At 46.6% G+C, this 230,686-nt stretch carries 208 protein-coding genes, 6 pseudogenes and 3 riboswitches (2 of these 217 cut by a window edge); of the genes and pseudogenes, 146 read left to right on the top strand and 68 right to left on the bottom strand.

The window, feature by feature from the left end; genetic code table 11:
* Positions 1-1,904 carry the 3' portion of an acyltransferase family protein gene (locus C1T21_RS03320; RefSeq protein ID WP_103047200.1) on the top strand. Its footprint begins 55 nt before the window's first position, so 1,904 of the gene's 1,959 nt are visible here — the last part of the coding sequence; its start codon lies beyond the left edge, outside the window; the stop codon is at positions 1,902-1,904.
* 196 nt (positions 1,905-2,100) lie between these two features.
* The gene (locus tag C1T21_RS03325) at positions 2,101-3,033 is read left to right on the top strand and encodes a polysaccharide deacetylase family protein (RefSeq protein ID WP_103047201.1); all 933 of its coding nucleotides are present in this window, start codon (positions 2,101-2,103) and stop codon (positions 3,031-3,033) included.
* Between the two features lie 78 nt (positions 3,034-3,111).
* Here C1T21_RS03325 and C1T21_RS03330 read toward each other — a convergent pair whose 3' ends face one another.
* The 3 genes from C1T21_RS03330 to C1T21_RS03340 form a co-directional block, all read right to left on the bottom strand.
* Entirely contained in the window at positions 3,112-4,239 is a 1,128-nt protein-coding gene (locus C1T21_RS03330; protein WP_103047202.1) for a glycoside hydrolase family 88/105 protein, read from the bottom strand.
* 49 nt (positions 4,240-4,288) lie between these two features.
* Positions 4,289-5,821 (bottom strand): MFS transporter, encoded by a 1,533-nt coding sequence (locus C1T21_RS03335; RefSeq protein WP_025719365.1) that lies wholly within the window; start codon positions 5,819-5,821, stop codon positions 4,289-4,291.
* Between the two features lie 112 nt (positions 5,822-5,933).
* Positions 5,934-7,286: a right-handed parallel beta-helix repeat-containing protein gene (locus tag C1T21_RS03340; protein WP_103047203.1), complete on the bottom strand. Its 1,353-nt coding sequence runs from the start codon at positions 7,284-7,286 to the stop codon at positions 5,934-5,936.
* 331 nt (positions 7,287-7,617) lie between these two features.
* On the opposite strand from C1T21_RS03340, the gene lepB reads away from it, so the two are divergent.
* Positions 7,618-8,238: a signal peptidase I gene (gene lepB, locus C1T21_RS03345; protein ID WP_103047204.1), complete on the top strand. Its 621-nt coding sequence runs from the start codon at positions 7,618-7,620 to the stop codon at positions 8,236-8,238.
* A gap of 73 nt (positions 8,239-8,311) precedes the next feature.
* Here the strand turns inward: lepB and C1T21_RS03350 are convergent, their stop codons facing one another.
* Entirely contained in the window at positions 8,312-9,142 is an 831-nt protein-coding gene (locus tag C1T21_RS03350) for a carbohydrate ABC transporter permease (RefSeq protein ID WP_013312583.1), read from the bottom strand.
* Positions 9,142-10,038, bottom strand: coding sequence for a carbohydrate ABC transporter permease (locus tag C1T21_RS03355; protein ID WP_103047205.1), 897 nt, complete (start codon positions 10,036-10,038; stop codon positions 9,142-9,144). The genes C1T21_RS03350 and C1T21_RS03355 overlap by 1 nt, the downstream gene beginning before the upstream one ends.
* Positions 10,039-10,160: 122 nt before the next feature.
* On the opposite strand from C1T21_RS03355, the gene C1T21_RS03360 reads away from it, so the two are divergent.
* From C1T21_RS03360 to C1T21_RS03390, 7 genes are all read left to right on the top strand, one after another.
* Entirely contained in the window at positions 10,161-12,020 is a 1,860-nt protein-coding gene (locus C1T21_RS03360; protein ID WP_103047206.1) for a cache domain-containing sensor histidine kinase, read from the top strand.
* Positions 12,013-13,659: a response regulator gene (locus C1T21_RS03365; protein WP_103047207.1), complete on the top strand. Its 1,647-nt coding sequence runs from the start codon at positions 12,013-12,015 to the stop codon at positions 13,657-13,659. The genes C1T21_RS03360 and C1T21_RS03365 overlap by 8 nt, the downstream gene beginning before the upstream one ends.
* Positions 13,660-13,765: 106 nt before the next feature.
* Positions 13,766-15,070, top strand: a complete 1,305-nt coding sequence (locus C1T21_RS03370; protein ID WP_103047208.1) for an ABC transporter substrate-binding protein — start codon at positions 13,766-13,768, stop codon at positions 15,068-15,070.
* A 319-nt stretch (positions 15,071-15,389) separates the two neighbouring features.
* Positions 15,390-16,418, top strand: a complete 1,029-nt coding sequence (locus C1T21_RS03375) for an NADH:flavin oxidoreductase/NADH oxidase (RefSeq protein ID WP_180984541.1) — start codon at positions 15,390-15,392, stop codon at positions 16,416-16,418.
* Positions 16,419-16,591: 173 nt separating this feature from the next.
* Positions 16,592-17,521, top strand: coding sequence for an ABC transporter ATP-binding protein (locus tag C1T21_RS03380; protein ID WP_103047210.1), 930 nt, complete (start codon positions 16,592-16,594; stop codon positions 17,519-17,521).
* Positions 17,505-18,224, top strand: coding sequence for an ABC transporter permease (locus C1T21_RS03385; protein ID WP_258012352.1), 720 nt, complete (start codon positions 17,505-17,507; stop codon positions 18,222-18,224). The genes C1T21_RS03380 and C1T21_RS03385 overlap by 17 nt, the downstream gene beginning before the upstream one ends.
* A gap of 28 nt (positions 18,225-18,252) precedes the next feature.
* The gene (locus C1T21_RS03390; protein WP_103047212.1) at positions 18,253-18,987 is read left to right on the top strand and encodes an ABC transporter permease; all 735 of its coding nucleotides are present in this window, start codon (positions 18,253-18,255) and stop codon (positions 18,985-18,987) included.
* A 224-nt stretch (positions 18,988-19,211) separates the two neighbouring features.
* Here C1T21_RS03390 and C1T21_RS03395 read toward each other — a convergent pair whose 3' ends face one another.
* The 3 genes from C1T21_RS03395 to C1T21_RS03405 all read right to left on the bottom strand — a co-directional run bounded on the left by C1T21_RS03395 (position 19,212) and on the right by C1T21_RS03405 (position 27,512).
* Positions 19,212-22,805: a family 14 glycosylhydrolase gene (locus C1T21_RS03395; RefSeq protein ID WP_103047213.1), complete on the bottom strand. Its 3,594-nt coding sequence runs from the start codon at positions 22,803-22,805 to the stop codon at positions 19,212-19,214.
* Positions 22,806-23,112: 307 nt separating this feature from the next.
* Positions 23,113-25,278, bottom strand: a complete 2,166-nt coding sequence (locus C1T21_RS03400; RefSeq protein ID WP_103047214.1) for an alpha-glucuronidase family glycosyl hydrolase — start codon at positions 25,276-25,278, stop codon at positions 23,113-23,115.
* A gap of 35 nt (positions 25,279-25,313) precedes the next feature.
* On the bottom strand, positions 25,314-27,512 hold the full coding sequence (locus C1T21_RS03405; RefSeq protein ID WP_103047215.1) for a glycoside hydrolase family 52 protein: 2,199 nt from the start codon (positions 27,510-27,512) through the stop codon (positions 25,314-25,316).
* Positions 27,513-27,678: 166 nt separating this feature from the next.
* On the opposite strand from C1T21_RS03405, the gene C1T21_RS03410 reads away from it, so the two are divergent.
* The 3 genes and pseudogenes from C1T21_RS03410 to C1T21_RS28545 form a co-directional block, all read left to right on the top strand.
* A complete protein-coding gene (locus C1T21_RS03410) occupies positions 27,679-28,623 on the top strand; it encodes a helix-turn-helix domain-containing protein (protein WP_103047216.1) in 945 nt (314 codons plus the stop codon).
* A gap of 21 nt (positions 28,624-28,644) precedes the next feature.
* Positions 28,645-28,767 (top strand): annotated as a pseudogene (locus tag C1T21_RS28540) (SDR family NAD(P)-dependent oxidoreductase); the annotation flags it as partial.
* Positions 28,766-28,907, top strand: a pseudogene (locus C1T21_RS28545) (SDR family oxidoreductase); the annotation flags it as partial. The pseudogenes C1T21_RS28540 and C1T21_RS28545, both read left to right, overlap by 2 nt.
* Before the next feature lie 147 nt (positions 28,908-29,054).
* On the opposite strand, the gene C1T21_RS03420 reads toward C1T21_RS28545, so the two are convergent.
* Complete coding sequence (locus C1T21_RS03420) at positions 29,055-30,233, bottom strand: MFS transporter (protein ID WP_103047492.1); 1,179 nt, start codon at positions 30,231-30,233, stop codon at positions 29,055-29,057.
* Positions 30,234-30,389: 156 nt separating this feature from the next.
* Here C1T21_RS03420 and C1T21_RS03425 point away from each other — a divergent pair, with 156 nt between their 5' ends.
* The gene (locus C1T21_RS03425) at positions 30,390-30,833 is read left to right on the top strand and encodes an Lrp/AsnC family transcriptional regulator (RefSeq protein ID WP_023990936.1); all 444 of its coding nucleotides are present in this window, start codon (positions 30,390-30,392) and stop codon (positions 30,831-30,833) included.
* On the opposite strand, the gene C1T21_RS03430 is transcribed toward C1T21_RS03425, so the two are convergent.
* Positions 30,819-32,000, bottom strand: coding sequence for a serine hydrolase domain-containing protein (locus C1T21_RS03430; RefSeq protein WP_103047217.1), 1,182 nt, complete (start codon positions 31,998-32,000; stop codon positions 30,819-30,821). The two genes, C1T21_RS03425 and C1T21_RS03430, sit on opposite strands and share 15 nt — an antisense overlap.
* A gap of 257 nt (positions 32,001-32,257) precedes the next feature.
* Here C1T21_RS03430 and C1T21_RS03435 point away from each other — a divergent pair, with 257 nt between their 5' ends.
* From C1T21_RS03435 to C1T21_RS03445, 3 genes are all read left to right on the top strand, one after another.
* Entirely contained in the window at positions 32,258-32,761 is a 504-nt protein-coding gene (locus C1T21_RS03435; protein WP_103047218.1) for a hypothetical protein, read from the top strand.
* A 485-nt stretch (positions 32,762-33,246) separates the two neighbouring features.
* A complete protein-coding gene (locus C1T21_RS27205; RefSeq protein ID WP_023990932.1) occupies positions 33,247-33,420 on the top strand; it encodes a hypothetical protein in 174 nt (57 codons plus the stop codon).
* Positions 33,417-34,022 (top strand): ATPase, encoded by a 606-nt coding sequence (locus C1T21_RS03445; protein ID WP_103047220.1) that lies wholly within the window; start codon positions 33,417-33,419, stop codon positions 34,020-34,022. Before C1T21_RS27205 ends, C1T21_RS03445 begins: the two co-directional genes overlap by 4 nt.
* Before the next feature lie 190 nt (positions 34,023-34,212).
* On the opposite strand, the pseudogene C1T21_RS03450 reads toward C1T21_RS03445, so the two are convergent.
* The 5 genes and pseudogenes from C1T21_RS03450 to C1T21_RS03470 form a co-directional block, all read right to left on the bottom strand.
* Positions 34,213-35,098 (bottom strand): annotated as a pseudogene (locus C1T21_RS03450) (helix-turn-helix transcriptional regulator).
* A gap of 90 nt (positions 35,099-35,188) precedes the next feature.
* Positions 35,189-35,485 (bottom strand): hypothetical protein, encoded by a 297-nt coding sequence (locus C1T21_RS03455; protein ID WP_103047221.1) that lies wholly within the window; start codon positions 35,483-35,485, stop codon positions 35,189-35,191.
* A 247-nt stretch (positions 35,486-35,732) separates the two neighbouring features.
* Positions 35,733-36,080: a KGG domain-containing protein gene (locus C1T21_RS03460; RefSeq protein WP_103047222.1), complete on the bottom strand. Its 348-nt coding sequence runs from the start codon at positions 36,078-36,080 to the stop codon at positions 35,733-35,735.
* Positions 36,081-36,204: 124 nt separating this feature from the next.
* The gene (locus C1T21_RS03465) at positions 36,205-36,966 is read right to left on the bottom strand and encodes an ABC transporter permease (RefSeq protein ID WP_103047223.1); all 762 of its coding nucleotides are present in this window, start codon (positions 36,964-36,966) and stop codon (positions 36,205-36,207) included.
* Positions 36,963-37,703 (bottom strand): ABC transporter ATP-binding protein, encoded by a 741-nt coding sequence (locus C1T21_RS03470; protein WP_103047224.1) that lies wholly within the window; start codon positions 37,701-37,703, stop codon positions 36,963-36,965. Before C1T21_RS03470 ends, C1T21_RS03465 begins: the two co-directional genes overlap by 4 nt.
* Before the next feature lie 242 nt (positions 37,704-37,945).
* On the opposite strand from C1T21_RS03470, the gene C1T21_RS03475 reads away from it, so the two are divergent.
* The 5 genes from C1T21_RS03475 to C1T21_RS03490 all read left to right on the top strand — a co-directional run bounded on the left by C1T21_RS03475 (position 37,946) and on the right by C1T21_RS03490 (position 42,236).
* Positions 37,946-38,545 carry a TetR/AcrR family transcriptional regulator gene (locus C1T21_RS03475; protein WP_103047225.1) on the top strand — a complete coding sequence of 200 codons (600 nt, stop codon included), beginning with the start codon at positions 37,946-37,948 and terminating at the stop codon, positions 38,543-38,545.
* A 100-nt stretch (positions 38,546-38,645) separates the two neighbouring features.
* The gene (locus C1T21_RS03480) at positions 38,646-39,287 is read left to right on the top strand and encodes an SDR family oxidoreductase (RefSeq protein ID WP_103047226.1); all 642 of its coding nucleotides are present in this window, start codon (positions 38,646-38,648) and stop codon (positions 39,285-39,287) included.
* A gap of 36 nt (positions 39,288-39,323) precedes the next feature.
* Positions 39,324-39,485 carry a hypothetical protein gene (locus tag C1T21_RS27210; RefSeq protein WP_180984542.1) on the top strand — a complete coding sequence of 54 codons (162 nt, stop codon included), beginning with the start codon at positions 39,324-39,326 and terminating at the stop codon, positions 39,483-39,485.
* 201 nt (positions 39,486-39,686) lie between these two features.
* Entirely contained in the window at positions 39,687-40,397 is a 711-nt protein-coding gene (locus C1T21_RS03485; RefSeq protein ID WP_103047227.1) for an MBL fold metallo-hydrolase, read from the top strand.
* A 99-nt stretch (positions 40,398-40,496) separates the two neighbouring features.
* Positions 40,497-42,236 (top strand): glycosyltransferase 87 family protein, encoded by a 1,740-nt coding sequence (locus C1T21_RS03490; protein WP_103047228.1) that lies wholly within the window; start codon positions 40,497-40,499, stop codon positions 42,234-42,236.
* Positions 42,237-42,367: 131 nt separating this feature from the next.
* Here C1T21_RS03490 and C1T21_RS03495 read toward each other — a convergent pair whose 3' ends face one another.
* The 4 genes from C1T21_RS03495 to C1T21_RS03510 form a co-directional block, all read right to left on the bottom strand.
* Complete coding sequence (locus C1T21_RS03495; RefSeq protein WP_103047493.1) at positions 42,368-43,072, bottom strand: Crp/Fnr family transcriptional regulator; 705 nt, start codon at positions 43,070-43,072, stop codon at positions 42,368-42,370.
* Between the two features lie 61 nt (positions 43,073-43,133).
* Entirely contained in the window at positions 43,134-43,304 is a 171-nt protein-coding gene (gene rd, locus C1T21_RS03500; RefSeq protein WP_007432984.1) for a rubredoxin, read from the bottom strand.
* Positions 43,305-43,306: 2 nt separating this feature from the next.
* A complete protein-coding gene (locus tag C1T21_RS03505; RefSeq protein WP_103047229.1) occupies positions 43,307-44,500 on the bottom strand; it encodes an NAD(P)/FAD-dependent oxidoreductase in 1,194 nt (397 codons plus the stop codon).
* A gap of 36 nt (positions 44,501-44,536) precedes the next feature.
* A complete protein-coding gene (locus tag C1T21_RS03510; RefSeq protein WP_103047230.1) occupies positions 44,537-45,772 on the bottom strand; it encodes an FprA family A-type flavoprotein in 1,236 nt (411 codons plus the stop codon).
* Between the two features lie 228 nt (positions 45,773-46,000).
* Between C1T21_RS03510 and C1T21_RS03515 the strand changes: the two genes are divergently transcribed.
* The 8 genes from C1T21_RS03515 to C1T21_RS03550 all read left to right on the top strand — a co-directional run bounded on the left by C1T21_RS03515 (position 46,001) and on the right by C1T21_RS03550 (position 57,557).
* A complete protein-coding gene (locus C1T21_RS03515; RefSeq protein ID WP_103047231.1) occupies positions 46,001-46,342 on the top strand; it encodes a cupin domain-containing protein in 342 nt (113 codons plus the stop codon).
* A gap of 194 nt (positions 46,343-46,536) precedes the next feature.
* Positions 46,537-47,310 (top strand): class I SAM-dependent methyltransferase, encoded by a 774-nt coding sequence (locus C1T21_RS03520; protein ID WP_103047232.1) that lies wholly within the window; start codon positions 46,537-46,539, stop codon positions 47,308-47,310.
* 269 nt (positions 47,311-47,579) lie between these two features.
* A complete protein-coding gene (locus tag C1T21_RS03525; RefSeq protein ID WP_103047233.1) occupies positions 47,580-49,211 on the top strand; it encodes a response regulator in 1,632 nt (543 codons plus the stop codon).
* The gene (locus C1T21_RS03530) at positions 49,208-50,971 is read left to right on the top strand and encodes a cache domain-containing sensor histidine kinase (RefSeq protein WP_103047234.1); all 1,764 of its coding nucleotides are present in this window, start codon (positions 49,208-49,210) and stop codon (positions 50,969-50,971) included. Before C1T21_RS03525 ends, C1T21_RS03530 begins: the two co-directional genes overlap by 4 nt.
* Before the next feature lie 210 nt (positions 50,972-51,181).
* On the top strand, positions 51,182-52,849 hold the full coding sequence (locus C1T21_RS03535; protein ID WP_103047235.1) for an ABC transporter substrate-binding protein: 1,668 nt from the start codon (positions 51,182-51,184) through the stop codon (positions 52,847-52,849).
* Between the two features lie 14 nt (positions 52,850-52,863).
* Entirely contained in the window at positions 52,864-53,844 is a 981-nt protein-coding gene (locus tag C1T21_RS03540) for an ABC transporter permease (RefSeq protein WP_103047236.1), read from the top strand.
* 595 nt (positions 53,845-54,439) lie between these two features.
* On the top strand, positions 54,440-55,363 hold the full coding sequence (locus tag C1T21_RS03545) for a carbohydrate ABC transporter permease (RefSeq protein WP_103047237.1): 924 nt from the start codon (positions 54,440-54,442) through the stop codon (positions 55,361-55,363).
* A gap of 61 nt (positions 55,364-55,424) precedes the next feature.
* A complete protein-coding gene (locus C1T21_RS03550) occupies positions 55,425-57,557 on the top strand; it encodes an endo-1,4-beta-xylanase (protein WP_103047238.1) in 2,133 nt (710 codons plus the stop codon).
* Between the two features lie 141 nt (positions 57,558-57,698).
* Here C1T21_RS03550 and hxlB read toward each other — a convergent pair whose 3' ends face one another.
* Positions 57,699-58,256, bottom strand: a complete 558-nt coding sequence (hxlB, locus tag C1T21_RS03555) for a 6-phospho-3-hexuloisomerase (protein WP_103047239.1) — start codon at positions 58,254-58,256, stop codon at positions 57,699-57,701.
* Positions 58,257-58,261: 5 nt separating this feature from the next.
* Positions 58,262-58,897 (bottom strand): 3-hexulose-6-phosphate synthase, encoded by a 636-nt coding sequence (gene hxlA, locus C1T21_RS03560; protein ID WP_103047240.1) that lies wholly within the window; start codon positions 58,895-58,897, stop codon positions 58,262-58,264.
* Between the two features lie 446 nt (positions 58,898-59,343).
* Here hxlA and C1T21_RS03565 point away from each other — a divergent pair, with 446 nt between their 5' ends.
* Positions 59,344-60,219, top strand: coding sequence for a DNA-binding protein (locus C1T21_RS03565; protein WP_103047241.1), 876 nt, complete (start codon positions 59,344-59,346; stop codon positions 60,217-60,219).
* A 189-nt stretch (positions 60,220-60,408) separates the two neighbouring features.
* Here C1T21_RS03565 and C1T21_RS03570 read toward each other — a convergent pair whose 3' ends face one another.
* Together C1T21_RS03570 and pepT are read right to left on the bottom strand one after the other, a co-directional pair.
* The gene (locus C1T21_RS03570) at positions 60,409-61,245 is read right to left on the bottom strand and encodes a methyl-accepting chemotaxis protein (RefSeq protein ID WP_103047242.1); all 837 of its coding nucleotides are present in this window, start codon (positions 61,243-61,245) and stop codon (positions 60,409-60,411) included.
* Between the two features lie 200 nt (positions 61,246-61,445).
* Positions 61,446-62,681, bottom strand: a complete 1,236-nt coding sequence (pepT, locus tag C1T21_RS03575) for a peptidase T (protein ID WP_103047243.1) — start codon at positions 62,679-62,681, stop codon at positions 61,446-61,448.
* Between the two features lie 179 nt (positions 62,682-62,860).
* Here pepT and C1T21_RS03580 point away from each other — a divergent pair, with 179 nt between their 5' ends.
* The 5 genes from C1T21_RS03580 to gpmA all read left to right on the top strand — a co-directional run bounded on the left by C1T21_RS03580 (position 62,861) and on the right by gpmA (position 68,719).
* Complete coding sequence (locus C1T21_RS03580) at positions 62,861-63,925, top strand: LacI family DNA-binding transcriptional regulator (protein WP_103047244.1); 1,065 nt, start codon at positions 62,861-62,863, stop codon at positions 63,923-63,925.
* Positions 63,926-64,124: 199 nt separating this feature from the next.
* Positions 64,125-66,419: a glycoside hydrolase family 2 protein gene (locus C1T21_RS03585; protein WP_103047245.1), complete on the top strand. Its 2,295-nt coding sequence runs from the start codon at positions 64,125-64,127 to the stop codon at positions 66,417-66,419.
* Between the two features lie 241 nt (positions 66,420-66,660).
* A complete protein-coding gene (locus C1T21_RS03590) occupies positions 66,661-66,948 on the top strand; it encodes a hypothetical protein (RefSeq protein WP_069290641.1) in 288 nt (95 codons plus the stop codon).
* A gap of 146 nt (positions 66,949-67,094) precedes the next feature.
* On the top strand, positions 67,095-67,835 hold the full coding sequence (locus C1T21_RS03595) for a Bax inhibitor-1/YccA family protein (protein WP_103047246.1): 741 nt from the start codon (positions 67,095-67,097) through the stop codon (positions 67,833-67,835).
* Positions 67,836-67,969: 134 nt separating this feature from the next.
* Positions 67,970-68,719, top strand: a complete 750-nt coding sequence (gene gpmA / locus C1T21_RS03600) for a 2,3-diphosphoglycerate-dependent phosphoglycerate mutase (RefSeq protein ID WP_013312531.1) — start codon at positions 67,970-67,972, stop codon at positions 68,717-68,719.
* A gap of 63 nt (positions 68,720-68,782) precedes the next feature.
* Here gpmA and C1T21_RS03605 read toward each other — a convergent pair whose 3' ends face one another.
* Positions 68,783-70,276, bottom strand: coding sequence for an alpha-amylase (locus C1T21_RS03605; protein ID WP_103047247.1), 1,494 nt, complete (start codon positions 70,274-70,276; stop codon positions 68,783-68,785).
* A gap of 263 nt (positions 70,277-70,539) precedes the next feature.
* On the opposite strand from C1T21_RS03605, the gene C1T21_RS03610 reads away from it, so the two are divergent.
* Positions 70,540-71,367: an HNH endonuclease gene (locus C1T21_RS03610; protein ID WP_103047248.1), complete on the top strand. Its 828-nt coding sequence runs from the start codon at positions 70,540-70,542 to the stop codon at positions 71,365-71,367.
* 24 nt (positions 71,368-71,391) lie between these two features.
* Here C1T21_RS03610 and C1T21_RS03615 read toward each other — a convergent pair.
* Positions 71,392-71,535 (bottom strand): annotated as a pseudogene (locus C1T21_RS03615) (rhodanese-like domain-containing protein); the annotation flags it as partial.
* Positions 71,536-72,028: 493 nt separating this feature from the next.
* On the opposite strand from C1T21_RS03615, the gene C1T21_RS03620 reads away from it, so the two are divergent.
* Both C1T21_RS03620 and C1T21_RS03625 read left to right on the top strand, forming a co-directional pair.
* Complete coding sequence (locus C1T21_RS03620; RefSeq protein WP_013312528.1) at positions 72,029-72,460, top strand: DUF1641 domain-containing protein; 432 nt, start codon at positions 72,029-72,031, stop codon at positions 72,458-72,460.
* A 27-nt stretch (positions 72,461-72,487) separates the two neighbouring features.
* Positions 72,488-73,669, top strand: a complete 1,182-nt coding sequence (locus tag C1T21_RS03625) for an NAD(P)/FAD-dependent oxidoreductase (RefSeq protein WP_103047249.1) — start codon at positions 72,488-72,490, stop codon at positions 73,667-73,669.
* Between the two features lie 110 nt (positions 73,670-73,779).
* Here C1T21_RS03625 and C1T21_RS03630 read toward each other — a convergent pair whose 3' ends face one another.
* The gene (locus C1T21_RS03630; RefSeq protein WP_103047250.1) at positions 73,780-76,335 is read right to left on the bottom strand and encodes a LamG-like jellyroll fold domain-containing protein; all 2,556 of its coding nucleotides are present in this window, start codon (positions 76,333-76,335) and stop codon (positions 73,780-73,782) included.
* A 329-nt stretch (positions 76,336-76,664) separates the two neighbouring features.
* Between C1T21_RS03630 and C1T21_RS03635 the strand changes: the two genes are divergently transcribed.
* On the top strand, positions 76,665-77,462 hold the full coding sequence (locus C1T21_RS03635; protein ID WP_103047251.1) for a copper amine oxidase N-terminal domain-containing protein: 798 nt from the start codon (positions 76,665-76,667) through the stop codon (positions 77,460-77,462).
* 78 nt (positions 77,463-77,540) lie between these two features.
* Here the strand turns inward: C1T21_RS03635 and C1T21_RS03640 are convergent, their stop codons facing one another.
* Positions 77,541-78,584, bottom strand: coding sequence for a stalk domain-containing protein (locus C1T21_RS03640; RefSeq protein ID WP_103047252.1), 1,044 nt, complete (start codon positions 78,582-78,584; stop codon positions 77,541-77,543).
* 255 nt (positions 78,585-78,839) lie between these two features.
* A complete protein-coding gene (locus C1T21_RS03645; protein WP_068939077.1) occupies positions 78,840-79,016 on the bottom strand; it encodes a CsbD family protein in 177 nt (58 codons plus the stop codon).
* A gap of 156 nt (positions 79,017-79,172) precedes the next feature.
* Here C1T21_RS03645 and C1T21_RS03650 point away from each other — a divergent pair, with 156 nt between their 5' ends.
* Both C1T21_RS03650 and C1T21_RS03655 read left to right on the top strand, forming a co-directional pair.
* Complete coding sequence (locus C1T21_RS03650) at positions 79,173-79,688, top strand: DUF2179 domain-containing protein (protein ID WP_023990890.1); 516 nt, start codon at positions 79,173-79,175, stop codon at positions 79,686-79,688.
* Between the two features lie 119 nt (positions 79,689-79,807).
* Complete coding sequence (locus C1T21_RS03655; RefSeq protein ID WP_025721956.1) at positions 79,808-80,020, top strand: cold-shock protein; 213 nt, start codon at positions 79,808-79,810, stop codon at positions 80,018-80,020.
* A gap of 158 nt (positions 80,021-80,178) precedes the next feature.
* On the opposite strand, the gene C1T21_RS03660 is transcribed toward C1T21_RS03655, so the two are convergent.
* The 3 genes from C1T21_RS03660 to C1T21_RS03670 form a co-directional block, all read right to left on the bottom strand.
* A complete protein-coding gene (locus C1T21_RS03660; protein WP_180984543.1) occupies positions 80,179-81,192 on the bottom strand; it encodes a substrate-binding domain-containing protein in 1,014 nt (337 codons plus the stop codon).
* A 246-nt stretch (positions 81,193-81,438) separates the two neighbouring features.
* The gene (locus C1T21_RS03665) at positions 81,439-82,638 is read right to left on the bottom strand and encodes a glycoside hydrolase family 130 protein (RefSeq protein ID WP_103047254.1); all 1,200 of its coding nucleotides are present in this window, start codon (positions 82,636-82,638) and stop codon (positions 81,439-81,441) included.
* On the bottom strand, positions 82,635-83,810 hold the full coding sequence (locus C1T21_RS03670) for an AGE family epimerase/isomerase (RefSeq protein WP_103047255.1): 1,176 nt from the start codon (positions 83,808-83,810) through the stop codon (positions 82,635-82,637). Before C1T21_RS03670 ends, C1T21_RS03665 begins: the two co-directional genes overlap by 4 nt.
* Before the next feature lie 235 nt (positions 83,811-84,045).
* On the opposite strand from C1T21_RS03670, the gene C1T21_RS03675 reads away from it, so the two are divergent.
* The 6 genes from C1T21_RS03675 (at position 84,046) to C1T21_RS03700 (ending at position 90,651) form a co-directional block, all read left to right on the top strand.
* On the top strand, positions 84,046-85,368 hold the full coding sequence (locus C1T21_RS03675; RefSeq protein ID WP_103047256.1) for an ABC transporter substrate-binding protein: 1,323 nt from the start codon (positions 84,046-84,048) through the stop codon (positions 85,366-85,368).
* 67 nt (positions 85,369-85,435) lie between these two features.
* Positions 85,436-86,320 carry a carbohydrate ABC transporter permease gene (locus tag C1T21_RS03680; RefSeq protein WP_103047257.1) on the top strand — a complete coding sequence of 295 codons (885 nt, stop codon included), beginning with the start codon at positions 85,436-85,438 and terminating at the stop codon, positions 86,318-86,320.
* A gap of 2 nt (positions 86,321-86,322) precedes the next feature.
* Complete coding sequence (locus tag C1T21_RS03685) at positions 86,323-87,156, top strand: carbohydrate ABC transporter permease (protein WP_025721962.1); 834 nt, start codon at positions 86,323-86,325, stop codon at positions 87,154-87,156.
* Positions 87,157-87,217: 61 nt separating this feature from the next.
* Positions 87,218-88,267, top strand: coding sequence for a glycoside hydrolase family 130 protein (locus tag C1T21_RS03690; RefSeq protein ID WP_103047258.1), 1,050 nt, complete (start codon positions 87,218-87,220; stop codon positions 88,265-88,267).
* A 19-nt stretch (positions 88,268-88,286) separates the two neighbouring features.
* The gene (locus C1T21_RS03695; protein ID WP_103047259.1) at positions 88,287-89,246 is read left to right on the top strand and encodes an acetylxylan esterase; all 960 of its coding nucleotides are present in this window, start codon (positions 88,287-88,289) and stop codon (positions 89,244-89,246) included.
* Between the two features lie 57 nt (positions 89,247-89,303).
* A riboswitch (purine riboswitch) is annotated at positions 89,304-89,403 on the top strand.
* 69 nt (positions 89,404-89,472) lie between these two features.
* Entirely contained in the window at positions 89,473-90,651 is a 1,179-nt protein-coding gene (locus C1T21_RS03700) for an MFS transporter (RefSeq protein WP_103047260.1), read from the top strand.
* A 140-nt stretch (positions 90,652-90,791) separates the two neighbouring features.
* Here C1T21_RS03700 and C1T21_RS03705 read toward each other — a convergent pair whose 3' ends face one another.
* The 7 genes from C1T21_RS03705 to C1T21_RS03735 form a co-directional block, all read right to left on the bottom strand.
* The gene (locus C1T21_RS03705) at positions 90,792-91,574 is read right to left on the bottom strand and encodes a Cof-type HAD-IIB family hydrolase (RefSeq protein WP_180984544.1); all 783 of its coding nucleotides are present in this window, start codon (positions 91,572-91,574) and stop codon (positions 90,792-90,794) included.
* 25 nt (positions 91,575-91,599) lie between these two features.
* A complete protein-coding gene (locus C1T21_RS03710; RefSeq protein WP_103047262.1) occupies positions 91,600-92,064 on the bottom strand; it encodes a nucleoside-diphosphate kinase in 465 nt (154 codons plus the stop codon).
* 47 nt (positions 92,065-92,111) lie between these two features.
* Entirely contained in the window at positions 92,112-93,005 is an 894-nt protein-coding gene (locus tag C1T21_RS03715) for a radical SAM protein (RefSeq protein WP_103047263.1), read from the bottom strand.
* Between the two features lie 12 nt (positions 93,006-93,017).
* Positions 93,018-93,992, bottom strand: coding sequence for an ABC transporter ATP-binding protein (locus C1T21_RS03720; protein ID WP_103047264.1), 975 nt, complete (start codon positions 93,990-93,992; stop codon positions 93,018-93,020).
* Between the two features lie 15 nt (positions 93,993-94,007).
* Positions 94,008-94,796 (bottom strand): ABC transporter permease, encoded by a 789-nt coding sequence (locus C1T21_RS03725; protein WP_180984545.1) that lies wholly within the window; start codon positions 94,794-94,796, stop codon positions 94,008-94,010.
* An 18-nt stretch (positions 94,797-94,814) separates the two neighbouring features.
* Entirely contained in the window at positions 94,815-95,513 is a 699-nt protein-coding gene (locus C1T21_RS03730) for an ABC transporter permease (protein ID WP_180984546.1), read from the bottom strand.
* 89 nt (positions 95,514-95,602) lie between these two features.
* The gene (locus tag C1T21_RS03735; RefSeq protein ID WP_103047267.1) at positions 95,603-97,036 is read right to left on the bottom strand and encodes a hypothetical protein; all 1,434 of its coding nucleotides are present in this window, start codon (positions 97,034-97,036) and stop codon (positions 95,603-95,605) included.
* A 269-nt stretch (positions 97,037-97,305) separates the two neighbouring features.
* On the opposite strand from C1T21_RS03735, the gene C1T21_RS27215 reads away from it, so the two are divergent.
* The 7 genes from C1T21_RS27215 to C1T21_RS03765 all read left to right on the top strand — a co-directional run bounded on the left by C1T21_RS27215 (position 97,306) and on the right by C1T21_RS03765 (position 104,697).
* Entirely contained in the window at positions 97,306-97,449 is a 144-nt protein-coding gene (locus tag C1T21_RS27215; protein WP_016822706.1) for an RAxF-45 family protein, read from the top strand.
* A gap of 103 nt (positions 97,450-97,552) precedes the next feature.
* Positions 97,553-99,628, top strand: a complete 2,076-nt coding sequence (gene abc-f, locus C1T21_RS03740; protein WP_103047268.1) for a ribosomal protection-like ABC-F family protein — start codon at positions 97,553-97,555, stop codon at positions 99,626-99,628.
* A gap of 343 nt (positions 99,629-99,971) precedes the next feature.
* Entirely contained in the window at positions 99,972-100,700 is a 729-nt protein-coding gene (locus C1T21_RS03745; protein WP_103047269.1) for an ABC transporter ATP-binding protein, read from the top strand.
* Complete coding sequence (locus tag C1T21_RS03750) at positions 100,697-101,497, top strand: ABC transporter permease (protein WP_103047270.1); 801 nt, start codon at positions 100,697-100,699, stop codon at positions 101,495-101,497. Before C1T21_RS03745 ends, C1T21_RS03750 begins: the two co-directional genes overlap by 4 nt.
* 260 nt (positions 101,498-101,757) lie before the next feature.
* Positions 101,758-102,990: an ABC transporter substrate-binding protein gene (locus C1T21_RS03755; RefSeq protein WP_103047271.1), complete on the top strand. Its 1,233-nt coding sequence runs from the start codon at positions 101,758-101,760 to the stop codon at positions 102,988-102,990.
* 16 nt (positions 102,991-103,006) lie between these two features.
* Complete coding sequence (locus C1T21_RS03760) at positions 103,007-103,873, top strand: carbohydrate ABC transporter permease (protein ID WP_103047272.1); 867 nt, start codon at positions 103,007-103,009, stop codon at positions 103,871-103,873.
* Positions 103,873-104,697, top strand: a complete 825-nt coding sequence (locus C1T21_RS03765; RefSeq protein WP_023990874.1) for a carbohydrate ABC transporter permease — start codon at positions 103,873-103,875, stop codon at positions 104,695-104,697. Before C1T21_RS03760 ends, C1T21_RS03765 begins: the two co-directional genes overlap by 1 nt.
* Before the next feature lie 108 nt (positions 104,698-104,805).
* Here the strand turns inward: C1T21_RS03765 and C1T21_RS03770 are convergent, their stop codons facing one another.
* The 3 genes from C1T21_RS03770 to C1T21_RS03780 form a co-directional block, all read right to left on the bottom strand.
* Positions 104,806-106,491 carry a DUF4179 domain-containing protein gene (locus C1T21_RS03770; protein WP_103047273.1) on the bottom strand — a complete coding sequence of 562 codons (1,686 nt, stop codon included), beginning with the start codon at positions 106,489-106,491 and terminating at the stop codon, positions 104,806-104,808.
* Complete coding sequence (locus C1T21_RS03775) at positions 106,451-107,011, bottom strand: RNA polymerase sigma factor (RefSeq protein ID WP_103047274.1); 561 nt, start codon at positions 107,009-107,011, stop codon at positions 106,451-106,453. The genes C1T21_RS03770 and C1T21_RS03775 overlap by 41 nt, the downstream gene beginning before the upstream one ends.
* A 237-nt stretch (positions 107,012-107,248) precedes the next feature.
* Positions 107,249-108,256: an acrylyl-CoA reductase family protein gene (locus C1T21_RS03780; RefSeq protein WP_103047275.1), complete on the bottom strand. Its 1,008-nt coding sequence runs from the start codon at positions 108,254-108,256 to the stop codon at positions 107,249-107,251.
* Positions 108,257-108,612: 356 nt separating this feature from the next.
* On the opposite strand from C1T21_RS03780, the gene C1T21_RS03785 reads away from it, so the two are divergent.
* Positions 108,613-110,022: an MATE family efflux transporter gene (locus tag C1T21_RS03785; protein ID WP_023990870.1), complete on the top strand. Its 1,410-nt coding sequence runs from the start codon at positions 108,613-108,615 to the stop codon at positions 110,020-110,022.
* A 257-nt stretch (positions 110,023-110,279) separates the two neighbouring features.
* Positions 110,280-111,293 (top strand): LacI family DNA-binding transcriptional regulator, encoded by a 1,014-nt coding sequence (locus C1T21_RS03790; protein ID WP_103047276.1) that lies wholly within the window; start codon positions 110,280-110,282, stop codon positions 111,291-111,293.
* Positions 111,294-111,472: 179 nt separating this feature from the next.
* Here C1T21_RS03790 and C1T21_RS03795 read toward each other — a convergent pair whose 3' ends face one another.
* Positions 111,473-112,429 (bottom strand): sugar kinase, encoded by a 957-nt coding sequence (locus tag C1T21_RS03795; protein WP_103047277.1) that lies wholly within the window; start codon positions 112,427-112,429, stop codon positions 111,473-111,475.
* Positions 112,430-112,769: 340 nt separating this feature from the next.
* On the opposite strand from C1T21_RS03795, the gene kduI reads away from it, so the two are divergent.
* From kduI to C1T21_RS03835, 8 genes are all read left to right on the top strand, one after another.
* Positions 112,770-113,600: a 5-dehydro-4-deoxy-D-glucuronate isomerase gene (gene kduI / locus C1T21_RS03800; protein ID WP_103047278.1), complete on the top strand. Its 831-nt coding sequence runs from the start codon at positions 112,770-112,772 to the stop codon at positions 113,598-113,600.
* A 79-nt stretch (positions 113,601-113,679) separates the two neighbouring features.
* Complete coding sequence (locus C1T21_RS03805) at positions 113,680-114,324, top strand: bifunctional 2-keto-4-hydroxyglutarate aldolase/2-keto-3-deoxy-6-phosphogluconate aldolase (RefSeq protein ID WP_025683172.1); 645 nt, start codon at positions 113,680-113,682, stop codon at positions 114,322-114,324.
* A gap of 49 nt (positions 114,325-114,373) precedes the next feature.
* A complete protein-coding gene (gene kduD, locus C1T21_RS03810; protein WP_103047279.1) occupies positions 114,374-115,150 on the top strand; it encodes a 2-dehydro-3-deoxy-D-gluconate 5-dehydrogenase KduD in 777 nt (258 codons plus the stop codon).
* A gap of 247 nt (positions 115,151-115,397) precedes the next feature.
* Positions 115,398-116,636, top strand: a complete 1,239-nt coding sequence (locus C1T21_RS03815; protein ID WP_103047280.1) for a CynX/NimT family MFS transporter — start codon at positions 115,398-115,400, stop codon at positions 116,634-116,636.
* On the top strand, positions 116,617-117,768 hold the full coding sequence (locus C1T21_RS03820) for a winged helix-turn-helix domain-containing protein (RefSeq protein WP_103047281.1): 1,152 nt from the start codon (positions 116,617-116,619) through the stop codon (positions 117,766-117,768). The genes C1T21_RS03815 and C1T21_RS03820 overlap by 20 nt, the downstream gene beginning before the upstream one ends.
* Before the next feature lie 93 nt (positions 117,769-117,861).
* Entirely contained in the window at positions 117,862-119,223 is a 1,362-nt protein-coding gene (locus tag C1T21_RS03825) for an MFS transporter (RefSeq protein ID WP_103047282.1), read from the top strand.
* A 62-nt stretch (positions 119,224-119,285) separates the two neighbouring features.
* Positions 119,286-119,876 carry a GNAT family N-acetyltransferase gene (locus C1T21_RS03830; RefSeq protein WP_103047283.1) on the top strand — a complete coding sequence of 197 codons (591 nt, stop codon included), beginning with the start codon at positions 119,286-119,288 and terminating at the stop codon, positions 119,874-119,876.
* Between the two features lie 315 nt (positions 119,877-120,191).
* Positions 120,192-121,379 (top strand): cation:proton antiporter, encoded by a 1,188-nt coding sequence (locus tag C1T21_RS03835; RefSeq protein WP_103047284.1) that lies wholly within the window; start codon positions 120,192-120,194, stop codon positions 121,377-121,379.
* A gap of 156 nt (positions 121,380-121,535) precedes the next feature.
* On the opposite strand, the gene C1T21_RS03840 is transcribed toward C1T21_RS03835, so the two are convergent.
* Positions 121,536-122,171 carry an NAD(P)-dependent oxidoreductase gene (locus C1T21_RS03840; RefSeq protein WP_103047285.1) on the bottom strand — a complete coding sequence of 212 codons (636 nt, stop codon included), beginning with the start codon at positions 122,169-122,171 and terminating at the stop codon, positions 121,536-121,538.
* Between the two features lie 260 nt (positions 122,172-122,431).
* On the opposite strand from C1T21_RS03840, the gene C1T21_RS03845 reads away from it, so the two are divergent.
* The 4 genes from C1T21_RS03845 to C1T21_RS03860 all read left to right on the top strand — a co-directional run bounded on the left by C1T21_RS03845 (position 122,432) and on the right by C1T21_RS03860 (position 127,623).
* A complete protein-coding gene (locus C1T21_RS03845; protein WP_103047286.1) occupies positions 122,432-123,385 on the top strand; it encodes an alpha/beta hydrolase in 954 nt (317 codons plus the stop codon).
* 201 nt (positions 123,386-123,586) lie between these two features.
* On the top strand, positions 123,587-124,144 hold the full coding sequence (locus tag C1T21_RS03850) for a glycerol-3-phosphate responsive antiterminator (RefSeq protein WP_103047287.1): 558 nt from the start codon (positions 123,587-123,589) through the stop codon (positions 124,142-124,144).
* 57 nt (positions 124,145-124,201) lie between these two features.
* Complete coding sequence (gene glpK / locus C1T21_RS03855; RefSeq protein ID WP_103047288.1) at positions 124,202-125,692, top strand: glycerol kinase GlpK; 1,491 nt, start codon at positions 124,202-124,204, stop codon at positions 125,690-125,692.
* A 227-nt stretch (positions 125,693-125,919) separates the two neighbouring features.
* Positions 125,920-127,623 (top strand): glycerol-3-phosphate dehydrogenase/oxidase, encoded by a 1,704-nt coding sequence (locus C1T21_RS03860; RefSeq protein WP_103047289.1) that lies wholly within the window; start codon positions 125,920-125,922, stop codon positions 127,621-127,623.
* Between the two features lie 116 nt (positions 127,624-127,739).
* Here the strand turns inward: C1T21_RS03860 and C1T21_RS03865 are convergent, their stop codons facing one another.
* Positions 127,740-128,417, bottom strand: coding sequence for a CidB/LrgB family autolysis modulator (locus tag C1T21_RS03865; protein WP_103047290.1), 678 nt, complete (start codon positions 128,415-128,417; stop codon positions 127,740-127,742).
* Complete coding sequence (locus tag C1T21_RS03870) at positions 128,414-128,785, bottom strand: CidA/LrgA family protein (protein ID WP_103047291.1); 372 nt, start codon at positions 128,783-128,785, stop codon at positions 128,414-128,416. The genes C1T21_RS03865 and C1T21_RS03870 overlap by 4 nt, the downstream gene beginning before the upstream one ends.
* Positions 128,786-128,916: 131 nt before the next feature.
* Here C1T21_RS03870 and cidR point away from each other — a divergent pair, with 131 nt between their 5' ends.
* Complete coding sequence (cidR, locus tag C1T21_RS03875; protein ID WP_258012355.1) at positions 128,917-129,816, top strand: cidABC operon transcriptional activator CidR; 900 nt, start codon at positions 128,917-128,919, stop codon at positions 129,814-129,816.
* Positions 129,817-129,921: 105 nt separating this feature from the next.
* Here cidR and C1T21_RS03880 read toward each other — a convergent pair whose 3' ends face one another.
* Together C1T21_RS03880 and C1T21_RS03885 are read right to left on the bottom strand one after the other, a co-directional pair.
* Complete coding sequence (locus C1T21_RS03880; RefSeq protein WP_013312483.1) at positions 129,922-130,095, bottom strand: aspartyl-phosphate phosphatase Spo0E family protein; 174 nt, start codon at positions 130,093-130,095, stop codon at positions 129,922-129,924.
* Between the two features lie 134 nt (positions 130,096-130,229).
* Positions 130,230-131,306 (bottom strand): diguanylate cyclase, encoded by a 1,077-nt coding sequence (locus C1T21_RS03885; protein ID WP_103047293.1) that lies wholly within the window; start codon positions 131,304-131,306, stop codon positions 130,230-130,232.
* A 168-nt stretch (positions 131,307-131,474) separates the two neighbouring features.
* Here C1T21_RS03885 and C1T21_RS03890 point away from each other — a divergent pair, with 168 nt between their 5' ends.
* Genes C1T21_RS03890 through C1T21_RS03900 form a run of 3 tightly spaced genes read left to right on the top strand, consistent with a single transcriptional unit; the run spans position 131,475 to position 134,992 of the window.
* Positions 131,475-133,847 (top strand): helicase C-terminal domain-containing protein, encoded by a 2,373-nt coding sequence (locus C1T21_RS03890; RefSeq protein ID WP_103047294.1) that lies wholly within the window; start codon positions 131,475-131,477, stop codon positions 133,845-133,847.
* Positions 133,837-134,346 (top strand): MarR family winged helix-turn-helix transcriptional regulator, encoded by a 510-nt coding sequence (locus C1T21_RS03895; protein ID WP_013312480.1) that lies wholly within the window; start codon positions 133,837-133,839, stop codon positions 134,344-134,346. Before C1T21_RS03890 ends, C1T21_RS03895 begins: the two co-directional genes overlap by 11 nt.
* Before the next feature lie 37 nt (positions 134,347-134,383).
* Positions 134,384-134,992: a pentapeptide repeat-containing protein gene (locus tag C1T21_RS03900; RefSeq protein WP_103047295.1), complete on the top strand. Its 609-nt coding sequence runs from the start codon at positions 134,384-134,386 to the stop codon at positions 134,990-134,992.
* A gap of 80 nt (positions 134,993-135,072) precedes the next feature.
* Here C1T21_RS03900 and C1T21_RS03905 read toward each other — a convergent pair whose 3' ends face one another.
* Positions 135,073-135,666, bottom strand: coding sequence for a hypothetical protein (locus C1T21_RS03905; protein WP_103047296.1), 594 nt, complete (start codon positions 135,664-135,666; stop codon positions 135,073-135,075).
* A 211-nt stretch (positions 135,667-135,877) separates the two neighbouring features.
* Between C1T21_RS03905 and C1T21_RS03910 the strand changes: the two genes are divergently transcribed.
* Positions 135,878-136,834 carry a nucleoside hydrolase gene (locus C1T21_RS03910; protein WP_061830535.1) on the top strand — a complete coding sequence of 319 codons (957 nt, stop codon included), beginning with the start codon at positions 135,878-135,880 and terminating at the stop codon, positions 136,832-136,834.
* A 141-nt stretch (positions 136,835-136,975) separates the two neighbouring features.
* Here C1T21_RS03910 and C1T21_RS03915 read toward each other — a convergent pair whose 3' ends face one another.
* A complete protein-coding gene (locus C1T21_RS03915) occupies positions 136,976-138,160 on the bottom strand; it encodes a GAF domain-containing sensor histidine kinase (RefSeq protein WP_103047297.1) in 1,185 nt (394 codons plus the stop codon).
* A 371-nt stretch (positions 138,161-138,531) separates the two neighbouring features.
* Here C1T21_RS03915 and C1T21_RS03920 point away from each other — a divergent pair, with 371 nt between their 5' ends.
* From C1T21_RS03920 to C1T21_RS27220, 12 genes and pseudogenes are all read left to right on the top strand, one after another.
* Positions 138,532-139,137 (top strand): hypothetical protein, encoded by a 606-nt coding sequence (locus tag C1T21_RS03920; protein WP_103047298.1) that lies wholly within the window; start codon positions 138,532-138,534, stop codon positions 139,135-139,137.
* Positions 139,121-139,633, top strand: a complete 513-nt coding sequence (locus tag C1T21_RS03925) for a hypothetical protein (RefSeq protein ID WP_103047299.1) — start codon at positions 139,121-139,123, stop codon at positions 139,631-139,633. Before C1T21_RS03920 ends, C1T21_RS03925 begins: the two co-directional genes overlap by 17 nt.
* 14 nt (positions 139,634-139,647) lie before the next feature.
* Positions 139,648-140,025 (top strand): DUF4280 domain-containing protein, encoded by a 378-nt coding sequence (locus C1T21_RS03930; protein WP_071643719.1) that lies wholly within the window; start codon positions 139,648-139,650, stop codon positions 140,023-140,025.
* Between the two features lie 50 nt (positions 140,026-140,075).
* Positions 140,076-142,936 (top strand): annotated as a pseudogene (locus C1T21_RS03935) (phage baseplate assembly protein V).
* Positions 142,933-144,372 (top strand): discoidin domain-containing protein, encoded by a 1,440-nt coding sequence (locus C1T21_RS03940; protein ID WP_103047300.1) that lies wholly within the window; start codon positions 142,933-142,935, stop codon positions 144,370-144,372. The pseudogene C1T21_RS03935 and the gene C1T21_RS03940 overlap by 4 nt, the downstream one beginning before the upstream one ends.
* Positions 144,373-144,397: 25 nt before the next feature.
* Positions 144,398-144,849 (top strand): annotated as a pseudogene (locus C1T21_RS27725) (hypothetical protein); the annotation flags it as partial.
* A 150-nt stretch (positions 144,850-144,999) separates the two neighbouring features.
* On the top strand, positions 145,000-145,446 hold the full coding sequence (locus C1T21_RS27730; protein ID WP_258012367.1) for a hypothetical protein: 447 nt from the start codon (positions 145,000-145,002) through the stop codon (positions 145,444-145,446).
* A gap of 166 nt (positions 145,447-145,612) precedes the next feature.
* Entirely contained in the window at positions 145,613-146,800 is a 1,188-nt protein-coding gene (locus C1T21_RS03950; RefSeq protein ID WP_103047301.1) for a hypothetical protein, read from the top strand.
* 59 nt (positions 146,801-146,859) lie between these two features.
* Positions 146,860-147,948 (top strand): hypothetical protein, encoded by a 1,089-nt coding sequence (locus C1T21_RS03955; protein WP_103047302.1) that lies wholly within the window; start codon positions 146,860-146,862, stop codon positions 147,946-147,948.
* Between the two features lie 8 nt (positions 147,949-147,956).
* Positions 147,957-149,981 carry a polysaccharide deacetylase family protein gene (locus tag C1T21_RS03960; RefSeq protein WP_103047303.1) on the top strand — a complete coding sequence of 675 codons (2,025 nt, stop codon included), beginning with the start codon at positions 147,957-147,959 and terminating at the stop codon, positions 149,979-149,981.
* A gap of 21 nt (positions 149,982-150,002) precedes the next feature.
* Entirely contained in the window at positions 150,003-151,397 is a 1,395-nt protein-coding gene (locus C1T21_RS03965) for a hypothetical protein (RefSeq protein WP_103047304.1), read from the top strand.
* A 26-nt stretch (positions 151,398-151,423) separates the two neighbouring features.
* A complete protein-coding gene (locus tag C1T21_RS27220; RefSeq protein ID WP_180984547.1) occupies positions 151,424-151,570 on the top strand; it encodes a hypothetical protein in 147 nt (48 codons plus the stop codon).
* A gap of 56 nt (positions 151,571-151,626) precedes the next feature.
* On the opposite strand, the gene C1T21_RS03970 is transcribed toward C1T21_RS27220, so the two are convergent.
* Both C1T21_RS03970 and C1T21_RS03975 read right to left on the bottom strand, forming a co-directional pair.
* Positions 151,627-151,980 (bottom strand): hypothetical protein, encoded by a 354-nt coding sequence (locus C1T21_RS03970; protein WP_103047305.1) that lies wholly within the window; start codon positions 151,978-151,980, stop codon positions 151,627-151,629.
* A gap of 359 nt (positions 151,981-152,339) precedes the next feature.
* Complete coding sequence (locus C1T21_RS03975) at positions 152,340-152,618, bottom strand: hypothetical protein (RefSeq protein ID WP_258012358.1); 279 nt, start codon at positions 152,616-152,618, stop codon at positions 152,340-152,342.
* Between the two features lie 153 nt (positions 152,619-152,771).
* On the opposite strand from C1T21_RS03975, the gene C1T21_RS03980 reads away from it, so the two are divergent.
* From C1T21_RS03980 to C1T21_RS04035, 12 genes are all read left to right on the top strand, one after another.
* Entirely contained in the window at positions 152,772-154,238 is a 1,467-nt protein-coding gene (locus C1T21_RS03980; protein WP_103047307.1) for a Tle-like phospholipase domain-containing protein, read from the top strand.
* Between the two features lie 38 nt (positions 154,239-154,276).
* Positions 154,277-154,573, top strand: coding sequence for a WXG100 family type VII secretion target (locus C1T21_RS03985; RefSeq protein WP_013312462.1), 297 nt, complete (start codon positions 154,277-154,279; stop codon positions 154,571-154,573).
* Between the two features lie 32 nt (positions 154,574-154,605).
* The gene (locus tag C1T21_RS03990; protein WP_103047308.1) at positions 154,606-154,917 is read left to right on the top strand and encodes a hypothetical protein; all 312 of its coding nucleotides are present in this window, start codon (positions 154,606-154,608) and stop codon (positions 154,915-154,917) included.
* Positions 154,918-155,300: 383 nt separating this feature from the next.
* A complete protein-coding gene (locus tag C1T21_RS03995; protein ID WP_029518631.1) occupies positions 155,301-155,645 on the top strand; it encodes a hypothetical protein in 345 nt (114 codons plus the stop codon).
* A gap of 175 nt (positions 155,646-155,820) precedes the next feature.
* The gene (locus C1T21_RS04000; protein ID WP_061830502.1) at positions 155,821-156,894 is read left to right on the top strand and encodes an ABC transporter substrate-binding protein; all 1,074 of its coding nucleotides are present in this window, start codon (positions 155,821-155,823) and stop codon (positions 156,892-156,894) included.
* Positions 156,894-157,823 carry a nucleoside hydrolase gene (locus tag C1T21_RS04005; protein WP_103047309.1) on the top strand — a complete coding sequence of 310 codons (930 nt, stop codon included), beginning with the start codon at positions 156,894-156,896 and terminating at the stop codon, positions 157,821-157,823. Before C1T21_RS04000 ends, C1T21_RS04005 begins: the two co-directional genes overlap by 1 nt.
* Before the next feature lie 27 nt (positions 157,824-157,850).
* Complete coding sequence (locus C1T21_RS04010) at positions 157,851-158,669, top strand: ABC transporter permease (protein WP_103047310.1); 819 nt, start codon at positions 157,851-157,853, stop codon at positions 158,667-158,669.
* Between the two features lie 6 nt (positions 158,670-158,675).
* Entirely contained in the window at positions 158,676-159,464 is a 789-nt protein-coding gene (locus tag C1T21_RS04015) for an ABC transporter permease (RefSeq protein WP_013312456.1), read from the top strand.
* Positions 159,465-159,480: 16 nt separating this feature from the next.
* Positions 159,481-160,539, top strand: coding sequence for an ABC transporter ATP-binding protein (locus C1T21_RS04020; RefSeq protein WP_103047311.1), 1,059 nt, complete (start codon positions 159,481-159,483; stop codon positions 160,537-160,539).
* Between the two features lie 28 nt (positions 160,540-160,567).
* Complete coding sequence (locus tag C1T21_RS04025) at positions 160,568-162,295, top strand: adenine deaminase C-terminal domain-containing protein (RefSeq protein WP_103047312.1); 1,728 nt, start codon at positions 160,568-160,570, stop codon at positions 162,293-162,295.
* 421 nt (positions 162,296-162,716) lie between these two features.
* Positions 162,717-163,193, top strand: coding sequence for a Dps family protein (locus tag C1T21_RS04030; RefSeq protein WP_103047313.1), 477 nt, complete (start codon positions 162,717-162,719; stop codon positions 163,191-163,193).
* 150 nt (positions 163,194-163,343) lie between these two features.
* A complete protein-coding gene (locus tag C1T21_RS04035) occupies positions 163,344-164,507 on the top strand; it encodes a nitric oxide synthase oxygenase (protein WP_103047314.1) in 1,164 nt (387 codons plus the stop codon).
* A gap of 25 nt (positions 164,508-164,532) precedes the next feature.
* Here C1T21_RS04035 and C1T21_RS27225 read toward each other — a convergent pair whose 3' ends face one another.
* A complete protein-coding gene (locus tag C1T21_RS27225; RefSeq protein ID WP_013312451.1) occupies positions 164,533-164,694 on the bottom strand; it encodes a hypothetical protein in 162 nt (53 codons plus the stop codon).
* Between the two features lie 120 nt (positions 164,695-164,814).
* Between C1T21_RS27225 and C1T21_RS04040 the strand changes: the two genes are divergently transcribed.
* Entirely contained in the window at positions 164,815-165,273 is a 459-nt protein-coding gene (locus C1T21_RS04040; protein ID WP_103047315.1) for a hypothetical protein, read from the top strand.
* A gap of 69 nt (positions 165,274-165,342) precedes the next feature.
* On the opposite strand, the gene C1T21_RS04045 is transcribed toward C1T21_RS04040, so the two are convergent.
* From C1T21_RS04045 to C1T21_RS04065, 5 genes are all read right to left on the bottom strand, one after another.
* Positions 165,343-165,780 carry an AbrB/MazE/SpoVT family DNA-binding domain-containing protein gene (locus C1T21_RS04045; RefSeq protein WP_013312449.1) on the bottom strand — a complete coding sequence of 146 codons (438 nt, stop codon included), beginning with the start codon at positions 165,778-165,780 and terminating at the stop codon, positions 165,343-165,345.
* A 186-nt stretch (positions 165,781-165,966) separates the two neighbouring features.
* Positions 165,967-166,686, bottom strand: a complete 720-nt coding sequence (locus C1T21_RS04050) for a 3-ketoacyl-ACP reductase (RefSeq protein ID WP_103047316.1) — start codon at positions 166,684-166,686, stop codon at positions 165,967-165,969.
* A 120-nt stretch (positions 166,687-166,806) separates the two neighbouring features.
* On the bottom strand, positions 166,807-167,658 hold the full coding sequence (locus tag C1T21_RS04055) for a DUF4097 family beta strand repeat-containing protein (RefSeq protein ID WP_103047317.1): 852 nt from the start codon (positions 167,656-167,658) through the stop codon (positions 166,807-166,809).
* Positions 167,659-167,662: 4 nt separating this feature from the next.
* Positions 167,663-168,208 carry a DUF1700 domain-containing protein gene (locus tag C1T21_RS04060; RefSeq protein ID WP_103047318.1) on the bottom strand — a complete coding sequence of 182 codons (546 nt, stop codon included), beginning with the start codon at positions 168,206-168,208 and terminating at the stop codon, positions 167,663-167,665.
* On the bottom strand, positions 168,201-168,530 hold the full coding sequence (locus C1T21_RS04065) for a PadR family transcriptional regulator (RefSeq protein ID WP_061830478.1): 330 nt from the start codon (positions 168,528-168,530) through the stop codon (positions 168,201-168,203). The genes C1T21_RS04060 and C1T21_RS04065 overlap by 8 nt, the downstream gene beginning before the upstream one ends.
* A gap of 381 nt (positions 168,531-168,911) precedes the next feature.
* On the opposite strand from C1T21_RS04065, the gene C1T21_RS04070 reads away from it, so the two are divergent.
* Positions 168,912-169,445 (top strand): DUF6985 domain-containing protein, encoded by a 534-nt coding sequence (locus C1T21_RS04070; RefSeq protein WP_103047319.1) that lies wholly within the window; start codon positions 168,912-168,914, stop codon positions 169,443-169,445.
* Positions 169,446-169,533: 88 nt separating this feature from the next.
* Here the strand turns inward: C1T21_RS04070 and metE are convergent, their stop codons facing one another.
* From metE to C1T21_RS04090, 4 genes are all read right to left on the bottom strand, one after another.
* Positions 169,534-171,852: a 5-methyltetrahydropteroyltriglutamate--homocysteine S-methyltransferase gene (gene metE / locus C1T21_RS04075; RefSeq protein WP_103047320.1), complete on the bottom strand. Its 2,319-nt coding sequence runs from the start codon at positions 171,850-171,852 to the stop codon at positions 169,534-169,536.
* Between the two features lie 160 nt (positions 171,853-172,012).
* Positions 172,013-172,208: riboswitch (cobalamin riboswitch) on the bottom strand.
* 183 nt (positions 172,209-172,391) lie between these two features.
* Entirely contained in the window at positions 172,392-172,889 is a 498-nt protein-coding gene (gene nrdG / locus C1T21_RS04080; RefSeq protein ID WP_103047321.1) for an anaerobic ribonucleoside-triphosphate reductase activating protein, read from the bottom strand.
* Positions 172,886-174,835 carry an anaerobic ribonucleoside triphosphate reductase gene (locus C1T21_RS04085; protein WP_103047322.1) on the bottom strand — a complete coding sequence of 650 codons (1,950 nt, stop codon included), beginning with the start codon at positions 174,833-174,835 and terminating at the stop codon, positions 172,886-172,888. Before C1T21_RS04085 ends, nrdG begins: the two co-directional genes overlap by 4 nt.
* Positions 174,836-175,126: 291 nt before the next feature.
* Positions 175,127-175,597 (bottom strand): AbrB/MazE/SpoVT family DNA-binding domain-containing protein, encoded by a 471-nt coding sequence (locus tag C1T21_RS04090; RefSeq protein ID WP_103047323.1) that lies wholly within the window; start codon positions 175,595-175,597, stop codon positions 175,127-175,129.
* 234 nt (positions 175,598-175,831) lie between these two features.
* On the opposite strand from C1T21_RS04090, the gene C1T21_RS04095 reads away from it, so the two are divergent.
* Both C1T21_RS04095 and C1T21_RS04100 read left to right on the top strand, forming a co-directional pair.
* Positions 175,832-178,786: a glycoside hydrolase family 3 protein gene (locus C1T21_RS04095; protein WP_103047324.1), complete on the top strand. Its 2,955-nt coding sequence runs from the start codon at positions 175,832-175,834 to the stop codon at positions 178,784-178,786.
* 66 nt (positions 178,787-178,852) lie between these two features.
* Positions 178,853-179,326, top strand: coding sequence for an Rrf2 family transcriptional regulator (locus tag C1T21_RS04100; RefSeq protein WP_069290611.1), 474 nt, complete (start codon positions 178,853-178,855; stop codon positions 179,324-179,326).
* 67 nt (positions 179,327-179,393) lie between these two features.
* On the opposite strand, the gene C1T21_RS04105 is transcribed toward C1T21_RS04100, so the two are convergent.
* The gene (locus C1T21_RS04105; RefSeq protein WP_103047325.1) at positions 179,394-180,485 is read right to left on the bottom strand and encodes a diguanylate cyclase; all 1,092 of its coding nucleotides are present in this window, start codon (positions 180,483-180,485) and stop codon (positions 179,394-179,396) included.
* A gap of 224 nt (positions 180,486-180,709) precedes the next feature.
* On the opposite strand from C1T21_RS04105, the gene C1T21_RS04115 reads away from it, so the two are divergent.
* From C1T21_RS04115 to C1T21_RS27735, 4 genes are read left to right on the top strand one after another with little or no spacing between them, the layout of a single operon-like run.
* The gene (locus tag C1T21_RS04115; RefSeq protein WP_103047327.1) at positions 180,710-182,344 is read left to right on the top strand and encodes a spore germination protein; all 1,635 of its coding nucleotides are present in this window, start codon (positions 180,710-180,712) and stop codon (positions 182,342-182,344) included.
* Positions 182,322-183,563: a Ger(x)C family spore germination protein gene (locus C1T21_RS04120; protein ID WP_103047328.1), complete on the top strand. Its 1,242-nt coding sequence runs from the start codon at positions 182,322-182,324 to the stop codon at positions 183,561-183,563. Before C1T21_RS04115 ends, C1T21_RS04120 begins: the two co-directional genes overlap by 23 nt.
* A gap of 26 nt (positions 183,564-183,589) precedes the next feature.
* Positions 183,590-184,699, top strand: a complete 1,110-nt coding sequence (locus C1T21_RS04125; RefSeq protein WP_103047494.1) for a GerAB/ArcD/ProY family transporter — start codon at positions 183,590-183,592, stop codon at positions 184,697-184,699.
* Complete coding sequence (locus C1T21_RS27735; protein WP_223821969.1) at positions 184,696-185,295, top strand: GerAB/ArcD/ProY family transporter; 600 nt, start codon at positions 184,696-184,698, stop codon at positions 185,293-185,295. Before C1T21_RS04125 ends, C1T21_RS27735 begins: the two co-directional genes overlap by 4 nt.
* A 332-nt stretch (positions 185,296-185,627) precedes the next feature.
* Here the strand turns inward: C1T21_RS27735 and C1T21_RS04135 are convergent, their stop codons facing one another.
* Positions 185,628-185,945: a YczF family membrane protein gene (locus C1T21_RS04135; protein ID WP_103047329.1), complete on the bottom strand. Its 318-nt coding sequence runs from the start codon at positions 185,943-185,945 to the stop codon at positions 185,628-185,630.
* A 197-nt stretch (positions 185,946-186,142) separates the two neighbouring features.
* Between C1T21_RS04135 and C1T21_RS04140 the strand changes: the two genes are divergently transcribed.
* The 6 genes from C1T21_RS04140 (at position 186,143) to C1T21_RS04165 (ending at position 191,446) form a co-directional block, all read left to right on the top strand.
* On the top strand, positions 186,143-186,538 hold the full coding sequence (locus tag C1T21_RS04140; protein WP_023990809.1) for a Fur family transcriptional regulator: 396 nt from the start codon (positions 186,143-186,145) through the stop codon (positions 186,536-186,538).
* Positions 186,514-187,353, top strand: a complete 840-nt coding sequence (locus C1T21_RS04145) for a winged helix-turn-helix domain-containing protein (protein WP_103047330.1) — start codon at positions 186,514-186,516, stop codon at positions 187,351-187,353. The genes C1T21_RS04140 and C1T21_RS04145 overlap by 25 nt, the downstream gene beginning before the upstream one ends.
* A gap of 146 nt (positions 187,354-187,499) precedes the next feature.
* Positions 187,500-187,913 (top strand): BlaI/MecI/CopY family transcriptional regulator, encoded by a 414-nt coding sequence (locus C1T21_RS04150; RefSeq protein WP_039271686.1) that lies wholly within the window; start codon positions 187,500-187,502, stop codon positions 187,911-187,913.
* A 2-nt stretch (positions 187,914-187,915) separates the two neighbouring features.
* Complete coding sequence (locus C1T21_RS04155; RefSeq protein WP_103047331.1) at positions 187,916-188,776, top strand: M56 family metallopeptidase; 861 nt, start codon at positions 187,916-187,918, stop codon at positions 188,774-188,776.
* A 119-nt stretch (positions 188,777-188,895) separates the two neighbouring features.
* Entirely contained in the window at positions 188,896-189,303 is a 408-nt protein-coding gene (locus tag C1T21_RS04160; RefSeq protein ID WP_028540751.1) for a DoxX family protein, read from the top strand.
* Positions 189,304-189,457: 154 nt separating this feature from the next.
* Positions 189,458-191,446, top strand: a complete 1,989-nt coding sequence (locus C1T21_RS04165) for a methyl-accepting chemotaxis protein (RefSeq protein WP_103047332.1) — start codon at positions 189,458-189,460, stop codon at positions 191,444-191,446.
* A gap of 94 nt (positions 191,447-191,540) precedes the next feature.
* Here the strand turns inward: C1T21_RS04165 and C1T21_RS04170 are convergent, their stop codons facing one another.
* Entirely contained in the window at positions 191,541-192,521 is a 981-nt protein-coding gene (locus C1T21_RS04170; protein WP_258012359.1) for a DMT family transporter, read from the bottom strand.
* A gap of 181 nt (positions 192,522-192,702) precedes the next feature.
* Between C1T21_RS04170 and C1T21_RS04175 the strand changes: the two genes are divergently transcribed.
* The 19 genes from C1T21_RS04175 to C1T21_RS04265 all read left to right on the top strand — a co-directional run bounded on the left by C1T21_RS04175 (position 192,703) and on the right by C1T21_RS04265 (position 212,696).
* Complete coding sequence (locus C1T21_RS04175; RefSeq protein ID WP_023990802.1) at positions 192,703-193,560, top strand: LysR family transcriptional regulator; 858 nt, start codon at positions 192,703-192,705, stop codon at positions 193,558-193,560.
* Positions 193,561-193,629: 69 nt separating this feature from the next.
* A complete protein-coding gene (locus C1T21_RS04180; RefSeq protein WP_103047334.1) occupies positions 193,630-194,343 on the top strand; it encodes a pirin family protein in 714 nt (237 codons plus the stop codon).
* Positions 194,344-194,358: 15 nt separating this feature from the next.
* Positions 194,359-194,697: a hypothetical protein gene (locus tag C1T21_RS04185; protein WP_103047335.1), complete on the top strand. Its 339-nt coding sequence runs from the start codon at positions 194,359-194,361 to the stop codon at positions 194,695-194,697.
* A gap of 179 nt (positions 194,698-194,876) precedes the next feature.
* On the top strand, positions 194,877-196,502 hold the full coding sequence (locus C1T21_RS04190) for a spore germination protein (protein WP_103047336.1): 1,626 nt from the start codon (positions 194,877-194,879) through the stop codon (positions 196,500-196,502).
* Positions 196,502-197,719 carry a Ger(x)C family spore germination protein gene (locus tag C1T21_RS04195; protein ID WP_103047337.1) on the top strand — a complete coding sequence of 406 codons (1,218 nt, stop codon included), beginning with the start codon at positions 196,502-196,504 and terminating at the stop codon, positions 197,717-197,719. Before C1T21_RS04190 ends, C1T21_RS04195 begins: the two co-directional genes overlap by 1 nt.
* A complete protein-coding gene (locus C1T21_RS04200; protein WP_103047338.1) occupies positions 197,712-197,936 on the top strand; it encodes a hypothetical protein in 225 nt (74 codons plus the stop codon). The genes C1T21_RS04195 and C1T21_RS04200 overlap by 8 nt, the downstream gene beginning before the upstream one ends.
* A 43-nt stretch (positions 197,937-197,979) precedes the next feature.
* A complete protein-coding gene (locus C1T21_RS04205; RefSeq protein WP_103047339.1) occupies positions 197,980-199,134 on the top strand; it encodes a GerAB/ArcD/ProY family transporter in 1,155 nt (384 codons plus the stop codon).
* Positions 199,135-199,235: 101 nt separating this feature from the next.
* Positions 199,236-200,087, top strand: a complete 852-nt coding sequence (locus C1T21_RS04210; protein WP_069080101.1) for a uroporphyrinogen-III synthase — start codon at positions 199,236-199,238, stop codon at positions 200,085-200,087.
* 205 nt (positions 200,088-200,292) lie between these two features.
* Positions 200,293-200,847, top strand: a complete 555-nt coding sequence (locus C1T21_RS04215; RefSeq protein ID WP_103047340.1) for an LOG family protein — start codon at positions 200,293-200,295, stop codon at positions 200,845-200,847.
* Positions 200,848-200,904: 57 nt separating this feature from the next.
* Positions 200,905-201,090, top strand: a riboswitch (cobalamin riboswitch).
* 314 nt (positions 201,091-201,404) lie between these two features.
* Positions 201,405-203,201, top strand: coding sequence for a precorrin-3B C(17)-methyltransferase (cobJ, locus tag C1T21_RS04220; protein ID WP_103047341.1), 1,797 nt, complete (start codon positions 201,405-201,407; stop codon positions 203,199-203,201).
* Positions 203,202-203,293: 92 nt separating this feature from the next.
* On the top strand, positions 203,294-204,355 hold the full coding sequence (locus C1T21_RS04225; protein ID WP_103047342.1) for a sirohydrochlorin chelatase: 1,062 nt from the start codon (positions 203,294-203,296) through the stop codon (positions 204,353-204,355).
* Positions 204,352-205,116, top strand: coding sequence for a precorrin-6A reductase (gene cobK / locus C1T21_RS04230; RefSeq protein WP_103047343.1), 765 nt, complete (start codon positions 204,352-204,354; stop codon positions 205,114-205,116). The genes C1T21_RS04225 and cobK overlap by 4 nt, the downstream gene beginning before the upstream one ends.
* 396 nt (positions 205,117-205,512) lie before the next feature.
* Positions 205,513-206,157, top strand: a complete 645-nt coding sequence (locus tag C1T21_RS04235; RefSeq protein WP_103047344.1) for a precorrin-8X methylmutase — start codon at positions 205,513-205,515, stop codon at positions 206,155-206,157.
* 74 nt (positions 206,158-206,231) lie between these two features.
* Positions 206,232-207,377 carry a cobalt-precorrin-5B (C(1))-methyltransferase gene (locus tag C1T21_RS04240; RefSeq protein ID WP_103047345.1) on the top strand — a complete coding sequence of 382 codons (1,146 nt, stop codon included), beginning with the start codon at positions 206,232-206,234 and terminating at the stop codon, positions 207,375-207,377.
* Positions 207,370-208,626 carry a precorrin-6y C5,15-methyltransferase (decarboxylating) subunit CbiE gene (gene cbiE / locus C1T21_RS04245; RefSeq protein ID WP_103047346.1) on the top strand — a complete coding sequence of 419 codons (1,257 nt, stop codon included), beginning with the start codon at positions 207,370-207,372 and terminating at the stop codon, positions 208,624-208,626. Before C1T21_RS04240 ends, cbiE begins: the two co-directional genes overlap by 8 nt.
* Before the next feature lie 31 nt (positions 208,627-208,657).
* The gene (gene cobI, locus C1T21_RS04250; protein WP_023990787.1) at positions 208,658-209,374 is read left to right on the top strand and encodes a precorrin-2 C(20)-methyltransferase; all 717 of its coding nucleotides are present in this window, start codon (positions 208,658-208,660) and stop codon (positions 209,372-209,374) included.
* Entirely contained in the window at positions 209,371-210,165 is a 795-nt protein-coding gene (gene cobM, locus C1T21_RS04255) for a precorrin-4 C(11)-methyltransferase (protein ID WP_103047347.1), read from the top strand. The genes cobI and cobM overlap by 4 nt, the downstream gene beginning before the upstream one ends.
* Positions 210,158-211,246 carry a cobalt-precorrin 5A hydrolase gene (locus C1T21_RS04260; RefSeq protein WP_103047348.1) on the top strand — a complete coding sequence of 363 codons (1,089 nt, stop codon included), beginning with the start codon at positions 210,158-210,160 and terminating at the stop codon, positions 211,244-211,246. The genes cobM and C1T21_RS04260 overlap by 8 nt, the downstream gene beginning before the upstream one ends.
* Positions 211,239-212,696, top strand: coding sequence for a cobyrinic acid a,c-diamide synthase CobB (locus C1T21_RS04265; protein WP_103047349.1), 1,458 nt, complete (start codon positions 211,239-211,241; stop codon positions 212,694-212,696). Before C1T21_RS04260 ends, C1T21_RS04265 begins: the two co-directional genes overlap by 8 nt.
* Positions 212,697-212,830: 134 nt before the next feature.
* Here C1T21_RS04265 and C1T21_RS04270 read toward each other — a convergent pair whose 3' ends face one another.
* Positions 212,831-213,280 (bottom strand): AbrB/MazE/SpoVT family DNA-binding domain-containing protein, encoded by a 450-nt coding sequence (locus C1T21_RS04270; RefSeq protein WP_025721620.1) that lies wholly within the window; start codon positions 213,278-213,280, stop codon positions 212,831-212,833.
* A gap of 438 nt (positions 213,281-213,718) precedes the next feature.
* Here C1T21_RS04270 and C1T21_RS04275 point away from each other — a divergent pair, with 438 nt between their 5' ends.
* From C1T21_RS04275 to C1T21_RS27230, 12 genes are all read left to right on the top strand, one after another.
* Positions 213,719-214,357, top strand: coding sequence for a ThuA domain-containing protein (locus tag C1T21_RS04275; RefSeq protein WP_103047350.1), 639 nt, complete (start codon positions 213,719-213,721; stop codon positions 214,355-214,357).
* A 102-nt stretch (positions 214,358-214,459) separates the two neighbouring features.
* Positions 214,460-214,819 carry a phasin family protein gene (locus C1T21_RS04280; RefSeq protein ID WP_013312404.1) on the top strand — a complete coding sequence of 120 codons (360 nt, stop codon included), beginning with the start codon at positions 214,460-214,462 and terminating at the stop codon, positions 214,817-214,819.
* Between the two features lies 1 nt (position 214,820).
* A complete protein-coding gene (locus C1T21_RS04285; protein WP_103047351.1) occupies positions 214,821-216,491 on the top strand; it encodes an ABC1 kinase family protein in 1,671 nt (556 codons plus the stop codon).
* 23 nt (positions 216,492-216,514) lie between these two features.
* A complete protein-coding gene (locus C1T21_RS04290; protein ID WP_103047352.1) occupies positions 216,515-217,087 on the top strand; it encodes a hypothetical protein in 573 nt (190 codons plus the stop codon).
* A 64-nt stretch (positions 217,088-217,151) separates the two neighbouring features.
* Positions 217,152-217,391, top strand: a complete 240-nt coding sequence (locus C1T21_RS04295) for a hypothetical protein (RefSeq protein ID WP_016822811.1) — start codon at positions 217,152-217,154, stop codon at positions 217,389-217,391.
* Complete coding sequence (locus C1T21_RS04300; RefSeq protein WP_053326302.1) at positions 217,392-217,796, top strand: PIN domain-containing protein; 405 nt, start codon at positions 217,392-217,394, stop codon at positions 217,794-217,796.
* A 288-nt stretch (positions 217,797-218,084) separates the two neighbouring features.
* A complete protein-coding gene (locus C1T21_RS04305) occupies positions 218,085-219,533 on the top strand; it encodes a SulP family inorganic anion transporter (RefSeq protein ID WP_103047353.1) in 1,449 nt (482 codons plus the stop codon).
* Positions 219,534-219,752: 219 nt separating this feature from the next.
* Positions 219,753-220,418 (top strand): amino acid ABC transporter permease, encoded by a 666-nt coding sequence (locus C1T21_RS04310; RefSeq protein ID WP_039271644.1) that lies wholly within the window; start codon positions 219,753-219,755, stop codon positions 220,416-220,418.
* Positions 220,399-221,076 (top strand): amino acid ABC transporter permease, encoded by a 678-nt coding sequence (locus C1T21_RS04315; protein WP_103047354.1) that lies wholly within the window; start codon positions 220,399-220,401, stop codon positions 221,074-221,076. The genes C1T21_RS04310 and C1T21_RS04315 overlap by 20 nt, the downstream gene beginning before the upstream one ends.
* A gap of 18 nt (positions 221,077-221,094) precedes the next feature.
* Positions 221,095-221,850 (top strand): amino acid ABC transporter ATP-binding protein, encoded by a 756-nt coding sequence (locus C1T21_RS04320; RefSeq protein ID WP_029518574.1) that lies wholly within the window; start codon positions 221,095-221,097, stop codon positions 221,848-221,850.
* Between the two features lie 18 nt (positions 221,851-221,868).
* Positions 221,869-222,744, top strand: a complete 876-nt coding sequence (locus C1T21_RS04325; protein WP_103047355.1) for a cysteine ABC transporter substrate-binding protein — start codon at positions 221,869-221,871, stop codon at positions 222,742-222,744.
* A 244-nt stretch (positions 222,745-222,988) separates the two neighbouring features.
* A complete protein-coding gene (locus tag C1T21_RS27230) occupies positions 222,989-223,096 on the top strand; it encodes a putative metal homeostasis protein (RefSeq protein ID WP_167686459.1) in 108 nt (35 codons plus the stop codon).
* Positions 223,097-223,479: 383 nt separating this feature from the next.
* On the opposite strand, the gene C1T21_RS04330 is transcribed toward C1T21_RS27230, so the two are convergent.
* On the bottom strand, positions 223,480-224,712 hold the full coding sequence (locus C1T21_RS04330) for a PHB depolymerase family esterase (protein ID WP_103047356.1): 1,233 nt from the start codon (positions 224,710-224,712) through the stop codon (positions 223,480-223,482).
* Positions 224,713-225,135: 423 nt separating this feature from the next.
* Between C1T21_RS04330 and C1T21_RS04335 the strand changes: the two genes are divergently transcribed.
* Both C1T21_RS04335 and C1T21_RS04340 read left to right on the top strand, forming a co-directional pair.
* Complete coding sequence (locus C1T21_RS04335; RefSeq protein WP_103047357.1) at positions 225,136-226,620, top strand: phytoene desaturase family protein; 1,485 nt, start codon at positions 225,136-225,138, stop codon at positions 226,618-226,620.
* A gap of 25 nt (positions 226,621-226,645) precedes the next feature.
* Complete coding sequence (locus C1T21_RS04340; RefSeq protein ID WP_103047358.1) at positions 226,646-227,260, top strand: TetR/AcrR family transcriptional regulator; 615 nt, start codon at positions 226,646-226,648, stop codon at positions 227,258-227,260.
* 68 nt (positions 227,261-227,328) lie between these two features.
* Here C1T21_RS04340 and C1T21_RS04345 read toward each other — a convergent pair whose 3' ends face one another.
* Both C1T21_RS04345 and C1T21_RS04350 read right to left on the bottom strand, forming a co-directional pair.
* Positions 227,329-228,750: an SMI1/KNR4 family protein gene (locus C1T21_RS04345; protein WP_103047359.1), complete on the bottom strand. Its 1,422-nt coding sequence runs from the start codon at positions 228,748-228,750 to the stop codon at positions 227,329-227,331.
* 17 nt (positions 228,751-228,767) lie between these two features.
* Entirely contained in the window at positions 228,768-229,544 is a 777-nt protein-coding gene (locus C1T21_RS04350; RefSeq protein WP_103047360.1) for an SMI1/KNR4 family protein, read from the bottom strand.
* A 158-nt stretch (positions 229,545-229,702) separates the two neighbouring features.
* Here C1T21_RS04350 and C1T21_RS04355 point away from each other — a divergent pair, with 158 nt between their 5' ends.
* Positions 229,703-230,686: the 5' portion of a DUF6138 family protein gene (locus C1T21_RS04355; RefSeq protein WP_103047361.1), read on the top strand. The gene runs 654 nt beyond the window's last position; 984 of the gene's 1,638 nt are visible here — the first part of the coding sequence; it begins with the start codon at positions 229,703-229,705; its stop codon lies off the right edge, out of view.

A 230,686-nucleotide genomic window follows, 5' to 3' on the forward strand; every position in this document is an offset into this window, starting at 1 on the left:
TAAGAGCGCTGGCGGTCATCGCAGTCATTGTGTATCATCTGAATCCAGATTGGTTGCCGGGTGGTTTGTTGGGTGTAGGTGTGTTTTTTACTTTGTCGGGGTATCTGATTACAGATATTTTGGTTAGTCAGTGGGATACATATCATAGTTTTAAAATGAAAGATTTCTGGTTGCGTCGTGCCAGAAGGTTGCTGCCTGCCATGTTGACGGTTGTGGCTGTCATTGTCCTGTGCTCGTTGCTTTTCGATCCGTCACGGCTAACGGCCTTGCGCGGAGATGTACCTGCTGCATTAGTGTATATGAGCAATTGGTGGTTTATTTTCCATCAGGTTTCGTATTTTGAAAGTTTCGGCCCACCTTCTCCGCTTGGGCATCTGTGGTCGCTGGCGGTGGAGGAGCAGTTTTATATCCTGTGGCCCTTACTGCTGGCGCTCGGGCTAAAATTCATGCCCAAGCGTATTGTGCTCGCAGGCTGGGTAACTTGTCTGGCGTTAATATCTGCGCTCCTGATGGCCGTGATTTACGTACCGGGAAGCGACCCGAGCCGGGTGTATTATGGCACGGATACGCGTGGATTTGCTTTACTGATTGGTGCAGCGCTGGCCTTGGTGTGGCCAAGCGGCAAGCTGAAAGAGCAAGCTTCTGCTAAGGCGCGTATGCTTCTGGACAGCATCGGTGCAATAAGCTTGCTGTTGCTTTGTCACTGGGCGTGGGCCTCGAATGAATATGACCCATCTCTGTACCGGGGCGGCCTGCTGGGCATAGCTTTAGTCACTGCTATTGTGGTCGCAGCGTTGGCACATCCGGTAAGCCACCTTGGCCGTCTGCTTGGAATCAAGCCGCTACGTTGGATTGGAGCCCGTTCCTACGGACTGTATCTGTGGCATGTTCCGGTTATCACGCTAACGACGCCTCAGGTAGATACCGATGGCGTGCATGTGCTGCGTATCATTTTACAATTGGTAGCTACCGTATTGCTGGCGTCTCTCTCGTTTAAATATATTGAGGAGCCGATCCGCCATGGAGGATTCCGCCACTGGATCACAGGAATCCGTTCTGCGGTTCGTAGACAGGCGCGGTGGAGATGGATGCCTACAACTACAGCGGCTGTGCTGTCTGTAGGTATTCTCGTGGGTACCGTCCACCTGTACGTGGCTTCTCCTGATGCAACTATTCAGGCGGCATCAAGTGATGAGAAGCCAGTCGCAAAGGCAAAGGCGATGCCGCCGCTTCACGGAACGGTATCCGTGGCTTCCAAGGAGCCCCAAGCCACCAAGCTCCAAGGGTCCGAGGGCAGCAAGGCGCAGACCCCAGTCCCGTCTCAAACCCAGACGCCTAAGAATACGGCGGTCCAGGCTGGTACTACGGACGATGTTACGAAACCGTCGGAACCTTCAGACAAACCCAAAGAAGCTACGCCTAAGACAGGTGATGGCTCGAGTGTTACCGCCATTGGAGACTCTGTCATGTTGGATGTACAGTCGTACATTCAGGAATCCTTCCCGGGAGCTGTTGTAGATGGGCGAATCGGCCGTCAGATGGCGGAGGCGCCTGCCGTACTGGAGCAGCTAAGACAGAACGGACAGTTGGGTAAGACGGTTATTATTGAGCTGGGTACGAACGGCGCTTTCACCAAGGATCAGTTAGCAAATTTGCTCGCCAGTCTGAAGGATACGAAGCGTATTATACTCGTGAATACCCGTGTGCCTCGGCCGTGGGAGAGTATTGTGAACAAGCATCTTGCCGAAGCAGCGTCCCAGGACCCGCGAATTACAATGATTGACTGGTATGCAGCCAGCTCTGGTAAAAATTCATATTTCGAGCATGACGGAGTACATTTAAAACCTAGTGGTGCTAAAGCTTATGCGTCCTTGTTGGCTCAGGCCCTAACGAAGCAAACGTAATAAACTGCAATGATACTCATAAATTATGCAAATGCAAGACAAGAAAGCCACCGGGAGTAGGTTGTCCTCTGGTTGAAGTGCATCCCTAAATTTTCATCGGCTAAACCTAAGGGTTTTTCCAATGTCTATTCTAAGGTGTGTACCTCAACCCTGATCCGGTGGTTTTTCTTATTTTAGTATGGAGGTACATAAGCTAATGGAAAAGGGCTATTCACATAGTAGGACAATGGAGCACCGCTTGAAGAGGAACAGAAAAAGACTCATTTGGATTGCTATTATATTATTTGTGGCAGGTTGTATTACTTTCATTGCAATGAAGGTCTCAGATAACAAAACACATGCGCCAACACAGGAGCTTGCTAAAAAAACAGATTCCGTATCCAAGGACTCATCAAAAGGTAAAGCGGTCTCTCCAAAAAGCGACCCCGAAGTAGAAGATGGTGCCTTTGTCGAAAAATATTTAAAGCAGCAAATGCTAGGGCAGATGCCCGATGGAGCCGATGGTAAAAAAGTGGCCTACTTATCCTTTGATGATGGTCCATCCGTGACGGTAACACCTAAAATATTAGACATTCTGAAAAAACAGAAGGTCAAGGCAACCTTTTTTATCGTAGGAAAAGAAGCCGATGAAAATGAACATACCAGAAACATTATCAAAAGAATTGTTAAAGAAGGTCATGCGATAGGAAACCACACGTACTCTCATAATTATAAGTATTTATATCCTAACAGGCGGGTAAGCACGGACCATGTTATGCAGGATATTGAGAGGAACAATAAGGTGTTAAAAAGTATTCTGGGGCCAGAATTCACCACAAGAATGATCCGGTTTCCGGGGGGCCACATGACATGGAATAGAAGAGATCCACAGGGGATGGCTGCTTTGGATAAAGTTTTACTTCAAAAGGATTACCATCAGGTAGATTGGAATGTATTAACGAAGGATGCAGAGGGAAAATCCAAGAAAGCACCCGCACTAATCAACCAATTTATGAGATCAGTGAAAGGTCGAGAAAAAGCCATCATACTCATGCATGACACCTATGGTAAAGAAGAAACTGCAAAAGCCTTGCCGCAAATCATAGAGTATTTAAAGAAGCAGGGATATGAGTTTAAGGTTATGAAGTAAGATATGTTTATATGTAAGAAAAGGACGGGGCTGATGGCCACCGTCCTTTTTGCTATTAAGGTATATCGTTCGCGTGTTTTAGATGCGTTCTGCTTCACCCATCGCCTGAATGAAAGCTCCGATACCTTTGGGATCGTTGGTTATAATCGGCTCGCTGATATAGTAAGCGAAGGTACCATCCCGACGATCTTTACCACCCAAACCGCTTACTTGCACCGTTTTGTTCAGATTCACGAGTCCTTCTTCAGTAATCGTGATAAATTCATCGATAATTCCCTTACGGATGATTTCTGCCTCTTGACGATATTGCTCCGGCAGATAGCCTTTACGAACGCCCTTGGCAATAGCATAAAGAATCATGCAGGAAGCAGAGGCCTCCAGATAGTTGCCTTTCACATGGCCCAGGTTGAGCACTTGATAAAAGACTCCACTTTCTTTATCACGCACTTTCAGCAGGGCTTCCAGTGTTTCCGTCAGCATATCGATCAGGACGGGACGGTCTGCATGATCCTCTGGAATATAGTCCAGCACGTCAACGAGTGCCATAACGAACCAACCCATCGAGCGTCCCCAAAAGTTCTTAGAGCAGCCTGTTTCCGGGTTGCACCAATGCTGCTCACCCTTCTCATCCCAAGCATGGTAGAGCAGGCCTGTTTCAGGATCACGTGTATGTTCGTAGCAGAGCTTGAATTGCAGGGTCACATCGTCAAACTCTGACGGATCTCCGAATTCACGGATAAATTCAGCGTAGAACGGGGCACCCATGTATAAGCCGTCGAGCCAAATTTGATACGGATAAATTTGCTTATGCCAGAATGCGCCCTCGCTTGTGCGCGGGTGTTTTTCCAGCTGACTGCGTAATTGGTAGGCTGCCTTTTTATATCGTTCATCTCCTGTGGCACGATACAGAGAGAAGAGTAGCTTGCCGTTATTCACGTGGTCAATATTGTACTCATCTACTTTATAGCGCTGAATTACGCCATTTTCGTCAACAAAATGATCCATATGTTTTTTTATAAATTCCATATACTTGGGGTCGCCTGTCAGTTCGCCAACCCATTCCAGACCTCTGTAAATGACGCCGTGGTCATATTCCCATTTTTCATAAAATTCCGGACTCCGTTGTAGAACGGAATCGCTCATACGTACAGCCCAAGAATCTGTTTTTGTAGGACTGGTGGTTGGTTGTGATGTTGGATTTGCCATGATACAGTCACCTCTTTAGTAAATGTTTAATCTGTAATTGTTATTGTTGTTACATAGACGGAGTGTGTGTCTTAGGGTCAACGGGTTTGTTCTTGAAGCCCACATTATTGTTGCCCCAGCACCGATCGTAATGGAAACCTGTCAGTTCCTCGAATACCTTTCGTGCTTCCGGTTTGGCTGATTTCATGGAGCCACCGTTTTTGAGGCGGTCAATTTCGGCGATTAGCTTCTTGTGGCTGTCAATATCCAGCTTCATCACGACAGAAGCAATCATACCGATGATCGCGAGAACGATGGTACCGACCACGAGCACATAAAAGATGGCGTGCTGAGCAGCGACTGGCTGACTATCAGCCCCGGATACAAAGCCAAAATGCTGTAACACCCAGCCGAGAATGAAGACGACAACGGCCCGCACCATTTTCCCGGCAAAAGTCATCATACCTGCATAAATACCTTCCCGGCGACGGCCGGTCAACGCTTCATCCACATCGGCAAGGAACGTGTATTGATTCCAAGGGATGTAGTAGACGCCCCCAGTACCAAGCCCCATGAACAGGGTGATGACATATAGCCATACCATCGTATTAGAGGCTCCCGTTATATAGAGCAGGCCATAACCTGCTACGCTAAAGCAAACGACAACGAGTGCGGCGATGAAAGGCATACGGAACCCTTTACGCACACAGAATTGGATGAAGAAATAGGTGGAAATCAATTGAATGACAGAGTTAAAGCTATTCAAATTGGATACCATCTCCGAGCTTTGGAACAAGGAGAAGACAATAAAGTACGTAAAAGCAGAAGTAAATAGCCACTCAGCTGAAAAGCCGCCCAGGTACATCCCGAGATGATGACGGAACGTCTTGACCCGGAAGGTAGAGGAAATGTCGACAAACAACTTTTTCATCGAATCTATAAAGGAAAGCGGAGCTTCACCTTCCAGTTCCTTTTGCAGTTCCTCACTTGGACGTTCCCAGGAGTTTTTGTACAAGAATGCCATCGCAATCAGCAGAATAGCTGCAAAAACGAGACCGGTATAAAAGAAAGGCAATGGAGAGTCTTTGCCATACTCGGCAATAAAGCGACCAGGGATAAAAGCAGCGGCAAAATTGGCAATTTTGCCAAACATGGCCTTCCATCCGGTTAATCTGGAGCGTGCGCCGAAGTCGCGGGTCATCTCTGACGCTAGTGCTTCATACGGCACCATGACAGAGGTATATACCAGTTCAAACAGCACGTACGTACTCAGGTAATACCAGAAGCCCAACCCATCTACCCAAAGCATCGGATACACGAGCATCAGCGGGATACCCATCATGATGAAAAAGCGTCGTCTGCCGAATTTACGGCCCAAGCGGGTCCGGTGAAAGTTATCGCTGATAAAGCCCATGACCGGATTGCTGACTGCATCTATGATGCTAGCAACAGAGAAAATGGCCGCGGCCTGAACGGGAGACAGTCCGCAAAAGGTTGTATAAAAGTACATTAACCATGCACCGCTAATCGCAAGTGCGCCACTTCCCAGCATGTTGCCGCTTCCATAGGCGAGTGTATGTTTCAGTGTGATTCTTCGTTCCATGATCTGTTCACCTCATATTTTGTCTGGTTATGAGGACAATCACCGGTCGCTATATTATGCAGAATTGTCTAAGTTGGTAGATGGGCCAGGGCGTCCTGATTAGGCGGGGCTTTTAACGTGCCCCTATATTTTTTCCGCTCGGAGTACCCGAGCCGATCAGATCGCTTCCTTTGGCCAGCTTAAGGAAATCACCGAGCTGGATGGAACCGTCTGCACTTCGAGTGATAGAAGGCGTGAGGCTAACAAAGTCGTCTGCACTGACTACCAGACCTTTGGCATTCGTCGATTTCTTGTTTTTCCACCAAACGCTAGAGTCGTCCTGATCTGTACCGCTTGTTTTATCACTTGCTGTTCCTTCAAAAGAAAGATTGTTAATGAACACGTGATCACCCTTGTCAAAAGCAAAATTACTTTGTCCATTGTCCCACGAGGTATTATTGGTCAACGTAATGCTGCCGGGGTTGCTATTGTAGGTGAAGCCGTGTTTTTTGTTCTGGAAAGCAATACTGTTTTTCACAATATGGTTGACTTTGATTTTGTCTCCACCCAGCTTAAATCCGTTGCCGTCGCTGTTCGCGGTAGACGTTCCATCTGCGGTCTGCCCGTTGTGGTGGGCCACACTGTTCAAAATGGTTACTTCGCCGATGGGACCCGTTTCGGTTTTGCTATACAAATCCCAGCCATCGTCTACGTTGTACGCAGCCAAGCAGTTATCAAACACATTGCCTGATCCCACAGTCAATTTGGCAGCGAAGCCATCGGCATCTTCACCATTATCGGGATCAGCGTTATCGTGAGAGTAAGAATTCAAAATCAAATTGTTCGAAGGCCACTCACTAGTGGAAGCGTTAGGGGAGTAACGTCCAAGCTGAAGTCCAGTATCCCGGTTGTGGTGGGTTTCCACGTTTTCGATTCGGTTATTGCTGCCGCCGATATAGATACCATTATCTCCGGCACCCTTTACTTCAAGGCCCTTTACCAGCCAAAAGTCTCCGTTAAGCTGAAGTCCACGATTGGCTGAACCAAAGGCTTGAGCAGAGAAATCAAGTACCGGCTTTTCACTACCGTAAGCGACCAACCCTTTGAGTGAGCCGTTATTGCCGCTATTTTCACGCTGAATTGTAATCGTTGAGGAGTAAGTGTAGTTACCACCGCGCAGGTAAATGGTTTTACCAGGAGCAATTTGTGTAAGTGCTGCTTCGAGCGTGGTAGGACTGGATATTGTACCCGGATTGGACACGTTACCATTTGGCGCCACATACAAGTCTCCTGCTGCTAACGTTGTGGAGACAGTGGTTGAGTCGGTTGTACTGACTGCCTCTTCTGTGAGTGCGGAAGAAGGGATGTCGTTGGATAGCGTATCTGCGTAAGCGGTTCCAATAAGGCAAGAAGAAGCAAAAACAAAAGAGACACCGAGTCTTAGAGCGTTAAAGCCGGTTTTTGGACGATCATTTCGTTTAAACATGTAATTTCCTCCTTATTTGAGCTCATATTTTAAAAGAAGATAGCATCTATAAAAGTGACTCATGCTGTCTTTCCACTAAAAACAGGACACCTCCTGGGGGGACAGATTGATCTACCATTAGTCCAAAACGCTCTAAGAAGTATATGCACAGTGTAATATATGTTAACGTTTGCATCAACAGTTTTTTACTGTTTTTTTGATATTGTGAAAAAAAGTTCACACTTTTGTTTCAACTAAAAATGCAATTTTGCCAGACTGGGAAAATTTGATTATACTTAAACATTATACATATAATAGGAATGAAAACTGTGAGAAAGGGTGGGTTTAGTGCATGGAGAGTGGAAATCATTTGACGGATTCAACTGTCGAACAATTGCAGGAAAAGCAGCCACGAGTGAAAAATGAGATGATCGATTGGCTTAAGGCCATTATTGTAGCCATTGTGCTCGTGTTCATTATACGTTGGCTATTATTTGCGCCATTTATTGTTGAGGGAGCGTCCATGGAACCGAATTTCAAGACAGATGAACGAGTAGTCGTGAACAAGGTGATTTACGATTTTCGTGATCCCAAGCCGAGTGAGGTTGTTGTATTCCATGTGAGAAAGGAACAAAGAGACTTTATAAAGCGTGTTATTGGGGTGGCTGGCGATACGATTCGGTATCAAGGCGACAATCTTTATGTGAACGGTAAGAAAGTAGAGGAGTCATACATTCAGGGAGCTATTCAGGATGCGCACGCCAAGGGAGAACTATATAACAATGTTGATTTTCCAAATAGAACCATAACCGATTCCAAGGTACCTGAGGGTTATATTTTTGTGATGGGTGACCACCGCAATAATAGTAGGGATAGTCGTGCTATTGGCTTTGTCTCTATTAAAGATATTGTTGGCCGTGCGGATGTGATTTTTTGGCCGGTGGATAGCGCACAATGGGTTAAGCATAAATAATATAAGAGCGCCTAAGAGAGGAGGGATTCCTCACTTAAGGCGCTTTTTAGTTTATAAACTTCGAATATTTGACTCAGCCTTTGACGGCTCCAGCGACGACGCCTTTGACAATGTATTTTTGCAGAAAAATAAATACGATGATCGAAGGCAGAACAGCCATTACCATCGCTGTCATGGCGTATTGCCAGTCTGACGTATACTGTCCGACAAAGGTATAGGCGGCCAGCGTCAGCGTTTTGGTGCTGGGTGAGCCGTTGACCATGAGTAACGGAAGCAGAAAATCGTTCCAAATCCACATCACATCGATAATAACAATGGTGGCGGTGACTGATTTCAGCAAGGGAAAAATCACGGAAAAGAAAAGCCGGAAGCCTGAGGCCCCATCGATTTTGGCGCTTTCGTCAATCTCAGCCGGAATACCTTTCACGAAGCCGTGATAGATAAACACGGCCAGCGGTGCACCGAAGCCCCAATACAGCAAGCCAAGTCCCCAAGTGCTGTCTGCCAGATTTAAGTCTTTTGCCAGTCGCAAGACAGTGAGCATGATGGACTGAAATGGGATCAGCATCGGCATAATGCACAGCATGTAAATCACGGAGCTCCATTTGCTTTTGGTTCTTGCCAGCTTGTAGGCCGCGATGGAAGATATCAGTACGATACCTGCCAGTCCGACGACGGTGATAATGGTGTTATTCAGAAATAGGCGCGGATAGTCAATGAATTTCCATACATATACGTAGTTATCCAGCGAAAGCTGCTTGGGCAGCGCAATAACGTCGGTCATGACCTCAGCGAAACTTTTGAACGAATTGTTAATGGCGAGAAACAGCGGGTACAAAAATAACAATGATAATACAATCATGCCCGCTTCTAGCAAAATACGTCCCGTACGGCTGCGTTGCATCAGGCTTCAACCTCCCTGCGTTTGAAAATAGACAATTGAATAATCGTAATGATCAGGACTGCAACGAATAAAATCAATGCTTTGGCTGTTCCGTAGCCATACAGATTGTTCTGGAACGTATCCCGGTAAATATCATACGCAATGCTGTATGTCGTACCTCCCGGCCCACCGCCGGTCAGAGATAAAATGACGTCAAACACTTTGATCGAGTTGGTCAGTGCCATGAAGACCGAGATCGTAATGGAAGGTGCGAGCATCGGTAGAATAATACTGAAAAATCTCCGAATTGGCCCCGCGCCATCAACAATGGCAGCTTCTTTTAGATCCTCTGGCACAGATTGCAAACCTGCAATATAAATGACCATGTAAAAGCCAATGGATTGCCAGATCGATACCGCCAAAATGGAAATAAACGCGAGCCCTTCCTCACCCAGCCAGCTTAGCTGGAAGATGCCCCAGCCTGTACTCTGTCCCAGTGACTCAAAGCCTTGCATGAAGATGAATTTCCATATAAAGCCGACAATCACGAGACTGAGGATATAAGGGATAAAGAAAGCCGCTCGCAGCCAAGCCGAGCTTTTCAGCTTCATGTCGAGAACGAGTGCCAGCAAAATGGCCAGCACATTCACCAATACAATGTACAGAATGGCATACTTGACGGTAAACCAGGCTGCATGTGCAAAATTGGCGTCCCCAAGCAGGATTTGCTTGAAGTTATCCAGACCTACAAATTTCGGATGTTTGGATATGCCGTTCCACTTGGTCAGGGAATAGCGTATCGTCATCAAAAACGGAATATAAAATGCAATCGTAATGCACAGGATTACGGGCAGTGTGAATAAACCGAATTCCAGTTTACTGCCCTTGTCGCCCCGAGTTCCCCTTTTTTTCAGCATAACGCACCTCTTTTTCTCAACATTTTCCGATCTTTCGCTCCAAGCTGTTTAAGATATAATGAAAGTATAGGATAGCCCCTAGGGCCGGACCAATGGATTTAAGAAAACAGTTGAGGGTAAAAATGTGTACGCTTTCAAAAGGGGCGGTTATCATGATGTCAGAGCGTGTAGGAACGATTCTTCGCTCCATGTGGAGGAGGATCACGCAAAAATTAGTGAACAAGCTCATTCTTCTTTTTACCTCGGTGATTATTCTGGTGGTGGGCTCACTCACGATTATTTCCTATCAGATGATTGAAAAGGAGTCGGTTAACCATAGCATCGCCAGCACGACGAATAATCTGCTGCTGGTCAATCAGAATTTAGAGGATTATTTGGAGGGAATGCAGCAGTTGGCCCTTCCGCAGCTTCGTTATAACGATATCATGAACGCCATTGCCAATGAGAACCGGGACTATGCTTCGAGAATGGTCATTGAAAATTACTTGCGCAGTATGTTTTATTCACGTAATGATCTGGAAGCGATCTATCTGTACGTGGCGGACCGACATCAATACTATGTGGTTACCAGGGAGACGTACAACATTACGGTGCGCAAAGGAATAAACACGGATATTCCCAAGCTCCCTTGGTATAAAGAGGCGATGGCTAGTACCACGAACGAATCATTTCAATCCTTTGTAGGGTCCCGCTCTGATATGGGTTATGTGGCGCCTCAAGCAAGCTTTATGGCATACCATCGAGTGCTGAGGTCGATTGCATCCCGCCATCCGCAGGCGGTGCTGTCCTTTTATTACAATACGAGCGCCGTGGACGAAATCATGCAGAACATTCCACTGGGCAAAGGGGACCAATTGATGCTCATGAGCCCTAAAGGGGTTCCCTTTTATGTGAACAGCTTTCCGCTATATGAGCGGATGCGTGATTCTGGAGTGTTGACACAGATCGGCAAGGGAGGAAGCGGGCGAGTAACGTGGTCAGATAGCAGTGGCAACCAGGAGTATTTGGTCGTGTATGATGCTGGCGAAAAGGACGGGTGGCAGCTCATCAAGCCCATCCCATACCGTCAAATTTATGAAGCAGCTACGACAACACGGAATTGGAGCTATGCCATCGGGGCTTTATTTTTAGGTGTGTCTATTATATTAGTGACACTGACCTCGAACGCCATTACCCGACCTTTACATAAGCTGTCCACCCAGATGAAGCGGTTTAGCACCGGGGATTTTGGTGCAACAGCTCCTGTGAAGGGTCATGACGAGATTGCATATTTGTCGCTGCATTTTAACGAAATGGTCCAAAGAACCGAAGAACTTATTAATGAGCGCTATCGCATGAAGCTGGTCGAAAAGAACGCCATACTCAAGGCGTTGGAGGCTGAAATTAATCCTCATTTTCTGTACAATGCCCTGCAAGCCATATCCACACAAGCATTAAAGCGGGAGATGTTCGACATGGCAGATATGGTGGATGCATTGGCCCAAACGTTGCGGTATTCCATCAACGGCAAGGATATCGTAGTTGCCCGCGAAGAGCTCAAGCACATTGAACGGTATATAGGTCTGCAAAAGGCAAGGTTCGGAGCGAGACTGCGGGTCGAAGTGGTATGGGAAGAAACGCTGATGGAGCTGCCGATTCCGAGATTATCTGTGCAGACGTTGGTGGAAAACGCTATTAAGCATGCGTTGGAAAAAGTATCAAGCGATATTCTGATCGTCATTTCAGCCGAATCGAGTTCTACAAATGCCACAATTACAGTCAGGGACAACGGACCTGGAATTTCAGAGGACAAGCTGAAAATGGTGCTGGATTCGTTTCATGAAAAATGGGAAGACCGGGAGAGCGAGCATATCGGCTTGAAGAATCTGAACACACGCTTGAAGCTTTTGTATGGAGAACAGGCAGGATTATTCATACTTACGGATGAAACAGGAACGGAAATGAGAATGCAAATTCCCCGGGGAGGAGTCAGCCATGTATAACGTATTGATTATTGACGATGAAGAACCGTTACGCGAAGCCATTCGTATTGTTGGAGACTGGGGTAATCTGGGCATCGAGCATATTTATGAGGCAACGAATGGAAGGCTGGGAATGGAACTGTTAGGTCAACATCACATCGATGTGGTGATGGTAGATATGAAGATGCCGGAAATGAACGGTATCGAATTTCTACGTGCTATCGAAAAGGCATATCCCCATATGCTGACGATTGTCATTAGCGGCTACAATGACTTTGAATTTACACGGCAGGCGATTCAATCCCGGGTGGTGGATTATCTGCTCAAACCTATCAATCGTCAGGATCTGAATCAGGCACTGCGCAAAGCAGTGGACATTCTGGAAAGCCGAGAGCAAAGCAAAAACAAGTTCATTAGCCAGAACATTACGCTGAATATGTCACTGCCGAAGCTGAAAGAGAAGCTATATTTGTCCATTTTGGACGGTAGCTTTAAAAGGCAGGCCAATACGGCGTTGCTCCCATTGATCGGAGCGGATCAGCCGTGCAATCGCTTTGGGGTAATCGTGCTGCGTCTGCTGAACAGGGATGAGATTCGCAGGACGCGTTTTCATGGCGATGCCGACCTGATGGATTTTGCCGTGACCAATGTGTTAGCTCAGACGTCAGATGAACGGTTGAGTTGTTTTAGCTTCTCCCATCCGCGACGGGAGCGTGAGGTCGTTTCGATCTTTACCCTGGCCTCAGGACAAGAAGAACATATGGCCTTACTATTGGCACAAGTGACACAGAAGGCGGTGGCGAACCTGCATGGGCTGTTCAGCATGGTGGTAGTTGCCGGATTGGGTAAGCTTTGCTCAGATGTATTGGAGCTAGCGTCTGCTTATATGGATGCCAAGACGCTCATCCAAAGCACGGATGTGTTGAAGCTGGAAGGGGAATCTATTCTTCATACAGTGTCACGGCAAATGGGTACGTTAGAGGAAATGTCATGGACGGAGCGACTGTTGTCGATCCAAAAGGATGCTCAGACAGGTCAGGCGAACCGGGCAAAGGTACTGCTGGGCGATCTGCTGAAACAATTGGCATCAGGCCCTATTTTCCGTTTACAGGATGCGGATCGAATGATGAAGGAGTTCCATTTTTTACTGAGAGAAGCTGCGGTTGAGTTAGGTGCGTCTACGTTAATGTTGAATCAAGATAGAGCTTTGGAAGAACCAGAGCACGTGGGTGAAGAGGATTTGTCTGCTGATTTTACGAGCTTTGTCCACTACGGTCAGAGATTGAATCGGATGCTGGAGCTTTACATTGCTGGGGTCCAACATACTCAAGCGGGGAACCAGCCCTTTGACATAACGGACATCAAAAGACACATCGACCGTTATTATTTTGAGGATATCAAAATTTCGTTTTTTGCCGAAACCTATTTTTTGAGTCGGGAATACCTGATGAAGCTGTTCAAACAGCAGTTTGGTTACGGTATTCACGAATATGTACAGAAGGTTAGAATGGACAAGGCGAAGGAGCTGCTGGGCGATTCTAGCCTGAAAATACAGGAAATCTCGGATATGCTCGGCTACAAAGATAAAAATTATTTCAGTAAGGCTTTTCGTAATTATTATCAGGTGTCACCGTCTGAGTATCGCGTGAGCCTGCAATAAACCACTTTTTTACCCTTAACGCTTCACTAATCTGCCTTTTTAAATTGGAGTATATTTTTTAGAATGAGCGCATGGACGTTGATCACAAACAAATGGGGGAGTATCCATGTTAAAGAAGATGATGGCGTTATCCGGCAGTTTGCTTTTGACGGTCGGTTTGTTGAGCGGATGTGGAAGCAGCGGCGGCACGGATGCGTCAAAAGAAAGTGCTGGCGGCAAAGAAGATTTGAAAACGGTTACAATAAATATGTTCACAGCCTCACCGGAGTATACCGATGCTTTTAACGCGTATATCGAGGAGTATAAGAAGGTCAAACCTAACGTGAAGATCAATCTGGAGATCATGCAGGCAGACTACAACACGATTCTGAAGTCGAAAATAGCCTCAGGTAGTACACCGGATGTATTCCAAACGACGGCAGGAGGCGACATCGACACGTATGCGGATTATAGCGCCGATCTGACCAATGAGCCGCTGGCAGCAGCCATGACGGATGCTGTTCGAGCGAATATGAGCTCCAGTGACGGCAAAGTGCTGGGACTCCCGGTAAAGGGGAACCTGTTTACGCTGATTTACAATAAGGATTTGCTTACCAAGGCTGGGGTAACCTCCCCACCGAAGACGATTGCAGAAATGCAGGATGCGGTTACCAAGCTAGAGGCAAAGGGCATTACTCCATTTGCCAACGCATATAAAGAGTGGTGGGTATGGAAGCATATCTTCCAACACTATGTAGATGCTGCCGCACAGGATGCAGGCGTGGAACCGAAGCAGCTCGTTAGTGATTTTATCGCAGGCAAAGCAAAAATCAAGGACTACCCAGTGCTGTACAACAACTTCTTTAGCTTCATTGATTTGACGGTGAAACATGGCACAGATAAGCCACTGGAACGGGACAGCAATGCGGAAGTAAGTGATTTTGCATCCGGAAAAGCTGCGTTTATGACGGGTAAAGGTGCATGGGATGAGGAAGCAATCAAGAAAATTAATCCTGATCTCAAGATTGGCATCATGGGATATCCGGTGAGTGACAAAGCGGATCAATCGGTCATCATTACCGGTGCGGATCAGGCGCTGCGTATCAACAAGGATTCTGAAGTATCGAAGGAAACGATTGAATTTTTCAACTGGCTGTACACTTCGGAATACGGTAAGAACTGGTTCTCCCAGGTAGCGAAGGTGATTCCTCCAATTAAGGATGCACCGCTTCCTGATCTGGAAATGCCTAAGGAAATGGAAAGTATTTTGAAAACGTCGAAGTCCGGTGATCTGTCTGTGAACTACTCGCTGGATACATTCCACCAAAAATTTGGCGAGCTGATGCAGGCATATATCAGCGGTAACATGAATAAGGATCAGGCGGTTGCAGAGATTGAGAAGGCATGGGTGCAATTAGGCTCAGCACAATAAGATTAGTTCCGCAGAGGCGTCCGTAAGGACGTCTTTTTGTGTTATAGCCAGGAGGTGGGGAGGGGATGGATAAAAAAATATTTAATAATAATTAAATATTTACTTGCAAAAAGTTATTGAGTTATGGATAATAGATTGTGTGCAATATATCTACAACATACGACATACATAATGACTGCAAGTTGCAAATGTGAGAGATCCCCCGTTGGAGGGAATCTCTTTATTCCGTTTGGACTATGCCGATTATGTCTATAATAGACCGTGTTAACTTGGAGCGTATTTTCGTTTATGTGACGAAGATAAAAAGGAGATGAACGTTTTGACGAACTCGTTGTTTACACCGTATACACTGAAAGATTTGGAATTAAAGAATCGTGTGGTGATGCCGCCGATGTGCCAATACTCGGTGACAGCCAAGGATGGGATTCCGAATGATTGGCATCATGTTCATTACCTGAGTCGGGCTATTGGAGGTACGGGCCTGATTATTATAGAAATGACGGACGTGGAACCGGATGGACGGATTACAGATTATGATCTGGGTCTTTGGTCAGACGAGCATGTCCCAGCTTATAAGAAACTGGTTGACGGCATTCATGCGCACGGGTCCAAGGTAGGCATCCAGATTGCTCACGCGGGCCGTAAAGCTGAGGATGCAGCTGAGCCAGTGGCTCCTTCGGCCATTGCATACCCGGATGCGAATTATAAACAGCCACGCGCGCTTACGACGGAGGAAGTCCGTAGCATGGTGCAAAAATTCGCAGACGCTACCCGGCGTGCAGTTCAAGCAGGCGTGGATACGATTGAACTGCACGGGGCACATGGTTACTTGATTCACCAATTCCATTCGCCAGTTACGAACAAGCGGGACGACGAGTACGGTAAGGATTTATCCCGTTTCGGTGTTGAAGTTATTCAGGCTGTACGCAAGCAAATGCCTGCGGGTATGCCGTTAATCTTACGCATCAGCGCGGTGGAATACGTAGATGGTGGGTACGATGTGGATCATGCCATTGAGCTGAGCCGTGCATATCAGGCTGCAGGCGTAGATGTGATCCATGTTAGCTCGGGCGGGGAAGGCCCTGCTGGCGCCAGAAAGCCGGGCAACTATCCGGGCTATCAAGTGCCGTTCGCACGCCAAATTCGCGAGGCACTGAACATCCCGGTGATTGCTGTCGGTTCGTTGGATGACGCAGCCTTAGCGCAGTCCGTTATCGGCAACGAGGATGCCGATCTGGTCGCTGTGGGACGCGGATTGCTGCGCGATCCATATTGGGCGATTCATGCAGCAGTGACGCTGCGCGGCGAGAAGCCTTCCATACCTGAACAATATCAACGTGGCTACTGAGGCCTAAGTAATCCCACGTTGTTTATATATAAACAAGGCACCTGCAACGAAGTGTACGCTTCGTCAGGTGCCTGTTTTGTTTTATGGACAGATGGTACAGTGTAAGCAATCTTACACGTAGTAGTGGTTATATTTTGTATACTTGTATTATTTAGTGATTAGGAGGTTTGAAAGTGGAATATATTATTGAAACGAAAAAGCTCCGTAAACAGTTTGGGATGTCAAAAGCCGTAGACGACATATCCTTACACGTGGAGTGTGGCAGTATCTATGGTTTCCTCGGTGAAAATGGAGCTGGCAAGACTACTACCATCCGCATGCTGATGAGGCTGATTGAGCCTACAAGTGGGGAGGTTTTTTTATTTGGCGAGCGGCTGGAGAAAAACTATCCTTCTATTTTCTCGAAAATAGGTACAATTATCGAAACGCCTGGTTTATACGAAAATTTGAGTGCACGCGATAATTTAAGGATTTGCTGTATGTACATGGGGGTGCAGGATGATGGGAGAATTGAAAGAACATTAACTACTGTGGGATTAGAGCATACCGGCAAGAAGAAGTTTAAGGATTTTTCCCTAGGAATGAAGCAAAGATTAGGGATTGCGAGGGCGCTTGTTCATGACCCTGAGTTGCTCATATTGGATGAGCCGACGAACGGACTGGACCCATCTGGAATTAAGGAAATTCGTCAGCTATTGAAGCGGTTGTGTGAGGAGAATGGGAAAACCATTCTTATTTCCAGCCACATCTTGAGTGAAATTCAGCAGTTAGCTACACACATCGGGATTATACATAATGGAACGCTGTTAACAGAAGATCGTTTGAGTCAGTTGGAGGAAGAATTTGAACAATACACAGACATAAAAGTAAACGATGCAAAAGCAGTACAAACGTTTCTGCAAGAGCAAATGGGACAGCAGCTTCAATCTAATGTGATATCCCCACAACAACTAAGAATTCATAGTCCGATTGAGAATACAGCCACGTTAAATAGACAGTTAATAGATCATCAGTTTTCAGTCTATGAGATACACACCTCAAAACAGACGCTAGAGGAGTACTTTCTGACTCTCATTTCGGGAGAGGATGTGCGACGTGATTAGAGCAGAACTCATTAAACTTAAAAGTTCTAAAGCCTTCTTGTTGAGCTATATTATATTGCTGGCTGTTGTGCTGTTGGAATTTGCGACGAGCGCTATTTTTTACAGATATTCAATTGATAAACGGGGTTGGACTTACTATTTCGAGGGCATAGTTCTCTTCGTCAATGTTGCAGCTGGATTTATCAGTTACTACATATTAACCGGTCATATTTTTGCAAGAGAGTATCAGGAAAACACGCATCTATTTATGTTTACCACGCCTGTCACCAGGGTTAAATTTTATTTTAGTAAATTGATCATTATTTATGGATTTATTATTGTATCCTTATTTCTCGTTCTGTTTTTGTCTGCCTTATTAGGCATGTCCATTACAGATCGACCTTTAACGATGGCTATCTGGGTATACCAAATCCAAGTGTTTGCTAAAATGTGTGTGATGCATGCGATGTTAATCCCAATCGCCTCTTTTTTTGCTATACGCTGGAAGAGCATTATGGTGGTTGTACTCGTAGTTTGTACTGCAATATTTTTGAATTTTATATACAAAAGTGAATGGTACCCTTGGATTGTGCCCTATCTCTTATCTCCTAATGAAAGAAATGCGACTATACCTACCAATGTTTCAATAGCATGGTTCAGCTTATCCGTGACCTTTCTTCTTGGATTGTTTTTATCCATATGGACATATCAAAGAAAAGACTAAATGGAGAGTTTTTGAGAGGAGGGCTACTATGTTTGACCTGTTTAGAGCAGAGTGCTTGAAGCTGAAAGGAACTAAAATTCTTTTTCTAAGTGTGTTTATTTTAATAGCAACCGTATTTTTGACTTTTAGTACTTACGCCATAAATCCTAAACTTTCCTTGGATCGTGATGGATGGAATGAATACTTTATGGATTTGGTATCCTCCATTAATTTAATAACTGGATATATGAGCTATTACATTTTGACCTGCTATATATATGCGAGAGAATACCAGGAGAACACTCATATTGCACTGTTTACAAACCCGGTTCGCCGAACTCGGATTTACTTCAGCAAGCTACTCGTTATTTATATGTACATCGCTGTTAGCCTACTGATGGCATTTGTGCTATCTACAGTATTGGGTACGTTTATTACAATCAGACCGCTAACCTTTGAAATCGTTATGTATCAGCTTGGGGTATTTGCTAAAATGATTGTCATGCACGCTATGCTCATCCCGATCATCACGTTCTTCGCCATTCGTTGGAAAAAATTTGTACCCGCCATTATTGGGATGTGTACGGTTATGTGCTTAAATTTTGTTTTGGTTAATACACCGGGGAATACCTTTTATCCATGGACAGTGCCGTTATTGTTTTCTCCCCATGGACAAATGGGCAGAACATTCACGTATGTTCCTGGAGGGGTCATCAGTATTTTCTTTATTTTTGTGCTGGGACTTTTTTTAGCGTTGCGAAGTTATGTTCGTATAGAAAAATAAGTAGAGTATAACAAAAAGAAATAGACCGCCCTGCTCAAGGGGAAAACGGTCTATCTCTTTAGATCGCCTTTGAACAGCCGACCGCTCTTCAAAGCGGCTGTTGCCAAGAGTAGGGATGTTACCAGCATCCTTGCTCTTTTTTAGCATATCCTTCTATAACTTATTTTAGCGCATCTGAATAATCAATGTAACTGAATATGACTGAATGTGACTGAATGTGACTGTTACTTAGTGAAAATTTTAACTTCCTTTGGAGCAAGAGTCACGGTGATCGAACCGTTGTTGATCTGAATGGAGTCGTTGCTCAGTTGGTTGGTCAGACGGGTACCGTTGGACAGATTGTCGAAGTTGCCAATCGTGCGAGTTTGACTGCTCCATGAGTTGTTGATAAGTACGATGGCCTCGTCGCCGTTTTTAGAGCGCTGGAAGCTGTAAAAGGAGTCGTCTACCCATTTTTCCTTTTGGCTCCCGTTTTGCAGGGCAGGGTGGCTGTTGCGCACACGGTTCAGCTTAGCGATGTACTGATACAGATCATGATTGGCGTTAAACACAACGTTTTCCCGGTTAGCAGGATCATCTCCGCCACTAAAGCCTTGCTCGGTGCCTTGATAGATGATAGGAATCCCGCGTGAGGTCAAAGTAAAGCCTAAGGCAGCTTTGAGCTGAGGCCATTTGTCATAGTTAGCACCCGGCTTGCCAGAGGCGTCATTCAGGAAACGTTTTACATCATGATTGTCGATAAATACCCCGTTGGTCTGGGCATCGCGATAGTGACGATCATCTGAGTAGCGCTCCTTGATTTTCTTCATAGATTGATCGTGTCCGAACACATCCTTGATTGTATAATACATCGGAAAATCCAGCGCGGCATCGAGATATCGGGTATAATCGCCCACATAAGCGGGGTCGCCACTAAAAATCTCACCGATGGTAAAGGTATTGGCCGCTTGGTCAAAATCCTTCAGGAACCCTTTGGGTACATGCTTCACAGTGTCCACCCGCAGTCCGTCGACCCCCGACTCGTTCAACAGCCATTTGATCCAGTTTTTGAGCTCATTTGCTGTTGCAGGGTTGTCCTGATTCAGGTCGTCTAATCCAGCCACGTCACCGTTTTCGATTTTCGATTGGTTGTTGGAGCTGTAGTCTGCTCCTGTGATGTCGCCATTGTGATGATACCAGTCCGCTTTGTCAAAAGGAGCCTTGGCGATGCCGTTCCCAGGTTGAAAATCGCCAGTGTGATTGGGAACTACGTCCAGCATAACAGCGATATTTTTGTCGTGTGCTTTACCAACCAGCTCTTTGAACTTGTCCATGGTACCAAGATGTCCGTCTACCGCATAAAAATCATACGTATGATAGCCGTGGTAAGCGTATTCGCTCTTTTGCATCGTTACCGGAGTAATCCAGATGGCGGTAAACCCCATATTTTTAATGTAGTCGAGTTGGTTAATAATACCTTGAAAATCGCCACCATGCCACTTGCGCTGATCGCTGTTGTTGGAATTGAAACCACCGTAATTATCGTTGGATGGATCTCCGTTGCTAAATCGGTCTGTCATGATAAAATAAATGCTCTGTTTGCTCCAGTCTGTGTTGAGGGGAGTGGGCTTGGAGAGGGTATTCAGATCTATAGGAGTGAAGGCGCCCGAAGGCGCCTCCGTTTGAATAGTTACTTCAACCCCGTTAGAGTTGGGTACGTACGTAGAAGTGCCTACATTTAAGGATGCACCCGAAAGTTCCACTGTTTGGATAGGTCCTGCAACTTCGTTGAGGTTGGTTGTGTAGGTGGAAGTCCCTACGCTGAGGATGCTCCCCGAAGGTGCCCCCGTTCGAATAGTTCCTGCGGCTCCGTTAGAGCCGGGTGTGTAGGTAGAAATTCCCGTGCTGAAAAGGTAGTTTTTTGTGTTGTTGCTGTCCCAGCTGTTATTGCCGTCGTTAAAAGCGGCTTCCAATTGGGAGGCAGAAGCGATATCGACGGTAATTTTAGCATAGCCGCTAATCTCGGCATCCTGCATTTTCACACCGGGTACGGCAGTCCAGTTTCCACCAGCCGGGCGGTAGTGAATGTAAGGCGAGTTAAAGCCTTTTTTGTAGTATACCGTTACCTTGTTAGTTGTACCGCCGCCATCCCCGGGAATCGTGCCCGCTGGAGCGCCTGATGTGATCGTTCCCGCATTGCCGCTGTTACCGGGCGTGTAAGTAGAAGTGCCCGTGCTGAAGGAGTAGTTTTTGGTGTTGTTGCTGTCCCAGCTGTTATTACCGTCGTTAAAAGCGGCTTCCAATTGGGAGGCAGACCCGATATCGACGGTAATTTTGGCATAGCCGCTAATTTCGGCATCCTGCATTTTCACACCAGGCGCAGCAGTCCAGCTTCCGCCAGCCGGACGGTAGTGAATGTAAGGTGAGTTGAAGCCTTTTTTGTAGTATATCGTTACTTTGTTGCCTGTACCGCCACCGTTATCGCCGGGCTTGGCCTTGTTTACGATATACTGTTTGAATCCACTCAACTCACCGGTTGGTGAGCCATCATTGTTGACGAGATTGTTGATGCGCAATAACGTAAACCCGTGATAACCGAACTTCGTGATTTTCTCCTCGATTTTTTGGAAGCCGCTGCCGCCTGTCGGGAGTGCATTTTCACCATTCAGGCGAACACCCTTGGCATTCGCGATCGAGGAGACGGTATCAACCAGGGTGGACGGCAACGAATAATTCGGTGCTGTGCCACTGTCACTCATCTCCAGGCAAGTAAATGTCAAGTCTAGATCGGCATCCTTGAATTTCTGAATGAGACGGTTGTAATCATAATATCCACCTGCTTGCTCTGTGCTGTGAGGCATGGCAGGATTGTTCATCTGCCAGTGCAGACCGGAAATCTTGGCTCCGATACGGACACCGAACACAGAATCGAAGTTTTTGTGTGCAGCAGCTCCGATGACGCCCAGATGCTTCTCAAGCACGCTTTGGTACCACGACAAAAAATCCTTCCCATACGTGGAATTATACCCGCCATTCGTGTAAAATCCGTCCCCATCGGTCGGCGGATTGATTTGGCTAAGGCTGCTCAGCTTGGTGCCCCATGCTGCATTAATCTTGTCCATTGATCCATACTTTTCATTCATGGCCGTGCGGAACGCACTTTTAGCTGTTTCAGTGTAGGCTTGGAATTTGCCCCGTGCAGGATAACTCCATCCCGCTGACGGATAGTATGAAGGATATCGCAATTCTCCAGAGGGCCCACCGCTTAAATAAATTTTGGGAATGATGCTTTTGTAGCTAGCAAAGGTTTGAGCAAATGAGGCATACAGCTCGTCATATTGTTTACCAGTCCCGCTCCATAATGGAGAGAGGGCTTCGTTATTGGCAAAACCGCTTTCGTCCTTGAACTGCATTTCATCTGCACTGCCCTTGCTCGACAGCCAGCTTGGCAGCGGGATGTTGCAATCATCCCCCACATTTCCCCCACACTTATGCGTAGAGATAATAGGAACCCACTTCAATCCCACTTCTTTCACGGCATCTGCATAGGTCTTGTAGTAGCTCCAATCGAACTGGTTATCTCCTGCGCTCTCCACATGGCCCCACCAGACGTCGGTGGTAATAGCATAAACACCGTTACTTTTCAGTGTTTGCAGTTGCTTTTTGAAGGCACCCCAGTCATTAATTTTCGCCAACGGTCCCATGACAGAAGCTTGAAAATCATCAGCAACCGCGGCGCTCGCCGTATTGGAGGGTGAGCCAATGAAGGCGGTCAGAGATAGTACAAGGCTTAGCAGAATCAGGCACCCTTTGTTCCATAGACTTCGATACAAGGTCAAACCGATCATCCTCCCCAAAGCATAGTCTAATTCGACAAACTTTTGTAAACGTCTACAAAAACAGTATAAAGCAAGCGGTTGCATAAAAAGAAGAATTTATTGCACACTCAGAGTGGACAAATATGACATTTTACGTAAGCAACCGTGTGCTTAAAAGTTTTCAGGCAAAAAAATAAGGCATAGGTCTGAGTAAGACGCATGCCTTTTAGTGATGTACCGATAGCCAATGCCAGTATAGGAAAAAGCGAACCTAGGCGTTGAGAAGCTTTGTTCCAGTCTGTATGAAAGTATTGCCGAGACAGCTTACTTAATAAATAGGGCGATTCCTTTCGTCGGGAATACCACTTTTGCGATAAAAATACGTATTGATCCGATCCCGCCATTCTTTGGCGTGCTCAGCCTGATGCTCCAGCCGCTCCAGCACCTGTTCATACATGGCATCATTCAGTTGCCCTTGTAGACTAACCCATGTATCTCGGAGATGGGCCGCACGTTCTGCACCTTCAAAATGGGTATCATAAATGTGCTGTATGACGGTTTGGCCAGAGTGGAGCAAATGTGTATAAGGAACATGGTGAAAGAATAAGAGCAGCTCATCCGGGCAGGTGTCCGTAGATTCGTAGATATCAGTATTGGGAGAAAAATATTGTCCTGCATAGCCCGTTCCGGTTGCAGTCGTGCGATCTACCCCGATCCCCCAGCAATCAGCAAAATGGTAGGTGCCCCACATGGAATATTCGTACCCGTCTACATCCGGCCCATAGTGGTGATCGGGACTGACCATCCAGCCGACTCCGAGAGGGGCGGTGTAGGATTCGTAGATATTCCATGAATCGAGCAGCATCTGTTTAATGGTAGAAATTAAATCTGTGCCGCCGTCGGTATTCCCTTGTCTGCCAAACGTCAGCCGAACCCACTCATCAGCGATTTTGTCTGCGGACAGCTCCGGGTCCCAAGCCAACCGACCATAGCCATAAAGATTGGACTGGGCGAGCAAATGTCCGGTCCAATTGGTGTCTGCGCCAATATTGGATACAGCGGCTATTCCATAGTTGGTATGCTTTGGAGAATGCAGAGCGCCACTCACGATACGCTTGATGGTGGAGCCTTTTCCTTGGGCGTAGGTGTCAAAATCCAATACTTCCTTCCATTGGGGAACAAGGTAACATAGATGCTTCTGTTGGCCGGTGTACTCTTGCGCAATTTGAAATTCCAGCAGTACCTGAGTGGATTCCAGCGCACCGAATAGGGGGGAGACAGGCTCCCGCACCTGAAAATCCATGGGACCATTTTTGATCTGTAAAATGACATTTTCTCGAAACAGTCCATCCAGCGGTTTAAAATGGTCAAAGGCTGCGCAGGCCCGATCTGTCTTGCGATCGCGCCAGTCCTGCTTGCAGTTGTAGACAAAGCAGCGCCAAATCACACGTCCGCCAAAGGGCTGCAACGCATCTGCCAGCATATTGGCTCCATCGGCGTGATGGCGCCCGTAGCTGAACGGTCCAGGTCGATTTTCGGAATCGGCTTTGACCACAAAACCACCCAGATCAGGAACGGCGGCGTAAACTTCCTGGGCTTTGGTCTGCCACCATTCAGCTACAGCAGGTTCCAGGGGATCGGCTGTGGTTAACCCGCCGAGCTGAATAGGACTGGCATAGTTAATGCTCAAGTAGATCTGTATGCCATAGGCGCGAAATACCGCAGCTACTTTAGCCACATCCGGTAGGAATTTATCTGTAATCAGCTCGGTTTCTACCTGATGGACATTCACATTGTTAATGGATAGCGCTTGAATGCCTACAGAAGCGAGTAGACGGGCATAGTCTCGCAGGCGCTCCCTATTTGTAGCAAAGGCATTATTGTCGTAGAAAATGGACCCACCCGCATATCCACGTTCAACACTACCATCCATGTTATCCCAGTGGTTGATCATGCGGATGGGATTAGCAGGGTTGGATAATTGGTCTAGAATGGGGGCGTGCAATGATTCGGTGGTGGGCTTCAACTTCCCATCTAGTCCTCCCTGCAGGTAGCGCAGCAGATGAAAGACTCCGTACAATACGCCTTTGGAGGTCTGCCCTGCGACTGTAACGTATTGTCCTTTGAACTCATCGTTACCATGCGAAGCTGAAGCCGGATCTGGCATCTCTATCCCGCGAATTCGGTAGCCTTCTGCGCCCACTTCTGCCTGTTCCTCTGCGCTGAATCGTTCTGCGACCAAAGGATGCGCTGGGAACGTACCCAGTGCAATGAATGGCGCATTCACAGGAACGGCGCTGATCTTCGGCTGCTGTCCAAACATGGAGGTCAATCCGTGCTGAAGCTCACTCGCAGCCGATTCAAGTACTTCATCTGTCTCATGGACCACGATGACCCTGCACCAAGCGGGCAGCTTTTCTACCTTACTATTGCGGCGGTAATGCAGCCAAGCCGCATAGCCGCTCTCTTTTGGGATATCCATAAGCTTGCTCATATTGGAGCCTCCTTTTGGGCAGGTGAAGATGATCCTCAGACATGCTGTTCCTGATCCTGACTCATATGCTCAGGGAGAGTCAGGCGATTGCCGTTGCCTTCATACAGCCACAAAATAGCGGTAACTCCGCGCGGATAATATTTGCTGCCGTGAGCAATGCCGGAGAGTATCTGATCGCTCCAGCACCAATAGGATTCTTCAGGGTGAAGGAGCCATGAGACGTGGGCAGCGTCTGCGGCCTGCCCAGCTTCTTCCCAAGGCAGTTCCAGCAGCTCGCGGGCAATAAACTGTGACAGATAGATTTTGCTCAGCCAGGAGTTGTTACTGGTCGAGGACAGCTTCCAGCCTCCGTCTTCAAACAGACAAACTCCCGGTACCAGTACAGTTTCCAAATGACGCCGCAGTGCTTGGATATATCCACCGAACCGTCCATCAGACTTAAGCGCAGCCTCACATCCTGTAAAGTAAGGGAAGATCAGTCCCTCAATGGCAGGAATAATCTGCGAGTCATTGCCTTCCTTAATAACTGCAGGAATATAGCCCTTGTCTGTCATGTGTGCTGTGATGGCTGCTGCGCATTTGTCCGCCTGTAAGCCAGCCTCCTGTGAGAGGGAGTTAAGCCCTTTTGAGGCAAATATCTTTTCCAGTGCAACATATACCGCCCAGCATTTGCTGCCTAGATAAATGTTGTTGCGGGACTGACCCAGAGATACGTCCAGACTGTCGTAGGTCGTAATTTCCGCGCCGCCCCGGGTTCTAGAGCTGTCCAAGCCCATCAAGCCGTTTCGTTGTGCCGGGTCGGGGTGATCCCGCCGTAGCATGCTTTCAAAGCAGTCACACAAGACAGGCAGCATACGTGTTGTAAATGACTGGTCCTGTGTCTGCTCGATATATACTGTGGCGCAGCAAAGCCAGTTCACCAGTTCCTCGTGGCTCATGTAAGAGAAGCAGTCGTCAATCCCAGCCAGCTCATAACAGGAGTACCCCTGCCGGGAGAACACGTTGGCCACCCCCATATCATGCGTAAACGTGATACCACCCGGATAGGTCTGTTCCTCTCCTGGAAAGCGTACCTCATCCCGATAGCTGTACCTTTGGACAAACCACTCCAGCTCGTTGCGTACCGTCCATGGATTTAAAATCAATTCATAGTAGAGCTGATCAGCCGTCAAATCGAGTGTATTCATCATCCGATACTCGCCTTCGTTCACAACCCAGATCGGTTCTCCATCCGCTTGGTGACTAAGCAGTTGGGTGCTGCCGTAGTAGCTGTGGATCGCCTGAGCGAGCATGAATTCCTGATCGGGGCTCAGGTTGGCCGACTCTATCCAGCGATTAGCCTGAACACAGGCTGCGGTGAGGTCTGTAAAATGCTTCAATGCATAGCTCCCCGCGTCTTCAATATCCTTGAACAGCCGGGTATAGTAATACGATGCTTCGATGCCTGTCGTTACGATGCCGCCGCGATAGAAGCATATGGCGAAGGTATATGTGCGCTTCTCACCTGCGGGAACGTCCATCAGGAGCGCACCCGTCGTGCCCAGGCCAAAGGATAAATTCTCGGCCATGGTCTCCCCAAGCAGCTTCTCTATTGCAAATCCGCTGGCAGGTACCGCTTCACTGCTGTTGGTCACAATGGCTGTGCTGCGCCCTTGGCCGATGCCTGTGAGTCTTCCCTCCAATGGGGTAGAATCCGTAGCGTCCCTGCGCGGATCTTCTCCTATAATGCGTATGCCGCTATACGGATCACTGCCCTGATAGCCGAAAAAAGCCTTTCGTGCTGCAGTCCCCTGCGTGTTATCGACTGTTAGCTCGGCGAATACCGCCGGGACCAACGCTGCCCGCAACTCATCCATACCCGCATTTCCCGGCTCGGGCACCGGGCGAACAGGAGAGTACAGCCGGAACGTCAAATCTCCAGCCTGCCATGTATCCGTTCCTGCTTTTAGTTCACGAGTAATGTCGGAATCGGCAAAGGCCATAAGCTGCGGTTCCGTTCGTTTACCCTTTTTCTCCACATCATAGCGGGCACTTTCATCCTGTGTGGATGCAAAAAAGGGAAGCGCCTCGTATGCTCCGCCATCTCTGGATTGCAGCCCGATATATACATTTTCATCGGCAGGCTTGCCCAGCTCCAAACCAAGTCCGCCGCGATTGCCCTTAAACCCAAGCGTAAAGCTGGAAAAGGAACCGATAGGTGCGTGCTGCGTGTTATAAAATATATTTTTCGACATATAATGAAACCCCTTTCAGAATAAAGTTTAACTTTGACTAACTTCACTTAGAGCCTAGCATGTCATGTGGCGGGGAACCATTGTCAAATCGCGCAACTATTTATCCAAATCGCGCTGAAAGCGATATACTGGAGTATATCCATGTAAGTAAGCCAGGAGGGAAAACATGTCGTCATCACGGTTACCGAATCGTCCCCATCATCCAGACCTTACAGCTGCCAGAGAGGAATTCTTTTTTCCCGATGTACGGACCACGGTCAATTTGTTTGCCATTCATACACGAAGTGTCGGAAGAGAGTGGAGCTATCCGCCACACGAGCATCCTCAATATGAAATTAACATCGTGCTTGTGGGAGAACAGATCATGGTTGTGGATGGTCGCAGCTATACCCAGCGACAGGGTGATCTGGTGCTGCTGCGCCCGGGTATTGTCCATTCGAGCCATAGTAACGGAGAAGGATTTACGTATTTTTGTATGCATTTCGACATTGATGATAAGCTGTTTCTCTCGCTCCTGAGTCGTCTGGAGCAGGTTATGTTTCCAGCTGAAGGCACCGTGGCAGGTCAAATGGGACCAGCGTTGAGCAAGCTGCTCGATCTTTCAACGCCAGAAGACATAGGAGTAGGTAGTGATTCGGTGGCAAAGCGTATGCGGATTCAATCTGCTGTGTTTGAACTGTTCGCAACGTTGTGGGAGGCTGTATCCAGTGAAGCGGCCCATCTGCCGGGGCGTGGATATGTGCAGGCAGAGCTTGCCCATCAGATTGCCAGTCGTCTTCAGGGCAGAGTGAATCAGCCCTATGGGCAGGCCGGATCGGTGGAAAAACAGGATGGGATCGAGGGGATTTCATCCGAGCTAGGTATTAGCGTGTCCCATTGTAATCGTGTATTCCGTAGCGTTTTCGGCGTATCTCCTCGTGTGTATCTATCCGGGCTTGTGCTGCATGAGGCCAAGTTGCTGTTGGCTGATCCGCAATGGTCGGTACAACAAATTGCCGATATGCTCGGCTATGGGGATATTGCGCATTTTAGCAGACAGTTCAAGCGCTGGTCGGGCCAGTCGCCGACATCCTATCGCAAAAGCACGGTGCAGGACAACCCGTCTGAATAAAAAAGTAAGTATGACTTAAAAATAGTGATTGGCGGCAGTGCAGGTATAGGGCTGACAACAGCCATAGAAGCAGCAAAGCAAGGGGCAAGCATCGTGATCGCTGGGCGTTCCGTAGAAAAACTGGAGCAGGCGAAGAAGGTCATCCTATGGAGCGGCTAACGGCGCGATTGAAAGTTTGGGCAAGGCGTTGGCAGTAGAATTGGCCCCAGTACGGGTTAATGTTGTATCTGATGACGAACAAGTTTACCACCGGAAGCGTGCTGTTCCCGGATGGTGGTTATACGTTGATCCAATTCGCAACGAAGTGTGCATGTTTCATTCTGATCCAATCCGACAGGCAGGAATCAATCTTTAAACAAAAATCGGTTCAACACCATACAAAGTGTTGAACCGGTTTTTTATGATAACAGGCTTGGCCCTCTTGCAACTCTTTAGCTTTGCATATCTAATCCTTTATATTTTCGAAGAATACGCGGATAAATCACTTTAGACCCGATGCATACCATCGCCAGCATAGCGAACAGCAAACCGCTCCACAACGTCCCATGGATCCCCGCTCTGGCAATAAACCATCCCCCTGCCAGCGAGCCCAGTGAGACCCCAAGGTTAATAAACGAGATATAAAGACTGTTGGCAAACGCAGGAGCTTCTTTGGCCTCATCAATCACCCAAATCTGGGCGACAATCAGCCCGCTCGTATGAACGGCCCCCCACACGATAATGATGAAGAGCGTAGGGATAAATGAAGAACTGATCCCGTACAACAGCAAATAGGTGCCCCCCAAGACTACTGGATGAAAAAGAGCGGTCCGTACCTTATGCAAGCCCATGAGCTTGCCAGCCAACAGATTGCCGAGCATTCCGCCGATGCCGAAAATAATAAGCAGAAAACTGATAATATTGCTGCTCATCCCTGTATTTTGCCCCAAATATTCGGCAGAATAGCTATACACCGAGAACATGGCTGCAAAAATAAAAGTAGCCGCCCCGATATTGAGCCACAGCGATACTTTACGCAAAATGCCAAGCTGCTTCCGATAGGAGAACATTTCGGCTTGCGGTGTATCCGGCAGCATAAATAAAATACCGATCCCTGCAATCCCATTCGCTACCGCAGTAAACCAGAAGGAGGCCTCGTATGAAAATTGATTGGCGATATAGGCCGTAATTGGAATACCGAGTACCATTCCCATGCTCGTGCCGAGAAAGGCCTTGGCGGAAGCTTGCGTTGCTTTTTCCGGGGGATACAACGCAGTGGCGGCGACAAAGGCAAGCGAGAAATACACCGGGTGAAACAGGGCCGGAATGATACGTAAAATCACTAGTAGATAAAAGTTGGATGTATAGGCTGACAGCAAGCTTGTTACGGCAAAAACAAACAACGACATTGTCATGATTCGCTTGCGGTTAAACCTGGACATCAATAGCACCATGAAGGGACCGAACAGCGCGATGATCAATGCAAATGAACTGACAAGAAACCCGGCCTGAGCTGCCGTAATATGAAAACGTTCAATGATGACCGGCAAAATGCCAACCACACCGAACTCAATCGTGTATACACCGAATAGGCCAAGCGCAATGAAAAGCAGGGGCTTACTATATTTCATTAGTTTCATTCCCTCTCCATGTCTTCCTGCTTTACGTCCTTGATTTTGCATGCTAATATTTCATTAAATCATAAAATAATAAGGCGATATTCGAAATAATACATAATAATAATTGTGTTTTTGCAATATTACCTTGGACTTAAGGAGGTGGATTTGATGGATCAAGTAGATCATAAAATTTTGTTGTGTCTACAAAACCAGGCGCGTATCTCCATGACCGAGCTGGGTAAGGAGGTTGGACTTTCCCAGCCTGCCGTAACGGAAAGAGTGCGGCGCATGGAGGATAAAGGTATTATCACCGGGTATCGTGCCATAGTTTCACATGAGAAAGTTGGAAAGCCGATCATGGCTCACGTGCTCGTGCACACGAATCAATGCAATTCATTTGTTGAGTTTTGCCAATCTGCACCTGAAGTCATTGAGTGCCATAGAATCAGCGGCGAGCAAAATTACTTACTGAAAGTCATGGTTGAGTCTATGCTCAAGCTGGAGCAGTTCGGGGATGAGTGTGGAAAGCACGGGCACTCTACCACGTTAATTGTCCTGTCCTCGCCTGTAGACCATAAACATGTAACCCCCACTTTATTAGACCCTATTTGAGCTACCGTAAATGGCTTGGCAAAGCTCGGTTGTAAACGGACCTGACATCCCTTCAAATGCTGTATTGGTAAAGGCGACCACACTGAGTCTTAGTGCGGGATCAACGAACCACGAATGACCGTAAGCTCCTCCGAGACGCCACGTTCCGGGTGATTCTGCTGTTCCACTTTCGTCGGAATTTTGGAGTACGGTGAATCCCAGTCCAAAGCCCCGCCCCGGCCAGCCTGCCAAGGGAAGGTTCCCGGTCTGGATGGTGCCCATTTCACGGACCCATTCCTCTGAAAGTAACGGATTGCCGCCGTTTCGCAGTGTTTCCAGCAGGCGCATGAAATCTTTTGCGCTGCCAATCATACCCGAGCCACCAGAGTGGAAAGCCGTGGGATCAAAGGCTCGTGCAGGCTGAAAACGAAGTCCTGCGGTGCCTTCAAAAACCTGCGCAACCTCAAGCTCACGCATCCGCCGGGGTTCTGATATATCGTTGACATAAGGAGCCGCAAGCCGTCCGGCATCCGCGACCGCGAAACTGGTGTCGTGCATACCGAGAGGTTCTGTAACGAGCTTTTTAACAGCTGCATCAAGGGTTGTGCCACATACACGGCTAATGATAGCGCCGAGCACATCAGTAGCAATCGAATATCCCCACGCTTTACCCGGTGTATATAACAGAGGCACAGAAGCCAAACGTTGCAAGTTCTCTTCCAGCGTAAGATTTGAAAAATCCATGCCATCTGATACGCCTGCACGATGATAGGGGCCGCCGCCTTCTTCCTCTAAAAAGCCATAGGTCAACCCGGCTGTATGTGTCAACAATTGGCGTACTGTAATGGAGGGCTGCTCACCACTGATTAATCTGGGGCGAAAATCGGGCAACCAGCGTTCAATAGATTCATCGAGCTTAATCAATCCTTGGGCTGCCAAAACCAAAGCCGCAGTAGATACAATCGGTTTGGATACAGAAGAAAGCCGAAATAAAGCATCCTCATGCATAGGACGTTGTTCTTCTCGATCAGCCAGCCCCGCCGCTCGGACATACACGGGTGAACCGTCCATATATATCATGACGACTGCGCCAACCAGGCGCTTCTCGGCAAGGGTTTGATCTATAACTGCATTTACACGTCCGTCCAGACCAGCTTGTATCGCAAAAACTCTATTATCCAAACCCATAAATATCTCATCCTCTCTATGATCCAGCGGTTACCGCTTGATGGAACTTAGTTTACAGGATGGGAAGACGACATTACATAAGGTAACAAAGGTATTCAGTGAGTATTTACGTTAAAATAAAATTATATTAAAAGAATGGCCTTGGATTTAAATGAATGGGATTTTACAAGAAGTTATGCTGCGTTTTACAGTGCCTTTTTAAGTTGAGATACGTTGAAAATAGGTGGTAAAATTTACAACAAAGGGGGTTTTATTTATTGAGGATTGTATCGCGTAATAAGTTGGCTTGCTTGGTTGTCTTAGGAGGGATTTTGACCGTAATTGCTACAGGTTTTGGAGGAGGTAAGGAATCTTATAAACTTCCCGATAAGCCCAAAGAGGCTGCTGTCTCGACATTTTCAGAATATATGAACGCTTCTATGAGTCGCGATTACGATAAGATGCTTTCACTGTCTGATGATTATCGCTTTAAAACAGAACAGGCACGGCTTAACTTTCTAAAAGCTCAGGGAACACCGATTGATTATCGTATCGTGTCTGTGGATGATTCTAACCCTTCCAAGATTGTTGTTTCGTCGATAACGAAATATGAGGATATGGAGTTACCTTCCATTAATCATATTCTTGCTTTTGAGGAAGGAAAGTACAAGCTACAAATGAGAAATGTTGTGATCAATATGATTCCTTCATCACCTGACTATAGAACGGTCGAGTACGAGCCTGACAAAGTAGACGACAATTTAGAAGGTAATTTCAAGTGATTTTAATTTTTCAATTTTCTAATCAAACGGTCCAAAGCGTATCCAATGAGATACCAGAAAATTAGTGTAGTGAAGTAAACAATGGTTATGGGGATGTTTGCCTCTCGCACAAATCGAAATGATTCATACATCCAAACTAGCGGGCTAATGATAGCCAATAGTATATTATAGTCGTCGTACCCCGTAATATTAACAGTAATAACTAGACATGAGATTAGGACTAGCCAAAAACGAAAAGATTTCATTGCCTATACCTCCGCAATTGTATTTGTTGTTATAGACGAATAAAAAAAGCTGAAGGTAGCATTTATTCCAAATTTATTTATTAAAATGTATTAAAAAGAACGATATTTCGATCCTATTTACTTGTCACGATTTTTAGCCGTGCGGTATTCGTATGGATTTGAGTGACGCTGGATTCTTTCAGACTTTTCGATTTATGATATACTCTCGATATATGATTTGGATGGGATGGTGATGGCTGAATGAATCGTACACACGACCTAGGCAAGTTAATCAAACTAACTGGAGATAGAGCAAAACTGGACGCTAAAGCAAATGGCACATATATCGTCTACAAAACACCGGATGGTCAATTTGTTAAAGAGTACAGTAATGGTCAAGTCGAACGAATTAAAGAACAGGATATTTTATCATGAATGAGCCGTTTGCTACTATGTTTGTATTCGCAGGAAACAACGGAAGTGGTAAGAGTACAATTCGCAATCTAATCGTTGATAGACTGGGTGTAAGTGTTAATATCGATCCAGATGCGTTAGCGCGAGGGATTGATCGTGAAAACCCTGATCGACACAAAGTATCGGCAGGAAAGGAAGCGATTAAGCTAGCGCGGGATTGTATAAGAAATAAACGAGATTTTACCGTAGAGACGACACTTGCTGGTGGCAATGTGATTCGACAAATGCGAGTGGCAAAAGAAAATGGCTTTGAAGTTATCATGTTTTATGTGGGCCTTGGTGATTATCGTCTTAATATCGAGCGAGTTGCTGCACGAGTTCGAAATGGGGGTCATCATATTGATACCGCAGATATTATAAGACGGCATCAGACCTCACTGGACAATCTGCTCTTACATCTTAAACTTATCGATCATTTAATTGTCATTGACAACAGCAGCTCAGATGGCGTGATTGTATTGGAATCAGATAGTGAAACGATAAAACATCATGTGGCGTTGTTACCGGATTGGGTTAAAATCATTGATAGTTACTTGCAAAATAAAAATGCTGATCAAGAATAAACCGATCACTGTATGATTCAGTGATCGGTTTATTCTATATTTACATCGTATTGTGTCCACAATGTCAATTCGATGTGTATTGCCCTCAAAATGGAACCCGTTAGTAATAAACTGTTATTATTTTTCAACAGACTTTAGCAAGAGGATGAACAGCATCCTGATCGTAGCGGCTTCTTGGGATTCTTTTTCTCTACACTTTTTTCACTGGACGTAACACTGCGTAGCCGTATCCTTCTGGGAAATGTCGCTGATAATCCTGCTTTGTTTCCTCATCCCATTCATATCCCAGGCTGCTAGGGTCAAAGTTCCAAGCCTTCTCCTCCACCATTCTCATAACGTCTCCGTTGTTTTTTAAATAATTGAAGGGTGGAATCTGATTCGGGGATGTCCCGGCACTTCATTCCTGCGGGAATCTCTCCGGCGTAGTCAGCGGCGACCGATATTCCATAGAGATAGCCCTTCTGACCATCTTGATAGAACCAGCCCGCAGTTTGACCCAACTGTTTGGGAAGCTTGAGATGAGACATGCTTTCCAATGTCCCGCAAATTTCATCACAATTGTGACCGTTTCTCCAGAAATCGCCGTAGTTCCGAGAAGAAGTATCCCAGATTCCAATAAATTTGTGTGCTGGTATATGCTCGATCTTGACTTCAGCTTCTTGCAAATGCTCCTTAACCATCTTATCCCGCTCCTTCAAATGGTAATGATAAGGAGAGAACACCTCAACGCGAATGGCTAACGGAATAGGTCGGGGCTCTTTCTGGTATACAGCCGGGGTTACCTCGAACGCTTTTACAAATGCCCGTGTAAAAGCCTCCTGTGAAGAAAACCCATACTTTATTGCAACATCGAGGATGCGGACATGGCTATCCCGGAGTTCCAGTGCGGCACGACTAATCCGACGCATCCATACATAGTCCCTTAACGTCATTCCTGTAAGAGAATGAAACTGTTTTGTACAGTAGTAAGGGGAGTAGCCTAACTGATTGGACATTCTCAACAACGAAGGTGCTGAAGTAAGATTATTATCAATCCAATCGATCATGAGCTGGACCATTTCGTTCCATTCGTACACGAGGGTTCCCCTCCTTTCGACTCCATCTTAACAGCCGGAATGCAGGAATATTTGACTTGAGTTGCATGTATTCTTTTCTCTTATTCTAATTTACTCCACTACATAACGGATATATGGGTGTTGAAAGTACCTTTGATCAGACACGAAATAATATTGTTTGCCTATAACCAGAGGAGGGATCACAGACTTTGAGGAAAAATATAATTCTTTATATTCACCTCCACTAGAAGCACCTCTCTGTATGACCAAGTAATCATCTGTAGTTTTAACTAGCTTAGCGGTTTCTGCCGAGTGATGACCTGAATAATAATTAATCCAGCTAAAAACTAGTGAAAAAAATATAATTCTTAAGATAGTTGCAGACGTTTTATTCTTTGTAATCAACATTCGTGCAAACCTCCCATAATCAATTCGTTCATTTGTAATAAAATATGTATGATTGGTTAATTACCCTGTTTATGTATATTGTAAGGCGTATGATCGGTTGACGAAAGTAACTTTCACACAAAAAGCCTATCTGCCGTTGTTCCGGCAGATAGGCTTTTATAACATAAACAATTCACTATACTTCGTAACCATATACAGTCTGTGTCTTTACATTGCAACTGCACCGACAACGTATCCTGATCTATCGTTAGTTATTTTTACGTTGACGGGCGCGGGCCTCGCCGCCTTTGCGGCCTGCTTCTTCCCTGCTCATTTTCCCGTCGCTATCACTTTGGTCTGAGTTGCCACGGGCTTCGCCGCCCTTGCGTCCGATTTCTTGATAGAATTCCTTGTCATGGTTTTTGGCAGTAGCTTCTCCACCTTTTTCACCAATTTCTTGGTAGAAGTCCTTGCCATGACTTTTGGAAGTGGCTTCGCCACCTTTTTCGCCAATCTCCTGATAAAATTCTTTGTCGTGATTTTTAGCAGTAGCTTCTCCACCTAAACGTCCTGCCTCTTCGCGACTCAGTTTGCCATTTTGGTTGTTGTTAGCCATGTTCAATCACTCCTCATCGAATTTTAGTAAAGCGGGTACGTGTATCTATTAACCTTTGTGTCAGGAATTAAACATGTCTCTTTTATTTTGCGAAATCACAGATAACTGGATATATCTGCCTCGGTCAGCGTTCCCATGCTTCTGTGTGCAGTTGTTGCTGGCGGTTAAATAATGTCGGATAAATGAACAGGCTGAGCAGCACGCTGGTCAAAATAGCAGAGGTCATGGTAGTGAATACAATTAGCAATTGCAAACGCACGGCGGCAATCGGATTGGCACCTGCGATGATTTGTCCGGTCATCATGCCGGGAAGCTGGACAAGCCCCAGCGTTTTCTGCCCCTCAATGGTTGGAATCATACTGGAACGTATGCAATCCTTGAGTATAGGGAAGATGGCTTGTCTAGGCGTGCCGCCTAGCGCCAGAATGAGCATGATTTCAGGCTTGCGCAGCAGGACCTCCGACTTGAGCCGGGACACCAGCAGGCTGGATAAAATCATGGAGCTGCCAATGATCATGCCGCTAATCGGAATCATATACCGTGCTGTCGCCGGAATAATATGCAAGCCAATCAGGAACGCCTGCGTAACGATTTCCACACACAGCAGCGTCAGGAACGATTTCCACATGAGACCGGGGATAAATCGCCCTTTGCGCGCAACATTTTGTGAGGCTACGGTAATCATGAGCAGAATGAATAATACGATAAATCCGTAGCTTTGCATCCCAAAAATCAAATGCAATACATATCCAATTGCCAGCAGTTGAACCGACGCTCTGATCGTGGCGATGATCATGTCTCGGTCCAGACCGAGTTTGAAGGATTTGGACATGACGATAGCGATAAATACAAAACCGAGAGAGAGAATCAAGGCAACAATCGTCATACCGATTCTCCTGCTACAAACCTGCGGGTCTCACTATGCTGCGGGGCATTAAAAAACGTCTCCGTATCCGCTTGTTCTACCAGTCTTCCGTCGATCATCAGCCATGTTTCGTGGCCCACCCTGCGGGCTTGTTCCATATGATGCGTAATCCAGATCATCGTTGTTCCCTCTTTTTTGTTCATTTGCAGCAGCAGTTCCTCAACCTCTTTGACCGAGGCAGGGTCCAGTGCAGAAGTAATCTCATCCAGCAGTAAAATATCCGGGCGGTTCGCAAGCGTTCGCGCCAAGGCCAATCGCTGTCTTTGTCCGCCGGACAGTTCCTGCGCCTTCTGTTCCAACAGGTCGCGAGTGAGTCCTACGCGTTCCAACAGGCCAGCCGGATCATACAGCACCGTACCGTGCAGCCGTTCTACGGTTTGGAGATTGTACAGGACAGTTCCTTGAAGCATGGGGGCATCCTGAAAAACCAATGCTACTTTCCGTCTCAGTTCAGGGATCTCCCACTCCGATATAGGTTTGCCGAGGACACGGATGTCCCCTTCATCCGGTGTCATTAGGAGGTTGCACAGTGAAAGCAACGTGCTTTTACCAGACCCCGATGGACCGACCAACGTGGTGATTTTGCCGGGGGAGACTTTTGCTGTAATCCCGTTCAGAACAGCACGTTGCTGTCTAGACCCGGTGAAATATTTGATAATGTGATTGAATTCAATAGCTGGAAATGGCTTGGGTTCCATAAATATAGCTAGCTCCTTTGTAGGGGATCGGGAAAGGGATTAGATCCGTTCTATGATCTTATTTTTTATTATATCAGTAATGACTGCTATGCTCTTCTATAAAGGTTCGATGCAGGTTGGCTGTTGTAAACGGCATCTTCTTTGTATAAACTAACAGGATTAGTTAAAATAGAATCTGGATCGACTCTGTATATGTATAAGGAACCGGATTACATAGAAATTCGATGGAAGGAGACAGGATGATGTCGCCTAGAAACGGAGTAAAACTGCAAGATATCCTGCGGGCTGCCGAGGACATTGCCAATGAACAAGGGATGGGGGATGTCACGCTCACCACGCTGGCGCAAAAGCTGCACATTCGTCCTCCGTCCTTGTATAACCACGTGGACGGATTGAACGGACTGCGCCAAGTACTGGCATTGCACAGTCTCGAACAGTTGGAGGAAACTTTGATGAGCGCAGCGGTTGGTAGAGCGGGCGAAGATGCACTGACCGCTATGGGGAAAGCGTATATGCAGTATGCTCGCGAGCGACCCGGTTTGTATGAAGCGATGCTGTATGCAACTGATCGAAATAATACCGAAATGAGGCAGGCTGCGGATCGCGTGGCCAAGCTGGTCATTACCGTCCTGTCCAGTGGTTATGGCTTTAAGGAAGAAGATTGCATTCATGCAGCGAGGGGATTCCGTAGTCTGCTTCATGGATTTGCCTCGCTTGAACAAAAGGGCGGCTTTGGTTTACCTGTGGAAGTAGACCGGAGCATTGAGGTGATGATGGCTACCTTTTTGGCAGGTCTGCGTGTGCGGCAAAAGCGAGATGCCGAGCTTACCAAAGAAGTCTGATTTCAACCTGATGCAGCTAACATGATTGCGTCGCAGACCCGAAGGGTAAAATACATCTGTATAATGTAGATGAGAGACTGCGAATACAGGAGGGGTATGAGTGAACGTACTGGTGATTGGTGCAAATGGAAAAGTAGGCAGACATCTTGTCCGTCTACTGGGGCAAAATAAATCGCATCGCGTAAAGGCGTTGATCCGCAATTCGGATCAGGCCGAAGCGCTTGAACGTTTGGGAGCAGAAACGGTGGTAGCTGACCTCGAAGGGACGGTTGGTGAAATTGCCGCAGCTATAAAAGGCAGCGATGCTGTCGTATTCACAGCAGGCTCCGGTGGAAAAACAGGAGCGGATAAAACGTTGCTTATCGACCTGGATGGAGCGGTCAAGGCAATGGAAGCTGCCGAACAAGCGGGTATCCAGCGCTTCGTTATGGTCAGCGCCCTTCATGCGGAGAATCGGGAGCAGTGGCCTGAATCCATTAAACCGTATTATGTGGCGAAGCATTACGCTGACCGCCTGTTGGAAGCGAGCAACCTGGACTACACGATTCTTCGTCCGGGTGGCCTGACGGATGATGTGGGCACCGGAAAAGTTGCTACCGGTGAGGAGCTCACCAGCCACACCATTTCTCGTGAAGATGTGGCGGCAGCGGTGGTAGCAGTGCTGGAGGAACAGCAGACGTATCATCGTGCAATTAATCTGGTGTCTGGCAGTACGCCTATTGCTGAGGCAATCCGGCTGTAATTACGGATGAAGTTGTTGCCCAAGGGACGCTTATAAATGACAAAAAAGCGAGAAGACGGCCACAATGGTCATCTTCTCGCTTTATGGGCATCTGGAATTACTCCGTTTGATAAAGAGGAAATAGCCAAGAAGGCTTCGTTATTAATAACAGGAGGAAATGCTCCTTCTAAGATATCTTTAACCGATATGCGTATCTAAGATTAATTCTTGTTTTGAGAGGCATCCCCGGGGGCAGAGTCCCGGGGATGCTTTTTGCTATTTTCTCAGTATGATCGTCTCCGTAGCAGTTCCAAGCTCCAACTCCAGCTGAATAGCAGCAAAAATATTTGCTTAAAACTAATTATGTTATTTATAATACTAATATAATTAGTTTATAATTAAGACAAGGAGATGAGATAAATGCGTATTGTTCAGGTGCAGCATGTGTATCAATTGACGTTTATGCCCCGGCTGTTCCCGGTGAACTGTTATTTGGTGGAGGAGAAAGAGGGGCTCACCTTAGTAGATGCCGGATTGCCATACAGTACCCGTGGTATAGCGCAGGCTGCGGCGCGGATCGGGCAGCCGATTATTCGAATTGTACTTACCCATGCCCATGGGGATCATGTGGGGGCGTTGGATAAGCTCAAGGCAAGGTATCCTGACGCGCAAGTATTCATTTCAAGGCGGGACGCACCGCTGCTACAGGGCGATGTATCGTTGGAGGCAGGAGAACCGGATACTCCTATTCGAGGCGATGTACCGAAGCATATCCTTACCCAGCCTGACGTTTTACTGGAGGACGGGGATCATGTAGGTTCGCTGTTGGCGATCAGCGCACCGGGACATACGCCGGGCTCGATGGCATTTTTGGATACTCGTACCCGAGCGCTAATTGCAGGCGACGCCTTTCAGACCCGAGGCGGTGTAGCGGTATCGGGAAGGCTTAAGCCGCGGTTTCCTTTTCCGGCACTGGCTACCTGGAACAAGGAAATTTCGCTGAAAAGCGCCAAAAAGCTGGCGAGTTTCAATCCATCTTTATTAGCTGTCGGTCACGGTAACATGCTGAAGCATCCACAATCTCAGCTGGAAAGGGCGATTATGGAGCTGGAACGACAAACTTCAGTGTGATGATTCGGTATTCAGCCAACATTCAGCCAGAACTCACAAAGTCCTAAGCTAAGGCAGATACAATATGGGAAAATAGAAACAGAGAGAGGTGCATCGGATTTGAACGTTTGGAAAGCGAACGGTCTGAAATATATACTTCTATTTAGTCTCATATTGTGTGCTGTCGCTAGTGTCGTTTCGTTATGGAGTTATTCAGGTAGTTCTGCGTCCCAGTCTGCGGCTGTTAGGCAGGGCCCATCCGGTGGGTTCGGAGGAGGAAGCGGACCTGGTGGAGGTATGAGGGGACCGGGGCAACCTACCAACTCCTCCACTGAGGGGACATCGACATCGGGTGACAAAGGTACAACGGCCGGGAATGATACTTCTTCGGGCAGCAGTGGTGTTGCCGGAGACGGACAGCACAGAGGCCCCGGTGGCATGTCTGGTAACGGATCTGGCATGGGCGGTGGAAGAAGTGGCAACTCCTCATCTGCTTATGCTACTCCGCTGGCGATTTTCGCCGCTTTGTTCTTCGGTGCGTTCGTGTTTATTGCGTGCCGGTTTCGGGCTCGTGAATGGAAGCTCGGGGAACGTAATCGGGGACTGATGCTGTGGACTGTGCTGGGTGTGGGGTTCTTTTTAAGAATGGCGATCGCCCCGTGGATCTCGGGTCACATGGATTTAATGCTATTCCGGAACTGGGCTACGACAGCAGCGGATAGCTTATCGGGCTTTTACACGAACGGATCAAGTGATTATCCGCCGTTCTATATTTATATTTTATATGTGATCGGTCAAATCGGCTCTACGGATGCTTTCAGTCCCTATATGTCCGTGCTGTTGCGGCTTCCCAATATATTAGCCGATATCGTGACAGCGTACATGCTGTACCGGTTGGCGAGCAAACGGGTCGGCTTTGGAATAAGCCTTGGATTGGCTATATTCTACGTGTTTAACCCAGCTGTATTTATCAATTCGACCTTCTGGGGGCAGGTGGATTCTTTCTTTACTATGCTGATTGTGGGCATGATTGTGCTGCTTGTGGAAAACCGGGTCGGCTGGTCAGCCGTATTGTTTACGGTAGCCGTATTGATGAAGCCGCAGGGGATTATTTATGGGCCTGTTTTGTTCTTTGAGCTGCTGAGACAACGTAAAATACAGCCTTGGCTGTTGTCCATTGGCGGTGCCGTTGTGACGACCATTCTGGTCATATTACCATTTTCGTGGGGGCAGGAGCCGTTATGGCTGCTAGATCTATACAAGGGAACGGTTGGCGAATATCCGTATGCTTCGGTGAACGCGTATAACTTTTTTGCACTGATTGGTGGCAATTATACGCAGGACACTACAACGCTGTTCCTGTTCAGTTACCATACGTGGGGTATGATCTGCATTGTGTTGGTGACTCTATTTACATGGTGGATGTATATCCGCAGTCGCAAACCACAATTTGCAGCAGCAGCTGCGCTGGTGCTCATTGCAGGTGTATTTACCTTCGCTTCCAGCATGCATGAACGGTACTTGTTCCCTGCGGCCGCGTTAGCTGTACTGGCGTATCTGTATTTACGAAACCGCAGATTTTTGTGGCTTGCGGGTGGATTCAGTCTTACCATTTTTCTGAACACCTTTGATATCTTCTATAGCTCCAACTCTCGGGATCAATACGGTATTATTTTGTGTGTGACATCATTGTTGAATGTGTTGTTGTTTGGGTATTTGGTCAAAGTAGTGTGGGATTGCTCCAAATCGACCACGATTGAGACTGCTCCTTCTACAGACAGAGTTTCGCCAGAACTTCCTTCAGCGCAGCCTGCATGGGGAGCGTCTTCCCAAGGTGTAAACACGACAATTGATAGTTAGTGGAGTATAAAATATGCTAAAAAACCGCCTTTTAACGAAATGGAAGTGGTTGATAGATCAACTGCAATCCATAAGTTAAAGAAGCGGTTTTTTGTTGTCCTCATGTTAGAGTAACATTGTATCTATGTGTCTCAATCCATATATTCGTTCAGTTTCTGTACATCGCAGATGGTAATCTCTCTTGTACCCTTGCTATGAATAATCCCCAGCTGTTCAAATTTTCCGAATTTGCGACTGATGGTTTCGCGGGTGACACCCACATAATTAGCCAGTTCCTCACGTGAAAGGGGGAGATTTATTTTAATGTAGGAGCCGTCCGGCTTGCCATATTTATGTCCAAGCTCAAGAATCATATAGGCGATGCGGATTTCCGGGTCTTTGGTAGCTAGGCTTTGAGCCAGGTTTTCGGTATGTGCCAAGCGTTTAGTAATGGTTTTGAGCAGCTTCAAAGAGATATCGGGATTGTTGCGGATCAACTGCTCCATATCATCCTTGGTGAGTATACAAATATCAGTATCTTTTAAGGCATACGCACTAAAGTTACTCAGCTCATCGCTGTTAAATATGTTCAACTCGCCAAAAAAATCGCCAGTTGTCAGAATGTGCAGAATTTGCTCCTTGCCCTGAGGCGTCATCTTCAGCAGCTTGACATGCCCGCTTTTAATAATGTACAGCGTATCGGATGCTTGTTCCTCGATAATCAGGGCTTCACCCTTCTGATATTTTCGGTGTCGGATCATAGAGCTGACCTTACACAAATCTTCGCAGGACAAAGAGGAAAAGATAGGCACTTTGCGGGCACAGGGCTCCTTTTCGCACTGGCAGGGACAGGACATCTCATTCACATTCATTCACTCCATTCATAAACCGGAAACTACAGGTTATAGCGCATGGTTGTTATTCTGTATCATCTATTGGGGCAAAATGACTTTGATCCTCACCGCAGACTGGACAAACCCAGTCTTCTGGAAGATCCTCAAACGCTGTACCAGGCATAACGTCTTCATCGGGGTCACCGATAGCAGGATCATAAATGTATCCACAGGGCTGACATACATATTTTTTCATCTCTAATTCTCCTTGTCATTCAAAATTTTTGTAAGCTCTGGTGCGTCCGGTTTGAGTCCCTGCATGATGGCTGTTTTGTATGGTAGTGAAGCAAGGGCATCCCCAAAGCCAATCACGCCGCAGATAGAGCCGTTTTGTATGAACATACGTGTATAAGAAGCTCGATTTTTAATAATCAGGCTGGTGTCGCAGACTTGTTCATCTACCAGACCGATGGAAAAGAGAGGAGATTCATAGCAGTTCGAAAGGGTTACAGGGAGGGGACGCTGATAGCTGACGGATGCGCCCGCCATATTAGCGCCTGCTATTTTTCCCTGCTCCATTGCGCTTTCCCATAACCCATCTACTCTACTCTGAAATTCGGCTGCATCACCTGCTGCATAGATATTGGCGGAGCTGGTCTCCATCTGCGCATTCACCAGAATGCCTTGTCCAATATCAAGGCCGATTTGGCGAGCAAGCTCCGTATTCGGTACAATTCCGATAGAGTACACGACATGCTCGCAAGGGATAACAGAGCCGTCCTGTAGTTCCACACCTTCTACGTGATCTGTGCCTGTAATACGTTTTACGCCTTGCCCAAGGCGGACCTGAGTACCCCGTTCGGTCATTTGATCGGTCAAAATAGCGGAGGCCTTTTCATCTAGCTGGCGGGGCATAAGCCGCTGCGAAGCTTCCAGTATGGTTACAGCATACCCTGCTTGCTGGAAGGACCAGGCGGTTTCCACGCCTTGAATACCGCCGCCGATGATACATATCCGGTCTCCCTGTCGCAATTCCGCTTTAAGGCTATCTGCATCTTGTCGAAAACGGATATTGTGAACGTTCCTTAGAGAAGCCCCATCCAGCACAAGCTTACGGTTGTGAGCTCCTGTACACAGCAACAGCTTGTCATAAGCAACGGTTTGTCCATCTATTGTTTTGATAGTACAGTCCTCAGGATGTATCTCGGTTATCTTGATGCCGGAATACACATGAATTCGTTGATTGGCAAACCATTTTTCCTTTTTGATCAGGATTTTGTCACTGTGCAAATCAGTGAATAGTCCCTTGGAAAGTTTGACTCTGTTATACGGAAAGGATGCTTCCTCCCCGTAAATAGAAATTTCGGCCAGCTCATCATGATCTCTAATCGCTTTTGCCGCGTTGACGGCGGCGACACTGCCTCCGATAATAACGTAATGTTGGTTACCCATTCAGTATCTCTCCTATTCGCTATACGCTACTGTGTTTTAAATAACACTAAGCAGTAGATCTGAGACAAATTCAGCGGCATTTTTAATTTTTTTCACTTTTTCAACTTCTGTAGGAGAGAAACGAATACGTACCGGGAATTCTACATGGGTCATACCCGTTGATTTGATTACATCTGAAGTGCTTTGGACCTTCATATTAGTACCGTTCAAGTAATCCTGTACAACTTCAATGGCTTCCCCGCTCCAGCCGTAGGAACCAAAGGCAGCAGCCAGCTTGCCTTCCAGATTCATCTTTTGCATTTGTTGCAATAGGTCTTCCAATTTGCCCGTCATGTCGGCATATTTGGTAGAGCTACCGACGAAAACAGCATCTGCTGAGGCAATACTATTCAATATTTCCGTTTCATCGGCTTTATCCACGTCCCATAGCTCCACCTTGATTTGGTTCTCCAAAAAGCAGTCCTTCAGGATGTTTGCCATTTTTTTAGTATTATTTTTCAGGGTGGCATAGACAATCGCGACTTTTTTATCCTCCTTGGTTTCGGTACTCATAGAGGCGTACAAATCAATAAACTTGGCAATATCATGTCGGATCGCGAAGCCGTGGGAAGGTGCAATCATCTCAATATCCAGATCGGCAACAGCTTCGATTAATGTGCGCACATATCTGCGATGTGGATGAATAATAGCCTGGTAGTATCCGATAAAGTCCTCGGTGATATCAAAACCAGCCTCATCGGCAAATAGATGTTCTACAGCCACGTGTGTACTGAAAATATCGCAAGGGAACAAGATTTTATCTTCTATACAATACGTAATCATGGTTTCTTCCGTATGCAGATAAGGAGTTTCTTTGAACAGCAGCGTTTTGCCTCCAATGTCCAGTTGATCCCCATCCTTGATTACGAGGAAGTTGCGATGCTGAAGCTTGTACATTTGTTGAATTTCCGGAACGGCAATCTCAGTGCAGACAATCGTAGCGTTCGTTGCCTTGGAAGCAAGTGCCGCCAATCCGCCCGAGTGATCTGGTTCCGTGTGATTGACGATGATATATTGAATATCCAATGGATCGATCAATTCGGCTACAGCTTCGGCAAATTCTCTACCGAACGCCATATCCACGGTATCTACAATGGTCGGTTTTCCGGTTTTCAATAGATATGCATTATAGGTTGTACCCTTTGATAGTAGAAGACGATGAAAGGGAACCTCACGATTATCAATTTTTCCTACCCAATAAATATCCTTTGCCAGCTTGAATCCGGGCTTCATAGGAATAACCTCCTGCTTGTTATTGTTTTAGCATCTTGCATAATCCGATTCTAGTTGGATGTGTCGATGAAAAAGATGATTGAAATCAAATTTTTAAATAATTAAAAGTATTTTTTACTTAAATTTAGTTTTGTGATTGCAATCACAAGGCGAACGAAATAATCCAATACAATAAAGGTATTAATCCATCTTAAGCAAATTTAATTTCAAACAGGAGCGTGAACCAATATGAAAAAATCAAATCTCATTCAATTTCAGGAATATAAGGAAGCTGCGTTTACAAAACGAATTGTGCATAAGGAAGCCGACAATGTAATTTTTATTCTCAACTTTACTCCTAATGCTGAGTTGCCAACACATAATCACCCAGGAGCGAATGTATATTTGCTTGTTCTTGAAGGCAGCGGTATTGTAACTGTGAACGGCGAAGCAACGGAAGTTGTCCAAGGGGATATCATTCATGTTACGGGAGATGAGCACTTTTCCTATCGTGGCGGTGCAGAGGCAAATTCCAGTCTGCATGTAGTGTTGACCCAAACGCCAAGTGAAAGCTATGCGCAGAACATATAAAAGAGGGCACAGCACCATCATTGTATAAATGGAGCATTGGCATAAATCGTAAGAGTGGATCTCTAATTGGCAATATATAGATATTTCATAATGCAACATGCTCATATCAAAAAAAAGAAAAAGGTTATTTTTTTTTACACTTATATTGATAATGAATATCATTATCAAATTTTAAGAAGAGGTGTTAATAGCCAATGCAGACAGTAGATTACAAGCAGGTGCCAGGGCACTGGATATTAGCAAGTCTCGGTAAGCGCGTGCTTAGGCCCGGAGGGTTAAAAACGACACGTTGGATGATAGAGGGACTTGACGTAACCGGACAGGATGAGGTTATTGAGTTTGCCCCCGGATTGGGTATAACTGCCCAAATCACACTGCGGCTTAATCCCCGTCGTTATATTGCAATTGAACAGAATGAGAAGGCGGCTTCTATCGTAAAAACGTATGCAAGCGGAGCAAATCGGGAAGTCATTATTGCCGATGCTGAACAGGTTCCGTTGCCGGATGCCTCTGCGACGGTGGTATATGGGGAAGCCATGCTGACGATGCATACAAGGGCCAAGAAAGCGCAGATTATTTCGGAAGCCAGGCGGCTTTTGAAAGTAGGCGGGAAGTATGCAATTCATGAGATGTGCCTTGCTTCTAACCATATTGAGCCTACGCTCAGAAAACAAATTTACAAGGATTTGGCTGTAGCCATGAGAGTTAATGCGACACCGCTGACGGTGTCAGAGTGGGAACAGCTGCTGAAAGAGGAAGGCTTTAAGGTCGTTAAAATCTATACGGTTCCCATGCACTTATTGCATCTGCCACGTATCATTCAGGACGAGGGCTGGTTGAGATTGGGAAAAATTGCCTTTAACCTTATGCGTAACCATGCTGCCCGGACAAGGGTTATGGGTATGCGCAAGCAGTTTGTAAAGTACGCCGACCATCTGCAAGCGGTCAGTATCATCGCTGAGCGATAGCCTGAATTCACGAATAAGAGAATAAAGCTTTTTACGCAATAGCAAAAAAGGAGACGAACCCCTATTCAGGGATTCGTCTCCTTTTTGTATATTTGCTGCTTTGGCTTGGCCGCTGGCGTGCGCATGCTTTGCACCCCTCTGTTCGTCATATAATAGGCGTAATGAAAATTTCCAATTCCTGATGTTTTACATTACCATAGTGACTGAGATCATTGGAATAGTTAACCAAAATAATAAAATAGGCATACTTCAAAAGGAGGAAGCGTGTTATGAAGCTGCATCGAGCCATTGTGGTGGATGATGAAACCTTTACTCGTAAAGGGCTGCTTCAACTCATGGATTGGCAAGCCTGTGGTTTTGAAATCGTAGGAGAAGCTGATAACGGTGAGGATGCGCTGGAGCTAATCAGCCGTATTCACCCGGACCTGGTCATTACCGATATTCGTATGCCTGTGCTGGACGGATTAGAGCTGATTCGGTCTGTGCTCGAACAGAGTACAGAACATCCCGCGTTTATTATCTTAAGCGGCTATAGTGATTTTGCTTATGCGCAGCAGGCAATCCGCTATGGGGTTCATGATTTTATGCTTAAGCCGATTGATGAGGGTGACTTTTCGGCTACATTGCGCAAGCTGAGTGAAAGACTGCATCGTGAACAACAGAATGCACAACGATATCAGAATCACCATGCAGGTGGGCTGTTAGAGACTGTGATGATGAACCCAGTGGATGATGTAGTGGTGACACAGTGGGAGCAGCAGCTACGGCTTGGGGAAGCCACTTATATGTACTATGTACTCGTCGAGCTGAATGACCAACATCCCTGGCGCTCCGGTGACAATAATATCATGCTATCGCTTTTCCAATTCAGGGAGCTTATAGAGCAAGCGCTTCATCGTTTAATGAATGGCAAGTACCCTCTCTATGTTCATGAGCATCGTAACCGGATTGGTCTTATCGTACCGGACTTCTTTTTGGAGTGTTTTGAAGGCAAGGTTGAGGTTTTTATGAAAGCGCTACAACGAGAGATAGAGGGGATGAAGACACTAAAAGATCAGCTGGGAAGTCGAGTTTTCGTTTATGCAGGAAAGCCTGTGAATCGGTTGCAGGATATCCAGCAGTCCTATGCCTGTGCGAAGGAAGCAGTGCTCCATAAATACATTTATGACCATGGCGGTATTGTTGTTTATCTACAGGAGGAAATGCCACCACTTCACTATAAGACCATCCCTCAGGACGTACTGGATCGCTTGACGGAACAAGTTGAGGAACTGCGGTTGGATGAGCTGCGTGTGGCCGTGGATTATTTATTTAGCAGCTTTCGGGAGGAGTGTTATGCTCCTGAGGCTATGAAAATGAGTTTGCATCAGTGCGTACTTAGTATCGTTCGGGTCATTCAAAACATGCAGGGAGATGAGCGCTCACTTCAGTCACTAGAACCGATGATGAACTGGCAGGACATGAACCTGTCCCTAGGTGAACTACAGCGATTGTTTACAGCTTTTGCAGAGGAAAGTGGAAGGTATATTGGGGTTCTGCGCAAGGATTGTCAGCAGGGAGGCATCCAGCACATCCGTGCTTACATTGAGCAGCATGCCGCCGAGAATATAAGCCTAAAAAGCATTGCGGCTCGCTTTTACATGAACCCGGTATACCTCGGTCAATTGTTCAGAAAAACATACGGTGTGTACTTTAACGAGTTTCTGCTGAAATTGCGCGTTCAGCAGGCGAAACGCTTGTTGCGGCAGACAGATCTGCGGATTTATGAAATTGCTGAGCGCGTGGGCTTCGGTAGTTCAGACTATTTTGTTACCCAGTTTGAAAAGATGGCGCACGCCACACCAAGCGAATACCGCAACAGCCTGATTGTTGGCAACGAGTCAGAGAGGGCCGGCGAATGAAGATGCTGAGAATGACTCTTGATCATGTGCGACTGCGAGATAAAATGCTGCTGCTTTATTTTCTCTGTGTTTTTACGCCTGTAGTGCTGACCAATCTGATTTTTTACCATGTCACCTCGCAAAATGTGAAAGAACAGCGTATGCAGGATATTTCGCGCGCACTGGAACAGATTAAAATTGAATTTTACCGTGAATTTGAAGATGCGATGGAAATCTCGTCTATCTTTTATACTGATCATCAGCTCAATGAGGTATTGGAAGAAACATATCCCCACCCTGCTGACTATATCGCCGCTTATGACTCTTATTTACGTCATATTTTGAACAACACGTACAGTCCTGCATACCATTCCGTAGGTGGAATTACGATCTACACCAATAATTCAACGCTGCTGAATTCCGGGGGAATCAGCTTTATAGATGAGAGAGTCAGAAGCTTGCCCTGGTATACCAAAATCCCGCCTGGACGCCAGTCCAAGCCTATATTTGTACGTACCGATGACAGTACAGGCGAACAGCTGTACCCTTTTAGCCTGATTCGGCGGATGAACTACTTTTATTCCCAAAATGGTCGTGAAAAAATACTGAAAATAGAACTGCGAATGTCGTCCATTCGGGAGATTTTCAATAACCTGAATTTGCAAGGAAGTCTCTTTCTGCTGAACGAACGAGGGGAAATCCAATATACAACGGACCCCAAAGTGGATATAAACCACAAAAAAGTGGCCTATAACACTCTCAAGCTGTCCGAGGACACCATGGAGTTCAAGACGAATTATGTGCTTACGAGCAATCTGAATGGCTGGAGCATTGTGGCTGCGGTATCGAGAGATGCAGTGCTGTATGAAATGCAGAAATCCCGCAATTTTGTGCTCTTGTTAACCTGTGTAAATATGCTGCTGCCAACATTAATCATTATTTGGATTACACGTTCGTTGAACGTGAGGATTCATCGTATTTTAAAGCACATGAAGAAGGTGAAAAACCAGCATTTTGAGCTGATTCGCGGTATAGAGTCGCGAGATGAAATCGGGCAATTAACAGGTGAGTTTAATCGGATGACGCTGAAAATAAAGCGACTGATTAACGATGTCTATATGGCTGATATACAGCGAAAAAATCTGGAAATTCAGCGCAGACATGCCCAGTTGAATGCACTTCACAGCCAGATCAACCCACATTTTCTGTTCAATGCACTGGAGACGATTCGCATGCGGAGCTTGATGAAGCATGAGGATGAGACAGCGCGCATTATTCATAACATGGCACGGATTTTCCGCAATTCGCTGGTGTGGAACAAGGATCGGGTTACTTTGCGGGAGGAGCTGGAGCTGATCCGTTGTTTTCTGGAAATCCAGCAATATCGCTTTGGTGAGCGAATACAGTACGAAGTGCAGGCGCGCTCTGAAGACTTGGACAATCTGCTTCCCAAAATGGTTGCGCTGACACTGGTTGAAAATGCAAGTATCCACGGCATTGAGCCGCTAAAGCATGGGGGACGCATTGAGATTCATTTTGAGCATGAGGAAGAACAACTGATTCTAACGGTTCGGGATGATGGGGTGGGCATGTCTGAGGAACAGGTACAACGCTTATATGGTTACATGCAAAGGCAGGAAGAAATGGGTGAGCGTATAGGTCTACAAAATGTCATATATCGTCTTAAACTTTACTACGGGAGCCGCTTTGAGCTTGCCATTCGCAGTGCACCCGGCGAGGGTACGGAGATTCGAATTAGGATTCCTGTGGATCGGGAGTGAGGTGGAGAGCAGTACCTATTTTGCTTTGAAGGACCTTTACCTATAGTTTTCTAAGTAACACCTTTAGATTGACAGGTGAACGAAATGAACAGCATTTTATAAAATGAAAGTGCTTACAATTTAGGGTGTGCGGGATTCTCAGTGCTTGAGGTACGTGCACACGATATTCACACACAATCGACAAAAGAGGACGAAAGGGGAAGGTCTGGCATGACAAGCAAAAGGTTCGGAATCATCGGTCTGGTAATGGTTATGATGGCATCTATGATCACTGCTTGCTCAGGGAGCTCGGGGAAGGAGCCAGCGTCAGGAGATAGCAAGGAGAAGGTCACATTCACGTATTTTAATGCCACTGCGGGCAGGGACATTAATACCAATGAAACGCGGATCGGCAAAATCCTGGAAGATCAGACGGGGGTAAACTGGAAGCTGGAGCATTTGGTGGGTGATTCCAATACAAAGATCGGTACATTTATTGCCAGTAACGATTACCCGGATGTGATAGTACCGGATGGCACGATCGATAAGCTGCTGGATGCCGGGGCTTTTATTCCCCTGAATGATTTGATCGACAAATATGGACCAAATATTAAGCGTGTATATGGACCGTACTACAACTTGATGAAGGCGGAGGATGGGAACATTTACTTTCTGCCGCTCAGTGCGGTGGTAGGCGATTATTTACCTGCGCCTAACTTAGAGCAAGGAGCCTTTTGGGTGCAACGCAGGGTATTAAAAGAAGCGGGATATCCCAAAATCAAAACACTTGACGAGTATTTAGCCCTGATTCGTAACTATGCGAAAAAGCATGCAGATGAGGGCTTGACTGGGTACCTGGCGTTAACCACGCAGGATAGGTTTTATGCTCTTACGAACGCGCCGATGCATCTGGCAGGCTATCCGAATGATGGCGGCACGATTATTGATATGAAAACACACCGGGCCACGGATTATGGAGATATGGAAATCACAAAGCGGTATCTGAAAGAGCTAAATCAGCTCAATGTAGAGGGCCTATTTGATAAATCGTCCTTTGTGGACAATTACGATCAATATTTGGCGAAGCTGACCTCGGGTAAGGTGCTGGGCTTTTTCGACTACCGCTGGCAGGCGGGGCAGGCCCTGAATAATCTGCAGGAGGCTTCCAAGCAATCGGGCAATGATGATATGGAGTATATAGGGCTGCCTGTTGTATACGACCAGAATATAAAGGATCAGTACATTGATCCGTCGTCATTCGTTAATAACCGAGGCATAGGAATTACGGTCAGTGCCAAGGACCCGGTACGTATCATCAAATTTTTTGACAACCTGCTGACCGACGAAAACCAGATATTATCCAACTGGGGAATCAAGGGAGAAACCTATGATGTAGATAAAAAAGGACGCTTTTACCGGACTGAGGAGCAAATTAAGCAGACTGGTCAGGACGCGTTCCGCGAATCATTCGGGTTCAAATATTTTGAATACAGTTGGCCGCGATACGGTAGCGGTTCTACCCTGCCTGACGGCAACTCGGTTGGCCCCGGACGGCAGCCTGAGGTTGCGCGTATGTCCTACACCGATGGAGATAAAAAGCTACTAAAAGTCTATGGTGTAGAGTCCTTCTCGCAAATGTTTTCCGCACCTGACGAGCGCCCATGGTATCCGGCCTGGAGTATCCCGATTGCTCAAGGCTCAACTGCGCAGCTCTTCCAGCAAAAGAAGGGGGACCTGCAGCGCAAATATTTCCCGCGTTTGGTGTTGTCTGCACCGGAGCAGTTTGATGCGATTTGGAATGAATACACTACTGAATTCAACAAGCTGGATGTAAAGGCGTATGAGGAGCTGATCACGAAGGAGGTTGCCAAAAAAATCGAAAATCCCGGTAAAAAATAAAGGAGGAAGCAGCTATGGGCCACTCGTCACCACCACCTGTCACGATCTCCCCGGATCATTTGCCGTCCTCGCGGCGAACCGGCTTTAGGGGATTTATGCACAAGCTGAATCAGCAACGGGCACTGGTATGGATGTCCGTCCCTTTTTTAATCTGGCTGTTCATCTTCAAGTATTTGCCCATCTGGGGCTGGACGATTGCCTTTCAGGATTTTAAGCCTGCCCGCAAGTTGCTCGATCAGCAATGGGTCGGATTAAAACATTTCCATTTTCTATTTCAGGATGAACACTTTCTGCGGGTCATGCGCAATACGCTGGCGATGAGCTTTATTAATCTGGTGCTGGGTTTTGTCACCGCTATAACATTAGCGATTTTGCTGAATGAGCTTCGCCAGCTCGTATTTAAGCGGGTGGTACAGACGATCAGCTATCTACCGCATTTTATTTCGTGGGTGGTCGCGGCCAGCATCATTAGTACGGCGCTGTCTGCAGATGGCGGCATCATCAATGAGGTGCTGATGTGGCTGGGGTTGATTAAGGAGCCTATTCTGTGGCTGGGCGAGGGAAGCTATTTTTGGGGCATTCTCGGTGCATCGGAGGTATGGAAAAATGTCGGCTGGAACACCATCATTTATTTGGCTGCGATGACGATGATTGATCCCTCGCAGTATGAAGCAGCCGAGATGGACGGAGCGGGACGTTTTCAGCGGATTTGGCATGTGACATTGCCGGGATTGAAGCCTGTATTTATCATCCTGCTCATTATGAACATCGGCAATCTGCTGGAGTCCGGCTTTGAGCCGCAATACTTACTGGGCAACGGTATGAACGTGGATTACTCGGAGAATCTGGATATTTTCGTGCTGAAATATGGTATCCAGATGGGTAATTTCTCGCTTTCCATTGCTGCTGGGATGTTCAAAACGGTGGTCAGCTTCATCTTACTGTTTAGCGCCAATCATATTGCGAAGCGGTTAGGGGAGGAGAGGCTGTTCTAGAATAAAGGGAGTTATGGGGGGAGAAGGCCGCTTCGCGTGCGGATTGTTCTTCCGATCGCTGTTATCCCCGTATTTTCTTATTGGAATAAAGATCATAGGTTAAAATCCGGGGATAAAGGCGAGCGCTTCGCTTCTTCAGAACAATTCCGCCCGCTCCGCTGCTGCCCGCCATAAAATCACTTTTTTTGAGAACTGAGGGTAGTGGCAAGGGGAGAGCTTAAGGAAGACGCGTGACTCGCGCTTCCTTGGGTAAGTGCGTCATGATGGCTGGCTCAGCTTCGCTATCGGCCATTAGAGGCTGTTTTTTAGGACTGTGCTATTCGAAGGAGATAGCAGAGGGTGCGTGCTCATGCATACTACAGGTGCAAGTCAGTGGATTCTTAGCAGGCCGCTTCGCTGACCTTGCAACTTCTAATTGCCACTAATAATCAATAAGAGTCTGCTCAAATAGCTACTCAAATTTTTACTCGAATTCCTATCATTGTAGCCACTAATATAACCGTTTCAATTAATAGCACCAGCAGCATCAACAATATTAATCGTATGAATTACAAGGCTGGGTGCTTAAGCTATTTTTTAGAAAGGAGCGGAAGTCATGGGCAAAGGGAAGGCCGTACACGGGCGATTTCGGGCCCCCTCAGATCGAATTTTTGATGCGTGCAATATCGTGTTTATGCTCTGCCTGATGGTGTTCACGCTGTATCCGTTTTTAAATACGCTGGCGGTTTCGTTAAATGAAGCGAATGATTCGATTCGGGGCGGGATCTATTTGTGGCCGCGTGAATTTACGTGGAGTAATTATGAATTTGTGTTCAAGGAAGCGACGATTTTCCATGCTACGCTGATTTCTGTATTACGTACAGTTGTGGGTACAGTGACTTCGGTATTTTGCTGCGCGATGGTGGCGTATACGATCAGCCGGCCGGAATATGTACTGCGCAAATTTGTTTCAATTGCTTTTATTTTAACAATGTATTTTAGCGGTGGATTGATTCCAAACTTTCTCCTGATTCGTGAGCTTGGGATGCTGGGGACTTTCTGGGTGTATGTCGTGCCGGGATTGATTGGAGTGTTTAATGTGATTGTCATTCGCTCCTTTATTGAAGGATTGCCGGAAGGGATTTTAGAGTCGGCGCGTATTGACGGGGCTGGGGAGTTTGCCACTTTTATGCGCATCGTTTTGCCGCTGTGTGTTCCCGTGCTGGCGACGGTGTCGCTGTTTACAGCGGTGGCACAATGGAATTCCTGGTTCGATGTGTTTTTGTACAATTCGTCATATGAGCAATGGAGCACTCTTCAATATGAGCTGATGAAAATACTGCAAAATTCTAACACGTCTGTTAACGCTCAGGACTATGCGAGCCAATTTGCTGGTTCGGAAAATCTGGCGAAGTCGGTCACGCCTACCTCGATTCGGGCCACGATGACGATTGTCGCTTCAGTGCCTATTATCTTAGTTTATCCTTTTTTGCAAAAATACTTTGTGAAGGGTATGACCTTGGGAGGTGTCAAAGGATAGTAACTGAAATCCAATAGTGCCCAATACGAATTCAAAAAATTGGAGTACGGGAGGGATTGCTTTGCGGTCATGTTGGGTTAAGCCTTTTTGTCTGGTACTGGCGGGAGCGCTGTTGTTATCGCCTGTTGGTTGGTGGGGAGCGTCTGTGGCGAAGGCAGCTGCGTCTATAGAACATTCCCCGCCCGTTTCGGATATGGTGCTATCGGTGGGTAGTATCCATAAGACCATTGGAACGTATGGATTTGAGCAAGGAAACAGCGATGGCTGGAAGCCCCGGGGAAATTATACCCAAATTGCATCTGTCACGGAAGCAGCATATGGCGGCACGCACAGTCTGAAGGCGACCGCTCGTACAGCGGCTTGGAACGGGGCAGAGCTGGATGTGAAGTCGCTGTTGCAGCCGGATGTGGAGTATGAAATTAGTGGCTATGTGAAGCTGGATGGTCATTCTGCGGTTCCGAGCATGGTTAAACTTACAGTGGAGCAGCAGCCGACAGGCGGGACTACGACATGGAAGACGGTAGCGCAGACAGAGACGGCGGATACATCGTGGATCAAACTTCAGGGGAAATATACTTTTACCGGGGGGATGGATGCATTGAAGCTGTATGTGGAAAGCTCGAATCCCGCGCAGGCCTACTATGTGGATGAGGTAGAAATAACACAGGTATCGAAGACGCCAACGGAGCCAACCCATGGTATCGTATCCGGGTTTGAAGATGGTACGGCTCAAGGATGGGTGTCCCGTATGGGAGCCGAGACCGTGCAGGTTTCGGATGCCGATGCACGAAGCGGCTCATACAGTCTGCTGACAACAGGCAGACAAAAGACATATGCCGGACCCAAGCTGGATGTGACTGCTACGATGCAAAAGGGCAGCCGATATACGGTCAGTGCCTGGGTGAAGCTGGCGCCGGGTGAGCAGCCTGCCAAGGTGAGGCTCAGCGTACAGCGTGATCACCAAGGGGATAGTGCGTATGAAACTGTTGTAGGCGACACGGCTACTACGACAGGGGGATGGATGCATTTGTCTGGTACGTATACGCTCGCGCATGATGCAGACAGTGTTTCTATGTATTTGGAAACGGCAGAAGGGATGTCTTCCTTTTATATGGATGATTTCGAACTGTCACTTGTACCTCCGCTGGCTATTGAAAAGGACATTCCTTCTTTGCATGGATTATATGGGGGACAGTTTAGCATTGGCACGGCGATTGAAGCTTTCCAGACCGAAGGGGCTTACGGAGAGTTGGTACAGAAGCATTTTAACAGCGTCGTTGCAGGGAATGCGATGAAGCCAATCTCCTTACAACCGTCCGAGGGACAGTTCCATTGGGAGGAAGCAGACCAAATTGTGCAGTTTGCTAGACAGCATGGACTGGAAATTCGCTTCCATACCTTGGTGTGGCATAACCAAACTGGGGATTGGATGTTCAAGGATAAGAATGGACAGCCGATGACGCCGACTGCTGAGAATAAAAAGCTTTTGCTGGATCGGCTGGAGACGCATATTCGCGCTGTTGCAGCCCGGTATAAAAATGTCATCACCGATTGGGATGTGGTGAATGAGGTCATTGATCCTGATCAGCCGGATGGCATGCGCCGCAGCAAATGGTATCAGATTACTGGTACTGATTATATTGAAAAAGCATTCCGTGTCACGAGGGAAGCGGCGGGCCCGAACGCACGACTATTCATTAACGATTACAACACACATGAGCCGAAGAAACGGGATTTTCTGTACAATTTGGTACGTGATCTGCTCGCTAAAGGTGTACCGATTGACGGGGTAGGCCACCAATCGCATATCCGTCTGGAGTTTCCCGCTATTAGCGAGATTGAGCAGTCCATAGAAAAGTTTGCTTCACTTGGTCTGGATAATCAGATTACCGAGCTGGATATGGGGCTTTATTCCAATGACACAGATCGCTATGAAACGATTCCAGAATCTATGCTGATCCGGCAGGCTCACCGCTATCGGGCGCTGTTCGATATGTTTTCAAGGCAGCAGGATCATATCAGCAATGTGACGATTTGGGGTACGGATGATGGAAATACGTGGCTCAGCACGTTTCCAATAGCACGGCTGGATAAGCCGCTACTATTCGACGAACGGTTAAAGGCCAAATATGCCTATTGGGCACTTGCTGATCCGTCCAAAGTCCCGCCGTTGCCAGCAGGGAATAACGAATAAATGGTTTGAATACATGGCGGGCTTGTTTTGCCTTATTCTATGCTGTATCGAGCGTCGCCTTATACATGCATACAAGCAGGCTGTCCTTCACATGTGACATGTAAAGGACAGCCTGCTTTGCTATCGTAAAGGAATTTCAGTTTATTCCAAATTGGCGTGTTGGCCAAACATAGATTTGGAGGTCAGCTTGCGCAGCTCCATCGTTCTGAGTACCAACGCGTCACCGTACAACAGCAGGGTTTGCTCAAACAATGAGCCCATGGGCTGAATCGTCTGGTAGTCCTTGTTGGACGGGTCCTTGGCCGCACCAGGCAGCTTGACGATGATATCGGCCAGTTTACCAATGGTGGAACCGGGAGAAGTGGTTAGAAGCGCCAGAGAGGCCCCGAGTTTCTTTGCTTTTTCTGCCATGGAGATCAGGCTTTTGGTTTCACCAGAGCCTGAACCGATAATGAGCAGGTCGCCCTCGCCCAAACCGGGAGTTACGGTTTCCCCGACCACGTAGGCTTGAATCCCCATATGCATCAGCCGCATCGCCAGCGAGCGAATCATGAACCCTGAGCGGCCCGCACCTGCCACGAATACCTTATTCGCAGTGGCGATGGAGTGGATCAGCTGTTCCGATTCCGTATCACTGATCAATTGTGGAACCAATTGTAGCTCCTTGAGTACCTCAGATAAATATTGAGAGGTTTCCATTGGGGTTAACCTTGTTTGATGAGCTGTTGCATTTGGGAAGCTACAGCCTTTTTGTCATCCTCGCCAGTGATACCGCCGCCGACGATAACCAGATCCGGTTGAGCCTTCACGACCTCAGCCAAGGTGCTCAGTTTAATACCGCCAGCCACGGCAGTTTTGGAGTTTTTCACGACTTTTTTGACGGTTTGCAGTGCTTCGAACGGGCTTTGTCCCTCAGCCTGCAGATCGTAGCCTGTATGCACACAGATGTAGTCAACGCCCAGAGCGTCGATTTCTTTCGCGCGTTGCTCCAGGTTTTTAACACCGATCATATCCACCAGGATTTTTTTGCCGCCTTGTTTTTTCGCTTCTTCTACTGCGCCTTTGATTGTTGCATCTTCAGCTACAGCCAAAATCGTAATGATATCTGCACCAGCCTCGGAAGCTTTTAGCACTTCATAGCCCCCTGCATCCATAACCTTCAGGTCAGCCAGCACTTTCAGATTCGGGAATGCTTCTTTCATTGCTTTTACTGCATGAAGTCCTTCATTGATGACAATCGGCGTACCGATTTCTACGATATCAATATACGACTCTACTTCTTTTACCAATGCAATACCTTGCGGGATATCTACTAAGTCTAAAGCCAATTGAAGTTCCATGTTATTAACTTCACTCCTTAAGTGAATTTATATTTTGATGAACAGGTACATGTTCTGTTGAGTATTACTCTATACTTTGGTTTCATGCACAGGTTTGATTGTAAGGCTCCGATATCCGATTGAAAAGTACGCACTAATTCGTAACGTAGTTACCCCCACGATACTATAGCATCATAAAAACCATCCATGAGAGGGCCTACATTTTGTCTTCTTTAGCATTATTTCTATAAGGGGAGTCAACTATTCGCAACCAATAACCATACACAGCAATGTAAGGTTGCAAAAAAAAGAAGGTAGCGATGATTGAATTGACTTCAAGTTAGGTTTTGACTATATTTGTAATATACTGGTATGCAAAAAATGGAGGCTAAGAGCATAACTACCCTGAAGAGTAGCCGCTGTGCTAAGGGGTAATCGCAATTTTCAGGATAGGGAGGCGGGTTTTAGTGGAAGAGGTCCTGAACCAAAGGGAAGCCATTTATTTGTTGTCGGACAGCCACGAACTCGATAAAGCTTGTGAGTTGTTTAGAATCAGCTACACACATAATGATTGGGATGAAGCGAACAAAGTAGCAGATTATCTGCATACGTTGGCTGAAAGCCTGTATCACACCCAACTGAGAAATGCTGCAGACGGCAAGTATGAGACATTGGACACCAAACACCCGCTAGTGTTTTATTATGCTTACAGTTATTTGGCGAAATCTATTTACTATCAGAATATGGGCAAGTATGAGGAAGCCAGGAACTATATTATGAAGTATAGCGAAATGGGTTGGTTTATGGGGCTGGATCAGAGCGGTCACGAAGAAGTAGAGAGATTCCGTTTCCTCGCCAAGGCCAATTTATTTACGATTGAATTACTTTCGGGGAGAAGGGAACTTTTGCCTGAGTACGTTCAATTTCTTCACGACAATGACGAGGAGCTACTTCCAGGATTGGTTGGTATTGCCGAAGCGGCTAACTTGAATAATTGGAATATAGACGACCTGCTAAACGATTTTGCTGATGATATTAAGATATTTGAAGGTTATGAAGATAGAGCAAACCGCGTATATTATTTAAAACTGGTCAACCAATTGGCTATTTACCATTTCAAGAAGAAGCAGTACTCCGTTGCCTTAAATTATGTCCTTGATTCTCTGCAATTCTCTGCCAGTGTAGAAGCGGATGCCGATTTCAGGATATTGGTTGCTCTGTTTGAGACTTATCGAGATTTAGCAACACCATCACAGCAAGAGCAATATCAAACCATTTTATTAAGGGGGCTTCATAATGAAAAAGGCATTAATCTCGGTAACTATGGTCTTGGCGTTTCTTAGTATTGCTCTTCCGGTGGCAGATACAGTGAGAGGGTTAAAACCCCTACATCCTTCAAATCATGGTGTCTTTTCTCATCATGTTTGAGCATTGGGTTTCCGTGATGAGGTCCAGCAGGACTTTTGTAAATAAAGGGAGCGCACTTTTACGCATTTTGCGATCAGTGGGCTCCCCTTTTTCATGCCGATGATTTATTTTACGATATAGGAAGTCAGGTTATTGGCCAGATGTTGCATCGTTTCGCTCGCCTTTTGCATACGCTCCATCACTTCGGTGAAAGAGCTTACCAGAGTCGCCTGCTCCTGAGAAGAAGAAACAATTTGCTCAATTTCCTGCTCCATTTGACGAATGGAGTTCTGCACATCCTTGAGGGCTCCTTCAATATCGACCGTTGCTTTTTTGGATTCTACGGATAGCTTGCGCACCTCTTGAGCGACGATACCAAAGCCTGCTCCTGCTTCTCCGACACGTGCGGCTTCAATCGCCGCATTCAATCCAAGCAGGTTGGTTTGATCGGAAATTTCCTTGATGAATACAGCTACCTGATTGATTTTACCCGAGTTTTGTACGGCGATTTGGGTATTTCTTAAAATCTGTTCACTGGTAGCTTGAAGCTCCTCGGAATGAGCTGCCACCTGCTGCACCATATCAATAAGATGCTCGGTGATGGAGCGGTTCTCGGATACGATTTGATCCAGTTCATTTTTGTTAGTCAAATTATAGGAGGCCGCAAACGCTGCGATGACTTCACCTTTTTCATCAAACACAGGAATACTGATCATATCAAGTGGAAACCCCAGAATTTCAGCAGGAATGTGGGTCAAGCTGGCTTCACGTCCATTTTTAAGCATGGCAAAATTTTTATAGTCCTCGAGCAGCTCTGAGCCCGTTTCAAATCCGAGGTCCATACCCTCCGATTGAGTATACATAAGGACATGAGTACGGTCGAAGAGAGAAAGGGTCACTTTCTCACGCATAATCTGTTGTATGTAGGGAATGGCTGCAATTAATGCATCTATTGTATTCAAATAGATGACCTACCTTTCTTTACTAGATATATTTTTTATAGCCTTGTATATAGTTGTCGGTCTATGGACGGATAAAAGTTATAAAGGTATTGAAAACTCAAGGAAAATGAGAGTTTCAGAAAAAAAGGCATACCGTTTCCAATATGAAACGATATGCCTTTATATTTAATCTTAAAATGTAAGTGTTTGGTATAGCTGGGTCACTTGCCACGCTGCTCGAACAGTTGTGCGATTTCTACAATAACCTTGGTAGCAAGTACCATGTTGTCCACCGACACATACTCGAACTTACCGTGGTAGTTCTCCCCACCTGTGAAAATATTCGGTGTAGGCAGTCCCATGTAGGACAGCTGTGAGCCGTCTGTACCGCCACGAATCGGCTTGATAATGGGTTCAATATTCAGCTTCTTCATTGCTTCATAAGCGACATCGACGATATGCTTGACGGGCTCGATTTTCTCTTTCATGTTGTAATACTGATCTCTCAGCTCTAGTGTGATACGGTTTTCTCCATATGCCGCTTGTAGCTCTTTTACTACATTCGTCAAATAAGCCTTCCGGTTTTCAAAGCTCTCGCGGTCAAAATCACGGATAATATAGTTCAGTTTAGCTTGTTCTGCTGTGCCTGTAGATTCCAACAGATGATAGAAGCCATCATATCCGTCTGTATATTCCGGGGCTTCGTTCGCAGGTAATCGACTGTGCAGCTCCATAGCGATTTTGGCGGCGTGGATCATTTTGTTTTTAGCTGTACCGGGATGCACATTCACACCGTGAATGGTAATATGAGCGGCTGCCGCGTTGAAGCTCTCATATTCCAGTTCTCCGAGCGGTCCGCCATCTACGGTATAAGCATATTCAGCGCCAAAAGCGGCTACATCAAAGCGTTCCGGTCCTCTCCCAATCTCCTCGTCCGGTGTAAAAGCAACGCGAATTTTTCCATGTTGAATTTCTGGATGATCAATCAGATAGTGGATAGCTGTCATGATTTCTGCGATCCCGGCTTTGTTGTCTGCACCGAGCAGGGTGGTACCATCTGTTGTGATCAGGGTGTGGCCTTTATATTGAGCCAGTTCGGGAAACTCACGTGGAGAAAGCACCACACCAAGCGAAGCATTCAGCGTGATATCGCCCCCATCATAGTTTTCCGTCAATTGCGGTTTCACCCCTGCGCCAGTCAGCTCGGTAGCCGTATCGAGGTGAGCGAGAAAACCGATGACGGGAACCTCTTTATCCGTATTGGAAGGAAGAGTCGCCATCACATAACCATGATCATCAATGGTTACGTCTGTCATACCGATGGCTTTCAATTCGCCCACCAGGAGGTTGCCCAATGTGAGCTGTCCGGGTGTGGTGGGGCAAGTGTGGCTGCTTTCGTCGGATTGGGTATCTACCTGAACATACGTAGTCAGGCGGTCAATCAGTTCCTGTTTCATGTGTATATCCTCCTTGTTATCATTTCTTTTATGGTACGTATTTTATCATGATTAGACCTGTGATATGAAAAAAATGGTTTAACCTTTTGGAATGACGGGTTGTGTTGCACAGGGAGGACGAGTAAGATAATAGTAAAATAAGAAGTAAAAATAGAGTAAAACCATTAAAGGAGCCTGCAATGCCTACGTTAAAAGATATCGCTCAGGAGGCAAAGGTTTCGATATCCACGGTCTCCCGGGTGCTGAATTATGATGAAACACTGTCTGTGTCAGAGGAAACGCGTCGTAAAATTTTTGAGGTTGCCGAGCGCATGAAATATACGACTGTTAAACGTAAAAATGGCGGTATTGGCCGTCAGCCCCGCAAGAAGGCAGAGGGACCCATCCGGTTGGGTATGGTGCACTGGTTTAGCGCGTACAAGGAACTGGAAGACCCTTATTATCTCTCCATCCGGTTTGGCGTGGAAAAAGAGTGCCGCCAAAGCGGGGTGCAGCTGGAGCGTATTTTCCGACAAGAGGACCTGACTGCACTGAAGACGTCATCCGAAGGGCTGCATGGGCTGATCGTGCTGGGGCATTTTAGCAGCAAAGAGGTCGAGCGCATGCTGGAACTGCCCATTCCTTGCGTCTTTCTGGATCACCCGGTAGATCGTACAGGGGCAGACTATGTTGTCATTGACCTCGCTCGCGCTGCGGCAGATGCACTGGATTATTTGATGGGTGCGGGCCATCGTCACATCGGATATGTAGGTATGGGCAAGGATGAGCAGGCCCATGATTCCGAACGAGCGGAGCTGGATGCCCGTTATGAGACTTTTTTGCGGTATCAGGAACAGCACGGGCTGTGCACGTCGGATGACATTCATGTGTGCGGCGGAACGGCGGCAGACGGCTTCCGTGCGATGGAAGCGGCCATTCTGGCAGGGACCGAAAACCTGCCTACAGCCTTCTTTGTCGCGAGCGATTCGGTGGCTATTGGAGCGTTGAAGGCACTGGAGCAGCATCACATTGCTGTTCCGGAACGTATCTCAATCGTTGGCTTCAACGATATTCCGACAGCCGAATATTTGACCCCATCCCTGTCAACGGTCAAAACGCATACCGAACTGATGGGAGAAACAGGCGTTCAGCTTTTGCTGCATACGGTGCGTAATGGTCCGAACGAGGTGGGGCGCAAGGTCACCATTCCGACCGAGCTAATGATTCGCAACAGCAGTGCGCCGCTGCATACCCATACAAAATAAAATCAACATTATTGATTTGAACAGCTCCGGCTTACCAGGGCTGTTTTTGGTATAGGAAGATACAAAAATGGAATTGACAATTGTTTTGTAAATGCTTACATTGAAAGTATAATTATTTTACCAAGTTTTACTCGTCATTTTTACTTAAATATTTTACTATGGTATAAGAGTGAAAAATAAAAGGTTGAGGTGACTGCCCATGCGTACCATTTTGCCGCTAAATGACCAATGGTTTTACCGTCCCGAATATGTCGAGAGCGAAGTAAGCGCAGGCATTGATGCGAGTCGGTATGAGCCAGTTCTGCTGCCGCACACTAATGTAGAGCTGCCGTATAATTATTTTGACGACAAGGCATTTCAGTTTATTTCTACGTATAAAAGGGAGCTGGATATTCCGGCAGATGCCAAGAGTAAGCGAGTGTATGTTGATTTTGAAGGAGTCATGACCTATGCCCAGATATATCTAAACGGGGTGAAAGCAGGTGAGCATAAAGGTGGCTATACACCGTTCAGCGTTGAATTGACCGAACTTGCCGAGTATGGCGGCTCCAATGTGCTCACGGTTATTGTCGATTCCACGGAACGGGACGACATCCCTCCCTTTGGGGCAGTCATTGATTACCTGACCTACGGCGGTATTTACCGCGAAGTGCAGCTGCGAATCGTCGAGCCTGTGCATATCGGCACGGTATTCGTCCAAACACCGGAGCCGCTTGCGGCCAGCAAGGCGGTGCGTGTGGTCGCAGAACTGGAGGGACTGGGCGATCAGGAGGAAGACTTGACGCTTGGTCTACGACTGCTGGACGGAGCGAGTGTGAAAGCGGAAACCGGGCCGACAATAGTAAAGGCGGCGGATGTAACGCTGGAACTACAAGAACTGAACGGCTTACAGCTTTGGGAGCTAGACGATCCCAAGTTGTATGAAGCAGAGCTGACGCTGCTGTGTAACGGGGAAGAGCTGGATCGGTTGATCGTGCGCTTTGGCTTCCGCGAAGCCGAATTTCAGCCAGATGGTTTTTACCTGAACGGGCGGAAAATCAAGCTGCTCGGCTTGAACCGTCACCAGTCCTATCCGTACGTTGGCTATGCCATGCCCAAAAGAGCGCAGCGTCGTGATGCGGATGTGCTCAAGGAGGAATTGGGACTGAATATGGTACGGACATCCCACTACCCTCAGTCTCGTCATTTTCTGGATCGTTGTGATGAGATTGGATTACTCGTTTTCGAAGAGATTCCGGGTTGGCAGCATATTGGCGGTGAAGCGTGGAAGGAGCAGGCGGTGAGGGACGTAGAGGACATGATTATCCGTGATCGTAATCATCCCTCCATTGTAATCTGGGGGGTACGAATTAATGAGTCGCAGGATGACCATGATCTGTACACGCGTACCAATGAGCTAGCACGAAAGCTAGATCCGACCCGTGCTACGGGTGGCGTACGTTATATTGTAGGCAGTGAGCTGCTGGAAGATGTATATACGATAAATGATTTTGTTCATGATGGTGGGCACAAAAAATATTTGGCGAAGGAAATCCGCAATTTTGATACGTATGACGATACAGAAGGCGTAGATGGCGAAACGACAGGCTTGCGCCAGCCGTCTCTCGTTACAAAGCTGGATCATCCGGTCCCTTATCTGGTAACGGAATATAACGGGCATATGTACCCGACCAAGCGTTTTGACCAGGAGGAACGGGTAATGGAGCATGCACTGCGCCATACGCGGGTCCAAAATGCTTCCTATGCCGATGAGGGCATTGCCGGAGCGATTGGCTGGTGTGCTTTTGACTATAACACACATGCTGATTTTGGTTCCGGTGATAAAATCTGCTACCACGGTGTCATGGATATGTTCCGCCTGCCTAAATTTGCAGCGAGCGTGTACCGGAGCCAGAAGAACGTCGAACAGGAAATCGTTATGGAGCCGGTCACTTACTGGTCGCGTGGCGAGCGGAATATCGGAGGCATCGTGCCGCTGGTCGTGTTCACCAATTGCGATGAGGTGGAGTTCATCTACGGTCATGAGCGCAAAGGTGTTTATCGTCCGAACCGAGAGAAGTACCCGGCGCTTCCTCACCCCCCTGTCGTGATCGACGAGCTGACAGGCCACTGGGGCATGAAGTGGGAAGACGCTGTATTCATTGGGTACGTAGATGGGCAAGAAGTGATTCGTAAATACTATTCACGTAATCCGGTGCCGACAGAGCTACGGGTAGCTGCAGATGATATGGTACTGGAAGCTGGCGATTGGGACGTAACCCGAGTAGTAGTGGATGCTCTGGACGAATACGGCAATGCCCTGCCGTTCTATGCAGATCCTGTTTCGGTGGAGGTCGAGGGAGTGGGTCAATTGATCGGTCCTTCAAGCTTATCCCTAATTGGTGGACGCATTGCATTCTGGATTCGTACAAAGGGTGAGGCTGGCAATATCCGCGTGAAGGTTTCCACCCCTTCCCGTTTCAGTCCGCAGGAATTGAGCATTGACGTGCAATAAGGAAGCAAAGGCACATACAATCCTGCTAACTGCTTTTATACTGTCTGATACTTCTATTATTTAGTAAGGAGTTGTCCGCAGATTCTGCAAAGAATCTGAGAGGGCAACTCCTTTTTAGCATAGGTTAGGGTACGTTAATCTATAAGTCTTTCAAATTGTGTCTTATTACTGAGTCACTTAACGTTACGCTCGTAGATTGGAAGCATAGAATACACTATCAAGCGCAAGGGAGGTGAAAACTATGGCGATTCTTTTACCTCAACAAAACTTTACGATAGCGGCTGGTATCGGCAAATCGTATTATGAAAATTTGCGTGGTGGTGCAGATGCAGCAGTAACCGTTAATAATAACGGTCCCTTTCCGATTGATCTTGTCCTTACTGTTGTCAATGCGCCTGTGATTACCTATACGATCCCTGCATTCACTAGTCTTACGGTGGAAGTTGCCTTATTGCTGGTAGCTGGTTTATTGACTAGCGCGGCCGGAGGCACATTTGGTACGATTCAGATTGCGACAGCTGATCTTTAACCTGTAACGACCTGATCCTCTAACTCTAGCTTTGCCATGTGGCGAGGTTAGAGTTTTTTGTTTGAAATTTTCTGAAACTTTTTTCATATTGTGCCGATATATACATATAGCATAGCAAACAACAACATTGAAAAGGAGTACCCTGTATGAGCTTTAGCAATCCGGTTTTACGTGATGACATCTTTTTGCGCGAAGATGAAAGAGAAGCTAGCGAACAACGCATGACCATCGGAGGAACGGTGAACAAAACGTTGCTTCTGCTGGTTCTGCTCATCGTCTCTGGCAGTATTACCTGGTACATGACCTACGAAGGAACCGTAGAGGTACTATCCTTGCTGACGGCAGGATTTATTGGTATGGCAGGCGTAGCACTTGCGATATCCTTTTTTCCCAAATCGGCTCCGATACTCTCCCCTGTATATGCGATTCTGAGTGGTTTTGCTTTGGGTGGCATTTCAGCTTTTATGGAGTATGAGTATCCTGGGATTGTGGCCAATGCCATTTTGCTGACCGTGGGTATCTTGTTCTTGATGCTCTTTATGTACACACAGCGAATCATCAAGGTGACACGCGGCTTTATCTCATTCGTTGTCCTGTGTACGATGGCAATTTTTCTGGTGACGCTGGTTGATTTTATTTTGAACTTTTTCGGTATGAATGTTCCGTATATCCATGAAACGGGTTGGCTGGGTATTGGTATTAGTTTATTTATCGTGATCATTGCGGCTTTGAATCTGCTGGTTGATTTCAATTTTATTGAAGAGCAAGCAGATCAAGGTGCACCCAAATATATGGAATGGTATGGTGCTTTTGCATTGCTGGTGACTCTAGTATGGCTGTATGTACGGATTTTGGATCTGTTGGCCAAGTTCAGTAAGAGGGACTAAGTGCAGAGTGAGAAGAAAAGGATGGCTGAATGCCGTCCTTTTTTGTATTAAATAGACGGTTTAAAAATTGCATTTTACGTTAAATACATAGAAGTTGGGTAAAACATAAAGACAGACAGGAGAGGAGTGAGTGCATGTATCAAGTGGTGCTGGTTAGGCATGGACAGAGCGTGTATAACCGACAAAACCTGTTTACGGGCTGGACGGACGTGGACCTGACTGAACAAGGGACTCATGAGGCCATTGAGGCGGGACGTATTCTCAAGGAGGCTGGTTATACGTTTGATTTGGCATTTGCCTCTGTGCTAAAACGATCTATCCGCACGCTGTATCACATCTTGGATGAGCTGGATCATCTGTGGATACCTGTGCAGAAGTCATGGAAGCTGAATGAACGCCATTACGGTGCTCTTCAAGGGCTTAGCAAGCTGGATTCCGCCGTGCAATACGGCGAGGAGCAGGTTCATATCTGGCGGCGTAGCCTAACAGTGCGGCCGCCCATGCTGGATGAGAAGGACGAGCGGAGTCCGCATCGGGAAGAGCGTTATCGCAATATTAAGCCAGAAGAGCTGCCGCTTGGGGAAAGTCTGGAGGACACCGTGCATCGGGTCGGTGAGTTTTGGAAGCAGCGGATTGTACCTTTGATTCTCAAAAAGGATCGAGTTATCATTTCTGCACATGGTAATACTTTACGGGCCTTAATCAAGTACATGGAGAATCTGGACGAAACCGCATTACTGGATTTGAATATTCCGACAGGCATTCCACTGGTGTACGAGCTGGATGAGCATATAGATCCCATCCGGCGCTTTTATCTCGGTGATCCGAGTCATGTAGAGGCAAAGAAACAGGCTGTGGCCAATCAAAGCAAGGTAACGGAGTGACTTTTCATACACAAAGAGGACAGGGCGCTTCCTCGCATCCTGTCCTCTTTGTGTTGGTATAGATTAAGCGTTCGCTTCTTCTTCTGTTTCCTGGCTGTCTTCCTCTGCGGGAAGTGCCCACACCGATACACTGCCGGCACGAACGGGAAATATGCCGTAGCCATCCTGCTCAATCTTTACGGTATGATCGTGATGTCCGGTCAAATCCATCCATTCTTCCCCTACACGTTGTTTGCCTACGAACATGCGCTTTTCTCCGTCATTTGCGTTGGTGATCACCACAGCACATCCGGAGCCTTCCAGCTCAGGCACGCCTTGACGAACCCATCCAATCGTATGGGGATCATCAAAATAATCTTTTTGCTCACCATAAGCCTTATGGTACCGGGCATATAGAAGTGGGTCTAGCTCAGCCTGCTTGCCTTTCACGGGCGTTTGCCCCTGGATACCGTAGTAATCGCCGTAGAACACACAGGGATAACCGTCCTTGCGCAGCAAGATGAGTGCATAGGCGCTAGGCTTAAACCAGTCCTCCACCCAGGATTCTAGCGCTTCATGCGGCTGGGAATCATGATTATCGACAAAAGTAACCGAGTTCAGGGGATGGGTATGAACAAGCGTATCCTCGAAAATGGTGCTTAAATCGAAATCCTTGCCACCCAAGGAAGCGCTATGTAGTTTGTAGTGGAGGGATACGTCAAACAGGTCGATTTTATAATCAATGGTATCCAGGAACTTTTGACACGATTCCAGATCCGGTTTCCAAAACTCGCCTACCATATAAAAATCCTGCCCGCGTTTTTTAATCATTTCTGTAGCAAACTCTCGTACAAATTCATGATTAATATGCTTGATTGCATCCAGACGGAATCCGTTGCATTGCAGAGTATCTACCAGCCATTTCCCCCAACGGATCATCTCTTTGCGCACATCCTGATGATTATAGTCAATATTGGCGAACATTAAATAATCATAATTGCCGAATTCATCATCTACATTTTCGCTCCAGCTTTTATTTTTACCTAAAATACGATAGATTCCTGTCCGGTCCTGGCTTGCATCGTAATCGGTTCCGTTAAAATGTTCAAAGTTCCATTGAAATGTGGAATACTGACCTTGACGGCCGGGGAACGTAAATTTAGTCCAGCCTTCGATATCAAAGGGCTCGGAAATGACTTCATTGCGGTTATCCGGGTTAACCTCGACGACCTTGAATACTTCAGTTTCATCCGCGCCGGCCTTATGATTCATGACCAGATCGACATAGACGGCCACGCCGTGGCGAACACAGGCGGCAACAGCCTCCAGCAGGTCTTCCCTGGTTCCGTATTTGGTGCGCACCGCACCTTTTTGGTCAAATTCGCCCAGATCATAAAGGTCATAGACGCCGTATCCCGTATCCTCGGGCGATTGGCCTTTGGTGACAGGTGGAATCCATATCGCGTCAATTCCTTTGGCCTTCAGTCCCGGCGCCAGGCGGGTAAGCTTTTTCCAGTGAGAACCGTCAGCTTCGACATTCCACTCGAAAAATTGCATCATCGTATGGTTCCTTTTCATGTGCGTCCCTCCTTCATATATAACAAGTTACCCACCAAGTGAGGGGGGCTAAACGTCAGACGGTCAATATGATGCTGAATGAAGAACAAGGATCACTGTATAACGTATGCTAAATTATTAAAATTTGTTATACCTAAGTGGTCACAACGACTCGGGTAGCTAGAAAAGGGAACGTGAAAACGGTAAAATGAATCTAACTTAACAATAGTTCGGGTTTTGGGCAAACTGTGAAGCGCGAGCAACAGAGGAAAGGAGGAGTGGGCGTGACAGAACCGCAGCAGAACAAGAATGAAGCGAGCAAACCACTGATAAAGAAATGTACGTATTGTCAGGAGATGAAACCTTTAACGGACTTTCAGCGCAGAACGGGTCGCCGGGCTGGTCCTTATTCCCGGCGTGGTCCTTGCCGTTCCTGCCGGGGGTTGGCCCCACAAGAACGTGCAGCTACGTCCGCTCCCTCCGGCGAGGAAACGAACCCCTCGGCTGCTCCCGTGACGCAGCATAGCCTCGAAGCAAATACGGCTGCGCACAGCCTGCAGGCGTCACTACCTATGGAGGCACAACGCCCCCGCAGGAAGCCGGTCACGGATAAAGCGCGTGAGCGCCACCGGCAACGGGTTCGGCATCTGCTTAGCAGGCTGAAGCCTGCGGATACCCGGGCGTTGCGGCTCAATCGCAATGGCATGATTCGGCTAAGAGGCAAAACCGACCAGGGGAGACGCTGGCATCAAGAGATTGAGCTTGATCTGGCCATGACCCTGGTCAGAGAGCGTATGGCGGTGATTGTTAATCCATACACCGTGCGCAGACTGTATAGCAACAAGGAATTTCGTCAATATGTGCTTAAGCGTGACCGTTATACTTGCTTTTTTTGCGGGGGCTACGGTGACACGATTGATCATTTACTGCCTCGGGCAAAAGGGGGACACACGACGCCGGTCAATTGTGTATGTGCTTGCAATGAATGCAATCAAGTTAAAGCTGCCCGCGATGTAGATGAGTTCATTGAGTCTGGTGTACCGCAGCCGTCTCCTGATGATTTCGAGGCACCTGATAATCCTGATGCTTCTGAAGGCACCCTACATACGTAGGGCGACTCTTGGAGCGTAGGTCCCTTAGTACAGTTCTACTTCAAAGCCGGATTCCTTCCAGGCTGTTGTTCCGCCTTCGATAAAAACTACATTGGTAAAGCCCATCTGCTGGAGTGTATAAGCTGCTAATGCAGCTTGTCCGCCTGCCCCACAAGTGGTGATAATCGGGCCTCCGTATGAATATATTTTGTGTTATTTTCATATTATCGAACTGAAACGCACGCTCTCTATTACCCTCCTCTAGCATAAAATGACCCTTCTTTTAAGGGAAACTTGGACAAAAATCGAGCTTATTCTAATTTTTATCTAAAATAACAATAAAAATTTTGCAGAAATTTGTGCAAATTTAAAATTTCTTCGACGATTGTGTCGTGAAAGGTGTAATATAGAGGTATAGGGTTCCGTTTCGGCCTGTTGTAGTCACGAAGGAGCGCTTCGTGGAATATTCCGCAGCAGTAACAACAGAATACCGTCTGAGCAATATACAATTGGCATCTGCGATAAATCAGTCTTGCCCTTTAGGGTATAGGCCGGTTTTAGCTGTGCTTCTTGCATGTTTAAGGGCGTGAATTCGATGAATGTTTTATTGCTAGAGTTTATGGATACAGGTTACGAGAAAGGAATGGACTTCTATTTTCACAGTAAAGGAGGACGTTCACGCATGTCTGAAAACCAACAAGAGGTGGCAGTAACACAGGAAGCTACCAAAGAGTCTCGGGATGTATTGGACCAATTGATGAAACCGGAGGTTCAGCAATCGCTGACCGTGCTGGTAGAAAATCTGCCCAAGTTGACTGAGATGGTTACTTTGATGACCGACGCTTATGATGTAGCTCGCAGTCTGGCGACTGACCCTGTCTTTATCGGAGATATGAAAAGCTCCATGGGAGAGTTTGTGAAGCCTGTTACAGATTCGGCTAAAGGATTGGCTTCTGCTGCAATTGAAGCAAATGACCGTGTACAGACTACGGACGGCAGTGTAGGTCTGTTTGGCCTGCTCAAAATGCTTAAAGATCCGAATGTACAAAAAACGCTGCGTTTCAGCCAGGCTTTCCTGGATATTCTGAATGAGCGCCAACGCGAAAGCAAATAATTACCTGATCAAGAACGGAGGATGGACATGTCGAAGCAAATTTTGATCTTGGGCGGCGGATACGGCGGATTGCTGGCCGCTCTTACAGCACGCCAGCATATGGACGCTAGCCAAGCAACCATTACAGTGGTTAACCGCTTTGCGTCGCACCAAATTATTACGGAACTGCACCGTTTGGCGGCAGGTACAATTGCCGAAAAAGCTGTTGCGCTTCCTTTGGAAAAACTGCTGCGTAACAAAGAAATTATCCTGAAAGTGGATACTGTTTCCGAAATCAAGCCTGACGATAAAAAAGTAACCTTGGCCAGTGGCGCTACGTTGAGCTATGACGCTCTCGTTATTTCCCTGGGCAGCGAAACGGCTTACTTCGGTATTCCAGGACTGCAAGAGCATAGCTTCACGCTGAAATCAGTGGCAGAAGCCAATCGTATTCGTGTACATGTGGAAGCTCGTCTGGATGCTTACAAGCAATCCGGTAACCAAGCAGACTCTACAATCGTTATCGGTGGTGGCGGTCTGACAGGTGTTGAGCTGGTGGGCGAATATGCTGACAAATTGCCTGTAATTTGTCGCGAAAAAGGTATTAACTACGAAGATATCAACTTGTATTGCGTAGAAGCTGGACCATCTATTTTGGCAGGCTTCCCTCAACCACTGGTTGATCGTGCAGTAACAAGCCTTGAAAAACGTGGCGTTCAAATCGTAGCGGGTGTTCCGATTACAGAAATGAAAGCTGACGAAGTTCTCTTGAAAGACGGACGTTCGATCAAAACGAACACACTGATCTGGACAGGCGGCGTACAAGGTAATGCACTGGTTGGCGCATCTGGTATCGAAGTAAACCGTGGTCGCGCAACTGTGAATGGTGCACTGCAATCGACTTCTCACGAAGACATCTTCCTCGCTGGCGACAGCGCAGTGGTGTTCCCGGGTGAAGGCGAGCGTCCATACCCTCCAACGGCACAGTTGGCTTGGCAAATGGGCGAATTAGTTGGTTACAACATCTTCGCTTATTTCAACGGAGCGAAAATGGAACGCTTTACACCAGTATTCTCCGGTACACTGGGCAGCTTGGGCAGAACAGACGCGATCGGTACTGTAGGCGCGAATGGCACCCAACTGAAAGGCGCTGTAGCTACTTTGATGAAGGAAGGCAGTAACATCCGTTACTTGTCCCACATCAAAGGACTTTTTGCATTGGCCTATTAATATTCCTTATATTTTATATGTTTCATTGGAAGAGAGCGCTATTCAGCGCTCTCTTTTTTTGTAGCTTTTCTTTTCGACACTAGAGTTGCTTACGATTCATTAGTCTTAATTCACTTCATCTTTGCTAACTCTGCCACCTGTACAGGGGGGAGCGCACCTTCAAATATACTCAGCTCATCAATAGATCCTTTGAACGCAGGGTCCCACCAGTTGACACCTAAGCTGAATGTTCCAGATTTGGAGGTAAAGACATCTGGGAATCCTGAGCCGGTAAATTGAAGCTTGCCATTCACATACACAGCTAACACCCCACGATCTACAGTGAAGGCGAGATGGGTCCATTCATTTGTTTTGATCTTTAGGCCAGTACTGCCGGTATACCAAGATGAGCTGCCGGACCAGATCATTGTGTTATCCTTCTCAGGTCCTCTGGGCAAAAGGCTAATCCAGTGATTACTATCCATAGCTCCAAAGAAAGTTGGTGTATGAACAGTCAATTCGCTTGGTTTTACCCACAGTGACACGGAATATGCTGAGCTGGATATGAGTCCTTCGGGCAGAGCAATGCCTGATTTTCCATCAAGGACTATAGCTTGGCCCTTTACGCCTTCAGCGTAGGATACACTTCCTCCCTGGCGATCGATTCGGTCACCGATAACTTCGCCATTAGCAAAAGCATCTTGCTGATCCTCCAGATTATTTTCAAATGTGTATGACGCAGTCAATGTTGCCTTCTCATAAGGGGATACCGTGATGTTAAAAACTTTGTCCCGACTACGTTCTCCTTTGGTAATGGTAGCTGTTAAAGTGGCAGATGCAGCCTTTTCTCCGATTCCTGGACGTTTGATTTCACCTGTATCCGTAATGACGCTTTGGTCTGAAGTTTTCCAGGTAATCCGGGATTGCCGACTGCCTTCCTTCGGAAGATTCAGGCTAGTCGTCACCCGACTTGTATCGCCAAGATCTAATTCACGATACACACTGTCCACTACTGTCGTATCGGTCATATCAGGGAGCTTACTGCCCCAAGCCATCTCACCTTTATTTGATAAAACTGTAAACGCCAGGATGTATTGATTCGAAACCTGATCCCATTGTCTTAAGAACACCCCATCAAATACAGCACCATCCAGTGTTAATTGGATATTCGCATCCCCTGAATTGCGCCATGTTCCTTGCACATCGCCTTCGATGGTATGATCTGCTCTAAGCTGAATAAATTGTGTATTCTTGATCGTGGCCGAAGAATCACTGCCATGATTAATATATTGATAATCGCCAATGAATTGTTTCTCATCCAGCTTTGTAAGCGTCTCGCCACCGTAACGGTAAGGAGCTACGACAGGCCAGTCCTCCTGATTCATGAACATTTGGTGTACACGCAGCTCATGTGTCTCCCCCTGCTGAGGGAATCGGGTATGAAAGACGACAAACATTTGTCCAGTAGCAGGATCGGTGTATACAGAATTGTGTCCAGGGGAAACATAGCCGTAGCCAGTGCCTGTACCGGGGTCACCTATTTTACTATCGAACAAGAAATTACCTATCAACTTGTTGCCATAAGTTGTATTTTTGGTGTTTGCTGGCAGAACAGCATTTTGCCCTTTGGCATCCTTATAAGGTCCTGTCGGACTCTTGGAACGGAATAACCTCATGTTATACCCTCCGTCCGCTGCAAGACCGCCGTAGGTTACATACAAATAGTAATAACCCGTTTTTGGGTTGTATTCAATATACGGACCTTCCCCGGACTCACCGTATCCACCTGCGATCTTGGTGCCAAAATAACGATCAATCAGACGGCCGTCCTCCGTAGTTCCATCTTTACCTGGGTACATGGGTTTGCCAGTTGCCTTATCTAGCTCGAGTAAAAATATTCCCCCGGACCATGAACCATACGTCATCCACAAGCGCCCGTTTGCATCGTAAAAAACGCTTGCATCGATTGCATTTGGGAACATCCGATTCGCATAAGAACCATCGGTATTAAACCATCCCGGTCTGGGACCCTCAAGCTTGCCTTCCTTAATGAGTTGTTGAATCGGCGTATTTGTCCACTTTTTATCCACTTTGCTATCTTTATCGAATGCAGTCTCCTTCGTAAAACCAGTGTGGATAATGGTATCCACATATTGATATGGACCCTCGATTTTGGGTGCAACTGCAATGCCGATCGCGGAACGAATGTAGGTGGAAGATGCACTATAATAAATCATATATGCCCCTTTTGTCCCATCCTCATTGACATAATGCTCATTCCAAAATACATCGGGCGCCCATACCGAGAATCCTCCCTTACTGTCCGCATCATTCTCACCCGCCCAAGCGAAAGATCCGGCCAGATTCTTCGATAAATCCCCGTAAAGTGTGTTCCCAGGCGTAGTGTAACCGTTTGCAAAAGAAGTCCAGTTTGTAAGATCTTTTGACTTCGCCGCAGAGATGTGTGACCCAAATACATAATAAGTGTCACCGTCTTTGACAATGGAAGGGTCATGAACCGATACATTAGAGAAGGTTGGCGCATCCTGCTTATTATTCTGGTCTGGCACCGTTGCCGCCGCGTCTATTGCACTTGCACCTAATGGTACGCTTGCAATTGCTAATAATAATGTTAGTGTTATTGCAATGCTTTTCCTGACCTTACGCTTAACAAAACTTCTCATCATACACATTTGCCCCTTTCTGAATTAGAGTACAGTGATATATTCTGCTTTTATTGCTAAATACCTTTATATTTATGAGTATTATTAATGTATTTATGAATTATATGGCTATAAGGAGGGTCTCAGCATCCAACACCGAGGTATACCTGTAAGATGAATCCTCATTATTTTAGATTGAGTCTTTCGGAGGATGATCTTTATTTAGGTAAAAATTATAAATTATGGTTGACGTTGTGATTATGTGAGGGTAATCTAATTAAGAAAAGTAACTATAAGAACGGTTGCTTAAACAAATTTTTGTTTTAGCCTAAACGCTAACAAAGGAGAGCATTATGAAAATCAGACTGTTGGTCTGCCTTATGCTTGTACTAAGTCTTGCTTCTGCACACTCGAATTCGACATCAGCTCAAGCTCAAACCCCCATACACCTGAAGGTCAATGATCATTACGTTTTATACACCTACCCTGCATCACCCTTTGTGGATAAGAAGGGGAGACTGCTTATACCGCTCCAAGCGGCTGAGGATATACTGGGCGGCAAAGTAACTTATAATGCAGCGAACAAAACTGCTTCTGTTGATCTGTTGGGCCGTAATGTAGCGGCTACGATCGGATCACCTGAAATATCGGTTAACGGCGAACCGGTGACGATGGATACAGTCCCTATCATGCTGAGTAATACAATGTTTTTACCGGTATCCATTTTGTTGACAGATACAGATGCGAAGATGGAGTGGGATACCAAGCGTGGCTTATTGAAGCTAAGGCATGATAGCTTTACGGAAAGTCCAGTTCTTATGAGGTTTAAGGGACAAGACTTGGCCCAAGTCATTGACGCGAATGCATTTGATCTTACTTCCTTTGATTGGGATCGAAAAAAAGGGTTATTAAATATTTATGCTATGTACGAGAGTAGCTTATCACCTGCTTCCAGGCAAATCGACTTTAATCCTCTGATTATTTATAGCAAAGGAACCTATAGTGTAAATCCTTATTCTAAACCCAGTATGTTTTACAAAGTTAAAATAACCAGTCCCGGTAATCTGGTTTATACGAGAAATATCGATACAATCGATGCGGATAAAGACTATATAAAATATATTACTTCCGTAGGCAGGCTGATTCAATAATCGAATGTAAGTTGCTTGTACATCAAAAAAAACGACAAAGGCTTCATGGCCTTTGTCGCTTTTTTTGAAAGATTAATCTTAAAAAGTAATGATTTGGCTGCTGTTTCCTTTATTGCGTACGTATCCCACGACTTTGGATACAGACTCTCTGTCTTTAAGATAATTAATAACGCCGTCTGTCAGGTTGTTTTTTTGATTGTTTGACATTTTATTCCAGTCATCCGAATTTACATAAACTTCGACGATAGCTTCACTGCTGTCGCCTCTTACGGTGAAATCAAAGCCGACCCCATTATAGGTGCCATATCTATCGGACAAGTTACGTTGGATCGTACTTGTATCCAGAGAAGAAGCTACCTTTTTAATCGTCACATCGCCTCTGCTGTTGGTTGTAAAGGTCGCCAGTTTATCTCTATTACTGGAGTTTTTCACTGTGCCTTCAATATCAGCATCTTTATACTCTTTCAAAATATCTTCAACGATGTCTTCCAGGTAGCTTTCCTTTCTGCTGTCGGATAGATCATCCCATCTGGATTTTGTCATTTCGATGGTTACTGTAATATCACTTTTGTTACCATCCAACGTGATATCAGAGTTGGTGCTATAGGCATCGCTGTGATCATCGTTCAGCTTCTTTTGAAGATCCTTCAAGGAGCTAGAGCTATTTTTGCTTGCTTCATCTTTTAGCGTCTGGTTGTCTTTTTGCAATTGAGCAATGGTAGCGTCCTTCGTCGTGTTTGCTGCTTTCGCTGTGTTGAGCTCTTGAGTCAGCGTCGTAATCTGGTTGTTCAACGCCGTAACTGTAGACTGATCAATCGGAACGCCGTTGTCGGCAATGACTACGCGTTTGTTTGTACCATCCCATGTTACCTTTTTATCCAAAGCTGTACCTGCCAGCTTCAGTGGGATATACGTTACGCCATCCAGCAGGAACGGTTCTGTTTTGGCATCAGCAGGAACCTCGGTTCCGTTGTAGATAATTTTAATATTGTTATATACTGCTTGGATCGGCTTAGTCACTTGTGCGGCATATGTGGATTGGCTGAAAAGAGCCCCGGATATGGCCAAGGCGGATACGGCAGTGATGATGACAGGTTTTTTGATAGATTTCAGTGATTTCATTCGTTGGTCTACCCCTTTATTTAAGAATTATAGCCTGGTTCATAGACTAGAGTAACATTAATGCCTACAAAATCCAACAGCTTGGAGAGTCATTATGGGTTGTGCTTATATTGGTTAGACGCAACAGCAACCGTAAAAGTTGCCCTATTTGCGCAAAAGTTTTTCCAAAAGTATCCGAACAACACAAAACAAGCCCGCTGCACAAGACAGCGAGACTTGTTGGTGAAACAGTGCGTCGAGGTTATCCATTCAGGATTATTTGCCGTCCTTCAGTTTGCCTGCTGTTTCCTGAAGATGGCCTTTGGCCTTATCCAGTTTACCTTCGGCTTGAAGGGACTTATTATCGGTAGCGTTCCCGATTTGGTCCTTGATTTCACCTTTGGCTTTGTTCACATTACCTTTGATTTTATCGCTAATTCCGTTATCCTTCATGTTGTAGCCCTCCTTATGTGATCGAACTTTCATTCAGCCTGCTGTAGTTAGTCATTACCCGAGCGAGGGTAATACGAAACCAGAGGCTGTATATCACAGACGGGGGTATAATGTTGGATACGGGTTAAATTAGAACGTGAAGTGGGGAGTGAGCGCATGCTCAAAATTTTATTGTTTATTCTTGTTATTCAAATTATTTACGTATCGGCGTATACACTGCGCATGATTCTGACGCTGAAAGGACAGAAGTACATTGCTGCGCTCATTAGCACCGTGGAGGTTACGGTCTATGTGTTGGGCCTGAACGTTGTGCTTAAGTATCTGGATCAAGTGGCAAGTCTTGCAGTCTACGCCATTGGCTATGCATTGGGCATTCTTATTGGAGCATGGATTGAGGAAAAAATAGCGCTTGGTTATGTCACCGTTAAGGTGATCAGTAATGAGATCAATGGAGGAATTGCCAATGCGCTGCGGGACAAGGGATACGGCGTTACAGCCTGGCTGGGCAGTGGACGTGATGGAGAGCGCCTGGTGATGGAAATTTTGGCTAAACGGAAAAACCAGAATAAGCTGTATCAGTCCATTCTGGAGCTGGATCCTAAGGCTTTTGTCATTACGGTAGAGCCGAAGCAATTTCATGGCGGTTTCTGGACCAAGGCTATCCGTAAATAAACATTTTGGTAAATTGCGCATATTTTTTGGACGTTAGAGCATATTAATACCCGGACAGGTGGGAATTAACAGTAAGCCGACAGGGGATATTACCCTATAAAAACCGAGGGGGGATATAGATGTACAGACGCCAGGCCCCGGAAATCATTCCAGAGGAAAATACGGCTATTTGGTCGTGTACAAACGAGGGTTGCAACGGTTGGATGCGAACGGATTTCACCTTTTTGAACGAGCCAGCTTGTCCATTTTGCCAAGCCTCGATGGGGCAAGAAATGCGGATGCTGCCGATTCTCAATCGGGCGGGCAATTCCTTTGTCGCCCAGCGCTCCTAATCCAGGATTTTGCAAAATCTACAATTGAATGTGAGTACGATGATCACACTGCAGAATTTATGAACGTCAAAAGCCGCTCCAGCGACATGCTGAGCGGCTTTTGGTTGTGGAAAATTGAGAATAGCGATGACCTCTCCCCAAAGTAAGATATGCATTGATCATGGTCTCTGGATGGGCTGCACGGAATCACGATATACAATATGTCCCTGCACCAGGACTCGACCAAAGCGGCTGCCGGGATGGCTTATTTTTTTCATCATCGAATCAATCGCGGTACGTGCCATCTGCTCGATGTCTACTCCGACTGTGGTCAGTTGCGGAACAATAAGAGTGGCGTATACATCGTTGTCAAAGCCGACCACAGAGCAGTCTTCAGGTACGCGGTATCCCAGACCAATGAGCTTATGCACCAGGTTGTGAGCGACCTGATCGCAGTTACATACAAAGGCAGTTGGTAGCGGCTGAGGAAGCTCCATTTCAACATAAGTACCTTCATCGTCCCGGTCACTGAGCACCCACTCGTTACGGAGAGGCAACCTGTGCTCCAGCAAGGATTTATAGTAGCCGAGGAAACGATCCTGAATACTACTGGTGGAATAGAGATTGCCCACATATGCAATATCCCGGTGTCCCTGGGCGATCAAATAGTTGGTCAGCTCGTAGGCTCCGTAAAAATTATCCGTCACCACGGAGTCGATATCGGCATGCTCATCATAAAAATCGAGAAACATTTTGGGCAGGTCCATGGTTTGTACAAGCTCAATATATGGCTTGCTCACTTGGCCCAGGAGAATGAAGCCGTCCACCTTGCGGTCGTAATAGATACGTGGCAGATTAAGCTGTTCTTCGTCTTCGCGATGGAGGATGTGAAGGATACCGTAGTAGCCATATGGCTCCAGTGCCCGTGAAATTTGCTGGTAGATGTGCAGATAAAACGATTGGCCGGGGCCGGTAAAACGTTCAGGGATGACAACACCTATGTTATAGGTGAGGCCCTCCTTCATGGACTTGGCAACGGTATTGAAACGATAACCCATTTCGCCCGCGAGCGTCTTAATACGCTCTTTTAGCTCCTCGCTAACCCCATCCTTGTCATTGAGCGCCTTCGACACGGTCACGCTGCTTACTCCCAGCTTATCTGCAATATCCCGCATCGTAACGTTGCTCTTCATTCCTGTTCCGCCTTCCAATTTTAAAAAGATAAGCATTTTGCCTAATCCAGAGAATGGATGCAAAATACTGGGGAATATATCAGTAGCTTAGCCGCCTTTAAAGATACAAAGACATAGCAGCAAAGCGGTCCTGTAAAGATACAAAGACTGGCAGCATGGCTGCCCATAGAACAACTATTAGCCTGCGGGTAACAGTTGTTCTATGGATAGTATACATGGTTCCGCAAGCAGGATAAAGCCTGCGGCTTATGTCCGCTGGGAAGGACGGGAGTGTGCTTGCAATAGCGCTTCATTGTGATGAATCAGCTCACGACGAACAGCGGCGCTACTGAGAGAGCGCAAGGGATCGGATGGTGTATTGAAGGTGTAGTCCTCCAGTCGAGCGATGGTAGTTGTCGCTACGTGAATACGGGTGTCACTGGATGCGTAGTAAATAAAGACTTCATCTTGTTCGTTAACAACTGCTCCATTGCAGAAAATAACATTCGAAACGTCGCCCACGCGTTCCTCATCATAAGGAGCCAGAAAGTGCCCGCCGGGCTTGGCGATGACGCGCGTAGGGTCTTCCAGACTGGTGGCAAAGGTATACAGCACATACCGCAGCCCGGCGGCCGTATTGCGTACCCCGTGAGCGATATGAATCCAGCCGCGACTGGTTTTGATCGGGGCAGGCCCCTGTCCGTTCTTGGCTTCGTACACCGTATGATAACAGCGCTCATCAATGACGGTTTCGTGTTCAATCACGGGCTGTGTAATATCTTTGCACAGGCCGAAGGCGATGCCACCGCCCGAGCCGGTGGAAATAAAACCGTCCTGGGGACGAGTATAGAAGGCATATTGACCGTCCACAAATTCAGGGTGCAGGACAACGTTGCGCTGCTGTGGGGACTGGGTAGTGATGTTGGGAAGCCGGGTCCATGTACGAAGATCACGAGTACGGACCAGTCCGGCCTGAGCGACAGCACTGGAGGTATCGTGAGGTGGCGCGTCAGGGTCTTTTTTCTCTGAGCAATAAATACCGTAAATCCAGCCGTCCTCATGCTTTACCAGTCGCATATCGTACATATTTGTTTCTTCCGGGTCGATATCCTCCCATACTAGGGGAGCGTCAATGAACCGAAATTGATCAATGCCGTTATCGCTCTCTGCCAAAGCAAAAAATGACTTTCGATCCAGTCCCTCGGTGCGCGAAACAAGAATGTATTTTCCTTCATGATAGATCGCCCCTGGATTCAATGTTGCATTTACACCCAGCCGCTCCATGAAAAAGGGATTGGTTTGCGCATCCAGATCAAACCGCCAGTGAAGTGGAACATGATGGCGTGTGAGCACTGGGTAGAGGTAGCGTTCGTAGATACCATTATAAAAGGTAGTTTTAATCTCATTGGGGCGTGTAATCAGTTCCTCTTGCTGCAACCGCAGCTCATTATATTTGCTATGGATCATTGGTTTTCCATCCTTTCTAGCATTTCTATGCAAAATCGGCTGTTGTGATAAGGGCACTTCCAGGGTCCTGCAATCTCTCTCGCATCAGGCTTACCATCCGCTTGAACTGACCAGAACCATTCGCCTCCGGGGCGCGGATCGATGATATATTGCCGGGTATAGGACCATAGATTTTTCACAATTTGCAAAAAACGTTCGTCTTTTGTACGTTGAAACGCATTGTAAAAACCAACCATTCCCTCGGCCTGTACCCACCAGATACGTGAGGTATCTACCCGCTCTCCTTCGCGCTCATTGATGAGCGATCCGTCTGGCTGAACAGCGCGCTCTGCTATCGCATTGGCAATATCCATCACCATATTCACGTATTCTGACGGGTAATAACCCAGCGCACTCATAGCGTCCTCAATCAACCAGCTGGCTTCGATGTCGTGACCATATGAGGTCAGGTCAAGCAGAGAGCGCCATTCACGATCGAAGAATACCCCCAATCGTCGGGCAGAAGCATCATAAACACGATGATATAAAATGTCCAGTACGTTCGTCAGCGCATCTCGAACCTCTTCATTTGGCCAGACGCGCAGCAATTGGGTATACGCCTCCAAAACATGAATATGCGTATTCATGGTGATATGCGCTGTAACTCCATTTTCGCTGAGTAGCTCATTAGGCTGCGTGTTCCACAAGCGGTCATATTGTTCGCCGTATGCCTGTCGGGTGCGATCATATCCTTTTTGCTCCAGCAGGTGGAACAGTTCCATAGCTAGTGGTAATGCATTCGGGTCGTCCGTGGCACGTGCATACTCTGCTATCGCATAGATCGCAAATGCCTGCGCGTATACATGCTTGCACGTGTCCACGGGTTGCCCGGTGTAGTCCACCATCCAGTACATTCCTCCATGTAATGGATCAAGCAGGTGATCTCGCAGGAATGTGAATGCATGTCGTGCGGCTTCTGCATAGGTATCTTCCCCTGTTACACGGGTAGCCGCCGAGAATGACCAGAGTAGCCGTGCAGTGGCAATCCCGCCTTTATTGGCTTGGTTATGAGTGTGCAGATCCACATCCACCTCGCCGTAAAACCCACCGTGTGTCTCATCCTTCAGTCCAAGCCAGAACGGGAGTATGTGTTCCTTCCATTCCTGTCTAATTTCGTCCAGTAGTGTTTCCAAGAGACAAAGCCTCCTTCGGAAAATAAATTATTAAGTTATCGTTAACTTTACAGAAGTATCATATCTAGGTGTCTGTAAACTGTCAACTATTCTCGTCTTGTGTTTGTTTATAAGATAATAGCCTAGTGTACTGTACAAAAAAATAATGCAATTGACATAGTAAGCGTTACCATAATAAAATAACTTTTGTTAGCTTAACGATAACCTTGTTTAAAAGAATGGGAGGGGTCGTTTCATGAAGTTGTCTAAAGTTTTGATGCCATTGTTGTCAGTACTACTAGTAGCAGGTTTGTTTGCAGGCTGTACTCCAAAAGCATCGGATACACCAGCTGCCAGCTCTGATCCAAAGGATGTGGAAGGTGAAATTACGGTTATCACACAGCGGACAGATATTGTGGATACGGTATTTCAGGACTACGCTAAGGAATTTAACAAGCTTTATCCGAACGTGAAGGTCAATTTCCAGGCATTGGCCGATTATGATGGTCAAATTAAAATTCGGATGGGGACCAGGGATTACGGGGATGTTTTGCTGATTCCTGGCAGTATTCCAGTTGAAGAGCTGCCCAATTTTTTCGAGCCGCTGGGTACTTATGAGGAGATGAAAAACAAGTATGCCGGCCTTGAAGAACGTACGGTGGATCATAACAGCTACGGTATTCCGATTGCGATGGTTTACTCTGGTGTGATTTATAACAAAAAGGTGTTCAAGGACGCAGGAATCACGCAGCTTCCTAAAACACCGGACCAATTCCTGACAGCGTTACAGCAGATTAAGGACAAAACCAAGGCAGTGCCGCTGTTTACGAACTATGCCTCTGGTTGGGCACTGACCCAGTGGGAGTCTAGTTTGGCAACATTGGCGGGTACAAAGGAATACGTGAATGTCACACAACCGAATACAGATAACAATTTCACGAAGGGCCAGCCCCACTATGAACTGTATAAGGTCCTGTACGATGCAGCTAAAAAAGGCCTGATTGAAAAAGATCCAACGACTACGGATTGGGAGACCTCCAAGGCGGATCTTGCTCAAGGCAAAATCGGTACGATGGTGCTTGGCTCTTGGGCAATTGACCAGATCAAAAGCACAGCTCCTAACAAGGATGATATCGGTTTTATGCCTTTCCCGACGAATGCCTCCAAGGTACTTGTGCCGCTGGCAGGTGATTTTAACCTCGGTATTAATGTAAACAGTGAAAATAAACCGGCGGCCCGGGCCTGGGTGGATTGGTTTACCGAAAAGTCCAACTATGCCGTAGAGCAGGCAGGTAGTATTAGTCCGCTGAAGGGTGCCCCAATGCCTAGCATTTTGAAGCAATACGAAGATCAGGGAGTCGTTTTTGAAACGCTTACTCCATCTCCAAAAGGACAGGAAGGGATTGTCGATAAAATCGACAAAAAGGGAGAAATCGGCTTGTGGCAGCCTGACTTCAAAAAACGCATTATTGAGGCAGCGGTCGGTAACCGCCCGGAATCGTATGACACCATTATGAAGGATCTGAACGACGCATGGGTGAAGGCGCGTGCTGAAGTGGCTGCAAAGGAAGCAAAATAGCCATCTGAACTGACGAAAAGAAAGGATCGACGTAGCAGTTGATGAACGGATAGCCAGGAGGTGCAGCATGTTAAAATTTTCGAATCTCAGCTACTCCAAACAAAGATTGGCGATTATTGTTGCCTTTTCAATTATTCCGCTAGCGCTGCTGATCACTTTTGCGTACTTGCCAGTGATCAATATGTTTAAGTACAGCTTTTCGGACTGGAACGGTTATAGTAAGCGTCTGGAATATGTGGGCTTTGAAAACTATATCAAAATCTTTACCGACCCCGAGTATTTCTCGGTGTTTAAGGTCAGTCTGTATTACTTTGTCGCCACGTTTGTACAGATGGGGCTGGCCCTTTATTTTGCAACCATTCTCAGCTTTCAAACCTGGTTTAAAAATTTCTTTAAAGGCGTTTTGTTTTTTCCTTCCCTGATGAACGGTGTAGCTATTGGTTTTATTTTTCTATTCTTTTTTAAGCCAGACGGTACCCTTGATACACTGCTTCAGGCAGTGGGGTTGGGTTCGTATATCAAGCTGTGGCTGGGTAACCCGGAGATTATCAATATTTCGCTGGCTGGCACGTCGATCTGGAGATATATGGGCTTTAACTTTATCGTGTTTCTCGGTGCGATTTCCTCCATATCCAGTGATCTGTATGAAGCGTCTGATATGGACGGGGCTAACCGCTGGCATCAGTTCCGCTCTATTATTTTGCCGAGTATCAAGCGGATTTTGCAGTTGAATCTCATCTTGGCGATTAGTGGGGCGATCAGTGCGTTCGACATCCCGTATATTATGACCGGTGGCTCCAACGGCAGTGAAACATTCGTCATTCAGACGCTTGATGTGGCATTCAAATACAGCAAGGTCGGTTTGGCCTCAGCGATGGCGGTTGTTCTGCTGCTGATCGTGATTGCTGTTACGCTGCTTCAACGGTTGCTAATTCGGGGAGAGGAGGACTAATCATGTATAAGCTGAAAAGAATACTGGGTAGCAGCATCAAGTATGCCGCGCTTCTACTAGGTGCGTTCATTGCACTGCTGCCGATTGTCGTCATTTTGTTTGCATCTTTGAAGACGAAGGCTGAATATGCGGCAACCAGTCCTCTGACTCCCCCTGTGAACTGGCTGAATTGGGCTAACTATACCAAAGCCTTTATCAACGGAAATATGCTGACCGGATTTGTGAACACAGCTTTTATCCTGTTGATTTCGATCATCGGAGCTACGTTGACCGGTTCCATGATCGCGTATATTTTGAACCGTTTTAAATTTAAGGGCAAAAGTCTCATGCTGGGTGCGTTCTTGCTCGCCACGCTCATTCCGGGGGTGACGACACAGGTGTCGACATTCCAAATAATCAATAAGCTGGAGCTGTTTAACACGCCTTGGGCGGCGATCTTGCTGTATTTGGGAACGGATATTATTGCGGTGTATATTTTTCTGCAGTTTCTGGATTCCATCGCGGTGGCGCTGGATGAATCGGCCATGCTGGATGGGGCCTCCTATCTGACGATCTACTGGCGCATTATCTTGCCTCTGCTGAAGCCTGCCATTGTGACGGTGATCATTATCAAGGGCGTTAATATTTACAACGACTTTTACACCCCGTTCCTGTATATGCCCAAAACAAGCCTTCAGGTCATATCGACGGCGCTGTTCAAGTTTAAAGGACCATATGGATCTCAATGGGAAGTCATTAGCGCGGGCATTATCATTGCCATTATTCCGACGCTGATTGCGTTTTTATCATTACAAAAATATATCTATAACGGTTTCGCGCAGGGTTCGGTGAAATAGAACAATGGCGAAATCAAAAAAACGATGAAATCAAGTATCTCGGTGAGAGGAGAATATACGTATGAATAAATTGAATGTGGATTTGGGAGTAAACAGCGTACGAATTGTGGGAGAAAGTCTGCCGGAAATGCCGTGGCAGGATAAGCCTGAAGGCAGTGAGGCTCCGGTATGGAGACATAGTGAGAATCCGGTCATTGGGCGGAATCCGGTGCCGGGCATTGCCCGTATTTTCAATAGTGCAGTAGCTCCGTATGAGGGACGGTTTGTAGGGATATTCCGGGCTGAAACGATTAATGGACGTCCGCATTTGCATCTAGGCTGGAGTGACGACGGGTTGGCTTGGGACATTGAGACAGAACGTTTGCATTTGGTTGATGAGGAAGGGAAAGATTATCAGCCAAATTATGCCTACGATCCGCGTCTGGTTCGCGTGGAGGACACGTATTATATCATCTGGTGTACAGATTTTTACGGTGCAGCATTGGGGATAGCACAAACGAAGGATTTTAAAAGCTTTGTACGATTGGAAAATCCGTTCCTGCCGTTTAATCGTAATGGTGTGCTGTTGCCCCGCAAGCTAAACGGAAACTTTATGTTGCTATCCCGTCCGAGCGACAGCGGACATACACCATTTGGCGACATTTTTCTGAGTGAAAGTCCTGACTTGGTCTATTGGGGCAAGCACCGTCATGTCATGAGCAAGGGCGGACAGGGCTGGTGGCAATCGGTAAAGATTGGCGGCGGACCGGCTCCGATTGAGACGACAGAGGGCTGGCTGATGTTCTACCACGGGGTGACAGGCACGTGCAATGGGCTGGTATACAGTATGGGCGTAGCCGTTCTTGACCTGGATGATCCGTCTAAAGTTAAATATCGTTCCTCGAATTTCGTGCTGACCCCGGAGGAATGGTACGAAGAACGGGGTTTTGTGCCGAATGTGGTGTTCCCGTGTGCTACGCTGCATGATGCGGACACCGGGCGGATTGCGATTTATTATGGAGCTGCTGACACGTATGTTGGTATCGCATACACGACAGTGTCCGACATTATGAGGTATGTCATCGCAACGGATGAAGTGGTCGGAGACGACCGTGAGTCGGGCCGGATGTAGCATGTAGGAGGGAACGTGAATGCCGGAGGATATGTGTTTACAGCAATTGCAGTCGTACATGGGGAGCAGCCCAAAGCCGCCGGATTTTGACGCATACTGGGAACGGGCGCTACTGGAGCTGGAGCAGCGGCCACTGGAATATACACTAGAGCCTGCTAATTTTGTCTCTCCGCTAGTAGAGTGCTACCATCTATATTTTACTGGAGTGGGCGGAGCAAAGGTTCATGGGAAGCTGGCTCGTCCCAAGCACCTTGCGGAACAAGGGCCAGCTTTGGCCATGTTTCATGGATATTCCTGCGACAGTGGCGACTGGTTCGACAAGGTAAGCTATGCGGCACACGGATTCACCGTGCTGGCTATGGATTGCCGGGGGCAAGGAGGGCTGTCCGAGGACAATTTGCAGGTTCAAGGAACGACGGTACGCGGCCATATCATCCGCGGGATTGACGACCCGGACCCGGATCGGTTGTATTACCGCAATGTATTTTTGGATACCGTCCAGACGGTGCGCATTCTGATGTCTATGGAGCAGGTCGACCCTGAACGGATCGGCGCATTTGGCTGCTCCCAGGGAGGGGCCTTGACGGTTGCCTGCGCTGCATTGGAGCCACGTGTCCGTATGGCAGTTCCGGTATATCCGTTTCTGTCGGACTATAAAAGAGCCTGGATGCTGGATGCCACTACATCTGCATATGAAGAACTGGTTTATTATTTTCGTTGGTTTGATCCGAACCATCTGCGCGAGGAGGAGCTCTTTCACCGACTAGGCTACATCGATATTCAACATTTGGCAGATCGTATTCGTGGTCGTGTGTTGTTTGTGACAGGGCTGTCGGACATCATCTGTCCACCCTCCACGCAGTTTGCGGTGTACAATAAAATTGTATCAGACAAGGAAATACTCCTGTATCACGAATACGGCCATGAGTATCTACCCTATCTGTCGGATCGTGCTATGAGCGAATTTTTGCGGCTTTAGGGGGTTGAACTTAGCCACAGGCTCCTTTATAGTAATAGCTATAACCTTCGTGAATGCGTAATAAATGAATGCCCCATTTGTATAACCTCAATAATATGGTTTGAGGGTCTCTACCAGGAACCGATAAATCCTGATTACAAAAAGTGTACGTCTTGTACATTTCTTGTGGTCAGGATTTTTTTGCGTAATACGAGGGAATTTACATGACAGCAAAGGAGCTAATGTAATGAACTTCAAAGTAGTTATTTTAACGATTGCGACCTTTACGGTGGGGCTGGTGGAGCTGATCATCGGTGGCGTGCTGCCCCAAATTGCACAGGATTTGAATGTCTCCGTAAGCACGGCAGGACAGCTTATCATGATCTATGCGCTTGTGTATGCTATTGCTGGGCCAACTTTGTTGGCGTTGACCGCCAAAATTGAACGAAAACGACTGTACCTGTGGTCGATGTTTATCTTTATTCTGGGAAGTCTGCTGGCCTTCTGGAGTCCGAATTATGCTGTCTTGTTTGTATCCCGTATCATTACCGCTGCAAGCGGGTCGCTGATCGTGACATTGTCACTGACCATTGCAGTCAAAGTGGTGTCCAAGGCTTATCAGGCCCGTGTCCTTGGTGTCATCTCCATGGGAGTTAGCTCCTCCATCGTTCTAGGTATTCCAGCCGGGGTGTTGATTGGAAATGCGTTTGGCTGGCGGGTGCTTTTCCTGATCATTGCCTTGTTGACGGTCGTTGCTATGATCGTTATCAACTTGTTTATGGAGCGGATTCCGACCGAACATGTTGTGCCTATGCGCGATCAGTTGAAATCCTTAAAAAATGTTAAAGTCATCAGTGCTCATCTGGTGACCACGCTGACACTGGCGGGCCATTACACGTTATATGCGTATTTCACTCCATTTTTAGAAAATATGATGGGCTTAAACGCTTCGTGGATTAGTGTGGCCTATTTTGTCTTTGGGCTGGCGGCAGTGAGCGGCGGATTTATTGGCGGCTCTTTGGCAGATCGGTTCGGCACAGCGAAAAGTATTCTAGTCGTCGTAGGCGTGTTTATCGCCGTGATGTTCTTGCTGCCATTCTCAATCCACTCGATTTATGTATTTGCGCCACTGCTGATCATCTGGGGCATACTGAGTTGGGCCTTGTCGCCCCCGATGCAAAGTTATCTTATTGAAAATGCACCCGAATCGGGTAGTATTCAGCAAAGCTTTAATTTCTCCGCGCTCCAGGTCGGGATCGCTCTCGGTTCTGCCTTGGGAGGAGTAGTGATTGAGCATAGTGAATCTGTTGCCACGAACGCTTGGGTGGGTGGGGCATTTGTGATTGTTGCTTTTGTCTGCGGCGTATTTTCGATTACCAGAGCCGGGACTTCGCAGGCTGTCAGAGGACACCACTCTGTTTCATAGTTTGATACAGGTGGACTTCGAGAAAGCATCTACCTTATTCGAGGGAAAACTTACAGTACAAAAAAGTCGCAGCGACAATCCTACGACTTTTTTGTACTGTATTTATTCTGTATTAGGTAACTTTTAAACTCAGCTTATTGCTATAATAGCTTAAACTTCTGAAGAGCATACTCAATCCCGTCATTTTCCACCGATTTTGTTACGAAGTTGGCAATTTCTTTTAAACGTTCCGTTGCATTTCCCATAGCTATTCCGATACCAACCGTCTGCAGCATCTCCACATCGTTCCCACTATCTCCAAATGCCATAGCCTCTTCTGGCGTGATTCTGTAATGCTCCAAAATTTTGTGGACAGCGGTTGCTTTACTGTTTCCTTTTTTCTCGATGTTGTAAGCATGGGGAAGATTAGCTCCCCATTGGTAGAACTGTAGATGCTCCGAAATGTTCTGATACTCTTGGATCTTGCCCTGATTCAGAAATAAGCACATTCCTATATACTCCACTTCTTTCTCGGGAAACATATCGGGGATGGATTGGCAGTCGATATTTTTTAAAATAGGCAGGGCTATTTCTGGAGCCAATCCATTGGAGTAACTCTCCTCAATTCCAAAACAGGATAAATGATCCTCATTGGTTTTACATAGCTTCATTAAATTAGTGAAGTCGATTGTGGAAATGGGATCTTTATAAATTTCTAACGTATCCAGCCGGATATAGGCCCCACTGAAGTTAATGAAGTTCCGGACACCTAGCAGATCTCCAACCGCTTTGGCAAAAAAATAGGATCGTCCCGATGCCAGGACAATATGAATTCCTTTTTGTTGCAGCATGTGCACGCTTCGGATGGTGGACTCAGGCACTTGTTCTGTTTCGTTATCTACGACAGTCCCATCTACATCCAAAAAGACTATTTTTATACTCACAATCATCCCCCTTTAGTCTAAATGGTTACATGTGTGATTTCTCAGTTTGTCTTGCAATCAACCAATCATCCAACGCCTTATTGTACTTGATTATTTCTGGCTCAGAGAAAAAAAGGAGTGATTCGCGTATCCCTTCACCAGACGAAGAGCAGTGGAGGATACCTCTTGATGGGTGGGAAGAGAAGTAGTAGCGGATGCTCCCACCCAGATCGGGTTTGCCCTGTATATCTTTAAGTAAACTTGCAGAATCAATACCTAAAGGTGACTCTACTGCAATTGCAACAGCTGGACCATCCAAGCAACAATTAATTAAAGTCTGATAATGTGGTGAATTGATATGCTCTTGATAAAGATTTTCAATTTGGTCTCTGGTAGCAGTCAGGATTTTTAAGGCGACTACTTTAAGCCCTTTGTCCTCAATGTAGCATAGAATTCTCCCAATTAGATTTCTCTGCACAGCTTCAGGTTTCAAAAGAATAAATCCTCGCATACAGTATCCTTCTTTCTATGTTTAGATGATATGAAATATGATTCAGATTATTGCATGGTTTCAACTATTTCATAATTGCTTATTAACTTTAGGACGTTATTAACGATATTTTTCTCGCTAATATGACCAAGTAAGATTCTGTCATTATTTTCGTCATCATTTAACCATGCACCAATTCTATTTTGTTTTGGAATCCAGATGACTCCTTCGCCGTCAATGAGTAAGTATTGATTTTTTCTATTTAACCTGGATTTGAACTGAATATTTAGGGGGCCTTTGTGAAGTGAGTCGATTGTTTTCTTAAGCTTGTTGAACTGATCATCAGCTATCTCGAATCTATGTTTGTTTTTAAATCCGCCTGGACCAATAGGCATGTACTGGAACAGTTGCCATTTAATTATGGCTTCAAATTTTTTTAAATAATCATAAATGTGGATAATGTCGTTGTAGTTTTGTTTATGTACCACAGTATTGATACAGATATTCGCTTGCTTGAGACTGAGTACCTCTAAAATCTCTATGATATTATCTACTCTCAAGCCTCGCCTAAAAGTACTTATAATTTCGTCAGTTGAACCATCAAGTGGGATGCCGATGATCTCGACAGCTTGAATGATTTCCTCAGCAGAAATTTTTTTAACCAATGTATTTCTTCCAATAATGGCATCTTTAATTAGAGGAAGACCTACCGTATCCAGATTGATGCGAAATCCCATGTCTTTTAATGATTGAAGAATAAAAGGCATATCTTCTCTAGCTAATGGATCTCCACCTGCCATGGTTACCTTGGATATATTAGTCTCTCCTTTGAATTGCGATAAAAAATTTAACAGATCATTGGTAGCGTAATCTGTGTTGCTGAAGTAATTATAGCAGCCAGGACATCGGACAAAGCACTTATTACCACCGCTTAATTGAATGCTTCGACTTATCATATTCATGAATTGAACCTCCTATTTATAGAAGTAACCGACGGCATCCGCAATTGCCGGCTCTTTAAGTTCCAAATCTATGATTTCGTGATTTGCTGCTATGATATGAAGAACTTCAGCTACTTTAATCACATCTTTGTTAAAGCCAATAATCATTTTATTTTTATGTTTCTCCAGAATACGTAGGCGAGGATCGTCTATCACTACATCGTCTCCTGCAAATTCAACAATAACTTGGTGTCCTAAGCTATATTGGTTTTTAAAATGATTAATAGGGCCGTCATAGACAATTTCACCATGATGAATAGTAATAATTCGGTTGCAAATTTGCTCAATATCATCCATGTCATGTGTTGTTAAAATGACTGTGATTTGTTTTTCTTTATTAATTTTTCTAATAAAGGCTCTTATCTTCTGTTTAACTACAACATCCAGACCAATGGTAGGCTCATCCAAATAGAGAATGGCCGGATTGTGTAGCAAGGCTACTACAAGCTCAGCTCTCATACGTTGTCCTAAACTAAGCTGTCTGACGGGTGACCGTAAGAAAGACCCCATTTCCAACAACTCAATATAAAAGTTGACATTATATTTGAATTCAAGATCAGGGATTCTGTAAATTTTTTTATAAAGATCAAATGTCTCTTCCATCGGAAGATTCCAGTAGAGTTGAGATCTTTGTCCAAATACAACACCGATTTGTTTGGCATTTTCTTTCCGGTTTTCATAAGGAACTCTCCCATCTACGGTTACCACGCCGGATGAGGGTACCAGGATACCTGACAGCATTTTAATTGTTGTAGATTTTCCGGCTCCATTGGCCCCGATATACCCTACGATTTCTCCTTTTTGAATATTGAAGGAGATATCATTCACAGCTCTTCTAACCGTATATTTATTTTGAAACAAAGACTGTATAGATTTATAAAATCCTTTCTGTCTCTCATAAACTTTGAATTCTTTGGAAACACCATTGACTTCAATGATGTTTTTCATGCCTACTCCCCCATTCTAAGACCCAGTACTTTTATAGTTATTAATTCCCACTAACCAGAGAACATAAGCGATTGCAAAGAGGATGATGCCGAATACCGGTGATAAAAATTGAAATAAGGGATGAAAAATCAAAAAATCCTGTTTGTTTAAAAAAAACTGGGATGGATAAAAATTAATGAAAGCATACGGAAGAATAAAGGTCAGCAAAATTTGAATGAATGTTGGATAAATTGAAAGGGGATATCTAATGAAATTTTTGACCTGAAAAAATAATACGTCCTTCAAACTGCTGTTCTCGACCACCCAAAATGAAGGAATAGCGGTTAATAACAAAGCTGCCCCCTGGATTAAAGCCCCGCTCAGAATAACAACAATAAAGAAGAGAATATGGATTAAGGACATTGAAATATGCAGATTGAGCAGGGATATGGACATAGCGGCGATGGATAACAGCAAATGACTGACATAGCCAGAATTAAATTCTCTGCAAACGAGATACATGAAACTGTTTAGCGGCTTGGTCAGTACTTCATCAAAGGTACCGTCTTTGATCATTATGGAAAGCCTGGAACTTGGACTCGATAAAAAGAAGCTAGCCAGAGCGTAGGAGCATAGATTCAGAGCATATAACAGCAGAACTTCATACGAACTCCAGCCATTAATCTCATTAAATCTATCAATGATGATCCAGAGAAGAAAAAACTCTGCTCCATAAGAAGACAACTGGGCAATCAATCCAAGTGTAAAAGCCTTTTTATACTGGAGAATGCCGAGAATTTGAATCTTAATAAATTCAAAATACAAGGAAATATAACGCATGATCTACCCTCCATGTACGATCACCCTTTTTTGAACTTTATTCCATACGAATCTTTCAATACAAAAAAGAATACATACCCAAAACAATTGGGTTAATAGCAATAGTAAGGTTTGTGTCAAAGTGTATTTTCCTAAAAATATGGAAATAGGTTCAAAAAAGATAAACCGCAGCGGTAAATAACTGCAAATCTGAACTAACCAGTCAGGATAGTACCAAATAGGAATTGTGGAACCGGAAAAAAGTTCAAAAATTGCACCTACTATAAACGGAAAATACCATGAAGTTTCTAACCAAAATGCAAATAGACCAATGATGAATTTAATGAAAAACGAAATTAGGACGGCAAATACAAGACTGACTATAAATAGCATGAAGTTAAGAGGAGTTATGCTGATTTGTAGTCTATAAAAAAAAGAAAAGAACAAGAACGATGGGAAAAAGATAAAAAGTACCTGAAACATGTTGTTACCTGCATCTTCCGCAAACATATAATTTCTGAAGTGGATTGGCTTGGTAAAGTCGGTTATAATGGTTCCCTTATCAATTTTCTCACCAATTTTAGTTCCGGCTTCGGAGCGCGTGATATTAAAAATAAATGATGAAATAAGCACGTATATAATCATCTGACCAAGTGTTGCAGCCGATCCTGCAGAGGATTCTTTGAAAAGTGCAATCCATACACTGATTTGAATAAAAATCATAATGAATCCCGCTAACATAGAAGTAAAGAAATTGAACTTGTAAGCATACTTTTCTCTGAACGATAATTCGAAGAATTTTAGATAAAGGCTCAAAATCCCACCTCTTTCTTCATAACAATCAATGGAATTATACAGTTCACCTCGTTTCCTTGCTCATGCTTTTCAATGTATAGATTGAGTCCCAGTTTACTATCCTCTAAAAGGTAATGTCCTAGTTCATCGGGTGCGAGGAAGAACTCGGTTGATAAAGTTCTACTAGTTGTATGATAATTCAAGTTAACTTGTTTGCTTGTTCCACCAAACTTTTCAATATTTTTGATATTGCCTAATACGGTGATTTTAGCAGTTCCAAAATTAAAGTTTATAATATCTTTGTCATGAATTTGTTCAACATCTCGTAATTCTGCCCGTATATGCATCTTGTCATTCCACGTAATAGATACATGTACAGAGGGGATGTGATTACCGTTTTTTGATAGAAAATGTACAGGGGTTAAGGGTTCAATGTCTTTTTGTAAATCTAAATACAGTGTACGATTATTTGGCAATACTAGAGGCTGAGCCCCTAAATTAATTAAAGCGCTTTCAAATTTGGAGTCAAAAATGATGGAAGTCATTGGCTTAGGTATAACCCAACTGTGAAGATTCCAAAAAAGGATCTGTGGGAAATGCTTAACCGTTGTATTTACATCGGGAATTCCTATCTGATAGACCTTTTGAAGTAATGTATTCACAAATTCTACAGCATGAGAAGCATGAAATTTGGAGGAAAGCCTTAAGAATGTTTCTGCGTGAAAGGTAGGCTCCTGTAAAAGTAAATATACTTCAACCAAGTCAACCAGCTTGAAGTGAGGTATCACATCAACCCTTGTTATATAATCTCTGAACATAGATGAGCACAGTATAATTAAAGACATATTTACATTAGGGATGAGCACATGCTTAAACAGTTGAACAGAATTAAGGACAAGGTCATCATATGTGATCTCTCCGCTGAAAGACATGCCTTCTGTAGTGGTCATTATAGTATCAGGAGAGATACCATTAATATCTGTGGGATAAGACACCACTGGAACAAATTTGTGCAGATCAATCAAAATATTCTCTTTTTTTAATTCGGAAAGTTCATGGCCTGTCTCAGCCTTCGTTTCATGAAAGCCCTGGGAAAGTAACTCTTCTTTAAGCGCGTGTGGGTTACTGGATACCAAGTCTATATCTGACGTACCTCTTAGTAGGATTCTCCCATTTGTTAGGTGGTAATTAGCTAGTCCTTTGATAATTATTAAGGGTTGTTTCGAATATTGCTGCAGTTCTTCTAAGAATCCAATGGATATATTATAGTAGTCAGTTATTGATTGTATCTGATTTTCGAGCTGTGGAATTTCCTTATCTATTAATTTTCGAAAATAGGGTTGTAGCTTATGCTTTTGAATAGCTGGTAGTAACTGCTCGAAGTCAGTGACAGCGTTATCATTTTTGTGTACACTCTGAATAAGTTCGTGTAATAATCTTAACTCGTCCATAAGATCCTCCATTTTGGTGAATATATTAGTGTCTTGATAGTTATATCACTATTTTATATGGGTTGGGAATTCTAAACTACCCTACTAATTAGGATGAAATTCATGTGTAAATTAGACATATATTTCAAAAAATAATTATATTTTATATATTTTCACTTTGAGTAATGTAGCTTTTAAGGAACTGGAGTGGCCCATCTTAAATAGCCCTCTTTTATAATACGAGCAAACATGTTATACTACACACAATTATGAAGAAGGAGGTGAGGTAGGTGAATCACGAGATGCTGAACAACCGTATTAGCCAGCTGCCGATTGCTATGGCTGGCATTGTTCATGCTTTTCCATACAACGGGAGAAGTCTGTCCAATTTTAATCATACGGTTGTAAACATCGCGAGAAGACGCCTACCTTAACTCGAACGGATTGCTGTATCTTCCGAAGAGTCGCGGGGTTGCTCCTGCGGCTCTTTTTGTGTTACCCGGGTAAGGGTCTTCCTAAATAAAGGAGAGCCTGAACATGTATATAATAAACGGTCAACAATTGAAAAAATACCACGCTGCCAATCTGATTTTGGATGGTGCATCGTTTGATATTCATATAGGAGAAAAGGTGGGGCTCATCGGCCGCAACGGAAGCGGTAAAACCACCCTATTACGCCTAATCGCACGTTTGTCCCGCCCAGATGAAGGGCAGCTCGTCATTGCCAAGGATACGAAAATCGGCTATTTACCGCAAATTCCGGCGGAGTTTGAGAGCTTCACCGTGTACGAAACGCTGGCTTACGCCTATCGTGAGCTAAAGGATTGCCGCAATCAGATGAGCACACTGGAACGGGAAATGTCAGATCCGGTTGTGGTAGCGGATGCGGGTCATCTGGAGAAGCTGCTGCAATCGTATGCTACCTTGCAGGAACGGTTTGAACGCAACGGCGGCTATCAAATGGCTGCAAACATTGACCAGGTAGCGGATGGGCTGCGTATTCCCAAAGGCATGTATACGCGCAGCTTCGGCTCGCTGTCGGGTGGAGAGAAAACAAAAATAGCGCTGGCATCACAGCTCATCGGACGGCCAGATTTGTTGCTGCTGGATGAGCCGACCAACCATCTGGATTTGAAAGGGCTGGAATGGCTGGAGCAATTTTTGCAGGGCTACACAGGTGCGTGTGTGGTTGTATCTCATGATCGTTATTTTCTGGATCGGGTCGCCGTTAAAATGATTGAGCTCGAGGATGGCGAGGCGTTTACGTATTATACGAACTACAGCGGCTATGTTAAGGAAAAGGAAGAACGATTGCTACTGCAATTTGAAGATTATAAGGAACAGCAAAAGCGAATCAAAAAGATGAAAGAGGCCATTCGGCGCTTTGAAGAGTGGGGGCGCAATGGCGACAACGAAAAGTTTTTCAAAAAAGCAGCCTCCATTCGTAAGGCGTTGGAGCGCATGGAGCTGGTTAAGCGGCCTGTATTGGACCCGCAGGGGGCGGAATTTCACTTAAAGCTGGAGGATCGTTCCGGTCGCCGGGTGCTGCAGTTTGAAGAAATTGTTAAAGCCTATGGAGAGCGCCAGATATTAAACGGGGCAACGGGTAGTCTGGAATTCGGCGAAAAGGTGGCCTTGCTGGGTGATAACGGCTCAGGCAAAACGACGCTGCTCAAGCTGCTGCTTGGTCAGGAAAGCGCGGATGCAGGCACGGTACAGTGGGGTGCACGCGTGGAGTACGGATATCTGGCGCAGCAAGAGAGAGAACGGAATAGCCGGGCGACTGTGCTCGCTTACTTCAAGGAGGAAGCAGGGGTGGAAGAAGGCGAGGCACGCGGGTTGCTAGCGAAGTATTTATTTTACGGTGCCGATGTGTTTAAGCCCGTGAGCATGCTGTCCGGTGGCGAATGGTCCCGCTTGCGGCTGGCGTTGCTGGTCATGAAAAAGCCAAATTTGTTGGTGCTGGATGAGCCGACGAACCATCTGGACATTGACTCACGCGAGGCGCTGGAGGAAGCGTTAGACACCTACACGGGAACGGTGCTGGCGATTTCCCATGACCGCTATTTTGTGAATAAGCTGGCAGGGCGCGTGTGGGAGCTGGAGGCTGGAAAGCTGACCTTTTATCTGGGCAGCTTTGATGAGTACCGAGCGAAGAAGCGGGAGCTGGAAAACGCTCGTCTACAGAGCGAGGGGGATACCGGGACACGCCCGACATCTGCAAGCAGAGCCGCATCGGGTGGCGGCTCTGACTCGGGCACAGCTGTACATTCCAGTGCAGCGAGCAATGGCACGGGAGCGGCTGCGCATACGGGAGCGACTACGGAAGCCGATGCGAGCCGTGCACGCTCAGGTCGCTTGGGCTCGCCCGCTGCCGGGTCTGGGGCACGCGAAACGAAGGCCGCGAAGCCATCACGCACGCCCGCTGCATCCAGCGAGCGGTTGGAGCGGGCCATCGCCGCCAAAGAAGCAGAATTGGCGGCGGCGGATGCCGAGCTGGAGCTGCTCGGCACAAGCGACGACACGATCCACATGGTGGAGCTGTGGGATGCGCGTGAGCGGCTGCAAGCCGAGCTGGACATGTTGCTCGGCGAGTGGGTTGAGCTGGAGTAGGTGTAGGCTAGTAGTTACTGGATAGAAAACAGTTTATTTTATATAGAGGGTAGCCCTGAGGTAGAACGTTTACTGAAGGGCTACCTTTTTTGCAGTGTAAAGACAAAGATATCATCACAAAAATTAATGACCATTAATTAAGATAAATGGTATTGATGTATTATTGTTATTATATTTTACATATAAAGAAAGTTGTTTGCATTTCGCAACATATGATACTTTTTAAATTGAATAAATAATATTCTTCATTGTTAAATGAAGTTTATGTTATCCATCATGATCTTACATATCAAATGCACGCGTTGGAACTATGTTGTGATTTGTTATGGATGGAGGGAATAGTATGTCGGACTCCTTACTGGAGGTCAGTCAGGTAACGAAAAGAATGGGGAAAAGGTATTTGTTAGACTGTGTTTCCTTTAAGCTTCAGAAAGGGAAGATATATGGATTCATCGGACCTAATGGGGCTGGTAAAACCACAATGATGCGAATCATGACCGGATTAATGCAGCCAACCAGCGGTTCTGTAAAGATAGCTTCATATGATGTACAGACGGATCGGGAAAAGGCGCTGTCCGAGGTGGGGGCTGTTATTGAATCTCCGGTCTTTTTTGATTATATGACAGGCAGGCAGGTTTTGCGCAATTTGTCACGGTTACACTTTGAGATTGCGCCCTCAGATCGGGAGACACATATTGAAGATTTGCTTACAAAGGTGAGGCTGGAAACACGGGGGGATGACAAGGTGAAAACCTATTCGCTGGGAATGAAGCAAAGGCTAGGTATTGCGCAGTCCATGCTGGGTGCTCCGGAGCTCTTATTGCTGGATGAACCGTCCAATGGGCTTGATCCTATGGGAATGCGGGAGCTGAGAGATATTGTGCTTCAGCTACGTGATTCAGCGAATTACGCCTTTTTTATCTCCAGTCATCTGTTGGATGAACTGCAACAGATGTGTGACGAACTCATGGTCATCAAAGAGGGCAGGCTAGTTTGGCAGGGACCTGCTGATCAACTAGTAGAGGACGGTCAACGGCTAGAGGATGCTTTTATGGGATTGATGGGACTATGAAATCATTAATATACAGCGAGTTCGAGCGATTATGGAGACGAAAGTGGTTCTGGCTCATGGTGTTATGTACGCCGCTGCTAGCCTGTTCGACAGGAGTATATTTTTTGCGCATGATGAAGGTTCCTGTTGAGGTATTATCCTTAAACTTTGTCGTTACTGGCCTGCGTGAGAATTTGTTTTTAGTATGCAACATAGCTGTGGCTGCTTTAGCTGCTGCTGTATACACAGAGGAATTTCGAAGCGGGCAACTGCGGTTGTTATTTATGCGCCGATTTACCCGCGGGCAGATTTTCTGGAGTAAGCTGCTGGTTTTAAATGCTACTATTTTGTTTCTTCTCATTGTATTTGCAGTATCTTCGCAGGTGATCGTTGAAGTATGGACTCTTTCATATGATGTAAGTGATGCGGGGTTGTCCGGATCTCAAGGACTGCAGATGCTTAAATACTATGGTTGGGCGCTTGCCTCATTATTAGCAATATGCTCCTTCTATTGTTTCGTTGCTATGTATAGCAAAAGTGTAACGTATGCCATCGGTGTTTGTATGGTATACAATCTGGGCTCTCTGTTGTTTGATTCATTATATTTAAAATTGGCCTCTTTTGTTTCTCATATCCCATACCTATACAATGTGATCGCATTTATGATTATTCCATATATGCAGCATACAGGATTAGATAGATCCTTAATGGGGAATTCGTCTGTGAATGGGGCGATTATCACCGTTGTTAGTCTATATCTTATCTTGTTTACTTGGGGCGCATACCGCCGTTTTGTGACTGATGATTATCTGTATTAGGGCATCCGTAGCCTGAACATCATAAAAGTAAAAGAAAGATCCAACCGACCGTTTGAGGGTCAGTTGGATCTTTTTTAGCATGGGTTCCTCCTGATATCAGATTGTTGTAGCTATTGTTATAGTTGTAAGTTGACGTACATATGGATGGAAAATAAAAGATAATGGTTCATGCTGTAGCAGTATCGTTTCTTTTCCATAAGGGACGGGTATTAATTGTCTAGTCCCGCATAGATTGACATAGGGGAAAAGGAGGTATGAGCATGTGGAGTTGGGTCAAAAAGCTGTCTACACTGGCGGCGATCCTTTTGTTGGCTATTTTTGTAAGCGCATGCAACAAGGGCGATGCTTTGGGTAAGGTGAAAATTGAATTTTTTCAAAACAAGCCGGAGGCCAAGGGTTCATTCGATAAGCTAATCTCTCAATTCAATCAGGAACATCCCGGTATTGAAGTGACACAGGTCAACCCGCCAGAGGCAGAGACCGTGTTATTGACCCGGGTTGTCAAAAACGATGTACCTGACATTGTAGGGCTTGGGGCCACCGATACCTACTCCATTTTGGCACAAAGCGGTATTTTTACGGACCTAGCGAATACAGAATTGCCACGTACAATTGATCCGATTTACCTCAAAATGCTTAAGGATGTAACCGGGATCGATCCCGTGTATGGAATTCCTTATGCTGCGAATGCGAATGGTGTGATGTATAACAAAACGCTTTTCAAGGAAATGGGATTACAGGTGCCCAAAACGTGGGATGAGCTGATTGCAACGGCGCAAAAGATCAAGGCTGCTGGAAAAATTCCGTTCTATTTTACATATAAAGATGATTGGCAAACGAACCTCCCCTTTAATGCGCTGGGCCCGAATCTGGTGGGCATTGATTTTTTCCTGCAACGGCGTGAAAATCAGGTCACTTTTCAGGACAAGTACCGCGAGGTTGCGGAAAAGCAGCTGGAGCTACTGAAATACGGACATGGTGATAATTTTGGCAAAAACTATGCTGACGGTAACCGTGCCTTCGCTAACGGGCAGGGATTGATGTACATTCAGGGCTCGTGGGCCATATCTGAAATTCGCAAAGCCAACCCGAAAGTGGAGCTTGGGTTTTTCCCATTACCGACAGGGAATGACGAAAAGGCGGTAAAACTGGTGTCCGGTATAGATACGCTATTAGCCGTATCGGAGAGCACTCCGCATAAAAAGGAAGCCGAGGAGTTCATTGCCTTCTTATTGAAGCCGGAGAACAGCAAGCAGTACATTACAGAGCAAACGCTGTTTTCGGCGGTGAAGGGAGTTACGCAGGATGATCCGAGTGTGGCGGAGCTGTTGCCGTATTTTAAATCGGGCCGAGTCATTGATTTTGCCGATCACTATATTCCCAAAGCGGTCCAATTGAATTCTATTGTGCAGGCCTTCCTGCAAAACAGAGACATCGACGCCTATCTAGCCAAGCTCGACCGTGAATGGAATAAGGTAGCTAACCGCCGATAGGAGAGGAGGAGGAGACATGAATAAGCGATTAACGACTTTTTACTGGATGACGGTGCCGGCGGTGCTATTGTTTTTTGTATTTTTGACCTTGCCTGCCTTGCAGGGCTTTTATTATTCGCTTACGAACTGGAACGGCTTTGGTCATCAGTATCACTTTGTCGGGTTTAAGAACTATATTAATTTGTTTCAGGACGACAATGTGGGGAACGCATACTGGTTTACTTTCAAATTTGCGATTGTGGTTACCATTGCGACTAATATCCTTAGTTTGCTGATTGCACTAGGGCTGAATGCTAAAATACGGTTTCGTAACTTTTTCCGCGGTATTTATTTTCTGCCTAATATTTTGAGCGTGCTGATCGTGGGTTACATATTCAATTACTTGTTCTCGAACGTGTTTACGATTTGGGGGAAAAATTTAGGTATTACCTCATTGTCGACGAACATTTTGGGCAGCGAACAACTGGCTTGGGTGGGGGTTGTCATCGTAGCTGTATGGCAGGGGATTGCCTTTAATACGATTCTCTATCTGGCCGGGCTGCAAACCATTCCGACAAGTCTGTATGAGGCGTCCAATTTGGACGGTGCGGGTAAATGGCGCGAATTCTGGAGTATTACCTTTCCGTTAATTGCACCGTTTTTTACGATTAATATGGTATTGGCGATGAAAAATTCCCTGATGGTGTTCGATCAGATTGTGGCTTTGACGAATGGCGGGCCGGGACGAGCCACCCAGTCGATTTCCCACCTGATATACACCGGGGGATTTAGAGGCGGAGAATTTGCTTATCAGTCGGCTAACTCTGTTATTTACTTTATTGTGATCGCGATCATTTCCATCTTACAGCTGCGATTCCTCCAGAGAAGGGAGATGGATAACTGATGAAAACAAGCAGACGTACCAACTGGCCTGTGCTGCTTCTGGTAGCGTTGGGGACAATATTTATCCTGTTTCCCCTCTATATGACGGTAACGATAGCACTTAAAAATCCCGAACAGATGGCGCATTCCGCCTTTGCCTTTCCGACCGAGCTGCATTGGGAAAATTTTAGCCGTGCAGTAGAAATGACCAACTTCTTCAGCGCTTTTCAGAACAGTGTGATGGTCACGACATCGACGGTCATATTGACTTTGCTAACCAATTCGATGGTCGCTTATGCGATTGCGCGTAATATGCAGCGGCGCTTTTTTAAGGGGTTATATTTTTATTTTGTGAGCGCCATGTTTATACCGTTCCCGATCATCATGCTGCCGATTGTAAAACTGGCCTCGGGCCTTCATATGACTAATCTGTTGGGTCTCATTATGCTGCATACGGTGTATGGTTTGGCGTTTAATGTCTTCGTGTATGTCGGTTATATTCGCTCCATACCGGTGGCATTGGAAGAGGCAGCTACGGTAGATGGTGCGACGACATGGGGGACTTTTTGGCGCATTATATTCCCGCTGATGGCGCCGATTAGTGCTACGGTGGGGATTCTCACTTGTCTGTCCACCTATAACGACTTCCTGCTGCCGCTCATTATTATTAGCGATGCGGAGCAGTATACACTGCCGCTCGTTCAGTATGTGTTCCAGGGGCAGTTCAATACCGACTTTAATTTGGCCTTTGCCTCGTATCTAATGGCCTTGCTGCCGATGATTATTGTCTATTTGATTGCACAAAAATGGATTATCAATGGCGTTACGCAAGGTTCTGTGAAATAGGGAGGGAGTCAATCGTTTCAGGCAGACTGTGCCTTCCTAGGAAAATAAAAAGGGGTTCCCTATACCACGGTTCACACAGGTATAGAGGACCCTCTTTTTATAGCATTGCTATTTGGATGCTTCGCTGTTGCCTGTCATAGGCTGTAAGGGTACGGTTGTCTCTGCTTCCGGGTCGTCCGTTGTATAGTAGAACATATAAATGGAAGCTCCCTTCCCTTTGAAGTTCTTATAGACATCCACTGCCTTGTTATTGCCATCTCCGGTGAAATTGGCTGTGATCGGCTTGCCAATAATCCGTTCTTTACCCAGGCCAATATGCGTCTGGTTAATCCCTCCAAAGTGAGCGTTCTCGCTTTCGGTTTCTACGAATAAGTCTGATCCCTGTTTGTAGTAGGTCCACTTCACAGGATAGCCACCGATTTGCGTCGTTAGCGTCTGCTTTTGCTCAGAAATATCAGTTAAACGCTGTGGCGTTTTGTCGTCCGAATGGGTCGTAACCTTGTATTTGCCTGTAAAAGTAATGGGAGTGTCCTTGGTAATCACAAGATTGGACGGCCTTTCAAAACGGATTGTGTACAGATCGCGTTCCTGATTAGGTGAAGACCAACGGTTACCCTCTAACGTTGTGCTGTTCACAGAAAGAAAGTACTTTTGATAAGGTATCATGGCGAATTTCTCCTTGCTTCTGAGCGTGACACGGATTTGTGTAGGTGTGACAATCATTTGTTCTAGCAAAACATTCCGATTGCCTTTTTCCAGTGGGATATTCAGCACACTTTTAATCGTCCCGCTTTCCATCTTCTTCTTGCTTAGCTGCAGGTCAAATTTTATAGGTTCATTTATACTTTTCTCGGTTTGTGCATATTGAAGTTTGAAGGTAGTCTGTCCTTCCGGCATATCCGCTTTGGAAAAATATTGCTGTGCTGTATACTCCCCGTTATCACCGGGCTTGCCAAAAGCCCCTCCAGGCTGCGACATCACAGGCTCGTCGCCTTTGTAGGCAATAATTTGTGGATTGTCCCATCTCTTTGGTATGGACGAATCGAAGGTAATCGCTGAGGACAGCATCAGTTTGTCCTTACCTTGTTCGAATACCTGTACCTTCATATCTTGTAAGCCGCTACGATCCAGCTTGAACGTCTGTATTTGAGGCGACCGAATATCGAGCGGCAAATCCAGTTCCTGAACGCTGGTGAGCTCTATATGATCTATGGTCAGCTGCACGTTCTCTGTTTCTTGCTGCGGTGTCCAATCACTTTCAAAGTACCCGTTGTACCGCTGATTTGTCGGGTCCCATTGCTGGAAGTTATATTCCCCTGCACTGCTTTCCCCCGCAGCACTTTTTAGCGATACGCCTTTGACATTCCAAAACTCGTTCTCTGCTCGTTTTCCGACCTCCAAGCTGTACAGAATCACGGTCCGGTTCTCATCGACAATAGCGGTATGCAGCGTCAGCTTCACTCCGTCTCTGGTTACGGATTGCTCCAAGGGCTGTCCAAGGTCTTGATTTAGTGCCGTCTGAATGCCGCTTCTTCCGTGCAGCAGATTGTCCCAATTATAATGGATGGCGGCATAGACGGGAACGGCAACGAGAAGTGCACTAAGAGAGGCGGCGATAGCTATTTTGCGCCAATTTCTATGTCGGTGCGGAGTGAATGAATCGAAAGTGTCGGTTAGCGTAGGGGCAGTATGCCCTGTCTGTTCCATTCGGTTCCACATCTCATCGAAGTCAGGATAGGCCATTTCCGAATCATCATTTAACTTGCGCTTCAATGCCTTTTCTACGTTGTTCATAGTTCTCTCCTTCCATCTCGGGAATTTGTACCCCTGCATCCCGCAGTATTTGCTCCAATAACTTTAGTCCTTTGTGAGTCCTCGATTTGACGGTTCCCAGCGGAATTTCCAGCAGTTTTGATATTTCCGCCAGCGTGAAATCATGCATATAGCGGAGTGCCAGTACAGCGCGGATTTTGGCTGGAAGACGATTCATATAAACGGACCATTCCTCTGCCGATTCGCGTTCTTCCACCAGCCTGTCTACAGGCTTACCTTCCGCCCCGCTAAATAGATAGGGATTAGCCGATACCTTCAAATGCAGGCTTTTCTGGCGTTTAAGGTAATTCAGACAATGATTGACCGTAATTTTCATAATCCAGGCTTTTAGTTGTTCGATTTGTTCACGATTGCTGCGAAACAGGATGATAAACACTTCCTGCGTTAAATCCTCTGCATCCGATGCGTTATGTACCATGTAGTAGCAGGTTCGGTATACATCTCGTTGATACAAATCAAACAACTCTCGATTACTCTCCAATGATGTGCTCTCCTTTCTCGTGCAGTTTATCTATATAACAACTGAGGTCCTCAAAAGGTTCATTTGGTTGCGAAAAGTAAACCGTCTGCTTCAAATGTACCACACGAAAAAAAAGAAGCCTGTAAATCTCAAAATTGCAGATTTACAGGCTTCTCACATGTTCCTAAGCTAGACCCTATGGGATGACACTTCTTCACGCGAAAACACGTCAATGGATAGCTTGCGCACCTACTCCACTTAGTCAACCAGCCGTACTAGCGTTCTTCCTTGCGAGCGGGCTGCAAGGATGTCTTCGAGCGCGCTTGGCAGGTCAGCCAATCCGACTTCGCGCTCAACGAGCTGCTCCAGCTGTTCCGGCTTCCATTCGCTGCCGAGTCGCTTCCAGATCGCTACGCGGGTGTCGTATGGGCAGAAGACAGAGTCTATGCCCAGCAGACTTACGCCGCGCAAAATAAACGGCAGCACCGTCGTAGGCAGCTTGGTGCCTGCCGTCAGGCCGCTCACGGCAACGGAGCCGTTGTAGGAGATCTGGCTGAGCAGCGAAGCGAGCGGCTTTCCGCCTACAGGATCAACAGCCGCTTGCCAAAGCTGCTTGCCCAGCGGGCGGATGCTCTCCGCACCGTCATAGACATCCTCGCGGGAAATAACCTCGGCTGCTCCAAGCGCCTTGAGGTAATCATGCGCATCGGCCTTGCCACTGCTGGCTACGACATGGTAGCCCCTCTTGTTCAGCAAGGCAATGGCTGCCCCGCCTACGCCGCCCGTCGCTCCGGTGACGAGTACCTTGCCTTGCTCCGGAGTAACGCCGTTTTGTTCCAGCCGATATAACGACAGGGCTGCGGTGAATCCGGCTGTCCCGAAAATCATTGCCTCTCTCGGCGTGAGTCCGTCTGGAAGTGGAACCACCCAGTCCGCAGGCACGCGTGCATATTGGCTGAATCCTCCGAATTGAGACACACCCAGCCCGTATCCGGTAACGAGCACTGCTTGTCCTTCGCTAAAGCGGCTATCCTCCGAAGAGACGACGGTTCCCGAGCAATCTATGCCTGGTACGAACGGATAGGATTTGACAATATTGCCATCCTTGCGGGCGGCAAGCCCATCTTTATAATTGATGCTGGAATAAGCGACACGAATCAATACTTCTCCAGCAGGTAAACTGCTAGCTTCCAGAGAACGTACCTCTGCTTGAACTTCACCGTCCTGCGTCTGATCGACGACAAGAGCTTGAAATGATTGAGTCATCTGTAAAAGCCTCCTTTATTACCTTTTAACCCTATGAATGTCCTATATATTCCATCTTTAATTCACAAATTATGCTTAGGAAGCATACAACAATCTGCACAACCTGTCAGCGGCAATGCTCACAGGCTCGTATTCTATTATACTCTTTAGCTCATAATTACGTCGAAAAGGCCAGATTTCTGGTATATTCTTTCAATATCCTGTTTCAATAAAGTTCGATAATCAATTATAAAGAGGTGATAAATGAATTCTTACGCATTTTGCAAATCATTTTACGTAAACGGGATGTATTTTCAGAATGACTGTGCTAACATACCTTTTGATCGTTAAATAAATCTATGAAGAAAGGTGAATGAATGACAACCAGAGCACTAAAAAAAGGTTCGGTATTGTCCGAAGCTAAGGAACTGAATTTGTTCCGTTTAACATGGCCTATTTTCCTTGAATTGTTTCTGTTTATGCTAATGGGGAGCGTCGACACGTTCATGATCAGTTCTGTATCTGATAATGCAGTGTCGGGTGTGGGCGCGTCCAATCAAATTATTTCAATTGCCATCCTTGTACTGGAGGTTATCGGCAACGGCGCTGCTATCGTCGTAGCTCAATATATCGGTTCTAAGAAACTAGTCGAAGCGGCCCAGGTTACAGGTACGGCCATTACGTTGAATTTGATGGTAGGTCTTTTACTTAGCGTAATTTTTCTTGTATTTGGTACGCACATGTTGCAATGGCTGAATGTCCAGGGTGAGATTCTAGCTTACGCGGAGTCGTATATGAGCATCGTCGGGGGTGCCATTTTCCTTCAGGCATTGATTAATGCGCTGGCGGCGACCATTCGTACACATGGTTTTACCAAAGAAACGATGTATGTATCGGTTTTTATGAACGTGATCCACGTGGTCGGCAACTATGTTTTGATTTTTGGGCATTGGGGAATGCCTGCACTTGGAGTAGAGGGTGCTGCTATTTCTACAGTAGGTAGCCGCTTTATTTGTCTCTTGATCTTCTTCTGGCTGATGTACCGGGTCACTGAGGTTCGTGTCGAGTGGAAATATTACGTCCAATTGTCCAAAAAGTTTATCTCTAAAATATTGCGCATTGGTGTACCATCCGCGCTGGAGTCCATTATGTATCAGTCGTGTCAGCTCATCTTCACACTGTACGTGACTTATCTGGGCGCAGAAGCAATGGCGACACGTCAATATGCGAATAATATTTCAAGCTATATTTACTTGTTCAGTATGGCAGTCGGTATGGGTACGGCTATTGTGGTAGGAAGGCTCGTGGGAGCCAGACAGAAGGATACTGCCTATAAACGTGTACTGACCAGTGTGAAATGGGCGTTGCTCGTGACCGTGATTATTGATGCGGTGGTCATCTTTTTCCGTGTTCCCTTGCTTGGTTTGTTCACGGAAAACCCTGAAATTATTCGTTTGGGAGCGCAGGTCATTTTACTTAGCATTCTGCTAGAAACTGGTCGAACAACGAATATCGTCATTATTAACTCGTTGCGTGCTGCTGGAGATGCCAAGTTCCCGGTCTTTATGGGTCTGATCTCCATGGTCTGTATGAGCTTGCCGCTTGGTTATCTGCTTGTGTTCAAGCTGGACATGGGGCTCGCCGGCGTGTGGCTGGCGATTGCTGCTGATGAATGGACTCGTGCTGTCATCATGTATGCCCGCTGGAAAAGCCGTTTATGGGAAAAGCATGCGCTGGTCGAGCACGATACACCAGATCAGTCTGCAACGCCCGTTCCGGCACATTGATGTCGAGCAGCATTTAGGGCCAGTTGGAGCCTAGCTTTTCGATAGAGTTGTGTATGCGGAGGCAGTTCAAGAGAACATCTTGAGCTGCCTCTTTTTGCTGCTGGAGAACCATACTTCTACACGGTGGCACGATAGGCAACTTTGAAGTTCGACTTATATCATAATGGCATTCATAAATAGAAGTATGGTAAATTTACTAAAAAAAAGATATACTTTTGTTGCACTAACGCAGTACATGAAAGACAAGGAGTGTACCGATGAAGAAGCCGACGATCGAAGATGTTGCCCAGAAGGCAGGAGTGTCTAAAAGCACTGTCTCGCAATTTCTGAACAAACGATATAAATATATGAGCGACCAGACCAGAGACCGGATTGCCGAGGTTATTCAAGAGCTGAACTATCAGCCTAACGGGCTGGCCCGCAGCTTGAAGCAAAACCGGACGTTTATGGTGGGGGTCATTGTAGCCAACATTGACTATACCCTTTCGATCCAGTCTATCCGTGCGATTGAGGAGGAATTGCAGCGTTTTGGCATTCAGGTGATCATTTGCAACGCCGATGAAAACCCGGACAAGGAGGGCCAGTATATTGAGATGCTCAAGGCTCGGCAGGTGGACGGCCTGATCATCTTCCCGACAGGCAAGCATGCAGATATTTACAACCAGCTCATTCGTGAAAAGTATCCGTTAGTGTTTTTGGACCGTTTGGTAGACGGGGTAAATACGCGCAGCCTGCTACTGGATAACGAAATGGCGATTAAGCTGGCGATTCAGGAACTTGTGGCTCACAAACATGAGCGAATTGCGCTGATTACTTTGCCCCTTGGCTTGAATCGGATTACTCCACGAGTGGAGCGGCTCAGCGGATACAAAAAGGCGCTGGAGGAGCATGGCTTGCCATTTCGAGAAGAGTATATGCGCAGTGTGCCGAGAGAAGAAATCCAGCAGACGCTGAAGGAATTGTTCCAAATGCCAGAGCCGCCGACTGCGCTGTTGGCCGGGAATGATATTGTGCTAGCAGAGGCGCTGAAATATGTGAATGCCCGCCGTATACGCATTCCGGTGGAATTGTCTATTATCGGGATTGACGATGCGGAGTTTGCCCATATTTACAATCCGCCGATTACGACCATTACACAACCGATTGCGGATATGGGGAAGCAAGCGGCAAAGACACTGCTGTCCAGCATTGAGGAAGGCGGCGAATCGGTTCCGATTATTTACCGATTTGTGCCGGACATCAATCGGGGAGAATCAGTTAAAACGTTGTAGACGAGCATCGTGTCATATATTAAAAATAGCCCGTATTCCTTTGTACAACCTGAGCTTGCGTATGCTACTCAGGTCACACAAATGCGAATATGGGCTATTGAAGGTTAAGGCCGACTTCTTTCGGCCTTGTTGAGCTTGCGCTAATAAGCGATGAAGGCTATGCGGGGAATGGAACCGAATTAATTCGTGCTGGCACTGAGCAAAAAGGATTCCAGCTCGGCTCGTGTCGGATAGCCGTCCATATCTCCAGCTGACATGACAGCCAGTGCGCCGAGGGCATTACCGCGTTTGACTGCTTCTGCCAGGGGCAAGCCCTCCAGTAGCGCGCTGATAACGCCTGCGGCAAATCCGTCACCCGCGCCGACGGTATCAACGACATGCTCTACGCGGAAGCGTTTGACGTATCCCTCAGCATCTGCGGATTTGTAATATGCGCCTTCGGTTCCCAGCTTGATGATGACCAGCGAGGTACCTCGGTCAAGATAGAAGGAAGCGATATCCTCTGGTGAGGTGTATCCTGTCAATATTTTACCTTCATGAATGCCCGGCAGAAGCCAGTCGCACCCCTCAGATGCCTCGTTAATCGCCTCCACCATCGTTTGCGTGTCAGGCCATAATTTCGGTCTGAGGTTCGGATCAAAGGATACGGTTTTGCCAGCCTTTTTCATAAATTGCCGCGCATGACGTGCAAAATCACGGCACTCAGGGGAGAGGGCGACAGAAATACCTGTAAAATGCAGATGGCGAGCTCCGGAAAAGTAAGCCTCGTTAAAATCAGTGATGCTTAATGTAGAAGCGGCGGAATGTTTGCGGAAATATTCCACCTCGGGGTCCCCACTTGTAACTTTGGATTTAATCAGCATTCCGGTAGAGTGGTCTTTGGTAAACATGACGTTCTGTGTGTCGATCCCTTCCTCACGTAGCGCACTGGCAATGAACTTGCCGAACGTATCCTCGCCGAGTTTGGTCACGAGTCCCGCCCGTAGCCCCAAACGCGCCAAACCAGCTGAAACATTCGTCTCTGCCCCGGCTAACGCTTTGGTGAATGAACGCACCTCATCCAGAGAGCCTGCTTCATTGGCATAAAACATGGCCATCGGTTCTCCGAAGGTAACAGCATCCAATGTTGCGGTCATTTGTATTCCTCCTTATGTTTAGTAAACTTAATCTGTAAGCGCATGCACCAACTGAATAAATTGAAATTATCACATAAATCGGTTTTTCACAATGATGAAGTTGATATATTTGCTAAAAAGTTTTTGGGTAATATAGATAAAAAAATACGATTTTGTTTATCAGAAGGTAAAAAGTGTGTAAAAGTTCGTGAATATTAAGGGTTTTTCTAGGAATAGTGAAGTTTTGGGTTGACACCCTCTTAGATAATTATTACAATTCTAGCTAAGAAGTAGAGTTAGAAACCGCTTTTATAACAATTCCGTTGATAAAAAAGTTTATCTAAACAGGAGGAATGTTTTTATGGAAATGCGTTATTCAACTCATCCCGAACATGCCAAGCATTTTACGACTGAAGAGTTGCGTCAGCACTATTTGATCCAGGAGCTGTTTGTGCCTGAGGAGGTAAAGCTGGTCTATACGCATGAAGATCGTGTCATTATCGGGGGCATTTATCCCGTGAATAAATCTGTTGCACTGGAAGGTAACGATCAAATCAAAGCGGAAACTTTCCTGGAGCGCCGCGAACTGGGCATTTTTAATGTCGGCGGCAGCGGTACCGTCAAGGTGGACGGTGATACTTACGAGCTGGCCACAAAAGACTGTCTCTATGTAGGCAGAGGGGGCAAGGAGTTGATCTTTGAAAGCGATTCCAGTGAAAAGCCTGCAAAATTTTATATCGTTTCGGCCCTGGCTCATACCACGTATCCGACGACGAAGCAGTCTTTTGCCGATGTACCGTCTGAAAGTCTGGGTTCACAGGAAACAGCTAACAACCGTACGTTGCGTCGCTTTATCCATGATGAAGGCATTCAAAGTTGCCAATTGGTTATGGGGATGACGACGTTGGAGAACGGCAGTGTGTGGAACTCCATGCCGACACATGTTCATGACCGTCGTATGGAAGTGTATTTCTACTTTGAACTGGATGAGAATGCGAGAATGTTCCACCTGATGGGTGAACCGAACGAAACGCGCCATCTGGTGATGAAGAATGATGAAGCCGTTATTTCTCCACCTTGGTCTATCCACTGCGGTGCGGCTACGGGCAGCTATACCTTCATTTGGGGCATGGCCGGTGAAAATAAAACATACAAAGACATGGATCAGGTTGCCATGAGCGAGTTGCGTTAATCCGATCAGTGTGTTGGAGCGTATACCTGCAAGCGGCTGAGGGTACATGGTCATCCCATTCGTGGAAAGGATCAGGAACATGACGAAAAAGAAAGTTTTGGAACATATCACTTCAGTAGGTGTCGTCGCAGTCATTCGAGGAAACACGGCGGAGGAAGCATATCTAATGTCTAAAGCCTGCATTGAAGGCGGCTTGGATAATATTGAGCTTACATTTACGACGCCGGATGCGGATCAGGTCATTCGAAGATTGAGAGACGAATTTAAGGATCGGGCAGTGATTGGTGCAGGAACGGTACTGGAGTCACTGACGGCAAGAATTGCTATTCTAGCCGGAGCAGAGTTTGTCGTGAGTCCTTCTTTTGAAGAAGAAACAGCGAAGCTATGCAATTTGTACGCGATTCCTTATATGCCCGGCTGTATGACGCTGAATGAGATCAAGGAAGCCATGAAATTGGGTAGCGATGTCGTGAAGTTGTTCCCAGGAAGTGCAATGGGGGCGGACTTTGTTAAGGCCGTCAGAGGTCCAATGCCTCATGTACAGATTATGCCAACTGGTGGCGTTGATCTGGACAATATGGAAACCTGGCTGCGTAACGGATGTGTAGCCGTGGGAATTGGGGGTAATTTGACGGCTCCAGCCAAGGAAGGTCGCTACGACTTGATCACAGAAAATGCAGCACGTTATGTAGCTAAATATAAGGAAGTACGCGCAGCGCTGTAGGCTTCAGGAATTATAGGTTTTTATACTAATTTGTGATGGAGGCGTAGGCATGGGTCTGGACAATTTTTCATTAGATTTTTTCAGTCTAAAGGGTAAAACGGCGATTGTAACAGGAGGCAATACTGGTTTGGGTCAAGGATATTCCGTAGCTTTGGCCAAAGCAGGTGCAGACCTGTTCATTGTAGCTAACAATGATGAATATGAAGAAACAAGACGTTTGCTGGAGCCAACGGGTGTGAAGGTTGCCTTTTATCAGGCTGATCTGACAGAGAAAGAATCCATTAAAAAAATTGTAGAAGAATGCGTCAATGAATTCGGTAAAATTGATATCCTTGTAAACAATGCAGGTACGATTCGTCGCGCCCCTCTGCTAGAGTATAAAGATGAGGATTGGGACGCTGTCATGGAGATTAACCTGAATGCCGTATATCACTTGAGCCAGGAAGTGGCAAAGGTGATGGTAGAGCAAAAAAGCGGGAAGATTATCAATGTCGCTTCTATGCTTGCTTTTCAGGGTGGCAAGTTCGTTCCACCGTATACAGCGAGCAAGCATGCGGTAGCTGGTTTGACCAAGGCATTTGCGAACGAGCTGGCAGTTCATAACGTTCAGATTAATGCGATTGCGCCGGGTTATATTGCTACGGCAAATACAGCTCCAATCCGTGCGGATGAAAGTCGCAATCAAGAAATCTTGTCGCGTATTCCTGCGGGTCGTTGGGGCGATCCGTCTGATTTGATGGGAGTTGTGGTTTTCCTCGCCAGTCAGGGTTCCGACTACATGAACGGTCATATCTTGGCGGTGGATGGCGGCTGGCTGGTACGTTAAGCAGCGCTGGTCGCATCGAAGTTTATGAACTGAAAGCTGCCTCAAAAGGAAACTATCCTTTCAGGCAGCTTTTATTTTTTCAATGAGGCTATATGCTGAACTTGAAGACTTGGAGCGCTGTATCGATCCGTCCTATACATATGGCACGAACGCCTTTATAATTTAATGAGATAAAAATTGCTAGGCTCCAGCCGTACACTTGGTTGGAGCCTTTGAGCATAACACAGATGGATTGGAGAATGGAGAGATGAGTTCACAGCAACACCAACGAGCTTTGGTATACAAATCTTTGTGGCATGCCGGTCCTTGGGTGCTTGCCGTAGGGATCATTTTGGTAGGTGCCAATCTGCGCGCCTCGATTACCTCGGTAGGACCTCTTATCGGTTTGATTAAGGATTCTTTGCATATTTCGAATACACTGAGTGGCCTATTAACGACGTTGCCGCTGCTGGCCTTTGCCCTGTTGTCGCCTTTTGTAGCCAAACTGTCGCGCCGCTTCGGGTCGTCTCTTATTATTTTTGCAGCCTTGCTGCTGTTGACCGCAGGTATTGTGGTGCGCTCAACGCTGGGGGTGACCGCATTATTTGTCGGGACCGCCATGCTGGGACTGGCTATTGCCGTGTGTAATGTGTTGCTGCCCAGTCTGATCAAAGAGGAGTTTCCTCGCAACAGCGGACTGATGACTGGTGTATACTCAGTATCTATGAACGTGGTCGCTGCAACAGCATCCGGGCTGAGTATACCGCTGGCTTTGAATGGAGGTATGGGCTGGCGAGGTGCTTTGGGAATATGGGCGATTGTGGGTGTCGTAGGTATTTTACTTTGGGTGCCCCAGCTCCTTAAGGCGCGCAAAACAGCCAATAAAGCGGCAGTGTCTGCCCGAACCGTGAATGTATATACATCGTCTTTGGCTTGGAAGGTGACGCTGTTTATGGGGCTGCAATCTGCCTTGTTCTATGTTCCTGCCGCTTGGTTTCCCGAAATGATGAGCGGACAGGGAATGGATTCAGAGACTGCGGGATGGATGCTGTCCGTGCTGCAGTTTTCGCAAATGCCATTTACTTTTATTGTGCCTATTTGGGCAGCGCGGGTGAAGGATCAGCGGGTATTGGTTCTGATTATGGCTGCCCTGTATTTTATCGGTCTGGGTGGATTTCTGCTTGGAGCTACACAGTGGAGTGTGATTTGGGTTATTTGTATCGGTATAGCGGGTGGTTTTGCTTTCCCGTTAGTGATGATGTTCTTTAATTTGCGGACGCGGACACCGCAGCAGGCAGCAGAGCTGTCTGGTATGGCGCAATCCTTTGGCTATTTGCTAGCAGCGACCGGGCCGACACTGTTCGGTTATTTGCATGATGCGACGCAAGGCTGGACAATCCCGCTGCTGCTGCTCTTGTGTCTGAGTGTGTTGCTTATGTTTATAGGACTGGGTGCAGCCAAGAAACGATATGTCGGAGGCGAGGTGGATGATCAGGCTACAATTTGATGCAGATGGCTACAGTGTGGTCTGTAATGCAGATCGTGTTATGTTGTTGGCTAAAGAATTTGCGCTGTTGCGCTTTCTGTACGATAACCGGAATCAGGTGTTCACCCGGGAACAACTGCTGGATCGTGTGTGGCCGCTGGAGTATCCGGTGGAACGTACGGTGGATGATCATATCTATAGATTGCGCAAAAAACTTAAGTCATGGGATGGGCTCCGTATTCATACGGTTAGAGGGTATGGCTACAGCTTGACCTTGACTGACGTACAGCCACAGAATCATCCGTCCTTGCACGATCAGGAGGTGCAGGACGCTGTACATGGACTATTCCGGAAATACCAGCTATTGGGGCAGGGAAATTCCATCGTAGCGCTGGCTGCCCAGCAGGAGCAGATGGGTTTTCAAATGTCCGCCTTTTATCAAATGTATACCCATTTTGTACAGGCGGATGTGGCTTGGTTCTTGAAGCGGGAGGACTTCGCCCCCGTAGACCGATTGTATTGGATGTTGCTGCTATTTACGGGCACAGCAGGGGTAACGGATGAGGGGATTGCTCTATGTGAGTGTGCGCTTTCCAGCAGGCTGCTGTCCAGTGAACAGGAACGGGAATTACGCATTCTCAACATCTTGGAGGCTTATGTGGAAAATGGAGAACCTGAACGCGCACAGGAAGGTCTACCACTAACCTTGAGGGTAATGGAACGGGATAATCTCGATAAATTTGTGATGCCTGTTGCACTGATGGAGATGTACATACATCTGGTTTCCGATCATATGGAAAAAGCTGCGGAACTATCTGATCGTCTGGAAGGCATGCTGTCGGAGGCTCCGTATTTACGCGAACTGGGCCGTTATCGCATGATGCGCGGACTTATGCTTTTGCGTACTGGGGATGTGAACAACGCCGAGCGGCTTATGGATGAAGGGCTGGACACCCTTGATATGGCTAAACAGGAATTGCTAAAAATCAAGGCGGTCTGCCAAATCCGCGGTTTTTTGAAGCTCTGCGGTTCTTATCCCACGCTGGAAGAGAAATATGCGGCTCAATATGATCGGCTTGACCGGGACAACAGTTTAACACTGCATCGTCAGGCGCTAAGGCGCTGGTTGGAGCAAACACTTTCTGTCGTCTGATGTTTTTAGCCGTCTGATTTTCCTCTGATATAGACCCGCTAGAATGTTCTTATTGCTAAAAGAAGCTGAAAATGAGAGCAGGGTGAGTAGATAATGAAGGAAAAGAAAGAACTGCAATCCACGCCTAGTATTTGGCGCAATGGCCGTTTTCGGCGGATGTTTGCGGCGCACACGGCTGCCTCCTTTGGCGATTGGTTTGATGCTATCGCCATTCAGGTGCTTGTTGCCTATCGCTGGGAAGCCGACCCTATGATGATTGCGCTGATTCCGGTAGTGATGGCCCTACCGGGTTTGCTGCTGGGTTCCATCGCGGGCACGTTAGCCGACCGGGTACACAAGGCCAGGCTGATGATCGTCTGCGATGCAGCTATTGCCTTATTGACGCTGGTCATTCTCGCCGTCCCGGGTCCGGTGTGGCTGCTGCCTTTGCTCGGTCTGCGCGCGGCGGCTGGCGTATTCCAAATGCCTTCACAGCAAGGCTTAACCCGCACGGTAGTCGCCAGCGACGACCTGTTTCGGGCGACCTCGCTGAATGGGTTGGTCAATCAGGCCTCCAAAGTGGCAGGGCCATTACTGGGCGCTATGACCTTGACTGTGTTGTCCCCTCAGGCATGCATTATTCTCAATGCATTGCTGCGTCTCTGTTCCGGCCTGTTGCTGTGGCCGCTGCGCGGAATCGGTCCGGCGCTGGTTAGCGCAGACCAACAAGCTGTTGCAGCCGGGCAGCAAGGAAAGTCGGCTGCGCATACAGCGCCTAAGGCTGATGAAGCCAAAATGCGGGAGGAGCATGTCCGCGCATCTCGTTTTTTCAACCAATGGCGTGAGGGCTGGGCGTTCTTATGGCGCAGTCGAATGCTTTTGCATACGCTCATATTCGGACTTTTCGGCTTAATCGCCATTCTCATGATCGACTACCAGTTCCCTACATTGCTGCGAGTGCTCGCTCCGAGTAATGAATCGCTGCTTGGCTGGCTGGTTTCAGCCATTGGTGCTGGCGCCGTCGGCTGCATGCTTGTGCTTAATCGCTTGAATCGCATAAGCGCAGGCTGGGGGCTCGGTGGTGGGTATGTGCTGGTTGGCGGAGCTATTGCTGCTTTAGGCTGGGCGCAACCCGGAACAGGATTGCCCGTACTGCTTATGATCGGGGCCGTGCTGGGCGTGGGCAACGGCCTGTACATTATCACCCAGAACTATATATTACAAGCCAAAACCCCTGCCGATATGGTGGGGCGCGTCTTTGGTATCCAAAGTACCGTGATTGGAGCAATCATGGTCGTTTCCCCGCTTGCCGGGGGAGTATTGATCCGAATAGCAGGGGCGGGAACGGCTTTTGTCTGGATCGGGATGACTGTTGGAGTCTTGGGTTTGGCAGGCCTGCTGCTTCAATCCGTAATTTGGCGCGAGTCCCTCGCTGATTCCAGCCTGACTACGGAGCAAAATGCAGACCTTGCGTAGTCGAACTTGCGCAATAATTTACTTCGATTTTCGTCATTTATATTTTTAGCATGGGAGAGATCATGATGACTCAACAAACTTCAGGCTCAGAGCCTGTGGCACGGTTACTTGAAGGATCACGGGTGTACTTGCGTCCCGTTAATGTAGAGGACACCGAGCTATACTATAATACATTGTTCCATCAGGATGTGCGGAGGCTGACAGGCACACAACGCAGCTTTACCAAGGATCAAATTGCCCGTTATATTGAAGCTAAAGGACAGGATGCCTCAAGCCTGCTGCTGTTGATTGCGCTTCGCGAAGATGATCGTGTCATTGGGGATATAGCCCTGCAGGATATGGACAGCCTGAACCGCAGTGCCAACATCCGTATTGCGATCAATGAGCAGGGAAATCAGGGGAAAGGCTACGGCACCGAAGCGCTTGTACTCATGCTGGGTTACGGATTCGGTATCTGTAATCTGCATCGGATTGAGCTGAATGTATTTGATTTTAATGAACGTGCCATTCGTTGCTATGAAAAAGTAGGCTTTCAGCGCGAAGGTGTGCAGCGGGATGCTTTATTCTATAATTATGAATACCATGATTCGATTCTGATGAGTATGCTGGACCACGAATACCGCGACCGCTATGTGAAAAAAGCAGAAAATTGATTCAACACGTTTACACGGGTTTGCAGAAGAGATATAATTAAAAGATAAAATTGCTTGTTTGCGCAAGTATGACCGACAACATCAAATGAATATATGAATTTACCGGAGGAGCCTGTCACCAAGGCTCCTTTATGTCTTTTTTAGGGGAACCTGTGCTGTATTTCGGGTTTCCCTTTTTATTTTGCGAGCAGTTTGTTTAAGGTCAGACACATATTTTGCACGTTTGTTTAGCATTTTATGATTATCAGTTTTCTTCAATATTGTAGGTTATGCGCAGATGAGTTCAAGGATTAAATAAAAGGAGGTTATCAGCCTATGCAATTTATACTATATCTTCTGCTGATTCTACTGTTCACAAAAGTCGCGGGTCATTTGTCTGTCAAGCTCGGTCAACCAGCGGTGTTGGGAAAGCTGATCGCAGGAATTGTCCTGGGTCCAGCCGTATTCGGATGGGTTCAGAATGATTCGCTGATTCATAATATGTCTGAAATCGGCGTGCTGCTGTTGATGTTCATTGCTGGACTGGAGACGGACCTGGATCAACTTCGACGTAACTGGAAGCCTGCGGTAGCTGTGGCGGTTGGAGGTATTATTTTACCGCTAATTTGCGGTTTTGGTGTAGGGGAAGCCTTTGGATTCTCGGTGCATGAAGGCTGGTTTCTAGGAATTATTCTGAGTGCTACCTCGGTAAGCATTACGGTACAGGTACTTAAGGATATGAATAAGCTGAATACCCGGGAAGGCTCGACCATTTTGGGTGCGGCAGTGCTGGATGATGTGCTTGTCGTGGTGCTGCTAGCGGTAGTAATGAGTATATTCGGTATGGGTGGAGAAACTTCACTGGGGCTTCTTGTTGGCAAAAAGCTAGTTTTCTTCGTCGTAGCTATTCTGGGGGGCTGGTTCGTTGTTCCATGGCTTATGAAAATACTTGCTCCACTCAAGGTGACTGAAGCAGTCATCACGACTGCGTTGATTATTTGCTTTGGGTTTGCGTATTTTGCGGATATGTTGGGGATGGCAGGAATTATCGGAGCCTTTGCGGCCGGGATTGCCATTGCACAAACCAGCTTTAAGCACGTCGTAGAAGAAAAGGTGGAGCCCATCGCTTATTCCATCTTTGTTCCTGTATTTTTTGTCAGCATCGGATTAAATGTTTCCTTTGAGGGAGTAGGACAGCAGCTCGGATTTGTTGTTGTTTTGACACTGATTGCGCTGGTGACAAAGCTAATCGGGGGAGGTCTCGGGGCGCGGCTGACGGGCTTCGATAACCGTTCTGCCCTTGCGATCGGCTCCGGGATGATATCTCGCGGCGAGGTCGCACTTATTATCGCAGCTACCGGTCTACAGTCGGGTCTGTTGGCACAGCAATATTTTACATCGGTGATCATTGCCATCATTCTGACGACCTTGGCTTCGCCTCCGATTCTCAAGCTGTGTTTTAGCGATAAGAGGGAGACTTCCGCTCACGATACAGAAAAGAAGGCCAGCATTGACAAGTCATAACGAGAGCATCAACAGGTCATAACAAAAAGACCCTTCGGGTTCAGCCTCATAGCGTGCATGGAAAGTCTGATTTAGAGTAAAGCGGACTTTCCATGCAGCATGAGAAAATGGGCAAAGGGTCTTTTTTATGCTAAATGTGCTGCAAGAATAGGGAAATTAGGACTCGGATACGACAGTGAAACGTTGGTTCAGATGTTGTGGTTTTTCGATTTCGTCCACTACGGCAACTGCATAATCTTCGTAGCTGACATAGCTTGCACCTTTGGAATTAACCAACAGCGTGTCTTTTCCCACTTGGTAAGAGCCTGTACGTTTACCCAGAGCAAATTCCGCAGAAGGACTAATGAAAGTCCAGTTCAGGTCGCTGGTACCACGCAGGATTTCCAGGTTTTTTCCTTGATTATTTGCTGTTGGATATACGAAATCAGGGAAGCCGGGAGCATCTTTTACCAAAAGTGTTTGGGATTCGTCAGTGAACAAGCTGCCTGCACCACCTACGATAATCAGGCGAGTACCGGATACATTTTGCAGACCTTCAATTAGTACGTTACCTGCATCTACATGTAGATGCTCTTGTCCGAGTGGAGCGGCAAATGCATTAACGACTACGTCAAAGCCTTTCAGATCATCTGTTTTCAGATCAAAAACGTCTTTTTGTACTACAGTAGCACGACTTTCTGTTACTTTAGCCGAGTCACGAACGATGGCGGTTACTTCATGCCCTCTGTCTAATGCTTCTTTTACGATATTACTTCCTGCTTTACCGGTTGCACCAATAACTGCAATTTTCATAATAGATAGCCTCCTATAAATATGATGTGGATGATTCATTCGTTTGATCGTAAGTGTACCCAGTGCATTTACGAATTTTAATATGTAACTATTATAGTTACAATATAAAATAAAAGTCAAGCTCTTCTGTTGGGCAAACTAAAGTCCTCCGATTGGAAAGAGAGAAACTCGTTTAAATATATAAGGTGAAACTGAATGAGCAAACTTAAGCCATATTGGATATATGTAGACCACAGATAAGAAAGGAAGAGTGAACCGAAATGAGTAAAAAAGTACAGCTTGAAACCGCAGCACAAAAATTTGCAGACGATAATGCCAAGCCTCCGTTTCTATATGATCTGGGTCCTGAAAAAGGACGTGAAACGGTCAATGAGGTTCAATCCGGTCCAGCAGACAAACCTGCCGCAGATTTAGAAGATCTAACTATTCCAGGTGGGCCTGGCGGTGAGGTGAAGGTCAGAATTGTTCGCCCACAACAAGTGACAAGCGATCTCCCGGTCATTGTATATATTCATGGAGCAGGCTGGGTATTCGGTAATGCCCATACGCATGATCGTCTGATTCGTGAATTGGCAGTCGGCTCACAGGCAGCCGTTGTATTCCCGGAATACAGCTTGTCACCTGAAGCTAAATATCCGACGGCGATTGAGGAAATTTACGCGGTCGTTCAATGGGTGGCACAGCATGGGCGCGAGCATGGACTGAAGCCCGATACGCTGACGATAGCCGGAGACAGTGTCGGCGGTAACATGACCGCGGCCGTAACGCTGCTGGCCAAAGAACGCAGTGGTCCTGCCATCCGGCAGCAGTTGTTATTTTATCCGGTGACGGATGCTTCCTTTGATACAGAGTCATACCAGGAGTTCGCCACAGGATATTTCCTGAGCCGCGAAGGAATGCAATGGTTTTGGGATCAATATACGACGGATCCCAACGAACGAGCGCAGATCACGGCGTCCCCGTTACGTGCCACCACAGAACAGCTCAAAGGGCTACCGCGTGCGCTGGTCATTACAGGCGAGGCCGATGTGCTGCGCGATGAAGGTGAGGCCTATGCGAACAAGCTGCGTGAAGCGGGGGTAGATGTGACCGCTGTACGCTTTCAGGGCATCATTCACGACTTTGTGATGCTGAACCCATTGTCGGAAACCGCGGCCAAGCGCGGTGCAATCGCGCTCGCTACCTCATGGCTGCGCCAAGGGTTTGAGGGCTAGTACACTATAGAGCATTTTAAGGATGCCGCCGTGTGATTTGATCCAGTTTTTTGAGATTAGGCTGTCTCTTCCTACTGACATTATTGCAGGGAAGGCAGCCTTTATACATATCTGCAATGAAACCGCTTCACGTTCGTCGAACAGAGTGATAATATAAAATTTGAACGAGTTTGACCAACATTCAGCCTAAGGGGGATACCCATGCCATTTCAGGGACAACGCATTTTACCTGCAGCTAAGCATATGAAGCAGCTGGAGGGTATTTTGGACAGCTCTTATGAGTATGCGGTTTTTCTGGATACGCATGTAGCGCAGCTGCGCAACCTGTACCAGATGGCTAGGAGTCGCAGCAAGCAAATGCTTCTGCATGCCGACTTGGTGCAAGGTTTGAAGAATGACGAGTATGCGGCTGAATATTTGTGTCAGGAAATTAAGCCGTTTGGGATTATTTCGACCCGATCCGGGGTGATTGCAACCGCTAAAAAGAAGGGGATTCTTGCTGTACAGCGGGTGTTCCTGCTCGATACGATTGCGCTGGAAAAAAGCTACGCGCTGGTGGAAAAAACACGACCTGATTATATTGAGGTGCTGCCCGGTGTTGTTCCACCGATGATTAGGGAAGTCAGCGAACGCACGGGCATTCCTATTTTGGCGGGCGGACTTATTCGCACCCCAGAGGATGTGGAAGCGGCATTGGCTGCGGGAGCTACAGCAGTTACGACCTCCAATAAACAACTGTTCGAGCATTATAAGCAATAGCCTTTATTTGAATCAAGTGGGCACCAATACATAAATATGCAAGGAGGCTGGAAAACGATGGAGCAATACATTCTTGCCTTGGATCAGGGCACAACCAGTTCGCGGGCCATCTTGTTTGATCGGCAGGGAAAAGTGGTGTACAAGGCACAACGGGAGTTCCCACAGTATTTTCCCCAGCCGGGGTGGGTAGAGCAAAACGCAAATGAAATATGGAGCTCTATTTTGGCCGTCATCGCCTCCTGCCTGTCGGAATCAGGTGTGAAAGCCAGCCAAATTGCCGGGATTGGTATTACGAATCAACGGGAAACCGTAGTGGTGTGGGATAAACATACGGGTCTTCCTGTATATCATGCGCTGGTATGGCAGTCACGGCAAACAGCCGGGATCTGCGAGGAATTGAAAAGCCGTGGATTTGATCATATTTTTCATAGCAAAACGGGACTACTTATTGATCCCTACTTTTCTGGCACCAAGGTCAAATGGATACTCGACAACGTCGAAGGGGCACGAGCTCAAGCGGAGCGCGGGGATTTGCTGTTTGGTACGATTGATACCTGGCTAATCTGGAGATTGTCCGGTGGTAAAGCACATGTAACGGACTACTCCAATGCGGCCCGCACACTCATGTACAACATTTATGAGCTAAAATGGGATGAGGAGCTGCTGGATATTCTCGGCGTTCCTGCGTCTATGCTACCAGAGGTGAAATCATCTTCTGAGATATATGCGCATACGGTGGATTATCACTTTTTTGGGCAGGAAATCCCTATTGCCGGAGCGGCGGGCGATCAGCAAGCAGCTCTGTTCGGTCAGGGATGCTTTGACAAGGGTATGATTAAAAATACATACGGTACGGGATGCTTTATGCTGATGAATACCGGAGATGAGCCCTGTGACTCGGAACATGGACTGATTACGACCATTGCATGGGGGCTGAATGGTCAGGTAAAGTATGCGCTGGAGGGCAGCATTTTTGTAGCCGGGTCTGCTATTCAGTGGTTGCGTGACGGGTTGCGTATGTTCCGCGAAGCCAAAGATAGTGAAGCGTATGCGGCGCGTGTGACCTCGACGGAAGGGGTATATTTTGTCCCAGCCTTTGTGGGTCTGGGCAGCCCGTATTGGGACAGTGACGTGCGCGGCGCGACATTTGGTTTGACGCGGGGAACGACCAAGGAGCACTTTATCCGAGCGGTACTGGAATCGCTGGCTTACCAGACTAAAGATGTCCTAACTGCCATGGCGAGCGATTCGGGTGTACCTGTGCGTTCATTGCGTGTAGATGGAGGTGCAGTGATGAACGAATTCCTGATGCAGTTCCAGAGCGATATTCTCGATCTGCCTGTAGAACGACCTGCTGTGAACGAGACAACTGCACTCGGTGCGGCGTATTTAGCGGGACTGGCAGTCGGGTTTTGGAGCAGTCTGGATGAAGTCCGGGGATATGCGCAGAGTGATCATACCTTTACTCCGTCCATGAGTGAGGACATGCGGACTGAGCTTTATGGTGGCTGGAAAAAGGCAGTTCATGCCGCAATGGCGTTCAAGTAGAGACGGTTTTTCGATAGAAGGCAGCCATCTGGCACAGGCAGATTTCCCTTTTCATAGCGTACCGTGTGTGCTACGATATAGATAAGTTAATACTCGTCAGGAGACTTGGAGAGACCATGAACCGCTCGGCATCCGCCGCAGCGATGTTCGTGGTCTTTTTTTGTACCTTATGATGATTCGGTTGGCAGATTACATTGTGAATATATACAAAGCTGGAGGGATAAATGATGGGAGAACAGGGATTTGCTGCGCAGGAGAGAACCGCTGTTTTGGAACGAATGGGACATGAGCATTTTGATATTTTAATCATTGGCGGCGGCATTACAGGGGCGGGTATTGCGCTGGATGCAGCGGATCGTGGTTTGAAGACAGCACTGGTGGAGATGCAGGATTTCGCAGCAGGTACGTCCAGTCGCTCGACCAAGCTAGTGCATGGTGGTCTTCGTTACTTGAAGCAGTTTGAAGTCAAGATGGTAGCCGAGGTCGGGAAGGAACGGGCAATCGTATTCGAAAATGGTCCACATGTGACCATACCGGAGCGTATGTTGCTTCCTTTTCACAAGGGCGGCACGTTTAACGCATTTACCACCTCTGTCGGGCTGCTGGTATATGATTTCCTTGCTGGTGTTAAGCGTAGTGAGCGTCGTCGCATGCTGGACATCCAGGCTACACTAGAGCGCGAGCCTTTGCTGAAGCGTGACGGACTGAAGGGAAGCGGCAGCTATGTGGAGTACCGCACAGATGACGCTCGCCTGACGATTGAGGTCATGAAGGAAGCTGTTACACGAGGGGCGCTGGCGGTGAACTATGCCAAGGCTGACAAGCTACTGTATGACGAAGGACGAATAAGCGGTGCAAGCGTAACGGACCGGGTAACGGGAAAACCATACGAAATTCGAGCTTCGCTGGTTATTAATGCAGCCGGACCATGGGTAGACACGTTGCGGGAAATGGATCGCTCCAAAGAGGGCAAGGTGCTTCGCCTGACGAAAGGTATTCACCTGGTGTTCGATGCTGAGCGCTTTCCGCTCAAACAGGCAGTGTACTTCGATACACCGGATGGACGCATGGTATTTGCCATCCCACGTGATGGAAAAACCTATGCAGGTACGACCGACACGGTGTATGAGGGGGATACGGCGCATCCTCGGATGACCGCCGAAGATCGGGCGTATGTGCTTCAAGCGATCAACGGAATGTTCCCGAATGTAAAGCTGACTGTTACGGATGTAGAATCCAGTTGGGCAGGGGTACGGCCGCTCATTTATGAAGACGGTAAAAGCCCTTCGGAAATTTCACGCAAGGACGAAATTTGGGAATCCCGTTCAGGTCTGATCACGATTGCAGGCGGCAAGCTGACGGGCTACCGGAAAATGTCCGAACTCGTCGTGGATCGTGCGGTACGGGAGCTGGGGCGCTTGCATGGGCAGAGCTTCCGGGCATGCCGCACCAGACATATCCCGATTTCGGGCGGCAGTGTAGGCGGCTCGGCGGGCTGGGACGCGTACGTAGGTAAGCAAACCGCAGCAGGTGTTGCGCTCGGCCTGTCGCCGGATATAGCTAGAGCATGGGCAACCCGCTATGGCTCCAACACAGAGCGGCTGTTTGTCATAGCGGCACGCAGCATGAAGGAGGCTACCGAGCAGGAAGCGGTGCTGCCTGTGGAAGTGCGTGTCCCGCTCCTGTATGCGATGGAACAGGAAATGACAGTGACACCGTCTGATTTTTTTATACGCCGAACTGGGGCTCTATTCTTCCAGATTGACGAGGTGAAGCGCTGGAAACAGCCCGCCATCGCATGGATGTCTGAACGTGCAGGCTGGAGCGCCGCGCAAGAACGACAATATACGGCTGAGCTGGATGCTTACCTGTATGAAGCTGTAACGCCTGTAGAGGCAGAGGTGAAACCCGGTGACGTTAAAGCTATTTGAGGCCGCGAGGGATATATACCCTTGAGGCGCCCATTGCTTTGAGACATGGACTGAAAGCAAAGAAGCAGCGATTCTTCAATAACAAGAGAATCGCTGCTTCTTTGTATACAGATTGCTTACAGCATCAAGTGGAACAGGAATGGGGCAGCTGCCAAAGTAAAGAGAGCGGCGAGCACCATCGAGATGCTGGAAATCGTCCCCGTCAGTGAACTGAACTCGAAGGCTTTAGAAGTGCCAGTACCATGAGCACCGGTACCGAGCAGTACCCCACGTGAGACTTCATTTTCAATACGGAACAGTTTTACAATCATCGGACCGATAATAAGACCGCTCAATCCGGTCAGAATAACGAATACAGCCGTGACCGTCGGATTGCCGCCAATCGTTTGCGATACATTCATCGCAATGGGCGTCGTAATGGAGCGAGGAATCAGGCTGCTCAGCAGCGAAGAATTCAGGTGCATCCACTTAGCAAGCGCCATGGAGGACAACACGGCTACAACAGACCCAGACAGCACGCTAAGCACGATTTGGGTCGCGTGTTTTTTTAACACAGGGAAATATCGGTACAAAGGGACAGCAAATGCAATCGTAGCTGGCTGTAGCAGCATGGACAGCAAGTGAGCGCCCGAATTATAGGAACGGTAGTCCACACCCGTCAGCGTCAAAATCAAAATGATAACAATAGGTGTAATGAGCAATGGAGACAAATACACCTTGGGTAGTGTGCGGTACATGCGTTTGGCCATCCAGTAAATAGCGAGTGTCAATACAATACATAGAAGACCGGTCATGATGATTTATGCTCCTTTCGTTTACCAAGCAGACTAGCGACCATACCTGTGCAGGCCATCACCAGAAAGGTGCCGAGCAACACGACCAGCATAATGCTCATACCATCGTGTTCCAGCATCGGCCAATAATTCATAACGCCGACAGCGGAGGGGATAAAGAATAATAGCAGCTCGGCCAGCAACCAATTTGCGCCAACTTCAATCCAGCTTAGCCGGACCAAGCCGGTTTGCAGCAGAATAAAAAGGATCAGCATACCAAGGATACTACCGGGTACAGGCAGGTGGAGCCAGGAGACTACCGCGTTCAGGATGAGCGAAAAGGCCATCAGGACGGCGATCTGGAGGACACCGCGTATGAAGCTTTTCATATATAATGGCTCCTATCTTTGAGATCGGTTATTTTCAAACTGTAATGAAATTTTACATCACAAGCTTTCATGAGTAAAATGCATATAAAGAATGTAATCTATTCCGTTTGTCTATGGGAGAAGGTGTAGCTTTGGATATCCGACATTTACAATATTTTTTGGAAGTCGCGCGGTTGCGTAGCTTTACAAAGGCAGCCCAGAGCATGTTTATTACCCAGCCGACGATCAGTAAGACGATTAAAAGTCTGGAAGATGAACTGGGGGTCGCTTTGTTCGACCGAATTGGCAAAAGAATCGAACTGACGGATGCGGGAAAGGTAATTGAGCTTCAAGCACAAGCGATTGTAAAGTCCTTTCAGAGCCTGTCCTCGGAGCTGAGTGATTTGATGGACCTCAAAAAGGGACATATCCGTATTGGCCTGCCCCCTATGGTCGGATCGAGCTTTTTCCCGCGTGTCATTGGAGAATTCCATAAGGCATATCCTGATGTGACTATTCAATTATTTGAGGACGGGGCGAAGAAAGTGGAACAGGACGTAGAAGCCGGGGCATTGGATATCGGGGTGATTGTGCTGCCTGCGGTTGGAGATATGTTTGAGACATTTCTGTTTGTGGAGGAAAAGCTGAATTTGCTCGTTCATCCTACGCATGCATTGGCAGAGTGCAAGGAGGTACCATTATCTGCGTTGGCGGAGGAGGCGTTTGTACTGTTCCGTGAGGATTTTACGCTGCATGACCGTATCATTGCCGAATGTGTCCGTGCTGGCTTTCAGCCGCGTGTAGTCTACGAAAGCTCACAATGGGATCTGATTAGCGAAATGGTTGCTGCAAACCTGGGAGTAGCGCTGTTGCCGGAGGCCATTTGCCGAGATCTGGATTCCGAGCGCTTGCGTGTTCTTCCATTGGTGGACCCCGTCATTCCTTGGCATTTGGGGATGATCTGGCGGAACGATCGTTATCTGTCCTTTGCCGCCAGAGAATGGATATCGTTCACCCAGCAATTGTTGAGGACGGAATATGGCGGAAAATAGTCAGTCAACGAGAAGGTGAGTACGATGCAGATGTGTACCGAAGGAGGATGAATACTGCTTACATCATAAAAAAGCTGCCCTGAGGGGCAGCGATGTAGCTTGCTTCTATGAGTGTGTTTGGTTTATTGCACGCTTGGTGTGAAGGTACTTGTCCATAATACGGTCAAGTCTGGAGGATTTATCCAATACACGTTCATCTTTTAATCCGTGTAAGTCAGCCATGCGATTCAGTTCACGGCGTTCTTTTTCCATGAGTTTTTCCAATTGTTCGAGGTTCACAAAGCCCACCCCCCATGTCGATTGTAAGGCATGTCTCCACTAGCGGCAGAAGTTTTTTTGATAACGATGTTATTTCCATTTTACCACTTTTTATTAACAATAATCCAGCTTTCCTGACATTTAGCGACTAATATCTATGGTTTTGCCAGTTTCACCTGATTGCGTCCTGAACGTTTAGCTTCATATAATGCCTCATCTGTCTTTTCCAGTAAGTGCCTCGATGCAATGACAGGTGAACTGCCTGCTCCAAGCGATACGGTTAGAGAGATCGAGGTTCCGTCATTCAAAAGAAAACGTTCATTTTCCACAGCTTTCCGAATCTTTTCGGCAAAGCTTGCTGCTTTCTGACTATCACAATTTCCAATCAGAATGGCAAATTCCTCTCCGCCCTTACGGGAGGGGTACGCCCTCGTTGTAGATTCCCGGGTTAACAGCATTCCCAATTGGCTCAAGACGGTATCTCCGTTCAAATGACCATACGTATCATTAATATTTTTAAAGTGGTCAATATCCAGCATCACGAGTCCAAAGGGTTGTTTTGTAGTCTTGGAAGTATGAAAGACCTCTTCAAATAGCGTATCGAAAGCACGCGGACTGTAGAGTCCGGTTAAATGATCCCGATTTGCAGCTTCTTCCAGCAGATGAACAGCCCGTTCTGTTTTTTTGATATGGGACATCATAAAATAAGTGAATAGGCCGCCAAGCAACTTAAAAGTTGTGATTATTATCATAGATTCATTACCAGGAGGATTAGCCACATAGAAAGTAGATAACAGTGACACTACAGCACCTCCAAGCACAGCCGACATCCACTTGCGGAGTGTTAGGCTTTTTTCTCGAATAAAGATAAGTGAAATGCCCAGTGTCATGAAGCAATTGACGGTAGCAGTCAGAGAAACATCTGTCCAACCACCTGTGATATAAATACGGTACAGGCTTATGATCAAGGTGGTCAGCAGACCGGATACCGATCCTCCCATATAAACAGATATGATAATCGCCAATTGGCGCAGATCGACCACAAAGTGCCCACGGATCCATAAACCAGTCATCATTAACAGAATGCCAAACAGACCCAGCATTAAACCGTTCATTACCCGATAAATGAATATATGTTTTTTTAGGTAACGTTCATATTTCCGGAAAAATAAATTTCCAAAGAATAAGAAGCTTGTTAATAACGCAAAATTGTTAATTAATTCTTTTAACATATCCCTATCCTTTATGCTGTATTGAGAGTTGTAGTATCGTGGGGAATAAAGCAAAAGGCCTCGTTTCTATATTTCGGTAAAAAGTAGGCATGAGTGAATACCAATTGAATACAAACGATTCTTATGTCCCTTACGTTTCGTTTATCTACGTGGTACAGTGAAAGGACTATGACCGGAACGGGTGATCGTATGAAGGAACCAATTCACATATCGGTGCGTCCACTTGTGGAATATGTGCATCGGAGCGGCAGCATTCATAGCGGCTTTCGATCGAATAGCAGTATGCTCGAAGGAACTCGCGTGCATCAGGTTATCCAGAAAGGTTACAAGGAGCATGACCGCAAAGAGGTACATTTACGTACAGAAGTTCCGTATAAGGACGAATTGTTTATCATTGAAGGCCGCTGTGACGGACTGATTGAGCTGGATGGCGTATGGACGGTCGATGAAATTAAATCGATCTCTTTGCCACTCGAAGATATTCAGGGTGACGGCCAACCTGTACACTGGGCACAAGCATTTCTGTATGCCTATATGATTGCTCGTGAGGAACAACATCATTCGATGCAGGTCCAGCTTACTTATGTACAGGCACACAGTGAAGACATTCGCCGATTCAGACGGGAACTATCCTTTACTGAGCTAGAAGCTTTCGCACAGGAGATGATTGCTGGTTATGCTCCGTATGCATTCCTGCTGAGAGCACATGCGGAAAAGCGGGATGCCAGCATTGCTATGTTGAATTTTCCCTTTGACACGTATCGTTCGGGTCAGCGAACGCTCGCGGGTTCGGTGTACAAGACGATTGCCGAAGGGGTTAACCTGTTTGCCAAAGCACCTACAGGTATTGGTAAAACGGTATCCACCTTGTTTCCTGCGATTAAGGCGATCGGCGAAGGGGTGGTGAGACGAGTATATTATGTGACGGCTCGTACCACCACTCGGGCAGCAGCCGAAGAGGCTTATGCCAGAATGCAGGTTCAAGGGCTGCACATGCATGTGGTGACTTTGACTGCGAAGGATAAAATTTGCTTCAAGGATGAAAATGATTGTGATGCTGGATCATGCAGCATGTGCGAGGGCTATTACGACCGGATCAACGGTGCGGTTTTCGATATTTTGGCGAATGAGACGTTAATGACCCGGGCGGTGATTGAGCATTATGCGCGCAAGCATAAGGTATGTCCCTTTGAATTTTCGCTGGATGTGGCGTATGCCTCGGATGGTATAATCAGTGATTATAATTATGTTTTCGATCCACGAATTTCTTTGAAAAGATTGCTGGAGGAGCACAAGCGAAAAGGTGTTGTACTGGTGGATGAGGCGCATAATCTGGTCGAACGCGGCCGGGACATGTTTTCGGCGGAAATTTTGAAATCTTCTTTTTTGGAACTGAAACGGGAATTTAAGTTGCTAAGCCCGGAGATTGCTGCGGCTGCGAGTGCAGTGAACGCACATATGATTACGCTGCGCAAGCAATATGCAGATACAGGAAAAGCAGTAGAGACAGCAGCACCGCAAGAGGTACTGGAGCTGTTGGTGCCTTTTGTAGAAGCAGCTGAACGTGAACTGGTGACGGGCGGTAGTACAAGCCACGCAAGCGGTGAGGGTACGGCTTATGCATTGCTTCTAGATACGTATTTTACCGCTCAGAATATGTTGCGAATTGCAGCTTTATATGATGAACGGTACGTTACTTATGTGGAAGCAGGACGCAGTGAAGTGAGGGTCAAGCTGTTCTGCCTCGATCCTTCTCACTTGCTGGGACAAGCTATTAAGGGCTACCGCTCAGCCATTTATTTTTCCGCGACGTTGACACCGCTTGCTTATTACCGGGACATGCTCGGAGCAAACGAGGAAGATTATACGTTACAGGTTCCTTCGCCCTTCCATCAGGAGCAGTGGGATGTACGTCTGCTGCCGCTCTCCATCCGTTATCGGGATCGTGAGCGTTCCAAAGGGGCGATTGCGGATATGCTGGCTGCGTTGGTTGTAGAACGGAAAGGGAATATCCTTGTGTTCTTTCCGTCCTATCCATATCTGCGTGAGGTGTATGAGGAGTTCATGCTTCGGGACGTGTCCGCAAATACGTTGGTACAAAGTCCGGGGATGACCGAACCAGAGCGGGATCAATTCCTAGAGGCCTTCCAGCCTGGGCAAGAGCACACCTTGCTTGGCTTTGCCGTACTGGGCGGTGTGTTTGCTGAAGGTGTCGATTTACCGGGTGATCGCTTAAATGGGGTAGTGGTCGTCGGCGTCGGCTTGCCGCAAATTGGAGCAGAGCGGGATGTGCTGCGGGATTATTTTTCGGAACAGGGACGGAATGGTTTCAACTATGCGTATGTATATCCAGGGATGAACAAGGTTCTTCAGGCGGGTGGCAGACTTATTCGCACAGAGCATGACGAAGGATTGCTGATCCTGGTAGATGATCGTTTTGCCAAGGAGCCGTATGCTTCTTTGCTGCCAGATGAATGGAAAAGCTACCGTTTGACGGAACAAGTGGGATTAAGGAAGGAATGGATAGACTATGAATTTTAATTTTCATAATGACTCCATACGCGGGGTGCTGCGTAGCTTTGGACATGAAGATGCTGAAGTGGATAATATAGAAACTTTTGTGACATTTGCGCGCTTGGCTAACGGTATTTTCAGAGAAATGGATACGGATTTTAGCAAGTTGGGGGCTTCTCAGGGTCGGATTATTGTTCTTAGCCTGTTGCATTGCCACTCGCCGCATCGCATGACACCATCAGAGTTAGCGGAAAAAGCTGATGTGACGCGTGGAACCATGACGGGGCTGATCGACGGATTAGAGCGAGATGGCATGATTGAACGTGTGGCTCATGAGAGTGACGGGAGAATGGTGACAGTCGGATTAAAAGAGGCTGGACGAGAGCTGCTAAGCAAGATAGTCCCTTATTACACGAAGCTGATTCGGTCGTGTATGTCTGAGTTTACGCCGCAAGATCATAAGATGATGAAGGGGTTACTGGGAAAAATGAAAGGCGGTTTTGAGCGGTCCTTGCCGAAATGCTGAGTTCCTAATATAGGGGATAAAGAATAGGAGAGAGAACATGTTCTTTTATACAGATGAGGTCTATGAAGCCCGTGATTTTGGTTCAATGGATGCCAGAGAAGGCGAGTGGAGAAATTGCGAGTTTACCCGATGTCGCTTTCGGGGTGTGGAGATGAATGAGTCCCTCGTGGAAGGCTGTACTTTTGTGGACTGTGATTTTACCGGAGCCATTCTGAATGCATCTCACTACAAGGAGTCGGCTTTTACCAATTGTTTGTTCACCAGCGCCAATCTGTTTGTAGTACGATTTGATAACTGCAAGCTGGTAGGTTCAGATTTTGCAGGGGTGAATATGGATGGTATCACAATTACGGGCGGAGACTGGTCTTATACGAATTTGCGTCATGCAGATTTAAGAAAACAAGATTTGCGAAAAATACGATTCAAGGAAGCTGACTTATCCGAATGCAATTTGGAAAAAGCAGATTTGCGGGAGGCGGATCTTACCCGGGTAAGACTGCACAAAGCCCATCTTCAAGGAACAGACCTGCGCGGTGCGAAGATGGATGGCGTGAATTTTAAAGATCTGGACATCACCGGAGCCAAGTTGGATATCGAGCAGGCAGTAGCGGTAGCTCGCTCCTATGGAGCCAAGGTGGAAGGCTAAAAAGCACGGGATACAGGACCCGTCTCGATCTGCAGTACCCCATGCGGGTGAAATGGATGGTTGACTCGAATGTGAAGAACTTAATCTTTAGGGGGTGCCGGCAGTAGTGGAATCGCTGCTTCCGGGTCCCGGTTTGGCAAATGATCAACTCCGACAGGCTCTAGAGGCTGCTGTGGAATCGTCCAGTTGCGCGCGATATCTGCGGCAGTTCGCTGCTCCAGCAAGCGTTTGGCTACTTCATAACATTGATCGACATGCCGATTACCAATGGTTCGCATAGCAGTAAAGCCAATTGCCGCGGCTAGCCCTTGCCCCAGAAGGGGGACAAACTTGCTAACCTGCTTGGTAGCGATACGAATGCCCATTTTTTGCAAAATCTGCACGATGACTTCACGGGTAATGAGTCGCCCGATCAGCTTGCTGCCAATCGAGGTGATAAAACCATACACCATGGATTTTGTTTCTGCGTCCAGGCCTTCCAGTTGCTTTTCAGATAATCCGAATTTTCCGTTAATGGCAGGCAGCAGCTGCATCAAAATGCCAACATCAGCAAGAACGTCAGCCCCTGGAACTGGAACCAATACCGCTCCACCCGAAGCCGCAGCCCTTTTCGTCACCATGGATTTACATTCTTTACGGATCTGCTCCAACTCTTCTATTGTTCGGGCTGTCATATGCATCTCTCCTTCTTACGCTTCCGATTAGGACCCATGATTCTACCCTGTTATTACACACATTTCTACCTATCTTAAGCATGGAGTAAGCAAAAAATCCCTGATTCACGCACTATCCCACATTTACTCCTGTGAAGCGATCAGGCATAATGAAGGGTGGTTGCCGATAAGAACAAGCCTGTTTTACGGGGATAAAGGAAGGAAGAGACAGATGAGTCAGACAAACGTTTATTTTAATCATGATGGTGGAGTGGATGATCTAGTATCCCTTTTTATGCTGCTTCAGATGGAGCAGGTTCATTTGACCGGAGTATCGGTGATTCCAGCAGATGGTTACCTGGAGCCTGCGACGGATGCCAGCCGTAAAATTATTGATCGTTTTGGACAAAATAAAGGGCCTGTGGAAGTCGCAAAGTCTAATTCACGCGGTAAAAATCCGTTTCCTGCCGCTTGGCGTTTACATTCCTTCTATGTGGATGCATTACCCGTACTGAATGAATCAGGGCGTATGGAAGCACCGCTTTCATCCCTACCAGCTCATCAGCATCTGATCGAAAAGGTACGCGGAGCTGAAGGTAAGACGCTGTTGCTATTCACTGGACCGCTAACCGATCTGGCGCGAGCGCTGGATGAAGCACCGGATATTGAAGCAAAGATCGAAAAGCTGGTATGGATGGGCGGCACCTTTGAAAAAGGGAATGTGGAGGAGCCTGAGCATGACGGCACAGCAGAGTGGAATGTGTTCTGGGACCCAGAAGCGGCATATCGGGTGTGGCAAAGCGGCATCACGATTGATCTGGTAGCGCTGGAAAGCACAAGCAAAGTGCCATTAACTCCAGCAGTACGCAATCGTTGGGCGGCTGAGCGCCGATATGAAGGCGTGGATTTCTTGGGTAATTGCTATGCTGGATGTCCGCCGCTCGTCTATAGCGAAACGAACTCAACCTACTACTTGTGGGATGTACTGACCACTGCATCCGTAGGACGCCCGGACATTGTCAAGAAAAAGACGGTGCATTGCAGCGTTATCGCAGAAGGTCCGAGTCAGGGCAGAACGGTGGAACAGGCAGAGGGACGTCCTGTGAACCTGGTATACGATACAGATCCAGAAGCCTTTTTTACGTATATGGCGGATTTGGCCAAGCTGGCTGCTCCCAAACGTTACTAAGTCTGACTATGCACAAACGTGCGGCATAGGGTGATAATACTGCCTAGTGACACGTACTCATAACATAAAGCCCGTGACGTTATGCGTCACGGGCTTCTATTACATGATGCGTCCTATAATTATCACAAGCTAGTTTCTATTTCATGCTGACTCCTGGTATGTTTTCAGAGTGAACTGGAGCGTTATTTCTGTCCCGCTACCAGGTTCACTGATTCCAGTCATTTTACCATTCATTCGTTTTAATAGATGTTTGGTAATCTGCCAACCCAATCCTGGATTGCCATATGAGGGAGAGTTCCCACGGTCATGCTCAAGCCACAATTTCAGTTTGTTAGGAGATATACCGATCCCAGTATCCTTCACCTTTAACTCCAGTTCAACCTCAGGTGCATCGGTCACGGATTGGGTGGTTGCAGATAAGATGACAGCTCCTGTGCTTGTAAACTTTACTGCATTATCTACCAAATTAATCAGCATACGGCGAATTTTAGCTTCATCCCCGATAAAAATAGGCGAGCTGGTGAGATTCCAGTCGAGCTTCAACTCTAGATTCCGCTGCGCGGCTACTTCTGTATACAGGCTCAACACATTTTCCATCATCGTTCTCAGATCAAATGGATCTTCAATATCATCAATCTGTCTGGATTCCATATGGCTGTAATCCAAAATATTACTCAATAACGTCATGAGCGAGCGACTGCTCGACTCCATGATGCTCATATATTGCTGTTGTTCCTCGGTTAACTCCGTCGTCAGCATGAGATCGGTGGCTCCCCATATTTCGGTCAGCGAAAACCGAATTTTATTACTCAGGGAAGATATCAAATCCAGCTTGCTCATGGAAGAGATTTCAGCATCGATCTTGCCTTTCTCCAGTTCAACTACATACCCCAGAAATACGGCCATAGCCTGTAGTGCCTTCAGTTCTGATTCTGTCAAATGTACAGATGGCGCGTCCAAAATACAAATGGTTCCGTAAGCCTGACCATTTTTCATTCGAATAGGGATTCCTGTAAATGAGTGGTTTCCAATGGTTTTAGTCACATCTAAATCACGTGTTTGTGGATGAGTAGACGTTTCCGAAATGATGAGGTAATCCGCAGAATGGTTCAGCACCAGACTGCAATAGCTAAGCTCAAAAGGAAGCTCCTCTCCATTACGAACCAGCACCTCTTCCCGGTTAAATGAATCTACAATCACATTCGTAATGCCGTCATTAGCAGCAATGAAAATGGTATTTACATGCAAAATATCACTCAACACATCAATGACATGTGCGGTAGCCTCTTGAATACTATTATAAAAACCTGTAGGTGAAGTAATCATGTATCTCCAATCCTGATGCAAAGTGGTGGTTATCCAAAACTCTAGCAGTTTGTGTATCCCATTCCCGATCCTCTGAATGTGTTTTTGGAGCGTATCATTAATTATACATGATTATTTCATTATAAACCGATCTTTCTACTTCCATTTACCTATTCGCTTGCGCAAACCTTCATTTCTTAGGTCTAATTCTAGCCTTTCTTGGAGAGTTTTTGTTTATATCATTACATATTCACGAAAAAATGTAATTATTTTTATTATATTTTCATAAATTCATATGTAATCTCATGATATGAAAATTGTGTAATAAAATAGGAGGATAGAACCAGTAATATCATGTAAATATTCTATATAATAGGTTCAGAGGTGGAATTATGAATAGACTGGAAGCCCTAGAACACTTCCATAAGACCTATGCGGAAGATGTATTGAACCAGAAATTACATCAAGCAGCGTGTTTGTATGAACAAAGAAAAGATGAGCTCATTTTTTCTTTTATTCAATCCTTTCAATCGATCTGCCTGCAAGCCCATTCCGCAGAAGTGGCCAAGACAAGGATCGGATACATTACTTATTCTATGAGGCGCACGTATCTGATGGATCGCAACTATAACTATGTCGTCGAAGCCTATGATGAAAATTGGTTCTTTGATCCTCAACCTTGTTATGGAATCTATGATGCAGGCTGGGCATTCCGCTTTTTAGCAGAAGTGGAGGATGAATTGAATCAGCTTCGAAAACCCTATATGAATAAGATTTTTCAGCCTGATGTGGAGCGATTTGTACTCCAGGCTGCAGGGGAATTTCATCAATATATTCTGAAATTAGCGAAAGATGCCATTCAGCAGGCTGTACATTTACCTGAATTCAAGGCGTTGAAATGTGAGGACGATTTGGAAGTAAGAATAGGGGAGTATAAAGGAATCAGTGAGGTGGTGTATTCAACAGCTTATGGAGTACTACATGATTCAACAGGATAATCGTATTACGGAGTATATGTATCCAGTAGGGACGAATCGCCGGCAGTTATTGGAATGGGCAGAAAGCTCATCATGTACTGATGAAGAATCTATTTTACAATTTTATGTATCAGGTGATGCGGCTTATATTGATTTTATAGAGCATCCGGTATCCATCGTTTCGGAGAAACTAAAGGAAATCTTTGATATATATCAAGCCGGATTAAGCTGGAAGCTGGTTGTTTTTGCCGATATGCAGCGAATGCAGCAAACAAGGTATTGGCTGGTAAATCCGCCTAGCCTGATGTGTTTATCACCACGTAGTGAATATCATAGGGACGGTACACTGAAGAAAATCATTCTAGATGAATATAAAGTAGAGAATCATAAAATATTCAGGGTTCAGGATGCCAATCATCATATTATTGTAGACCTCGATGTGGCTGAATGTATTTTGAAGTTCAATCTGGCAGGCTTGAAATTACAAAAGGTCGATACAGAGGGGCCATCTATATAAAGGAGAGTCTAAGAATGAGTGAGAGCTATGTAGTGGACGGGGCACAGATACATTGCAGCTATGGAAGTCATACGGAAAGATTTAGTGTTTCAGCTAACAGGGGGATTAGTATTGGCGACAAACTGCAAGGGAATATTCAGGATTTTCACCCGCAGACGCATATCCCTTCTTTCGGAATGTGCCGTAGTATGCATAATCCTGCAGTCTCTTCTGCTAACAAAGGAAATTCCGGGAAAATCATTCCGCAGCCCTGCAAACCGAGCGTTTCTATGCCTTGGTTGAATGGGAAAAAGGATGTATACGTAGATCAATCTCCGGCTCTTATGAGCTGCTCCACGAACTTATGCATGTGGTGCGGCAAAATTTCATTCACGACAGATGGGCAGGAATAGCTAACAGATTGTAGGAATTGCATCATATGAAAAGCAACGGGGGGAGTAAGATGGGACTGGCAGGAACCATGCTGACTTATGGAAATATTAGAGTGAATGCACCGTATGAAATTATCCGGCTACTTGATTTTGAATTGACACAGAAGATAAATGAGCACGGCAAGGTGTACATCACTGCTCTCATACCGGATGAGGATCATGCAAAGTATGATGGATTAGCTTACGATGAAGATGTGCTAGAGGTATATGAGACGGATGAAGACCGAGGGACAGTTAGCATCTTTAAAGGAATCGTCACCAATATTAGAATTGCATTCAAAAATGGCGTATATCACATGTACCTTGAGGCTGCGTCTTTTACATATTTATTGGATCAACAACGGAAAAACCGTTCGTTTCAAAACAGCAACTTGACGTATTATCAACTGTTCCGCGAACTTATAGATGCCTATCCACATGGGGATTTTATTGACCTGGCGGACAGCGATCAAAAGCTGGGCGGCTTTACTATTCAGTATGAGGAGAGTGATTGGGAGTTTCTAAAAAGAATGGCCTCTCATCTGCAAACTGGACTCATTGTCGAGATTACATCCGTATTCCCGAGATTATGGCTAGGTACCTCGAAAGAACAGGTGAAAGGTGAACTGCGTAGTATTAACTTTTCCCTCCAAAAAACAAAGTCAGGCCCCCGGTATACATATGCTGAAGTGGAGGATACGAAACGTTTTGAACTTGGAGATATGGTTTTGTTTCGACGAAAGCATTGGGTGATTGATCAGGTTCATGCAGAGATGAAGCAAGGTATTATGACATATGACTATGTTCTCGTTCCAGAAGAAGGCATTCCGAGGGAGGTTATACATAACCCGTTAATCAAAGGTACCTCTATTGAAGGGAAAGTCATTGATTTAGATGGTGAAAACGAATCCGTTAAACTTCACTTGTCCGTGGATTCTATGCAGTCCAAAGTTGAGGGTTGCTGGTTTTCATACCCCACCATGTATACCGGGGATGGGATCGGTTGGCATTGCATGCCTGAGCTAGGGGATCATGTCCATTTGTATTTTCCATCTAACAAAGAAAAGGAAGCTCGTGTGGTTCAATCCCTGCGTAAAAGAGACTACAAAGGAGATGAAATCAGCAAGCCGTCAAGAAAGCTATTTCATACCAAAACTCAAAAAGTGGCGAGATTCGACGACAAAGAAGTAGCACTTTCCACCCAAAAAGAAAAGATACTTATACGCTTAAATCCTGCTTCCGGTATTCACGTGTATAGTCATCACGATCTTACATTTCACGCCGATACAGACTTGGTGCTGCATGGCAAAAAGGTACAAATGACCGCTACTCGCGAAATATCTCTGACGTGCAAAAGCAGTTATATCCGAACTGATGGAACGCTTCATATCAAGGCTAGTAAGCTCATGAAAAATCAGGTGCCTGATGCAGAGCTAAAAGCCTATAAATCCCTAGTTCAAGAATTGAAAGGGAAGGGATATCCGCAATGGGTGCAGGATTTGCTGCTTCAATATAAAACGGACTACTACAAGGCTGTGGCAGCCGGGGACAAAAAAGGGGCCAAGGAAGCAGCAGCCAAGGCCAAGCAATTGCGTCAGCAGGTGGCAGAAATAGATCGTATGCCTGCCTGGGCCAGAGCGCAAATGCACGAATACACGTCCCAGTGGTGGGAAGCGCACAGCGCAAACGATAAAGCCAAGCAAAAGCAGATGCATCTTCTCGCCAACCAACTGCGTGACAACGTGCTAATCAACGAGCTGATTCGTGGTCATTCAGCCAAGTCCTATCTGGATGCGAATCGGTTGGAGGAGCTGTCTGGACAATACGCAGATGCGGCCCATAAGCTGACCGTTGCTGATCAAAAGGCTCTAGCCAAGGAAGCAGCTGCTCTGCGGAGTAAGTATGGCGTGAACAGCCAGCTTGCCAGGGAGAATTTGAACAAGCTTGCTAAGAAATATCCAGACAGCTTCTCGTATAAGCTGCCGACTACCGGCGATTGGGACCAGGCGCTTAACGCCGCATTGCAGGATTTTGCGAAGAAATACGGCTTGGAGAATAAGGGCTATGGTCGTGATGTGCTCGCAGTGTACCTGCATCAAGTAGCCAATGGTATCCTTCCATGGCCTAAGGTTAGCAAGGCTGCAACGCCGACTGTTCCAACGACGACAACAACGAAAACGGAGACGCAGACGGAGAAGAAGGCTCCGGTCACTCCTGAAAGGCCAACGAAGGAGGAACCGAAGCCATTAAATCCTGATGATTATAAAGATGGATTGGTAGCGGTGAAAAAGATCGAAAACTATATAAGTAGTAAGGGTGTAAAAGGTAATCAGGCTCGAGCTCTGTACAGAATAAACGATTACACCAATAACAGTATCATTCAAAAGAAACTGTCTTCAAACCGTAAGGCACCCCTTGTGTTTTTCTTTGAAGGAGATGGCTCTTATAGTCACAAACAACTCGATCATCCAGAAGGTCGGTATGGAGCGATGGCTATTGTGGTGATAGACGGCGAGATTAAGTACACAAGTAAAAATGCTAATACGCTTCCAGATTACGAGAGCAAGGATAAAACTGTTAAAGATGGAGTTTATGAATTTCTAGGGGGAAGACATCGGCATACTTATCCTGCTTTGCGTATTCGAAATGGTGGAATAGTTCCTGCTACCAAGGATGTCAAAAAAAGGATTGTACTGCAGATGGAATAAATATACACAAAGGCAACAATAACGATACTGTAGGTAGAGCGACTTCGACAGGTTGTATTACAGTCCATAAAGATGAGTATGTAAGATTTCTTATTTCAGTAGGTGTGATAGAGGACTCATTGGGAAATCATCCTAATGATATAAAAGGACTAGCTATTCTTGATCGGAAGGATAGATCAAAGTGAAGATTATTAGAAACATATTAATAATTATTTTTTTAATCGTGTTAGTAGCGTGTAATGCTTTTGCCAAAGACCCTACTGCCTTTTCTTCGAAAACGGTGGATGTGGCCTCAGAAGTGGTAAAATCATCTGATAAAACGGAGCTTGCTAAAGAGAATAGAAAGAAAGAATGGGCTTTAACGATAGAAGGAGGCAAAGAAGATCCAGCAGCATTTTTAGTTCAGTTGGAAGGTGCAAAAGTTGAACGGTTCTTAAGTGCCGAGAAACTGATTAGTCTCCTACAGTCGAAGGAGGATAAAGAGAAATATCGAGATTCCTATATAAGTGTAGGGAGAATCACAGATGATGGGAATCAAATCGCATTCGTATTAGATTTATTTAAAGAAGCAAGATTAATAATACAAATTTATGATTTAGATTCCGGTAACAAAGCAAATGAATTTGAGTTGCCTTATAACCACCCAGTAATTTCTTCTGATTTAACTAAGTATTTATATGAGAAAAAAGATAAAGCGTATATATATGACACGTTAACTGATCAATCAACAGCTATTCGATTAGATGGAAGTTCTATAGATGTAGATGACATTCATCAAGGACAATTTTCTCCAGACAGTACCCAGTTTTGTTTTACCGACAGCCAGCAGAATATTGTCGTATTTGATGTATCAAAATATAGAATCATTAAGAAAATCCATATAGATTCTGGTATGGCGATAGTTAACCAATGGGTTCAGAAAGATAAAATAATCTATTCCCTTGATTCTATGTCAGTAACTAAAACGTACCTGTTAAATGTAAGTAATGGAGAGGAGCGCCTTTTAGGCAAAGGGATGGAGCGACCTTTAATGTCTCGTGATGGGTCGAAGTTATGGTTTGAAAAGTTAGACTCACCGTCCAATTATAAACTGAATATAAATACAGGCTTCGAAAGTAAAGCTGCACCCATCACTACAATTGATGGAAATATGGCAACACCTGTGCAGTGGTTTTATACCGCTAATGACTTTTCTAAATATGAAAGTGAAATAAAAGTGCATCAAATCAAGGCTTCATCCACTCTATCAAGTGAAGGTAGCCAGTCTTATGATGCCAAAAATCTGGTGGATGGGGATAAAGCTACTGCATGGTGTGAAGGCGTGAAGGGCAACGGGGAAGGAGAAACAATAGTATTAGATCTTGGCTCTTTACACAAGGTAAATGGCATCCAAATTATTAATGGATATGCTAAGTCTGAAAAAAGTTATCGGGAAAACAATCGAGTTCAGAAACTAAAGTTGCAATTCTCAGACGGCTCCTCTCTGGTATTGAATGAATTTAACGCACGCAAAAATTTTAAAAAAACCATATATACCTCATTTATTAAACTTACTATTTTATCGGTTGAACGTGGAACGAAATATCAGGATACATGTATATCTGATCTACGACTTTTCTAAGCATCCCTAACAAAGGAGAAGACATATGAAGTGGAAAGAACCAACGTTTGGTGCAACACCTATGTTGAAAGCTTTAGCAACTGCTAATGCACACAGGAAAGCACAGGCATTTGATCTTGCAGCAGAACAGAAAAAACAAAAACTAAATTATCCCGACTGGGCCCAGACCTGGATGCGTAAATACAAAGAGGATTGGTATATTGCTCAAGCCAATGGTGACGAGGTTGGTATGCGTAAAGCGCAAAAGCTGGCAGAGGGGCTGCGAAGCAAATTACGTGAAATGGCCACGTTTCCTAAGTGGGCTAAAGAGCAAATGAAAAAAGAAACCGTTCGTTGGATGACGGCTGAAGCGAGCGGAAATATCATGGAAAGTTAGCTGCTGAGAAAGCGGGACGAGCTATACGCGAGAAGCTAGGTCTGATTGATACGAGTACTAAAGCACCACCAGAAGTACCCGTTACCACCGAATCGAAAGATGAACCTACAAAAACGAACGTAAAGACTCCGGCTGGAAAATGGATACCTGCTGAATTCCAGTATAATGGTAGTTCTAAAGCTGAGAAAACATTTAAAAGACGCTCATTAAATTTCACCAAAATGAAATGGAACCAGGAAAAGTTGCATGGTTTGTGGGAAGCTACAAAGAAGATACAAGAAACATATGATATTCAGATTGATCCCCGTTTTTTGTTAGCAATTATTGTTCAAGAAGGAACTGGAAGTTTTAACACTAGTAGTACAAATAGGGCGGCCGATGGTGAGCATGGTGCTGAAACTAATTATGCCAAAGATTTGATGAAAGCCAATAGCCTTATATTTGGGAAAATATTAGGATATATATATTATGGTCAGGAATTTAGGCAAGCAGTAGTAAAAAACAATAAATTGAGTGGTATTACAGGCAAAGGAGACGTTTTTCAATACTGTAATTGGTTCACGCCGATTCTTAGAATGAAATCTAAGCGGGTTGAATGTGGTATATACGCTAGCGATAACCGTTGGGGTGAGAATGTGCGGAAAATATACATACCTTTAGTGGGAATGAAGCTTCTAACTATGAACAATATCTGTTGAGTCTTGATAAAAGTGTAACTCAGAAAATTGCTGCATCCGAAGGTATTAAGCTTCCTAATTTTAAATTTAAACCTACCCAAAATGGTAACGACAGCAGAAAAAATGATACGAGTGAGTGGAGTATCGTCGGTGAAAGATAAATCACAATTCGAAATGAGGAAAAGAAGTGTACAAACCAAGTTACGGTTATTTCATTATGATGCTTATAATGATTTTTGGAGTAACTGCGTGCGGTTCCACAAATATCAATAATTATAAAAGTGAGAAAACAGTTAGCGTCAAAGACCAGAGCACAGGGAACTATCGAGGTGAAAAAGTCGAAAAATCCCAGAATATTGCATCTGCCGATCCGGAGTCCCTTCAGGACGACGACTTTGAAGTCTCATATCGATCACATAAGATTGATAAGAATACGGATATTAAAGAACTTATCCATAAGTGGGGTTACAGTGAAGGATTTGAAGCTAACAATAGAGGATATAATAGTGGGAATGGAACATATAGAAGATGGAGTCTGTCCTATCCTAACTATGAGGAGCCAGAAATAAGATTTGTAGTTTTATCTAAGATTGAACTTGAAGGGGAGGAACTGGTGGATGGTGAAAGCTATTTAGTAGCCGTGAGTTTGGAGAATCCCAAGTTTAAAACAAAAAGAGGCTTGAAGATCGGTGATACCCTTGGCAAAGTGCTACAGCTCTACGGCAAACCGAGTATTGTAACAAATGGGAGTCTGCTTTATTCCAAGAATGGCTTACATTTGAGGATTCAGTGGGATACTGAAACGGAAAAAGTAAATAATATCTTCATAGAATATAATATGGAGAAATCCATAAAACAGCAACGTAGTGCTGATTATGTAGAAGAGGATGCTCAGCCCGACCCTGATCTAGAACCATATACTATTCAAAGGGAACAATCATTTACTACCACTCTTAATGGATGGGGAGAAGTAAAGTTTATATCCACTTTAAAAGATGAGGATACGAATGATCTGATTCAAGCAAAGTTTTTTTTGGAAGTTAACAGTGACAAATACGTGGAAAACAAGATTCTGTACGAATTCCCCGAATTTTATGGTAACAACGGTAAAATGATTGATAGGATCAAAGCAGTAAGTTTTAAGGATTTGAATCAGGATGGACGTACGGATATTGTTATTATTGCTGATTACATCACCGGAGTTAATGCAGACGGAATAGAGACACTGCCTGTTGCGGGGATTTACTTTCAGAAAAAAGATAACACATACACTACCCTGCCTGAATTGGATAAGAGTATCAATCAAACTGGACATAACCGAACACTTCAAAATGTCATTCAATACGTAACCAAACAACGGATAAACGTGCATTAATTAATACAAAGAGGGGGTTTTTTGAAATCAATTTTATAAATAGAATACTATTTTTAATATTGTTATTTAGTCTGTTATTGAATGGATGTTCCGAAAAATCTACGAATGAGAAGCAGCAGGCAGTTGACCCCATCAAACCTAGCACTCAAGTGATAGGGCAAAAAGTTGAGACTGAGCCAGAGTCTGCTGCTCAAAAACAAGATCGAAATAGCAATAATGTAAATCCGAAAAATAAAAGAAATGGAAATTACGTCGCAGATTCTAACACATTAGATCAGTTTATAAAGGAAATCCAACCCCCAAATGAGCAGCTTCAGAAAATGTTAAAAGAAGATTTGGACCTTGATGGAAAGCCGGAATACGTGCTTGCTTTTGGGTTAGAAAAAGGGGTGATTGACAACGTATTTGTAGTCCGGGAGGATGCTGGCTATCACATCATTGGTAAATTAGAGGACCCACTTATAGTTGCACATCTTAATACAGACATGAAGATCATGAAGCTGGATCAAACAGAACAAAAGTTTATCGTAGTATATTCCACTAGCGAAGTGGATGAGGCCGAAGGATTCTCTATATTTACTTTAGACCATAACCGAATTAGCAACCTGAATTACAATTATCCAGAAGCAACAGGGCAAGGAATCAGGAAGCTGGAGGATATTAATAAAGATGGTGTTTTTGAGGATGTGAGTTATTACCGTTTTCAGGATACTCAACAACATACGATAATAACATATCAAAAATTCGACAGCAGCGGACCTGAAAAAACAAAAGTACTATACGAGAATGGAAATGAAAAATTTGTATGTCCTACGGTTCCTAAAGATATTATCCAAAATTATTTGGAAGATCATTATCTTATGAATCGCTTCTTGATACACTTGCCTGAAATGGCGGAATTCACTGCGTTGTCAGCAAGCCCGAAAAATCATTTTGAAGATATCATAGATTTTTCCGCTATGGACTATACAGGATTAGACTTGAATGTAAAAGAGATTGCTAATGAGGCTAATCAGCGGGTGTTTTTGGTAAAGAGTAGCTCAGAAGAAGAGGAATCAAACCAAGGACTTCTATTTACGTTAGAAAAGCAATCAGGCAAGTGGAAGATTATGAGTATAGAGATAAACGATAAATTGCAGAAAGTGTGATATCCAGCATGAATTACTTGAAGTACGGGCGAGCTGGTTGCGTCCTGTTAATACTCATTTCCTGTGTAGTGCTGAATGGATGCATGAAGGAACAGAATTCTCCAACAAATGAAACAAATCATGCACTTTCTCTCCAAAATGACGATAAAACGATTTCCTATTCGAAAAAGCTGAACACGCTAGTGAAAAAACTTCATATAGTCAACGATGAAAATAAGGATGATGATACCAGACAAGATAAGCTTGAGGAGTTCACACAGGAACTTAATTTGTTGTTAAACGAGCCTAAGAGTGTAGAGATGAAGGATGGAGAATTAGTAGAAAAGTTCGATAATAATCTCACTATCTTAACAAAATCGTTTCCGTTAAAAAGCGGGCAGCTAAACGTTAGGGTTGTGAATTATAGAGCACCTAAAACGGTGACAGGTACGATCGGAGATAAATACACATTTATTCAGTGGTGGAGTACTAAGCAACTTGTACATGCTCAGATGATTGAGGATGGCGGGCCAGAATTGACTACAGACTTCGTGGTTCGGGATTCAGACAAGGGAATACAGCTGTTGTTAGGGGGATATGTTTCAATATATCATCCAGATCCCGTATTTGTTGCGTTGTGGGAACTCTCCGGGGAAAAATGGACACAGAAAGAAATAGTAATAGATAAGATAAAGCTTCCGGATGCGTGGGAATTGAACGAGGATATAGATGAGTTTATTTTAGAGAATCGGCAACATGATAGTATGAGTATTGGAGTTTTAGACCACGGTGATGGTTTCTTAATAAACAGTGATGATTCTGAACAAAACCTTATCATTGAGTTCTCCAAAAGTGGAGAAGTCCGTATTGATTCCGAATATAGCAGCGCCTTGAATACTTATAGTGAACGGCAAAGCTATGAACTCATTCAAGAGGAATATTCAAAAAATGGGATCGTGATTAAATACCCTCAAATTACAAAACTCAAGAATATTGCAAAGCAGAAATCTTTAAACCAAATTCTTAAGACTGATGCTTTAGAAGGATTACATGACTATGCGGATTCCAATGCTGGAGTCCATGTCGAAATTGATTATGAGATCAAACGACAAAGTGAACGATTCTTGAGTGTTCAATATACGGGTATTTATTATGTGAAGGATGCAGCCTATCCTACTCATATGTTTTATACGACGAACCTGGATATGAAGCAGGTTTCAAGAATAAGATTGAGAGATCTGATAAAAGTCGAGAAACCTTTTATTGAGCTTATAAAAAGCGGGAAGATTACAGCTGTTCAGCCAGAGCAACAAGGGTTAATCGGTGATTTCACAAAAGATGATTTGATTCAATTGTTAGCAAACGCGGATGTAACCAAAGGTTCGCCTGCGGAAGCAGAAATGGAATCGTTTAGTTATCTCACAAATGATTCGTTGGGGATGAGTGTACCTATGGCTCATGTAGTAGGGGACCATGCGGAGTATGAAATTCGTTTTGCACAAATTCCAGAGAATATTAGGCAAAATGAGGAACTATGGAGTGAGTTAAGTTCCGTTGAGGATCAGTCTGTTTCCACAGTTGGCGGTGAAAAGTTGAATACCGACCAATATGAAATTGAAGAGTCGCAGTCTTTTCAAACTAATCTCGAAGGTTTTGGAAAAGTACGGTTTGTATCTACAAATGGGTATCCGGAAGGTTTTCGTAAATTCTTTTTCTTCCTATTGGATGACCAAGGACATATTCTTTATCCATTCCCCAATTTCTACGGGAACCGTGAGTGGGTTGCACGTTACGGAGGAGTAGAAGCAGTGGCCTTCAAGGATGTGAATAAGGATGGATTGAAGGATGTTATCGTCATTGCCAATGTTGATAATGGGATTCATGGATCTGGTAGAGTTGATGAATTCTCTATAGCGGACATATATTTTCAGAAAAAAAATAAAACTTTTACCACGATTCCTACATTAGATGAGGCTCTCGACGATCAAGGACATAATCAAACCATTAAAGAGGTCATTCAATACGTAAGCAAACAACGGATAAACGTAAACTAACCGACATAGAGGAGCGGTAACATGGGATATCCAATCATCAAGTATAATGGAACAGTTTTATCTCTTAAAAATCCGAAAGTTAAAGTTGTACAGAAAATGAATGAGCATGTGAAAGTCTTTTTGACGGGTGTGTTAACGGGTGCCCAAATGGAAGAGTACACAGATCATATGGAGGCAGGGGCGAAGTTAGTCGTTTCTTATGTGAATGATGATCAGAAGCAGATTGTATTATTTAGGGGATTAGTCACGCAGTTCAGAATCAAGTTGGTGTCCAATGTAGCCTATTTGGTCGTCGAAGCCCTATCCTATACAAGCCAGTTGGATGAAGTGCTTCATAGACAATCTTTTCAAAATGTGAAGATGAAGGTGCAGGCATTGCTTGAACATGTACTCAAATCATATCCCAAAGCGAATTGTACGAGCCGCTTAAAAGATCAGCTTCTACAGGAATTTACGATGCAATTCGACGAAACGGACTGGTCATTTTTAAAACGTATAGCGTCTCGGATTGGTTGGGGACTGATACCTGATCCGATTGGAGACAAATCGCAGTTTTATTTTGGATTACCGGATGGTGTCAATCAAGGTGAGCTCAAACAGTATAACTACTCGATGACCAGAAAAACCAAGCCAGGGGCCAGCAAGGAAGACAATCTTTTGTATTACAAAATACAAACGACAGGGGCTAGAGATGTCCTGCTGCAAATTGGGGCGGAGGTTAAATTTAAAGGGAAAGCTTTATACGTCCTGCAGTCTGTTGCGTTTATACGACATAGTGCTTTGTGGCATGAATATGTGCTGACTACAGCGGATGGAATGAAACAGGATTTGATTGTAAATGAGGACATTCGGGGCATGTCATTGAAATCCAAGGTCATTGGAATCGAGCAGGATCATGTGAAGGTTTTCTTTTATGAAATGGATAAGGTCAAGCCTAACGTCAAGGAAACCTGCGCTTTTCCAACGGCTACATTTTATACATCGGAAGGGAATACGGGATGGTACTGCATGCCGGAGCTGTTTGATTTTGTAGATATCTACTTTCCGACCTCTAAAGAAAAAGACGCTATTGTGACCCATTCGATCCGAAAGAGATCCAAAGGCGGTGACTTTATTAAGGACCCGTCGACGAAGATCTTTATGACCAAGTACCGCAAAGCTATTATTTTTGAGAAAAATGAAATTTTAATTACGGGGAACGACGATGAAGTGGTGATTCGACTGCTGGATGACCATGGAATTGAACTGCGAAGCAAAAAGGATATCCGTGTAAAAGCCGACGGGAACCTGGTGTTCAATGCGGGTAACACAATACAGGTCACCGCGAAGGATGCTATCGGTTTAAAATGTAAAACGAGTTTGGTAGAAATGGATGGTAACATCAAAATGACTGGAGAAAAGATAAAGACGCAATAACTAAAACCACCAAGAGAGGGTAAACCATGGCTAAAGTAACTACAGGAGCAATTGTGAATGAGAAACCGCCGACCCAAGAAGATATGATTCAAGAATGGAAACGTAAAATAAGCAAAGGCGAATATCCTTTTATTCATGTAACTCAGCATAGTACCAAAGGTGACGAGCGTTAAATATGACTAACGACGACTGGAAGAGGCTCCTAAAGAGCCTTTTCTGCAATCATGGTTCAATGTTCTGAATTCTTTTTAGGATTCCTACTGTCAATGAACCAATCCGGTCCACTTACATCAAGTACTTCTTTCTTTTTATAATCGTAGGCAATAGATATGACTTGGCCTTCGTTTCCTTTTATATAGCCACGGAGATAAACGGTAGAGTTAACGTAACTGCCAATAAACTCGTTATTTTGGTAAATAAAATCGGCATTATAATACTTCTTAATGTATTCTTTTCCGATGGGTATGCCAGATTGAACGTATGCTTCTTTTTCTGTATTTGCTGTATATTGCATGTAACAAAAGATTCCGACAAGGATGAAAAGTAATATAAGGATACTCCCCCAAACCTTTTTCTTCTTCAAGTTGAATTCTTCTCCTTATTATCTCCTTTTATATACCCAGAAACATTATTGCTTTGTTTGTTAATAATAGAATAGCTTATAATAGCCAATATCAGGATTAGCTCCGTACAACCTCTAAAAATTGTGTTCATATATGCAAATTTCTTCTAACATACAGTTACAAAGTCCTAATCGTTATTAGGTATGAATTATGACCATTAATACAATCCTCTCCGACTTTGTTCTCATTTGTATTCCGAATGATACTCGAAATAAACATAATACATTATAATGATACTACTTCCTGAGAATGGAAGAGTGAACTTAATTACTGAATAAAAGCGAATCTTATTTTATGGAACAGGTACGTCTCGCTTTCTTTAGGAGAAGGGTGCATTTTTGTCTATAATTCTACTATCAATAAACCAATCCGGTCCCGTAACATTGACAACTTCTTTCGAGTCCAAATCATATGAAATAATGATGGTATCTTTATTTTTTCCTTTTATATAGCCATAAAGATGAATTCTTGCATGAACGGTATTTTCCTCTATTTCATACTTTTTTAAAGTGAAGTCGGAATTATAGTGGGATTTAATATATTTCACGCCGCTAGCTGTGGCTGTTTTTACGGTTTCTTCCTTTTCCTTACTGGACATGCTTGAACATCCTCCTATAAGGATGGTGACTAGAATAATTGTAAGAGCAATCCTTAAATTTCTATACAATTTGATGAGCTCCTTTTTGATTATATTACCTCTATTATGTAACTTTATAATATATTTACTTAGTAAACAAGGTGGGAATATACATTGACATTCATTGAAGACAAGATATATTGGCAGCTTGCCGACCAAGCTTACGAAAGGGAACCTCATCCAAAGGGTTACAAGGATCAAACCCCTCCGGGCTGGGAAGTAGCAAAACTTGATGAGAAACTATTACATGACACAAACGGTTCTGGATTCGATGCGACTGTATTCCATAATGAAAAAACCAATCAGGTAATTATCGGTTATAGAGGAACAGAGCCACCGGATCGTCCCAAGTGGAGTGTTGCGATGGACTGGGGAACGGATATCAACGATGTCGTAGGTGGACGGGCAAAAACTCTGAATCAAATCCATGATTATTATGTAAATAATCCGGAAGAGGTAAAAACCTTCCCTCCACAGGTACAAAGTTCATTTAAACAATATGAGGAACAGTATCAAAATAATCAATTTACGCATGCCCAAAACTTGTACGATGAAGTGAAGAAGAAGTACCCTGTTGCCGAAATATCTACGACTGGTCATTCTTTAGGCGGTGCAGAAGCAGAATATATTGCAGTGAAAAATGGTTTATCATCCGTGAGTTTTAATGCTCCCGGCATTGTACACTTACTACCTGAGAATCTTCAAAAGAGGGTAGAAGCAGGAGAGTTCAGGAAAACAAATGTGGCTTTTGCCCATCCCGGAGATACTGTTGGCGGGGGAGCTACTAAAGCTAATCAACATGTAGGAGAAACGTATCATATTGGGAGTGATTATAAGACTGCCAATGTAGCCAAGTTTACTATTCCTGTTTCAATTCCCATGGAAAGAAAAAACGAATTGGAAAGACTTATTCTTGGCCCCAAATGGACTCCTATTGTTTATGTCCCGATTACATTGCCTATGATGCAGCAAGATGCATTCACCAAGTTCTATAATTCTTTATTAGGGGGAGAACATACTCATAGAATGGCGCACTTTACATTTGACGATCGTACCGGCAATATCAGCAATCCACTGTACACCATGGACGGGCAACTGGTGGAAGGTAACCCACGGGTGCAGGCATACGAACAAAGGCTGGCGGCAGAGGCGGAATTCAAAGAAGTCATGGGCGATTTGGTCGAACGCTACGGTGGACAAATAGGTGCCTTCGGGCAGTTTGCTGCTACTGCACTGGGAGTGAATCTGATGGGAGAAGGCCAGCAAAATGGTCGCACCAATGGTGGAGCATATTTTGTGGGCAACAAAAATGGGGGCACAATTCAATTAACACCTGAGGAGCTAAAGCATGCGGCTAACCAGATGCGTTCCAGCCTGCATGGATTTTCTAGCGATACCCGAGCATCCATCCAGTTATTTCAGGCTCATATCGGGACAAGTGAAAGTCAGTCTTTGACCCCAATTGCGCATAGTGCAACGGCAACACTGGATCGGATCAATCGCTGGTATCAGGAATCGATTACAGAGATAGCAGAGTATATAGATCGCAAGGGCCAGGAATTTACGATGGTGGATCAATAAAAAGAGCAGCTGGAAGAACACAACGGGAGGCGAAAGAGATGAGCAGAATATCTTTGAGCCTGGGGGATCTGCGTAGGGCTGTTCAGCAATGCGAGCAGCTAAAGCAAAGACTTCAGCATCAGGAGCAGCAGATGAAAAATATATATGGTAGGCTGCAAGACTGGCGGGGCGAATCGGCTGCTGAATTAACACGTAAAATGGAGACGTTTCTCCAAGGCACAACTGTACGAATACAGGAATTGGACGATCATAAAGAGCAGTTGAAACGTTATATTCGCAAAATGGAAGAAGCTGATCGGCGTGAGGAGAGACGTAAACGGGCTGCACAATGGTGATACAGGCAGACTGCAATAGTTAGGAGAACATCATGAAAGATCAAATTGCATTTGTCATTTTACTTATATTGAATATCGTTTATGGCTTAACGTTATTTGCCTATCCGGCCATGCTGATGGTGGTCGCATTTTCTTTCGATGCACCAACAGCTGGAGATTATCTCATCAATTATATTTTTGCCTATGTCATAATGAGCTACCCGATAGGAATATTTATTTCATGGAGCTGTTGGTATTTTTATCATCGTTATGCTTTTAAGAAGGCGTATATCATAGCTAACTTTATGCTGTTGTGGCCAGCTACTCTCGTAGTGTCCTCGTGGATTCAATCGGCTTTTTCTTGAAGGGGTTCTCATCTGGCCAGTCAGCTACATAACAAAAAAACCGTACAATCGCTTGGGGACTCCCGCGGGGTACGGTTAAATGCGTTTAAATAAAAACTACATATATAGTAGAAGAAAAAAATATTCTCCCAGAGTGGTGACGATAACGACTTTGTAGTCTACTTTAATTTTCCTGCGGGGAATATAGCAGTGTTCGAAAACTTAAGGGTTAGACGAAAAAAGTGTAAAAATGTTGAAAAGCTACAAAGTTCGACATATTGTTCGCTTTTTCGCATCATATGTTATTAGATTAGGGATTTTTGTTTGCTATTTATCGTATATTTATGTATAATCTATCGTGTTGAAAGATTGATTGTACGTAATATGCTGATGAGGGTGGGTTCATGACGCTGCTCGACAGTAACGAAAGCAAGAAGCGGATGTGCCAGATTTACAATGAAGTTTCAAAGGAACTGTTCGGCTTCGGGACCACGCTGCTGCGGGCCACCGTTGAGAACAACATTGTTACCTTTGTGGCGAAGCACCGGCGTTCTCCACGCTCGGCGGCATTGGAAGTGGAAGCCCCCGGCTTGAAGCTGGAAGTGGATTTCCGAATGTCCATGCTGTACAAGAAGAGACTTCGCGAGAAGCTGATTGAGGATATGGAGCTCGATATAGATGCTTTACTGCGTGATTATGATTCAGCAACGCAGTGGGCTATTACGAACATCATTCTGAAGGAATCCTAACAAAATTGGATATTCGGCTTTTCGCTTCGGATCTATCTGAGGGGAGAACCTGTTATAACGCGCAGCGGGATCAACTTATTCTTTGTTTACGAAGAAAAGTATTCTTGTTTTACAAGAGTACTTTTCTTTTTTGTGTCATAAGGTGTGCATAATAAAAAAATAGGGGGAGTTTCATATGAAGAAATGGTTTAAAGGGTTTATGGCTGTGACCTTGGCATCCGTGGTACTGGCAGGTTGCGGCAGTAATGCTACTGGCGGTCAGACAGATGGAAAAGATGGTTCAGCTGATGGGAAAAAGAAACTAGTTATTTCCACATGGGGCTTTTCCGAGGACTTTTTTAACAAAGAAGTGTACGAGCCTTTTGAAAAAGAACATAACGTTGACATCGTGGTGGAAATTGGAAATAACGCGGAACGGTTGAACAAAATCAGTCAAGGCAGCACAGACGTCGATCTGATTTATCTGTCTGATTATTATGCTCAACAAGGAATTCAACAGGGATTGTTTGAGAAGCTGGATCGCAGCAAGGTGCCGAACCTGAACCAAATTTATGATATTGCCAAAGCGCCGCTGGGTGAGGAGTATGGTCCTGCTTATACGGTCGGGCGTCTCGGTATTGCCTATAATCCGGAGCTGGTGAAAAAGAATGTGACCTCTTGGGCTGACCTGTGGGGAACTGAGTTCAAAGGAAACGTGACTTTGCCAAATATTACGGCGACTGCCGGACCGATGATGGTAGATGCAGCCTCCAAGGTAGCGGGTAGTAAGGAGTTTAATGAAGACCAAGCCTTCGGAAAACTGAAAGAGCTGAGTCCGAATATCGTTAAGTTTTATAGTAAAACGTCCGAGTTCGTGAACATGTTTAGTCAACAGGAAATTGCGGGCGGTCCGATCATGGAAATGTACTTCAAAGATTTGCAGGCGGCTGTGCCAGGAGCGAAATTTGTAGCTCCTAGTGAAGGTGCTTACGCAGTAATGAACACGATTAATGTAGTGAAAGGCTCTGACCAGAAGGAGCTGGCTGAGGAATTTATCAACTGGCAGCTGAGCAAGGAAGTTCAAGAAAAATCCGCCAAGGCGAAGGTTGATTCTCCGGTGAACACGCAGGTGGTACTGTCCGGTGCGGATACAGAAGGAATTACGTACGGTACAGATGTAGTGAACAAGCTGACTAAGCTGGATATGAAGTTCGTTAACGATCATATCAAGGCATGGACCGATCGCTGGAACCGGGAAGTAGCACAATAATGAAAAAGGTCATATTAGATGTAGATACGGGCATTGATGATGCGTTGGGTATTTTACTGGCCGCCAAAAGTGGTCAGCTGGATATCCAAGCAATTACTACAGTATGCGGTAATGTTTCACTTAAACAAGCAACATTGAACACATGCAAAATCCTCGACCTTTTGGATAGACCGGATATTCCGGTTTATCGGGGGGCGGAGGCTCCCTTAATACGTAAAGGTCTGCACGAGCACCGTGTCCATGGAGAAGACGGCATTGGAGGTGCATTGAGTGGAGTAGTCCCAGCGATGTCTGCGTCCGAAGGTTTTGCGCCGGATATTATCATTGATACCGTGATGGCTCACCGGGGGGAAGTGACGCTCATTTGCACCGGGCCGCTCACCAATTTGGCACTGGCGCTGCTGAAGTGTCCCGAACTGACGGATCACGTCGATGAGGTCATTTTTATGGGCGGTGTTATTCACGGGTGCGGCAATATTACTCCTGTAGCGGAGTACAACATGTATGCTGACCCTGAAGCCGCACGGATCGTATTTCATGCAGGATTTGGTCGGTTGATACAGGTGGGACTGGATGTAACACGGAAGGCTCTGCTGACTGCCGATCATATTGCTCGTCTGTCCCATCCTGCAATTCGTAATTATGTAGCTGAAAGTACGGCTGTGTATACCAAGCGTTATGAAGAACGCAACGGGGTAAAAGCGTGTGCGCTTCATGACCCGCTTGCCGTGGGTGTCGCATTGAATTCGAGGTTAGTAGGTACCTCGTCGTTGTATGTCGACGTGGAAACCTCCAGTCGTATATGTGACGGACAAACGGTGGGCGATGTGCAGAATCGACTCAATCATAGCCCCAATATGAATGTGTGCGAACAGGTGGACAGCGAAGCTTTTCTGGAGCTGTTTATCCAGGTGCTGAATAAGGAATAACATTTTGATAACCGCAAGGAGCTACCCATGAAGAAAACATACTTGTATTGGCTGCTGCCAGGTCTGCTCTTTCTGGCGGTGTTCATGGTCATTCCGATTGTGTTGACGATCGGTTCGACCTTCGTACAGAACAGCTCATTCACCCTAGAAGGCTATCTCCATTTCTTCAAGGACCCTTACTTTCTGAAAATATTGCTGACTACGCTGGAAGTCAGTGTCGTAACGACACTCGTGTGCGTATTACTCGGCTTCCCGACGGCTTATTATATTTCGCAAAAGGCCCCGCGTCGTAAAGGTATTTTGCTTGCGCTGGCTATCTTTCCCTTATTGACGAGTCCGGTGGTGCGGTCATTCAGCTGGATGGTCATTCTGGGTCGCAAGGGGCTGTTAAATAACGTGCTCATCGGTTTAGGACTTGTAGATGAACCGCTGAATATTTTGTACACCCCGGCAGCGATGATTATTGGTCTGGTTCATTTGTTTTTACCACTGATGATTATTTCACTGATTGGTGTGCTCGAAAATATTGACGGTGATCTTGTTCATGCTGCTCAGAGCCTCGGGGCTTCCAGATTCAGCGCATTTCGTAAAATCGTATTTCCGCTGTCTGTGCCGGGTCTGATCATTGGAAGCATTCTCGTTTTCGTAGGCAGCCTGACTGCATATACGACACCAGCACTACTTGGAGGAAAACAGCGGGTTATCGCTACATTTTTGTATCAGAACGCGATGACGCTAAACGACTGGTTTTTAGCTTCTGTTATTGCAACAATTATGATTGTTATTACATTTATCGTGGTCGGTCTCTTAAATAAGGCGGCCCATAAACTCAATCCGAAGGGGTAGGTGGATATGCGGGAGAAACATTACGGACTAGGCTTCTTTAGCCTGCTGGTCTTCATCTTTCTGCTCGGTCCGCTGTTGATCATATCGGTCACTTCTTTCGAGCCGGGCACGGTATTAAAATTTCCTCCGCAGGGCTTTTCTTTGCGCTGGTATGAAAATATTTTTGAAGTGGATTTGTTTATGTCCACGTTCAAAACGTCCATTGTCGTCTCTCTGCTAGGCAACATCTTGGCACTGCTGATCGGTATGCCTGCCGCCTATGCACTTAGTCGCTTTTCGTTTCGCGGGAAGGATGCGCTGAATGCTTTGTTCCTTTCCCCGTTGCTTATACCGGGTATCGTTCTTGGTTTTACACTGCTGCGCTATTTGATCATTGTTTACCATTTACCAGTATATGCTGGGCTATTGATCGGACATACGGTGATTATGTTGCCGTTCATTATTAGAGTCATTGCATCCAGTTTGTCTAACTTTGATTTTGCGATTGAGGAAGCAGCGCTTAGTTTGGGGGCTGGACGGCTGGAAACCTTTTTCAAGGTGGTTCTGCCCAACATCCGCTCAGGTATTATTGCGGCTATCCTGATTGCCTTTCTGGAATCATTCAACAATGTCGACATCTCCGTCTTCATGACAGGACCGGGCTTCAGCACCCTGCCCATTCAAATGCTGACTTACGTCGAAAATTATTTTGACCCGACGATTGCAGCGATTTCGGTTATGCTGATGATTTTGACCGGTATCCTGATGTTCTTGATTGAACGACTGATGGGATTGTCTTACTTCACTAAAAGGTAATGGAGGCTTCAACCTTATGGCACTGCTTACTCTGGATCGCGTATCGGTCGCTTATGACAACCAACTGATCTTGCAGGATTTCGATTTGCAGCTCGAACGGGGGCAATTGCTCTCGTTGCTCGGACCGAGTGGTTGTGGCAAAACGACCACACTTCGTCTCATTGCAGGATTTCTCGAAGCTAAACAAGGAACATTTTTGTTTGGCGATAAGGATTATACTCGGGTTCCGGTGAATAAACGGAACTTCGGCTTTGTATTCCAAAGTTATGCACTCTTCCCGCATTTGTCCGTTTTTGATAATGTTGCCTTTGGTCTGCGGTTACGCAAGGTAAAGGAAGATGATGTAAAGCGCCGCGTTATGACCATGCTGGATACGGTTAGCCTGGGGGGATTTGAAAAACGTTTCCCCGGTGAATTGTCAGGCGGACAGCGTCAACGTGTTGCGATTGCGCGAGCGCTTGTGATTGAACCCGATCTGCTGTTGTTTGATGAACCTCTGAGTAACTTGGATGCTAACCTGCGTGTAAATATGCGTGTGGAAATCCGCCGTATTCAACAGGAACTGGGCATCACTACTGTGTATGTATCGCATGATCAGGAGGAATGTTTTTCGATTTCTGACCAGGTTGCGATTATGAATAAGGGGAACATCGAACAATTAGATGCTCCATCGACCATTTTTAAATATCCGACGACCGAATTTGTCGCCCGTTTTATTGGGTTTAATAATTTTCTAAGCTTTGACGAGCGTACTGAAGAAGGGGATCGTATTCGACTGAATACAGGCGATCTTTCGTTCGGCGTAGCGCGTAATCAGGGTACGGCCCAGCCGGGTGCTCGCCAGGGCGCTATTCGCCCGGATGATTTGGTCATTCGAACAGAAGGCAACGAGACAGGGGAAAATGAGCTTCCCGGTATTATTAAGGTAAGTACTTACCTGGGGCGTAGCTATCAGTATGTGGTAGAAACGGCAAAAGGCAACTTTACGGCTAATCAGGAAATGGATACGCCTTACCTGAGTGGTCAGCGGGTTACCCTGCATTTTCCGGCAGATAAAATGGTGCTGGTCCAATAATCAGCGGGTTCGATGAAGGAGATACATCATGCGTGCAGACAAAATGATTTTACAAGTTAAGGTGTATAACAGTTACTACAAAACGTTCGAAGAAGGTAATGTAGCTATACTTGACGGTAAGTTTATGTATATCGGTCAGCGTGGTCTGGAGTCTTTCGAGGCTGCTGAAATTGTCGAAGGGCACGGGAAATATATGATTCCCGGCCTGATCGACATCCATTTGCATATCGAAAGCACAATGGTGACACCGGCAACCTTTTCCTATGGGCTGATTCGCAATGGGGTAACGACGATTGTACCAGAACCGCACGAAATGGCGAATGTTTTCGGATTGGAAGGCATCCAGGAAATGATGGAAGCCAGCAAGGATTGCGTGGCTGATATGTTCTACGGCATCCCAAGCTCCGTCCCGGCAACACCGCTCGAAACCTCAGGAGGCGAGATCGGTATTCCCGAGATTGATGCGCTGCTGCAAACCGGTGAAATGATCTGCCTGGGTGAAATTATGAACTATGTGGATGTCATTCGTGATCCGGAGAGCAAGACGAATCGCATCTTACGCCATGTTCGTGAGCATTACCCGGAGCTGATCATTGAAGGCCATACGCCGCAATTGCTTGATTTGGACCTGCATCAGTTGATCTATGCGGGGATAGGCTCAGACCATACTCACCAAAGTATTGAAGGTATGAAGGCGCGGATGTCCGCCGGGATGTTTATTGAAATCCAGGAAAAATCCATGACCCCCGAAGTGATGGACTATCTTATTCAGGAAGATGTGGCACAACATTTTTGCTTCGTAACGGATGATGTGATGCCAGACTCCTTTGTAGAGCGAGGGCATCTGAACCATATTGTAAGTAAAGCAATCGGAATGGGCATGAAGCCTGAGGATGCCATTTATGCAGCTACGTTTACTCCTGCTGCACGGATGCGAATGCATGACCGCGGAACAATTGCACCGGGAAAAATAGCTGACTTTGTACTGCTGTCCGATCTTGGTCAATTTGATGTGGAGCAAGTCTATAAGGACGGACTCAAGGTATTTGATAAGTTCGAGGAATACCATCAAGCACCGATAAAAAGCCGCTTCCCCGCCCATTTTTATCAAAGTGTGAAGCTCAATCCGCTCACGGAGCAGGATTTTACGGTAAAGATGGATGTAGCTGATGGCACACATCAATGTCGTATTATGATGGTCAAGGATGGCTCAACTTTTACAAGCGAACGGATTGCACCTGCTCAAGTAGAGCAGGGGGAACTGGTATGGGAACATGGTGAACATGGACTTATTGCTACGTTTGAACGGTATGGAAAGAATGGCAACCGTGCTTACGGTTTGATCGGGGGAGATACGATTGAACGTGGAGCAGTGGCAACCACCTATTCGCACGATAACCATAACTTGCTGGTCGTAGGGCATAACAAGCAAGATATGATACTGGCTGCGAATACGGTTCTATCCAGCCAAGGCGGCTTTTGTGTAGTTGAAAATGGCAAGGTGCTGTCCCATTTGCCGTTAACCGTAGGCGGGATTTTAACAGAAGGACCGCTGGAAATGGTTGCGGCCCATGTGAAGGAGCTTCGTTCAGCCTTGCTGTCGCTGGGCTACCGCCATTACAATCCAATCATGTCACTGTGTACGCATTCTTTGCCAGTCAGCCCGGCCTTGAAAATTACCGATCACGGCCTGATTGATGTAAATGCTGGCAAGGTTGTATCCTTAATCGTGGAACCTTCAGAGATGCAAGAATAATAAAAGAGCCGACCCTCTTACGGGTCGGCTCTTTTTTTGTCGTGGCTAGGTATGAGGTAGTAAGTTATGGACTTTGCCTACAATACAGATACTTTAGCAGACAAAATTAACATCTTCTTTACTCCTATTGATGTAACCTATGTATAGAAGATAAATAAGTCTTGATTCTGGATATCCTATTGCCTATAGAGTTTGATTTACAATCAATTCACGTAATCTTCATGATTTAAACCGAATTAAGACTTGAAAAACATCGACACAGTGTTATAATTAAAACAGGATTTAGATTAAGTCTAAATTAATTAATAAATATTTATTGGATTCACGCATGGGATTTTGAAGAAAATCAGACACTACTGTTAACGAGTATCCAAGCTTTACACCAACTATATTTTGAATGAAAACGAGAGGGGATTTTAACATGAGTACATTAAATCATACGAACGCACCTACACAAGAGGCTATTCAAGAATTGCACAAGGCATTGAATCGTCAGGTAGCTACCTGGTCTGTATTGTATACGAAACTGCACTATTTCCACTGGTATGTGAAAGGACCTAAATTCTTCACACTGCATGCTAAATTTGAAGAGCTTTACAATGAAGCAACAGCTAATCTAGATACGATTGCTGAACGTTTGTTGGCTATTGGTGGCCGTCCGGCTGCGACCTTGAAGGAGCATTTGCAACTTTCAGCTATTCAGGAGTCCGCAGATGAGCAGACAGCTGATGATATGGTGAAGTCCGTTGTTGCTGATTTTAAAACCATCACTGTTGAACTGGCTAATGGGATGGAAGCAGCGGAAGCAGCACAGGATAAAGCGACAGAGGATCTTCTTAACGGCTTGAGAGAAGCAATGGATAAACATATCTGGATGCTGAGTGCGTATTTGGGATAATTAATTGGTTTATATTTCCATGTATATGGAGATCAGGTGAACAAGATACACATCCCGTTGGTTCCAGTCTGCCACTGGAGTATAATGACGAGAAGGCGTGGAAGACCACGGGCTCTTGAGTCATGGAGCTGCCGGGATGGGGTGTATGTTATGAAAGTAAAACAACAGCTTTTGCATGAAGCGGAGCAGTTTATATATACATGTTATGAGGAGCTGGGCCGAAGCCGCGATGAAGCGGAAGCCCGGCTTCTTAATATTCGTTACGACATAGAGGCTACGGGAACGTATGATCATACTTACGAAGAGCTGGAGCACGGAGCGCTCATGGCTTGGCGCAATAGCAATCGTTGCATCGGGCGCTTATTTTGGGACAAGCTTTTGGTCAGGGATGCGCGGGGCGCATCAGATGCGACGGAGGTGGCCAGCGAGCTACTGGAGCATATACGCATAGGAACGAATGGCGGTAAAATTAAGCCAACGCTTACTGTATTTCGCGCCTCCAAGCCGGGGCAGCCGAATATCCGCATCTGGAACCATCAACTCATTCGTTACGCTGGATATGAAACCGATCAAGGGATCATCGGAGACCCGATCTCGGTGGATTTTACCAATGCTTGTAAGGATATGGGCTGGCAAGGGGCGATGACTCCTTTTGATATATTGCCACTGGTTGTGGAAGCAGGCGGGCGGCCTCCCGAGCTATTTGATATTCCTGAACATTTAGTGATGGAGGTAGCCATTGAGCATCCAGAACTTTCGGGTTTCGCTTCCTTGGGATTACGTTGGTATGCCGTGCCTATGATTGCCGACATGACGCTGGAGATTGGCGGTATCATCTATACAGCGGCTCCCTTTAACGGGTGGTATATGGGAACAGAAATCGGCGCCCGTAATTTTGCGGATACCTTCCGCTATAATATGTTGCCACAGGTGGCTAAGCTGATGGGGCTGGATACGACGAGTGAAACAACGCTTTGGCGTGATCGGGCGCTGGTGGAATTGAATATTGCTGTGCTGCATTCTTTTAAAAAAGCGGGAGTCAGCATTGTCGACCACCATACCGCAGCGGCACAATTCAAGCTGTTTGAGGAACGGGAAGCCAAAGCTGGGCGTGCACTGACAGGCAATTGGACATGGCTGATCCCCCCGCTATCCCCGGCGACAACGCATATTTTTCATAGCTCCTATGATAATCGGCTTGTGAAGCCGAATTTCGGAGTTCAAGAGAAGCCGTATATGTCGAGACAGGCTAATACAGCATCAGATACAGTGCTTCAGCAGAAGCGCCAAGGCTGCCCTTTTCATTCCGGGTAACGATGGGAATGGCCTAATGGCTGGATTAGGACTCCAGCTTATCCCATGCAACGATAAAAAGGGTAGCCAGTGGTCCTATTAATAGGGAGAGCAGAAACCAATTTAGCCCGCTCCGATTTTTGGATTGTGCCAAGCCGGCATTAATCAGGGCAAGCGTTCCCCAACCTATATAATAATCTTCTGACATGGTATTCTCCTTTGTAAAAAGGTATAATATCGTACTGTATATGGTATGAACACATCCATGATTTCATAAGTTTAAAGTAAATATAACTTTATATATCCTGGTTTGAGGAGCGAAGCTAAGTTGGAAAGAAATCAGGCAGAGCGCATTGTCGCTGAGCTGTTGGAACGGGCTGCTATAGGTGTGACAGTCAAGCTGGAGAAACGTTTTCCTGGTGGAAGGCTGATTGGGGGCAAATATGCTATGAATGCTCACGCCATTACCATGTATACGGACGTTATCGAAACACAGTGTTTACAAATGTTCGGCAGCGTTGATCGAGTTGAGGAGTATTTTACGGTTGTGCTTGCACATGAGATCGGGCACGCCGCCGATACGGAATTAGTGGACCTCTCCGATGCGTTGGAGCAAGAGAACGGGATAGGGACCCGGCAGCGACTTGCGCTGCAAATTGAAGAAAACGCATGGAATTATGCGCTTAGACTGGTGCCTGAAATAGAAGCAACGTTTATTTCTGCCGTAATAGACGAGTCCTTGCTGGCCTATCGGGTCCCGGTTATGGAGCAGTCCGACATTGCGTAACGATGATGATCCAAGAGCCGTCAGGCTCTTTTTTTGTTGATTAGAACAGACGAGATCGGGTCGGATGATTTAAAGAAGTAGCTTTTTAAGCTGCGACACGCGTCCTTGGGATAGTTCGAGCATTTCGGCTAATTCTTTTTGAGATACATTAGGATGCTCCTGCATGAGCTGTTTTAGTTTATTCAGGAGATCATTCTGATTTCTGTAACTCCTTCTTTTCTTGGGCTGGACAGGACGGGATTCACTCAAATGACTGGAAGGATTATCGCTCTTCAGATTTTCAATACAACTTTTACATATCAGATGATCCCTAAAATAGCTCAAATGATCTACGGCACCACAAAAATAGCAAGAAACCCCTGTATACTTGCGAATCATCAGCCCCTCTGGGGTAATAAAAAAATCGAGGGCATCTCCAATATTAATATTCATAGAATTGCGCAGCTCCTTGGGCAGCACAATGCGGCCCAAATGGTCTAATGGCCGTGTCATTCCTGTGTTCTTCATCATTTTTCCCCTTTCCTGAAATGCGCTTATAGTTGTAGGAATTGTATGTATATATGCTGGAAGTACAAAGCGCTTATATTACAGTTTATTTTGGTATAGCTATGCTGAAAAAAAAGCTCCGGCATGACGAACAATTACGTCTGCCGGAGCATTGTGCAGCCAATGAATCTAAGATGTCATGTCGAATTACTGTGGGTTGGTTGTCCAAATACCGGCTACTTTTAATTGAACTCGTGAAGGCAGTTTCAATGCGGCTAATGTCAGATCGGCCAAATCCTGTGGTTGAAGCATGCGATCCTCATCACCAATAGGCAATCCTGCGTTTGCTGCCAGCTCTGTATTGACAGTGCTTGGAGTCAGCGCGGTGACGCGAATGTTAGATTTGCGAACTTCCTGCATCAGTGCTTCCGTGAAGCCCATCAAAGCAAATTTGGATGCGCAATATGCCGAGCCTGTTGCAAAACCTCGTTCTCCTGCCGTCGAGGAGATATTAATAATGTTTCCGCTCTTTTGTGCCAGCATGCTTGGAAGCACAGCATGTGTAACATAATAGGTTCCCATCAGGTTTACGCGAATAATACGTTCCCACTCTTCGGGGTCCATATCTGCGACTGTACCAAAGGTAGCAATGCCTGCATTGTTGATCAAAATATCGACAGCGCCCAACTCGTGTTCCAGTGAAGCTACAGCGGCAGCGGCCTGTGCGCGATCCGATATATCTGCAACAGCACTCACCACTTTCACACCGTATGTACTCCCCAGCGAATCCTGCAGATTTTGCAGGTCAGTCAATGTTCGTGAGATTAATCCCAGGTTAACGCCTTCCTTGGCTAAAGTTTCGGCAATTGCTTTACCGATTCCTTTGCTGGCTCCTGTAATAATGGCTGTTTTATTCTTAAGTTCCATCCAGTCTCCTCCTTTTCACTCCATAACGTGGTTGTGCATGTGAGCACATGGTTACATTATACAAGGTTAAACTCATTGAACCAAACTTCGCCTCTGATAAGGTATTCATCCAGAGGTCTCCTATTTGGAAATATTAATATCCCCTGAGGTGGTTTCTACCTTTATCACATTCACACTACCGGGAACAGATTCGGGAGTATCTATACTCCCAGAGTCAGAGTGGACATTATAAACACCTTTAAAATCGGGAGCTTGCTTAATCTTCACGTCACCAGAATCAGCATTCACTTCCAAGTTGGCTACGGCACGTTGCGTAATATTTGTCTCCCCTGAGGTTAGGGAAATAAGGCCATTACCGCTATAATCGCGGATGGTAACATCGCCAGAAGTAAGCTTCAACTCCATATCTGCTGCAAGCTGACTGGCTGTAAAATTGCCGGATGTTAAATTTGCGATCAGGTGGGTACTTTGGAGGTTTGTAATCTCGGCAGTGCCTGAAGTAGCGGTGATGGAAGTATTCTGCACGGAGGCATCTTGAAGTTTTACATTCCCTGAATGTGCATCTACCTGTAGGTCAGTTAGTGTTTCGCCGGAGGGCATCTCTACGGTAATCGTTTGATCCACATCAGGGGTGATCGAAAGGAATGACAAGGAAGCGGCCGGCTCCGATTGAATCGTAAGCATACCGTTCTCAATTCGGGCATTATGAATTTGGTCGGCTACCTTTGTCTGAACTTCTCCACTAATGCGTATCGTACCTTGGTCGCCAGAGCCGGGAGTAAACAAAATAGAGACATCATCAGAACTGTCCACTTTCAGCTTCTGTAGCTGACCACGTGTGAACGTCCATTTTTTGTTAATCGCAGTTGTTTCCTTCATGACTTGTTGACTCCATGGGGCACCGTAAGCCACCATTCCGGCTACACCGATCACAATGCACAGACCTGCTGCCATAAACCACTTTTTATTCATGTTGTTAGTAAGCTCCCCTCAGGGTAGTCTGATTCCATTTCCAGTATCGTACTGTGCCTTTGACCATAAGTAGTAAGAGATAGCGTACTCCAGGCAGCAGCAATAGACCTATACCCGTCAACGTGATAGAGAAAAAGAATTTGGCCGGGTAAAAGGTACTGTTTAGCGCATAATCAGTAACGGCGAGAAGGGGGGCTGCAATGAAGCTGACCGCTACCACGGTCAATGAAACCCATACTACCCATAGGGTAGCCATAATCGGGATGGAGATCAGCAAGTTGAGAAACAGCAGTCCTAAGAAAGTAAAAAGATTGCGTGCGAAGCTTCCCTGGGGAGGAGAAGCGTTCCAGGCTGCATTGGGATCATCCAACGCTTCTCGGGCAATATCCTCTGGGTTACCCAGCTCATGGGCAATCTCACTTTCGCTTTTTCCATTGACCAACCCGTAGTCAAAATGCTGGCTCAAATCACTAATCAGCTCATTGCGTACCTCTGCAGGGAGAGGAGAAAGACGCTGCTCCACCTCTGTAAGAAACTGTTTTCTATTCATCGGAATTTCCTTCCTCCAGTAGGCTTGCGACATGATGGACAAAATCATTCCATTCCCGCGTAAGTATTTTTGTATAATGGCTTCCAGTATCAGTCAGCCGATAATATTTGCGGGGAGGCCCCTCGGTCGATTCCTGTAAATACGTTGTGCAGTATCCTTCTGATACCAGACGGCGAAGCAGTGGATATAGGGCTCCCTCAGCTACTTCAATATGACGGGAGACGGCTTGAGCCAACTCGTAGCCATAACGGTCTCTGCGTCCAATTAGAACTAGAACGCACAGTTCCAGTACCCCTTTTTTGAATTGGATGTTCACATTCACGAGCGGTGCTCCCTTCCTGGATGTTATCAATGATTCATAGGTGTCGTTCGGAATAAGGGGAAGAAACGTGTGTTTGTGCATAATTTGTCACGGGTACTAATTATAGAACAGTAGTCAGGTATAATTTAACATCATGTACTGATTAATGCAAGGTACTAAATTTTTAATAATAAAATATTTGTGCCAAAATGGGCAGATTTTCTTTCTTGAAGGCTTTATTGAATAGCGAATGTTGTAGAAAAAAGTAGTTTCATTTGGAAATTCCTCGAAATCTGCCTGGAAGCCCAAATAGGATGCCGCTTTAATTTCATTCATTAAAATGATAGATTGTAAAGTATTCAATAGGGTTAAAGATTACTTTTTATGAAGAGGTGGTAAAGGGTGGATTGGAAACACTGGTATATGGAACTGGAACAGGATGATGAGTCTTGGGATGTATCTGAGGAGATTGTTCTTCGTGGTGTAGTACATGTTAATTTTTGCGGGCAGCCCTCGGAAGTAGAAGTCGAATTTATCGTGGGAGCCGACTCCGAAGAACAGGCACAGACTATAGAAGAACCTACACAGTTGCAAAAAAAGACATGGGAGCAGTATATGGAATATTCGTCAGCTATTCATCTTAAAGTGTTGGAGTCCATACACCATCATTATGCTGGCATAGTGGAAAAGTACCGGAATGCTTACAATACATGGGGAGAGGACCCAGATGAATATGCGCCTTATGTGGAGCGGCCGGAACAATTGCTGAATCGAATACAGCTTATGTCTATACTGATTTCCGACTCATCGGCAAAGGATGAACTGTATTTGAATTTTAGTTGCTCCTGGGATCGAGAACATGGCTTAGGCGTACATATGAAGCAGATGAAAATGGAGCATATTCAAGGCGTTTATACATTATATGACCTAGAATAAATCCCCCTTCCTGGCTTTTAGCAAAAAGGGCCGGAAAGGGGAATAGGAGAAGGTGAAAATGATGGCGCGATTGGATACGATAAAAAAATTAATTGGATACAGCCAATGCAGCCCGGGCTGCTTGAGCCGCCTGTACCATTTGCCGCAAGGCGGCGACAGATTCCTCCTTGGTGCGGGTTTTCAGACCACAGTCCGGATTAACCCAGAACAGATCTGATGGCAGTACGCGCAGGGCACGCTGGATCATGCTTAGCATTTCAGATACATCGGGGATGCGAGGACTGTGGATATCGTACACACCTAGACCGATGCCTTTGTCGTATACCTGATCTTCAAAGCTGACAATCAGTTCTCCGTGGCTTCGCGAAGTTTCAATAGATATAACGTCAGCATCCATATCGGAGATGGACTGGATCATATGCTGAAATTCGGAATAGCACATGTGCGTATGGATTTGAGTCGCTGGCTCTACGGTGGCCGTGGTCACAAGGAAGGCTTGAACTGCCCAATCCAGATAGGCTTGCTGTTGTTCTTTTTTCAGCGGAAGCCCTTCACGAATTGCAGGCTCATCGACTTGAATCATGCCTATGCCGGCTTGTTCCAGTGCCTCTACCTCTGCCCTTAATGCCAGAGCCAACTGAAAAGCAACTTGACTGCGTGGAATATCATTACGTTCAAAAGACCAGTTCAAAATGGTCACAGGGCCTGTAAGCATTCCCTTAACAGGCTTGGAGGTTAACGATTGAGCGAATGCCGTTTCTTCCACGGTCATGGGCTGATCGAAGGAAACGTCTCCGTATATAATCGGCGGTTTGACACAGCGGGAGCCGTAGGACTGCACCCATCCGTTTTGCGTAAAAGCAAAGCCGTTCAGCTTCTCGCCAAAAAATTCAACCATATCGGTCCGCTCAAATTCCCCATGTACAAGCACGTCAATGCCAATGTCCTCCTGAATATCAATCCATTCCTTGATTTGCTGTTGGATGAACGTCCGGTATTGCTCGGCTGACCATTCTCCTTTGCGATAGTGCAGGCGGGCCTTGCGGATCTCGGCGGTTTGCGGGAAGCTACCAATGGTCGTCGTAGGCAGTGGAGGCAACTTCAGCTTATTTTGCTGAATCTCACGACGCTCGGCGAAAGGAACGCTGCGTGACAGAGGCTCTTTTGCCAACAGGTCGGCCAGATCGGCAGCTGTCTGTACGCGTGCCGCTGAACTGTTGAAACGGGCTACCGCATCCGCACTTTGCTCAAGCTTGGCGAGTGCGGAAGGATCGTGTTTGCCAAGTGCAGCCGTCAGGACGGCGATTTCCTCCAGCTTTTCATCGGCAAAGGCCAGCGCTTGCACCAGCTCCTTGTCCAGCTTTTGCTCTGCCTCCAGACTGACTGGCACATGCAGCAGACTGCATGATGGCTGTACGATAAGCTGTGCGGCAGTGGTTTGTTCTGCTAACTGCCCCAGCAGAGCAGCCACAGCGTTCAGGTCGCTGCGCCATATATTGCGCCCGTCAATGACCCCAGCGCCCAGCGTTTTCTCTTTAGGGAAGCCATGCTGCAATATATGCTGAAGATTTTCGCCATCATCATACACAAAATCAAGACCCAGCCCTTGTACAGGAAGTGCGGACAGACGCTCATAATGGTCCAGGCTGCCAAAGTAGGTTTGCAGCATTATATTTAAGGAGGGCGCAGCTTGGTTCAAAACTTCATAGACTTCCTGAATAATGTCCAGATCCTCTGCTGGGAATGAGGTGGTCAGGACAGGTTCATCGATTTGGACCCACTGGACACCTTCTGCTGCTAGTTCAGACAGGACACGGGTGTATAAAGGCAGGAAGGTTCTTATAATAGAGGCAAGCTCCTTACGATCATAGCCTTTGGATAGGGTAACGAATGAATAGGGGCCGATGAGGACCGGTTTCCCATCAATGCCTAGTTCTTGTTTTGCTTCACGATAAGCCTGTAAAGGTTTATTTTCAGTGAACACCGGGACTGCGTTTGCCAATTCAGGAACGATGTAGTGATAATTGGTATTCATCCATTTGGTCATTTCACTGGCTGTTGCTCCCTTCTGTCCACGAGCGATCCCGAAATACACAGACAGAGGAACCGGACCTGCGGGACGATGGTTGAACCGTTCGGGTACCAGACCGAACATTACAGATGTATCCAGCATGTGATCGTAATAGGAGAAGTCTCCGACAGGAATGCGTTCAATCCCCTTGTCGCGCTGCTTGCTCAGATGCTCCAACCGTAATCTTTTCATCTCCGTCTGCAGTTCGCTTTCGTTAATGCTGCCGTTCCAGAAGCGTTCCAGCGCTTTCTTCCATTCCCGGTTTTCGCCGATACGCGGATATCCCAGATTACTGCTAATCAAGCCGGACAATTCAGGCCATTCAATAACGGACATGTACTTTTCCTCCTAGCGGGTAGCTGTTTTATTTTACGTACCAAAAAAGGCATTCTTCCCCCCAAAGTTAAAAATAAGTAGGGGAAAGAATGCCTCCGTGATTAAAAAATCAAAAATACGGCGACTGCTCTTAACACCTCCCTATCTTCCGTAGGTACTTGCGATGTTGTTAAAATAGGCAGGTCTCCTGACTTACGGATCATGACTCTCAGCATCCCTTCCCGGTCTGTGGACCAGTGGATGTATGAACAGCTGAAAGTTCCCCGTTTACAGTGGCGGGACCGTGCCGGATTTGCACCGGCTTCCCTTTTAAGCCTGATCTGAATAGAACAGACACCTATCTCCAAGCTATGCGGTTAAGGTATGACGAATAATTATGCACTCGTATACTTGTTCACCATCATAAGTGAAACTTACAGGATGCGCAATAGAAACCCCAATGGAATCTGTTAGCTATATGAAAAAAAGACAAGCCTTACCCATGATGGGGACTTGTCTTAGATTAGATATAGCCTCTTGCTTGCTGGGTAAGCATCGCCTTATGTCAATAGAACGGTATAGCCTGCCTGAATACTGGCTTTTACATCTACCAGACGCTGGTTGCGACTGCCCCGGAAGGGAAGGGTCAGGTCCTTTTGCTGTTCTACAAAACGACCATCCACAATCACATCGCACAAAAGCGCTAGCTCCTGTCGCTCCTGATCTGTGAGTAAATCTTCATAGACAAAGCCAGTATAAGCCCACACGGTTCGGTCGGGACAGGCCTCGCGGAAGTCACGCACAAATTGCGAGCATTCTGCTGCTGAGAAAAACGGATCTCCCCCGCAGAGAGTCAGTCCGTCCAACAACGGATTATCCATGATGTCACGAATGACTTCCTGTTGTCGTTGGGGTGTAAATGGCTCACCTGCACGGAAGCTCCACGACGCTGGATTAAAGCATCCGGGACAGGCATGACGGCAACCGCTAATGAACACGACAGTGCGCAGGCCGTATCCTTCGTTCAGAGATTCCGGAATGTAGCCACACAAATTCACTTATGTTTCACCCGGTCTCGAACTTCTGCCTGTTTTGCAGCATTAAAGCGAACGGTATAATCTCCTGTCAGATATCCGGTTACCCGACGTAAGCGCTGAAAGTGTGTATGCTCCTCATCTGTGCCACATTGGGGGCAGCTTGTCCCGATAATCCCTTCATAACCACATTCCGTACAACGATCCACCGGGTGGTTGATGGAGAAGTAGCCGATGTTCTGATGCAGCGCGTACTGAACAATTTTAAGAAACGCATCCGGGTTATTTCGCGCATTACCGTCCAACTCGATGTATGAAATCGCACCAGCGTTGCATAGGTTATGGAACGGAGCTTCCAAGCTGATTTTACGAGCAGCCGGGAGCGTGTAATACACGGGAATATGAAAAGAATTGGTGTAATATTCTCGATCATTTACCTCAGGAATAATCCCGAAATCACGTTGATCCAGCAATGTGAACTTGCCCGACAGACCTTCGGCAGGCGTAGCAAATAATGTAATATTTAAATTGTGATATTCACTCATTCGATCGCAATACACGCGCATGGAAGTGATGATTCGCTGTGCCTCGCGGTATACAAAATCATCCTCCCCATGGTGTTTCCCGTATAGTGCCTTCATGCACTCAGCCAGCCCGATGAACCCGATCGAAAGCGTACCGTGCTTTAGTACGCTTCCCACCTTATCATCTGGCGCCAGTTGTTCTCCACCTTCCCATACCCCTTCGCGCATCATAAAGTCCGAGGCTTTGGCAGGCTGGCTGGTCTGGATTTGATAGCGATGGATTAGGCCATCTACCGCAATGCGCATAACTTCTTCCAGTCTCGCATCAAAGCGATCACGGTCAGGTGTTAGGCGTTTGCCTGTGCAAATACCATACTCAATGCCAAGCCGCACCAGATTAATGGTATTAAAGGAGAGATTTCCCTTGCCACTCTGCCGGTTTCTACCGAAACGGTCAGAAATGGTGCGGGTACGGCAACCCATTGTCGCTATAATGGTATCCGGGTCATCAGCACGGTAAAAAGGCAGGTTGAAGGTGGCATCCACATTCACAAAATTGGGATACATCCGTCTGCTAGAGCATTCGACCGCCCGTAAGAACAAATCATAATTGACGTCGCCTTCTGCCTGGTTGATTCCCTCTTTGCATTGGAAAATATGCTGTGGAAAAATAGGAGTTTCCCCGCTGCCCAAGCCGCGAATAGTGGCCTCCAGCAGCGATTGAGTAACAAGTCGTCCCTCAGCAGACGTGCACATTCCGTAATTCAGTGAAGTGAATGGGATCTGTCCACCCGCCCGACTGCTCATGGTATTCAGGTTATGAATGAGCGACTCAGCAGCCTGCCGGGTTTCCGTTTCCGTCTCTTCGCGTGCGAATGCGTATGAACGAGGGCAGACTTCTTGCAAATGGGGATTGGCCATATGTAGTTCGTCGTCAGACAGACTGGATTCTACCTCTTCCTCGAACAGCCGAAGTCCCTTGCGCAGATGCTTGCGGAAGGACCGGGCAACGTATGGGGCAAGGTCCCAATCGATTTTATTGGCAGAGACACCTCCGAATTGGCTGTTTTGCTGAGACTGGAATATGATGGCGACCAGTGCCATAGCAGACATAATCGTTTGCGGTGTGCGCACAGAGCCGTTGCCTGTATTGAAGCCGTCTCGCAGTAAACGACCAAAAGGAATAAAGATACAATTTGTAGTTCCGAGTGCATATTGGTCCAAATCGTGAACATATACATACCCGTGGTCAATCGCGTTCGTCAGTTCAGGCGGAAGTACCCGCAGGCGCGCATACCATTTGGCATACTCGGACCCAAGCTTGCTCATTTTGCCGCTGAACGATTCTCCATTCAAATTTGCATTCTCCCGCAGCATGTCCAGATCTTGTGCCCCAATGACCCGCTCGCCGATGTCGTATAATTGATGTTCCTCCAGCACCTTCATCGTAAAACCCTCCATATAGTAAAATATATATATTTTTCACAAAAACAACATATTGATGATATCTTGTGTTAACCAATTGTTTCGATCTATATATTGTATATACGTATACATTGAGAGTATGTGACTATTGTCACATTGGTAGGAGCGGGCAACATAAAAAAGCCAGATACAGAGTAAGGGACACATCCGCGGATATGCACCTTACTCTATATCTGGCCATCGTAGTTGCGATGAAAATGATAGGCTTGCGAGTACATAGTATAGGATCTTGGGATATTGTTTTGAGAAGGTTTAGAGTAGCTTTTTCAACTGGGACACCCGGCCTTGGGAAATATCCAGCATTTCGGCATACACTTTTTGTGGCAGGTTCGGGTGTTCCTGAATCAGCTTGCGTAGCTTTTTTACCATTTCACCTTGCTGCACTCTAGATTGCTTGGGTTGCCAGGTTGTGTTGGTTCGGGTCGGCTTGGAATGTTCTTGAGCCTGGATAGCATCGGCGCTTGTGGCATGCACATTTTCATCGGTCTTTAATACCTGGATGCACTCTGCGCAAATAAAGCTGTCGCGAAAATAAGTTAAATGATCCACCGCGCCGCAAAATTTGCAGGAGACACCGGTGTATTTTCTTAGTACAAACCCTTCTTCATCTACGAAAAATTCAAGTGAATCACCGATATTGATATCCATTGTGGTGCGCATTTCCTTAGGGAGTACAATCCGCCCCAATTGATCCAGAGGCCTTGTCATTCCGGTATTTTTCATTAGCGTTTCCTCCTTCAGTGATATATCCTGATTATACCAAAAAATATTATTTTTAGCTTTGTATATTGAAGGTAAAATACAACTTTTTTTGTCTTTATGCTGCGGTCTCTCTTTCAACCAGTATAGGATGTTTTCGGTATTGTTGCCGGGGTACCCCTTTTTAGCTATGATATATTAAAACGCTTTCATGAATGAACCTTTAATCATCTTAATTAAGCTAAGGAGATGACGGATATGAGTCATGAAACAACGGGTATCGAATATTTATTTCAAGATCCGAAGATTCATCTGGATGAGCGTGTACGGGATCTTGTGTCGCGACTAACCTTGGAGGAAAAGGTTGAATCCATGTTGCAATACCAGCCGGCCATTGACCGATTGGGAGTCGCAGCTTATAAGCACGGTACGGAAGCGGCACACGGGATAGCGTGGTTGGGTGAGGCGACTTCATTTCCTCAGCCTGTAGGATTGGCATGTACTTGGGATACGGAATTAATGCGCCTCATCGGCTCTGTTATCGCAGATGAGGCGCGTGTTTACTATCGTCGTGATCCCAAATTAAACGGTCTGACCCTGTGGGCACCTACAGTGGATATGGAGCGTGACCCGAGGTGGGGACGCAATGAGGAAGCTTACGGCGAAGATCCATATTTGACGGGAGAGCTGTCAAAGGAGTTAGTCAAGGGGATACAGGGGGATCATCCGGTATATTTGAAAGCGGTCGCCACTTTAAAACATTTTCTGGGTAACAATAATGAAGTGGATCGGGGAAGTGGCTCCTCCAGTATAGATCCACGAAACCTGCGAGAATATTACCTAAGAGCCTTTGAGAAGCCTTTTACGGAGGGCGGCGCCCAGTCGATGATGACTTCTTACAACCTTATTAATGGAACACCTGCTACGTTATATCATGGGGTTAACGATATTGTCAGGGACGAATGGGGGATGGACGGCTTTGTCGTAAGTGATGCGGGTGATGTCATGGGGATTGTCAACGATCATCAGTATTACGATTCCCACACGCCAGGTGTGGCCGAATCTATTCGGGCGGGAATTGACAGCATTACAGATGATGCAGAGCTCTCCAAACAGGCGATTCGTGAAGCCTTGGCGCAAGGAACGCTACAAGAAGAAGACTTGGATCGGGCATTGTTCCATACGTTCCGTGTCCGTTTTCGTTTGGGGGAATTTGATCCGGCGGCAGACAATCCTTATGCCTCAATCGGAGAGGAAGCTCTCCTGACAGAGCAAGCCCGTGAATTGTCGTTGCGTGCGGCGAGGGAGCAGATCGTATTGCTTAAAAATGAGCATGAACTCTTGCCTTTGAACCCTGCCCGGTGCGGCAAAGTAGCGGTCATTGGTACGCATGGCAATGAGGTGTACCGCGACTGGTATTCCGGTACGCTACCCTACCGGGTTACACCGCTGGAGGCGATTCGTGCCAAACTGGAAGGCGAGGACGCAAAGGAACGCGTCGTGTACCGTGATGCCAAGAATCGCGTGACCTTGACGGCGGCGAATGACGGAGCGAAGCTCACAGTCGATTCTTCTGGTGAGATGCGCCTGTCCCAGGATGGAAAGCCCACGATATTGACCATGACGGATTGGGGCTATGGCAGTGTGACGTTACATGATGAGCATCTGGGTACTTACGTGACGAGTGATGAGGAGACGCTCCGTGTGACAGCTGATGAAGCGTATGGCTGGTATGTCAAAGAGGTCTTTGGGCTGACTCCTGTTGGACAAGGAGAGCATCTGTGGACAACATGGAATGGCAAACCAGTGATTGCCGGAACGGAGGGCTCATTAAAGGTAGTGGAGGCTGAAAAATCTGCACTTCACGCTGTAGAGAATAACGCCTCGACAGCCTCGACAGTTTCAGGACAGAGCCATACAACATTCCAGGTAGAGACGGTGTCAGATGGTTTAGCGGAAGCGATAGCCGCTGCGCAAGCGGCAGATACAGCAATTGTATTTGTTGGAAATCACCCGCTCATCAATGGAAAGGAAGAGAATGACCGTCCAGGCTTGGAACTGGCAGCTTCCCAGCAACGGCTTATCGAGGAAGTGTATCACGTCAATCCGAATACGATTGTGGTTCTGACGGGCAGCTATCCATTTGCCATCCCTTGGGTTCAGGAGCATATTCCAGCAATCGTATACACGTCTCATGCGGGACAAGAGCAGGGTACGGCAATAGCAGATGTGTTATTTGGAGATTACGCGCCAGCGGGGCGTTTGAACATGACCTGGGTTCGGAGCGAAGATCAATTGGGCGACATCAAAGATTACGATATTATTCGCGGCGGTCGTACCTATCAATATTTTGAAGGTGAATCCTTGTATCCGTTTGGCCATGGGTTGACGTATTCACCTTTTGAATATAGTGACCTGCGTACCGATGCCCCAAAGGATAGCGTAAAATCTATTGCTGCACTGGATGCCGTGGATACGCTCCAGGTGTGGGTAGAGGTGACGAATCGGGGCGTAGCTGCTGGTGAAGAGGTTGTACAACTATATGTACGGCCCGGAGCCTCACGAGTAAAGCGACCACTGAAGACATTGTGCGGTTTTCAACGTATTCGCTTAGAGGCAGGTGAGAGGCGAACGGTTTCCTTTATGATTCGGATGAAGGATTGGGCAATTTGGGATGTTACACGGGATTGCTATTGCGTTGAATCGGGAGAATATACACTGCTGGCAGGCGCTTCCTCAGCGGATATCCGGTTGGAGCACCCTGTGTACGTTCGTGGCGAAGTTATTCCACCACGTCAAGCCGGACGAAGTATCCGCGCTGAAAACTTTGATGATTGCTCCGACATCGTATTGGATGAAAGCAAGGAGCAAAGGGAGGCTTGTGTACGTCCGCGGACACCTCAACGTTCCGGTTGGATTGCCTTTCATGGCGTAGACATGGATACGGTGAGTGTGGTCGAGCTTCAGTGCCGCGTGTCAGGCAACAGCAGCGATGCCACAATTGAGCTGCGTTTGGATGCGCCGGACAGCGAAGCTGTGGCACGTGTGAACGTGGGCAATACAGGAGGGGCGCAAGCATGGACTACGCTCGCGGAAGCGGTACATTCAGTCTCTGGCACACGTGATGTATACCTGTTGTTGAGCGGGGAAGTGCGGCTAGCTCATTTTACTTTGGGCGCTAATGCTACAGAGGATTCCGGCTTTCAGGCTTGAACTTACTTCTGACATCACGTACAATGCATTCAACGAAGTTTCTACAGCTTAGGGGTGTCATCTCATTTGAATAGTGAAAAACGACTACGCACCGCAACGCCCAAATGGCTTGGGGTGGCGGTAAAGGCGCTTGTCTATTTGGAAAAGTACGGAGAACTCTGTGCCAGCGGTTCTATTGCCCGTTCCATTGACTGCGAAGTCACTCTGGTGCGCAGGGTGCTGACGCGACTTGTACAGGCAGATTTGATTGCAGCACGCGAAGGTCGTGAGGGAGGCTATGTGCTTACCCGCTCGGCCGACCATATTACACTTGCCGATATATACCACGCCATTGAAATATGTGATCCGATTTTCCCGGGTATGATGCATGAACCGGAAACCAATCCTTTTTGTGAGGAGTTGGCGATAGCCGTATCCGAAATTTTAGCCGAGAGCGAACAACGTATGCTAGAAGTATGGGGGTCCCATACGCTGGCTTCGCTTGCCAATCGTACATCACTCGTGGTGGGGAAATGCAATCATAATGAAGATTCAAAATGATAATAGCCGATACGACTCTCAAGAGAGGGTTGTATCGGCTATTTCTATGAAATGGTCATGCCTCAAATTATATTTCATATGAGCAAACCCGGTTACGTCCTGCATTTTTAGCTTCGTATAGTGCTTTATCTGCCTGCTCCAGCAGGGCTGCCCCGGACATATCTTCCCCGGTACCAGGAAAGGTCGTCACGCCGATGGACACCGTGACTTTAAGAACAAGATCGTCCGCTAAAATAAACTCGTGCTGATTTACTCCACTTAGAATCTGATTAGCTATGCGCAGCGCTTGTCGAAAAGCACAATTCGGCAAAAGCACAGTGAATTCTTCCCCCCCGCTGCGGGTGACTACATCATTAGGACGACATTTTTCCATTAAAATCTGCCCAAGCTGGCGCAGCACTGCATCTCCTGCCGCATGTCCGTAGGTATCGTTGACTTCCTTGAAGTGATCAATATCCAACACCAGTACAGATAAGTGCTCATGACGTTGGCGAGCTTGAGGGAGCTTCTCTTCCAATGAAAACTCAAGCTGTCTTCTGTTGCTTAAATTAGTGAGATGGTCTGTGTAGGAGGTATGCTCCAGTCGAAGTAACAGCTCATTGGATGTGTTGATAGATTCAGCAATGAGGTACAGAAGACATCCGCCGACCATGGAAATGAAGAATTGGAGCGGATACACGTGCAGAACATCATCAAGATTTTTCAAATTAATCATAAGGGGACAGAATATAATGCCCAAAGCAAAAACGTTCATAATCATCAGCTTGGGTAAACGTGACCAGGACAGATGTGACAGCAAAGCGCAACCCAGACCGACGAACATCATAAAAATGGCACCTACGATGGCTTGAGTGTTGATACCAAACAGCAATAATCTACCTACACATACAAATAGGGTAGCCATGAGTGCTGCCGGACCGCCCATGTAAGTCGCGGTAGCTACGATGGCCAGATGGCGAAGATCGGCGATCGTATTAAATCCTACTGGAATTGAATAGTACATTATGACAATGCCGTAGCACCCAAAAAGGGCGCCTCCAATCCAATGTATCTTACGCTTCAAGGTGTGCAGCCGGATTTTATATCTTTGTGATATAAGGCCGGTTATGTACAAAAAGGTGACAAGGATACAGGTATTTACAAAAAACGTACTGAACAAGATGCTAACCCTCCCGAGAGGCATATTCCTTCATTTTATCAAAAAAACTGACATTAAGCTTGCAAATGAAGAATTTATTGAAATTTATTACGCTGGTGCGCTTATAACGTTTCGTTCACGTGTTTGGTGCATAACTGGGAATAGATTGAGCATACTCCAAAGATACAAGAATAAGGAAAAATGGGCGGTATCTATTGCTGCCTTACTGGAGATGAGGTTTGCTCATGATTCGCTATCCCTATCGCAAACATAATAAAAAGTCGGGTGCGGACAAGAATAAAGAAAATTCTTCACGTTCTTTAAAGATCGAGACTCATTTGGATACCAACTTGCAGCAAATTAAGGAATCGACGTCAAACAGCCCAGACTTCTTGATTCGCCGTTTTAATGTCGGCCTAAAGGCGGATGTTCCTGCCGCCATTGTATTTCTAGATAGTATGGTCAAGACGGATACGGTGAATGAGCTCGTCATGAAATCATTGCTTAGCCGCCCATCTGCCGAGGTGGCTGCTGAGGTAGAAAGTGCAGAAGAGCTTTACAATCGGATACAGGCTCATGCGCTGGAACTGGGTGAAGTGAAGGATTGCGATGATTGGAATTCCATGATGGAACAACTCTTAATGGGAGATACGATTATTTTACTGGAGGGCTGTAAAAAGACCATTGCGTGCGGCACACGTGGAGGAGAGGTACGGGCGGTCAACGAGCCTTCCACACAGTCTGCCGTCCAGGGACCGAAGGACGGATTTGTGGAATCCCTGTTCACGAACGTCTCTCTTGTACGTCGGCGGATTAAAAGCTCCGATCTTACGATGGAGATGTTCAAAGTGGGAAGTACGTCCCTCACGAATGTGGCCATACTGTATATGAAAAATATTGCAGATTCAAGTGTCGTAGATGAAGTTCGCAAACGGGTAAAAGCCATCAATATTGACGCCATATTTGAATCCGGCATGGTAGAAGAGATGATACAGGACCAAAATCTCACACCATTTCCAACGATCTATAACTCAGAAAGACCGGATACAATTAGCAGCAACATTATGGAGGGTCGGGTGGCACTCATTGTGGATGGAAATCCATTTGTACTGGTGATGCCTACTGTATTTGCTCAATTTTTTCAAAGTTCTTCCGATTATTCGGAACGTTACGACATGGCGACTGTCGTCCGACTCATCCGGTATATCAGCTTTATTATTCTGATTTTGGGGCCTTCTCTCTACATCGCTTTAACCACTTATCATTATGAAATGATACCAACCCCACTGCTCATCAGCATACTAGCGCAGCGGGAATCCGTTCCTTTTCCGGCATTTCTGGAGGCGTTTATTCTGGAAATCACCTTTGAAATCTTGCGAGAAGCAGGTATTCGAATGCCCCGTGTGGGCGGACAGACCGTATCTGTCATCGGTGCGCTTGTATTGGGACAAGCGGCTGTGGAGGCAGGAATAGTCACCCCGCTGCTCACGATAGTAGTAGCACTTACAGGGATTGCCAGCTACGCGATTCCGGCTTATAACATGGCGGTGGCCGGGAGACTGTTCAGGTTTGTTTTTATGATATTGGCGGCGTTTATGGGGCTGTATGGCATTACATTGGGGTTGATTGCGCTGATCGCCCATATGAACAGTCTGCGTTCTTTTGGAGTGCCCTACATGGCCCCTTTCAGTCCCTTCGTGCTGGAGAGTCAAAAGGATGCCGTATTGCGGCTCCCATTATGGATGATGCGGAAACGTCCTAAAAGTATCGCATCTACGAATCAGAAACGAATGAAGGATGGAAGCGGAATTTCCCCTTCCAATAAAACTTCACCGATGCAGGAGGGGGGCGTTCAGGGTGCATCAGGGGAAGGGGAATGAACGGAGAACAATAACCCTCAAATGGAGAGTGTGGATTCTGAGTTTGACGGGGCTGTTATTGATGCCACTTCTATCTGGCTGTTGGGATTCCGTGGAGCTGAATCAGAGGGCTGTAGTAGCGGCTATAGGTATTGATGAGGATGGGGAGTCGGGCTATGCGGTTTCCCTGCAGGTAATCGTGGCAGATGAAATAGCCGGAGCTAAAGCGAGAGGAGCCACCCCTGTCGTCTTGTTTCAGGAAAAGGGCAAGAATCTGTTTCAAGCGATCCGTAGAGCTTCACAAAGGGTTTCGCGGATCATTTCTCTGGCGCATACCAGACTGGTCGTTATTGGAGAAAAGTTGGCACGGGCTGGAATCGGCGATACGATGGATTTTCTGGAAAGATCTACAGAAATCCGGCTGCCGGTGAAAATGATGGTGGCACGCGGTAATACTGGGAAGGATGTGCTGGCAATCATGACCGCGATCGGCCGTATTCCCGCCAATGATATTTCAGGAAAGCTGGAAACATCGGAGCGTTTGTATGCCGGGGATTACGCGGTGACTATCGACGATGTCATTCGCAGCATGTCCAATAAGGGTGGCGGTCCTGTGCTGACGGGCATAGAGGTCGATGGGAATTTGGAGCAGGCCCCAAGCAAGAACAATGTGGACAATATTTTACCGAAAGCAATTGTTCATATTAACGGAATGGGGGTGTTCCAAAAGGACCGGCTTGTCCGCTGGTTGGACGATGACCAGGCCATTGGACTGTCTATGATCAACAACAAGGTAAAAAGTGCCCAAACAACATTGAACTGCGGTAAGAATGAGGAAACTATTGGCATCGAAACCTTGTTCTCTGCAACCAATATACACACTCAGATGGAGCAAGGGGAGCCTGTTTTTGTGATTAACTTAAAACAGACCGGGGCGGTACAGGAAGCCGAGTGCCCGATTAACTTGCAAAGTTCGGAGGCGATGAAAAGATTGCAGGAGCAATGGACAGAGGAGACGAAAAAAGTGATCAGTTCAACAGTCAGGGAGGTACAGCGTACCCGCAGCGATGTAATAGGCTTCGGCCGTGCGCTGGAGAGGAGTCATCCTAAAAAATGGGAAAAACTCTCTTCCGAATGGAGACGTTATTTTGCGGAAAGCACCGTCCGTATTCAAGTGACTTCTGTACTGAAACACACGCAGTCGCGGACTAACCCATATTCCAAGGGGGAATCAGACTAGTGGAAATAGAACAAGGAGGGAAGGCCATGAAAAAGACACAGATGGACGCAAAAGAGATGATCTCTCTTATGGTGCTGTTTGAGATGGGCACATCCATGATGTCTATTCCCGGAAGGAATGCGGGGAAGGATGCATGGATCGCCATCCTCATTTCCACGGTTTTTGGGGCAATGCTTTTTGTATGCTATGGCAGCCTTCACCGACGCTTTCCCGACTTGCTCATGACGCAGTACTGCAGAACCCTTTTGGGCAAGAAAGCAGGGAGTGCGCTTGCTTTTATATATATCGTGTTTTTTCTTTACGGCGGAGCACGGGATCTTCGGGACACGGGGATACTGATTGCCGACCGGACACTTCAGCATACGCCGTTGACAGTCATCTGTGCCTTGATGATTGGACTTGTGATGTATGTGATGCATCTGGGAATCGAGGTTGCAGGCCGGACGGCCATCATCATGTTGATTTTGCTGCTGCTGCTGGGCCTGGCTACGAATATATTGATTTTGTTGGCAGGCATTGTGGATGTAGGCAATATATTGCCCATAGCCGAGCATGGCTGGCAGCCGATATGGCAAGTTGTTTATTCGCAAGCCGTGATGCTCCCGTACGGCGAGATGGTTACGTTTGCTATGATCCTCCCCACATTAAAAAAGGGCTACCGTGCCAATGGGGTAGGGGTGACCGCTGTATTGTTGGGGGGGCTGCTCCTGTCTGTTGTTACATTGTCCAATGTGCTTGCACTGGGAGAGAACGTGTTCAAACGGGCGAATTACCCGCTGCTCTCGATGATCAGTAAGGTAGAAATATCCGATTTTATCGACAGGGTAGATGTCATCGGCGTCATGACCGTTATTATTTTTGATTTTTTCAAAATCTTCATCTTCTATTATGCGGCGGTTAAGGCTGCGGAGGATGTATTAAGAATATCTTACCGTAAATTGATCCTGCCGTTTGGGCTGATCATGCTCGTTTCTTGCGTATTGATGGCTTTGGGCTATCAACACCATCTTGTAATAGGCGAGTTTGTGCTGAAATGGCTGTTTCCGATATTTGCCGTGTTTTTTCCTTTCTTGCTGCTTATCGTGTCATGGCTGAAAAAGACTCGGAATAAAAAAGGAGAGGAGAATGCGTCGTGAGTCAACGTTTTGCCAACAAAACATATATCAGCACCGGGCAAATGCACATTCTCATGTTCCATTTTATTCTGGGAAATGCGATCATTATTAATTTAAGAAATGAATATGAACGGGATACATGGATTGCCCAGCTCATTGCTATGATTCTCGGGATCGTATTGTTCCGAATGTACACCTATACCGCAGACATGTTTCATTTACGTGGCGAGACGGAACTGATTCGTGTTTCCGTACTGGAAAGAACGCCAAGTCCGGTCGTCGCCTTTCTGATGGTTATATGTGCAATGTATGTCCTCTGGCTTGGCTTTGAAGTGTTGGCTCGTACAGAACAAATATTTGTTGTAGTGTTAGTCATCGTTATTGTCTTGGGAAATACATTGTTAATTTTATTGGGCAGCATTCGTCTGGAAGAGCTGATGCCCGTAATGAGTCAGGGCCTTAAGCCCATACTCAGTTCAGTGACCAGGGAACGTCTGGCTTTTCCATACGGTGAAATGATTTGCTTTATGATGTTTATCCCTTGTGTACATAAGCCTTCACAAGATGACCAGAGCAGGTTATGGGGGCATTTTAGCTGGGGGTATCGTTTTAATTGAAGTCGCAATATTAAATGTAACCGTGCTGGGTACGGCTATAACAGAGCGCTCTATTTTTCCATTACTTAAGTACATTTGCGAATGTACAGCTTTCGGAATACGTGCAGCGTCCAGATGTCATTATACTGATGTCCGTTATCATTGGAGACTTTTTTAAAGTGGCTTTGTTTTTTATGCGGCCGCGGTGGGGATATCCGATATATTTGGTTTACCCTATCGAAAGACGCTGCTCTCTTGCGGTATCCTTGTTTTACTATGGTCCCAGATAGGGGGGGCCAAGCCTGAGTGAGCATTTTGAATTTGGGCGATAGTTCCTAATCTATATTCATCCATTATTTGTTTACCTTTTCCCCGTTCTGTTTTTTCTGATTGCTCTGGTGCGAAGAAGCAGAGTTAGAAGAGGGAACTCTCAGAAAACGTGACCATCGTGAGAAAAGGAAGCGAAATGCGTTTCCTATTTGCTTTTTGCCCGCGTTTACAAAGAGCAAAAGGAGCATTCCTGCCAAGACGATATATTCGGATGGACGCATAGTGCTAAAAGCCAATGCCATGGGCTCCCACGGGGTATGAGTACCGAATAGCCAGTTCACTAGCAGAATGGTGCCGAGCATAAGTATCATAAAGAGTGTAAATATCCACAGTACCTTCATAAAATATCCCTCCGATGTGTATGAGCATGTGTATGAGCTGAGCATGTACCATGTATACATTGTGTTGCAAAGCCGTTCAATTTATCCGATCCCATTGACTTGAAATAAATTAAGATTTATACTTATTCTAAATTGATATTTATTATGATTGTAAGTTTGTAATTAATATAATCTGCGTTGATTAAGGGAGATGCGCTATGAGAACTTTAAATTTAACTTCGCAGCGCCAAGCGGTATATGATGTGGTTCGTGAAGCCCACGATCATCCTACTGCGGCCGATGTTATGAATCGGTTGATGGAGCGCGGATATAATCTGGCCTATGGAACGGTATATAATTCACTGCGTTATTTGACGGATAAGGAATTAATCCGTGAATTGAAGCTGGGGGAAGCTGCTAGTCGTTATGACGGACGGATGGACGATCATCAACATATTATTTGTCAGGTATGCGGCCGGGTAGATGAAGTGATGAGTGAAGTCCCACATGATTGGATTGACACGGTTGCGCATGAAACGGGGTATAATATTGCCCATGCCCATGTCGTATTCGGAGGAGTGTGTAAGGAATGTCAAAGCAAGCGAATCAGATAACGAATCGTTTCAAAGTGGCTGACATGCCTAGACGGGTGAAGGGCAGTTGGACATCGATGTTAGCAGCTCCCTCTACACCTACGGTGCAGACCGTTCCCTCCAATGAGCCTTTGTATTGTCCGACTACACGTCGTATCATTCTGATCAGTTCGGTACCAGGTGTAGTTCACGGGTTGGTGCGTACGCTATCAGATGCGTGTTTTGATGTGATGGTTTTCCATCGCTGGGAGCCTGAAGTGCAGCGTCATCTAGGAAGCGATCTGTTGATTTACGATTTGACCGCCACCGAACCACAGAGTGAATTACTGGATATTCGCAATCGTCTTGAGGTAGAACACATGAAAGACACACCGGTTATGTACGTGGTTCAGGATCGGGTGTCTGTACATGCTCATGAGCTGCTTCCTTCAGAAGAGGTGCTGGTGTGGCCGCTGGCTTCCAATCATATGGTGCATGACATTGAACGGATGATTGTACGCCATCCAGCCGCTTCCCGTCAGGCAGCGCAAGCCAGCCGTCGTACGGTGTTCAAGGACATCTGGATTGACCGAGATAAAATGCTGGTATATAAAGAAGAGAGTCAACTGAATCTGACTAAAACAGAATACGATTTGCTGCTGAAGCTGATTGATGCTCAAGGCAAAGTGATCTCTCGCGAGCAAATGATGCACGATATCTGGGAGACGGATTTTGTAGGCGGCAGTAACGTTGTAGATGTGCATGTCAAAAGTTTGCGCAAGAAGCTAGATGATCGACCTGCGGAACCTGAATATATTGCAACCGTAAGAGGTGTAGGATACAGATTGGCAGATTGACCTGAAAGTTATGAATACCGATGAATTTCCGCCGGATGGAGACATTCGGCGGTTTGTATATGATTCCATGAAGAAACTGACATTAGGTGTGACGGTTGACTTTAGCCGGATATATACACTACAATCGGTAGTGTGAGGTGCTTCTTATGAAACGACTGAATTTTAAAGCTGGCGAAACCGGGCTTAACCGATTTTTCGGGCCTCTGGAAGCCAAGATTATGGATATTTTATGGTCCACTTCGGATCGGAGTATCAAAGAAGTGCAGACCGCGTTGGAGGGGGATCGGGACTTTAACTTCAATACGGTAATGACCGTGATGAACCGTTTAGTGGACAAGGGAATACTGAGTAAGAGTATACGTGGGAGAACGTCTTTATATCGTCCAGTTTTAAGCAGGGAAGAGTTCATGGATGAGCAATCCAAGGGACTGAGTCACGAATTGGTGGATGAATTTGGTCCGCTTGCTGTCAATCATATGATTGATGCTCTGGAGGTGGCCGATCCGAAGTTGATCGAACGTCTGGAACAAAAAATTAAACAATGGAAAAAGGATATGTAGCGATGTGGAAAACACGTTCTAAATTACTGTTTACAGCAGGCGCCTTGATTTCGGGTTTCGCCCTTATACAGATGGGTATGTACGCCGGGCAGCATGTTTTCGGCTGGAAATTGAATTATAACGTGTTTCAAATTTGCAGAAGTTTGTTGCAGCACTACGGAATCGGCTACATGGTGGATGCGCTCAGCGGGTTGGTTTTCGTTACCTTTGCTATCGCCGGAGGAGAAGCAGTCAGACAGTGTATGGCTACCAGGGCAGCTTTTCGCAGACTGCACCGAATGCGTGACCTCTCTCTGACCGAAGCACTGGGTGAGCGATATCGTGAACTCGGGATCGATCGGATATGGGTCATTGATTATGCCAAGCCAGCCGCCTTTACCATGGGATTATGGAAGCCACGCATTGTATTGTCCTCTGCACTATTGTCCGTACTGGACAAGCACGAGGAAGAGGCTGTCATATACCACGAAGCCTATCATATGAAACATTATGATCCGTTGAAGACCTGGTTGCTGCAAGTGTGTGCTAAACAGCTGTTTTACTTGCCGGTGCTACGTCACATTACCAATCATTATAAGACGGCCCGTGAAATTTTGGCTGATAACGAAGCGATTCATCGAGCTGGTTCACCAGTTGGGATTGGGAGCGCATTGCTCAAGCTTTTGAGTATGACGCCTGCCAATACTCGCCTGGTAAACTCCGCCGCTTGTTCCTCGTTTGCAGAAACGTCCATTAATTATCGTATCTCACGTATTTTAGACCCTCAGCAAGAACCTGTCATTCAAATGCCTTGGCGTTCGATTATGTTTTCCAGCTATGTGCTAGTGATGCTGACACTTATGTTCGCACTGGCGCTAATCTAGTTGGGCAAGATGTTTCTTACGGGTGGCGCTTTTCGCGCTCCCGATTCTCGATGTGCAATACACTACACTGTGTAGTTTTTTTTACAGGGTTTTTATACAATTTAAAAGGAGATGAGCAAATGAATCAAACGCTTATGAATATTGGATTATTGTTGGTACGAATCTTTACAGGGGTTATTTTTATCGTTCACGGTGCACAAAAGTTTCAGGGATTAGACGGAACCTCCGGCTTCTTCCAAAGCATCGGACTCCCTGGTTGGATGGCCCCTGTGGTCGCTACGGTTGAGCTGGTTGGAGGAATTGCACTGGTTCTGGGTATCGGAACACGACTGGCTGGAGCGGCATTGACCATTGTTATGATTGGTGTATTACTAACGGCTAAAAAAGGACAGCCTTTTGGCTCGATTGAATTTGATCTGCTGATTCTGTTCACCAGTCTTCAGCAAGCGCTTGTCGGTGGACGTTTTCTGGCAGTGGATCAGTTATTTGGCCGTAAAAAGGCTGAAAATAGTAACGTACAGGTCTAAATGTTCATATAACCGCGTCCTTAGTCTCATAGGGCGCGGTTTTTGTTTTTCTCCTTTGTGAAATTTTATTGTAAATCATTTGTTACTTTCAACCGATATAACTAACACTGAATGTAATTCAAATATAATGTTTTATGAGCAAAGGGGAAAAAACATGGGAACAACGCGAAAGAGAAAAACGATATGGACACTCAGGAACAAGCTAAGTTTAGGCTTTTTGCTTGTTTTGCTGATTCCGAGCTTAAGTATTTCCATTTCGACCTATAAATCATCATATAATGCTATGGAGAAACAGCTCCACGGCAGTGCGAATCAGGGGGTAGCGACGGCTAACTCAATTATTGAATACGCAATCGCCAGTAAAATTAAAGATGCGAGTTATTTGGCGGAGCGTCTGGATGGCTCGATGATAGATGGTCGAAATAGCCCTTTGATTCAGCCCAAGCTGATCCAATACAAGGGTTTGCACGAAGATGCGATGGACGTTTTTGTCGGTACACCAGAGGGCTTGATGATCCGGGGGGTGCCCAAGGAGGATGAAGGGACATTTGACCCTCGCACACGACCATGGTACATAGAAGCGATGAAGCAGCCCGGTAAGGTTGCAATTACGCCTGTTATCATCAATTCATCGGGTATTCCTGTTGTCGTAGTATCTCAGACGCTTTCGGACAAGTCTGGGGTTATCGGGATTTCTCTAAATCTGGAAAGTGTACGTAAACTGGCCTCCATCAAAGTGGGCCAGGAGGGGTATATCGTCATTTTGGATCATACGAAGAAATTTGTAGTCCATCCTACGGCTAAAGCGGGCTCATCTCCTCAGGAGAATTCGCTTGATACGTTGTATACTGCGCCGAGCGGGAACTTCAATTATATGCATGAAGGTCGCGAGAAATATTTGACCTATGTAACGAATACGGATACCGGCTGGAAAATTGCAGGTACCTTCTATCAATCCGAGATTAGCGATGCCACCGCTGCCATGCGTTATGTAACCATTTTCGTGCTGGCTGCCTCACTGGTGATTGCGCTTATCGCGATTTTCCTGATCACCCGTTCTGTTCTGGTACCGATTCGTAAGCTGCAAAAATCAGCAGAACGAATCAGTGAAGGAGATTTGACGGGCGATTTGGAAACTGGAAAAACGGATGAGGTAGGCGAATTGTCTTCTCACTTCCAAACTATGGTCGACAGTTTGCGCACGATGATTCGAAGCGTACACGAAACGACAGATCGGGTAAGTTCTTCAGCGGAGGAGCTGGCTGCGGGTGCAGATCAGACGACCCAAGCGATTGAGCATGTCACCATTGCTATCCAGGAAGTAGCTGTGGGCAGCGAACGTCAGGTGCAGAGCGTCAAGCACGGCTCTATAAATATGGAGGAGCTTGCTCAGCAAGCAGCGAACGTATCCGAGCGTATGGTGGGCGTATCTGAACATGTGAAGATGAACGCCGAGTCGGCTCAGGAAGGCAGTAAGGCTGCTACGCAGGCTGTACAGAAGATGCATGACATCGACGAGACCGTTAACGATCTCGGACAGGCCATGGACTCTCTCAATGAGCGCTCCGGTGAAATCGTGAATATTATCAGCGTTATATCCGGTATTGCCAAACAGACGAATTTGTTAGCTCTGAATGCGTCCATTGAGGCCGCACGCGCTGGGGATCATGGCAAAGGATTTGCCGTGGTCGCTACGGAGGTGCGTAAGCTGGCTGAGGAATCTGCGAAATCGGCTACCTTGATCTCGGATCGCATTGAAGCGATGCAGATGGATATGAATCATGCTCTGGGCGCTATGCATCAAGCGCGAACACGGGTGACGGAAGGCATTGATTCGGTAACCACGTCTGAGCAATCCTTTGCGGAAATTAGCCAGGCCGTGGAACGAGCTATGGAGCATATCAATGACATTACGGGAGTGACTCAGGAAATGGCACGGGGGACTGTAGGCGTCGTAGATATTATGAGCGATATTGCCCACATTTCGGACGAGGCAGCGAGCAACACCGAGTCGATCTCAGCGGCAGCTGAGCAACAGCTCGCTTCTATCGAGGAAATTGCTTCATCTACAGCGGATCTGAGCCAAATGGCAGAGGAATTGCGCGAGCTAGTTGGACGTTTTCAGGTTGAAGGAAAATCCTGATAAGATAAAAAGCGCCCGGATACAGGAGATTGTACTCTGTATCCAGGCGCTTTTTAATGTTTTTAGCATAATTTTTGGTTTGCAGGGTTAGAAGTTAACGTTGGAAGGACTTGCGGCGATCCAGACGGAAACGGACATCCCGTGAGCTGTCGGGAGGACGCAACGAACTTCTCTGAAACATATTGTTCAGAATCAGTGCGAAAATGACCAGCACTGTCCCATATAGTTCAAAACGGCTAATGGCATAACCTTGGAAGTACATGAGTACCAGCGTGGTAATCGGTACAAAGTTAATAAATAGAATTCCGTTCAGTGGAGACAGCTTTCGGATTCCGGCATTCCAGCTAAGCAGGGCAGCTAGCCCTGGGAGGAGGATCATAAAGCTCATTTCGTATTTAACTGACCACACAGCCTGCCAGTCCGGCACCACAATCCAGTTGAAAGCAGAGGCAAATGTGACGACTACGAAGGAGACGAGAGTTCCGAGCAGGCAGGTTAGGGTTGAATACCGAAGAGTAGACCATCCTGCAAAATGGCTGCCTCCCATGGAATATACGACCCATCCGACGACGCCTACGAAAATAAGCAGCAGCGGCAGTAAATGTTGTCCGGCAAGCGTGAAAAAGGTCCATTTTCCGTTCGTGATCACAAGTAAAGCCCCAGCCAGCGCAATCATCATGCTAATTAGTGTATATTTTGGAGGCATTTTACGAGTCATGATCCACACCATCGCAATGGAAATCATCGGCATTAGCACTTCCATTATAGAGGCTACAAGAGTGCCTGCTGCCCCCATCGCGTGCTGTCCCTGGAAAACGGCCATATTATAAATGGTGAATCCCATGGTCCCGAAGAATAACAACGTCTTGCCCTTGCCCTCAAAGCGAAATGCAGTCCGTCCCTCTTTGAGCCACAATAGCATGACTAAAATGAGTGTAACCGATAAATAGCGCAAAAATGAAAAGTACAGTGGATTGATATGTTGTAATGCAATGTGCGAAACCGGAAACATCGCCCCCCAGGACATACTGGCGATTAGGCATAATAAAGATCCGGTCATGATTTGTCTGTTCATGGTGTACAAAAGCTCCTCCTTGCCGGTCTCAGCGGACATATCTTATGGACACATCATAAAGGATAGAAAGCTGTCGGTAAAATGATTGAAAATAAACATTATGATCATTTAAAATGATAATAAGTGACAAGGCGCGTCAATTTTGATGGTCCCTTGTCCTTCACAATAAGGGGGAGCAGTAGTGGATCTGAACGATTTGAACATTTTCCAGACGGTGGCTGCGCATGGCAGTGTCAGCAAGGCTGCAGCCGAGCTTAGCTATGTCCAGTCCAATGTAACGGCCAGAATCAAGCTGCTCGAAAAGGAACTGCAAACGCCTTTGTTTAATAGACATAAGCGGGGAATGATCCTCAATGCCGAGGGCAAGCGTCTGCTGCAATATACGAAAAGCATTTTATCGCAATTTGAGGAAATGAAACATGCGTTTCAGAATACCTCTGCACCTTCGGGGGTACTGGAGATTGGCATTGTGGAGACTGTCATTGCCCTCCCGGCCATTTTACATGCTTACTATAGCAAGTACCCGGATGTCGAGTTGTCCCTCAAGGCCGGGGTTACAGAGTCTCTGGTGCAGGAGGTTGCAGAAATGCGGCTGGATGGAGCTTTTGTGACCGGGCCGGTCAAGCATCCGCTGATTGAACAGTTTGATGTGTTTCAGGAAAAACTGGTCCTCGTATCCCAAGGAGATGACTTTTCTGTCGAGGATCTCACTACCCGTCCGCTCCTCTTATATAAAAAAGGCTGCGGCTACCGGGGACGGCTGGAAACTTGGCTCAAGATGGAGGGGATTATTCCCAAGCAGATTATGGAGTTCGGGACATTTGAGACGATTATCGGCAGTGTGGCGGCTGGTATTGGAATGACTGTTTTTCCCGAATCTTCGATCAGCGGGCTGGTGGCTCAAGGCCTTGTATGCGGTCATGCGATGCCTGAGCCTTACAATGAAGTAACAACGGTGTTTATCCGGCGTAAGGAAGCCTTTGTTACCAGTACTTTGCAGTCTTTTATAGATGAGATTATCACTCAGACAGAGGCGTAGCTTTATCGCTTGGGCTCGGTTACAATGAGAGGGATTTGATCTCATTTTTCTTCCTGAAGGAGGGCTATTATGTTTACAATATATCCGGCGGCTTCCCGATTCAGCTTCGATAAGGGCTGGCTACGGGGAAGTCACAGCTTTTCATTCGCGGAGTATCAGGATGAGAACAATACAGCGTTTGGTCCTATGCGTGTCTGTAATGACGATGTCATCGCACCGGGACGGGGATTTGGGGCGCATCCGCACAGTGATATGGAGATTGTTTCGATTGTGCTGTATGGGGAACTGCGTCATGAAGACAACCGTGGACATGTAGCGGTGACCCGTTTTGGAGGCATTCAGCGAATGTCAGCGGGCCACGGCATCATTCATACGGAGCACAACGCTTCACAAACGGAGGATGTCAGTCTGCTGCAATTGTGGTTTAGCCCGCATACGAGAGGACTGAAACCGTCATATGAGGCTACAGCATTCAATCCTGAGCGTCTTCAAGGTCAGCTTCTGCCTGTCGTTGCCGGAAAGCGCGTACCAGGCACAGAGGGTGAAATAGCTGCAATCAACCAGGATTTAACGATTTATTTAAGCAAGCTTCAGCCTGGAGAGCAAGTAGAATTCACACAGGCCGAGGGTCGGCGCGTGTTCCTGTTCGTCATCGAAGGCTCGCTGCGTGTGAACGGTGAACATATTCTGCAAGGACGCGATTCCGCTCGTATTGAGCAGGAGCCGAAGCTCTCACTGAAAGCAGAAGATTCTGTTTTTTATATGTTGATTGATTTGCCCTAAAAGGAGGTGCGCACAATGGCGCAGCAGGAAACATGGCTGATCAAGCATGCCGTCACGGGACGTAGCTTTGCTGACAGCCGCAAGCAGAGTTTCGATTGTCATTTTGAATCGGTGGACGGTGTGTTTCGCTTTATGCTTCAAGAGTTGCCGCGTGAGACGGCGGAGGCGATTGTGCGTTATAGCGGGGAGTTGAACGTATTTCGTTTTGTAACGCCGGTAGACGACGGACCCGTGGTGAAGCATTGGTATTACGTCACCCCGGAAAGCGTGGAATATCATGATCAGACAGATAAGCTTACGTTCGAAGCTGGTTCTGAGATTGAATACCATCCCGAGGAGTTTTGGGGAGATTAATCATTCCTTTATCATAAATTTTCAGATATATAATGGATTTTCGAAGACTCTGCATCATTGCAGGGTCTTTTTGTTATCCGTTCAATATGTTGAGTTCATTGGATACATAATCCTTTGCAGGCTGGTACATCCTATATGTCATATTATCTGTTCGGCTCATTCGTAAAGGGGGAATAACGATGAAGAAAGGGCGCTTTCCCAAGTTGCCGAAGCCACCGTGGAGCCGGAGAGCGATTCCAGCCGCAGACCGTAAGACACGAAATTCCAATGTGCCTAAAGGACTGCCTGAGTCTTCGTGGCTGGAACAGCCGCTACGTAGCAGTGTGGAAGACAATATGATTGCTTTGCGTGATATTTTCAAGGATTGCTCTGATATCGTCTATCGAGAGCTCATGATTTCCCCTGAACGCAAAGGGTTGTTGGCTTATTTTGAAGGTACGGTAAAATCGGAGGATTTGCAGGATCATATCCTGCGGCCTGTCATTCTGGGCATGATGCTCAAGGACCCTGAAGTGAACGGCAAATTGGAGCCGCTGGATGAAACTCGTATCTCCATGTCCCAGACCAAAACGATGGACGAATGGAAGATGGTATCGGCAGCGATACTGGACGGCAATGCCGCCTTGTTCGTAGATGGCACGCCTCGTGCGTATATTTTTAGCGCCAAGGGGGGCGTTCGCCGTGGCGTAGAGGAGCCACAGACAGAAGCGGTTATTCGCGGACCGCGTGAGGGCTTCACTGAGACTCTTCGCGTTAATACGGCACTGTTACGCTTCAAGCTGAAGACCTCCAAGCTCAAGATGTACAGCATGACCATCGGAACAGAAACTCAAACGAGCGTCGTTCTTACCTATATTGAAGGGATCATAGATTCGAAGCTGGTGGAGGATGTAAAAAAACGGCTCAGCGATATTAAAATTGATGGTGTTCTGGAGACGGGATATATTGAGGAACTGATTGAGGATCATCCGTTTTCACCGTTTCCGCAAATGGAATACACTGAACGTCCGGATACCGTCACTGCGCAGTTACTGGAAGGACGTTTTGCCATTTTTGTAGACGGAACGCCTTTTGCCCTGATTGGGCCAGTCACGATGTGGCAGATGATGCAAGCGAGCGAAGATTATTACGAGCGCTTTTTCATCAGTAATATGGTGCGCTGGATTCGTTTTCTTTTTCTCGTAATGGCTCTCTTTCTGCCCGCATTATATGTAGCGGTGACGACCTATCATCATGATATGCTGCCGACGACGCTCATCTTGAGTATTGCGGCGGCTCGTGAATCCATCCCTTTTCCAGCACTGGTGGAAGCATTGATGATGGAGATTTCATTTGAGGCATTACGGGAAGCAGGGATTCGTCTCCCCAAAACGGTCGGTCAGGCCGTCAGTATTCTTGGCGCGCTTGTAATTGGGCAGTCCGCAGTACAGGCAGGAATCGTATCGGCGCCCATAGTCATTGTTGTGTCGCTCACAGGTATTGCGTCGTTTACTATTCCGCGATTTAACTTTGCTATCACGGTTCGTCTGCTGCGATTTCCCATCATGCTGATGGCGGGTCTATTCGGATTGTTTGGGATCATTATTGCGACAACGCTGATTGCTACGCATCTAACCAAGCTAACATCGTTTGGTGTCCCTTATATGAGCGGATATAGCCCGTACAACCATATGGATCAAAAGGATATCGTCGTCCGTGCGCCTTGGTGGAAAATGACCAAACGTCCTTCCTGGATTGGTAAAGACAACAACAAACGAGCGAAGGAAAAGATGAATGGAACGCCTAAAAGCGAGGAGGGGTGGTGATGAAGCCCAAATCGAATGCACAACAAATGCGTAAAGCGGCTGTGCTCTGTTGTCTGCTGCTGTGCTCTGTTCTCTTGGGAGGATGCTGGGATCGCCGTGAAGTGAACGATGTGGCCTTTGTGATGGGTACCGGGCTGGACAAGGAAGGCGATCAATACCGGGTAACGATGCAAATCGCTCTACCCGGACAACTCGGATCTTCGGGCAGTACAGGAGGAGGGGGAGGTACCAGTGGTACGAAATCCTACTATCTGGAGTCCAAAACAGGTCCAAGCTTTCGAGGAGCAAGTACCGAGGAACAGCGCGGAGTTTCGCGAACACTAAATTACTCCCATCGGAGGGTGCTGCTGTTCGGCGAGGCGCTGGCACGAGAAGGGATTAGCAAAATGATGGATGTACTGGCACGTGTTCCGCAAAACCGTCTGTCGTCCCTGGTTGTTATTACGAAGGGTTCAGCGATGGAAGTGCTTCAGGCAGATGCTCCGATAGAGCAATATCCAGCAGAAATGGTGCGTGAGCTCAATATTTCCTATATGAAAAAACCTCGTTCCGTTAAGCTGTTGATGAATTCCGTCCTGCTGGAAGGCGTTGACCCGGTGGTACCAGTAATGTCTCTGGTGAAGAATGGGCCCCCTAACCTTAAAGACAAGAAAACGAATATTCAGGTCGATGGACTGGCTGTGTTTCGCAAAGACAGGTTAACAGGAATTATTGATAACCACCTCAGTCGGTTTCTGCTTTTGGGTATGGAGCAAGCCAAGGAGACAGAAATATTTATTCCCCCTCCCAAAGGTAAAGGTTACATATCTGTACACCTCATCGAAAATAAAGTCCAAATTAAGCCCCATATTCAAGGGGATGAGATTCGAATGACCATTCATATGAACTGCAATGGGAATGTGAAGGAAAATGAGACGAGTTTCGATATTTCCAACGAGGAAAATTTGAAGTGGCTGGAGCAGCAGACAGCTGAGGAAATTAAGAGGGAGCTGGGAGAGGCTGTTCAGGTGATTCAACAAAAGTATCATTCAGACGTACTTGGTTTGGGCCGGGCTATTATTACGAGTCACCCGGATGAATGGAAACGGATCAAACCCCAATGGGAACAACTATATCCCAAGGTGAAGGTCACCATAAATCCGGTCGTGCATATTGAGAATATCGGTGCGGTCACCAAACCATTCGGGGTCAAAAAGGAGCAAATCCAGAATGAATAAAGTATTTCTGTTACCTTTGGTGCTGGTTATGCTCTTCATGTATCTGATGGACCGTAAAAATATTCACAATGCACCAGCCATCAATCGCTGGGTCTCCCGCGTAATGTATGTTATTAGCATTGGTATCTGGATTTACGGAACATCAACGAAGAGCACCGTTTATGTGGCTACATGGCTTACCACTTTCATTGACATGTGGCTCCCCTCTACGTTGTAAATCGTGTAATGGATGCCTGCGGGCAAAAGGAGGATGTACCTGCATGAAACAGTTCACAACCAGACAAATTGTGCTGCTTGGTGTATTGATGGAGGTCGGTATTACCCTTATACATGCTCCGGCGCAGGCAGCGGATCACGCGAATCAGCATGCTTACTGGACCTGTATAATTGCGGCTATCGTGCTATGCTTGCCGATCTGGGCGATGTTGAAACTCAAACGCCGGTTCCCTGATCAGGATCTGATGCAGGCGATGGTGAGCTCTCACCCTGTGCTGGGCCGTGTGCTGCTTGCAATCTACCTTATTTTATTCCTGATCATCTTTGCGCGGGATTTGAGGATTATTACGGATCAGGTGGAAGTGGTGCTTTTGCCACTGACTCCGATTGTGGTCACTTCTCTTATTGTACTGTTGACTCTGGTATTTATGGCTAAAGGCGGAATAAGCACCATCGTGAATATGACCGAGATTTTTTTGCCGATGTTGATTGTGACGCTGTTGACCATGCCGCTTTTTTTTGGGCGTAATATGGATTTTTCGATGCTGAGACCCTACTTACATCCAGAAGTAGAGGGAGTGATCAAGGGGAGTTGGCGCATGCTGGGTTATATGGCCGATATCATGATAGTCCCCTTTGTGATTTCTGGGAAGAGCTATAATGGGCGTAGTGCGTGGTTTGGGCATTTGCTCGGAACCGCTTTTCTGATTATCCTGGTGCTGCTGTCCGAGTTGGTTATTGGTGTTCCTATCTTGTCACGGCTGTTTTATCCATCGTATGAACTGGTGCGTCAATTGCAGCTAACGGACTTTCTGGATCGGTTCGATTTGTTCGTGGCAGCACTGACCGTACCGACCTTTCTTACGAAGATTGGGGTTGATCTGTACGTTACCAGTTTGGCGGTAAAGCGTATGTTTGCCCAAGCCTGGGGGAGTCTGATGGTTTGGCCCGTAGGTTTGTTAGGTTACGTATGTTCGTTTATGCTGTTCTCCAACATTGTGCAAATTTATGATTTCACCCGGGAGTGGACCGCGGTGATGATCATTTTTTTTGTTATCATGCCTTTGTTGCTATGGATGTTGCTCCGACCCAAATCTAAAGGGAAAGGCGGAGATGATAGGGCATCTAACGGAGAGCGGGATAGCAGTAGTCAGAAAGAAAGCCAGCATGAAGGCAGAATAGGACACGGCCACCTATAAGATTACTGTATTCATCGGAAAAGTAATTCTTATTTGTCTTTTACCCCTCTGATTGTATACTTGGTAGAAAGAAATACGACATCTACAAGGGAGGCAACAGAATGGCACAACGCATGGCAGGTAAGAGAGTCGCTCTTGCTGGTCCCCGTAAAGCAGAAGAAATGGCGCTGCTAGTTGTGAAGATGGGGGGTGAGCCAGTACAGCGCCCGGCCCAGGGTACCGTTTTTCTGGATGATATCGAGCTGCGCAACGCTGTTGTATCGTGGGTGAAGCACCCTCCGGACTGGTACATCTTCACGACAGGTATGGGGCTGGATGCCCTGTTCGATATGGCAGAGGATATGGGCGTGGCTGAGCAGATTATGGAGCTTCTACAATCTTCCAACATTGCAGCGCGGGGCTACAAGACGGTCAATGGACTCAAAAAGCGTGGCTTTACGCCAGCAGTACGAGACGAGGACGGAAGTTTGATCGGATTGACAGGAGCTTTCGCCCCATACGATCTGAAAGGGAAAGAAGTATTGTTGCAACTGCATGGCGATCCAGCCCCACGGTTGGTAAAGTGGTTGGACGAGCAGGGGGCAGTGACCCGCCAGGTACTTCCTTATAAGCATATCCCACCTGAGGAAGCAAAATTGCAGGCGTTACTGGAGGATGTTATCCATCGTAATGTTGATGCCGTTACGTTCACGAGTGGTCCGCAAATTCGATTTTTAGCCCAATATGCGAGAGAGCAAAATCGAATCGAGGATTTACTGGAAGCTTTCCGTGAGGATGTGATTGCTGTATCAGTAGGGAAGGTGACTGCACAGTCCATTGTGGAAGAAGGGATTGATCGAGTCGTGTTTCCAACCGAAGAGCGCATGGGCGCGATGATGGTGGAGCTGGGCAAATATTTTGAGCATAACGATTCGGTGCATGGCTGTGGTCTGAAGATCGTGAATGGTCATTGAAATGAGATAGAAATTATAAATATAGTATGCTAAAAATGAACTTATATTTTTGGATAAAGCGTAAAATAAAGATAAGGGCCTGCGAGGTCTTTATCTTTTTTTATTGGACATGCATCGAGAAAGATTTTTGTTATAGCGAAAATATTTAGCTAATATAATGAATAAGTTTCGATGCATGATACTTAGGACAGGAGCTGAGACGTTAATGAATTCTATTTGTGTATTTGCCGGGTCCAGACCTGGACATTCATCGGTATATGTTGAAGCGGCAGGCAAGCTGGGAGAAGCCATGGCTCGCCATCATATCCGTCTGATCTATGGTGGCTCTAGCAGGGGGCTGATGGGAGAGGTGGCGGATGGAATACTGGCGGGTGACGGTCAGGCCACTGGTATTATGCCTACCCTGTTATTTGATGCAGAGATCATTCATCGAGGAGTTACCGAATTTATTGAGGTAGCAAGCATGCATGAACGTAAAGCGGCAATGAGCGAGATGGCCGATGCGTTTATTGCCCTTCCGGGTGGTTTGGGAACCTTCGAGGAGCTATTCGAAGTATTGTGCTGGGCGCAAATCGGCATTCATCGCAAGCCCATTGGGCTGCTGAATGTGAATGGATATTTTGACCCATTAGTAGAAATGGTGCGTCATAGCGTGCAAGAAGGGTTTACTGGGTCTGAGCATCCAGCGCTACTAAGCATCTCTGCCGACCCGGACGAATTGCTACATATGTTAAAAAATAAAGCAGAGAACTTGAAATAAAGCGTTTTTCGTGCTTGCACAACTGATTGAGGCAAGGTTATGATAAGACCCATAATCAAATAGCGGACAGACAAGGTGCCTTTGCGGTTGAGCAAAGGGTAACAGGGAATCGGGTGCAAATCCCGAGCGGTCCCGCCACTGTAAGGAAGAGGATTTTTTTAAATGGTCACTCGTGAAAAACGGGGAAGACGAAAGAATCTGTTGATGCCAAGCCAGGAGACCTACCTTGATCTGTATGCACCGTTAACCTTCGCGGAGAGGATGGGTGTACGAAATCAGGAAATCAGGCACACGTTGCTTTTTCCATGTTGGTTAGAGGTTTGCGTGGATATGAACGTGCAGCAGCGTTTGAAGCGTAAACAGACAGGTGGAAAACAACGGCAGGCTGGAGGAAGACAAATAGTGTCTTCTTACGCTGTTTGTTCGTCTGATGAGAGATACGTACATAGAAACCCCATCCGGGCAGGATGGGGTTTTTTGAGTTACAGAATGGATGTCCATAAATCATTGAAATAGATAGGATAGCTACCCTGAAAAGGGTGAATAGGAGGAGCACGATGAGCCCATTAGGAAAATTGCTGGTGATTGGATTTGGACCAGGAGATATGGAACATATCACAAAACGGGCGCTGGATGCGCTGGCCGAAAGTGAGGTCATTATCGGCTACAATACCTACGTTGATTTGATCCGTCCGTTGTTGAACGGACAAGAGATTGTACGCACAGGGATGACAGAGGAAGTGAGTCGTGCGCAGGAGGCGGTTCGCCAAGCAGAGATGGGCAAGAAGGTAGCTGTCATTTCCAGTGGAGATGCAGGAGTCTATGGTATGGCAGGGCTGGTGTACGAAGTGCTGATGCAGAAAGGTTGGCGACGCGAGGACGGGGTTGAGGTAGAAGTCGTACCGGGGATCTCAGCTATTCAGTCCTGTGCTTCACTGTTGGGGGCGCCAGTTATGCATGATGCTTGCACGATCAGTCTGAGTGATCATCTGACTCCATGGGAAACGATTGTGAAGCGTGTAGAAGCAGCGGCTTCGGCCGATTTTGTGATTGCATTATACAACCCGCGCAGTGGTCGGCGTACCCGCCAGATTGTGGAGACGCAGTCCATTTTGCTGCGTTACCGCGATCCGCAAACTCCAGTAGGGTTGGTGAAAAGTGCTTATCGTGAACGTCAGCAAGTTATTGTAACGACGCTGGAAGATATGCTGAACCATGACATCGGGATGCTGACGACTGTAATCATAGGCAATTCCTCGACGACGGTGTATGACGGCTTGATCGTGACTCCGCGCGGATATCAGCGCAAATACACGCTGGATGCGACCGAGCAAGCGCTCAAGCCACATCAGCGTCTCCGCACGGAAGCGGAGCCGTGGTCGCTGGGCGCGCAAGAGGATAGACCGCAGGCAGGTGCAGCCCCGACTACGCTCGCTGGTCCCTCCGCGAGCGGCGCTGCGGTTGCGACGCAGGCACGCCCGCAAGCGATAGCTGCCGTGCAGGCAACGACCGCTGTGCAAACCGGCGCAGCCCCGGCATCTCTGGCGGCAGAGGCACTAAGCCGTCTCGCTGTCGGCGGCAAGCTGCCTGACGCAGCCAACGCTCGCTGGAGCGAGCATGCGCCTACCGTCGAGAGCACCGCCGGAACGTCAGCGGTGGCCGGAGCGGGGGCCGCGTCCGGAATGACGACAGGCGGCTTTGGCAAGCCTGCGCTATTTGAGGTGGGTGTTTCCCCGGGTGTGGGAAACAAGAAGTTCACCGCTCGCCAGATGGCGCTGCTCGCCGAGGTAGCGGGTGATGACGGCGAGCTGGAATACACGCCAGATCATCAGATCGTGCTGCGCGTACCGTGTGCAGACCCCGAGGAACTGGTCGGACGGCTGCGGGATGAACGATTCATTGTCATGCCGATTGGCGATGTGTTTAAGGTGAAGGCGTGCGACTTCTGCAATATGGAGAAGGATGACGCTGTGCCTGTGGCTGAGCATCTACAGGTTGTACTTGGCGGATTACAGGCACCCAAGGAAACGAGCATTGCTTTGAACGGATGCGGCATGGCCTGCTATGGAGCGGTGCTGGAGGATATCGGAATCGTCTATCGCAAGGGAGGATACGACCTCTTCCTTGGTGGCAAAAAATTCGGTCGCAATGCTCATGCCGCTCAGCCCGTAGCGGAAGGGATTCCGGGTGATCAAATTACTGACATCGTGGAGAACGTCATCGCTGAATATAAGGAAAAAGGGCATCCGAATGAGCGTTTTCATAAATTTTTTAAACGTGTAGGTGTCGTTGCGGGTTTCCGGCATGAAGATGCACCAGCAACGGTAGAAGTGAATGCGGTTTGTGGTGATTAATGGACTGAAGGCCTGATGAACTGGATACAAGCATATATATAAAATAGGGCGTCATGCAGGCTATCCCTATTAAAGAGGAGGAAAAAACAGCAGTGGATGCAATATTGTTGGTTGGACATGGAAGTCGGGACCCGGAGGGGAACCAGGAACTGCTGGAATTTGCACAGGCAGTGGCAGACCGGGTACCGGATATGTGCGTGGAAACCTGTTTCTTGGAGTTGGCACGTCCCAGCATTGCTGATGGGATGCAAAGATGTGTGGAGAAAGGGGCGACGCGTGTCGTTCTCATTCCGATTATCTTGTTCGCAGCGGTACATGCCAAAATTGATATTCCGATGGCTATTGATCGGGCAAAAGCAAAGTATCCGCAGGTGGAATTTGTATATGGACGCCCGATTGGCGTTCACGAGAAAATCGTCAGCATTCTGCAAAGCCGCTTGAAAGAGGCCCGTCCGGTTGCAGTTCCAGCGGGAATGAATAGCGCTGTAGAGGCATTTGCCGAGGTATCCGACGAAGAAACGGCGGTACTTGTGTTAGGACGCGGAAGTAGCGATCCAGATGCGAACAGTGACTTTTTCAAAATCACCCGTATGCTGTGGGAAAAGCTTTCTTATACGTGGGTAGAGAGCAGCTTTATCGGTGTGACGCAGCCTTCTTTTCCCGATGGATTGGAGCGTTGTGTACGACTGGGGGCCAAAAAGATTATCGTGCTTCCCTATTTTCTGTTCACGGGTGTGCTGATTAAGCGCATCGGAGAAATGACCCAGGAATTTGCCGAGGCTCACCCTACATTACAAGTGGAGATGGGAGGATATTTTGGTTTCCATCCTCAACTGATTGAACTGGTGCTGGAGCGAGCTAAGGAAGGCTTGTTCGGCAAGGTTACGGCCAATTGTGATAATTGCCAGTTCCGTCTGGAGGCGCAGGAGCACCACCATCATCACCACGACCACGACCATGACCACCATCACGATCATGAGGATCATCACCATCATCATGCACATGAGCACGATCATCATGATCACCATACACACAGCCACGATCACACTCATGAGCATGTCCATGCTCACAGCCATGATGACCATGATCACCATCACGAGCATTCACATATGCCATCTGTAGTGAATGGAAGCGGGCAGGTGAAGGGCTCATGATATTCATGCTATGTGGAACGAGCGATGCTCGGGAATTGGCGCTGCAAATCCGTGACAATGGCTTCAACGTATTGACCTCGGTCGTAACCGAAAGCGCGGCAGCCAGCTTGTCCGAAGCAGGGCTGGACGTACGTACAGGCCGAATGACAGCCGATGAAATGAGTGCAATGATTCGGGAGCAGGGAATACAGGCGGTTGTTGATGCCAGTCATCCTTTTGCAGAAGAAGCACATGCGAATGCAATGACAGCCGCTCGCGAATCCGGAGTTCCTTATATTCGCTACGAGCGGGCGGGACTGGTGTATGACAATCATCCATTGCTCCACATCGTGTCTTCCTATGAAGAGGCCGCATTAGAAGCGAAGCAACTCAAAGGCTCTGTCATGCTTACGACAGGCAGTAAGACGCTCGGCACGTTCACCAAGCATTTACTCGGAGACCCGGAGATTCGTCTGGTTGCACGCATGCTACCGCGCCTAGACAATATGGAGAAATGCGGCGAACTGGGCATGGAGCAAAAGAATATTATTGCCATGCAGGGACCCTTTTCCCGCGAGATGAACGAAGCATTGTACAAGCACTATGGCACGACCGTGATGGTCACCAAGGAAAGCGGACGCACGGGAGCAGTGGATGAAAAGGTTCAATCTGCATTGGAGCTGGGGATTCACGTACTTCTGATTTCCAGACCGGAAGTAGAATTTGGAACTGTATTTGATCATTACGACGGAGTAATCAACGCACTGCGTACTGCCGAATAGGAGTCCATGCTCTAAGTTATAAATCTATGACTCTATGAAGCTGGTCAATCCCAGTCAATCCAATAAATCCAGAGCGATCTCTGGCGTGTATTTAAAATATAGTCATCTTAAAATCAGTTTTTGTTTAGAGGTGTTTATAACTCCTTAACATGAATGTCATTTTCCTTAAGACGACTTGAAAAATGAACATAAAAACGGAGTAGCCGGAATGGTGCTGTGCAAGCGGAGCGGTCGCTTTTGTCCCCGGATTTCTACGCTGATCATAGGTTTTATTCAAGAAATCCGGGGGCGGTGGCGATGGGAAGCACCATCCGACTGCGTAGTGGAACAATAGGTAACTTTAACATTCTAAGTTAATTTAATTTTCTGAATTTCCATAAGGGAGTGGTCGATACGATGGATTTTAAAACAGAATTTAAACCGCTAACGGTACAGCCGCAGGAAATTGAGGGCAAAAGCTTCGAGATGATCACAGAAGAATTGGGTGAGCATCCTTTTACAGCAGAGCAATATCCCGTTGTACAACGTGTCATTCATGCATCTGCTGATTTTGAGCTGGGCCGCAGCATGGTGTTTCATCCGAAAGCGATTGAAGCCGGGGTTGCAGCTATTCGCGCAGGACAGCAGGTAGTGGCGGACGTACAAATGATTCAAGCGGGGCTGAGCAAGGATCGTATCCGTCAATTTGGCGGGGATGTGCATGTGTACATATCTGACCCTGACGTCATGGAAGAAGCGAAAAGGCTGAATACGACACGCGCCATTATTTCGATGCGCAAAGCGATTCAAGCGGGCGAAGGTGGCATTTATGCCATTGGTAATGCGCCGACAGCGTTGCTGGAGTTGATCCGTCTAGTAAAAGAAGGAGCGGCTAAGCCCGGACTGGTGATTGGCATGCCCGTCGGTTTCGTATCGGCAGCAGAATCCAAGGACGAGCTGCGCAAGCTGGATATTCCATTCATTACGAATATTGGACGCAAGGGTGGCAGTACAATTGTCGTAGCAGCATTGAATGCAATCTCCTTAATGGCTGTCCGCTAGATGCGGTTGTCCGTTTGCTGTATCATGAAATGAATTGGAACATGATCAGCAGAAGAGGTTAAGGAGGAATTGGCATGGAAAAGGAAGCGGCGTCCGCCAACAGGCCCAAACGGATGAAAAGCGGTGAAGCTCCCGCACCGGACAAGCCAATGCGGTCAGGCTTTACGACTGGAGCTTGTGCGGCTGCAGTGGCCAAAGGAGCGGTACAACTGCTCATCACGGGTATTCCACCGAAGGAAGCAGTGATATCGCTGCCCGCGGGATTCGATTATGCGTTTGAGCTGATCGAGCCTGTGTTGGACGCGGACGAAGCTTCCTGCACGACGATCAAGGACGGTGGCGATGACCCAGATGCCACGCATCAGGCGAAAATTATCGCGTCCGTTAGCTGGCGCGAGGAGCCGGGCATTGAGCTGGACGGTGGCATCGGCGTGGGGCGGGTAACGAAGCCCGGTCTGCCTGTGCCTGTCGGGGAAGCAGCGATTAATCCGGTGCCGCGCCGGATGATTATGGAGGCTGTGACAGGCGTGCTTGAAGAGCACGGATCAGCCAAAGGTGTCCGTGTCGTCATCAGCGTGCCGGACGGTGAAGAAATTGCCAAGAAAACGTTGAACGGGCGACTTGGCATTCTTGGCGGTATTTCCATACTAGGTACGCGTGGAGTGGTCGTTCCGTTTTCCACGTCAGCTTATAAAGCCAGTGTCGTGCAGGCCATATCGGTTGCGCAAGCGATGAACTGCCAGGAAATAGTCCTGACCACAGGTGGTAGCAGTGAAAAATATGCCATGCAAATGTACGATCAGCTGACGGAAGAGGCCTTTATTCAGATGGGGGATTTTGTCGGCTTTGCCATTAAGCACGGGAAACGGCTGGGAATGAAAAAGATTATTCTCGTCGGTATGCCCGGCAAGCTGTCGAAAGTAGCTCAAGGTGTCATGATGGTTCACTCCAAGAGCGCTCCGGTGGACTTTGGCTTTTTGGCTGAGGTCGCGCGTGAAGCAGGTGTGGACGAGTCGCTTGCAGCGGCAGTGGCAGAGGCAAATACAGCTACGCAGGTGGCGGATATGATGACCGAAGCGAATGCGCTGAGCTTTTTTGAAAAGCTGTGTACCTATGGATGTCAGCATTGTCTGGACCATGCAGGTGGTGGAATTGTCGTGGAAATGGTACTGGTAACGATGAAAGGGAACGTGCTGGGGAGGGCGAGAGTCGGTGAGTAGAGTGATTCGTGTCATTGGTATCGGTGAAAATGGAGCGGCAGGTCTGTCGCAGGAGACGCTGGAGCACATTGAGCGTGCCGACCTGCTGGTTGGTGGAGAACGCCAGCTAGCCTTTTTCAAGGCATTCGCAGGGGAAAAACGAACATTAAGGAGCGGCTTATCTGCCGTGGTAGAAGAATTGGGACGGTTGCGCAAGGACAAGGATATTGTCGTGCTTGCGTCAGGCGATCCGCTTTTTTTTGGAATTGCAGGTTATTTGTCTGCCAAGCTGGGGGCGGAACATCTGGATATTTTGCCGCATCTCAGCTCGGTTCAGCTGGCGTTTGCACGTCTCGGTGAAAGCTGGCAGGATGCGGTGCTGGAAAGCGTACACGGCCGTCCGATGACCGGACTGGCGCAGCGGATCGACGGACAGAACAAGGTCGCGCTGCTGACGGACGACCGAAATCATCCCGCCGCAGTCGCTGCCTATCTGCTGCATTATGGCATGACGGAATATGATGCCTTTGTCGGCGAGCATTTGGGCGGACCGGATGAGGCGTATCAGCATTATACGCTGGAAGAGATGGCACAGGGAACGTTCCAACCATTGAATGTGGTTATTCTGCGCCGCCGTAAGGGTGAAGACGTGCCTGCAATTCGTCGGGGATTTGGCTTCGAGGATGCGGAATTTCACCAGCGCAAGCCGGAAAAAGGGCTGATCACGAAGCGTGAAGTACGTGTATTCAGCTTGTCCGAGCTGCGTCTGACCGAGCGAAGCATCGTATGGGATATCGGCGCAGGCTCCGGCTCTGTAGCGGTGGAATGTGCGCGGCTGGCCAAGTATGGGCAAGTATTTGCCATTGAGAAGAACGAAGGCGATCTGGCTAATGTCGAAGCAAACAAAATCAAATTCCGTACCGATTTCCCGGTTATTCATGCCAAAGCGCCTGCCGGACTGGAAGATCTGCCAGACCCGGATGCGGTGTTTATCGGTGGGAGCGGGGGAGAATTGGCCGAACTGATTCGTCTGTGTGCTTCCCGTCTGCGGAAGGATGGACGAATTGTAGTGAATGCTGCAACGATTGAGACGCTGCATGATGGGATGAAGGCGATGCAAGCAGCAGGTCTCGAAACTTCGGTGACATTATTGCAAACAGCGCGCAGCAAGCCGATTTTGAATATGACTCGTTTTGACGGACTCAATCCGATATATGTTATTACAGGGCAGCCGTCGGTGGACGTGGCTGACGAAGTAGCAGGGGAGTAAGCTGGTAATTCAAGAGGGGGAGAGAGACAACATGAATACGGCGGCAACAGGAACACTTTACGGCGTAGGCGTGGGGCCGGGTGATCCCGAGCTGATTACAGTCAAGGCGTATCGCATGATTCAGGAATGTGCAGTTGTGGCTTATCCGAAGAAACGCCGGGGAGGTAAGTCGTATGCTCACGAGATCGTGGAGTTGTACGTCAACCCAGAGGAAAAGGAGATGCTGGGACTCATTTTTCCAATGACCAAGGACCCGGTTGTACTGGAGCGTGAGTGGAACAAAACGGTGGTTGCTTGCTGGGAGGCACTGAGCCAAGGCAAGGATGTAGCCTTTGTCACAGAGGGAGACCCTAATCTGTACAGTACCTTTATTCATTTGGCACGGCTCATGAAGGATCTCCATCCTGAGGTGCCGATTGTATCTATTCCGGGCATTTCGTCTGTGTTGGGAGCGGCGGCAGCGCTGGAGTTGCCTTTGGCAGATGGAGATCAGCAGGTCGGTATTATTCCGGCTACGGATGATCGGGAAGCGATGAAGCGGGCGATTGAGAATCATGATACGGTCGTGTTTATCAAGGTTGCCAAGGTGCTGGATTTGATTTTGGATGTGCTGGATGAACTCCATCTTGGGGACCGTGCATCAGTCATTACCAAGGTCACTTCTCCTTATGAAATGGTATGGCGCAACGCACGTGAGCTGCGTGGACAAGAGCTTGAATATTTGAGTTTAATGGTGGTGAGCAAATGACGTTGGAGCCCAAAGTATATATCGTAGGAGCAGGTCCCGGCGACCCGGAGCTGATTACTGTCAAAGGCTCCCGGATTCTACGCACGGCCGATGTGGTATTGTACACGGATTCACTCGTGAACGACGAGTTAATTGCCACGGCCAAACCAGAGGCGCAGGTACTGCAAAGCTCAGGCATGGATCTGGAGCGGCAGGTCGAGATTATGAGCGAGGCTGTGCAGGCTGGACGCAGTGTAGCTCGCGTACATACAGGCGATCCGGCAGTGTACGGTGCCATTTTGGAGCAAATGGTGTTGCTGAAGCAGGGCGGAGTATCATACGAAATCGTGCCGGGCGTCAGCTCGGTCTTTGCTTCTGCGGCGGTGCTGGGTGCAGAGCTAACTGTGCCTGACCTGACGCAGACGGTCATTCTGACGCGTGCCGAAGGCCGTACACCTGTACCGGATCGGGAAAAGCTGCGTGACTTGGCATCCCATCACTGTACAGTGGCACTGTTCCTCAGCGCAACGCTGGCAAAGAAAGTGGTCGTTGAGTTTTTGGCAGCAGGCTGGAGTGAGGACACGCCTGTAGCGGTTGTGCAGCGCGCGACCTGGCCGGATCAAAAGATCGTACGCACGACGCTTGCTCAATTACCCGCCGATTTGCGTGCAGCAGGCATAACGATGCATGCCATGATTTTGGCAGGCTGGGCGCTCGACCCGGAGCTGGTGGACAAGGACGCGCATCGTTCCAAGCTGTACGACAAGTCATTCACCCATGGCTACCGGAAGGGAGTGAAGCCCGGTGAGTAATCCATTTGCCGCTGTGGCAATCACGAAGCATGGAGTGGAAATGGTGCGCAATTTGGGAGCCAGCTTTCCGGGCACGGATGTGTATTATATGTCCAAGTTTGAGCGTGGCGACGAGCAGGAGCTTGGCATTCAGTTGTTCGAAGGCTCGGTCAAGCTGATTTTGCCGGATTTATTTAAACAATATAACGGTATTATTTTGTTTATATCTCTCGGTGCAGTGGTTCGTATGATTGCACCTATTTTGGTGGATAAAAAGGTAGACCCAGCGGTAGTTGTCATTGATGATCGTGGCGAGCATGTCATTAGCGTATTGTCTGGCCATTTGGGTGGCGCCAATGAATTGACCCGCCATGTAGCGGCTGTGCTGGGCGCACGTGCTGTAATCACGACTGCATCGGACGTGCAGGGCACGATCCCGGTGGACATGTTTGGTCGGGAATTGGGTTGGGTGGTCGATAGCTTCGACAAGGCCACTCCTGTGAGCGCCGCTGTTGTGAACGAGGAGCCTGTTGCGCTCATACAAGAGACGGGCGAACGGAACTGGTGGCGTTATGACAAGCCTGTACCTGGACATATCAAGGTATATGCTTCGACGGCAGAAGCATTACAAGAACCGTTTAACGCCGCGTTGGTCGTGAGCGACCGTTTATTGGAGCCGGAGGAAGAGGAGCAGCTTCTTTCTAATGGCGTGCTGTACCGTCCGAAAAGCTTGGTGCTCGGCATCGGCTGCAACCGTGGGACTGCATTAGAGGAGCTGGAAGCGGGTGTGCTGGACACCTTGCAAGAGCTGCGTTTGTCCGTGAAAAGCGTACGGAATATTGCCACCATTGATTTGAAGAAGGACGAAGAGGGTTTACTTGCCCTTTGCGCCAAATACGGTTGGGAACTGGTGACGTATACTCCGTCAGAGCTGAATACGGTGCAGCTTCCCAATCCATCGGAAACTGTCTTCAAATACACTGGTGCATATGGGGTCAGTGAACCTTCAGCCTTGTTGTCTTCTGGTGCAGACCATTGGCTGCTGGAGAAGAAAAAAAGCGGCAATATGACGTTGTCTGTAGCGCGGGTTTCCTATGACTGACATCATGAAGCAGGCTGTACAGTCTGATCCGTCTGCCGCTACGCGCAGAAGCCGTATTGTTGTTGCTGGCACAGGCAGCGGCGCAGGCAAAACGACTGTTACCCTCGGGCTGATGAAGGCGTTCGCCGACGGCGGCCTGCGAGTGCAGGGTTTTAAATGCGGACCGGATTATATTGATCCGACCTATCATACTGCCGCGACCGGGACTTCTTCCCGTAATCTGGATTCATGGATGACCTCACCAGATACGGTGCGTGAAATCTTTATCCGTGCTTCCGAAGGCGCGGATATTTCCGTGATTGAAGGCGTCATGGGGCTGTATGACGGCAAGGACCCGCTCAGCAACACCGGCTCGACCGCTGAGATCGCTATGCTGACGGACAGCCCTGTATTGCTGGTGGTCGACGTGCGCAGTATGGCACGAAGCGCCGCCGCTATTGTGCTCGGCTTTCAGCGCTTGGAGCCCAAGCTGCGCATTGTGGGCGTAATTGTGAATCGCTGCGGTAGCCAAGGGCACTATGGCATCGTCAAAAAGGCGATTGAGCAGGAATGCGGCATCCCCGTGCTCGGCTGGTTAAAGCGTGATGACGGGCTGGATATTCCCGAGCGTCATCTGGGTTTAGTACCCGCTGTGGAACGCGGCGAGCTGGAGCCGCTATTCCAACGGGCGGCAGAGCTGATCCGCGCGGGTACGGATCTGGATGCACTGCGGGCATTGGCGGATTCGGCTCCGCCGTTGTCTCTGCCCGCACAACCGTTGTTTCCCCCGGATTGGCTTCCATCAGCAGGGCATGAAGCTAATACTGGGGAACGCCCCGTCATCGCCGTCGCCAGAGATGCGGCGTTCAATTTTTACTACCCGGAAAATATGGATTTGCTGCGTCAGGCGGGAGCAGAGATTGTCTATTTCAGTCCGCTGGCGGGAGAGCGCGTACCTGAGCAGGCAAGCGGCCTATACCTGGGCGGCGGTTTCCCCGAAGAGTTTGCCGCAGATATCGCTGCAAACAAGGGCTTTTTGGAAGATATCCGCAACGCGGTAAGCCGGGATATGCCAGTATTCGCCGAATGCGGCGGTTATATGGTACTGGCACGGACACTTACGGATCGTATGGGTAATGCCTATTACATGGCCGGGGTTATTCCGTCGGACGTCCGCATGCAGGAGAAACGGGCCGCACTGGGATACCGGGAAGCAACCGCTTTGCAGGATTGCTTGCTGCTGGAGGCTGGAGAGACCATTCGGGGACATGAATTTCATTATTCTGTCATGAACTATGATGAATCAGTCGCCTCCTACCCCTATGCTTATCAAACCAAGGGGATGCGTGGACTCCAAAGCGAGGGCTATGCGAAAGGGAACCTTTTGGCTGCCTATACGCATATTCATCTAGCTTCTCTTCCCAAGGCGGCAGCACGCTGGGTGGAACAATGTCGGGCTTACGGTCAATAGGTTTGCAAACAAGTCCACTACTTCATATGAACGAAAAAAGCCGAGCCCCCTAAAGGGTCCGGCTTTTCTAAATTTCAATAGATTTAAACCTTACATAGCATGGAAGCGTATACATTACTTTTTTGGTGATTCGCTTACATGAGTTTTTTCAGCTGGGAAATCCTTCCCTGACTCACGCCAAGCATGGAGGCGAGTTGTTTTTGTGAAGATGCTGGATGTTCTTCCATAAGCTCTCTCATTTTCTCCAAAATAACGTCTGTGCGCTGATAAATTTTTTTCATATGCATATTTTGCTTAAGTGGGGGTGAATGGGTTTCAGTCGCTGTGACCGGAACTAAATCTTCCGTTTTCATCGAGGCTGCACATTCATCGCAGATAAACTGATCTTTAAAGTAGGTGTTGGTATCAACCGCACCGCAAAATATACAGTTGGTTGATTTGTACTTACGGAGCATGAGTGTCTGGTCTTCAATAAAAAACTCTAATGGATCGCCGATGTCAATCTCCATCGTCATGCGCAACTCTTTAGGAAGCACAATTCGCCCCAAGCTGTCCAAGGGCCGGGTCATTCCAGTCCTTTTCATTCATGCAACCTCCCCGGTTTTTTAAGATTTATAGAATGTATAAGGTTTGAGGCAATTCTTATCAATTCTATAACCGCAAGCATAAATTCTTACAAAAAGCGGCCCTTCATTGTTAATCAAGCATGGACGCACTTTTTTTCTTACGAGTATACCATAAACAGGCCGAATCGCCATCGTTCAGATTTATAAATTTCGAATAAGTTTTAATAAGTTTATTCCGAGCGAACATATATGCTATAATCGTCTGCTAAAGGATTTAATAGGCCGTCTGTAGAATTATTTATATATGCCGTAGCTCGGACAATGATGGCGGTGTTATGGGAAATGGATAAGGGCCAAACGAAATTTTCTGAGCGTTTTGACCCCACAAACAAGAATAAATGACACGGGCCCCGCCTTTAAAGTCCTTATATACAAGTCAGGCAAGGAGGATTTATCATGGAAAAAAGAAAAGCATTGTTGTTAGGAGATTATTCGTATCCGGAGTTTCACCCGCTGCAAGGGGTGGACGAAGAGATTAGCCATATTTTACAGGATTGGATGTCGGTACAGTGCAGTGAGAATCGTAAAATGCTGCTTAAGGAAAATCTAACCTCATTTGATCTATGTATCTCGTACTGCGATAGCCGCAAGGAGGTTCTGTCACCTCAACAAACAGCAGGATTGCTGTCTTATGTTAGCGGCGGGGGTGGATTGCTTGTGCTGCATAACGGAATCACATTGCAAGGACGGTATGAAATTGCACAGTTAATGGGAGCACGTTTCTTGCGACACCCGGCTGCGGGTCCACTTTCCTTCAAAGTAACGGAGCCGGATCATCCGATTATGGAAGGAATCGAGCCGTTCGAGATGCAAGAGGAGCCGTATCGTTTTGATTTTGATCCTTTCACTGAAAAAACACTACTGATGGAATATGAACACGAAGGCCAGTGGTGGCCGGCGGCATGGTCACTGTCCTATGGCTTGGGTCGGGTCGTCTATTTGATGCCTGGACATAATCAGCCAAGCTTCCAACACGAGGGATACCGCAAGCTGTTGCTTCAGGCTGCCAAGTGGGCTGGACGCTTTCCGGGTTAAACATAGATCATTCCATTCATTGAGGAAGGGGAGCTGCGAACTTTATGCGGCTCCCCTTTTCAGGTTATACTATAGGTAATCACAGGTAGGGGAGGATATATTATGAGCGATTTGTTCAAAAAAGCCATCTCATTGGGGTGGGGCCTCACCGTTGTCAGCAAAGAAAAGGTGGAGAAAGCCGTCGAGGATCTTGTAAACCGGGGAGAACTTGCGCCCTCGGAATCCAAAGCGCTGGTCGATCGTCTGATCGAACGAGGGGCAGAGGAACAGGGACAATTCAAAACAGTGATCCGCGAACAGGTTAGCCGCATTTTGCAGGAGCTGGAAGTACCTACCGAAAATGATGTTACAAGTTTGGAGCAGCGTGTGGCATTGTTGGAAAAACAGGTAGCGGAGCTGGAAAAAGAAAAGGCGGCGCTTACGGGTTCGAGCGACGCTGAAGAAGCGAACCGGCTGGATTAAAATGGCGGTTCGTATGAAGCACGCCGGTCGTTACCGGGAAATTGCCATGGCGCTGGCGCGTCATGGCTTTGGCTATATGGTCGAAGAAATGGGACTTTTCCAGCTGCTGTCATTGCCTCGCAAGTGGCTGACGAGAGAAACTCCCGAGTCCAAAACGCTAGGTGAACGGATTCGACTTGTGCTGGAGGATCTGGGGCCTGCATTCATCAAGCTTGGACAGTTGGCAAGCACACGTGCTGACCTGTTGCCGGAGCCTATTATCCGTGAGCTGGTTAAGCTTCAGGATCAGGTACCGCCGTTTTCATCTGAAACGGCGCGTGGCATTCTGGAGCAAGAGCTGGACACGTCATTAGAGGACATACTGGTTCGTTTTGACGATGTTCCGCTGGCCGCTGCTTCGATCGGGCAAGTGCATCTGGGCAAGCTGCACAGCGGCGAAATGGTCGCCATTAAAATCCAGCGTCCTGGCGTTAATCGCATCATTCGGCGAGATTTGGACATTTTGCGGGAACTGACCGCTATGGCAGCCAAGCGCTGGGAGTGGGTAGAGCGGTATCAGCTTCGCCAGATGGTAGAGGAGCTGGGGAGATCGCTCATTCAGGAGCTGGATTACAACCATGAAGCCCGTAACACAGAGAAGATTGCGCTCCAATTTGAGCAGGACCCACATATTTATATTCCGAAAATATACTGGGATCATACCTCTTCCCGTATACTGACCATGGAGTTTCTAGACGGAACTCACTTGGGTAGTCGTGAAGAGCTATTACGCCGTGGATATAACTTGAAAGAACTGGCGCAGCGGCTGGTGAACAGCATGCTGCATCAAATTTTTATGGAAGGTTTTTTTCATGCCGATCCCCATCCGGGGAATTTACTCGTTTTGAAAAATGGCAGTCTCGCTTATTTGGACTTTGGCATGACGGGAAGGCTGAGCGAAGAGATGAAGAATCATCTCGCTTCCCTCATTATTGCCCTGATGCGCAAAAATACCGATGCCATGGTTCGGTCGATCGAACGTTTGGGTCTGGTCGAACCGGACACCGACCTGAATGCGCTGCGTGCCGATCTGGACAAGATACGCGAAGATTACTCAGACGTTCCTTTCTCACAGATCAGTATTGGTGATGCTTTGAACGACCTATTTGGCGCAGCGCAGCGCCATCGGATTGGTTTGCCGTCGGACGTCCTGTTGCTAGGCAAGGCGTTGCTGACACTGGAGGGGGTCGTGGAGCATCTGGACCCTGATCTCAGTATTATCGCTTTGGCTGAGCCCTTTGGTAACAAGCTGTTGAAGGAACGCTTCAGCGGTCGTCGTATCCGAGGCAAGCTGCTGGGTGGTGCGACTGAGCTGGTGGAGACGCTGATGGAACTGCCAGGACAGGCGAGGCATTTGGCCTCGATTATCAACAAGGGCAAGCTTAAGCTGGAGGTTACTGTGCCGGAGCTGGAAATGCTTCTGCGCAGGCTGGATCAGATCAGCAACCGCCTGTCATTCAGTATCGTGCTATTAGCGTTCAGCATTATTATGGTCGGACTGATTATCGGTTCATCGCTGAATCATCAGGCGACCATGCTGTGGAATGTACCTGCCATTGAAATCGGCTTTGTTGTAGCTCTCTTAATGGTTGCCTTTTTACTGTATTCCATTTTTAAATCGGGAAGATTCTAGATACCGACCAGAAAGGTGGAGTTATGGATACACATAAAATTAATACTGCCCAAATGAATAATCTCCAAATTGCAGAGGTGCCATGGCACCGCCTGACTACTCCTTATGGTAGGGGCACGAAGTTGCCACAATTGATATCCAACGGGGAGTACGCAGCCATTGCTGATCTGATAGAGCATCAAGGCACACTGTGGCAGGTTACGCCATGGGTGTTACTTTTCTTATTGCGTAATATGCATACGAGAAATTCGGATGATATCACGCTGAGTGAGTTGGAACTGTACCATGCGGTTGTTGGAGCATTGGACATGGAAAATGCACAGGAGGATTCACAGAAGTCTGTGGAATCTCTAACCATGCTGCTGGACGAAAAATACCTATGGCCGGCAGATAGCGATCCAGAAGAAGATGAACTGGATTGGGAAGAGGAAGAAGCACGCGGTTATGATCCGGTAGCTTTTTGGAGTTATTATGACTATAGTTATCGATTATTGAAGCAAGCACTGCCTGACTTTGAAAGCTTACTCCAGCACCATGCGGACTCGGAGATTGCTGAAGCTCTATCGGAGCTTGTACAGGAATTGCGAAAATTTTAAACATAAGAAAACGAATCAAATGAGCTATGACAGCAAACTAATCTTTTGCTAAGGAGTGATTTTAGTGGCAAAAAAATTAACTGATATACATCGAATACGTCTCCTAAGTCTCCTTCGTGATATTGGGTTTGAACCATCAAAAGTTACTATAGAAAATAAACAGGGGGAAACTGAGGTTATTGATTTAGAGTCACCGTTACCGAAAGGGTTGCAAGCTGTTTTAAATTCCCGAGGCAGCCTAAGTAAGGAGCAATTACTTGAGATCGAAGAGAGTGTTAAACAATCCAGAGAGGATTGGGATTAGATGGGGTATTTATTTGATACGAATGCAGCTATTGCCCTTCATAGGCTTGACTCATCTTTGGATAGAGTAATACGACAAGCTGAGGAAGATAAAGAAAATATTTTCTTTTCTGTTATAACTCAGTCCGAGTTTATAGCCGGGTTGCCCACTGATACTGACTTAGATTCGATACCTTTTCTTGGCGGGGAATTTATTGCAGTTAATTCAGAGATCGCAGTTAAAGCGGGGCGTATCAGAAGAGAACAAAAAGATAAGTTTGCAAGAAAGCTCAAGACCCCAGATGCATTGATTCTTGCGACAGCTATTATAAACCAATTGGTACTGGTTACGGCGGATCAAGATTTACAGTTCGCGGAGTCTGAGTATGAAGTTAAGGTGATAAACTTTAGCAGGTTAGAATCTTAGTAATTGCGAAAATTTTAATTATAAGAAAACGAATAAGATGAAGATACTGAGCGATATATCAAGGAAATAGATGATTTCTTTCTGTAAACAGCCTTTTAACTCATTCGTCTCTGCGAATTCCTTACGTTATAATGATGGACTGAATGTAACGGACCGGGTTCGTTTGAGAGAGACGAGCTGAATGATAGGAGAGCCTTGGCGATTGGCCGCTGGACGGATGCCCGAAACACACGGGGTGCGAGTCAACACGCTACTCTCTGTAAATATAGGAGGCTGGAACGAGACAGTATGAATCTTAGACAACAATGGTTCGGTAATATCCGGGCCGATATACTTGCGGGCATGACTGTGGCGCTAGCACTAATTCCCGAGGCGATTGCCTTCTCGATCATTGCGGGGGTCAATCCCATGGTCGGACTGTACGCCTCCATCTTGATGGCAATTGTTATCTCTTTTGCAGGTGGACGTCCGGCGATGATCTCGGCAGCGACCGGGGCCGTAGCTGTACTGGTCGTTGGCCTGGTGAAGGACCATGGCGTGGAATATCTGTTTGCAGCTACCATTTTGGCAGGAATCATTCAAGTGCTGCTGGGTGTTTTGAAAATAGGTCGCTTTATCAGCTTTATTTCGCAGCCGGTTATGACCGGATTTGTGAATGCGCTGGCGATCCTCGTCTTTATGGCGCAACTCACCCACTTTCATGGAGCTAATTGGATCATGTACGCGATGGTAGCGGGGACGCTACTCATTGTGTATATTTTACCGAGATTTGTGAAAAGCATTCCTGCTCCATTGACGGCAATCATCATCATGACGATCATTACGTATGTATTTGGATTGAATGTGAAAACGGTAGGAGATATCGGTACGCTAACCAGCTCGCTGCCTTCATTCCATTTGCCGCAAATTGAGTGGTCGTGGCATACTTTGCGGATTTTGCTGCCGTATTCCTTTACGATGGCACTGGTTGGACTGCTGGAATCGCTGCTGACAGCCAGTATTCTGGATGAAATGACCGAAACGAAAAGCAATAAAAACCGGGAAGCCCGCGGACAAGGGATAGCCAACTTTGTAAATGGCTTTTTTGGTGGTATGGGTGGTTGTGCCATGATCGGACAATCCGTCATTAATGTCAGCTCAGGTGGAAGAGGGCGTTTGTCCACTTTTACGGCTGGGGTATTCTTGGCCTTTCTGCTGCTCGTGCTTGGCGGGGTTGTAAAGGAAGTGCCAATGGGTGCATTGGTAGGAGTCATGTTCATGGTGTGTATCGGAACCGTAGACTGGAAATCGCTCCGAAACATTGCTAAGGTACCCAAGGCGGACACGTTTATTATGGTGGTCACGGTGATCATTGTGGTGGCTACGCATGATTTGTCCAAGGGCGTGATCGTAGGCGTACTGCTGAGTGCCCTGCATTTTGGCTGGAAAATGGCTAAAATTCGCATCAGCGCAACGGAGAACAACGACGAAAAGGTGTACCATGTCAGGGGTCCGATGTTTTTTGCTTCAACGACTCATTTTGTCGATCATTTCGAACCCTCGGATGATCCAGAACGTGTCGTGGTGGACTTCAGTCATTCTCATATTTGGGATCACTCCGCTGTTACTGCCATCGGCAAGGTGTTGCAAAAGTATACAAAATCCGGCAAATCCATCACCCTGCGGGGATTAAATGAGGAGAGCCGTTTAATTGTAGAGAAGCTCGGCGGCCCTCTTGTTACCGAGCCGCTCGTGTGATGAATCGTATAGCATAAATCAAAGCTTGAAATGAAATTTATTCATTTCAAGCTTTTTTTATTTATTTCTGAAATATAACAACACTTTTCTTCCTGAATCATAAATAAATATGACAAATTTTCATCAAAGTATTGACGTAATAATTGGGCAGGAATACAATCATTGTTATTAAGCAGAGCAAATACATAGGAATAATTGAAAATTGAAAGGTATGCACATATGAACTTAGACTGGGAGTTTATTGTAGAGAGCTTGCCGTTATATGGAGAAGCTATGTGGTTGACGTTGAAGATCGCCTTTTTTGCTATTCTATTTTCATTAGTCGTCGGTTTGCTGTGCAGCACAGTACTGTATTACAAGGTAAGGGGAATTAGCGGCATCGTTGTTGCCTATATTGAGCTTTCCCGAAATACGCCGCTGCTTGTACAGTTATATTTTCTGTATTACGGGTTTACGAAAATAGGTCTGCATATGAGCGAAATGACGTGTGCCATTGTGGGCATGACCTTTTTGGGCGGGGGTTATATGGCTGAGGCGTTCCGTGGGGGAATGGAAGCAGTGAGTAAAACCCAGACGGAATCCGGGCTGAGTCTCGGACTGTCCAAGATACAACTGGCGAGATATGTTATTTTGCCACAGGCTTTTGCCATCAGTGTTCCGTCTCTGGGAGCGAATGCGATTTTTCTGCTCAAGGAGACTTCCATTGTTGGCGCCATTGCTTTATTAGATCTGATGAATGTGGCAAAAGACCTGATCGGCATGTACTACAAAACGACAGAATCGCTAATTCTGCTGGTATTGGCATATCTCGTCCTGCTTTTACCTTTGTCGATACTGCTGACGTGGGTGGAAAGGAAGGTGAGATATGCTGAATTCGGGGATTAATGTGCTCTTTGAAGGTTCCAATTTCGAGCGTCTATTAGGGGGATTGCTCGTTACGCTGGAGATTGCGTTACTTTCCATTATTATCAGTACTCTATTAGGCATTTTGATGGGGTTGCTGCGCACCTTAAAATCAAGACCGATTCGGTTTGTACTGAGGTTATATTTGGAGACATTCCGCATTATTCCAATTCTGGTGTGGTTGTATGTTGTATATTTTGGATTTACTCCTTTGTTGAATGTGAATATCAGCGGGGAATTGACAGCAATTATCGTATTCAGCCTGTGGGGAGCGGCCGAGATTGGTGACATCGTTCGTGGTGCATTGGAATCACTGCCCAAGCATCAGGTGGAATCAGGACAGGCACTGGGACTGACATATGGGCAGTTATACCGCCATGTGCTCATTCCCCAGGCGGTGCGCCGAATGCTTCCCGGTTCTATTAATCTGGCGACACGGATGATCAAAACCACTTCATTAGTGGTGCTGATCGGTGTAGTGGAAGTGGTCAAGGTCGGGCAGCAGATTATTGAGCTTGGTGTAATCAAAGCGCCCTCGGCATCCTTCTGGGTGTACGGCTTTATTTTCATATTGTATTTTCTCGTATGCTATCCGTTATCCAGACTTTCCAAAAGATTTGAACGCAGATGGCAAAATTAGCAGGATGGGGTGGATGTCATGGGAGAGGCTGTGGAGGTTTTACTCGAAATTCGAGGGCTGCACAAAAGCTTCGAAGACCGAAAAGTACTGCAACAGATTAATCTGGACGTAACGAAAGGGGAAGTCGTGGTCGTTCTCGGTCCTTCGGGATGTGGAAAAAGCACGCTCCTCCGATGTCTCAATGGTCTGGAGCCGGTCCAGAGTGGAGATATCCGTTATAGAGGGCAGGACCTGACGGATAAGAAAGTGAATTGGCGTGAGGTGCGGCAGCATATCGGAATGGTGTTCCAGAACTACGAGCTGTTTCCGCATATGACGGTCTTAGAAAATATATTGCTCGGCCCGCTTAAAGTTCAGCGGAGAAATAAGCAGGAGGCACTTGAGCAAGCGGAGCAGCTATTGGAGCGAGTGGGTCTGCTGGATCGCAAAGATGCGTATCCGAGACAATTATCAGGCGGGCAAAAGCAACGGATTGCGATTGTGCGCGCCCTGTGTATGAACCCGGAAATTATGCTCTTTGATGAAGTCACCGCATCCTTGGACCCGGAAATGGTCAGAGAGGTGCTGGATGTCATGCGAGAGCTGGCACAACAGGGCATGACCATGATTATCGTGACGCATGAAATGGGATTTGCCAAGTCGGTAGGAGATCGTATCGTTTTTATGGATCAAGGACAGATATGCGAAATGACTACGCCGCAGCAATTTTTTACCCAACCGGAAACAGAGCGTGCCCAGCACTTTCTGGATATATTTCAGTACGAAACGATATAAACAGGGGGATGAATACAGATGAGAAAAGGAATGAAGTTCACGACGTTATTACTGGCTTTGAGCTTGCTGCTTGTTGGTTTGGCGGGATGTACAGGAGGCGGAAATACCAACGGTAGTTCAGGCTCGGCTAAATTTGCCTCGATTGAGGACATTAAAAAGAATGGCAAAATTCGAATAGGTGTATTTGCAGATAAGCCGCCTTTTGGCTACGTGGATTCGGAAGGGAAGAATCAAGGCTTTGACGTCTATATTGCGAAGCGGTTTGCCAAAGATCTCTTGGGTGACGAGTCCAAGGTGGAATTTGTTCTGGTGGATGCTGCCAGCCGGGTCGCCTATTTGGAATCCAACAAGGTAGATATCATCATGGCTAACTTTACGGTGACGGATGAGCGTAAAGAAAAAGTCGATTTTGCCAATCCGTATATGAAATTATCCTTTGGCATTGTGTCGCCTGATAGCGCTCCAATCACCACGATTGACCAATTGAAGAATTCGGATCAGAAGCTGATTGTCGCAAAGGGAACAACGGCTGAAACCTATTTCACGAAAAATTACCCTGACATCAAGCTGCTTAAATTCGATCAATATACAGAAATCTTCTCAGCCCTCAAAGACAAACGCGGCGCCGCCATTGCCAACGATAATACAGAGCTGATCGCCTGGGCCAAAGCCAACCCTGGCTTTACCGTAACCATCCCGGCCTTTGGTGGTCAAGATACGATTGCACCCGCAGTAGCGAAGGGAAATAAGGAGTTGTTAGACTGGATCAACAATGAGCTGGCTACATTAGGCAAGGAAAACTTTGTGCATCAAGCCTACAAGGACACATTGACCTCTGTTTACGGAGAAGGCTTTACAGATCAACTGGTCGTAGAGGGCGGCAAAGTGGATTAATCATAGTATAAGTTGTTGTTTTACTATAAAGAAGTGTTGGGACTGCAAGCCCAACGCTTCTTTATTAATATGGGGGAAAGAGGTCTTTGGCAACTCCTTAATAAAGTTGCATACTTCCCCAAAAGCTCTTGCATGCTAGTAGATTTCATTATATAATTTTAAATGATTATGATTCTCATTATCATTTAAGTCTTTAGGCGCAGACTCCCATTATGAGCCTAAGTGATAGGATGGTGATGTACACATGGCTAAAGCAGATGTGGCAACTGCCAGAAGACAGCTTCGGAGTCCGAACAAGGTAACTCGCAGACGAGCTTTGAGAACGATCAAAACTGCGAAACGCGCGAAGTAGCAGGTTCCAAGTTAACTGCAAATGGCAATAACAGTGTCAAATTTTTCAGTCTCCTCGTTTTGATATTGCACCTGCTTTCCTGATGGTGGTACACAGGAAGGCAGGTGCCTTTTTTTGAATGTTAAAAAAAAGCGCCAGGCGGGTGTCGAACCGTTCTGGCGCATTATTTGGAGATATAAAAAAACCAAACTCAAAATGAACATAAAAATGGAGTAGACGGAATAGTGCTGTACAAGCGAAGCGATCGCTTTTGTCCCCGGATTACTACTCTATAAAAGGCTTTGTTCAAGAAATCCGGGGGCGGTGGCGATGGGAAGCACTATCCGACTGCGTAGTGGCACAATATGAAACTTTTAAGTTCGGTTTTAATACAAAAACTACATTTATTTCTTTTGTGCAAACAGCCATTCAATCATATCCTGATTTTGCAGAGCCGGAACCCAGGAGAAGTGTCCTGTAGGTTTGATAATCCCTGCTTCGTATTCAGTGAAGTGAATGAGGTTTCCGTTTTGTGCTTTAATGGCAGCGACCATTTCTTGCGAGTTTTTAGGACTTACTGTGGTATCGTCTGCAGCATGGAAGGCCCAAATCGGAACGTTTTTCAATACCTCGACGTGTGTAGGTTCAACAGGCGCGTACATGTTAACGGCTTTTTCATAGTTGGTCAAACCGGCAATCGGTACACCTGCGGCGAACAAGTCAAGATTTTTCTCCAACAATCTCCACGTACCCATAGCTCCTTGAGAAATACCAACAATATAGATTCGGTTGGTATCGATCGGGTATTTTAACGCCGTTTCACGTACCAAATCGGCTACAGCGCTGTTGCGTGGCTCATCCGCCCAAATGAATTTATGCTCCAGGTCAATCGGGCTTTGTGGAGCGATTACGAAGGATGGGTGTTTGGCTTGCTGCTCAGGAGAAGCCCAAGTAACAGCTCCGGCATTTGCCAGCAGGTTTACTCCGTTTCCGTCACCACGTTCGCCGTTTCCGTGCAGAAACACAACCAGAGGATAGGTTTTGCCGGGCTCTACTTTAGGCTCAAACGTAAAGTAGTTCAGCTTGAAGCCCTCTTTATTTTCAAAGGTGTTTTTTTGGAAATCGTCCACGATCGGTGTAATTTTATCCGTTGCTTTTACAGTCTGTGCAGAGGCTGGAATGACTGTTTTCTTTGAAGTTGCAATATCTTTCTTTTGACTAATATTATAATTCAACATGTTGATGCGGTTAACTGCGCTTGTTGCATCATAAGTAAGGGTACTTGCATTTTTATCTTGCGTATCCAGCTCAATCACGACAAATTTACCATGAGTACTGCGGTTGGTGATAGCTCCGGTATCATTGGTATATACACCGGTCACAGTTCTGTCTGTATATACATCATTGAGTACAGATTGAACCTGAAAGCTGGAAGTGGATAAGGATGCCCCGTCAATATTGGTGCTGTATTTCAGTACAACAGCAGATACGACTTCACCCAAAGGCTGTACCTGCGTAAGCAGGGTAGCCTGTGGCGCTGGGACATCGGTTGCTGCGGCAGAGCTGGAGGATGGGAAAAAGATCGTAAGCAGGAACACGAAAGATAATAAAACAATGGCAAAACGTCTTCTTTGCATGAGATTAATCTCCTTTGGTGTCATTTTTTAAAGCGCTTACTACATGTTCGGGATGGTTGACTGTATGCTGTGGAATTCATACAAATCAAAAAAAGGCAAACTCCGGGTACACGTGTGTACTCGGGTTTTGCCTTTGCAGTAACAATCCCACTTGAAGGATAGCACCTTCATTGGATTCTGACAAGTGAAAGCGCTACATTTTTGGATCTTTTTATAAAAAAAGTTTTACCTTCGCAACGGGAGGATTCTACAAAAATCCTTAAAGCGGCTTGCAATTAGAAGTAGAAAGATCGAACTCATGGTATTCATCTATAGCGCTAAACAAAGATACCGGGGCTTTTCAATGGTAATATTGTGGTATATAATCCCCTTAACTTAACAGTGTTAACTTATATAACGATGTTAACAAAAGGGGATGAAATCATGAACCAATACGATGTTATTGTCATCGGTGCAGGACTGGGTGGCTTGTCCTGTGCAGCAAGACTTTCCGCGCTCGGTTACCGAACAGCTGTTTTTGAAAGCCATACTTTGGCTGGCGGTTTCGCAACTGAATTTACAAGAAAGGGATATACCTTTGATGTCTCCTTGCACGGTGTCGGCGGACTCGAGGAGGGCAGCTTCGGTCGGCTGTTAAAGGACTGCAATGCGGACCAGCGAATTGTTCCTCTCCGCAAAAAGCACCCTTACTCCATTCGTTGGGAAGGACAGACCATTGATATTCCGTCCGATGTTCAGGAGTATGTGCAGCTCCTCAAAAACATGTTTCCTGCTGAGGTGGCAGGCATTGACAGTTTATTCGCGGGCATTCGCCGTTTTGAAACAGGCTTTTCTGCTTTTTCTACCCTCACTTCCTGGCGCAAGGCGGTTGGCCTGCTCAAAGCAGGCACCTTCTTCCGTTGGACGCAAATGACTACCTGGGAAGCTGTAAGACAATTCGGGTTGTCTGACCGATTCACGGAATTTTTCACCGCGCTGTGGGCCTATTATGGATTGCCTCCGAAGCGGCTTGCGGCCTTGTATTTTTTCATTCCCTGGATCGGCTATCATTTGGAGGGGACGTACTACATTGAGGGAGGCGCACAGGCTTTATCCAATGCATTGGTTGACGCTATTAAGTCAGCGGGAGGAGAAGTTCACCTGCGCAGTCAGGTGTCTGAGATTATACTCGAACGCGGTAAAGCAGTTGGAGTCCGTCTGAAAAAAGGCGATGTATATAAAGCCAACTGGATTGTATCTGGTATCAGTCCCCATCATACCTATGGCCGTCTACTGGAAAATCATGATGCTGCCCGTCGTGAGATGGAAGCGATCAGCAGTCTGGAGACTGGCACGTCTCTCACCCAGCTATATCTGGGATTATCATGTGAACCTCATGAGCTTGGCATCACCGAAGAAGACTTAATCCTGCGTAATGAGCCGGATTCGGAGACAGATTATGAAGTTATGATGAGCGGCCAGTACACCAAAGGCAACTGGATGCTCACGAATTATAACGCCATGGACCCTAAGCTTAATGAACCGGGAAAGGGTGTCATTGCAATTACATTTTTGGACAGATTGGAGAACTGGCCTGCCGCACGTCCCGAATATAAAGCCAAAAAAGAAGTCGTGACACAGCAGATACTGGGATGTCTAGAACAGCTGTATCCGGGTTTTCGCAGCAAGGTAGTGGTGGCCGAGTTGGGCACACCGCGCACGATGCAGCGTTATACCGCTAATCCCGACGGGGCCGTTTATGGCTACGCACAAACGGTCCGGCAGTCCGGTATAAAAAGACTGAAGCACAAATCAGCTGTGAATCGTCTGTCATTGGTAGGGGCCTGGACACAGCCTGGGGGCGGGTTTCAAGGGGTTATGAACTCGGGTATAATGGAAGCTGATCGTATCGCCGCCAAATTGGGGTAGGCAGAAAGGGCAAGTACATCTACTCATGAAACATATCAAACGCCGAGAACGTGAAAGCAGTGAAATCCGCCGGAAAATCATTGAGGCCGCCCGGTCGCTTTTCCTGAATCAAGGGTATGCCGAAGTCTCCATGCGCAAAATTGCGGATCAGATCGAATATTCACCAACAACTATTTATCATTATTTTGCCAATAAGGAAGCTGTGGTCCGTGAACTGCTGGTAGAAGGAAATACCTTGTTCCTGCAGGCTCTTCAGCAGCGTGTGGATGAAGCACAGGCAGCGGGATTGAATGCGCTGGACACACTGAAAACGGTATCTGATGCGTATGTTCGTTTTGGAACGGCTAACCCGGAATATTACAACATCCTGTTTATCAGCAACCTGGAATCTGTAAGCTTGGTCAGCCTTATAGACAGTGGGCGTTTTAGAGGCTTTGAGCTGCTTGAAGCTGGGCTCAAAGCCGCTATGGAGGAGGGCTGCATCATTCAAGGAGACGAGCGCCTGATCGCCAGATCCGTATGGAGCATGCTGCACGGATTGACTTCTTTGCTCCTGAATTTTGAACTTCCTATGGCAAAATCCAATGATGAATTGATCGCATTCACTATAGATACTTTCCTCAAGGGGTTAAGCCGCTGACGCAGCGGCTAACCTTCTTTACCTCACACCACTGTACATGCGAATCCGCATACAACCATTCCGAAAGATTAACGAAGTTCCAAATCTGAAAGCTGCTTAAGCACGGCTTCAATACGACGTTTATCTTTTTTGAGCATAACGAGCTGCAAAGAAGCAAGAAGCAGATCTGAGATATTGGCCCAAGCATCTGCTTTCAGAGCGGGAAGAAGATCCCGATGAATCATGATATCCAGCGCCTCCGTTGCAATTTTTTGATGAAGCTCGCTATCGGATAGCCATTCAATCAACTGCTCAGCTGTAGGACGGGAGTGAGCGAAAAGTATTGCCCAGCCATCCACCGGATGATTGACTTTATCCCGCATCCAGTTAATGATCTGTGGTGAACGAAAATGCTGTAGCTGCCCATTAGCGGTGTATCCTTCTAATTTGTCTTCTGCAGCCGAATCCTGTAGCAGGTGATTGCAAACACATACCAAGCCTTCCTGCTCGGGTAGGCAACGGGCGCTCAGATAGGCACGTGTGGACACAAATGCACCCTTAGCATGTAGGGTATTGTTTTGAGCTAAAGATGTCCATGCTTGCGCGGTTTCCGGTTCCCACAAGGAGCGGACCCAATCAGCAGCCCCAATCCCCGCGGTCTCTCCTACCAAAACGGCCCAAGTAGAGAATGGAACCTGGCTATGTTGAATGTTCTGCCAGTGCTGCTCCCAGGCAAGAAAAATATCCTTTGGATCATAGGCTTGAAAAGCCTGCAACACAGCAGGATGATCTACGCCATGCATGGTGGTGTAATGGATCAGCGTCTCCAACGACTGCGCATCCTCCAGTTTCATCGTGCAAAACATGTTCAACCAGCGTAGCCAGAGTTGCAGTGGTGGGCTGTTTAGCTGAATGCCATGCTCATCGGCCACTTTAAACCAATCCCATAGCCATAGCCCATGCAAGGTGAGCATGGTGTCTATATAGGCAGGTAGATTTTTCGCAAGCAGCGTGAACTGGTCCAACTCGTGATGATAGCAGAACACCGCTGGCTCTGTAGTGGATGTCGCCATATCAAGCAGTATCGGATCACCCGCACCATTATAATTAAGGATCAGATATCGTTGCTCGTCCACTACCGAGTCGGTATCTTCCCCATAGGATGTAAAATAGCCAATATACTCATGATTCCAGCCAAACTCTCCTGTGATATCGTCTAGGATACTCTGCTCTTGTTCAAGATCATTGCTGTTTTTATATGAACACTCCGGTCCATCAGCTACAATACAGTGTGGGGGGAGGCACCATAGTAAATTTAAGCTGCCACACCGCTGTATTAATTCAGACAGGGAGGCAGGCAAAGGCATCCGCAGCCGTTCCTCCAGCTCAGTTAGTTCACCTGTAGAAATCCCCTCCGTCCATTGGTATACCACATCAGGCATCCCACTTTGTCTCAGACGATCAACGACTTGTTCCAGTTTTTCTAAGGTTTGTGCAAAATGTACTGTCATTCGTATTCGTCCTCCTCTTACTCTACAACCTGGCAATGCTCTTTTTGCAAGAATGCTAGAATTTCATCACGAAGTGCTATCGCTTTCGGTTCATAAATGATCGCCACTTCGCGTCCATATGCATAGTTAAAACGCACGTATCCGCCTAGAGTCTGAAGAAAAGCCATGCAGATATGCTCATTTTCGATCCATAGGTTTGAGGCAAAATGCTGTTTAAACCGCTGAGCCAATGCTTGTATGGATGCCGGAGTGAAATCCAGGGCTTGCTCGTTCGGATGGGCTGGATTGTAGGCCTCGGTCGTATCCGGGGGATTAAACAGTAGGAATGTTGCGGCTTTGTCTGGGCTGAGAGGTTCGAAATAACGGGGAAATGGTTCCATCTTTCCGAATTCATCCCGTAAAATATGTTCCAGTGTTTCTGTGAATGGGACTTGGACATCTAAAGTCTTCGTAGTAATGATCTCCGAGTGTCGTGGCAGCCACAGCAAGCCTTCAACCTGAGGGTGAATCGCTAGGAAGTCACCATCTATGGAGCTGCCAATGACCACGCACTCACCCAGCTGCTGCGCTGTAATTGGGCAGTTATCATCATGCGTCCACAGTTCGTAATCCGCATAGGATTGCAATAGTTGAGGGTCAGGCCTTTCAATCATTAGCAGGCCGCAATAGGTGCCCGGCCCGTAGCGGGTGAGGAATGCTATATAGGGAGGGGGTAAAGTTAATCCAAAGGTATGTTCAAAAGTTGTCAGTTCATCGGCAGTCACCGTCGTATGTTGTGTGGAAACCCAATACATGTAGGATACACCTGCTTTCCGGCACTCTATCTATAGGGATAGAGATCAAAAGTAAATGAGAGATATGCTATAATTAGGAAATAAATTAGCTATAGATTAGTCTATCTTAATTCCATAGGAACTACAATTTGTGAGGGGACGAAGGAGGAACACATCTTATGACAACATCAGGGGTACAAGCCTACATAGATCCAATTTTTGAAGCGATTGATGAGGCGTACGCTTCTGAGCAAAAGCGCATCGCCGAATTCCAAATCAAAAGTGTCCTTCACGAAGGGATTCATGAATACTTAAAAGTTACCTGTAAGAAGGATGGGCTGTGGGTGGATACCTACGAACCGTTTGAATGGGATCATCGTAGACCGGATATAAAAATTTCTGGTTTTACGGAGGGGGTAACACTGCAGCAGGTTCAGGACGAATGGATGCCTGTGTTTAGGGAACGGATAGAGGCGCTATTTAACTCGGAAGAATTCAGTTCCATGTTCTTTCGTTATCGGCTGGATTTTCATCTGGAAGTGGTCTTGGAGAATAAGGCCAATCATTTTACATTCTCACTCCTAAATGAAGATAAACGGCAGCAACTGTTAGCCACTATCCAACAGTTTGTGGAGCAGAAGCTCAACCCCTCCAGTAAAGCTATCCCGAAGGAAGAGGACGATTTCTTCTTCGTGAGACACTTGCTTGATCCTCATTTGTACGCTATAGATGCCCAGCGGGTGGATGAGTTGCTCCATATAATGGATGCCAAAGTGAAGGTCAGCCGCAAGCGTGAGGAAGCATGGAGGTATCAGCTCAGCAGTGGCTTAAAGCATTGGGCTGAAGATGAATTTTTGCTGAAGTATGCGGATCGGGAAAAAAGCTATGGGCTGGATTATAAAGTGAAGCCCGATATTCTCCCTTCGGAAATTCCCGCGCCAGCCATGGAGATGTTCCTGCTTACCGCGATGCGGGTGGGTTCGACCGATGCCGATGCACGGCAGAAATATTTGGAGATTGCTGCACAGCTAGGCTCGGAGCAGGCTTCCGTGTGGCTTGAGAGCGGATCAGGAAGCATCCCAGCGCTACATACAAGCGAGCGAGTCATCTGCCAAGCCAATGATATTTTGCAAACGCTGGAGGTTCAGATTCGTTCAGAGGAA

The organism is Paenibacillus sp. F4 (assembly GCF_002894905.1).
GTDB lineage: Bacteria > Bacillota > Bacilli > Paenibacillales > Paenibacillaceae > Paenibacillus > Paenibacillus polymyxa_B.

Excerpts from the sequence above, each read along its gene's own strand:
- C1T21_RS03325 (WP_103047201.1), top strand. The coding sequence starts at position 2,101 with ATGGAAAAGGGCTATTCACATAGTAGGACAATGGAGCACCGCTTGAAG.
- C1T21_RS03330 (WP_103047202.1), bottom strand. The coding sequence starts at position 4,239 with ATGGCAAATCCAACATCACAACCAACCACCAGTCCTACAAAAACAGAT.
- C1T21_RS03335 (WP_025719365.1), bottom strand. The coding sequence starts at position 5,821 with ATGGAACGAAGAATCACACTGAAACATACACTCGCCTATGGAAGCGGC.
- C1T21_RS03340 (WP_103047203.1), bottom strand. The coding sequence starts at position 7,286 with ATGTTTAAACGAAATGATCGTCCAAAAACCGGCTTTAACGCTCTAAGA.
- lepB (WP_103047204.1), top strand. The coding sequence starts at position 7,618 with ATGGAGAGTGGAAATCATTTGACGGATTCAACTGTCGAACAATTGCAG.
- C1T21_RS03350 (WP_013312583.1), bottom strand. The coding sequence starts at position 9,142 with ATGCAACGCAGCCGTACGGGACGTATTTTGCTAGAAGCGGGCATGATT.
- C1T21_RS03355 (WP_103047205.1), bottom strand. The coding sequence starts at position 10,038 with ATGCTGAAAAAAAGGGGAACTCGGGGCGACAAGGGCAGTAAACTGGAA.
- C1T21_RS03360 (WP_103047206.1), top strand. The coding sequence starts at position 10,161 with ATGTGTACGCTTTCAAAAGGGGCGGTTATCATGATGTCAGAGCGTGTA.
- C1T21_RS03365 (WP_103047207.1), top strand. The coding sequence starts at position 12,013 with ATGTATAACGTATTGATTATTGACGATGAAGAACCGTTACGCGAAGCC.
- C1T21_RS03370 (WP_103047208.1), top strand. The coding sequence starts at position 13,766 with ATGTTAAAGAAGATGATGGCGTTATCCGGCAGTTTGCTTTTGACGGTC.
- C1T21_RS03385 (WP_258012352.1), top strand. The coding sequence starts at position 17,505 with ATGTGCGACGTGATTAGAGCAGAACTCATTAAACTTAAAAGTTCTAAA.
- C1T21_RS03390 (WP_103047212.1), top strand. The coding sequence starts at position 18,253 with ATGTTTGACCTGTTTAGAGCAGAGTGCTTGAAGCTGAAAGGAACTAAA.
- C1T21_RS03400 (WP_103047214.1), bottom strand. The coding sequence starts at position 25,278 with ATGAGCAAGCTTATGGATATCCCAAAAGAGAGCGGCTATGCGGCTTGG.
- C1T21_RS03405 (WP_103047215.1), bottom strand. The coding sequence starts at position 27,512 with ATGTCGAAAAATATATTTTATAACACGCAGCACGCACCTATCGGTTCC.
- C1T21_RS03410 (WP_103047216.1), top strand. The coding sequence starts at position 27,679 with ATGTCGTCATCACGGTTACCGAATCGTCCCCATCATCCAGACCTTACA.
- C1T21_RS03420 (WP_103047492.1), bottom strand. The coding sequence starts at position 30,233 with ATGAAATATAGTAAGCCCCTGCTTTTCATTGCGCTTGGCCTATTCGGT.
- C1T21_RS03425 (WP_023990936.1), top strand. The coding sequence starts at position 30,390 with ATGGATCAAGTAGATCATAAAATTTTGTTGTGTCTACAAAACCAGGCG.
- C1T21_RS03430 (WP_103047217.1), bottom strand. The coding sequence starts at position 32,000 with ATGGGTTTGGATAATAGAGTTTTTGCGATACAAGCTGGTCTGGACGGA.
- C1T21_RS27205 (WP_023990932.1), top strand. The coding sequence starts at position 33,247 with ATGAATCGTACACACGACCTAGGCAAGTTAATCAAACTAACTGGAGAT.
- C1T21_RS03445 (WP_103047220.1), top strand. The coding sequence starts at position 33,417 with ATGAATGAGCCGTTTGCTACTATGTTTGTATTCGCAGGAAACAACGGA.
- C1T21_RS03455 (WP_103047221.1), bottom strand. The coding sequence starts at position 35,485 with ATGTTGATTACAAAGAATAAAACGTCTGCAACTATCTTAAGAATTATA.
- C1T21_RS03460 (WP_103047222.1), bottom strand. The coding sequence starts at position 36,080 with ATGGCTAACAACAACCAAAATGGCAAACTGAGTCGCGAAGAGGCAGGA.
- C1T21_RS03465 (WP_103047223.1), bottom strand. The coding sequence starts at position 36,966 with ATGACGATTGTTGCCTTGATTCTCTCTCTCGGTTTTGTATTTATCGCT.
- C1T21_RS03470 (WP_103047224.1), bottom strand. The coding sequence starts at position 37,703 with ATGGAACCCAAGCCATTTCCAGCTATTGAATTCAATCACATTATCAAA.
- C1T21_RS03475 (WP_103047225.1), top strand. The coding sequence starts at position 37,946 with ATGTCGCCTAGAAACGGAGTAAAACTGCAAGATATCCTGCGGGCTGCC.
- C1T21_RS27210 (WP_180984542.1), top strand. The coding sequence starts at position 39,324 with ATGACAAAAAAGCGAGAAGACGGCCACAATGGTCATCTTCTCGCTTTA.
- C1T21_RS03485 (WP_103047227.1), top strand. The coding sequence starts at position 39,687 with ATGCGTATTGTTCAGGTGCAGCATGTGTATCAATTGACGTTTATGCCC.
- C1T21_RS03495 (WP_103047493.1), bottom strand. The coding sequence starts at position 43,072 with ATGTCCTGTCCCTGCCAGTGCGAAAAGGAGCCCTGTGCCCGCAAAGTG.
- rd (WP_007432984.1), bottom strand. The coding sequence starts at position 43,304 with ATGAAAAAATATGTATGTCAGCCCTGTGGATACATTTATGATCCTGCT.
- C1T21_RS03505 (WP_103047229.1), bottom strand. The coding sequence starts at position 44,500 with ATGGGTAACCAACATTACGTTATTATCGGAGGCAGTGTCGCCGCCGTC.
- C1T21_RS03510 (WP_103047230.1), bottom strand. The coding sequence starts at position 45,772 with ATGAAGCCCGGATTCAAGCTGGCAAAGGATATTTATTGGGTAGGAAAA.
- C1T21_RS03515 (WP_103047231.1), top strand. The coding sequence starts at position 46,001 with ATGAAAAAATCAAATCTCATTCAATTTCAGGAATATAAGGAAGCTGCG.
- C1T21_RS03520 (WP_103047232.1), top strand. The coding sequence starts at position 46,537 with ATGCAGACAGTAGATTACAAGCAGGTGCCAGGGCACTGGATATTAGCA.
- C1T21_RS03525 (WP_103047233.1), top strand. The coding sequence starts at position 47,580 with ATGAAGCTGCATCGAGCCATTGTGGTGGATGATGAAACCTTTACTCGT.
- C1T21_RS03530 (WP_103047234.1), top strand. The coding sequence starts at position 49,208 with ATGAAGATGCTGAGAATGACTCTTGATCATGTGCGACTGCGAGATAAA.
- C1T21_RS03535 (WP_103047235.1), top strand. The coding sequence starts at position 51,182 with ATGACAAGCAAAAGGTTCGGAATCATCGGTCTGGTAATGGTTATGATG.
- C1T21_RS03540 (WP_103047236.1), top strand. The coding sequence starts at position 52,864 with ATGGGCCACTCGTCACCACCACCTGTCACGATCTCCCCGGATCATTTG.
- C1T21_RS03545 (WP_103047237.1), top strand. The coding sequence starts at position 54,440 with ATGGGCAAAGGGAAGGCCGTACACGGGCGATTTCGGGCCCCCTCAGAT.
- hxlB (WP_103047239.1), bottom strand. The coding sequence starts at position 58,256 with ATGGAAACCTCTCAATATTTATCTGAGGTACTCAAGGAGCTACAATTG.
- hxlA (WP_103047240.1), bottom strand. The coding sequence starts at position 58,897 with ATGGAACTTCAATTGGCTTTAGACTTAGTAGATATCCCGCAAGGTATT.
- pepT (WP_103047243.1), bottom strand. The coding sequence starts at position 62,681 with ATGAAACAGGAACTGATTGACCGCCTGACTACGTATGTTCAGGTAGAT.
- C1T21_RS03580 (WP_103047244.1), top strand. The coding sequence starts at position 62,861 with ATGCCTACGTTAAAAGATATCGCTCAGGAGGCAAAGGTTTCGATATCC.
- C1T21_RS03585 (WP_103047245.1), top strand. The coding sequence starts at position 64,125 with ATGCGTACCATTTTGCCGCTAAATGACCAATGGTTTTACCGTCCCGAA.
- C1T21_RS03590 (WP_069290641.1), top strand. The coding sequence starts at position 66,661 with ATGGCGATTCTTTTACCTCAACAAAACTTTACGATAGCGGCTGGTATC.
- C1T21_RS03595 (WP_103047246.1), top strand. The coding sequence starts at position 67,095 with ATGAGCTTTAGCAATCCGGTTTTACGTGATGACATCTTTTTGCGCGAA.
- gpmA (WP_013312531.1), top strand. The coding sequence starts at position 67,970 with ATGTATCAAGTGGTGCTGGTTAGGCATGGACAGAGCGTGTATAACCGA.
- C1T21_RS03605 (WP_103047247.1), bottom strand. The coding sequence starts at position 70,276 with ATGAAAAGGAACCATACGATGATGCAATTTTTCGAGTGGAATGTCGAA.
- C1T21_RS03620 (WP_013312528.1), top strand. The coding sequence starts at position 72,029 with ATGTCTGAAAACCAACAAGAGGTGGCAGTAACACAGGAAGCTACCAAA.
- C1T21_RS03625 (WP_103047249.1), top strand. The coding sequence starts at position 72,488 with ATGTCGAAGCAAATTTTGATCTTGGGCGGCGGATACGGCGGATTGCTG.
- C1T21_RS03630 (WP_103047250.1), bottom strand. The coding sequence starts at position 76,335 with ATGATGAGAAGTTTTGTTAAGCGTAAGGTCAGGAAAAGCATTGCAATA.
- C1T21_RS03635 (WP_103047251.1), top strand. The coding sequence starts at position 76,665 with ATGAAAATCAGACTGTTGGTCTGCCTTATGCTTGTACTAAGTCTTGCT.
- C1T21_RS03640 (WP_103047252.1), bottom strand. The coding sequence starts at position 78,584 with ATGAAATCACTGAAATCTATCAAAAAACCTGTCATCATCACTGCCGTA.
- C1T21_RS03645 (WP_068939077.1), bottom strand. The coding sequence starts at position 79,016 with ATGAAGGATAACGGAATTAGCGATAAAATCAAAGGTAATGTGAACAAA.
- C1T21_RS03650 (WP_023990890.1), top strand. The coding sequence starts at position 79,173 with ATGCTCAAAATTTTATTGTTTATTCTTGTTATTCAAATTATTTACGTA.
- C1T21_RS03655 (WP_025721956.1), top strand. The coding sequence starts at position 79,808 with ATGTACAGACGCCAGGCCCCGGAAATCATTCCAGAGGAAAATACGGCT.
- C1T21_RS03660 (WP_180984543.1), bottom strand. The coding sequence starts at position 81,192 with ATGAAGAGCAACGTTACGATGCGGGATATTGCAGATAAGCTGGGAGTA.
- C1T21_RS03665 (WP_103047254.1), bottom strand. The coding sequence starts at position 82,638 with ATGATCCATAGCAAATATAATGAGCTGCGGTTGCAGCAAGAGGAACTG.
- C1T21_RS03675 (WP_103047256.1), top strand. The coding sequence starts at position 84,046 with ATGAAGTTGTCTAAAGTTTTGATGCCATTGTTGTCAGTACTACTAGTA.
- C1T21_RS03680 (WP_103047257.1), top strand. The coding sequence starts at position 85,436 with ATGTTAAAATTTTCGAATCTCAGCTACTCCAAACAAAGATTGGCGATT.
- C1T21_RS03685 (WP_025721962.1), top strand. The coding sequence starts at position 86,323 with ATGTATAAGCTGAAAAGAATACTGGGTAGCAGCATCAAGTATGCCGCG.
- C1T21_RS03690 (WP_103047258.1), top strand. The coding sequence starts at position 87,218 with ATGAATAAATTGAATGTGGATTTGGGAGTAAACAGCGTACGAATTGTG.
- C1T21_RS03695 (WP_103047259.1), top strand. The coding sequence starts at position 88,287 with ATGCCGGAGGATATGTGTTTACAGCAATTGCAGTCGTACATGGGGAGC.
- C1T21_RS03700 (WP_103047260.1), top strand. The coding sequence starts at position 89,473 with ATGAACTTCAAAGTAGTTATTTTAACGATTGCGACCTTTACGGTGGGG.
- C1T21_RS03710 (WP_103047262.1), bottom strand. The coding sequence starts at position 92,064 with ATGCGAGGATTTATTCTTTTGAAACCTGAAGCTGTGCAGAGAAATCTA.
- C1T21_RS03715 (WP_103047263.1), bottom strand. The coding sequence starts at position 93,005 with ATGAATATGATAAGTCGAAGCATTCAATTAAGCGGTGGTAATAAGTGC.
- C1T21_RS03720 (WP_103047264.1), bottom strand. The coding sequence starts at position 93,992 with ATGAAAAACATCATTGAAGTCAATGGTGTTTCCAAAGAATTCAAAGTT.
- C1T21_RS03730 (WP_180984546.1), bottom strand. The coding sequence starts at position 95,513 with ATGATTTTTATTCAAATCAGTGTATGGATTGCACTTTTCAAAGAATCC.
- C1T21_RS03735 (WP_103047267.1), bottom strand. The coding sequence starts at position 97,036 with ATGGACGAGTTAAGATTATTACACGAACTTATTCAGAGTGTACACAAA.
- abc-f (WP_103047268.1), top strand. The coding sequence starts at position 97,553 with ATGTATATAATAAACGGTCAACAATTGAAAAAATACCACGCTGCCAAT.
- C1T21_RS03745 (WP_103047269.1), top strand. The coding sequence starts at position 99,972 with ATGTCGGACTCCTTACTGGAGGTCAGTCAGGTAACGAAAAGAATGGGG.
- C1T21_RS03750 (WP_103047270.1), top strand. The coding sequence starts at position 100,697 with ATGAAATCATTAATATACAGCGAGTTCGAGCGATTATGGAGACGAAAG.
- C1T21_RS03755 (WP_103047271.1), top strand. The coding sequence starts at position 101,758 with ATGTGGAGTTGGGTCAAAAAGCTGTCTACACTGGCGGCGATCCTTTTG.
- C1T21_RS03760 (WP_103047272.1), top strand. The coding sequence starts at position 103,007 with ATGAATAAGCGATTAACGACTTTTTACTGGATGACGGTGCCGGCGGTG.
- C1T21_RS03765 (WP_023990874.1), top strand. The coding sequence starts at position 103,873 with ATGAAAACAAGCAGACGTACCAACTGGCCTGTGCTGCTTCTGGTAGCG.
- C1T21_RS03770 (WP_103047273.1), bottom strand. The coding sequence starts at position 106,491 with ATGAACAACGTAGAAAAGGCATTGAAGCGCAAGTTAAATGATGATTCG.
- C1T21_RS03780 (WP_103047275.1), bottom strand. The coding sequence starts at position 108,256 with ATGACTCAATCATTTCAAGCTCTTGTCGTCGATCAGACGCAGGACGGT.
- C1T21_RS03785 (WP_023990870.1), top strand. The coding sequence starts at position 108,613 with ATGACAACCAGAGCACTAAAAAAAGGTTCGGTATTGTCCGAAGCTAAG.
- C1T21_RS03790 (WP_103047276.1), top strand. The coding sequence starts at position 110,280 with ATGAAGAAGCCGACGATCGAAGATGTTGCCCAGAAGGCAGGAGTGTCT.
- C1T21_RS03795 (WP_103047277.1), bottom strand. The coding sequence starts at position 112,429 with ATGACCGCAACATTGGATGCTGTTACCTTCGGAGAACCGATGGCCATG.
- kduI (WP_103047278.1), top strand. The coding sequence starts at position 112,770 with ATGGAAATGCGTTATTCAACTCATCCCGAACATGCCAAGCATTTTACG.
- C1T21_RS03805 (WP_025683172.1), top strand. The coding sequence starts at position 113,680 with ATGACGAAAAAGAAAGTTTTGGAACATATCACTTCAGTAGGTGTCGTC.
- kduD (WP_103047279.1), top strand. The coding sequence starts at position 114,374 with ATGGGTCTGGACAATTTTTCATTAGATTTTTTCAGTCTAAAGGGTAAA.
- C1T21_RS03815 (WP_103047280.1), top strand. The coding sequence starts at position 115,398 with ATGAGTTCACAGCAACACCAACGAGCTTTGGTATACAAATCTTTGTGG.
- C1T21_RS03820 (WP_103047281.1), top strand. The coding sequence starts at position 116,617 with ATGATCAGGCTACAATTTGATGCAGATGGCTACAGTGTGGTCTGTAAT.
- C1T21_RS03825 (WP_103047282.1), top strand. The coding sequence starts at position 117,862 with ATGAAGGAAAAGAAAGAACTGCAATCCACGCCTAGTATTTGGCGCAAT.
- C1T21_RS03830 (WP_103047283.1), top strand. The coding sequence starts at position 119,286 with ATGATGACTCAACAAACTTCAGGCTCAGAGCCTGTGGCACGGTTACTT.
- C1T21_RS03835 (WP_103047284.1), top strand. The coding sequence starts at position 120,192 with ATGCAATTTATACTATATCTTCTGCTGATTCTACTGTTCACAAAAGTC.
- C1T21_RS03840 (WP_103047285.1), bottom strand. The coding sequence starts at position 122,171 with ATGAAAATTGCAGTTATTGGTGCAACCGGTAAAGCAGGAAGTAATATC.
- C1T21_RS03845 (WP_103047286.1), top strand. The coding sequence starts at position 122,432 with ATGAGTAAAAAAGTACAGCTTGAAACCGCAGCACAAAAATTTGCAGAC.
- C1T21_RS03850 (WP_103047287.1), top strand. The coding sequence starts at position 123,587 with ATGCCATTTCAGGGACAACGCATTTTACCTGCAGCTAAGCATATGAAG.
- glpK (WP_103047288.1), top strand. The coding sequence starts at position 124,202 with ATGGAGCAATACATTCTTGCCTTGGATCAGGGCACAACCAGTTCGCGG.
- C1T21_RS03860 (WP_103047289.1), top strand. The coding sequence starts at position 125,920 with ATGGGAGAACAGGGATTTGCTGCGCAGGAGAGAACCGCTGTTTTGGAA.
- C1T21_RS03865 (WP_103047290.1), bottom strand. The coding sequence starts at position 128,417 with ATGACCGGTCTTCTATGTATTGTATTGACACTCGCTATTTACTGGATG.
- C1T21_RS03870 (WP_103047291.1), bottom strand. The coding sequence starts at position 128,785 with ATGAAAAGCTTCATACGCGGTGTCCTCCAGATCGCCGTCCTGATGGCC.
- C1T21_RS03885 (WP_103047293.1), bottom strand. The coding sequence starts at position 131,306 with ATGTTAAAAGAATTAATTAACAATTTTGCGTTATTAACAAGCTTCTTA.
- C1T21_RS03890 (WP_103047294.1), top strand. The coding sequence starts at position 131,475 with ATGACCGGAACGGGTGATCGTATGAAGGAACCAATTCACATATCGGTG.
- C1T21_RS03895 (WP_013312480.1), top strand. The coding sequence starts at position 133,837 with ATGAATTTTAATTTTCATAATGACTCCATACGCGGGGTGCTGCGTAGC.
- C1T21_RS03900 (WP_103047295.1), top strand. The coding sequence starts at position 134,384 with ATGTTCTTTTATACAGATGAGGTCTATGAAGCCCGTGATTTTGGTTCA.
- C1T21_RS03905 (WP_103047296.1), bottom strand. The coding sequence starts at position 135,666 with ATGACAGCCCGAACAATAGAAGAGTTGGAGCAGATCCGTAAAGAATGT.
- C1T21_RS03910 (WP_061830535.1), top strand. The coding sequence starts at position 135,878 with ATGAGTCAGACAAACGTTTATTTTAATCATGATGGTGGAGTGGATGAT.
- C1T21_RS03915 (WP_103047297.1), bottom strand. The coding sequence starts at position 138,160 with ATGATTACTTCACCTACAGGTTTTTATAATAGTATTCAAGAGGCTACC.
- C1T21_RS03920 (WP_103047298.1), top strand. The coding sequence starts at position 138,532 with ATGAATAGACTGGAAGCCCTAGAACACTTCCATAAGACCTATGCGGAA.
- C1T21_RS03925 (WP_103047299.1), top strand. The coding sequence starts at position 139,121 with ATGATTCAACAGGATAATCGTATTACGGAGTATATGTATCCAGTAGGG.
- C1T21_RS03930 (WP_071643719.1), top strand. The coding sequence starts at position 139,648 with ATGAGTGAGAGCTATGTAGTGGACGGGGCACAGATACATTGCAGCTAT.
- C1T21_RS03960 (WP_103047303.1), top strand. The coding sequence starts at position 147,957 with ATGAATTACTTGAAGTACGGGCGAGCTGGTTGCGTCCTGTTAATACTC.
- C1T21_RS03965 (WP_103047304.1), top strand. The coding sequence starts at position 150,003 with ATGGGATATCCAATCATCAAGTATAATGGAACAGTTTTATCTCTTAAA.
- C1T21_RS27220 (WP_180984547.1), top strand. The coding sequence starts at position 151,424 with ATGGCTAAAGTAACTACAGGAGCAATTGTGAATGAGAAACCGCCGACC.
- C1T21_RS03975 (WP_258012358.1), bottom strand. The coding sequence starts at position 152,618 with ATGTCCAGTAAGGAAAAGGAAGAAACCGTAAAAACAGCCACAGCTAGC.
- C1T21_RS03985 (WP_013312462.1), top strand. The coding sequence starts at position 154,277 with ATGAGCAGAATATCTTTGAGCCTGGGGGATCTGCGTAGGGCTGTTCAG.
- C1T21_RS03990 (WP_103047308.1), top strand. The coding sequence starts at position 154,606 with ATGAAAGATCAAATTGCATTTGTCATTTTACTTATATTGAATATCGTT.
- C1T21_RS03995 (WP_029518631.1), top strand. The coding sequence starts at position 155,301 with ATGACGCTGCTCGACAGTAACGAAAGCAAGAAGCGGATGTGCCAGATT.
- C1T21_RS04000 (WP_061830502.1), top strand. The coding sequence starts at position 155,821 with ATGAAGAAATGGTTTAAAGGGTTTATGGCTGTGACCTTGGCATCCGTG.
- C1T21_RS04005 (WP_103047309.1), top strand. The coding sequence starts at position 156,894 with ATGAAAAAGGTCATATTAGATGTAGATACGGGCATTGATGATGCGTTG.
- C1T21_RS04010 (WP_103047310.1), top strand. The coding sequence starts at position 157,851 with ATGAAGAAAACATACTTGTATTGGCTGCTGCCAGGTCTGCTCTTTCTG.
- C1T21_RS04015 (WP_013312456.1), top strand. The coding sequence starts at position 158,676 with ATGCGGGAGAAACATTACGGACTAGGCTTCTTTAGCCTGCTGGTCTTC.
- C1T21_RS04020 (WP_103047311.1), top strand. The coding sequence starts at position 159,481 with ATGGCACTGCTTACTCTGGATCGCGTATCGGTCGCTTATGACAACCAA.
- C1T21_RS04025 (WP_103047312.1), top strand. The coding sequence starts at position 160,568 with ATGCGTGCAGACAAAATGATTTTACAAGTTAAGGTGTATAACAGTTAC.
- C1T21_RS04030 (WP_103047313.1), top strand. The coding sequence starts at position 162,717 with ATGAGTACATTAAATCATACGAACGCACCTACACAAGAGGCTATTCAA.
- C1T21_RS04035 (WP_103047314.1), top strand. The coding sequence starts at position 163,344 with ATGAAAGTAAAACAACAGCTTTTGCATGAAGCGGAGCAGTTTATATAT.
- C1T21_RS27225 (WP_013312451.1), bottom strand. The coding sequence starts at position 164,694 with ATGTCAGAAGATTATTATATAGGTTGGGGAACGCTTGCCCTGATTAAT.
- C1T21_RS04045 (WP_013312449.1), bottom strand. The coding sequence starts at position 165,780 with ATGAAGAACACAGGAATGACACGGCCATTAGACCATTTGGGCCGCATT.
- C1T21_RS04050 (WP_103047316.1), bottom strand. The coding sequence starts at position 166,686 with ATGGAACTTAAGAATAAAACAGCCATTATTACAGGAGCCAGCAAAGGA.
- C1T21_RS04055 (WP_103047317.1), bottom strand. The coding sequence starts at position 167,658 with ATGAATAAAAAGTGGTTTATGGCAGCAGGTCTGTGCATTGTGATCGGT.
- C1T21_RS04060 (WP_103047318.1), bottom strand. The coding sequence starts at position 168,208 with ATGAATAGAAAACAGTTTCTTACAGAGGTGGAGCAGCGTCTTTCTCCT.
- metE (WP_103047320.1), bottom strand. The coding sequence starts at position 171,852 with ATGTCCGTTATTGAATGGCCTGAATTGTCCGGCTTGATTAGCAGTAAT.
- C1T21_RS04085 (WP_103047322.1), bottom strand. The coding sequence starts at position 174,835 with ATGAAGGTGCTGGAGGAACATCAATTATACGACATCGGCGAGCGGGTC.
- C1T21_RS04090 (WP_103047323.1), bottom strand. The coding sequence starts at position 175,597 with ATGAAAAATACCGGAATGACAAGGCCTCTGGATCAATTGGGGCGGATT.
- C1T21_RS04095 (WP_103047324.1), top strand. The coding sequence starts at position 175,832 with ATGAGTCATGAAACAACGGGTATCGAATATTTATTTCAAGATCCGAAG.
- C1T21_RS04115 (WP_103047327.1), top strand. The coding sequence starts at position 180,710 with ATGATTCGCTATCCCTATCGCAAACATAATAAAAAGTCGGGTGCGGAC.
- C1T21_RS04125 (WP_103047494.1), top strand. The coding sequence starts at position 183,590 with ATGAAAAAGACACAGATGGACGCAAAAGAGATGATCTCTCTTATGGTG.
- C1T21_RS04135 (WP_103047329.1), bottom strand. The coding sequence starts at position 185,945 with ATGAAGGTACTGTGGATATTTACACTCTTTATGATACTTATGCTCGGC.
- C1T21_RS04140 (WP_023990809.1), top strand. The coding sequence starts at position 186,143 with ATGAGAACTTTAAATTTAACTTCGCAGCGCCAAGCGGTATATGATGTG.
- C1T21_RS04145 (WP_103047330.1), top strand. The coding sequence starts at position 186,514 with ATGTCAAAGCAAGCGAATCAGATAACGAATCGTTTCAAAGTGGCTGAC.
- C1T21_RS04150 (WP_039271686.1), top strand. The coding sequence starts at position 187,500 with ATGAAACGACTGAATTTTAAAGCTGGCGAAACCGGGCTTAACCGATTT.
- C1T21_RS04155 (WP_103047331.1), top strand. The coding sequence starts at position 187,916 with ATGTGGAAAACACGTTCTAAATTACTGTTTACAGCAGGCGCCTTGATT.
- C1T21_RS04160 (WP_028540751.1), top strand. The coding sequence starts at position 188,896 with ATGAATCAAACGCTTATGAATATTGGATTATTGTTGGTACGAATCTTT.
- C1T21_RS04165 (WP_103047332.1), top strand. The coding sequence starts at position 189,458 with ATGGGAACAACGCGAAAGAGAAAAACGATATGGACACTCAGGAACAAG.
- C1T21_RS04170 (WP_258012359.1), bottom strand. The coding sequence starts at position 192,521 with ATGAACAGACAAATCATGACCGGATCTTTATTATGCCTAATCGCCAGT.
- C1T21_RS04180 (WP_103047334.1), top strand. The coding sequence starts at position 193,630 with ATGTTTACAATATATCCGGCGGCTTCCCGATTCAGCTTCGATAAGGGC.
- C1T21_RS04185 (WP_103047335.1), top strand. The coding sequence starts at position 194,359 with ATGGCGCAGCAGGAAACATGGCTGATCAAGCATGCCGTCACGGGACGT.
- C1T21_RS04190 (WP_103047336.1), top strand. The coding sequence starts at position 194,877 with ATGAAGAAAGGGCGCTTTCCCAAGTTGCCGAAGCCACCGTGGAGCCGG.
- C1T21_RS04195 (WP_103047337.1), top strand. The coding sequence starts at position 196,502 with ATGAAGCCCAAATCGAATGCACAACAAATGCGTAAAGCGGCTGTGCTC.
- C1T21_RS04200 (WP_103047338.1), top strand. The coding sequence starts at position 197,712 with ATGAATAAAGTATTTCTGTTACCTTTGGTGCTGGTTATGCTCTTCATG.
- C1T21_RS04205 (WP_103047339.1), top strand. The coding sequence starts at position 197,980 with ATGAAACAGTTCACAACCAGACAAATTGTGCTGCTTGGTGTATTGATG.
- C1T21_RS04210 (WP_069080101.1), top strand. The coding sequence starts at position 199,236 with ATGGCACAACGCATGGCAGGTAAGAGAGTCGCTCTTGCTGGTCCCCGT.
- C1T21_RS04215 (WP_103047340.1), top strand. The coding sequence starts at position 200,293 with ATGAATTCTATTTGTGTATTTGCCGGGTCCAGACCTGGACATTCATCG.
- cobJ (WP_103047341.1), top strand. The coding sequence starts at position 201,405 with ATGAGCCCATTAGGAAAATTGCTGGTGATTGGATTTGGACCAGGAGAT.
- cobK (WP_103047343.1), top strand. The coding sequence starts at position 204,352 with ATGATATTCATGCTATGTGGAACGAGCGATGCTCGGGAATTGGCGCTG.
- C1T21_RS04235 (WP_103047344.1), top strand. The coding sequence starts at position 205,513 with ATGGATTTTAAAACAGAATTTAAACCGCTAACGGTACAGCCGCAGGAA.
- C1T21_RS04240 (WP_103047345.1), top strand. The coding sequence starts at position 206,232 with ATGGAAAAGGAAGCGGCGTCCGCCAACAGGCCCAAACGGATGAAAAGC.
- cobI (WP_023990787.1), top strand. The coding sequence starts at position 208,658 with ATGAATACGGCGGCAACAGGAACACTTTACGGCGTAGGCGTGGGGCCG.
- cobM (WP_103047347.1), top strand. The coding sequence starts at position 209,371 with ATGACGTTGGAGCCCAAAGTATATATCGTAGGAGCAGGTCCCGGCGAC.
- C1T21_RS04265 (WP_103047349.1), top strand. The coding sequence starts at position 211,239 with ATGACTGACATCATGAAGCAGGCTGTACAGTCTGATCCGTCTGCCGCT.
- C1T21_RS04270 (WP_025721620.1), bottom strand. The coding sequence starts at position 213,280 with ATGAAAAGGACTGGAATGACCCGGCCCTTGGACAGCTTGGGGCGAATT.
- C1T21_RS04275 (WP_103047350.1), top strand. The coding sequence starts at position 213,719 with ATGGAAAAAAGAAAAGCATTGTTGTTAGGAGATTATTCGTATCCGGAG.
- C1T21_RS04280 (WP_013312404.1), top strand. The coding sequence starts at position 214,460 with ATGAGCGATTTGTTCAAAAAAGCCATCTCATTGGGGTGGGGCCTCACC.
- C1T21_RS04285 (WP_103047351.1), top strand. The coding sequence starts at position 214,821 with ATGGCGGTTCGTATGAAGCACGCCGGTCGTTACCGGGAAATTGCCATG.
- C1T21_RS04290 (WP_103047352.1), top strand. The coding sequence starts at position 216,515 with ATGGATACACATAAAATTAATACTGCCCAAATGAATAATCTCCAAATT.
- C1T21_RS04300 (WP_053326302.1), top strand. The coding sequence starts at position 217,392 with ATGGGGTATTTATTTGATACGAATGCAGCTATTGCCCTTCATAGGCTT.
- C1T21_RS04305 (WP_103047353.1), top strand. The coding sequence starts at position 218,085 with ATGAATCTTAGACAACAATGGTTCGGTAATATCCGGGCCGATATACTT.
- C1T21_RS04310 (WP_039271644.1), top strand. The coding sequence starts at position 219,753 with ATGAACTTAGACTGGGAGTTTATTGTAGAGAGCTTGCCGTTATATGGA.
- C1T21_RS04315 (WP_103047354.1), top strand. The coding sequence starts at position 220,399 with ATGCTGAATTCGGGGATTAATGTGCTCTTTGAAGGTTCCAATTTCGAG.
- C1T21_RS04320 (WP_029518574.1), top strand. The coding sequence starts at position 221,095 with ATGGGAGAGGCTGTGGAGGTTTTACTCGAAATTCGAGGGCTGCACAAA.
- C1T21_RS04325 (WP_103047355.1), top strand. The coding sequence starts at position 221,869 with ATGAGAAAAGGAATGAAGTTCACGACGTTATTACTGGCTTTGAGCTTG.
- C1T21_RS27230 (WP_167686459.1), top strand. The coding sequence starts at position 222,989 with ATGGCTAAAGCAGATGTGGCAACTGCCAGAAGACAGCTTCGGAGTCCG.
- C1T21_RS04330 (WP_103047356.1), bottom strand. The coding sequence starts at position 224,712 with ATGCAAAGAAGACGTTTTGCCATTGTTTTATTATCTTTCGTGTTCCTG.
- C1T21_RS04335 (WP_103047357.1), top strand. The coding sequence starts at position 225,136 with ATGAACCAATACGATGTTATTGTCATCGGTGCAGGACTGGGTGGCTTG.
- C1T21_RS04340 (WP_103047358.1), top strand. The coding sequence starts at position 226,646 with ATGAAACATATCAAACGCCGAGAACGTGAAAGCAGTGAAATCCGCCGG.
- C1T21_RS04345 (WP_103047359.1), bottom strand. The coding sequence starts at position 228,750 with ATGACAGTACATTTTGCACAAACCTTAGAAAAACTGGAACAAGTCGTT.
- C1T21_RS04350 (WP_103047360.1), bottom strand. The coding sequence starts at position 229,544 with ATGTATTGGGTTTCCACACAACATACGACGGTGACTGCCGATGAACTG.